A 230686-nucleotide genomic window follows, 5' to 3' on the forward strand; every position below is an offset into this window, starting at 1 on the left:
CCACCACATTCCGCAGCGCGCTATCGGCTCCAAAACGCCAATTCAAGCGCTGAAGGAATGGCAGCAGAAAAAACCAGAGTTATTCGTTAAACGCGTTTATGACCAGGCGGGACTTGACAGCTACTCTGGTCGGAGTGCTCCACTATCGTATTGCTGGGCTGGCGATTCGATCAGACAAACCGCCTCCCTCCGTTCGAGCAGCAAAGTACTCGTAGAGACTGGTTTCAATCGGAATCGCTAGCCGCAGCGTCATGGAGACTACATCAAGCTCGGTTCCACTGTCTCCGGCCATCTTTGTCTGGTGGGCATCTTGAGACGTGGCCTTGCCAAGGTAGTAAAAATCGGTCCCTTCTGCATCATCCTTCTTTGCGAAGACATAGAGCGGTAGTTGATTCTCAACGATCGCTTTTACCTCGCCGCTCTCAAGCGTGCGCCTGCTGCGCGTGAACCAAATCACTGTCGATGGGTTAAGGAACTCGTCTTCGTATTTGGTGCTCTCAGAGACATCAGATCCCTTATGGTAGGTGATGAAGATGGGGCAGCTGTTCGACAAGAAATCAACCTTGTAGCCGTAAATTGTGCTTTGTTGATTCGACTTCCAATTGAGCAGACGGCATACATCTTTTCGCGAATAGCGTTGACCTACCTGAAGCTCGCTGCCCCAGTTGTGACGGTGTCGAGCGAGATATAGTCCTGTCTCAAGCACATCCCGCACGTGACCCTTGAAGGTCACGTCTTCTTTCCACGCAGCCAGAAGCTGCTTGCTGAGGTTGTAGCTACCATCGTGAACAGTGACAATCGGTGCGGAGCCGTACTTGGTGGCTTCTGCGTCGGTGAAGAATTCTAGGCTTAGCACGGCAAGCACAGAACTGAGAGTCGTGGCGTCGGCCGTCAGACCATTCTTCTCAAGGAGAGCGCGGAAGCCCTCTATAGGCAGTTCACCAGCATTCGATAAAAGTTCCTCGAGGAGGAGCATCTCGTGAGGCCGCTTGCCGTTTAGTAGCTCTTCAGAGAGTAGCATCAAGACTGCGTCTTCGTAGGCGCCCGCAAGCACGTTACTCGCACCAACCTTGTTCAAGAATCTCCAGTAGTTCTTCTGCTTTGTCGCTATCACGTTGGGATCGACGAGATCGAAGCGGGCGAAGTCGAGCAGTAGCGGTGCTCGACCTAGTCGGTTTTGCAGTTCGACGAAGGACTTCTTGAGGTTCGTCATGCTGTCAAGAGTTACTGTTGCAAGGGAAGCGTAGATCCTCTCCTTCGATATCGCGTCAAAATTGATGCTGGACAGCCCAGCAATAGCACCGGCTTCCTGAGCATCGATTATCTTCTTGCGAATCGAATCTTTGCTGAGACTGCTATCACCAAACAACGCGATGGGAATCAGGTAGTTGTTGTCGTAATTGCCGATGAAGTCGATCACGACGAGATGATCTTTGCCCTTGGCCTTTCGTAATCCTCGCCCGAGCTGCTGCGTGAACACAATGCTGGACAGCGTTTGGCGAAGCATGACAACTTGGTTTAAAGACGGGATGTCGATCCCTTCATTAAAAATATCGACGGTAGCTATGTAGTCAAGCTCGCCGCGCTCCAGCATCTGCACCGCCATCTCGCGTTCGTCGACCGAGTTGCTCCCGCTCAACGCAAGTGTTCGGAGTGGTTTGCCATGAATTTCACGAAGGTTTAGACGATCTGAAAGACTTGCTGCCTCAGCGTTCTTACTGCAGAAGATGAGCCCCCGAACTGGCACACCTGCATGGCCATACTTCTCGATAGTCCTAATGAGGTGATCAACGCGCTCAGCAGCGACAAGTCTGCGAAGGTCGGTCAGTTGATCAATGACTTCACCGTTCTCCATCTCAAAGTCGGTGACGCCGTAGTAGTGAAACGGTGCAAGCATGTCGGCTTCAAGCGCCTTCTGCAAGCGAATTTCATATGGAACGTTGAAGCCAAACAGTTCAAATACATTGAAGTCGTCCGAGCGTTCCGGCGTCGCTGTCATGCCGAGCAAGAATGCCGGCTTGAAATGCTCGATCACTTTTCTGTAGCTTGCCGCTCCAGCTCGGTGAACTTCGTCGATCAAAATATATTCGAATGAATCGGGCGCGAGCGCCTCGAGGACCCCTGGCCGTGAGAGCGACTGAATGGAGGCAAACACATAGCGGCGTTCAATCTCCTGTTTGCCTCCAACAAATTTTCCAAAGTCGCTGTCGTTGGCTCCTAATACACGCTTGAACTCGAAAATCGCGCGGTCGAGTATTTGCTCGCGGTGAACGATAAACAACATCCGCTTAGGTGCATAGGCTCGCACGTCGAGCGCAGAGAGAATGGTTTTTCCAGTCCCGGTTGCGGAGATCACGACACCTCTGGTCTCTCCCGATTCGCGCAAAGCCGCAATTTCGGCGAGGGCTTCAATTTGCATGGCATTTGGAAAGATGACTTCGGTAGAAACCGACTGGGGTGACTCCTCGCCTCGGACGGATTCAGAGGATGACTGACGGACTTGGGCTGACCAAGTTAGCTCATATTTATCGATCCACTCACTGGTGAGGGCAACAGAAGCATCGATGTGCGCCATCGCAGCCCTATTGAGCTGTTGCACGATGTCGCCGTCGGGTAGTGCCGAGAAACGAAGATTCCACTCATGATTCAGGAGCAGCGCACGCTCCGTCAGGTTCGAACTGCCAACAATCGCGGTAGTGCTTGATTCCTGCTCGAAGATGTAACCTTTGGCGTGGAACCCGGCAGCAGAGTCGGGATGCACATAGACGCAAATGTTTTCAAGGTTCAGGAGTTCGCGGAATGCTGCTGGAGAGTTGAACCCCAGGTAGGTCGAGGTAATGATTTTGCCGGATCCTCGATAGTCGAGGATCGCTTGCTTGAGCATCGCTATCGCGCTCGGCGTAATAAATGCGACAGAGAAAATGAAGTGATTCGAGCGTTTGAGTTCGTCACGAATCGCTCGAAGCATGGTGTTGCCGTCGCAGTTTGAGACGAGCATGGGATGAAACACCTGGTTTGCTTTGACCTGCGAGTCGAGAAAACCAAAGGTGTTGTCTTGCGTCAGTTGCCGAATAATCGAACTCAAACCTGAAAATCTCTTATTACTTGCTCGACGGCCGGTATGTCGGCGGGAGCCCAGTCGAGCTGGTCGAGTTGAGCCACGTGGATCCACCGAATCTCCGCGTGTTCGGTCAGTCGGGGCTCATCTCCCGTAAGCGAACAGTAGTATGTGTTCAGAATAACAATGCCGAATTCATACTCGTACTCTGTGGTTCGGATGTGCGCGCCGATTTCAGCCGAGCAGTGTAACTCTTCGTCAAGTTCTCGGAGTAGCGCCTGTTTCGGTGACTCGCCGGGCTCGATTTTCCCTCCTGGAAATTCCCACATTCCGGGCAGTGACATCGTCGCGCTGCGTTGTGCTGCAAGAATCATATGGCCTCGAGTGAGAACCGCACCTACGACATTTATTCTTTTTTTCAAAGTTGTACTCCGTTGCTTAGCTGCCTAAGTGTAGTCGCAGCCAAGGATAGATGTTCGATAGCCATTTTTTGGCGGCGGGGTGATGCTTTATTTGTATATCAATATTATAAATTTTTACGAACTGAATAGGATTATTTTTAGAAAGAACGGTATGGGGGGAGATCACAAAGGTAGATAGAAAGGTAGATAGAACCAATTTTCTGCTGTTTTTCATAGGGAGGTTCTACAGACACCCTCGGATTCGAACTTTACTTGATGCTATGTAGACAAGTCCAAGCCGCTAGATTTGTTCGGCGAAAAATCCGAGTGTTTCGCATTCTGAGCGGTCGAAGCAAACATAAATATCTGATAAATAAACCCGATTTCTGCAATTTTACATAGGAAGGTTCTACAGGAACCGTCGCCTCCAATGGGACTTAAAGTGCCAACTTCGACAGCGCATCTGCTGCCACGCTGCCACGAAGATGCCCATAGTGCCTTTCGATCATCGCTACCGAAGTGCCACTAATTTGCGCCACGCTCAGCAGATCGAGGCCTTCGTGTACGAGATCAGTGATTGCTGAATGGCGCAAAGCATACGCGATAGTGCTGGAGGGCAGTCCCGCAGCAGCGGTAGCTTCCTTGATCGGTTTTTTCCACAAATCCTTGTTCCATGCCAGGCCATCGTCACGAACAAACAGTGGCGCCGTCGCGGGCCGCCCAAGCGCCGCATTGTTCAGAAAGTCAGCAATGGTCGGCGGCATCTTGAGTTTGCGGTCCTTGCCGCTTTTATCCTGGCCTATTTTGAGGACGCCGACCCGCGGGTCGAAATCCGCCACTGTCAGTGCGGCGAGCGCGCCCGGTCGTAGCGGCAGCATCGACAGTCCACGGATAAAGCGCTCGAGATCGGGCCGAGAGCACGCGATCAGTCGCCGCCGCTGTTCGCGGTCCAGGTACACGTCTCGGCGCTGGCTGACGTTTTTGAAGGCAGCAAGCGGCTTGCGCCAGGCAGTGTTGCTGGCCGATTTGCCGTCGTCGAATGCCATGTTCAGCGCGGCGCGCACGGCAGCCATATCGCGGTTGACCGTATCCTTGGATCGGGGCTTCGTCTTGCCCGACTTTCCAACGTGGACGGGCGCTGCGACCATGCGGTTACGTAACGCGCTCACATCATCCCGGCTAAGTTTGCTGATCTCTATACGACAGACCGGGTCGCCACTGATCCAGCGACGGTAGCGTGCGGCCAGGTCGTCCGCGGCCTTGTCACCTTTTAGTGCCCGGATTTTATTGCTGTAGGCTTCACAAGCCTGCAACACAGTACAGCCGTCGACCGACTCAGCGGAATTGATTTTAGCCAACCACGCCTTTGCCTCACTTGTCGCCTTGTCGAAGCGTTCGGACGCTGGAAATTTTTCAAGTGTTCCCAAGGTGCTCCGTACCTGCTTGTCGTCATTCCAGCGGTAGCGGGCGAACCAGGTGCCCACGCTTTCCGCCGACATTTTTCGGAAGCCGACGAACAAGCCCTTGCTTACTCTTTGCCAATATGGATCGCGGCGAGGTTTAATTTTTGCGCGTGACGTGACGGTATCAATTCTGATCTCCATGTTTCCTCCCAAGGATTAAATGGTCAGCCCTGCCTTCTTGTATTGAAGACTGCAGGGAGCGAGGAGAGTATGAAAAAAGTATGAAAAAATATACCGGATTCCGTCGGACGTCGTCGGACAAAAATCAAGCATTCTCCTATGAGGAGATGGTCCGGCAGTGTCCAGGGTCAGCCGATTTACAGGCATTCACACTGCAGGGGTCGCAAGTTCGAAACTTGCACTTCCCACCAAAATTCGTTTGAAATCAAAGGCTTGCAACTTGCGTTGCAGGCCTTTTTTATATTCTAGGCCAAAGTACGGAAAAAGTACGGAAAACTGCATCGGACGTCCCCGGACCTTGCCGGAAAAATTGGGCTCCTGGATCGCCACGGCGAGCCTCAAAATCGATACGGTAGGCGGACCGAATTTGACGATGGCGGCAAGTTAAAGCGGCGCTCGGTCCTTCCGATGTACGTGCCAGGGCTGCCTGTTTTCTTTTTCGCCGGTCCATTCGTGACCCGGTGTCCGGAGCACGGAAAGGCGCCGATTGATCCGCCATGGCCGCATCAACATGGCGCCAAGCCCGCGGGCGCCTCCCAACACGCGCGTAGCTGCACAGTCTTTGAGTATGGGCAAGCGGAGAATGGCTTGATCCAGCATCTTTTTGCGCTAAATCAAGCTCGAGCCATTCCCGTGTCTTATTTTCATCGCTGTGACATTTGGAGTGCGTGTCGCGATTGCTCCGGGAGCATACTTTCTTGCCGCATTGATCGCAATGAACAGGGGCTACCGGATGACTGCACAACCTGCTGGTTCGACAGGCGGCGACCAGCGTAACCCAGCGTTGCCTTCGCTGTCTTTACCCAAGGGTGGCGGCGCAATCCGCGGCATCGGTGAAAAATTTTCGGTCAATGCGGTTTCAGGCACCGGTGCGATGAGCGTGCCGCTGGTGTCCACGCCCGGTCGCGCTGGCTTTGGCCCGCAACTTTCCCTTTCTTACAACTCGGGTTCCGGCAATGGCGTGTTCGGGCTTGGCTGGGGTCTGTCGCTGCCGTCGGTCACGCGCAAGACCGACAAGGGCCTGCCACGCTATCTGGACGATGAAGAATCCGATGTCTTCCTGCTCGCCGGCGCCGAAGACCTGGTGCCGGTACTTGATGCGAGCGGTCAACGCGTGGTGCTGCCGTTGCGCACGGTGCATGAACGTTCCTACACCGTGCGCCTGTACCGCCCGCGCATAGAGGGACTGTTTGCACGCATAGAACGCTGGACCGACACGAAAACCGGCGTCAGTCACTGGCGCACCATCACGCGCGACAACGTGGTGACCCTGTTCGGTTACGATGACAGCAGCCGCATCGCCGATCCTGGCAACCCCAGCCACGTCTTCACCTACCTGATCCATTCAAGCTACGACAACAAAGGCAATGTCATCTGCTACGGATACGTGTCCGAGGATGAAGCCGGACTTGAACTGAACCGGGCGCACGAAGCCAACCGCGGCAAGGCGGTGCGGCGCGGCCAGCGCTATCCGAAATCCATTTTTTTTGGCAATTTCGCGCCGTTCTACCCGAGCTGGGCGGCAGACGGTCCCGCCCCCGCCTTGCCGACCGACTGGCACTTCAAGCTCGTGTTCGATTACGGCGACCATTCCGAACTGCAGCCCGCAGTGGCGCCCGACAACGCCTGGAATTTGCGGCCGGATCCGTTCTCGAGCTATCGCGCCGGCTTCGAAGTGCGCACCTACCGCCGCTGCGAACGCGTGCTGCTGTTCCACAACTTTCCGGCTGAAGCCAGCGCGGGCGCCGACTGCCTGGTGCGCAGCAGCGACTTTATCTATTCGGACGAGGTTGAGCCAAACGATCCAGACGCCGCCATCTATACCTTCCTGCAGTCGATGACGCAGGCCGGCTACAAGCGCGCTGCGCATGGCTATGACAAGAGCGAGCTGCCGCCACTGGAATGGCGTTACAGCCAGAGCGTCGTTCATGACGCGGTGTTGGCGCTAACCGACGACGAGAGCCGGGAGAACCTCCCCGAAGGCGTCGATGGCGAACGCTTTCGCTGGGCCGACCTTGATGGCGCCGGGCTCTCGGGCATCCTGTCGGTCAACGCGGGGCAGTGGAGCTACAAGCGCAACCTGAGTCCCCTGAATGTGCATGAAACGCCCGCAGGCAGGATGACGCGGGCACGCTTCGGCGCGCTTGAAGCGGTGTCCGAGACACCCGGCGTCGAGCTCGGTCGCGGCGCGCAAATGATGGACGTGACGGGCGACGGGCGCCCGGACGTGGTAGTGCTGGACGGTCCTGTCCCGGGCTACTTCGAGCGCGCTGATGACGGCCACTGGTCGCCGCTGAAGACGTTCGCTCAGCTGCCGATGATCGACTGGCAGAACCCGAACCTGCAATTTGTCGATCTGACGGGCGATGGCCTGTCCGACGTGCTGATCACCGAAGACGATGTGCTCACGTTCTACCGCAGCCTCGGCGCGCAGGGCTATGCGCCGGCCGAGCGCGTGCTGCAAAGCACGGACGAGAACCTTGGCCCGCACCTGCTGTTCGCCGACGGCACGCAGACCGTGTCGCTGGCGGACATGGCCGGCGATGGCCTGCGCGGCCTGGTGCGCGTGCGCAATGGTGAGGTCTGCTACTGGCCAAGCCTGGGTTACGGGCGCTTCGGCGCCAAGGTGACGATGGATGGCGCGCCGCGCTTTGGCGACGACGAGCGGTTCGATCCACGCCGCGTGCGCTTGGCCGACATCGACGGTTCGGGCACCACCGACATGCTCTACGTTGGCGAGCATGGCGTGCACGTCTGCTTCAATCGCTGCGGCAATTCGTGGGCGCCAGCGCTGCGCATCGCGGTGTTTCCCGGCGCCGATGCGTTGAGTTCGGTGCAAGCCATCGACCTGCTCGGGAACGGCACGGCCTGTCTGGTATGGTCGTCACCATTGCCGTCGGCAGCCGCCAGCCCGATGCGCTACGTCGACCTGATGGGCTCGACAAAGCCGCACCTGCTCATCGGCGTGCGCAATAACATGGGCTCGGAAACGCGGATCGCTTACGCACCGTCCACCAAGTTCTATCTGGAGGACCTGTTCGCCGGGCGGCCGTGGGTGTCCCGCCTGCCGTTCCCGGTGCACTGCGTCGAACGCTCGGAAACCTATGACTGGATCGGACGTAGCCGCTTTATCACGCGCTATGCCTACCACCACGGTTATTTCGACGGCGACGAGCGCGAGTTCCGCGGCTTCGGCATGGTCGAGCAGCGCGATACCGAGGAGCACCGCGACGACACCCTGTTTCCCGACGCGCACACGGCGAACGAGGACGAGGGATCGTTCATTCCGCCAGTGCTGACCAAGACCTGGTTCCATACGGGCGCCTTTGGCCTGGCGGCCAAGGTCTCGCAACAGTACGCCAGCGACTACTGGGTGGCGCCTTCAATGCGCGGCAACGATTCGGCAGCGCTGGCCAGGCGCGCCGCCTTCGCCTTGCCCGACAGCGTCATCGACGCCGGCCTGAACGCCGAGGAAACGCGCGAAGCCTGGCGTGCCCTCAAGTCGATGCCGCTGCGCGTCGAAGTCTACGCCGAGGACCACTCGCCGCGCGCGGACACGCCCTATACAGTCACCGAATCCAACTATACCGTGCGCCGGCTCCAGGGCTTCGGCCCCAACCGGCACGCGGTGCTCGCGGCCAGTGGGCGCGAAACACTGACCGTGCATCACGAGCGGCGCGAAGACGACCCGCGTATTAGCCACGACTTCACGCTCGAGGTCGACGAATTCGGCAATGCGCGGCGTGCCGTGACCGTGGCTTACCCGCGCCAGGCGGGCTTTGCGCAGCCAGAACCGCACCTGGCGGCTGTCTTTCGCGACATGCTGGCGCACTGCCAGGGCCGACTGCACGTGGGGGCCACCGAGCACGCCTATACCGTGCCGGGGCAGCGGCTTGACGGCGCCCAGGCATGCGACACCTATCACGGGCCGCTGCCTTGCGCCACCCTGGCGGCCGAGCTGACCGGTTTCGGTCCGGGCGCCAGCCTGTTTCGCTTTGACGAAATCGACCAGCGCTACCAGGCGCTCTGGAGCGGCGCGCACGACATCGCCTACGAGAACGTGTCGACGGCGGACATCGAGGGCGTGGGCATGCCGCTCGCTTTCGCGCGCCGCATCGTCGAGCAAACCCAGACCCGCTATCGCAGCGACGACTTGACGACGCTGCTGCCGCTCGGCACGGCCGAGTCCATGGGCCTGCCGGGCGAAACCTACCGGCTGGCTTTCACGCCCACGCTGCTGACGCGCATCTTCGGCTCCCGGGTTGACGACGCCACCTTGCTCGAGGGTGGCTACCTGCGGCTGGCGGGGCAGAACAATTGGTGGGCGCCCTCAGGCCGGGTGTACTTTTCGGCTGGTGAACTCGACGATGCGGCAACGGAACTGGCACAGGCGCGCGCGCATTTTTACGCGGGCCGGCGCGCCGTCAATCCGTTCGGCGCGGCCGACCGGGTCGACTACGACGATTACGGCATCCTGCCGCGCCAGTCCACCGACGCCGTTGGCAACGTCACCCGCGCCGACGCCGATTACCGCGTGCTGCAGCAGTTTCGCGTGCGCGATCCAAACGGCAATGCCAACGAGGTCGTTTTCGACCGGCTGGGGCAGGTGGTGGGCGTGGCCGTGCACGGAAAGCAGGGCGAGGGCGACACCTTGGCCGGATTCGAGGCCGACCTGACGTTCGCGCAGATCGCCGCAATTCGCGCCGATCCGCTGGCCAGCCCCGGCGCGACGCTGGGCGCGGCCGGCGGGCGCTTCGTCTACGACCTGTTTGCCTACTATCGCAGCCGAACGCAGGCACTGCCTGACGCACCCATGCTCTACAGCCTGGCGCGGGAAACCCATGGCGCCGATCTGGCCGGCGGCCAGCAGAGCAAGTTCAAGCATGTCTTCGTCTACTGGGACGGCTTCGGTAACGAGGCGCAGCACAAGGCGCAAGGCGAAGCGGGCCCGCTGCCAGGGGCGCCCGGCAATGTGGCACCACGCTGGACCGGCAGCGGCTGGGTGGTCTATAACAATAAGGGCAAGGCGGTTCGCAACTTCGAGCCTTTTTTCAGCGCCACGCACGCGTTCGAATTCAAGCGCGAGGTGGGGTTCAGCTCGGTAGTGTTTTACGATCCGCTGGGGCGCGTGACGGGCGCGCTGCATCCGGACAACACCTACGAAAAAACTGTGTTCGATGCGTGGAGCGAAGCGAACTGGGACGGAAATGACACCGCCATGCAGGGCGACCCGCGCACCGATCCGGATCTGGGCGACTTCATGCGGCGCTGTTTCGGCCCGGCACCGGCGGCCTACGTTTCCTGGCATGACGCCCGCATCGGCGGCCAGTTCGGCGCTAGCGCCCAGGAGCGCGCCGCCAATCAGGATGCCGCTGCCAAGGTAGAAGCGCATGCGGCCACACCTGCGCTGGCTTATCTGGACACGCTCGGGCGCAAATGCCTGAGCGTGGCGGACAATGGCGTGGTTGCCAATGTACCGCAGCGCTTCGCCACCCGCACCGCCTTCGATACCGAAAGCAAGCCGCTGGCCATCTTCGATGCGCTGGGCCGGCACGTCATGGAAATGTGTTTGCGCGAACCGGGGGCAGGCGCGGGATTCGCCTTCGTTGCCGGCTATGCAATGCATGGCGCCGCGCTGTATCGGAAGGGCATGGATGACGGTGAACGGCGCACACTCGACAATGTTGCCGGAAATACGATACGGCACTGGGATGGCCGTGGCTTTGTCTTCAGGACGCTGTATGACCGACTGCAGCGGCCCACGCACCGCTACGTGGGGCGCGCCAATTTCAGCGAGATCCTCGCCGAATACCTGGTCTACGGTGAGCGCCACCCCGACCCCGCCCTAAATCTGAAGGGCAGGTTGTTTCGCCACTATGACGGGGCCGGCGTTGCCAGTCAGGAGCGCTACGACTTCAAGGAAAACGTTCTGCAGACGGCGCGTCAACTGACGCGCTTCACGCCGCCATCCAGTCCGGCAGCCAACTTCAGCCTCGCGCCCGACTGGTCGGCCGTTGCCGCCGTGCCGCTTGGCGCCGCGCTTGACTTGGCGCCCATCGATGCGGCAGGTGCGCCGATGCTCGATGCGAACGACCGCTTCGTTTCGCTGGGCCGATTTGACGCGCTCAACCGTCCGATACAAACGGTCGCGCCGCATCAGCCCGGCGGCAAGCCAAGCGTCTTGCAGCCGCGCTATAACGAAGCGAACCTGCTCGAAGCGGTCGATGTCTGGGTGCGCCGCAACGGCGCCCCGGCCGGTTTGCTTGCCCCCGCCACGGCCGACTTGCATGCCATTGCCGGTATCGACTACAACGCCCATGGCCAGCGCGTCGCCCTCGAACTGGGCAACGGAACGCGCACCGACTGCACCTACGATGCGCTCACTGCGCGCCTGATGACGCTCACGACCACGCGCCCCGATCCGGACCCACATGCACGCACCGTGCAGGCGCTGTCGTACACCTATGACCCGAAGGGCAACATCACGCGGCTGCGCGACGACGCCGATATCCAGAACGTGGTGTTCTTCCTCAACGAGCGCGTCGAACCGAGCGCCGACTACACCTATGATGCGCTGTACCGGCTCAGCGCCGCCAGTGGGCGTGAACACCTGGGCCAGAACGGCGGCGCGGCGCGCGCGCCGGTCCAGCCAGGCAACGACGACGGGCCGCGCATGAATTCCGCGCCCGGCATGCACCTGCTCAGCCCGACCGACGGCAAGGCCATGGCTAACTACACCGAGCGCTATGCCTACGATGCTGTCGGCAATTTCCTGCAAATGATGCACCAGTGTGCCAGCGGCGGGTGGACGCGCGCGTATTCCTACAGCGAGCCCAGTGCCATCACGCCGTCCGAGATGTCGAACCGCTTGTCGGCCACCAGCATGCCGGGCGACAACCCGCTTGGGCCATTTTCGGCGCGCTACCAGTACGACGAGCACGGCAATATGACGCGCATGCCACATTTGCCGTCGCTGGTGCTCGACGCGCATGACCAGCTGACGTCGAGCACGCGCCAAGTGGTCAACGCCGGCTTGCCGGAGACCACGCACTATGCCTACGATGGCCAGCGCCAGCGCGTGCGCAAGCTTACCGTGCGCCAGGCCGCTGAGGGTGACGCGCCCAGGCGCAGGCATGAACGGATCTACCTGGGACCGATCGAGATCTACCGCGAATTTGACGGCGCCGGTACCCAGGCCACGCTGGTGCGCGAAACCTTGCACGTGATGATCGACCATCGTCGCATCGCCATGATCGAGAGCCGCTGCGAAGGCATGGACCCGGCGCCTGTCCAGCTGATCCGTTACCAGTACAGCAATCACCTTGGCTCGGCTGTGCTCGAACTGAGCGATGACGCCCGGGTCATTTCGTACGAGGAGTATTTCCCGTACGGCGCCACCGCCTACCAGGCAGTGCGAAGCCAGACCGAGCTGGCGAAGCGCTACCGCTACACGGGCAAGGAGCGCGACGAGGAAAATGACCTTGATTACCACGGCGCGCGCTATTGCGCACCCTGGCTGGGGCGCTGGATCAGCTGCGACCCGGCCGGGCTCGATGACGGACCGAATGTCTACCTCTACGTTCATTGCAACCCGGTGGCGTTCAGCGATCCCACCGGCATGTGGGGATGGCGCGAGGTGGCCATCGTGGCGGCGGTGGTGGTGGTGGGAACGATCGTCACGGTGGCCACCGCGGGCGTGGCCGGGCCGATCATCGCGGGCGCCGTCGCCAGCGTCGGGCTCAGTGGCGCGGCGGCAACCGTGGCCACCGGCGTGGTGGTGGGCGCGGTAGCCGGCGCGGCCGGCGGCGCGGCCGGCGAGTTGACGCGCCAGGTGGCCAGCGGGGAACAAGTTAGTGGCAGCAAGATCGTCAAGGCGGCGGCCGTCGGTGCGGCACTCGGGGCCGTCACGGGCGGACTCGGCGCCTACGCCTCCACCGCCAGGGGCGCAGCGCAGGCGGCGCGGGTTTCCAGCGCCGTGGGCAATTCGGGCGTGGGCCGGGCCGGGGTGGCTGCCGGGCGCGCGCTGGCCGGCGGCGCCAAGGCGGTGGCGCGGGTGCCGGGGGTGCGCCAGGCAGCCAACGTGGCGCAGGCCGCTGGCCGCGGCGCGGGCAGCGCGTTGCGCGCGCTCGAGCAGGGAGCGCAGAATGTGGGATTGAAGGCGGCTCAGGGCTTGTTTGGCGCCGGTTCCAAGGGCGCCGCCGCGGCCACCGAGTTTGCCGGCGCGGCGCGCGCCTCCTACAATTCGTCGCGCGCCGCGTCGTCGGGAGAATCGCACGAGTCGAAGCAAATCCTGGACCGCTTCCACGCCGCCGAACACACCGATGCCACGGCCGAGATCTCAAAGCAGATCAAGTCCGGCAAGCTGGACTTGCAATTCGATCCGAACATGGCTAAGGGGGGCGCCTCTGAGGGCGGCGGCAAGATGACGGTCAACTCGTCGATGAACATGGATGACATTTTGGCGACCATTGCCCACGAAGGTCAGCACGAGCTCGACATAGCGGCCGGCATCATTCCGCTGCCTGGCGGCGCAACGGACGCCCAGGTCGCCTTGGCGGAAATGCGTGCATTCAGGACCGCCACTGCTTTTGCGGAAATTAACAACCTGAAAAATTCCGCCGCGGCCGAGCTGATCGGCAAAAATGCGAGCGCCGTGCTGGTCGGTATCATGGATCAGTATGAGCTGCGCCTCAGTTACGAGCAGTTTTGGGATGCAATCAAGGGGGCACGATGAGTAAAGCAATTGTCAGTACTGTCGAGGAGCTGTTGTTTCCCGATATTGCCATCCGGCTGCGCGCCGAACGGGTCGCGGTCGACCACTACGACCCCAGCGCCGACGAGGAGCGCCGCCGCCGCTGGGTCGAGGTCACCACTGCTGACGGGGTGCGAGCGATACCGACCGTCGCCGAATTTTGCGCGCTGTTGCGCGCGCTCGACGGCGCTTTGTTGAACGACGCGCGCGCGCAGACTGCCGCGCTGATCGTGCGCGATCTGATCGGCGAGGGCATGGTCGTGATACCGCATCCGGGTTTCGACTACCTCGAGCAGGCGTTCTCGGTCCAGCTGGCGGCGCAGCGGCCGCGCTTTGAACAAGGGCACCTGAGGTTTCTGACCATGCGCATGCCGCTCTCCACCGGTGTAATCAGTTTGCGCAGTATCGACATCGACCTCGGATCCGGGCAGGTGCTGGCTGACGACATACCTGGCAAATAGCGAACCACCTGGCACCGGCGCCTCCCGGCGCCGCACCGCGAAGGAGCTGGTAATGGAACTGCAAGGCCGCGACCTGACATTGGCGCTCTCTGGGGAGGATGTCAAGCTCCTGCACAGCGAGCTTGGGCAACTGAACATCGCCATCCCGCGCGAGGAGATCGCGCGCGCCGCGTTCGGCCCCGGCACCGAGGCGGCCGTTGCAAGGCTGCAGAAGCAGCAGGGACTGCCCGTGACCGGCATCGTCGACGCGGCAACATCGCGCACGATCGGCAAGCTGGCCGATGTGCTCAGGCCGGCCGCGCTTGACACTGCCACCTTCAGCGTGTCGGGCCGCGTGTACGACGCGGCGCGGGCCAGCGTCGGTACCCTGGCGCTGCGCGTGGTCGACAAGAATGCCGGTCCCGATGTCGTCATGGCCGAGGGCAAGAGCAACGCGAACGGCGACTTCTCGATCGAATACCCGACAGATACGTTTGTTCGCGCGGGCAAAAGCGCCCCCGACCTGCAAGTACAGGCGCTGCTTGGCGAGACCGTCGTCGGCTTTTCCGACGTGTACTACGACGCGCCGGGCGGCGCGCGGCTGGACATCCAGCTCGATTCCCGCGCCCGCGCCAGCCTGCCGAGCGAGTACGAAGCGCTCAGCGCGGCCGCCGGCAAGTACTGCCGTGAGGGGCTGGGGGCGCTGCGCGAAAGCGAGGGCCGCTCCGATATCACCTTCCTGGCCAACAAGACGGGTTGGGATGCCCGCGCGGTCGCGCTGGCCGCGCTGGGCGAACGCTTTAGCGCCGAGAGCAAGATTCCGGCCATGTATTTCTACGCGCTGTTTCGCGCCGGCATGCCAGCCGAAGACAAGCTGATCTTTCTGGCCGATGCCGCCCGCCTCACCGCCATCTGGCGCGACGCCATCGGCCAGGGCTTGCTGCCGGCCGCAGCCGAGAAGGCCATACCCGACATCCTTGGCCAGTTCCAGGCAATTGGCGCGCGCAAGATGCTGGCCGAACCCATGCTGCCCGGAACATCCGCGTTTTCCGAGATCCTCGCCAATGCGGGATTGCACGAGGAGGAGCAGCGCAATTTTTCCCAATTGTACCTGGCGCACCGAGGTGACCTGGAGCAGTTCTGGAAGCGCGCCGCGCACGCTTTCGGCGAGGAGAAGACGGCGGTGCTGCAGTTTGCCGGCAAGATGGCCTTCTTGACGCTCAACAACGCACAGCTGATGCAAGCACTCACGGCGGCCGTGGGCGAGCAGCTGACCGATCCCCGCCACCTGGTTGAGGCCGGCTTTCACGATCCGGCCTCCTGGCTCACGTTGCTCAACGATACGGTGCAGATTCCGGACAAGATTTCCGGGCTGGACAGGCGAACCCAGCGCCTGAACTATGCCGACTACCTGAGCGCGCTGCTGCGCCTGAGCTACCCGACCGCATGCATGGGCCAACTGGTCCAGCGCGGGGCGTTTCGCATCGCGTCCGCCGAAGCGGTGGGCAAGTTCCTCACCGAGCACCAGCAGGACTTCGCGTTCGGCTCCCAGCCAGTCGAACAATACGCCGCGCAGCGCCGGCTCGACCTCGAGCCTGCCGTGGTGGAAGGCATCAGGCGTTTGCACCGGGTGCACCAGATCAGCGCGCGCGATAGCGAGATGAGCGCGCTGCTGGACGCCGATCTGGACTCGGCATGGCGCATCGTCCAGTTCGACCGCGCAGCGTTCGCAACCGAGTTCGGCGCGGCGCTTGGTGGCGAGGCTGCGGCCACCCAAATCCATGCTAAGGCGGTGCAGGTCCATGGTGCTGTGCTCAACGTCACTGTCAGCTACTTGGCGGCGCGCAACGCCATCGTGCTCGGCAAAACGGCGCCGGCGCCGTTGTTGGACGTCCTTGCCGCAGGCGCGCCGCAAACGCCCACCTTGCTGGTCGATCCGACGCCTGCGCCCGAGCATGCCGACGACGTGATCGCCTACGCCACGCTGGAGAGCCTGTTCGGCTCCATGGATTTTTGCCGCTGCCCGGCATGCCGCTCGATCCTGTCGCCGGCAGCCTATCTGGTCGACCTTCTGCTCTTTACCGACAAGGCAGCTGGCGGTCTGGAAAACGCCCAGCATGTGCTGTTGCAGCGCCGCCCGGACATCCAGTACCTGCCGCTCACGTGCGAGAACACGAATACACCCATGCCCTACATCGATGTGGTCAACGAGATACTCGAGTACTACATCGCCAATGGCGCCAAGCCCCTGTCGCTGCAAGACTATGCGGGCCATGACACGGCCGCCACCGGGACCGAGGATTTGATGGCCAGTCCGCTGTATGTGCTCGAGGCTGCGTACGACCTGCTCAGGGACGCCTGGTTCCCGCCGCCGCTGCCGTTCGATCGGTCGCTGGAAACCTTGCGGGCCTATTACAGGCAGCTTGGCTTGCCGCTGGCCGGTGTCATGGAAGCGCTGCGCAAGAGCGACGATCTGGAGCGGGGAGGGCAACCCTACGGCTGGCGCGACATCCTTATGGAGCAGCTGGGCCTGTCCCGCCAGCAGTACCGGCTGCTGACCGACAGCACGCTCACGCTGCAGCAGATCTACGGTTACCCGGCCGACAAGCCGGACGCCGACATTATCGTCGCGCTGTCGAACGCCAAGGCGCTGGCGCGCCGTATCGGCATTTCCTATGAAGAGCTGATCGGTTTGCTCAAGACCCGCTTCATCAATCCCGACAGCGCCCTGGTCCCCAAGCTGCAGAAGCTGGGTGTCGACTTTGGCGCCTTGAAGGCGCTCAAGGAAGGCACGCTGTCGCACGCCGACTTCCTTCTGCTGCTTCCCACCGGCGCCGGCGCGCCCGACGCGGCCAACTACGGTGGTGACATCGTGGCGTGGGTTGAAGATGCCGCCAATTACGCGCGCATCATGGGCATCATCACCTTGGTCGATCCCACCGATGCCAGCACTGTTGGCAATTTTGACAAGCTCGAACTGCGCTATGCCAAGCCCATGGCCAACCCGGCCGATGACTCCACCCGGCTTGGCCGCGCGCCATTCACGCGTTTGTTGCGCTTTGTGTGCCTGTGGCGCAAGCTCGGCTGGACAATGGAGCAGACCGACATTGCGATCTGCACCCTGTTCGGGGCCAACGCGGCGCCACTGGTCGATGCCGACCTCGGTACGGTGGCCGCGCTCGACGCCGGCTTCATGCGCCTGCTGCCGCGCCTTGGCATCGTGGCGCGTACCCTCGACCAGCTGGGTCTGACGCCGCAGCGCGATCTGGCCGCGCTGCTGGCCTGCTGGTCCGACATCGGCACCGAGGGCGAGGGTGCGCTGTACCGCACGCTATTCGTGAACCCGTCGGTACGCGACCAGAACCCGGCGTTTGCAGACAACGGGTACGGCGCCTACCTAAGCGATAGCGCGGCCAAGCTGCAAGCGCATGTGGAAACCCTGCGCGGCGCCTTCAACCTCACTGGCGACGAATTCGAGCGCATCTGCACGGCACTGGGCTACGATGCCAACACGGCCCTCACGCTGGCCAATATCAGCGCGCTGTTCCGGCGCGGCTGGCTGGCGCGCAAGCTCAAGCTGAGCGTGCGCGAGCTGCTCGTGATATGCGCGCTGACCGGCATCGATCCCTTCGCGCTGCCGGACATGGCCGCGGCAGCGCCGGCGCTGCCGGCTATGAGCCGGCTGATCGCGCTGCTGCAGTCGCTCAGGGAGTGTTCGCTCAAGTCCCCGGCGGCGCTGTATCTGATCTGGAACGAAGACCTGGGCGGCAAGTCGGCACCCGATCCGGCCCAGCTGACCGAATTGGCGCGCGCGTTGCGAGGCCAATTCGCCGACATCAACGACCAGTTCGCCGCGGCTCCCGACCCCGGCGGCGACGTGCTGCGCGCCCGCATGACGCTGGTGTACGGCCAGGAGGCGGCGGACGCCTTCTTTGCCGTGCTCGATGACAGCGCCGTCTACGATACCGCGTACACGCATCCGCATCCGGTACTCGAGCCGGCGCTCACGGCGCTGGCGCCTAAGCTGTCGTATGAGCGTTTCAGCCATCGGTTGGCGCATGCCGGTGTGCTGAGCAGGCCTGCCGGGGCGGCGCTGCAGGCGGTGGCCGCGGTCGGCGCCGAGTTCCAGGATGCCATCGCGCGCCTGGTGGCGCAGGGGAGCGACCGTAGCGGCTCGTTCTTTGCGCGTTTCGCGGAACTCAAACCGCTCTATGACGCCTACGTCGCCTCGAACGCGGCGCCGGAGCAAAAGCGTACGGCGCTGCTGGCGGCTTTCCAGCCCCGGCTGGCGCGACTGCGCAAGCGGGAGCAGGCGCTGCAGCGGCTGAGCACAACGGCAGCGCTTGATCTGACGGCCACCCGGACCCTGATGGATGCGGCGTCGGCGCCGCGCGCGCTGCATGCGAAGGGCAACGCCAACCTGCCGCTGCTGGACGACATCGTCGGTGTGGACGCTGCCGGACTGATGGCGCAATTCTACTTCCGCGACACGGCCACGGGGGCGGTCGACCTGAGCGTAGCGGCCGCAGTGCTCGACCATGGGCCGGGCGGCGCCAATGCACTGCCGGCCAATCCGGCGCCGGGCTCGGCGATTTCGGCGCGCTGGCAGGGGGCGTTTGAGACGCCCGACGCCGGCTTTTACAATCTGATTATCGAGGCCGATGCCGGCGCCACGGTGACCCTTGCCGTCGACGGCACTGCGCAGCCGCTCATTCGCACCGGCACCGTCTGGCGCAACCAGCTCGCGCTGGAACTGACCGCGGGCAAACTCTACAGCATCGCACTGACCGTGGAAAAAGTGAAGGAACGCGTGCGTCTGAGCTGGGAAACGCCGCAACGTGCGCGCGAGGTGATCGCGGCGCGCTATCTCTACGCCGACGCGGCGCTGGCGACGTTTGCCGACGCCTGCGTCGGTTTCCTGAAGGCTTCGGCGCTGCTGTCTGGCCTGGGCCTGACGGCGCCCGAGCTGACCTGGCTGGCCAGCGATACCGATTACCAGATCGGCGGCGTCGACGGCTGGCTCAACGCGCTGGCAACGCGTAGTGCACCGTCCGCCGCACAGGCCACCGCCTTGCTCAAGCCATTTACCGCGCTGCTCGACTACGCCACCATCAAGGTGGCGCTGCAAGACGCCGACAGCGGCCTGCTGGCGGTGCTGCGTGACCCGACCGCTGCGGCTGCGCGCAGCGACAGCCTGCTGTTTACGCTCACGCGCTGGGATCAGCCTTCGCTGGTGGCGATACTGGCGCATCTGGGCGTTGGCGTGGCCGCGCTCAGCCACTTTGACACGTTCCGCCGCGTGTACTGCGCCTGCTGCACGGTGCAGCGCTTTGGCGTGCCGGCCCAAAGGCTCATTGGAGCCACCACCAACGAGCCGGGCGCCGGCGCGCTGCGCGATTTTCAAGCGGCCATGCGCGCCCGCTACGACCTGACCGACTGGCGTGATGTCATCAAGCCAGTCAACGATGGCTTGCGAGTGATGCAGCGCGACGCGCTGGTTGCCTACATCCTGCATCAGATGCGCGAGCATCCGGCCTCGGCCCACATCGACACTGCGGACAAGCTATTCGAATACTTTCTGGTCGATGTAGAGATGGAGTGCTGCATGCAGACCTCGCGCATCCGGCACGCGCTGTCGTCGATCCAGCTGTTCGTCGAGCGTTGCCTGATGAACCTCGAACCGCGCGTGTCGCCCGCCGCACTGAATGCCGAACACTGGCAGTGGATGAAGCGCTATCGCGTGTGGGAGGCCAACCGCAAGGTATTCCTGTTCCCCGAAAATTGGCTAGAACCCGAACTGCGCGACGACAAGTCGCCGCTGTACAAGGAAATGGAGAGCGCGCTGCTGCAGGCCGACATCACCGATGATGCCGCCAGCAAGGTGTTGCTGAACTACCTGGCAGGGCTGGCCGATATCGCGAAACTGGAGCCGTGCGGCATGTTTATCGAGCAAAAAGAGGCGGGAGCGGGTGACGATATCGTGCATGCGGTGGCGCGCGGTGCCGGCGCCAAGCGCAAATACCACTACCGGCGCTACGAATACGGCTACTGGACGCCGTGGGAGCTGATCAAGCTGGAGATCGAGGACAATCCCCTGGTTCCGGTTGTGTGGAACCATCGGCTGATACTGGTCTGGGTCAAGATCTTGCAAGAGACGCCCCTGCTGCAGCCGGCGGCCGGCAGCACGCCGGCCGCCGATCCCGATCTCGCGTCCATCAAGATGTCGCAACTGAAGCAAAATGCCAAACTGGCCGCCGACAGCCAGGCCATGGTCAACATACGGGCCGTGTTGTACTGGAGCGAGTTTTACAACGGCCAGTGGCAAGCGCCGATGACGTCCGATCCGCTCGATTCGGTCGATCTGGGCTGGTTCCCGCCGCAGGGATCGGGCGCATTTCGGCGGGCCAATCTGCGCATCGGCACCGACGAACTGGACGAACAGCTGCGCGTGACGGTGTACGGCAAGAACACCCGTTCATTCCTGCTGTACAACACCCACAGCCTGCCGCAGCAGGGCGGGGCCGTCCCGGCCAGTGGCCCCAAATATGGGCGCCATCGCTGGTTCGACCTGGGCGCCGGCTCGTTGACGTTGAAATACCGGCACGCCATTCCGGACATCCCGGCGCACGAATTGGCGCGCACGCTGTTCAAGCCTGCCACCGACATGCTGGCTATCCAGCCCAGCCACCCGCTTGAGAACGGCTGGGACGCGCCGTTCTTTTACGGCGACCGCCAGTATGCGTTCTACGTCACCACCACCGAGCAAACGGTGTTGGTCAAGGACTACGGCGGCATCGGCATTACGCCCCAGCCCGGCGACTTCGAGATTCCGCCGCTGGTGGTCGAGAAGCCGCCCATCGGCTTTCCACCCAAGGACTGGGGCACCGGCGGGCCCATCCAGGGCAATCCGGGCGTGATCGATCCTTCGCCGATCGAGCACCTCATTGTCAAGGGCGACAAGATCAGGCAAGGACTGGGCATGACGCAACTGGTCGATTATGGCGGCGTGAGCATTGGGCCCACCGGCGCCGTAAATTTCAGCCAATTCAGATAGGAGCGCCAAGCCATGTCCAACGCCGAGTCGAACCTGAAGGCCGGGTATCACGATGCCCTCTTGGTGAGCAAATGGAAGAACGTCGGTGTCATTGGCCAGCACAACGACACCAAGTTCACCTACCAGTTTCATAATTTTTTCCATCCCTACGTGGGCGCACTGGTGGCGCGCCTAAACAAGGGCAAGCTCGAGGATGTGCTCAATGCCGACTGGCAGCAGACGCTGGAAAAGCCATTTTTCAATGCCACCTACCAAGCAGCCGCCACCGATCTGCAACAAATAGTATCGTCGCCGCTCGACATCGATACCGAAGAGCACGGCCCGTACGCCAACTATAACTGGGAGTTGTTCTACCACTTGCCGCTGGCAGTGGCCGTCCATCTGAGCAAGACGCGCCGCTTCGCCGAGGCGCAGCGCTGGTTTCATTTCATTTTTGACCCTACCTCGAACGACAAATTGGTGGCGCCGTCAAAGCGATGCTGGAACTTTCTTGGATTCCGGAAGGATCTCGATCCCAAGCAGATCGACGAGCTGCTGACCTTGCTGAGCAAACCGTCCGCCGGGCTCGATCCGGCCGACCTCAAGCGTCAACAGGATATCCTCAATGGCTACCAGGCGATGCTCGACAAGCCCTTCATGCCGCACGCGGTGGCCCGCACGCGCCACTCGGCCTACCAGTACAGTACGGTGATGAAGTACCTCGACAATCTGCTCGCCTGGGGCGACCACCTGTTCCAGGCGTACACGGTCGAGACCATCAATGAAGCGCTCATGCACTACGTACTGGCGGCCAACATCCTGGGGCGGCGGCCTGAACAGGTGCCCGATCGCGGCACTGTCAAGCCGCACACGTTTGCGGACCTGAAAGCGCAGCCGGGTGGCTTCGATCGCATGGGCAATACCTTCGTGACACTCGAGTCGCAATTCCCGCTGAACGCATCGTCCACCGCAGCGCCACCGACGAACGCATCCGGCGCAGGTCCCCTGTTTGGCATCGGCCGCACGCTGTATTTCTGTATTCCCCGAAATGAGAAGTTGCTCGCATATTGGGACCTGGTTGAGGACCGGCTGTTCAAGATCCGCCATTGCATGACCCTGCAGGGCGTGGTCACGCCGCTGGCGTTGTTCGACCCCCCCATCGATCCCGGCATGCTGGTGGCTGCGGCCGCTGCCGGGATGGACATCGGCAGCATCGTCAGCGGCCTGAACCAGCCGGCTGGTCCCGCGCGCAGCGCCTTGCTGATCCAGAAGGCGTTGGAACTGTGTTCGGAAGTGCGCAGCCTGGGTGGCGCGCTGCTGGCCGCATTCGAAAAAGGCGATGCCGAACAACTGTCGCTGATGCGCCAGGCGCATGAAATCCAGATCCAGAAAATGTCGCAGGACGTGCGCTTCCTGCAGTGGAAGGCGTCCGAAGAAGCGAGCACCTCGCTGTTGACAATGCGGGCATCGCTGATCGACAAGCTGCGCTATTTTCAGCGCCAGCTGGGCCTTCCGGCCGACGCCAATGCGCCGGACAGTATTGTGCTCAAGCGCAAGGAACTGACGGAGGAAAACTTTGCGACGGCGTTTCAGACGCTGGTGGCGCAGTACGACAAGCCCATCAGGACGCAAGCCTTGCCGCCGCTCGCGCTGGCCGCCGAGGCATCGCCGGCGCAGCAATCGGGCGCTGCGGGCGGCGGCCGGCTTTATCTGAACAAGAACGAAGACGCCGACCTCAACATCCATGGCCCGAGCGCCCGTGGCGACCGCAAGGATGCCATGACCTCCGACATGATCACCGGCGTCCTGGCGCTGATACCCGATATGGGACTGGACATTCATTTCTGGGGCCTTGGTGGGCACGCCAACGTGTTTGGCGGTTCCACGCTGGCCTCGGTGGGACGCTTTTATTCTTCGCTCAAGAACTTTAGCGCGGCCGATCACGAAGGGCAGGGCAGCCATGCGGTCAAGACTTCGAGTTTCGAGCGCCGGGCCGATGACCAGACCCATCAATATAACCTTGCCGCGCATGAGCTGATGCAAAACGGCCGACAGATACTGAGCTCGCTCATTGCCGAGCAGACGGCGCATCGCGAGTACCTCAACGTGCAGCAGCAAATCGAAAACGCCCAAGGTATCGAGAAATTTTTGAACGAGAAATTCAGCAACAAGGGCTTGCATCTGTGGATGCAAGGCGAATTGTCGCGCCTGTTCTACGAGTACTACCGGTTTGCCTTTGATACCGCGCGAAAGGCGGAGCTGGCGATGAAGCGCGAACTGATGCGTCCGGAACTCGACGCCCAGACCTTCGTCCGGTTCAATTATTGGGATGCCGGACGCAAGGGCCTGTTGTGCGGCGAAGCGCTGCATCTGGACGTCAAGCGCATGGAGCTGGCAGCCCAGGAAAACAACAAGCGCGAATTGGAATTGACGCGCCACGTGTCGCTACGCCAGCTCGACCCGCTCGCGCTGCTCAAGTTGAAGGGACAGGGCACGTGCATCATGTCCATCCCGGAGTGGCTGTACGACCGCGACTGCCCCCAGGGACACTATTTACGCCGTATCAAGAGCGTTGCCCTGTCGATTCCCTCGGTCGTCGGACCTTACACCAGCCTCAATTGCACGCTCACGCTGGTGAGCAGCAGCATCCGTAAGTCGACCCTGATGGCCGATGGCGAATATGCGCGTCAGGGCGCCGATGACAGCCGTTTCGCAGATTACGCCGGCGGGGGGCAGCAGATTGTCACTAGTGGCGGTAGCAACGACAGCGGCTTGTTCGAGACCAATCTGCGCGACGAGCGCTACTTGCCGTTCGAAGGCGCGGGCGCAGTCAGCACCTGGAAGGTGGAGCTGCCCAAGGGATATCCGGCGTTCGATCTGTCCACAATCTCCGACTTGGTGCTGCACGTGCGCTACACCGCGCGCCAGGGCGTCGATCCGACCAAGGTGGCGGCATCGCTGAAAGACACCTTTGAGGCGATTCCCGGCGCAAATTTCGCGCTGCTGTTCAGCCTGCGGCACGATTTCCCGGTCGAATGGTCCCAATTTACAAACGGCGCAGCCGATTTTGGCGCGACGGTGACGCGCGAGTGTTTCCCGTACTTCACCCAGGGTAAGCCGTGCATCATTACCAGCCTGGAGATCTTCGGTCCCGACTTGAAACACCGCGACCTTGGGGGCGCAGCGAACGCCAGCGCTGATTTGGCCGACAAGACCAAGCTGGCTTTTACCGTGAGCGCGGCGCCCGACGCGGCAGGTCCGCTGGCACGCACTGCAGTTGACGCGTTCTTGATCGTGAGGTATGCGCTCGGTTAAGGAGGTGTTTAAAGTCATTCTGATCGTCCGCACACTGTCGAACTATGGGACCAACGGGCGTGAGGAACCGTTCGTTACCTCGCCGGTCTACTCGACCGAGAGGTCGCGCGTGGCCGCGTGTGCAACGCGTTGAATTCTTACGGGTTAAAACGGCGTGTAAAGCTCTTTTTCCAGACAACTGCATGTCAGAAACCAGGTACTTTCACCAAATTGGTAGTGAAATCGGGAGCCCGTTTGCGTAGACGACCTTTCCCAGTAGGCGACGCATTTGCCTCCGCTTTGCGGCAATCTGCCGTTTCCCGAGCAACTTCTCTCAGTTTGTGCGGGTCTCTTCCTTCAGAACGAATGTCGGCCGCAAAGTTCCGGAAGTGTATCTGCCAAACGCATGTCTAAGTCTTATGCTTTAAGTTGTTGGGCTAGTGGTAAGTTGTTACGCGATGAAGCGACGGTTCATTTCGGAAAGTGCATGTTCGCTCACTCAGCTGTATTTCGCAGTTTTCCTCCTTGATCCGGCACGCCAGTGAATTTTGCTGGGGGGCGTGGGGGTAGGGGCATTTTGTCTACGATTATCATCGGGAGGTCATACGGATATCAACGAATTCAAACTCTTACAATGAAAAAGACGCGACTCCTTACCGATTTTGCCGGCAACTCTTAAATTGCTTCAAATCATCAACTTGGCTAGCGCGCCAGCAGTTGCTTGGCAAAGAGCTTGAGCGGATGCTTCCATGCGTCTTTGTCCGATGCCTGACCGCCGGCACGCGCTACCAAGGGGGCGTCAGCCGGTCTATCAGCTGCCGCATTCCGAAAGAAATGCGCGATTTCTGCCGGCACCTTGAATTTTCTGTCGCTACCGCTTTTGTCCTTGCCCACTTTCAATATGTCGAAGTCACCCGGTCTTAATGGCAGCAGGCACAGCGCGCGTATGAGTTGGGCAAGGTCGGCTGGTGCCTTGTCGATGAACATTTTTCGCTGGGCGCGATCCAGAGATATTCCACGGCGCCTGGTGACGTTTTTGAACGCGGCCAATGGTATCCGCCAAGCTAAGTCACTCGTTGCCAGGCCGTCCTGAAGCGTTTGATTGAGCGCGGCGCGCACCGCCGCCATGTCGCGGTTGACGGTGTCCTTGAAGCGGGCGCGCGTTTCTCCAAGTGTGCCGACTTTTACTGGCGTATCGACGAGGCGGCGGAAGCGGCTCAGCGTGTCGCTTGTCAGTTTCGTGACTTTAATCTTGTTGATGGGGGCCGGCTTTACCTGGCGGCGGTAGCGGTCTTCGAGATCGTTGGTTGCCTTGTCGCCCTTGAGCGCGCGGATGTTGTTGACGTAGGCATCGCACGCTTCCATTACAGTGACCGATTGCGTCGCTCCTCCTTTCTCGAAGTGCGTGAGCCATTCCCTGGCAGCGGCGAGGGCTTTGTTGAAGCGCTCCGACGCGCTGTAGTTATCGAACTTCCCGAGCGCTCGCGTGTGTTGCCCTCCTCCATTCACGCGGTACGGATCTGCCAAATGCCGGCTCGATCATTGGTCATCTTGCGAAAGCCGAGAAGACTGCCCTGGTTGATCTTGTGCCAATGTGGCTCACGTCGGCATTTCAATTTTGCCCTTGCGGACACGGTGTCGATTTTGTCGGACAAGGTCCCCGCCGTGGGTGATGTTCAGGTGGCGCGGTACAGGTGCAAAGCGACCTCCAAGACGCTCTTCGACTGAACAATAAAGTACGGAAAAAGTACGGAAAAAGTATCGCAATGTGGATGCACGCCGTCAGAAATGACGGCATTCTTTCAGCGTCAGCGATGCAGGATGGGTCAACTGCCTGGCAGTTGACCGCACGCGCACTGCGCAGAGAATCAAATTGTCGGTGTGGCCAGATACGCGGCGAGATCGCTGGCATTCTGCGGGGTGATAGTTGCTTTTAGAAAGCCCATTCCACCAATATTTTGATTGATTGCGTTGGTAATCACCGAGGGCGCATTGGCCCCTCGCAGCACCTTGCTGGCGTTGAGCGCCGGCTTGGAGCCATGGCACATCGCGCAACTTGCGGCATAGATCAATTTGCCGCTTTGTGCGGATGTGAGAGGAACAGGGGTTGGCGTTGGTGTCGGCGTCGGTGTTGGTGTCGGAGTCGGTGTAGGTGTCGGCGTGGGTGTCGGTGTCGGCGTAGGGGTTGGCGTGGGTGTGGGTGTCGGGGTGGGCGTGGGCGTAGGTGTTGGTATTGGTGTTGGTGTTGGTGTCGGAATGGGCGTAGGTGTCGGCGTCGACTTGGTCGTTGAAGGACTCGCCGCAGGATTACCCCCGGCCCCGCATGCGGATAACAAGGGAAGCAATATGACTAGCGTGCCAGTCAGGCTGTACAGGGTGCGGATTTTCATGATTGGCTATCCATAAATTGCAAGGTGTTGGAAATCAGATTAGTTGGCGTGCATCGTGCATTTTTGGGGCGGGCATTTCATCATTTGCTCGCGGCGACGCTTTGACGCAGTTGGCCGTCAGGCTGGACCGCCAGATAGCTTGCTCCCTGACCCTCCAGCCAAGCCAAGCCAAGCTCGCCCTTGATCATCGCGATGGTGGCCAGCGCACCAGCACTGGTGGTGTTGGTCGACAGGACGCTGACGCACTGCCAGTGGGCGACCGGCCAGCCGGTTCGGGGATCGAGAATGTGGCAGTAGCGCCGACCTTCGTGAAGAAAGAAGCGCTCATAGTCGCCGCTGGTGGCCAGGCCGCCACGTTTGAGCGCCAGTAGCGCCAGCGGCTGCCCGGTTTGGGTGATTTCTGGCCTCGGATGCTGAATGCTGACCTGCCACGCATTGCCTTGCAGTTCAGGCAAACCACGCTCGCCCAGGGCGTGCAAGTCGCCGCCGAGATTGACCAGGGCATGCGCAATGCCATGTTCGCGCAGGGTCGCTGCGGCGCGGTCGGCCGCATATTCCTTGCCAAAGCCGCCAAAATCGAGTTCCATTCCTTCGTGCGGCAAACGAATATGACGGTCATAGCGCACCACCTGCTGCCAGCCCACCATGGTGATCAGTTCGGTCAACTCGGCCTGCGCCGCCAGGCGCCCATTCTTAAAGTCCCATGCGCGCCGCAGCACACCGGAAGTCACGTCGAACAGGCCGTCGCTCAGCGCGTGCAGCTGCGCGGCGAAATCGAGCAGTGATTCGGTTTCGGGATCGATGGCCACCGCTGCGCCACCGGCAGCGCGATTGATCCGGCCGATCACGCTGTCGTCCAGATAGCGCGAATATTTGCGCTCGATGCGCCGTACTTCGGCGATGGCCGCTGCAGCGGCGCGACGCATCAGGCCTTCATCGGTGCCATCGATGTGCAGGCTGCATGGCGAAGCCATCGCCTGAAATTCGAAACACAGATTGCGCCAGCTGTTCATCGCATGTTCTCAGAAGCGGTGGGTCAGTCCCAGTTGCACGAAATTGGCCAGGAAGGTTTCCAGGCCCGGACTGCCGGCGCCGCCAAGACGCAGCTTGGCGTTCTGGCGATAGGTCGAAAACTTCAGATCGCATAGCGTGTCCGCCGTGATCGCATAACTGAGCTTCATCGACAGCGTAACGGCGCCAAACGCCGCCAGGCGTTGGTCGACGGACTTGTCGCCACTGGTCCCGGCGGCGCGCAGGATGGTCGCCAGGGTGTCATATTTGCCTTGTGCGTCGAACAGCGGATCGAGGTAAAAATGGGCGGCGGTTTGCGTGTAATAGCGAACGCCGGGCGTCAACGTCCATTGGCCCAGCGGCTGCACCCAGTCGAGGCCCACGGTATGCGAACGCATGCCGAAGGTATCGCTGTAATAGCGGTAACTGCTCCGCAACGATGCATCGAAGGGCGCCACGTAATGGTTCCAGCGGCCCATGCCGATCCACGCGTTGCGTTCGGCGGGACGCTCGTCGAACGATTTATAGGGATCGTTGTAGTAACCATGTCCGCCGCTGCGGGTCAGATTCAGTTGCACAATATCGGCGGGGGTGAGCACCTGGGTCAGGCCAACCATCACTTCGTGGGTATATTTGCGCTGGTTGATCGCCGTGTTGACGCCGCTATACGAATTGTCGATGCGGTCGCTCGTGGCAGCAGCGCCGACAATCAAGGTGGTGTTATTGTCGGCGGTCGACCAGCGGGCGCCGGTGCCCACACCGAGCGATTTGTAATCATGTTCATCGGAGTAGCTGGCGCTCACCGATACGGCTGCGCGCGCAAGATAACGGGTCAGCTTGACGTCGCCCGCGTTGCGTTCGTCGTGCATCTTGCTCGCACCCGACACTTGCGTATGAATGCGCGGCGTGGCACCGGAAACGGTATCGCCGACCCACGACCCTTCGATCGACCAGTCGGCAGCAATGGGCGCTTGCACATAGACCTGCGGTGCGACCACCTTGACGCGATCAAGGCCCGGCTGGCGATCGGCGTAGCCGCCCAGGTTGGCGCTGACAGTGATTTTTTCAGGCGCATTTTCGGCCTGCGCCTGCTGAGGCAGCAGCGCACACAGGCTGCCCAAGCCAGGCAACATCAGTGAGGCCAGCAAGACGCCGGAGGCAATTTTTGGTGCTGGTGCGGAGGTGATTGGCATGGCTGATCCTTAGTTGCAACCACAGCCGCCGCCGCCAACGCCGCTGCCGCCGCTGGAGTTTTCCTTGCTGCCGTAGATATGCTCGGCAAACCGCGCTTCCAGCGGGCCGTCCTCGAAGGTCATCGATGGCTTGGCAAGGTTGCCCTTTTCCCAGGGATTGACGGGTGTAATGATGCTGCAGCCGCTGGTCAGTGCAGCGACGGCCAGCACGGTGAAAATAAATCGTTTCATCATCAATCCTTCAGGTTCAGCGCGTGTTTGATTTGCCGTTCGAGGACATCGGCCTGTTCGAACTTGAAGCCGCTGTGGGTGGACACGATCTTGCCGTCAGGGCCGATCAGCACCGAGGTCGGCATGCCGACGATGGCGTAGCTGCGCGGTGTGGTGCCGGCCGCATCGAAGGCGATGGCGAAACTGGCGGGATTGGCTGCCAGGAACGTCAGCGCATCGGCATTTTTTTGGTCGAGGTTGACGGCAATGATGTGCAAGCCTTTGCTGGCATAGCGCTCGTGCATCGTGTTCATCCACGGGAAGGATTGCTTGCACGGGCCACACCACGAGGCCCAGAAGTCGAGGTACACGGTCTTGCCCTTGAAGTCACTGAGCTTGATGGCGCCGGTTTTGCCCTGGAGGTCGAATTCTGGCGCGTTCTGGCCGCTTTCAAGCGCGTCGGCCGGCACGCAAATGAGCGCCGATAAAGCCAGCACGGTAAGGCACAAGGAGCGGCGCCGCCTGGTCGAAAGGGGGGAGGTATGCATGGTTGCCTTTGGTGTGGGTTGAAACAAATGAGAAGTGGCACGACCGCCGTTCAAGGCACGCCAGCGCGCTCTAGAGACGCGAGAAATTCGGTGGCATTCTGGTAGCCGACGACCTTCTGCGTCGCCTCGCTAGTCGCATCGTGCTTGAACAACACGATGCCTGGCGGGCCGAACAGGTTGAAGCGCTTGAGCAGCGCCTTGTCGGCGTCGCTGTTGGCCGTCACATCCACCTGCAGCAAGCGCACTTCGCGCAGTCGTTGACGGACCGCCGGATTGCTGAAGGTCAGATTTTCATATTCCTTACAGGAGACACACCAGTCGGCATAGAAATCCAGCATGACCGCCTGCCCGCGTTGCTGCGACTGGACAAGTGCCGCGTCGAGTGCCGCCGTGTCGGCAATACGTTCAAAACGCAGCGAAGGATGCGCCGCTTCGACGCTGGTGCTCGCTGGCCCCGCACGCAGGTGGCCGAGCGGTTGCAGTACCGAGTCGCCACCAGAGACCGCGCCGATGAGTAGCAGCAGCGCCAGCGCTGCCAGGGCAGCGCCGCCTGCGCGGGACGCTACCGGCACGCTGCGCGGCTGCGCGCCCGCTGCGCCGAACAGGCCAAGCAGCGCCGCGCCGGTCAGCATCCATGCTGCCCACAGCAGCATCTGCGCGCTCGCCGGCAGCACCGGCGTCACCATCCAGATCGCCACTGCCAGCAGCATCATGCCGAAAACCCGTTTGACGTTCTCCATCCAGGCGCCCGCGCGTGGCAGCAGGCTGCCGGCGGACAGACCGACCAGCAGCAAGGGCACGCTCATGCCGAGCGCCATCGCAAACAGTGCCGCGCCGCCCAGTACGACGTCACGGGTCTGGCTGATGTACACCAGCGCCCCTGCCAGCGGCGCGGCCACGCAGGGGCCGACCATGATGGCCGAGACCCCGCCCATGATGAAGACGCCGACATACGAGCCACCACGAAAGCGGTTGGCGAAGGCGTTGGCGCGCGTTTGAATGGCGCCCGGCATCTGCAAGTCGTACAAGCCGAACATCGACAGTGCCATCGCTGACAGCAGCAGCGCGAAGGCCCCCAACACCCAGCGGTTTTGTAGTGCCGCCGCCAGGCCTTCACCGGCCAGGCCGGCGGCGACGCCAAAACCGGCATACACAAGCGCCATGCCGAATGCATACGCGAGCGCCAGTTGAAAGCCGCGCGCGCGGCTGACATGGCCGCCCTGGCCGGCGATCAAGGACGACAGGATCGGCACCATCGGCAGCACGCAGGGGGTGAACGACAGCAGCAGACCAGCCAGCCAAAACACACCCATGGTACGCAGCATGTTGCCCGACGCCAGCGCCGAGCCGATGGAGTCGACAGGCGCCGGCAGTGATACCGCTGGCGCTTTAGGGGGCGCCGCCGACACGCCCGCCATGCGCACCTGCGCACTTGCCGGTGCGTAACACAAGCCGGCATCCGCACAACCTTGCCAATTAACGGTCGCGCTCGTACCAGCGGCCAGTTCGAGGTCCACCGTCAGCTCGCGCTCGAACACCGCCATGGTTTTGTTGAGTGTGTCGTCGAACTTTTCGATACCGCGCGGCAGCGCCAGTAGCGGTGACGGGTTGTTGTCGGCTGTCGTTGCCGAAATGCGCTCGCGGTACAGGTGGTAGCCAGGGGCGATTTCCCAATGCAAGCGCAGCGTGTGAGGGCCGCTGCTGGTCGAGGAAAAAATAAACGCCTGCTCGGGCGCCAGAAAATCTTCGGCGGAGGCAGTGACGGGTACGCTGCTGCAGGCAGCTGCCAGCAGCAGCAGACACCAGCGGAACACGGCATTTTTTTGCAAGAACCAGACCAGCGTTGGCGAATATTTGCGCAAAATGCATCCCCTGTTGGTAAAGTAGAAACCACCGTTTCGATGGTGCATACCCAGCTTGAGCAATTTTGATGCCAGTGACGGTGCAGGCGCGCACGGCGGCGGCGGCGGGGGCGAACGCGCCACTGCACAGGCTGCGCGCAGTGGCCGCGCGAACGACGTCGGCGCGGCGCGCGCAACATGGCACTGCAACATTTGTAGCGACTGCAAGAATTGTCGACACCGTTTGCAGTGCCGGGTCCTGTCTATGCCCTACATGATGGGGCTAGCGCGGACAGTTGGTGGGGCCGTCCAGGTGCAACACCACCACCACGCGGCGGTCCGCCAGGCACGCCGATACATAGCCGATCGCCCCTGGTGTGCTGACGACGAAGCGAATCACCGCCTCTTCCGAGGCGAGGACAAATGGTGGCAGCACGCCATTGAAGTACATGTCGCGCCAGTACTGGTCCATTTCTTCGGGAGCGTGGCCGAGTACCTCGACAGCGAAGCTGCGACGCAACGGGTGGCTGGCGGACAGGTTGACGGGATGGATGCGCTGGCCGTCATCCCAGAAGGTCTTCTTGCGTTCGAACACCTGCGCCAGTTGATCACGGCTCAGGCGTGTGGGTGCGGCGCCAGCGCTGACGATAACGGCGATGCCTGGCTCCGATGAGGCGTTGGCCGGCACGGCAGCAGACAGTATCGCCGCGCCGAGCAGAGCGCACAGCAAGCGTGGGGCAAACGACATTATCAGAACAACACGCTAATGGACGATAGCAGTCCGATCGGCGCATTGCGTTCGCGCCCGCTGTCGCGCACCAGTTCGAGCTTGAGCGACATGGCGCGGTTGCTGCGCCAGTTCAGCCCTAACACCGCGCGCTGGCGCACGTCCGGATCGAGCGGGTTGCTGACCGATTCAAATCTGCCTGCCGCGCTCAGGCGCGCCCACAGCGGCACCACCAGCTGAACAAAGCCGCCGGTGGCGGCGCGTGTCGTGTTTTCGCTGGCGCGACGGTACAGCGCTTCACCACTGACTTCGATGCCATTGGCGGCCCAGACGAAGTCGAACCCGAGCAGGCGATGCTGGCGTGGGCGCATGCTGCCCTCGCTGAAGCCGGCGTACGACAGGCCTGCCTGCAGGTGTTCGCCGAGCGGCACGTTCAGGCGGGCGCCGTAACTATGCTTGAATTCATCCTCGGCCGGATCGGGGCGCAGTTCCTTGCCGGTCGACGCAAATACGCTGTAGCTGGCCTGCCTGCCCAGCGCTGGCAAGCTGCCCAGCGCCATCACGCCAGTGGCGTTGTCGGGGAATAAGTCACGGGTGATCAGCGGGCGCGAGGTGGTCCAGACGAGCGGGTCGGCGTGATTTTGGTTCCAGCGGCCGATCGGCGTCAGATATTTTCCGGCTCGCAGGGTGACGCGGTCGTTCAGGGTGTAGTCGACGTAGATCCGCTCCACCGACACATAACGCGATTCACCCGGCTCGGTCTCGTGCTCGGCGGTGTGGTTGGCCTGGTTGTCGACTTCGGCGAAGAATTTCCAGCGTGATTCGCCTTCCCACCAGACAAACGCACTGGCATGGGCCAGTGAAGGATGGGCAGCCCGTTCACCGGTGCGCTGGACCTCCAGCGAGCCGTAGCCGCCGATGGTCACGCCGGACTGGCCCAGGCGCCAGCCCTGCCCGAGCGCATACGGCGCGGCGGCGATGTCGGCGTCGGCCGCGCAAGCCGGCGAACCCCAGCAGCATGCAGACAGCGCCGCAAGAACGGGCAGGGTCCATCGAACAAATGTCTTTCGCGCCATCGCGCTTCCCTCCGTTTGGTGGCTATCGTACACTGTCTTAGTGACAATAAGAAAAACTCTCCTGCGCGCCTTCCTGCTGGTCGGCATGGTCCCAGCGATCTTGCTGGCGGTACTGGCGTTCGTCAACGCGCGCGCGGCGATGCAGGCGGAAATCGAACGCGGGCTGACCGCGCAGGCCGAGGCGATCGCCGGCGATGTTAACAAGGTCATGTTCGAACGGCTGCAAAATGCCGCCACCTGGAGCACTCTGGAAGCGATGCAGGACTTGCAGGTGCAAGATATCGACAAGCGCCTTAGTAATTTTCTGGCCAAGCTGCATACAGGCTACGGTGGCGTCTATCGTTCCCTTCACGCGCTCGATCGTGATGGCCTGATCGTCAGCAGCAGCGATCCGACCATGCTGGGCCGGCACTACGTCGCTGGCCCTGTATGGCAGCGCGTCCTGCTGGCAGGCGCCACACTGACGCTCGGACGGCCCAGCGGCGCCGGGCCGGACGCGGTGCTCGCCATCGGTACGCCGATCCAGTTTGCGTTCCGGGATGAAGCGCTCGGCCAATTGGTGCTCGAGTTTGACTGGGGCGAGATCGATGCTTTGCTCGACCGTGCCGGCGGGGCGCGCATGGTGGCCCTGGTCGATGATGGTGGACGGGTGGTAGCCGCTTCGCGCAGCTTGCGCGCACGCGCCTTGCCGCTTGGCGCCTCGCTGGCGGACTGGCAGCTGCGCGGGCGGCCGAGCGGTGCGTTCGAACAGCCGGGGACCGCAGTCGGCGCGGCCGACGTGCTGGTGGGACTGGGTCGGCCCCACGGCTTTGGCGGCTTCGCCGGCCTGGGCTTGTCCGCCGTGGTCATCCTGCCGCAGCAAATTGCGCTCGCTCCCGTACACCGGATGGCGCGGCTGTCATTGGCCATTCTGGCCGCGACCGTGCTGCTGACGCTGCTGTTGGCGAGCCGGATCAGCAATGCCATTGCGCGACCGATTACCGCGCTCACCGCGTTCACGCGGCGCTACAAGATCGAGCCCGGTGCGCTGGTGGCGCCGCCTGGCGCGCGTGGCGAAGTGGGCGCACTGGGGCAGGCCTTTGTGCAGATGGTGCGTGACATCGAACAATCGCAAAGCGACCTGATGCGGGCGTCGAAGCTGGCGCTGGTCGGCGAAATGGCGGCGGTGATCATCCATGAAGTGCGCACCCCCCTGGGTATCTTGCGTTCATCGGCGCAGATGCTCAAGCGTGAAGCCGGCCTGACTCCGGAAGGGCGTGAACTGATGGGGTTTATCGATAGCGAGACCGAGCGCCTCAACCGTCTCGTCTCGGCCATGCTCGACAGCGCGCGCACGCGGCCTTTGCAGAAGGTGCGCACCGACATGCATGCACTGCTGCGCCACACGCGCGCCTTGCTCGGCGCCCAGATCGAACTGAAGGCGATCCGATTGAGCGAGGATTTTACGGCGCAGCAGCCGCTGCTCGATTGCGATGGCGAGCAAATTACCCAGGTCCTCCTCAATCTGATCCACAATGCCCTGCAGGTGCTGCCGGCTGGCGGTCGCATTGCCTTGACAACGCGCGACGATGGCGCCAATTTTTTTATCGAGATTTGCGATGATGGCCCCGGTATCCCCAACGATCAGCGCCAACGCATCTTCGACGCGTTCTTTTTTCGCCGCGAAGGCGGGGTGGGGCTGGGCCTGGCGATCGTGCAGCGCATCGTCGCCGCGCACGGCGGCGAGATCGAAGCGGGCGAGAGCTCTCTGGGCGGTGCGCGCTTCACCCTGCGGCTGCCGCGGGCTACCTTCTTAGAAATGGATGCACAACAATGAATCGACGGTATGTACTGGTGGTCGACGATGAGCCGAACATGCGCCGCGTGCTCGAAATCATGCTCGGCGCCGCCGGCTACGCGGTGTTCTCGGCCGCCAACGGACGCGAAGCGCTGGCGTTGTTACGCAGCGCACCGGTCGACCTGTTGATCACTGATCTGCGGATGCCGGAAATGGATGGCATCGAACTGTTGCGGCAGATGCGCGCAGACGGTATCGACGCGCCGGTCATCATGATCACCGCGCACGGCACCGTCGAAACTGCCGTGGCGGCGATGAAGTTTGGCGCCAGCGACTACATTCTGCGGCCGTTCGACATCGATGCGCTCGAACTGGTGATTGCACGCGTGCTCCACGAAGCCCAGCTTGCGCGGCAGAATACCTTCCTGCGCGAAGAATTGAACCGTGGCTGGGATGCCTTCGTCGGCGCGGGAACGGCGATGCAGGCAGTCTACGAGCTGATCCGCCAGATGGCGGCGACCAAGGCCTCGGTGATGATTTCCGGCGAGACCGGCACCGGCAAGGAACTGGCGGCGCGCGCCATCCACAACGCCTCCTCGCGCGCCGGCAAACTGTTCGTGCCGATTAACTGCGCCGCCATCCCTGCCGATATCCTCGAGGCTGAACTGTTCGGTTACGAAAAGGGTGCGTTCACCGGCGCCGTCAAGGAGCGGATCGGCAAATTCGAGCTGGCCAACGAAGGCACCATTTTTCTGGACGAATTGACCGAGATGCCCATGCCCCTGCAGACCAAGCTGCTCAGGATACTGCAGGACAGCACGCTCGAGCGCCTCGGCGGCAACCGGCGCGTGGAACTAGACTTGCGCGTGATCGCCGCTACCAACCGCAACCCGCGCGAGGCGGTACGCGACGGCTATTTGCGGGAAGACCTGTATTACCGCCTCAACGTCTTTCCGATCGCCTTACCGCCCTTGCGCGAACGGCGTGCCGACATTGCCGACCTGGTCAAGCACTTCATTGCCAAGCACCGCGCGCGCGCCGACATCAGCAACGCCGTCAGCGCAGAGGTGCTGGCGCGCCTGGGTGCCTACGCCTGGCCGGGCAATGTACGCGAACTGGAGAACATGGTCGAGCGGGCGCTGGTGTTGTGTGGCGCCGGTCCCTTGCGCGCCGAGCATTTTCCCATCGATGTCGAGGCGGTGATTGTGGCGTCATCCCTGGCGGCGCCGCTTGGCCCCTTGCTGCCGGCAGTCGAAGCGCTCGAAACCGGGATGATCGAGCGCGCCCTGCTTGAGTCCGGCGGCAACAAGCCGAAGGCGGCAGCATTGCTGCAGATTAGCGAGCGTACGCTCTGGTATAAGCTCAAAAAATACCTCAATTAGCGCGTCTTGCCTGATGCCGGTTGGCCACCAGCGCCGATGGTGACGCGCTCCGTTGGCAGCGCTGAATGCCTGCTGGCCGTCTTACTCAATCGCCCGGATCAGGTGCGCATCGAGACGCATACGCGCATACGCGGCCGGCGCGTCGACGTCTGCCTGGCAGCGGGCTGTGCCTGTCGATCGCGTGGCGCATTGCCAATGACCGCAGCGTCCCGGTATTGTTGGCGTATGAAGCGGAAGGTGCTGCTCTGGTGGTGAAAGTTTGTTTCGCAACGATTGGGGCTTAATTATTTCTTAACAACTGAGCCTTTACACTGGGCCTGTCGTTGATCGCGTCAATGGCGGTTAGCTTGACAAACCATCGAAGGAGGATTAGCCATGAAATGGCAAAACAGTGATACGCAGTACGGATGGCTGGCCGCCGCGCTGCACTGGCTGATGTTGCTGCTGCTGGTGTCCGTGTTCGCCAGCATGGAATTACGCGGCTACTTCCCCAAGGGCAGTGTGACGCGCGCGGCGATGAAAAGCTGGCATTACACGCTGGGCAGCTCGGTGCTGGTGCTGGCGCTGCTGCGGCTGGCCATCTCTTTCACCGGACAGGTTCCGGCCATTTCGCCTCCGCCGCCGCCCTTGCAAGCGCTGGCGGCGCGCCTGATGAAGCTGGCGCTGTACGGTTTCATGCTCGGCATGCCACTGTTGGGATGGGCCATGCGTAGCGCCGAGGGCGTGCCGGTGGTATTTTTTAGCCTGCCGTTGCCAGCACTGGTGGGCGCCAGTGAAAAGCTGGCCGACTGGTTCAAGCAATTGCATGAGGCTGGCGCCAGCGTCGGCTACGTGATGATCGGACTGCACGCAGCAGCGGCCTTGTATCACCACTACATCGTGCGCGATGATACGCTACGCAGGATACTGCTGAAATAGCGCAGCCGGAGCGGGGCGATTGCTGCCGAAGCGGTGTTGCCCTGACTGGCTGTTGCCACTTACTTCCCTGTCGCCTTCCACCTTGTGCTTATGGAGAACCCTCTGAATCGATTCAATGAAATAAGCGATGAAACTGAGGACACGCCCAGCGTGATCGCCGCCCGCAGCGCCGCCGCCGCGCGTAGTACCTGGGTCAGCGTTGCCGTCAATATCGTCCTTAGCGGCATCCAGATCACGGTTGGCGTGCTGGCCAGATCGCAGGGCCTGATCGCTGATGGTATTCATTCCTTGTCCGACCTGGTATCGGATTTTGTCGTGCTGTTTGCCAGCCATCACGGGGCCAAGGAAGCCGATGCCGAGCACGCCTATGGCCATCAGCGTTTCGAAAACGGTGCCTCGCTGGCCGTTGGCGTGTTACTCGTTGCCGTCGGCGCAGGCATGGGGTGGGCTGCGGTCGGCAAGCTGGAAAACCCCGAGACAATTCCAGTGGTGCATGGGTTTGCCCTGGCGGTTGCGGGCATCGCATTGGTGTCGAAAGAACTATTGTTCCGCTATATGTTGAAAGTGGCGACGCGTTTGAAGTCCAGCATGCTGATCGCCAATGCGTGGCATGCCCGGTCGGATGCTGCCTCATCACTCGTGGTGGGGATCGGCATCGCCGGCAATCTGGCCGGCTTTCCCCTGCTTGACCCCATCGCCGCCCTGATCGTCGGCGGCATGATCGCTAAAATGGGCTGGGGTTTTGCTTCGGATGCGCTGCACGAATTGATGGATCGCGGCGTCGATGCAGAGGAAGTCGCGGCGATCACGGCCACGCTGGCGGGCACCGCCGGCGTGATGGGGGTGCATGATGTGCGCACTCGAAAGATGGGCGACATGATTGTCGTCGATGCGCATCTAGAAGTCGATGCCTTGATGACGGTCGAAGACGGCCATACGATTGCGCTTGCGGCGCGGCGCAATCTGCTCCTTCGGCACCGGGTGTTGTCGCTGATGACGCACGTCGATCCATACTACCCGCCAGACGTTCAGCGCGGCGCTGGCGTAGCGCGTTGATGACGGTGCTGCTCGAGACTGACCAGGACCGCCTGGTAGAACAGGCGAAGGTGGCGCAGGTGCGAAGCGTCGAATCCTTTGCCGGCTTCGGCACGAAGGGCCGCAGCGTTGCCGGCCGCTTGTTCGGTAGTCCCGCCATTTTTATTGACAACTACCGTTTAGAGCACGTTAAAAGTAGAGGTTAGGCGGCGAGCGCCCCGAAGTCGACGTGCTTGGGTAGCTTTTTCAGCGTCATCGTTTCGATCTCCAGTCGGAAAAAGTCCACCTCCGCGGCCCGCTCCACCAGTCGATGCGCCATCGAGCTGCTTGCGCATGATTGCGCAGGATTGCAATCGTCATCTATTGCGCCAGGCAGAATAATTCGATCTTTAATCCAGGAATGCCGCCGGGTGCTTCCAGGCTCAAGGTCCGGCTTCGCAGCATTGCCTCGTATAAATCGCCTTTGCTCTCGAGGCTGAAATACTGGGTGTTGGGGCGGACCGGCACCGCGGCCGGCACCTGCGCCATGTGATTGAGCTTGACCCCCGACAAGGCGAACTGGACGATGTTGTCGATATCGGCCGGGCCGCTGATCTTGAAACGAACCGGGACGGCAGCGACCAGTTCAAGGGCCGGCAGATCGGCACTGACAGCCATGCCCAGCAGGGTCGTCTGATTGACCAGCTCGGCACTGAGGGTGGCCACATGGCGGTTGCTGCGCGCCGCATCCTTGACCAGCTCGATGACGTGATAGCGGCTCGACAAGGTCACCTCGATCAAGTCACGGATGATGGTGTCAAGCTGCAGGAAGCCGGCCGCCGCATTTTCATGGTCATAGGCCGGGAAGGTGTCGACGCTGTAGCGGCGCGAAAACGCCAGCAGGCCGCCGGCGAGCGCACTGAGCTTGTCGAACAGGCGCTCGGGATGGTGCGCGCGGTAGCGCAGGCAATGCGACAGCGAGGCGCTGGCGCTGGTAATGGTGTTGAGCAGAAGGTAGGAGGTGATGTCGACGCTTTGTATCTCGAAGACGTCCTCGCTCACCTGCCGATGGCGCCCGTACAGCGCCTCGATTTTCACGTACAGCCGTGCCAGCAGGCTCTCGAGCATGGCGTGCAGTGGGGCCGACGCGCCGGTCGACAGCGACGGCGCAAAAAATGTCGGGTCCAGTTCGAAACCGCCGCTCGCCCTGCGGCGCACGCGCACGATCGGGAAAGCGACGTAGTTATCGCGTGATTCGGATTGCGAGAGCAGCCGCACATTTTTTTGGAGAAATAGAACGGGCGTCTCGATGGCGTCGGAATACAAGTCAATCGTATCGCGGTCGCGCTGGGTATAGCGCGCAACGCGCTCGCCGGACGAGCGCGACAGGTTGTTGCCGTACAGATTGAGTCGTGGTAAGGCGGCGTAGTAGGTGCAGTGTTGTGCGCTGGCGGGCAAGGCGCGCAGATCGATCGGCGCCGGCAGCTGTTCGATGGCCGACGCTTCAAACACTTCACCATCCTGAAAAACAAGCGACATCGCGCTTGCCTGCAAGATGTTGTTGGCCAGGGCGGCGCCATCCCACTCGATTGTCCGCACGCCCCACAGGTGCGGATTGAGCGCGGCAGCAATATGCTGCAGGCGCGCCTCGTGATACAGATCCTGCTGCTGAAACTGTTGCGGGGACAGCCCCAGCCCCTCGAACCAGCATATTTTTGACGGCAGACTCATCGCTTTCCCCATGCTCAAGTTTGATCCAATGCAACTGCTAGGGAAGCGTAGTGGCCGTATCCATTGGCTTCTTGATTCTCGTCAAGAGGCACCACATGTTTTTTTCGAAACCAGTCAGCTTGAGCGGCCCTGGAAAGATCGCATTGGCATTTGATATGGCGCAAATTAGCCGATTTCAGCGCGGCAATAATTCTCTTCGATCTGGCGGGATGGTCCTGCAAAGGGGGAGCTATGGAAATGCAACGCTACGCGCCCGGGCTGTTCGACCGGCTTCTTGACGATCAGCGCGAGGCGCTGGCGGCCAGCTGGACGCTGGACCATCTCAAGGATGCGGTCGCGCGCGACCTCGAAGCGCTGCTCAATACCCGCGCGGCAATGCCAGAGCAGCTGTTTGCCGCGTATCCGGAAGCGAGCAAATCGGTGCTGACCTATGGTTTGACTGATTTTGCCGACATGTGCATGACCAGTGACACTGATCGCAAAAAAATTTGCGCCGCGATTTTGCGGACCATTGAGCGCCACGAACCGCGCCTGAAGGGCGTCAGCGCCACGCTGCGCCAGCGCGGCAGCCAGATCAATCGTTTCGACTTCGTCATCTCCGGCAAGCTCAAAGCCCAGGCCGCCTCGGAGATGCTGCATTTCGACGCGGTACTCGAGCCGGCCACGCAGCAATATTCGATTCGCAAAACTTGAATCCCTTTCGCATCGGCCCACCTCCATGGATGACATATTGAAGGCATACGAGCTGGAAATCGCCCGGCTCCGGCTGCTGAGCGGCGAATTTGCCCGACGCTATCCGAAAGTCGCTGGCAAACTGCAGATCGCTGGCGACGGCTGCGAAGATCCCCATGTCGAGCGTTTGATCGAGTCTGTGGCACTGATCGCGGCGCGCATTTCAACCCGGCTGGACGACGATTATCCGCAATTGACCGAGCGCCTGCTCGACGTTCTTCATCCGCACTACACGCGGCCGTTTCCCTCGTGCACAATCGTGCGGTTTGACAGGGATAGCGCTGGCGCGGACGCCGCGCCGTCGATCAGGCGGGTAGCGCGTGGCAGTATTGTCGATGCGGCGCCCGTGCAGGGTGTGCAGTGCCGCTTTCGCACGGCGTACGAGGTGATCGATTCGCCAGTGAACATCGGCGCGGCGACGTTTAACGCGCTGATCAAGGCGCCGGCCGCCGTGCAACTACCGGTCGCCGCCTCCAGTTCGATCGACATCGAGATCGACAACGGCGCGGGCATTGCGCTCGCTGCGCAGTCGCAGCTGCGCCTGTTCATTGATGGCGAGGCATCGTTCGGCGCGACCTTGCTCGACACCTTGTTCATGCGCGTGGTGTGCGCCCATGTTGAGCTCGATGATGGCCGCTGGCTCGGCTTGCCTGCCATTCCACTGCGGCGGGTCGGCCTGAGCGAGGACGAGGCGCTGATCCCGTTCGGGGCGCAGTCGCATCGTGCCTACCGCGTGCTCACCGAATATTTTGCCTTCCCCGAAAAATTCAATTTTTTCGATATCGATCTGGGCATGCTGTTGCAGGTCGCCGGACCGGCCTGCAAGAAGTTGACCTTGCACCTGGGCTGCGCCGGCGTGCGCGCCGACTCGAATGTGGCGCGCATGTTGCGCGGCCTGTCGGCCGCCTGCCTGGTGCCCGGCTGCACGCCGGTGGTTAACCTGTTCGCGCAGCCCGGGGTGCCGATTGCCGTCAGCGGACTGACAGTGGACTACCCGGTGCTTGCCCATGCGCAGCGCCCGTACGGCTACGAGGTCTATTCGATCGATAGCGTGCACATGGTGCGCCAGAGCGCCGGTGCGTCCGCCCCGACCGAATGTCGTCCTTTCTATTCGCTGCGCCATGGCGAAGATGCGGCCAGCACCGGCCATTACTGGGTCATGCGCCACGACCAAACGGTCGCCGCCATCAGCCCCGGATTCGAAAAACGCATCACCCTGGTCGACACTGACCTGACCATGCTGGCGAAAGACAAAAGCGCGCTTTCGCTGATGCTCAGCTGCACCAACCGCGATTTGCCAACCAGGCTGCGACACGGTCAGCCGGAAGGCGACCTGAAACTGCTCAACGGCGGCATGCATGCGCCGATCCGCTTCCTGCGGCGGCCGTCGCCGTCGTACCGCTTCGCATCCGGCAACGGCGAATACTGGCGCCTGATTTCTCACCTGACCCTCAACCACCACTCGCTGGTGCAGGAGGGCCTGGAAGCGCTGCGCGAAATGCTGACCCTGTATGACTTGCCGCAGTCGGCCACGTCGCAACGGCTGATCAAGGGCATCACCAGTCTGGACTACGCTGACAGTGCCACCTGGATGCGCCGAAAATTGGGCCCTTGCCTGGTGCACGGCATCGAAGTGCGCATCACGATCGATGAGGAAGCCTTCGTTGGCAGTGGCGTGCACATATTTATTGAAGTCATGGACCAGTTCCTCGGGCTGTATGTGCAGCACAACAGCTTTGTCCAACTGCGCGTGCTGTCACAACAGACTGGTGAGGAGATCAAGCAATGCAAGCCAAGGAACGGTTACCAGCAGCTGGTGTGATCGATCACCTGTTTGATGAACCCGCGCAATATCAATTCCGCCAGGCGCTGCGCCTGCTGCTGCTGTGGCTGCGCGCGCAGGGCGTGAGCTACGACGACGCATTTAAGCACGTGCTGCGCTTCCAGAACAGCGTCTCGCTGGCCTTTCCCGCCAGCGAAATCGAAGCGCTCAAGGCAGAGCCAAACGCTGCGGCCGACCCGGCCGGGTATCGCGGTGGTGGTGATCGGGGCGGCGGCGATCGGGACCATCTCGGCGTGCGCGAGCAGATTACGCTCACGCCGGCATTCATCGGCTTGCTGGGGGCCAGCGGCAGCCTGCCGTTGCATTACTCCGAGCGCATCGCAGCCCAGCAGTTGCGCAGCCGGGACGGCAGCGCGCGCGCCTTCCTTGACCTGTTGTCGAACCGCATGGTGGGCCTGTTCTTCGAAGCATCGGGCAAGTACCGGCTGGAAACGAGTATCGACACGCACGGCGTCGACCCGTTGCGGCGGATGCTTGGCCAACTCGGCGGCTTCAAGGACGCTGGCGGGATGCATCCCGCCAGCGGATCGGCCGATATCCAGGCCCGCTTTGCCGCTGCCTTCCGCACGCGCCCCGTATCCTCGTTCGCCGTCGCCGACGCGCTTGGCGAACACTTCGGCGTGCCGGTCGAACTCGAGCAATTCGTCGGCTGCTGGGACAACATTGGCAAAGCCCAGCAAACCATCCTCGGTCATGCGGGTCCGGGCCTGGGCCATGGCGCCGCCTTGGGCAAGCGGATCTGGCGCTGCGATCTGCGCATCCGGCTCAATATCGGTCCGCTCGACGCGGCGCAGCGCGATCGCTGCCTGCCAAGCGGCGCCATCGCCCGGGACATCAAGCGCATGCTGCAGTGCTTTGGCATGTCCAACCTCGACTGCGAGGTGCGATTGCTGCTCAAACCGGCATGCGTGCGTCCCGCCGTGCTGAGCGCCAACAAGCCGGCGCCGGACCTGCTCGGCTGGGGCAGTTTCCTTGCCACCACTGCTGGCTCGCCGGCCAATGCCGCTGTGCGCTATCTGTTCAAGATGCACGACAAGCAAGCGGCGGCAGCGAGCGCCTTCGGCCAGGTCGCCGCCAACGCAGGCACCTGAACGCTCTGGCAGAACGACTGTCGACACAGGACAAGGTATGAATCTGCGTGAAGCGGCGGCCGATTGGTGCGCGTAGCCTCACGGCCGTGGTCGTGGCGCCATGCAGCATGCCTAATGTTCTTCAATTAACAATATTTCTATTGTAATTAAATCGGTTCTGTCAGATGCTGTGAAAATCACCTGATGATAAAGGAGCAATAAATTGAACACCGTGAATTTGTTTATAGATTGGGCAAGCGAGTTCCACAATCCACCTTGGCAGGCTTGTGATGGGGTGCCGATCATCAGCGGCGAGAGCACGGTGCTCGATGTCATGAACGAGGTGGCGCAGTACAATCCCCCGGTCAATTACACCAGCGTGGGCGAAGGACCGAATGCCTACCTGACGGCCATCGACGGCGTCCAAAGCAATCAAGGCGGCAATGGTTACTATTGGGTGTTTTTCGTCAATGGCGTGATGCCCGAGGTCGGCTATGGCGCCTATGTGCTTTCTGCCAATGACAGCGTGGCCTGGGATTACAAGCATTATGCGTCGGGCCTGCGGCAAGCCAGTCAGGCCGATCATCCGGTCAATGTGCGGGCCAGGCTGGGGTAAGCGAAGCGCTCGCGCGGCGTGATGGCGTGGCCATGCCAGCGCCCAGACGCCCTGCTGGGCGCTGGCATGGCGGCCGCACTCAAACCAGGCTGCGCGTGATCTTTGCGGTGCTGCCAATCCACGTATCGAACAGCGCACTGTTGTTCACGCCATAGCGCTGGCTCTGCACGCCGATCCGGTGCAGGTGCCAGTCCGGGCCGCTGTGGCTGTGGTCGCTCTGCACGCTGACCGAGATCAGGGGCCCCAGATCCGGGCGTGCGGCGGGTGGCTTGAGGTCGAACATGACCAGCGCCAGCGCGGGGCGGCTGTCGGCAACACCGCGCAAGGCGTGTAGAAAGCTTTCCAGTGATGGCGCAATGGGACTGACGGGGGAGTCGCCGGTAACGCCGGCGTGGTCGATGCAAAGCGCATTCAAATTGTTGGAAAAGGCGGTGACGTCGACTTCGACGGCATTGGCGCCGTGATCGAGTGCGGCGTTGGCTTCGGCGATCGTGTTGGTGTTATGACCGAGAATGTAAAAGGGACTGGGGCCGAAATTGTGTGGCCCGGGCAGCAGACGCAGTTGCTGCTCCAGTAGCAATTTGGCGTTTTCACAGGTGCTATAGGTTTGGACCAGCGGGGCCAGCTGTTTTTGCAGCGCCACCACTTGTTGCAGCGACTCGCGACCGGGCTTGCCCGGATCGGGTGCCTGCGCATCCTGGCTATAAGCGGGTGCGTGCTCGATTGCGCTGATCTTTTGCTCGAGCGCCTGGACCTGCGCATACAGGCCGCTGCAATCCTGCACTTGCGCCAGCACATAGTTGCCGCTGCCTTCATGGTCGTGAACGCCACCGGCAGCGCAGGCGCCCGCGGTGGCGCTGCCGGCAAACGACAGGACCTGACACTTATTACACCAACGCAAGTTCGACTGGCCGCCGAATCCGCTCTGCGCTTTCAGTACGCTGTAGTTGCCGCTGCCGGTGTGGTTGTGGAAACCGCCGCTGGCGCAGTGGCCCATCGTACTGTTGCCTGCGAATGACAGTGCCTGATATTTATTACACCAGCGCCAGTCATCCTGGCCTGGAATGCTGGGGTCGGTATCGGCCAACGCATAGTTGCCGCTACCGATATGCGTGTGATTACCACCAGCCGGGCAGGCGCCTGCAGTGGCCGCGCCGGCAAACGCCAGGGCCTGGCACTTGTGACACCACATCCATTTATCCTGAATTGACATGATTTTTGCTCGGGCTGGGTTGGTGAACGCAACGCGTCGGCGGGGCCGCAAAACGGCGGAACCAGCCGCGTTCTGCGGCTTGATTGCCGCGCGCTGTCGATGCGTCGGCCGCTTTAGCTATCCTCGGCTGTGCAAAAGGCGGCTGTCGGTGCGCAAAGGGGAACAACAAAGAAAGACGCGATCAAGATCAAGCCATGGCGCCCCAGCGGCCGGCTACGTCGGCGTCGCCATCCAATGACAAACCATACAAGAGCCTTGAGTGTCCGGCCGTTAGTCGCGATGAGTTTGAGACGGATCAATGGTGTATTAAACATCTGTGCTTGAAATCACCTTTCATCCGTAACGGCAAACGCAGTGAGCTGCAAGGCGGCTGGTGGTAGCCTTGCCCGGGGAAATTTACACCAGGGAGGACAACCTGAAAGAGGCAGGCGCGTCGGCGCCGGGCAATGATTCAGCGTCAGGTCTGATCACCTCGGCCAGCTGCACGGTTGCGCGGATTATCAGGTGCTCCGCTCCCGCTTGCTGACCGGCTTCGAAGGGCAGTACCCACAAGGTCATGCCGGCTGCAAAAGTAAACGGCGCCTGCGCCGTCAAGCGCGCCTCTTTGCGCAAGGTGCGCGGTAGCGCCGCTTCGACGAAACGGTCGGCTAGCTTCTCGATCGGAAACAGCAGGCTCATGCCATGCCATTCACCAGCCACCGCCAGCTGCAGCGATTGATCCAGTACCTTCTGGCACCACGGCCAATCGCGTCATAGCGGGCCATCAGGCGACCGCCACGCCACGCCTTAAAATCGGCTGCTACCGTTGGCGATTGCGGTATCTGCGCAAGCAGCTGCAACAGTTCATGCTGAGCAGACGGTCGAGCGCATGCAAAAATGGGCGATGGACCGATTCCGGCACCGGCGCCTGAAATTGCGAAACATCGGCCACGCCGGCGGCGCGCCACCGCCCCTATGCGCGCAAACACACTGAACTCCCACCCCTGCGCCTCTATGATGGTGCATCGACAGTTGCCACGGCGACGCGTCCCACCACGGAGAATGTCATGACACGAACATCGCAAACCACCATGCAAGCGGCCCTGGTCGAACAATTTGGCAAACCACTGGTCTTGCGCGAAGTGCCGGTGCCGGTCCCCGGCCCTGGCCAGATCCTGGTGAAAACCGAAGCCTGCGGCGTCTGCCACACGGACCTGCATGCGGCCGCCGGCGACTGGCCGCTGCGGCCGACGCTGCCCTTTATTCCCGGGCATGAGGGCATCGGCATCGTTACCGCCATCGGCGCCGGCGTCAAGGCCGTGCGCGAAGGCGACCGGGTTGGTGTGCCCTGGCTGTATTCAGCCTGCGGCCATTGCGAGTATTGCCTGTCGGCGCGCGAAACCGTCTGCGCCGAGGCAGAGTTTGGCGGCTACTCGAAAAACGGCGGCTTTGCCGAGTTCATTCTGGCCGACCCCAACTACGTGGCGCACATTCCTGCCGGCCTCGCCCCGCGCGACGCCGCGCCGCTCATCTGCGCCGGCATTACGACCTATAAAGGCATCAAGGAAACCCAGGCCAAGCCGGGTGACTGGATCGTCATTTCCGGCATCGGCGGCCTCGGCCACCTGGGCGTGCAATACGCCCGTGCGATGGGGCTGCACGTGTGCGCCGTCGATGTCGATGATGGCAAACTGGCCCACGCCAAGCGCCTCGGCGCCGACGTCGTGGTCAACGCGCGTGACGGCGACGCCATCGGGGCGGTCAAGAAAGCCACCCACGGCGGCGCCCACGGCGTACTGATCACCGCGCCCTCGCTGGCTGCCTTTAAACAGGGTGTCGGCATGACGCGCAAGTTCGGCACCTGCGTGCTGGTCGGCTTGCCGCCGGGCGAATTTCCCACCCCGCTGTTCGATGTGGTCTCCAACTGCATCACCATCCGCGGCTCGTTCGTTGGCAACCGCCTCGATATGGCAGAAGCGCTGGCCTTCGCCGTCGATGGCAAGGTCAAGGCAGAGATCGAACTGCAACCGCTGTCCGCCATTAACAGTGTGTTCGAACGGCTTGAGCGCGGCGCGGTAGCTTCGCGGGTGGTGATCGATTTCGCCGCTGCCAGCTGACAGCGGTAGCGGACGACAGCGCCGTGCGCGCTGTCTGTCCGCCGCAATGCGTCCGCCTCGATCAGTCGGCTTTCCTTGCTGTGCCGACCAGCACCATCGCGGCCAGGCCGGCAAGCAGCAAGCAGATGCTGCCCGGTTCCGGAATAGCCGAAGGCGTTGCCGCCGGCGCCGGCATGCTCACGTGTGAAGCCACCATGCCATTGACGATCTCGAGACCGGCACTCATCCCCATTTTGGAGCCGGCCCAGGTATCGTTGCCGGCGCAGTCGGTCGAGGTCAGCTTCGAGCCGGCCGGGACCGACACATAGGAACTGGCGAACAGATTGCCGCAGGCGAAGCCCGAGCCGGCGCTCACGCGCCGGTCAGCGCTGGCGCTGCAGACGCAGCAGCAACCACGCCACCGCGCCGGTGATCGCCGCCGTGCAGGCGAGCACGATGACAAAGCCCTGCGGGTTCTGCGCCAGCGGCACGCCGCCCACATTCATGCCCAACAGGCCCGCGATCAGATTGATCGGCAGTGCCATCACTGTCACGATCGTCAACAGGAACAGGCTGCGGTTGTTGTCTTCGCTGGTCTGGGCGGCGATTTCTTCCTGCAGCAGCTTGATGCGTTCTTGCAGCGAACTCAAATCCGTGAGCACCACCGTGAATTCTTCGGTCGCCTGGCGCAGGCTCTGGCTGTCATCGCTGCTGATCCATGGCGGCGGTCGCTGCAGCAGGCGGAACAGGGCGGCTGGCTCCGGTGCCAGCAGGCGCTGCAGGCGCACCAGCACGCGCCGCAAGGCGCCCAGGTCTTCGCGTTTGCGGGTCAGGCGGCCAGCGAGCAGGCGGTCCTCGATGGTGTCGACGCGCGCCACCGCGTCGCGCACGATATTGACCAGCACATCGGCCTGGTCGTGCAGCAGGTGTACCAGCAACTGCACCGGGGAGGGCAGCAGCTCGCCGTGCTCGACCGCCTGGCGCAAGCGCTCGATCGATTCGAGCGGCTTGCGGCGCGCGCTGATGACACCGTAGGGCGTGACGTGCACCCACAGGGTGGAGATATCGGCGCTATCGAACGAAAAATTGTGCAGCACGTCGTTGACCACGGCGACCAGGGCGCCGTCGTCCATTTCGATGCGGGTCGAGCGCGAGCCCTGGTGCAGCATGTCGAAAAAATTCTCGCCGAGGTCGGTATGCGCACGCAGCCAGCGCTCGCTGGCCGCATTCGACAGATTAAAGTGCAGCCAGACGAACTGGCCGGGCAGGCCCTGGCGCATGCGCGCAATGCCGGCGCCGGCATCGATGTGGGTGCTGACCGGCCCTTCGCCGATCAGGAACCCCCAGACCAGTCCGGAGACATCGGAACCGTAGCTAAATGCAGGCAGGGACATGGCGCTTCCGTACAAGGAAAGTAATCGGCAATTGTAGTGTATGCGGGCCTGCGGCGGCGGCGTCAAGGCCGACCGCGCACGCCGTTTCAGCGCGCCTGGTCGGCCTGCTTTTTCCACATATCCCATGAACGAACGCTCAGCCGCTCCATCGTTTCCTCGGTCATTTTCGCTTCGCCTTCGGTCAGGAATGTGGGTGTGCCCAGTTTCAGGGCCTCGATTTCGATCCGCGCATTCTGTTCCGTGTAGACCGAGCGGAACACCGCCACCGGCACTGAGGCGCCGACGGCGGTGAAGCCGTGGCCGCGCATCAGCACCACCGCTGCCGGGCCCAGCTTGTCGGCCAGCTGGGCGCCCAGCCGCTCATTCTTGACCAGCAGATCGCTGTCCGCATGGGTAGCATTGCCATCACGGATATCGAACACTGGCGCGCCCTTGCCCAGAAAACCGCTCATGTGATAGACCGGCTTCAAGGGCACGCTGGTGATACTGAAGGGGATCACCGAGGCCGAGTGCGCATGCACCACTGACATCACCAGCGGGCGCGCCTTGTAGATTTCGCTGTGGATGAAGCGTTCGGCATACGGCTGGCGTGCATCGGTGCCGACCACTTTGCCGTCACGGTCGAATTCCATGATGTCGACAGGCTTGACGTCGGCAGGCGCGATGCTGCGTGCCATAAAAAAGTGGCTGGGGTCGACCGGGCTGCGGGCGCTGATATGGCCAAAGCCGTCGACCACGCCCTGCGCAAACAAAATCCGGTTGGCGTTGACCAGCTCGTCCACGACAGCCGCCGTCCGGCTGTCCCTGGGCGCCTGGGCGCCGGCCTGGGGCAGGGCCATCGCCGCTGCCATCGCTACCGTCACTACGCAAACATGCTTGATCACTGTGCTTCCTTTTCATGTCAATGGTCGACGCCCGCTGGCGTGACGCGCGCCCATGATAGCCGTCCGTGATCTGCATGCCAATATCGAGCGCCACCGCACTCCAGCACGTGCACTGCTGTAAGCTGCTATCTTATGAATATTAATGATGATTTTACCCAGCGCGTGGTGTTGCGCGAGCATGGCGCCGTCTGGACCGCCTCACCAACCGCCGGCGTCGAGCGCCGCATGCTTGACCGGGTGGGCGCCGAAGTGGCGCGCGCCACCAGCATCGTGCGCTATGCTGCCGGCGCCAGCTTCAAGCTGCACGTCCACGACGGCGGCGAAGAAATTTTCGTGCTGCAGGGGGTGTTTTCCGATGAGCGTGGCGACTACCCCGCCGGCAGTTACCTGCGCAACCCGCCCGGCAGCAGCCATGCGCCGTTTTCGCGCGATGGCTGCCTGCTGTTCGTCAAGCTGTGGCAGTTCGCCGCCGACGACAGCGCGCCGGTGCGCATCGATACCAGCGCGGCAGCGTGGTACCCGGGCATGGTGGCGGGACTGGCGGTGCAGCCCTTGCACGAGCACGACGGTGTCAGCACGGCGCTGGTGCGCTGGGCGCCGCACACCCGCTTTACCATGCACACCCATGTGGGCGGCGAGGAGATCCTGGTGCTCGACGGCGTGTTTCTCGATGAGAATGGCGCTTACCCGGCGGGGACCTGGCTGCGCAGCCCCCGGGGCAGCCGCCATACCCCGTACACGGGCGCCGAAGGCGCCACCATCTACGTCAAGGTAGGCGCCATCGGCGCGCCGTTGATGGCACTGACCGCTTAACTGTCAGCGAGGTTTCGTCACGCCTGGTCCGGAAGGGCTTAGAGGTTGTCAGGCGCGGCTAGCCGCGCAGACTGCGGCGCACGCGGGCAGCGCAACAGGCGCGCAGGTAACCGCGCAATTCATCCTGCACGATCGGCTTGCGAAAGAACACCACGCCGGGCGGCACGCCACCCCGTTGTTCCAGCTCTTGCTCCGTGAGGGCGCTGAGGAAGGCGATGTTGATGTCTTCCAGCATGGGGTCGGCCATGATGGTCTGGATCACCGTGTAGCCATCGATGCCTTCCATGACGATATCGGCCAGCAGCACATCGGGCTTGTGGCGGGCGATTTCGATCAGCGCCTGATAGCCGTTTTCACAAAAGCGCACTTCGGCGCCCAGGTCCCAGCCGCTCAGCCAGTTCTGGTACAGCATGCGCTGGGTGGCCACATCCTCCACCACCAAGATCGATGGCGGCGCTGGCGCTGCCGCCGCTGCCGTCATTGACGGCGATGGACTGCCGGCGGCGCGTTCGGCCGCCGTCGAGGCGCGCGTCGCCACCACGTCCTTGTAAGCGCGGACGGCGGCCAGCGGAATGCGCCGATGGCCGCCTTGCGTCTTCCACGCCGACAGCACCCCTGTTTCAACCAGTTGCTGTACCGAGGTGACGGAAATGCCGAGCAGGCCGGCGGCTTGTTGGGTCGTGCATACCTCGTTATTGGTCATGGTCTGGGATCAAGGAAGAAACGAAAACATACTGCTTGTGGCAGCGCTGCAGGCGAACTGCGCGCTGCGCCAGGCTGGCGGACAAATTTTTTCTCCGCAACACGCGGATCTTACCCGATTTTTGCTGTCTTTTAGCCGAACACATGAACAACTAAGCTTTCGCCACATAAAAATTCATTATAAATAACAAATTTGTTTAAATAAGACAGAAAAAGCCGTCAGTGTCGAATTTGTGAGTCATGGTTACATTTATTTATGGAATTCGTGAGAAGATTTGTTGTCGCCGAGAATTTGTCACCAAAAGTAAGCTCGGGCGCATCACTTCAACTAACCAGAGAGAATCTATGTCCCGCCACATTACTCCTGCTGTCCCGCTGATCCGCCGCCGCACTGCCGTGCTGGTGGGAATGGCCGTGCTGGCTTCCGCCGGCGCTCACGCGCAAGATGTTAGCCAGATGTTCAATGTCAGCGGCTTCGGCACCGTCGGCATGGTGCACAACTCGGTCAACACGGGCGACTATGTCGCCGATGTGTTTCAGCCGAATGGCGCGGGCTACACCAACCGCTCGTCGTTTACCGTCGACAGCAAGCTTGCCATGCAGGTCGATGCCAAGATCACTGACCAGTGGAGCGCAGTGCTGCAAGTGGTCTCGCGCGAGCGCGTCAATTCAGGCTATCTGCCGCGCGTCGAGTGGGCCAACATCAAGTATGCGATCACGCCGGAACTGAGCGTGCGCGTTGGCCGCGTCGCCATGGCCACCTTCATGAACTCGGAAACCCGCCTGGTCGGTTACGCCAATCCGTGGGTGCGCCCGCCGATCGAGACTTACAGCCTGCGCTCGACCACCAATTCGGACGGCATTGACGGCGCTTACCGCCATACTTTTGGCCCTGTCACGAATACGACCCAGGTCTGGTACGGCAAGATGGAAGTCGCTTCGGTCAGCTCCACCGGCGCCGTTTCCAACGGCGTGCGCGCGGAGAAAATCAAGGGCATCGCCGACAGCGCCGAGATGGGTGCATTGACGCTGCGCGCGGCGCTGACCAAGATTGACTTCCGTCTCAACGGCGCCGCCGGCACGTTTATTTATTCGCCAGCAAATGTCTACAACCTTGGCGCCACCTACGATCCAGGCAACTGGTTCGTGCTGGGCGAACTGACCAAGTCCGATTTCGGCACCGTCCAGCGCGCACAAAAGGCCGGCTATGTGACTGGCGGCTACCGCTTCAACAAATTTACGCCCTACATCACCTATTCGAAGGTCGATATCGATGACGGCCAGATCAATTTGGCCCTACGCGCCCAGCACACCGTCTCGGGCGGCCTGCGCTGGGACTTCCGCAAGAACTTTGCGCTCAAGGTGCAGCTCGACAAGGTGCAGCTGGAACCAGGCAGCAACGGCTTTTTCACCAACTCCAAGCCGGGCATGGCGGGCAGCAGTGCCAAGATTTTGTCCGGCACCATCGACTTCGTCTTTTAAAGGATTGCTCTCATGAAAAACAACACGCTGATGCGTTCTTCTTTGCTGGCGCTCGCTATGATGGCTGCCGGCAGCGCCGCTTTCGCCGAAACGGTGGTGGTGGTGTCCGCCAAGTCGGGCGCCAGCGCGCTCACCGCCGACCAGGTTGCCGACATTTTTCTCGGCAAATCGAATGTCCTGCCTGGTGGTGGCCAGGCGGTGCCGGTCGATCAGGCTGACGGCGCCCTGCGCGACGACTTTTATTCCAAGTCGACGGGCAAGACGGCGGCGCAGGTAAAAGCCTACTGGTCCAAGCAGATTTTCAGCGGCAAGGGCCAGCCGCCGAAGGAAGTGGGCGACAGCGCGGCCGTCAAGACGCTCGTTGCCAGCAACCCCAACATGATCGGTTATATCGACAAGGGCGCCCTTGACGGCAGCGTCAAGCCGGTACTGAGTCTCAAATAAAGTACCACGCCGGGGGCGCGCAGCCAGGCCGCTGCGGCGCTGCGTTGTTGCGTGCCCCCGTATGCAATCATCAGCCAGGACATCGCAATGAACATCAAGAACAGAATCTGGTCGCTGCCCATTATTTCCGCTGCCATATTCGGATTGGGGCTGGCCGTCTCGTCATACTATTCGACCATCGCGCTTGAGGCCATCGAGGCCACCGGCGCCGTCGATTATCCCGTGCTGAGCCAGTCGGGCATGCTGCGCGGCGATGTGCAGGCGCTGGCGGACGAGCTCAAGGGGGCGGTGCTCGAAGGCGACAAAAAACGGCTCGACACCATCGCCGAATCGGCCAACAAGATTCGCACCAAGATTACCCAGTACGGCGCCATCGCCGGGCAAAAGGCCAACAGCGAGCGCATTCTTACCGAATTTAACGCCTACTACACCGATGGCGCGGCCGCTGCCCGCATCATGCTCGAGGTCGACAAGGGCGATGTCCCCAGCGCCATCGCCAAGATGCAGGCATCGTTGGCCGCCATAAGCGGCGACCTGGAAAAAACCGTGGTCGCTGCCAATAAACAATTTAAAAACGGCGTCGCCTACAGCACCTCGCGCGTCCAGCTGGTGCTCACCATCAGTATTGCGGTGGCGGCGCTGGTCATCTGTTCACTGGTGCTGGTCGCCTGGTTCGTCATCCGCGCCATCTGGAGCCAGCTGGGCGGTGAGCCCGAATATGCGCGCAAGATTGCGCAAACGGTGGCGGCCGGCGACCTGTCGATCAGCATCGAATTCGATCCCCGTTATGGCGCCAGCCTGCTCGGTGCGCTGGCTGAAATGCGCGCGCGGCTCGAAGGCATCGTTGGCGGCATCCAGGGCGCGGCGGCGGAAATCCGCGTCGCCTCCGCCGAGATCGCCAGCGGCAACGCCAATCTGTCGGCGCGCACCGAGACGCAGGCCGGCAACATCGGCCGCGCCGCCCGTTCGATGGGCGACCTGACCGCCACCGTCCAGCACAATGCGGAAAGTGCGCGCCATGCCAACGAACTGGCCGACGCCGCCTCCGGCGTGGCCGCCAAGGGCGGGCGGGTGGTGGCCCAGGTGGTCGACACCATGAATGACATCAATGCCTCGGCGCGCAAGATCTCCGACATCATCGGCGTGATCGACTCGATTGCCTTCCAGACCAACATCCTTGCCCTGAATGCCGCCGTCGAAGCGGCGCGTGCCGGCGAGCAGGGCCGTGGCTTCGCCGTGGTCGCCAGCGAAGTGCGCAGTCTGGCGCACCGCAGCGCCAGCGCCGCCAAGGAAATCAAGCAGCTCATCGATGACTCCGCCACCAAGGTGAGCACCGGCTCGCGGCTGGTCGAAGATGCCGGCACGACGATGACGGAAATCGTTACCTCGGTCGAGCATGTCAGCAAGCTGATCGGTGAAATCAGTGCCTCCAGCCAGGAGCAGAGCAAGGGCCTGGAAAACCTCAGCCACAGTGTCGCCGAGATGGACGAGAGCACCCAGCAAAATGCGGCGATGACGGAGCAGGCGGCCGCTGCCGCCGACTCCTTGCAGGAGCAGGCCCAGCAGATGAGTGAAGCGGTCGGCGTCTTCAAGCTGCCCGCCGGCAGCGGCGGGGGCGCCGCCAAAGCGGGCAGTGCCAGCGCGGTGGCGGCGGCCAGACCGGCGCTTCGTCTGGTCGACCAGGCCGCTTGATCAAGCGCCGATTGTTGTCTACCTGCATCAGCAGGCCATCACGCATTGTCAGGCAAAACTGTGCGCAGTACACTCTCATGCCTTAGCCACGAAGGGCGCGGCAGGGAGGCAGCGATGCCGGACTTTTTACCCGCATTGACGGGTTTGCAATCATTATCCCAGCTACAGGATTGGCGGTCACCGGTGTCTTTCATGCTCATTGCGAGTTTCTGGCGCGGCCGTCAAGCCGCCCCTGGTTGGCCAGCCTGTCGGGCCTGTCGGGCTTATCGGGCTTATCGCGCTTTCTCGGCTGGCCTGACGGGGGCGCGCTGATGGCCGCCCTGCGTGGCAAGGTCTTGCTGCTCGACAGCCAGGCACGGCACCGGCGCCTGACCAGCGCCATGCTCACCGAGCTGGGCCTCGAGGTGTCGAATACCAACGACGCTGCCAGTGCGGTGGCGCTGGCCTTGACTGGCCACTTCGAGCTGCTGCTGATCGACTTGACCATCCCCTTTTTGGACGGTATCGACGCCAGCGCGACACTGCGCGCGGCCGGCTACGCGCGGCCCATCGTGGCGCTGACGGCGGCCCTGGTGGCGGCCGAGCAGCGCCACTATCTGGCGCGCGGATTTAGCCACTGCCTGATCAAACCGCTCGACAGTGGCGCGCTGGCGAGCCAGTTGGGCAGCCTGCTGGCGCCGGGCGGCGTCGCCAGTGCGACTGCCGGCGCGCCGCCGGTGCTGCTCGACATGGCGGTGCTGTGCGCGCTGTTTGCCGCCCGGCTGCCGGTGCAGGTCCAGCAGATGCAGGCGCTGGCGGCCCGCCACGAATGGCGCGCGGTGTCGAGAATTGCCCATTTTGTCAAAGGGGCGGGGGCCTCGTTTGACCACGGCGCCGAAGGCGAGCTGGCGGCCCGCCTCGATGCCGCCATCAGCAAGGGCGAACACGCGCTGGCGCAGGCCGCGCTGAACCGGCTGGCCGAGCGCATTGGCCTGGCCCCTTGAGACGGCCGTCGCCCCTTTGTATTTGATGTAAGTCAAGGATTTTAGCGCGCCCGCTTTTTACACTGACGCTTATCAAGGACACCGTTCAGTTTCGAGCAGTCCACATTCCGAAAAGCGCGCATGTCCCACCTCACCCTTTCAGCCGAGCAGGCGCCAGTCCGTTTCGATGCCGACCTGTTGCGCAACTTGCGCCGTGCCGGACCGCGCTACACGTCTTACCCCACGGCCGACCGTTTCAGCTCGCAATTTGGCTACCGCGATTATCTGGCGGCGGTGGCGGCGCGGCGTACGCGTGGCGCCGGCAAGCCGCTGTCGCTCTATCTGCACATCCCGTTTTGCGCATCGGTCTGCTACTACTGCGCCTGCAACAAGATCGTCACCCGCCGCACCGAAAAGGCAGCCCATTACCTCGCTTACCTGAAACGCGAGATCGCCATGCAGGCCGCGCTGTTTTCCGGCATGAACGAGGTGCGCCAGCTGCACCTGGGCGGCGGCACCCCCACTTACCTGAGCGACGCCCAGATCGACGAGCTGATGGCGCACCTGCACCGCCACTTCACCTTCGCCAGCGACGCCGCCGGTGAGTATGGCATCGAAGTCGATCCGCGCAGCGTGACGCCCGAGCGCATCGGCCGCCTGCGCCAGCAGGGTTTCAACCGCATCAGCCTGGGTGTGCAGGATTACGACGAAGCGGTACAGCGCGCCGTCAACCGCGTGCAGCCGCAGGCGCAGACCCAGGCCATTCTCGACGCCGCCCGCCAGCACGGCTTCCGCTCGGTGAACATCGATCTGATCTACGGCCTGCCCGAACAGAATGCGGCGACCATGGCGCACACGCTCGAGCGGGTGATCACGGCATCGCCCGACCGCATCGCCCTGTATCACTACGCCCATCTGCCGCACCTGTTCAAGCCGCAGCGCCGCATCGATACGGCGCGCCTGCCAGACGCCGACACCAGGCTCGCCATGCTGGGCCTGGCGATCGACCGGCTGGGCGCAGCCGGCTATGTATACATCGGCATGGACCATTTCGCCCGTCCCGACGACGAGCTGGCGGTGGCCCAGCGGCAGGGCCGCCTGCACCGCAATTTTCAGGGCTATTCGACGCACGCCGATGCCGATATCGTCGCCTGCGGGGTGTCGGCCATCGGTGCGGTGGGCATGAGCTACAGCCAGAATGTGAAGACGCTCGAGGCCTATTACGAACGGCTCGACCGCAACGAGCTGCCGATCGAGCGCGGCATCACCCTCTCGATGGACGACGCCCTGCGCCGCTCCATCATCGGGATGCTGATGTGCCAGTTCGAGCTGTCGATCGAGGCAGTCGAACAAGCCTTTCCGATCACCTTCGGCGATTATTTTGCCAGCGAGCTGGCACAGCTGCACCTGCTGCAGCAAGATGGTCTGGTCAGCGTCGGCCCCGAGTGGCTCAGCGTCAGTCCGAAGGGACGGCTGGTGATCCGCAATATCTGCATGGTGTTCGATCGTTATTTGGTATTACCGGGATCACCGGCAGCTCCGGCGGCGACGCTGGTGCCGCGCTTTTCCAGCACCGTCTAGCCGGTATCGACGCCGCCGCGCTGCGGTCTTTTCTGCCGCCGGTGCTGGCGCCATTGCTGGCCATGCTGCTGATCGGGCTGACCGTCAGCGTGCACTGTGCCGGCATGTGCGGCGGCATCGTCGGCGCTTTTTCGATGGCGCCCGGGCGGCCGCTTGGCGTGCCGCTCAAGCGCGCAGCGGCGGCGACAACGGCCTGCGTTTGATGGGCGCCGTTGCCGGCGCTGACACCGCGCACCTGCGGCGCGCTCAGGCCAGCGGACTGCAAGCCGTGGTGCCGGCCGCCATCGCCTTCAGGCGCGCCGGGTCGAGCAGGGTGATGCCGCGCTTGTCGACCGCCAGCAGGCCCAACTTTTTAAAACGGGCCAGCAGGCGGCTGATGCTCTCGATGGTCAAGCCCAAGTAGTTGCCGATGTCTTCACGCGACATACGCAGATCAAACTCGGTGGACGAATAACCGCGCGCCGCATAGCGCGTGGCCAGGTTGACCAGGAAAACCGAAAACCGCTGTTCGGCCCGCATGTTGCCCAGTAAAAGCATGACATTTTGTTCGCGCGTGATTTCCTGGCTCATGATGCGGTGGAAGTGGCGCAGCAGATTGGGTACTTCGCCAAACAGGCTTTCGAGCGCGGGGAAGGGGATTTCGCACACTTCGCAATCGTCGAGCGCGACGGCGTCGCACTGGTAGCGCTCTTCGCTGATGGCGTCCATGCCCAGCAGTTCACCAGCCATTTGAAAGCCGGTGATCTGTTCGTCGCCGCTGACGTCCACGTAGCAGGTTTTGAAGTGGCCGAAGCGGATCGCATACAGATGGCGAAACGGCTCGCCGCGCTGGTACAGGCGTTCGTCGCGCGCCACCCGGCGGCGGCGGCCGATGACCTGGTCGAGGCGTTCGATGTCGTCGTCGTCCAGGCCCATTGGCAAGCACAACTGGTGCATGCTGCAGCCGGCGCATCCCGCCTTGATGGCGTGGACAGTGACGGCGGCGGCGGAAAGCGGAAGGCGCATGGCGGCTCTTTACAAGAAAATCGTACTGTAGGGCGGTATGAAAGGGATGCACGCCCGGCGGGCATTCATGTACGCAGCAGGGCAACGCGGCAGGACAGCACTGCAGCACAGAATGGCAGCACAGAACAGCAGCACAGGCCGGCGCCGGCTCTACAAGCGGCTAACAGCATGCGTCTATGATAACGCCGGCCTTGACAGCCGTCGAGTCGCACACGTTTGCGCCGCTGGATCACAGGTTTACTTTTGATGTACATCAAAAACACCGGGGGCGACATCGGCTAATCGCCGTGCATCCCTGTATCCAGGCTAATTGTCGGAAAAACTGACAGCGCTGCTGGCGGCGCTACCCGGCCCCCATGGCGCCGTCGCCGCCCTGGTCCAGTGCCTTGATTATAAAAAGATTGAGCGCCCCGCGCCGCGCATGGCATGAATCCTGCTGCGTGTTTTTGTGCAGGCGACCGGTGCAGCAGGTCCTCGAACGACGCAGGCGCATACCCGCCCATCACCCCACCCATACAAGGAGTACTGGATGACGTCTTCGCTTTTCAATTATTCGTTCAGGGCCGTGGTCGGCCTGCTGTTGGCGGTCAGTGGCCAGGCCTACGCGGGCGTGCTCGCTTACCAGAGCAAGGCGGCATTTCAGGCCGCCATCGCCGGCTGGCAAGCGAGCACCACCGATTTCGAAGCGGTACCAGCGGGCACTGCCTTCAATGCCGGCGGCGGCCCGGCCGGCAGCGGTTTTGGCATGGTGTAGTCGGGCCCCTCCGCCGGCAGCGCGCGGCCGGCGCTCGACGACCAGTTCTGGACCAGCTCCGGCCGCAACTATCTGGGCCTCGACAATAACGCCGCTTCGCTCGAGGCGGGCGATGCCCTGACCTTCAGCTTTAGCGGCGCCGTGCAGGCGTTCGGCCTGTACGTGATCGGCACGCGCGACGTCGATGGCGGCGACATCGCGCTCAGCAGTGGTGCGTTCCGCGTCAGCAACCGCGCTGTGGCCGATGTCAGCGATGGTGCTGGCAGTTACGCCTTCTTCCTCGGCTTCATGACCGACGATGGCAGCGCGCTCGACCCCGTCAGCCTGCTCGTTCTGAGCGGGGGCGACCAGCGCCTGCTCGACATCGACATCGATGACGTCATCCTGGCGCGTGCCGGTGGCACTGGCGATGTGCCGGAACCGGCCAGCGTGCCGCTGATGCTGGCGGCGGCGCTGGCATTCGGCGCAGCAGGGAAACGGCGCGCGCTGCGCTGTGACCGGCGCGCAAGACCAATCACCAGGCTGTACTACCAAAGGGAGTCATAGCATGCCCCATTGCGCGTTACAACGTCCAATTGCAGCCACGCTGGCAGTGGCCGCCTGTCAGGCACTGCCAGCAGCGGCGCAAAGCCAGCCCTATGTGGGGCAGATCATGTGCGCCGCCTTTAATTTTGCACCGCTGGGCTGGGCTGAATTAAATGGCCAGCAAATGTCGATTAGCCGCAATACCGCGCTGTTCAGTCTGCTCGGTGTCACCTATGGCGGCGATGGCATTACCACCTTCAACCTGCCGGACATGCGCGGCCGCCTGCTCTTGCATACGGGCGAGGGGCCCGGGCTGACCGCGCGTACCGAAGGCGATGCGGATGGCAGCGAAGCCCATGTGCTGACGCCGGCCAATCTGCCCCCGCATGCCCACAGTTTGGCGGCGCCGGGCAGCCTCAACGATGCTAATTCGGTGTCGCCGGGAGGCAAAGTGCCCGCTTCCAAGCCGCGCACCAATCTGTACACCGATCCGACCAATCTGGTGGCGCAGGCGCCAGCGTCGACTGGCCTGACCGGTCAGGCGGCGCCGGTCGCGCAGATGCCGCCGTTTTTGACCGTGAAGTGCTTTATTTCGCTGGCCGGGCAGTTTCCGCCACGGCCTTAGGGTAGCGGCCTTGCATGCAACCCGCGCCGCGCACTCAAGCAAGGTCGACAGCGTCCAGCGAAAAATAGCTGGTGTGGCCAACGCCCTTGCTGTAATCGAGCAGCGCCAGCGCCTGCGGCGTGATGCGCAGGAACAGCATGCCGGGCCAAGGCAACTGGGTAGGATCGGCAATGAGCTTGGCAAACGCTGGCTGCTTTTGGCGCAGCAGTGCTGCCACCGCCGCCAGTTCATCGGCATCGCTGACGAAGGTGGCGTGGCCATCGATCGCCAGCCCCTTGATCGCCGACCAGCTGGCATACGGCAAATTGACGGTGACGGCGACGCGGTTGTCGTGAACAATATCGTGGGCCTTGCCGCTGTCGATGGCGATCGCGGCATACAGCAAGTGGCCCTGGTTGACGAAACTGACGGTCGAGGCGCGCGGCGAGCCGTCGGCGCGCAGGGTGGCCAGGGTCAGGTCCGCCGCGCCAGCGAGGATGCGGTCGACCAAGCCGGCCGCTTCGGCATCAAGTTGTTTCATGGCAATCCTCAATCAAGTCGGTGCCCTCGGCGCGCCCCAAGGGCAGGGGTGCGGCAGGCACACCGGTCACTGTGTTGGACCGGCTGCCCGCAGTCTCCGCATGGGAGGATATATTGTATTTGATGCACGTCAAATCGCGCAAAATGGTCGCGCTCGTCGCCATGCTGGCGCCGTCCTGGCAGCGTTCAGCTGCGGGGAACCCGCTTTTTGCCGCAGCAATACATGCCCTGGTCAATCTTCGATTGCTTGCCGCAGCTGCTGCAGCTGTACAGGCGTGATTTCTCCGCGCTGAGGCGGTAGGCTTTGACTTGGACGCCGCTGGCGTCCCAGGTGATGCCGACATATTCGAGCCCGGCGGCGCTCGCCTCCGACTCGGAAGCCGACTGGTACGCCAAAAACAGGACCTGCTCGCGGTCGTCCCGTGCGTGCAGTGCGGCCATGCGCGCCCGCCATAATGGGAAACTTTCCATACTGATATTCCCCTTTCTGGTGAACCAGCGTGTGTGTGGATCATGGCGCGGCCATCATGCGCTGCGCGTCGTGTTGACAGCACATTATGAAGGCGTGCACGCCAGCTTAAATAGTTGCCACGCGACATTATATCGCATTTCCTTTTGTTGAAAAAAGGTTCATTTGGCCGGCCAGCGTGGCCAGCGATGCTATCGCCAAAGCCGCCGCGTGCGCGGGCATCCTTGCGTGCGCTGGTAAATACGCGCGGCTGAGCGCTCCAGGCAATGCGGGCACCGAATGCTTGCAGCGCCTTGACCAGCAAGACGTCTTCATGACAGGCCACCGCCGCGAAACCACCTGCGGCCAGGTAGGCGCTGGCGGCCACCCCCAGGTTGGCGCCGTGGATGTGGCGGTGGCCGTCGTGGTCACGGTAATGGCGACTAAAATGCTCGCGCAGCACGTCGGCGTCGGCGCCGTGCGGTGACCAGTCGTCCACTGCCACCGAGCCACAGACGACATCGACGTCGAGCGCCAGCTGGGCCGCCAGCCATTGCGGTGCCACCCGCGTGTCGGCGTCGGTGAAGGCCAGCCAGCGGGCGCCGGCCGCCAGCAGGCAGGCCGCGCCGGCCGCCCGCGCCGCACCCACCTGGCGCTGGGCAATCTGGCTCCAGTCGAGCGCCACCCCGGCATCGGCGAAGCGGCTGGCGTGCCGGCGCACGACGTCGACGGTGCCGTCGGCGCATGCGTCGAGCACCACATGCACCAGCACTGCTTCGCCCTGCAGGCGATCGTTGCAGGCCGCCTGCAGCAGCGCCGCGAGACAGGCGCCGATGTGTGCCTGTTCGTTGTGGGCGGGGACGCCGACGCCGATCATGACGCAGCTCCGGTGGCGCTAGTGCTGCTACTGCGGCTAAACGTTTCGAGCAAAAAATCGGCGTCGGCATGGAACAGGTGTCGCTGCAGGCGCGGCACGCTGGCAAAGGCGGCGTGCAGCTGCTCGGTGCTGGCGCTGCGGTCGGCAAAGTCGTGCCGCCAGTGACACAGCACCAGCAGGCCGCCATCGGCCAGGCAGGCAGCGACGCCATTTACCAGCGCAGCGAGGCCCGCGCCATCAAAATAATAGGCCAGCTCGCTGATAATAATCAGGTCGAACCACTGCCCCAGCGGCCAGTCGGCCGGCAGGCTGCACTGCTCGACGCCGACGCGTTCAATGCCGGCACCTGCCAGGCGGCGGCGCGCCGCTGCCACCGCGCTGGCGGCGCCGTCGCAGGCGAGCAGCTGCTGGCAGCGCGGCAGCAACGCCGCGCTCAATTCGCCATTGCCGCAACCGGGTTCGAACACGCGCTGGTAATGCGGGCGGTCAAGGCAGGCCAGCAGCACGGCGCGCTTGCGCTGTTCATACCAGCTCGCGCGCACCTGCCACGGATCGTCGCTGGCGGCGTACAGTGCTTCGAAATGGGCGCTGGCGCTGGCCGGGTTTGAGGCTGGCATGGGCGTTGACTGCAGTGCTTCGTTCATAAAAAATACACTTCAAAAGGGGTCAGCAGGCGCGCCAGCACCTGCGCGGGCAGGATGGCGCCGGCGCCGGTGCTGGGGTCAAGGCTGGTCTGGCTGCTGAAGCAGGCCATCGCGGCGCGCTTGGTGTGCAGGTGTGCGCTGGTGAGCGCCAGTTTGCGCGCGCGCGCCAGCGGCAAGGCGTGCTCGGCCGGCGCGCTCCAGTGCCAGCCCCATGCGGGTACCTCGAGCAGGCGCGCGCCGGTCGCTGCGGTGGCGCTGGCACAGGCGCGCGCGCAAGCTTCATGGTCGGGATGGCCATCGTGGCGCCAGGTGCTGATGACGACGTCGGTGGCGCACAGGAGCGCCGCCAGCCGCTGGCCAAGCGCGTGTTCGGCGGCGCCGACGGCGCCATCGGCGACACCCAGGCGCAGCATGCACGGTTGCACAAGGCCGAGCGTTTGCAATGCCGCCAGGCTCTCGCGCGGGCGCGCCTGGCGCAGGCGCTCGGGCGGCCACAGCGTCGAGCCGGGGTGGCTGGCCTCGCCGTCGGTGACCGCCACCAGCAAGGGCGCCGGCTGGCGGCTGGCCAGCAGCTGCAGCAGCGCGCCGCAGGCGAGCACTTCGTCATCCGGATGGGGCGCCACCAGCACGGCGCGCCAGCCGGGCGGCACCAGTTGGTCGACGCTGGCGACGGCAACGGCGGCCAGTGCCGGGTCGGCCTGCCAGTCGCGCGGCGGCGTACCGGCGCCCTCGATGGTGCGCGCGCTGCTGTTGGCAACCGCGTCGGCGCGGTTCATAGCGTCCACGGGCGCTTGCCGATGGTCGCGCTGGCAGCGTTGGCCACGAGGGCCGCGCCCAGCGCCGCCAGATCGCGCTCGGCGTGGCTCTGGCGGATAAACACGGGCAGGTCGGCGAACAGGCGGGCGATATGGCGCTGCTTGCACAGCGGCCCGGCGCCCAGCGCACGGCCGACCGCCGCCAGCGTCACGCCGGCCGCCGCCTCGACCGCCAGGCGCAGCGTCAGCGCCGCCGCCATCGCATCGGCGTGCGGATGGGCGTCGATGGCGGCGGCAGTCGAACGCATCAGGGTGGCTGCCCCTTGCAGGGTCACCGCCACTTCGCCCAGCTGCGTCAGCCGGTGCGGATCGGCCGCCCGCGCGTGCGGCTGCGCCAGCAGGGCGTCGGGCAAGCTGCGAAAGGGGCTGTCGTGCAGGCTCTCAAGCAGGCTGTCAAGCAGGCTGGCGCAGGCGCCGTACCAGCACGCCGCCACGCCAGCGCCGCCATGCCAGAAGCCTGGGCGCTGCACATAAAAGTCGGCGTCGCCGACGACGCTGGCGGCGACACCGTCGAAATCGACATCGGCGCTGGCCGAATCGCGCATGCCGACCGCCTGCCAGGTGGACGCATCGATGCCGATACCCGTCTGCCCCATGTCGACCGCCGCCAGCCGCGCCTCGCCCGCTGCGTTACTGCAGCTGACGAGCGCGTGGCTGACCGTGCGCGCGCCCGAACACCAGCTCTTGCGGCCGTGCAGGCGTAAGCCACTGCCATCCTCGCGCAGCAGCAGGCCCGGGCCGCCACTGTGGGCACACCAGGTGCCCCAGATGGTGCCGGCGTCGGGCGCCGGCAAGAGCGCTTCGTGCAGGATGGCGAGGGCGTCGGTGTGGCCTTCGAACAGCTTGGCCAGCGACAGGTCGTGGCCACCGATGGCGGCGAGCAGCTGCCAGCGCGCCAGCGTGGCGCCCGCAGCCGCCGCAGGATAGGGACAAGCGGGCGGGCGGTCGTGGCCAGCGCCGAGCAGCTGGCGTAACTGCGTGGCGGGTGCGGCTGCGCTGTCGAGCACCGGCAGGGGGAGCGCGCGCGGCGCGGACGATTCGAATGGCATGGCGAACATCGGGCATTGGTCAGGCTTCGATGTTAGCGTTTTCCCAAGCTTGTTCCGTACGTTCGCGCACCGAGCAATGCACGGCGCCCGCCGATCGCACTTCAGGGCAGCAGGGCCGCCTGCAGTTGCGCGATGCTGGCCGGCTTGACCAGGTGTTCATCAAAACCGGCGGCGCGGGTTTTTGCGCGGTCGTGCGGGGCGCCGTAACCGGTGTGCGCCACCAGCCGCGTGCGGGCCAGCGCGGGCAGCGCGCGCAGCCGGCGCGCCAGTTCGCTGCCATCCATGTCGGGCAGGCCGATGTCGAGGATCATGACGTCGGGCGCGCCGCACGGCGCCAGTGCCTGCGCCTGCGCCAGTGCCAGGGCGCTGGCACCGTCATGGGCCAGTTGCGCGTGGTGACCGAGGGCGCCCAGCAGGTCGCACATCATTTCGGCGGAATCGACGTTGTCGTCGACCAGGATGATGCGCAGGGCAGTGGGGAGGGCGGCGGACGCGGTCATCATCGGCAGCGGCGCGGTGGTATCGGGCGCCAGCGGCGCCGCGATCAGCGGCAAGGTAATCGTAAACACGCTACCGAGGCCCACCCCGGCGCTGCTGGCGTCAAGCTGGCCGCCATGCAGTTTGACCAGGTTGGCCACCAGCGACAGGCCAATGCCGAGGCCATCGTGGGCGCGGTCGGGGGCGAATGCGCCTTGCGTGAACATGTCGAAGATGTGGGGCAGGGTGGCGCTGGCAATGCCAATGCCGTTATCGCGCACCTCGATGCGCACCACCGGCTGGCCGTCAGCGGGGGCGTCGTCGATGCTCGCCGCCAGCGTGATTTGGCCATGCACAGAGGTGAACTTGGCAGCGTTATGCAGCAGGTTGCCGACTGATTGCGCCAGTCGCACCGGGTCGCCCCACACCCACAGGGGCGCCGGCGGCAGACGTGTTTCGAGCTGGTGGTGGCGCGCTTCGAGCATGGGCGCGGCCGTTTCCAGCGCGGCCTTGAAGACGCCCTGCAGTTCCACCGCCTGTTCGCGCAGGGTCAGTTTGCCTTCCGAGATGCGCGCCACGTCGAGCAGGTCGTCGACCAGGTGGGTGAGGTGATCGACCTGGCGCGAGATCACCCCGCGCGCGCGCGCGTGGATCTCGGCGGCGCTCACGCCATGCTCGTCGTCGCTCTGGCGGGCCAGCAGCTCGACTGCGGTGCGGATCGGACTCAAAGGATTGCGCAGTTCGTGCGCCAGGGTCGCCAGAAAATTGTTCTTGTTGTCGTCAGCGGCGCGCAGGCGGCTTTCGAGTTCCTTGCGGCCGCTGATGTCACTGGTGATGCGGGCGATGCGATAGGGCCGCTCGCTGCAGTCGCGCACCACGAAGGCGCGGTCGCGCACCCAGCGAATGGCGTTATCGGCGCCGACCACCCGGTATTCCTCGTCATAGGGCGCCAGTGCCATCAGCGCATGCCAGCGCTGCGCCAGCGCCGGCCGGTCGTGCGGGTGGATGCTGGCAAACCAGTCGTCGGGCTGCTGCGCCAGCGTGCTTTTCGGCCGGCCCCAGAGGCGCGTGTAGGCGTCGCTGACATACAGCAGGGCGCCATTGTCGAGATTGAACATCCAGAACACGTCATCGATATTTTCCGCCAGCTGGCGAAAGCGCTCTTCGCTGTTGGCCAGCGCGAAGCGGGTTTGCTGCAGGCGCAGCAGGGCGCGCACATTTGCCACCAGCTCGTCAGCTTCGATTGGCGCGGCCAGGTAATTGTCGGCGCCCCCTTCGAGGCCGCGGATCTTGTCGTCGCGGCCAGTGAGGGCCGCGGAGGTTTGCAGCACCAGCACATGGGCGCTGGCCGGATCGGCCTTGATGCGGCGGCACACTTCGATGCCATTGATGTCGGGCAGTTTGACGTCGAGCAGCACCAGCGCCGGCAGCAGGCGCGCCACCTGTGCCAGCGCATCGGTGCCATTGGCCGCTTCCTCGACCTGGAATCCGGCGCCGGCCAGGATCCGCGTCTTGACGTAGCGGGCACCGTCGTTGTCGTCGACGTTGAGGATCAGGATCTGCGGATTCATGGGGCGGGGGGCGCCGGGGCGCTCAGGTGGCGGGGCAGGATCAGGCTGAAGGTCGAACCTTCGCCCACGATGCTCGATACCTCGACTTCGCCACCGAGCAGGGTGGCGAACTTGCGGCACAGGGGCAGGCCGAGACCGGTGCCTTTGACGCCGCGCTGCAGGGGATGCTCGATCTGGCTGAATTCTTCAAAAATCAGTTGCAGGTGGTCGTCGCGGATGCCGATGCCGCTGTCGCGCACCTCAAAGCGCAGCCGGTTGGCAGCGGCCGCTGGCGCCATCGCCAGCGTCACCGTTACGGTGCCGCGCTCGGTGAACTTGAGCGCGTTGGAGACGAAATTACGCAAGATCAGCGCCACTTTCGGTTCGTCCGAATCGAAGTCGACCGCCGCTGGCGGTTCGATGAACTGCAGCTGCACCGCCGGGTTTTGCGCCAGTGGCCGCAGCATCGCCCGCAAGGCGCCAAACAGCGCACCGACATCGATGGGAGCGATATTGATCGCCACCTTGCCAGCCTCGATCTTGGCCAGGTCGAGCAGGTCGTTGACCAGGTTCGACAGGTCGTTGGCGGCGCTCGCAATAAAGCCGATCTGGCGCTCCTGCTCGACCGACAGCTCGCCATCCATGCGGTCGAGCAGCAACTGGGTCAGCGCGCGGATCGAGGACAGCGGGGTGCGCAGTTCGTGGCTGGTGTTGGATAAAAAGCGCGACTTCATTTCGTCGGCCTTGCGGATTTTTTCCGCCTTTTCTTCGATTTCGGCGTACAGCGCCAGCACCCCGCGGTTGGTGTCTTCAAGTTCGCGCGTCAGTGCCAGCAAGTCGTCCTGGCGCTCGCGCAGTTCGGCCAGGGCGCCGGCCAGTTCGTGGTTTTGCTGCTGCGCTTCGATAAAGCTGTCGGCCGGCGGCGCCTGCGCCAGCGTGCTGGCCAGCGCGGTGAGCGCATCGTGATCAAACAGCTGGGAGCTGCTGAGCAGTTTGTGCATCGATACCGTCAGCGCATGGTCGGCCTGCTGGCAGACCTCACACTGGTCCATCAGGCGGCGGGCGGTGGCAATGGCGCTATCGAGTTCGCTGGCGGCTGATTCGGTCGCCACGCCGGACACGCCGGCAGCGGCTTTTTCGACACCGCCGTTGTCGCGCATCGTCACTATCAGCCGGCGCAGCCTGCGCTCATGGTCCTGTTCGAAGGCGAACAGGGCGCGCCCGCCATACACGCGGCGGCACACGCAGCGTGCCAGTTCCGATACCGCCGTGGCGATGCGCACCTGTTCCTGCTGACTAAAGCCCAGCATGGCCGACAGCTGGCGCGCGCGCTGGCGCACGGTGACGACATCGGCCGGGCCTTCGATACCGACGTTGAGCAGGCGGGTGGTGTGCATGCTGGCGCCGCGCTTTACGGCTGGCCGCCGAAGCGCAGCACCAGCACGCTGGCGTCGTCGCGTACGCGGGCATAGTCGCGCAGCAAAACGGCCGCGATCACCAACGGGTGGCAGGCTGCCAGGCCAGGGTGCGCGGCCAGGTCCCACTGGGTCGAGATGCCGTCGGAGTGCATGATGAAGATGCTGCCGGCTGCGCACGGATGCTCGAACTCCTGCACCTTGCGCAGGTTGTGGCCGACGATGCCGTTGTGCGAGACCATCTGGCGGCGCTTGTCCTGGCCCATCAGGCAGGCGGCGATATTGCCGATGCCGGCAAAGCGCAGGCTGGCATCGCCATTCGGATCTGGGCGCCCGCCCGCGCCGGGGTAACTGAGCGTCATGGCGGCCAGCGCGGCGCCACGGCTGGCGCGCAGGGCGCCGTGACAGGCTTCGAGTTGCGCGGCGGGCGGGCGAAACGGCCCGCCCGCCATGCAGTCGAGGGCAGCCTTGGCCGCCTCGGCCGCCAGTTCGCCATGGCCGAGGCCATCGACCGACAGCAGGGCAATACCGGCGCGGTCGGCGGCGATGGCCCAGGCGTCGCCATTGGCGTCTTCGCCGGCGATCGGCAGGCTGAGGGCGCCGAAGGTGAACAGCGCCGGCAGCGCGGCCAGCGCTGGCGACTGGCCACAGGTGTCGGCCGCGCGCCACAGCCGCATGAAAAACACGGCGCCCCGTTCGCGTGGTGCATAGGCGTCGAATTCATCGGCCAGGCGGCGCATCGCACCGAGACCGGTACCGGCGGTGCCGACGCTGGAGACGCCGTCGCGCAGCGCCTGCGCCATATTGCTGATGCCCGGACCGCTGTCGACGGCGACGATGTCGACACCGGCGCGCTCGCCGAGCGTGGCCGACAGGTAGATGCGGCCGTCGCTGGCGTGCTTGATGATATTGGTGGCCGCTTCGCTGATCAACAGCGCCAGCTGGCCGGCGCGCACCTCGTCGAAGCCGACCTGCTGCGCCAGCGCGTGGCCGGCACGGCGGGCGGCAGCGATGTCGCTGGCGTGGGTGATGGCAACGATGCTGTGCGGCCGCAGGGAGGTGCTTAACAAGGCTGTCCTAACAGGTAGTCAATGGTTGAAGATCATGCCGGCGCTGACCAGCCAGCAGCAGCACCGGGGTTACCGCTTCCACTTGAGCACTGCCACCACCGTCCCTTCGCCGGGCCGGGTATCGATATCGAACTGGTCGACCAGCCGGCGCGCACCCGACAGGCCCAGTCCGAGACCGCCGCCGGTGGTGTAGCCATCGGTCAGTGCCAGTTCGAGGTTGGCGATGCCGGGGCCGTCGTCGGCGAACAGCAGCCGCACGCCGCGCCGCATGCCGTCGTCGAGTTCAAGGACATGGGCTTGGCCACCACCGCCATACTTGATGGTGTTTCTGGCCAGCTCGCTGGCGGCAGTGACGAGCTTGGTCTGATCGACCAGGCTCAGCTTGATAGCCAGCGCCATGTCGCGCACCAGCCGGCGCAGCGCCACCACGTGTTCGTCGGACGTCAGTGGCAGCACCGCATGGCTGAGCGTGCCTGCGCCTGGCTCGAGCAGCGGCGAGTCGAAGCGTACCGGTGGCGCGGCCGAAAACGGGTTCATTGCTGGCGTGGTTGATGGTAGCGCTTGCCCAGCAACAGCATGCCGCGTTCGACATTCAGGGCGGTTTTCACCCCGGGCAGGGTCAGTCCCAGCTCGACCAGGGTGATGGCCACTGCCGGTTGCATGCCGACCAGCACGGTCTGGGCATCGAGCACGCGTGCCATCGCCGCGGTGTTGCTGATCATGCGGCCAATAAACGAGTCGACCAGGTCGAGCGCCGAAATATCGATCAGCACCCCCTTGGCTTCATCGCTGACGATGCGTTCGGTGAGGTCGTCCTGCAGCGCCAGCGCCAGACGGTCGTGCATGTCGACCTGGATCGTCACCAGCAGCAGGTCGCCAATGCGCAAGATGGGAATGCGGTCCATGGTCAGCCGCGCGTGATCGAGGCGCCGACACGGCCGAGGGCGACGACGAAGGCATCGGCCAGGGTCGCCTTGGTCACCACGTCTTCCAGATTGACGCCGAGGTGGACGATGGTCTGGGCGATTTGCGGGCGGATGCCGCTGATGATGCAGTCGGCGCCCATCAGGCGGGCGGCGGCAATGGTTTTCATCAGGTGCTGGGCCACCAGGGTGTCGACGGTGGGCACGCCGGTGATATCGATGATGGCGATGGCCGCGCCGGTCTCGACGATTTTTTGCAGCAGGCTTTCCATCACCACCTGGGTGCGGGCGCTGTCGAGGGTGCCGATCAGCGGCAGGGCGAGGATGTCCTGCCACAGCTTGACCACCGGCGTCGACAGCTCGAGCAGCTCCTGTTGCTGGCGCACGATGATCTGGTCGCGGCTCTTCTGGAATACTTCCATGGTGTACAGGCCCAGCTTGTCGAGCAGGGTGCTGACGGTCCACAGGGCGTTGGCCAGCGCGCTGGCATCGGTGCTGAGGGCGTCGCGCATGACGTGAAACAGCGGCTGCTTGAGGGAAAAAATGAACGTGGCCGTTTCGCTGGGGGTCGAGCCCTGCTTGGCGCGCGCCGACGAGATTTCGCTGAGCAAACCGCGCACTTCGTCATAGGCACGGCTATCGATGTCGTCAGCGCCGCCGCTGGCGATGGCCTGGGAAAACAGGCCGAGGAACTGGCTGCAGTGGCGCTTGAGCTGGTCCTCGGAGGCGGCATTGCTGCGCACCATCAAGCTGCGTAGATCGCCGACCCAGGCCGACAGGATCTGGTCCTGGTGATTGACAATCAGGTTGCCGATGGTTGCAGCGGATTGGTTCATGGTGTGATTTCCAGGAGGTATAAAGAAATGACGGAGCGCGCGCATCCTTGAGGGCAAAAGCGCCACGTCTGACAAATGACAGATCGAATTGTAATAGCAGAGTGATGCCATTGGTAAAAATTTACCAATAGTGCGTGCGCGCACAATTGTCTGTTACACGGCAGCGCGTCGCAGCGTGACGGGTGTCACAATTTTCCATCCTTGGTGCCACCACAGGCCGGGCAATCCATTATTATTGCAGCATGCTGACCGACCTCCCGATCCCGCCCGCCGACCCCGGTTCAGACCAGGCCGGCCGCGTGCTGCGCCAGTTCCGCATCGTCTTTAATGCAGTCAAGCTGCATTTTCGCCAGGTGGAAACAGCCGCCGGCATTGGCGGTGCCCAGGTCTGGGCGCTCAGTGTGATCGAGCGCCGCCCGGGTATTGGCGTCTCCGATCTGGGGCGCGCGATGGATGTGCACCAGTCGACCGCCAGCAACCTGGTAAAGGTGCTGCTCGAACGCGGTTTGATCAGCACGGTACGCGACCGCGATGACCGCCGTGCGCTGGGCTTGCATTTGACGGAGGCCGGCGCGGCCGTGCTGGTGAACGTACCGGGACCGTTCGCCGGCGTCTTGCCGGGCGCACTGGCCGAACTGGACCCGGCCACGCTGGCGCGGCTGGAGAACGACCTCGACCAGCTGATCGCCGCCCTGCATGCCGACCGCAGTGCGGCGATGGTGCTGCTGGCGGAAGGCTGATTGTGCGCGGTTGCGGCAGCCGTCAGGGGGCTGCCAGGGGGCTGCCAGGGGGCTGTCAGGTGCCGGTCAGGTGACCATCAGGCGACCATCAGGCGCCCATGCGCGCGGTGGCGCCCTCGACCACCGCGGCAGAAAACACCCGCCGCTCGACGCCGCTGGCGCCCGAGGCAATCAGGCCGACGAGCATGTCGGCGGTGGCCCGCGCCATCTGCCGCAGCGGCTGGCGCACCGTGGTGAGCTGATAACTGCTCCAGCTGGCCGCGCCGATGGCGTCGAAGCCGGTGACCGACAACTGGCCGGGAATGGCCAGCTTGAAGTGCGCGCGCGCCGTATCGACGCAGCCGATGGCAATGCTGTCGTTGCCGCAAATGACGACGTCGGGCGCGCTGCCCAGGGTGGCGATGATCTGGCGCAGGCCGCGTGCGCCGCTGGCGTAATCGTGCTCGGCGCTCAGGTCGTCGTGGCCGTCGCTGATGATCAGCGGTGCTGGCAGGCCCAGCTCGCTCAGCCGCTCGCTGACGCCGCGCCGGCGCGCCAGCGCCACGCTGGAGCTGGCCGGGCCGGCGATCATGGCGAAGCGGCGGTGCCCGGCCGCGGCCAGGCGCGCCACCAGCATGCGGGCGGCGCCGGCCTGGTCGCAGACAATCGCATTGATCTGGCGGTCGCGCAGGCTGCGGTTAAACAGCACCATCGGCAGGCGGCGGCGCTCGAACTGGTTGACGTGCTGCTCTTGCAGGGAGGCGGCAAGCACGGCGCCATCGACCTGGTGCTGCCAGAGGTCGGCCAGCAGGGCGTCGACATCGGTGCCGGCGGTCACGTAAAACAGCAGCAGGCGCATGCCATGCAGGGAAAAATGGTGGCTCAGTTCGGCCAGCAATTCGGGGTAGTGGGCACTGGCCTGGTCCGATAGCAGCAGCGCGACCAGGTTCGAACGGCGCGTATTGAGGCTGCGGGCGGCGGCATTGGGCGTGTAGTCCAGTTCCATGGCGGCCTGCATCACGCGGGCGTAAGTGGCGGCCGACACGCTCGCGCCCGGTTTAAAGCAGCGCGATACCGCCGATTGCGACACCCCGGCGGCACTGGCAACGTCGTACGACGTCACGCGGCGCGCCTGGCGCTCGATCAGCGCCTTGAGGTCGGCAATGCTGGCATGGACGGGAAGTGTCGAAGCGGTCATTCGTGCGGGGACTGGACGCGAGTGATGGAGCGCTGAGTGTATCGCAGTAAATTGCTATGTTGCAATATTTTTCCATATAGAAATTTATTGCGACCCACATTGCGCTCTCGGTGTTGCATAAACGCCTGCAATGGCTGGCAGCAGGGGCGCTTGCCGGCGCGCCGATCTGGTAGAATACCGCCCCTTGATTGCAAAGAATGCTTCCATGAGCCACGCCTGCGGCGTCGATTTCGGCACGTCCAATTCTACCGTCGGTCGCCTCGCCGCCAACGCGCCGACCCTGCTCGTCCTCGAAGATGGCAAGCCAACCCTGCCGTCGGTGGTGTTCTTCAATGCCGACGATGATGCCGTCACCTACGGGCGGGCGGCGCTGGCCGATTATCTGGCCGGCTACGAAGGCCGCCTGATGCGCTCGCTCAAGTCGCTGCTGGGTACCAGCCTGATCGATGGCCAGACTGAAGTGGGTGGCCGCGCCTTGCCGTTTCGCATGCTGCTGTCGCACTTTATTGGCGAAATCAAACGGCGCGGCGAACGCGCTGCCGGCCACCGCTTTGACGCTGCCGTGTTCGGTCGCCCGGTATTTTTTATCGACGACAGCGCGGCCGCCGACCGCCTGGCCGAAGACACCCTGGCCGAAATTGCCCGCTCGGTGGGGTTTGAGCACGTCGCTTTTCAGTACGAGCCGATTGCCGCCGCCTTCGATTACGAGTCGCGCATCGGCGCTGAAGAACTGGTACTGATCGTCGATATCGGCGGCGGCACCTCGGACTTTTCGCTGGTGCGCCTTGGCCCCGAGCGGGCCGCCAAGGCCGAGCGCCGCGACGACATTCTGGCCACCGGCGGCGTGCACATCGGCGGCACCGATTTCGACAAGTACCTGAGCCTGGCGTCGGTGATGCCGCTGCTCGGTTATGGCAGCCGCATGCACAATCACAGCGAAATACCGTCGAGCTATTATTTTAATCTGGCCACCTGGCACACCATCAACCAGGCGTACACCAAGAAAACCTGGACCCAGCTGGCCGATGTGGTGCGCGACGCCGCCGAGCCGGCCAAGCTGGTGCGGCTGCAGCGCCTGATCGAAGAGCGCGCCGGCCACTGGCTGGCCATGCAGGTGGAAGAGGGCAAGATTGCGCTATCGGCCGCAGCGAGCGTGGCACTGCAGCTTGAACGGCTGTCGCCGCCAGCGAACCTGCAGCTCGAACGCGCCAGTTTCGAGGCCGCCATTGCCCACCTGCTCGATAGCATCGACGCCACCGTGGTGCGCATGCTGGCCGATGCCCAGGTCGATCCGGGGCGCGTCGACACCGTGTTTTTTACGGGCGGCTCGAGCGGCGTGCTGGCCCTGCGCGAACGGATCGGCAAGCTGCTGCCGGCGGCCAGGAAAGTCGAAGGCGACCTGTTCGGCAGCATCGGCAGCGGACTGGCCATCGATGCCGCCCGCAAGTTCGGCCCGGCCAACGGGGCACGGCCGTGAGCGTGTTCGACCGCCCCATCGTCATGCTCGACTTCGAGACCACCGGCCTGTCACCGCTGATGGGCGACCGCATCACCGAAGTGGCGGCGCTGCGCATCGTCGATGGCGTCATCACCGAACGCTACGTGTCGCTGGTCAATTGCAATGCGCGCATTCCCGCTTTTATCAGCAACCTGACCGGCATCACCCAGGCGATGGTCGATGGCGCCCCGCCGGCGCAGCGGGTGTTGCCCGAACTGCTAGATTTTATTGGCAGCGACACGCTGTCGGCCCACAACGCCAGCTTTGATGAAAAGTTTCTCAAGGCGGAGGCCGCGCTGCTCGACCTGCGCAGCGCGCACCAGGCGCTGGTGTGTTCGCTCAAACTGTCGCGCCGCCTGTTTCCCGGTTTGCCTAGCTACAAGCTGGGGGCACTGTCCCGCCAGCTGGGCCTGGTGTTTCGCAGCGCCGCCCACCGCGCCGAAGCCGATGCCGAGGTGGGTGCACAATTGCTGATTCACATTGCCCGCCATTTGCATGGCGTGGTCAAGGTCAGCCCGGTCGAATCGTCGCTGCTGATGTCGGTCAACCGGCTGGCGGCGGCCAAGGTGCCGGCGTTTCTGGGAAACTACGCGACGCAACAAAAGCCACCCGGCTAGCCGCCGGGGAGACTGGCGCCGCAGGTGCCTGTCCATGCCTGGCCATCCAAGCGCCCCCTTGAGCGTCATAGCGATCGCTTCCGCAAGCCTGGGGCAGGCAGCCTGCAGTGCCGGTCCCGCTCCTGCGCGCACCATTGTTCCCCATCAAACGCCCCGCCCACAGAAGAAGTTAATATTTTGTCAATGTCGCGCGACCGCCGCACTGGCTAGCGTGTCGCCCGTTTGCCCGTGGCGGCGGCCGCATCGATGTGCCTTCATCGTCGCGCGTCGCGCCGGAGGAATCGCATGCACCGTCACAACCTCAGCCGGGACGCCCGCCAAAGCTACCTGTGGTTCCGCCGCGCAGCCGAGCAGGGCGATGCCTATGCCCAGTTCAATCTGGCCCTCATGTACAAACGGGGCGACGCCGTGCGGCGCGACGACGGTTTCGCCTTTTACTGGCTGCAGCGCTCGGCCGTGCAGGGGCTGGCATTCGCCCAGAACCACCTGGGCGCCATGTACTACAAGGGCAGCGGCGTGGCCCAGGACGATGGCGCCGCCGCCCACTGGTTTGAGCGTGCCGCCATCCAGGGCGACGCCTCGGCCCAGCAAAACCTTGGCCAGCTCTACCGCAAGGGTCGTGGCGTCGCCCAGTGCGACGCCACCGCCCTTGGCTGGTATTACAAGGCAGCCGAGCAGGGCGTGGCCAGTGCCCAGCAGCTGTTGGGCGAGTGCTATTTGCTGGGCCGTGGGGCAAGCATCAATTATCCGCTGGCGATGGCCTGGTTGCGCAAGGCGGCGCTGCTGGGCGATGCCCAGGCCCAGTTGCAACTGGGGCTGATGTACCAGCGCGGTCTGGGCGTGCCCGCCAGCGCCCGCGAGGCGCTGTGCTGGTTCCGGCAGTCGGCCGCGCAAGGCGTCGCCGCTGCCCAGCGCGAACTGGGCGTGGCCTACGCCGACGGCGCCGGCGTGCGCGCCGAGCCGCTGCGGGCGCTGGCCTGGCTGCAACGCGCCGCCAGCCAGGGCGACAGCAGTGCCCAGTACCGGCTGGCCCTGCTGGTTGCCAGCGGCGAGGGCGCTGCTGACAGCGACGAAGACGCCGATGCCCGCGTGCTGTCCCTGTTGCAGCGCGCGGGCGAACAGGGCCACGTCGACGCCCAGATCCGCCTCGGTACCATGTACGCCGATGGCATCGGCATCGGTCGCGACGAGGCTCTGGCGGTGCGCTGGTTTAACCGCGCCGCCGTGCAAGGCGCAGCAAGCGCCCAGTTCCACCTGGGGTTGATGCTGGCCAATGGCCGCGGCGCCGTCCGCGACGAGCAGCGCGCCGCCATCTGCTACCGGCTGGCGGCCGAGCAGGGCAATGCCGACGCCCAGAATAACCTTGGCGCCCTGTACGCCGGCGGCCGCGGCGTCGAGCGCGATGACGGCCGCGCGGTGCACTGGTACCTGGCGGCGGCCGAACGCCATCATCCTTTGGGCCAGTACAATCTGGGCAGCATGATCGCCCAGGGCCGCGGGGTGGCCCGCGACATGGTGCTCGCTTACATGTGGATGCTGTTGGCCGCTGCCAACGGCGACCTGCATGCGAGCGCTGCCAAGAGCAGCATCGGCCGCAGACTGAGCCCGGCACAGATCGGCAAGGCCCTCGATATGTTTCATGAAAGGCAAGTCAAGCGGGGCGCCACACCACGCTGAGGCGGGCACCACCGCGCCCGCTCGCAGGCCACGGCCGTGGCACCGACCGGGCGCGCAACGCTCAGGCCCGGCCTGAGCGTTGTTTTTCAGAAGAAACATTAAATCCTGTTAGGAATATTCTCACAGAGCACTATAGTTCGCGCCATTGATGTCGTAACATGACCATACTGTGTCTTACAAATATTGGTCTCCATGAAACTTTTCGCGCGCGCGGTTCTTGCTGCTTCCCTGTTGGGTGTGATCGCTCTGGCGCAGGCGTCCAGCCTGGCAATCGTGGTGCAGGATGGCGCCGGCAAGCCGCTGGCCGACACCGTTGTCTACGCCGAACAGGATGGCCTGGTGTTGCCGAAGGGGCCGAAGGGCGCGACCATCGAGCAGCGCGGCTTAAAATTCCTGCCGCTGGTGACGGTGGTGCAAAGCGGCGCAGCGATCAGTTTTCCGAATAACGACAAGGTGCGTCACCATATCTACTCGTTTTCCCCAGCCAAGAAATTCGACCAGAAGCTCTATTCAGGCGTCGCCGCCAGCAGCCAGCTGTTTGACAAGGCCGGCACCGTGGTCCTCGGTTGCAATATCCATGACCGCATGATCGCCTACGTCAAGGTGGTCGATACGCCTTATTTTGCCCGCACCGATAGCGACGGCGTGGCCCACATCGAGCTGCCCGCCGGCAAATACAAACTGAGCGCCTGGCATTTCAACCAGCTCGCCAGCGCCGGCGCCGACCAGCAAGTGACCGTCAAAGGGGGCGATGGCGCCACCGCCGCCAGCTTCAAACTGGCGCTCAAGGCCGCCACCGATGGCGAAGGATCAGGATACTGAGCATGAGCTTGAGCCTTCGCTTCCACAGTCTGGAAGGGCGTATTGCGACCCTGTTTCTGGCCTTGATCATCGTGTTGCAGGTGGTCGGGCTGGTGGTGATCCAGCGCGGTATCGATAACAACGCCCGCAACGCCATCGCCACAGAATTGACGAATGGCGAAAAAGTGCTGCGCAAGCTGATGGAGCAAAACGCCCAAAAGCGCCGCTTCAGCGCCCAGGTGCTGGCGCGCGATACCGGGTTCGTGCAGGCGGTGGGCAATGACGAAGGCAGCGACCTGGCCACCATCCGCTCGGCGCTCGACAACAGCGCCCGCCGCGCGCGCGCCTCGCTGACCATGCTGGTCGATGGCAACCGCAAGATCAAGGTCAGCAGCGTCGCCAACAGCGAACCGGCCCTCGACCGCCTGGTACTGTCGCTGCTCGATCAGGCCGAGCAGGGCGATGGCGCCAGCGGCACGGCGCTGGTGGGCGGGCGGCCGTTCCAGATTATCGTCACGCCGGTCAAGGCGCCGATTACCATCGCCTGGGTGGTGATGGGCTTTGCCATCGATGGCCAGCTTACGCGCGACATGAAAGAACTGTCGTCGCTGGAAGTGGCGATCCTGGCGCGTAGCAGCAACGGCGCCTGGCTGCCGGTCGAAGCGACCGTGGCGCCGGCCGAGGCGGCCGGCATCGCCCGCCAGCTCGGCAGCAGCCAGGCGCGCACCTTCGACGTCACCATCAAGGACAGCCGCTACAGCGCGCGCCTGGTCGACATCGGCCCGGCCGGCGAAGGCCGGGCCAGCATCATGCTGGCGCGCTCGATCGAAGAAGCGGTCGCCGAATACGCCCGTCTGGAACAGAGCCTGATGCTGCTGACCGTGATCGGCATCATCGTCGCCGGCGTCGCCAGCGTGTTTACCGCCAAGCGGCTGGCGCAGCCGCTGCGCGAACTGGCCGGCGTCGCCGCCCGTCTCGAACGGGGTGACTACCGCGCGCAGAACGGCTTTGAGCGCAACGATGAAATCGGCGCGCTGGCCAAGGCATTTGACAGCATGCGCGACGGGATTGCCAAGCGCGAGCAGGAAATCCGCCGGCTCGCTTACTGGGACACCCTGACCAACCTGCCCAACCGCGCCCAGTTCGTCATGCTGCTGGGCGAAGCGCTGGCGCAGGCACGCCAGCACGAGGGGTCGGTGTACGTCTTGATGATGGACCTGGACCGTTTCAAGCACGTCAACGACGTCATGGGCCACAATTTTGGCGACGCCCTGCTGCGCCAGGTGGCCGACCGGCTGCAGCTGCAGCTGGCGCGCGCGCACCCGCAGGCGCAGGTAGCGCGCCTTGGCGGCGATGAATTTGCCGTGCTGTTGCCGGACACCGACCGCGACGGCGTCAAGGCGGTCGCCGCCGCCCTGCTGCATGCGCTCGAGCAGCCGCTGTCGCTGGAAGACCAGACCGTCGACATCGGCGCCGGCCTCGGCATCGCCGGCTACCCGGCCCATAGCGACGACGCCGACGCCCTGATGTCGATGGCCGAAGTGGCCATGTACACGGCCAAGCAGCGCAATGACGGCGCTGTCTATTACGACGCCCTGATCGACAAGTCGAGCGCCAACAGCCTGTCGCTGCTGACCGAACTGCGTGGCGCCATCGAACGCAACGAATTCCGCCTGCATGTGCAACCGAAGATGAAACTCGATACTGGCGAAGTGGTGGGCGTCGAGTCGCTGGTGCGCTGGCTGCACCCGGAACGGGGCAATGTGTTCCCCGACGAATTCATTCCCTTCGCCGAGCAGACCGGCTTTATCCGGGTGCTCACCCGCTGGGTGCTTGAACAGTCGGCCGCCCTGTGCCGCGACCTGACTGCCCAGGGCATCTACCTGAAGGTATCGGTCAATCTGTCGACCCGCGACCTGCTTGACCAGGACCTGCCCAACAAATTTGCCGACATCCTCAAGCGCTACCAGGTCAAGCCGGAGTCGTTTTGCCTGGAGATCACCGAGAGCGCCATCATGGACGATCCGGTGCGCGCCCAGCAAACCCTGGAACGCCTGCACGCCATGGGCGTCGATCTGTCGATCGATGATTTTGGTACCGGCTACTCGTCGCTGGCCTATCTAAAACGCTTGCCAGTCGACGAGCTGAAAATCGATAAATCGTTTGTACTGAATATGGAAAACGATATCGGCGACACCAAGATCGTGCGCTCGACCATCGACCTCGGTCACAACATGGGATTGCGGGTGGTGGCCGAAGGAATCGAGAGCGAAGCGGTGTGGCGCCTGCTGGCGGCGCTCGGCTGCGATCAGGGCCAGGGCTATTTCATGAGCCGGCCGATTCCCGGCGACCGGCTGGCCGACTGGATTGCCAACTGGGTGCCACCGGTACGCTCGGCGCTGCCGTACGTGGCCACGACCGACGAGGCGGTGGAGTAAGCCGTCCCTGGTGTAAATTTTTTCGTTTAGATTTTTTCGTTTAGACTTGTTTAGAATTGAACAGGCCCTGTTCAATCACGTTCTTTACGAGAGACTCCATGCACATCACGCACGCATCGCTAACGACCCTGTTGGTCAGCCTGGCCGTCAACGTCAGCGCTGCCAGCGCGGCGCCGGCGCCATCGTCAACCCTGCCTGCGTCAAACTGCGCGCCGCTCGATGCAGCTGCCGCGCCGCTGCGCTACCCGGTGTCCCTCAAGGGCGACCAGCAGGACACCTACCACGGCACTGTCGTCGCCGATCCCTACCGCTGGCTGGAAGACGCCAACAGCGCCCAGACCAAAGCGTGGGTCGCTGCGCAAAACCTGGTTACCCAGGCCTACCTGGCCCAGATCCCGGCCCGCGCCGCGATTGGCCAGCGCCTGACAACGCTGTGGAATTACGAGCGTTACAGCGTGCCCTTCAAGGAAGGCGGCCGCTATTTTTACAGCCGCAACGACGGCCTGCAAAACCAGGCGGTGCTCTACACCATGGCGCACCTGGCCGACACCCCGCGCGTGCTGCTCGACCCGAATACCCTGGCGGCCGACGGCACGGTGGCGCTCTCTGGCACCGTCGTCAGCCCGGACGGCAAGCTGCTCGCCTACGGCACCGCCGCCTCCGGCTCGGACTGGAACGAATGGCGTGTGCGTGACATCGCCAGCGGCAAGGACCGGGACGACCTCATTCGCTGGGTAAAATTTTCTGCGACCGCCTGGAGCGCCGATGGCAAGGGCTTTTTCTACAGCCGCTACGACGCCCCGAATGAAGCGACCAAGCTGGCCGACGCCAACTACAACCACAAGTTGTATTACCACCTGGTGGGCACACCGCAGGCCGCCGATCGCCTGGTGTACCAGCGGCCCGACCAGAAAAGCTGGCTGCTCAGTGCCCAGGTCACCGACGATGGTCACTACCTGTTGATCAATGCCTCCAATGGCAGTGCGCGCACCAACGCCGTGTTCCTCAAGGATCTGCGCAAGGCAGGCGCGCCGGTCACTGCGCTGCTCGACCAGTTTGACGCCGGCTACCACTTTGTCGACAACGACGGTGCGCGCTTTTACTTCACCACCGATCAGGGCGCGCCGCGTGGCCGTCTGGTCGCCATCGACGTGAACAAGCCGGCCGCCGCCAACTGGAAAACCGTGCTGCCCGAGAGCGAACGCACGCTGCAATCGGTGGCGCTGCTGGGCCGCCAGTTCGTCGCCCAGTACCTGGCCGATGCCCACAGCGTGGTGAGCATGTTTGACCGCAACGGCAAACTGCTGCGCGACATCACCTTGCCGGGCCTTGGCAGCGTGGCCGGTTTTGGTGGCAGGAAGGGCGACACCGAAACCTTTTATTCGTACAGCGGCTTTACCACGCCAGCGACGATCTATCGCCTCGACCTCAACACTGGCGCCAGCAGCGTGCTGCGCCAGCCAAAGGTCGACTTCGATCCGGCCGCCTACGAGACGCGCCAGCAGTTCTTCACCAGTGGCGATGGCACCCGCGTGCCGATGTTCATCGTCGCCAAAAAAGGGCTCAAGCTCGATGGCAGCAATCCCACCTACCTGTATGGCTACGGTGGCTTTAATATTGCGCTCACCCCCGCGTTCTCGGCGGCGAACATCGCCTGGATGGAGATGGGGGGCGTGTACGTGCTGGCCAATCTGCGCGGCGGCGGCGAATACGGCGAAGCGTGGCACGAGGCCGGCACCAAGCTGCAAAAGCAAAACGTCTTCGACGATTTTATTGGCGCCGCCGAATGGCTGATCGCCAACAAGGTGACGTCGCCCGCCAAACTGGCGATCGGCGGTGGCAGCAATGGCGGCCTGCTGGTGGGCGCTGCCATGACCCAGCGCCCGGAACTGTTCGCCGCCGCCATCCCGCAGGTGGGGGTGCTCGACATGCTGCGCTTCCAGAAATTTACCATCGGCTGGGCCTGGGTCAGCGACTACGGCTCGTCCGACGACCCCGCCCAGTTCAAGGCCTTGTATGCCTATTCGCCGCTGCACAATCTGAAGGCGGGCGTCTGTCTGCCGGCCACCATGATCACCACCGCCGACCACGACGACCGCGTGGTGCCGGCCCACAGCTTCAAGTTCGCCGCCGCTGCCCAGGCGGCGCAGGGCGGCGCCCGGCCGGTGATTATCCGCATCGACACCAAGGCCGGCCACGGCGCCGGCAAGCCGACCGACAAGCAGATCGAAGAAGTGGCCGACCGCTGGGGATTTTTGACGCGCGCGCTGCAGATGGACCATGCCATCGATCAGCGCTGAGCAGCAGGGCGACTGGCACGCGCGCCGCCGCGCTGCCTGTCGCATGCCGGCAAATCAATGAGCACACCAGCGCGCACACCGGCGCGCACACCGACAAGCGGCGAGGCGTTGACACTAGCTTTCATCATCAGCCTCGATCGCCGTGGCCAGTCGCTGCATCAGCCGCACCTCCACTGGGTCAATTTTAGGTCGGCACCAACAGCGCTGCATCATCGGGCTGTCGAGCTGATTCAGAAATGCTGCAATCACACCGTTTGGATTGCACGTCGGCACGGTGTTCGATCGCGAGACGGCCAGGCGGATGCCACCAGCGTCCGCTGTTGTGACCGAACCCAATATATTTATAAAGATGTTGACTATATTTCCACATGGAAATATTATTGCCAGCAGGAGTTATTCACTTTCTCCCACTTAAATTCAAAGCCAGCCAGAGCCGTGTTATCGACGCTGAGCCAAACGTCCTTTGTTTGTTTAAATTTATCCCTGGGCGGATAGTTGAATCGAGGATGTCGTGAAGAAAAATATAATGATTCGCTCTGGAGCTGTCGTATTCGTCGTTTGTGGCGTTGTGTCGGTTACCTGCACCGTATTTGGGAGCGGCACCTTGTTTTCGCCACCCGAACCGATCAAATCGGCGGCAGTTGTGCAAAATGCCCGTACCAGCAACCTGCCGGTGGGGACGCGGCAAGAGGCGGATCTTGCCGCCAATCGCGTCCGAAGCGTGCGCGGCGACGCCTCCTTCGCGCCGCGAATAACAGCTGTGGCGACAACGCAAGGCACGGAGAAATTTGTCGAAATGGCGACCGATTTCGTACCCGCCAGCGCCAATGGGAGTACTGATCAGTCCCCGTTTGGCGCCATTCATTTGTCAGGACTTTCTTCCGGCCAGAACGCAATATTGAACCTGAATGGCCACCTTGAAGAAGTGGCGACCTGGTACGGTATGAGCGGTTCGCAATTACGCACGCTCTTGTTAACCGACAGCAGCGTTCATATCGACAGCAAGGGACGCATCCTGCATATCGATGCGGGCCCCACGGCCGCTTCCACCGATGGCGTCACCATGGCAACGACCACTGCCACGGCAGCCGTTACCAGTGCTGTCGGCGCCAATCCGTTTCCGTTCGATCAGACGTTCAAGTTGCATAGCAAGCCCGGCTCGACGCGCGTGCTGTACCTGAACTTTATCGGGCAGGGTGTCTATCCCGCGTTCGACACGGATAAATTGCCTGGAACTTTCAGCAATGCCGAACGGCTCATCGTGCAGAAGGTGTTGTTGCGTGTCGCCGAGGATTTCGCTGCATTCGACGTCGATATCACAACTGAACCAGCCGCCGCTGCGCCAGGGAAAATAGGCGCCACTATATTGATCACGCCGCAAGCAAGCTCCATCGGTGGATATGCTTATTTCAATAGCTTTACGACGTTTGCGCCGTCTGCCGCAACTGCTTTTTGCTACCCCAATAATTTGCTGAACGCCGAAAAACCCATTGCGGACTGCGTCTCCCACGAACTCGGGCACACGCTCGGTTTGCTCCACCAGGGACAGCTGCCATCGACGGTCTATTATGCAGGGCAAGGCGCCGGCGAGACGGGCTGGGCGCCGATCATGGGCGTGGGCTACTATAAAAATCTGGTGCAGTGGGCCAAGGGTGAATACGCCAATGCGAACAATACCCAGGATAGCTATGCCGTCATGCTGCGCCAGGGATTAAGTCCGCGTGCCGACGACCACGGCGATACGATTGCCCTGGCCGATGCGCTCACGTCCAGACGTGAAAATGGATTGAACAACCTGACCGGTCTGGGCGTGATCGAAAGCCCTGCCGACATCGATATGTTTCAATTCTTTGCCGGGGCCGGCCCTGTCAGCCTGAATGTCACAGGGGTGGCACTGGGAAGCAAGCTGGACCTGGCGCTGCAACTGCTTGATGTAAATGGAAAAGTGCTGGCCAGCAGTAGCACGACCGCCACGACCCTGGCAAAAACGATCACCGCGACATTGCCTGTTCAAGGCGTGTATTACCTCAGCGTCGCGGGTGTCGGACGCGGAAATCCGTTGTTGACGGGCTATACAAGATACGGCAGCATCGGCCAATACAGCATCGCCGGAAAGGCGGCGCTGGCCTTTGGTGCGCCAGCCGTCGCGATCATCAAGCCGTCCAAGACCGCAGGACCCGCATCCTCGACGATCAGTTTCGACGGATCGGGATCGACACCGACCCCGGGAACCAAATTGACCGAACTGAAATGGTCGTTCGGCGATGGCACCGCAACAGCGCCGACTGCGACCGTCTCGCACGTTTTTGCAAAAGCGGGGGTGTATCCAGTGGTGCTGACGATGCTCGATTCTGGTGGTACCGTCACCAAAACCGGTGTCCAGATTACCATCAAGTAAAAAGGGAACTTTCCGGTACTTTCTTGTTTTGCCTGTCCGGGCGCCGCATTCTCCGATCAGTTCCTGCACTTGCAGGAACGCGCTGTAACACAACTGGCAGGATTTGCGACTCGTGGCATGCCCGTCACGCTGCCCGGGATGGCGGTGCCCCGCGAGACCTGCTCAGGTCTGTCGCGTTGTCATCGAACGCGCATGTTGCCGTTAGCAGGGAGTTGACTGGCTTGCCCTGCTTTGAAGGCAAGAGTCAAGACGCGCCGGGTCACTGTACACCTTCACGGCGGCGTTATAACTCACGCCGAACAGCAGCGCAATATGTCTCGTAACGAGTTCCGTAACGCACAATCATCGATTGATCTTCAAACCGTGCCTGCAGCTGCGCCAGCAGTTCAAAAATCAGCCACAGGCATAGTGCAGGCCAACTCTCGATCACGAAAAGCTGCGCGAACTGCACGACGCGGATATACGAACACACCAGCCTCATCATCACGACCAACCTGAGCTTCTCGGAATGGTCGACTGTGTTCGGTAACGCCAAAATGACAACTGCGTAGTTCGGTGAACGTGCCCGCTCATTCCGGTCTATCGCGCCCACTTGCGCATGAAAGGGTTTTACGCGGTTAAATTGTAGTCGGTGTGGTCACGATGGGTCGATATTTATCTCCTTTTTGGGCGTTTTTGGTCGTTGGGCGCGCAGCGAGTCGCCGGTCAGGGTAAATCGGTGGTTACGCTGCATGATGCGGTCCAGGATGGCGTCGGCGATGGTGGCGTCACCGATCCATGCATGCCAGTGTTCGACCATCCTCGCCAGCATCGAGCGATTTTGTCTGCGAATTTCTAACTCACCACACTAGCGGTGCACCACCACCAGCAGCGCCTTCGCCTCGGTCTTGCCGGCATTGCGAATCACGTGGCTCTGATCGGCCGTGTAGCGCGCCGTGGCGCCATGCTTGATTTTCTTTTTGACGCCGCCCACCTCGAGTTCGACCGCGCCGTGCAGCACCGTCAAGTGTTCGCCAGTGCCGGGATCATGCGCCTGCGAGGCCAGCTCGCCGCCCGGCGCCAGTGTCAGTTCATACCACTCGTACTTGCCGGCCAGGTCCATCGGGCCGAGGATGCGCAGCACGTAACCGGCATGGCTGCCGGGCAGGGTGGGGGTTTCGTGGGCATCGAGCACGCGGATGGTTTCAACTTCGCGCGTTTCGGCCGTCAGCAATTCGCCGATCGCCACCCCCAGCGCATTGGCCAGGCGCCAGGTGATGGCAATGGTGGGGTTGGCTTTCTCGCGCTCGATTTGCGATAACATGGACTTCGATACCCCGGCAATGCGCGACAGGTCTTCCAGCGTCAAGCCGCGCGCCAGTCGCAGGCGCTGCAGGGTGGCGCCCACTTCGGGAGGCGCATTGGTGGCATTCGCGGAAGGAGGGACGACGGTCAAGGGGCTGTTCATCTTGGGCGTTCTGACTGAGAGAGGACTGCGAGAGGACTGCGAGAGCGACTGCAGGGTTGAAAGGGCAGGGCTTGCCAAGGACTTGCCAAGGGCTTGCCAACGGCAGCGGCCTTCGGTAATATCCATTATATTGAATTTTAGTTCAACATAGCGGATTTCAGAAAAACTATCGAACTAATCCATCGTGCAACACAGGCAACAACGGTACAGCAAACCGGGAGCGGCGGTCAAGCAGCCCCACCAACAGAGGATGCGTCATGAGCGAACAATCGAAAGCCCCCTTTTTTAGCGGCCTGCAGGCCAGTCTCGACACCCTGCGCGAACAGGGTCTGTACAAGCCCGAGCGCGTGCTCGCTTCGCGCCAGGGCGCCGAAGTCACCGGTGCCGATGGCCGCCACCTGATTAATATGTGTGCCAATAACTACCTCGGCCTGTCGGGCGACCTGGAAACCCAGCAGGCATCGATCGAAGCGACCGAGCGTTATGGCTACGGGCTGTCGTCGGTGCGTTTTATTTGCGGCACCCAGACCGTGCACAAGGAACTCGAGCGCGCGCTTGCCGACTTTCTCGGCATGGAAGACACCATCCTGTATGCGGCGGCATTTGATGCCAACGGCGGCCTGTTCGAGCCGCTGTTCGACGAGCACGACGCCATCGTCTCCGACGCCCTCAATCACGCCTCCATCATCGATGGCATCCGCCTGTGCAAGGCGGCGCGCTACCGTTACCAGAACAATGACATGGCCGATCTCGAAGTGCAGCTGCAGGCCGCGCGCAGCGCCGGCAAGCGCCACATCGTCATCGCCACCGATGGCGCCTTTTCGATGGACGGTACGGTCGCCAAACTCGATCAGATCTGCGACCTGGCCGACACCTACGGCGCGCTGGTCATGATCGACGAATGCCACGCCTCCGGCTTCATGGGTAAAACCGGGCGCGGCACCCACGAGCACCACAACGTCATGGGCCGCGTCGACATCATCACCGGCACGCTGGGTAAGGCGCTCGGCGGCGCCATGGGCGGCTTTACGGCGGCGCGCCAGGAAGTGATCGACATGCTGCGCCAAAAGTCGCGTCCTTACCTGTTTTCCAACACGCTCGCGCCCAGCATCGCCGGCGCCTCGCTGTCGGTGTTAAAACGTATCAGCGGTTCGACCACGCTGCGCGACCGCCTGATGGAAAACACCGCTTACTTTCGCAGCGAGATCGAGCGCATCGGCTTTACCATCAAGCCGGGCATCCACCCGGTGGTGCCGGTGATGCTGTTCGAAGCGCCGCTGGCGCAGCAGTTTGCTGCCCGCATGTATGAACTGGGCGTGCTGCTGTCGGGCTTTTTCTATCCGGTGGTGCCGATGGGCCAGGCGCGCGTACGCGTGCAACTGTCGGCCGCGCACACCCGCGAACAGTTGGACACGGTACTGAAAGCCTTCGAGCAGGCCGGCCGCGAGCTGGGCATCATCAAGCCGTCGTTATAAAACATCTCGGTATTTAAAAAATCCAGTCACTGAAACAAGGTATCGCATGGAACGCATTCTCATCATCGGCGCCAATGGCCAGATCGGCAGCGAGCTCGTTGGCGCCCTGGCCGAACGGCACGGCGCGCGCAACGTCATCGCTTCCGACATCGGCAGCACCAATGTCTACGGCGCCGAGCGCTATCTGCAGCTTGACGTGCTCGATCGCGCCGGCCTGGCCACGCTGATTGCCGATGAAGGTATCACCCAGGTCTACCAGCTCGCCGCGCTGCTGTCGGCCACCGGCGAGCAGGCGCCCCTGAAAGCGTGGACGCTCAATATGGACGGCCTGCTCAACATCCTCGAAGTGGCGCGCGAGCGGCTCGCGGCCGGCGCGCCGTTGCGGGTGTTCTGGCCATCGTCGATCGCCGCCTTCGGTCCGAATACGCCGGCCGTCAACACGCCGCAGTACACGGTGATGGACCCCATCACCATCTACGGCATCAGCAAGCTGGCCGGCGAGCGCCTGTGCGAGTATTACTTCACCAAGTATGGCGTCGACGTCCGCTCGATCCGCTACCCCGGCATCATCAGCTACAAATCACCGCCGGGCGGCGGCACCACCGATTACGCCATCGCCATCTTTCACGCGGCGCTCAAGGGTGAGACCTATGACTGCTTCCTCGAAGAACACACCACGCTGCCGATGATTTATATGCCCGACGCCATCCGCGCCACTATCGAACTGATGGAAGCGCCGGCCCAGCAGATCAAGGTGCGCTCGTCGTACAACGTCGCCGGGGTCTCGTTCAACCCGCGCGAACTGGCCGCCGAGATCGTGCGCGTGCTGCCGCAATTTGCCATTCACTACACCCCCGATAGCCGCCAGGCCATCGCCGCCACCTGGCCGCAAAGCCTGGACGACAACGTCGCCCGCGCCGACTGGGGCTGGCGCAGCCGCATCGGCACGGCCGCCATGGTGGCCGACATGCTGGCACATATCGACGTCGAACAGATCGCTTAAGCGACAACGACGCCGACAGCAGCATCTTTTAAAAGCAGCAGCACGGAGACAGTCACAATGGACATGAGCGTATTCGATCTCTTCAAGATCGGCATCGGGCCATCGAGCTCGCACACGGTAGGGCCGATGCTGGCGGCGCGCCGTTTTTTGCTGGAAGCGGGGCCGTTAGACACCGCCGTCGGCGTCGAGGTGGCCCTGTATGGCTCGCTGGCCCTGACCGGTATCGGCCACGCCACCGACAAGGCGGTCATTCTCGGTTTGATGGGGCACACGCCGCAGGGCGTCGATCCGGACTGTGTCGAGGACTTGCTGGCCGAAGTCGAACTCGATGGCCGCCTGGCGCTGTTGGGCGTGCAGCCGGTGCCATTTAACGCGAAAACGGCGATCGTCTGGCATCGTCAGTCGGCGCTGCCCGAACACCCGAATGGCATGCGGTTTACCTTGACGCTGCTGGACGGCAGCATCGTCGAGCGGGTGTTTTATTCGGTGGGCGGCGGCTTTATTCACGCAGCCGGCGAAGCGCAGGCGCGCCAGGGCGGTGGGGGCGGGCGCAGCGTGCCTTATCCATTCGACACCATGGGACACTTGCTGGCGCACGGCCGCGCCACCGGCCTGCGCATTGCGCACATGCTGCGGCAAAATGAACGGGCCAATCTGGACGAGGCTGAACTCGATGCCGGCCTCGATCGCATCTGGCATGTGATGCGTGACTGTATTGCCCATGGCCTGATCACCGACGGCCAGCTGCCCGGCGGCTTGAACGTCAAACGGCGCGCCGCCAAGTTGTGGAAGCAGTCGCAGGATGCCAAGCATGGCGACAACCGCGCCAACGACTTGCCGCACGACGCCGTCCACCAGGTCAGCCTGTACGCCATGGCGGTCAATGAAGAAAACGCCGCCGGTGGCCGCGTGGTCACCGCGCCCACCAATGGCGCCGCCGGCATCATTCCCGCGGTGCTGCGCTACTACGCCGAAGACTGCCGTCCCTCTGACCCCGTCAAGGGCGTGCGCGAATTCATGCTGACCGCCGCTGCCATCGGCATGCTATGCAAGCGCAATGCCTCGATTTCGGGCGCCGAAGTGGGCTGCCAGGGCGAAGTGGGGGTGGCCTGCGCAATGGCTGCCGCCGGCCTGGTGGCGGCGCTGGGCGGCACCAATGAACAGATCGAAAACGCCGCCGAAATCGGCATCGAGCACCACCTGGGCATGACGTGCGACCCGATCGGCGGGCTGGTGCAGATTCCCTGCATCGAGCGCAATGGCATGGGCGCCATCAAGGCCATCACCGCCGCTTCGCTGGCCCTGAAAGGCGATGGCACCCATTTCGTCAGCCTCGATTCGGTCATCGAAACCATGCGCCAGACCGGCGCCGATATGCACAACAAGTACAAGGAAACCTCGTTGGGCGGGCTGGCCATTCACGTGGTGACGGTCAATCACGCGGCCTGCTGACCTGCTGCCCGGGCCACGCCGAGCCCAAATCAGTCCGGTCGCCTTATAATAATGCTTCGATTCGCAGCAGACCGGACTTCGCCAGCATGATGTACACCTCCACCCGCGCCTCCAGCGCCAGCGCCACCGCCCAGCCAGGCGTTGATGCGCCGTTTTTCTCCGCCATTTTGCTCGCTGGACTGGCCCCCGATGGCGGCCTGTATCTGCCGCAGACCTACCCGCAGGTGAGCGACGCTGAACTGACGGCGTGGCGCTCGCTGTCGTACGCCGATCTCGCCTATGAAATCCTGCGCAAGTTCGCCACCGATATGCCGGCGGCCGACCTGAAAGCCATCACCAGCAAAACCTATACCGCCGCGGTGTACCGCAATGGCCGCGATGGCGAAGCGGCGGCCGACATCACGCCACTGCGCGTGCTCGAACGCATTGGCGCCGGCGCCGGCGCAACATCGCTGCTGCTGCAGGCACTGTCGAACGGACCGACCCTGGCGTTCAAGGACATGGCCATGCAATTGCTGGGTAACCTGTTCGAGTACACGCTGGCCAAGGATGGCGCCCATCTGAACATTTTTGGTGCGACCTCGGGCGACACCGGCAGCGCCGCCGAATACGCCATGCGCGGCAAGCGCGGCATCCGCGTCTTCATGCTCTCGCCGCACGGTAAAATGAGCGCCTTCCAGACCGCGCAAATGTTCAGTCTGCAGGACGAAAATATCTACAACATCGCCGTTGACGGCGTGTTTGACGATTGCCAGGACATGGTCAAGGCGGTGTCGAACGACCTGCCATTTAAGGTCACACAAAAAATCGGCACCGTCAATTCAATCAACTGGGCGCGCGTGGTGGCCCAGGTGGTGTATTACTTCCGCGGCTACCTCGCTGCCACCAGCAGCAACAGCGAACAGGTGTCGTTCACCGTCCCCTCGGGGAACTTCGGCAATATCTGCGCCGGCCATATCGCCCGCATGATGGGGCTGCCCATCGACAAACTGGTCGCCGCCACCAACGAAAACGACGTGCTCGACGAGTTTTTTCGCAGCGGCGTCTACCGCGTGCGTAAAAGCGCCGAGACCTATCACACCAGCAGCCCGTCGATGGACATCTCGAAGGCATCGAACTTCGAGCGCTTCATCTACGACCTGGTCGGCCGCGACAGCGCCCGCGTGCGTGCGCTATTTCACAAGGTGGAAAGCGCCGGCGGCTTCGATTTGTCCGGCAAACCGGGCAGCGACGGCGATGAGTGGAAGCGCGTGGCCGAGTTTGGCTTCCTGTCGGGCCGCTCGAGCCACCGCGACCGCCTCGCCACCATCCGCGACGTCGAGGACGACTATGGCATCACCATCGATCCGCACACTGCCGATGGCGTGTTCGTCGCCCGTCAGTTCATGGCACCGGGCGTACCGATGATCGTGCTGGAGACGGCACTGGCGGCCAAGTTCAACGAAACCATTCTCGAAGCGCTCGGCCAGGACGCTGGCCGTCCGGCCGGTTTTGAAGACATCGAAGCGCTGCCGCAAAAATTTACCCTGATGACGACCGACGTCGCCCAGATGAAGGCGTATATCGCCGCCCACACGGGACTCTAAGATGGCTGCCGAGACACCCAATCCGCACCCGGCCAGCCGGCCACCGATGCTCAGCGTGCGCGAAGCGCTCGCTTTCCTCGACGCCGGCGCCCGCGCCGTGGTCGACGTCGAGACCGTTGCCACGCTGGCGGCCAACGGCCGCGTGCTGGCGCTCGACCAGGCCTCGACCATCGATGTGCCCTCGGCCGACAACACCCAGATGGATGGCTATGCAGTGCGCGCGGCCGATTGTGCCAGTGGCAGCGCGCGCCTGAAGGTCAGCGCACGCATTGCCGCCGGCCAGGTGGGGCAGCCATTGGCGGCCGGTTGCGCCGCCCGCATTTTTACCGGCGCCATGATTCCCGCGGGCGCCGATGCGGTCGTCATGCAGGAGCAGTGCAAGGCCAACGACGACGGCACCGTCACCGTCCGTCACGCGCCGCCTGCCGGGCAATGGATCCGCCGCGCCGGCGAAGACATCCGTGCTGGTGCCACCATCCTCAGCGCCGGCACGCGCCTGCGCAGCCAGGAGCTGGGGCTGGCGGCGTCGACCGGGCTGGCCAGCCTGCCAGTGCTGCGGCGCCTGCGCGTGGCGGTGTTTTTCACGGGCGATGAACTGACCATGCCGGGCGAAGCGCCGGGCGGCGTGCTCGCTGCTGGCGCCATCTACAACTCGAACCGCTTTACCCTGCGCGCGCTGCTGGAAAACCTCGGTTGCCAGATCGCCGATTTCGGCATCGTGCCTGACACCCTGGCCGCCACCCGCGACACCTTGCGCGCCGCCGCCGGCGACAACGATTTGATCATCACCTCCGGCGGCGTCTCGGTAGGCGAAGAAGACCACATCAAGCCGGCGGTGGAAGCGGAAGGGCGCCTGAACATGTGGCAGATCGCCGTCAAACCGGGCAAGCCGCTGGCCTTTGGTGAAGTGCACAAGGCGGACGCCGCCAGCGCATTTTTTATCGGCCTGCCGGGCAACCCGGTATCGAGCCTGATCACCTTCATGTTGTTTGTGCGGCCGTTCATCCTGCGTTTGCAGGGCGTGCAGCAACCCGCTCCGGCCCGCTCGTTCGCCATGCGCGCCGACTTTGCCTGGCCGCAGGCCGACCGCCGCAATGAATTCCTGCGTGCCCGCATCAACGATGCCGGCGGCCTCGAACTGTTCCCCAACCAGGGCTCGGGCGTGCTGACCTCCACCGTCTGGGGTGACGGCTTGATCGACAACCCGCCCGGCCAGACCATCGCGCCGGGTGACATCGTGCGCTTCATCCCTTTCAGCGAACTTTTGCACTAGGCTGCCATGAATATCAAGCTGCGTTACTTCGCCAGCGTTCGCGAGACGCTCAATATTTCGCACGAAATGGCCACCATCCCGGCGGGCGTGACGACGGTGGGGGCGATCCGCGCCCACCTGGTCGCGCGCGGCGGCATCTGGGCCGAAGCGCTGGGCGTCAACAAGCCGCTGCGCACCGCCTACAACCAGGCCATGTGCGGCCCTGATCAAGTGGTGGAAGCGGGCGCCGAACTGGCGTTTTTTCCGCCGGTGACGGGCGGCTGAGCGGTCGTCGGGCGCCGAAGCCGAAGCCGAAGCAGCTAAGGCCGGTGCGGCGATCGCCGCATCTTCAAGAGCGGCGCGAGCGACTGTACCGCGTGGCCGTAAATACCGCCGCCGCGCCCAGTGCGTAGGGCGCTGACAGCTGCCAGCTGCTCGCCAGCGGCGTGCCGCTGGCCATGTCGAGTACCACCAGGATGGCGAACATCGACACTGCCGCCAGCAGGAACTGACCTATCCAGTATGGCAAGGTACGCATGTCTGTCTCCATTGTCTTGTATTGGGTATTCTAAACGAGCGCGCGCTCAAGCCAGGCGAGCACCCCATCGATGGAGCGAAACTCGCTCACCGAGCGGCAGGCGATACCCGGCTGGCGCGTCTGCAGCATGCGCGCCAGCGCTGCACCGGGGCCAAGTTCGAGCGCCACCGTGATGCCCGCCTCGGCAGCGGCGTCCATGCAGTCAGCCCATTGAATCGTCTCGGCCAGCTGGCGCGACAGCACGCTGCAGGCGCGCGCGTGCACCGTGGCCACCGCGCCGGCATTGCGACTGGCGTCAATGCCGCATAACAGCGTGGTGTGCGGCGCCGCAAATGGTGTAGCGGCCAGCGCGCGGGCGAATGGTGCCACCGCCGCCGCCAGCAGCGGGGTGTGGGCAGCCACCGTCACCGGCAGGTGCTGCAGGCGGCCACCGGCCCGTTCCACCTGCTGCTGCAAGCCTGCCAGCGCGGCCAGCGGCCCTCCGCTAATACAGCTGTCATGGCCGTTGACGATGGCGATGGCAAAGCCGGCCGCCGCCGCCAGCATCGCACTGCGCGCCAGTGGCACGCCGCTGATGGCGCACAGCGTCTGGGCTGCACCCGCAGCAGCACCATCCATCAGGCGCGCACGCGTGTGCGCCAGCGCCACGCAACGGTCGGCATCGATGGCGCCGGCCACGCCGTACGCAGCGAGCTCGCCGATGCTGTAGCCGGCCACCAGCGCGGGCCGCATCCCCACTGCTGTCAGGCGCGGCTGCAGGGCGATCCACACGGCCAGGGTCGCTGCCACCACCGCCGGCTGCGCCACCCGGTTGTCGAACAGTGCGCCAGGCGCGAGCTGCTGGCGATCGAGGAAGGCGGCGGCGGCGCTGTCGAGGCGCGCGCTGTCGTTCATGCCTTCATGCTGGCCGCCCTGGCCGGGGCACAGCAACAGCAGGCGCGCGCTCACGGGGCGGCGCCACTGGTCATCGCCTGCACCAGGCAGGTCGCTGCCAGCAGGTCGGCGGCGCCGCCCGGTGACAGGCGGCGGCCGACAAACAGCCGGTGCGCGGCCAGCGCGCGCGCACGCCAGTCGGGGGCAGCGCTGCCGCCGGCGTCGATAAAAGCGCGCGCCGTGCTGCGCACCAGCTGCGCGCCATCGGCGCCGCCGCGGTGCAGCACGTTGGTGTCGCCGATGGTCGCCATCAGCGCAAACAATGCATCGATGCGCGCTGCCTGCATGCTGGCGCCGGCGGCGAGCGTGCGCCGTAGCGCCGGCAGGCCGACCTCGAATACCATGGGCAGGCCGCGCGCGCCTTCTTCGCGGGCGCCGCCGGCGTGGTGCCGGCGCGCCACCAGCACGCCGTGACTGGTGGCGCCGGGCGGCGCGGCGTTGACGTGGGCGGCCAGTTCGGCGCGCCAGCTGGTCAGCGCGCCACGCAGCGCGGCAGCGTCGATGCTGGAGACGGCGCTGCCGGCGTGGGCCGCACGCAGGCGGCCGAACGCTGCGCACAGCAGGCCCAAACTAAAGATGGCGCCGCGATGGGTGTTGATGCCGCCGGTGGCGGCGAGCATGCGCAGCTCGGCGTGCTGGCCCAGCTGGCGCAGCACGCTAAACGGCGCCGCGGCGGCGCCTGCGCGGCTGATGGCGGCAAAATAATGGCGCAGCGAGAACAGGCTGCGCATGAAGGTGGCGGCGTTCATGTCGGTGTGGCTGCCATTGTCGATCAGCGAGACCAGGCCCGGTTTCGGATACAGCAGCAGCTCGGCGTGCAGGGCGCCCAGCGCCCAGCGCGCGGCCAGGACGTCGAAGCGCAGCGCCGGCGTCGCCAATGCCGTCATGCGCTCACCAAAGTGGCCAGCAGCGCCGCCATCGGCAGCAGGGCAACGGCAGTGATGGTCTTGACCAGCACGCGATCGTGGCGGCTGGCGTCGGCGCCGGCCCATTCTTTCCACGATACGGCGGCGCCGCCAGGAAAAACGATTTCGCCGTCGAGCGGCAGATGGGCACAGTGGCGCTGCAGCAGCGCCACGCCTGCCTGCAGCTCTGCCCCGGTGCGCGGCAGCAGCAGCACATCGATGTCGGAGGTCGCCGTCAGGTAGGGCTGCGAGGTGGCCGCCTGCATGGCCAGCGAGCCAAAAACGCACAGCGGCGCAGCGCCGCTGTGCTCGGCGATCAGCGCGTCCAGCGCCGCCTGCCAGTGCGGCGGTGCGCAGCCTTGCGCCTGCGCCAGCGTCATGGGAGCTTGATGACGCGCCACCGCATCGGCCGTCAGCTGGCCGCCAAAGCGCCGCCGGGCGACGCTGCCGTCCGCGTTCACGCCTGGCGGCAGTGGCACGCCGATGCTGACCATACCGGCGGCCAGCCCCGGCTCGCTACGCCGTAGTACCACCGGCCAGCCGGCATCGCGCCAGCGTGCCAGTTCGGGCAGGTGCGCTGCCTGACGCACTACATCGTCCCAGCCGGCCGCGGTCAACCACAGCAGGTCATGGCGGCGGCTGTCATGGCGCGAGTTCATCGACCCCCGCGACGATGGCGTCGATCACCCGCTGCGCCAGCAGGCGCCCGCCACGCGCTTGACCCAGCGCGGCGCGGCGGTCGCCCGCCGGGAGCGTCGCCAGCGCGTCCTCCAGGTGCTGGGCCAGGTCGCCCGTCCAGATTTGCCGCAGCCCGCCCATGCGCACATAGTTTTCCGGGCCGGGGGCAAATACCGGGTTACTTTGCGCCAGCGCGGTCAACCTTTCTTCGGGCACCTTGGTGATGCGCGCCATCGCCGGCAGCCCCATCACGCGGATGGTGGCGCCCGCCAGGGCATAGCAGTCGTCCGCCATCAAGCCGCTGGTAATAAATCCGCCCGACAGCGCCTGGTCGTACACCAGGCCGATGATGGTATGGCCCTGGCGGCGCGCCAGGTCAACGCACTTGCCCAGGTGGGCCATGTAGCTGTTGATGCCCAACATTTCGTCGCGGTGGCGCAGGCGCTGGCCCTGGGTATCGACCAGCAGCACGATCGGCCGGCCTGGATGCTCGCGCACCACCGCCAGCACCGCGCGCGCCTGCGCCAGCGCGATCTCGACGCCGATCGGCGCGTGGCCGCAGGTGCCGATCACCGCCACCGTCTGCGCTGGGCCGGCAGGTCCGACATCGGCGACGGTGCCCACCTTGCCTTCACCGCTGAGGAAATTGTCCTGTTCGTTAATCGCAAAACCGCCCGGGAACAGCGCCTGCGCCACCTGTTGCCAGTCCATCAAACACCTCCCATGCGCACGGCGTCGACAAAGCCGACGAAATCGGCCGCTTCCATCAGCGGCAGTGCCTGCGGCCGCGTCACCCCGAGGCCGCGCCAGATATCGATGGGGTCGCGGGCGCTGCCGAAGCGTTCCAGGCGCTCGCTGAGCAGGGCCTGTTCAGCTTCCAGACCAGCCAGGCTGAGCGTACTTGGTGCGCTATCGATTGCAGTGCGCGCCGCCAGTGCGGCGATGGCGGCGGCGCGAAAGGCGGCGATGCTGTCGGCCACCAGCGCCTGGCAATCACCCAGCAGGTAGCGGTGCTTGCCGCCCGTTGTGCGCCACACCAGCGCGCGGTCGCGGGCATCGAATTCCTCGACGCCGGCTGCCGTTTCGATCACTTCCGGTCCCGACATGGCCAGCCGCGCTTCTTCCGACATGATGATGGTGTTGGTGCAGCGGGCGACAATGCCCATGCCACCAAAGACGCCATTGGCGCCGCCCGCCAGCGTTATGACCGGCACGCCGGCGGCGCGGGCGTCGAGTACCGCGCGCATCACTTCAGAGACGGCGATCAGGCCGGCGTTGGCCTCATGCAGGCGCACGCCGCCTGATTCGAGCAGCAGGATGACGGCGCCAGCGCGTTCGGCGACCGCGCGCCGCAGCAAGCCGACCAGCTTGGCCCCGTGCACCTCGCCCACCGCGCCGCCCATAAAACCACCTTCCTGCGCCGCCACCAGCACGGCCACGCCGTCGAGGGTGGCGCGGCCGACGGCGACGCCATCGTCGAACGACACCGGGGCGTCGAGCTGGCCCAGGTGGGGACTGCTGATGCGACAGGCGGGCGGTAAAAATTCGACGAAGCTGCCGCTGTCAAACACGCCGGCGATGCGCTGGCGTGCGCTCGCTTCGACATAACTGGTGTGGGCCGGTGTCATCAGGTGCTTCATGGCGCGCCGTCCAGCATGGTTTCAACCGCCTGATCGAGGCGCAGGCTGACCACCGCCGGGGTGGCGCCCATGTCGTTGATCGCAATGCGCACATCGGCCAGCTGCCAGCGTGCGTGGAAGTCTGTCATCACTGCCTGCCAGGTGGCGCCAAAGCCCATCGCTGCGGTGGTGACATCGATGGCGCAGGCGCCGGCCAGCGGCGCCGACTCGATCAGCACCTCCAGGTTGCCGGAACCGACCACGCCGACCAACATGCTGGCCGCCGCCGGCAGCTGCCGGCGGCCTTGCTCAAAATGGTAATGCAGGGTTTCCATCAGATGTCCTCACCAGTTCCTGAAACGGCGCGGCGGCTCGTACAAGCCGCCCGACGCGCGCACCAGGTCTTTCATATTGCGGGCTGCCAGCAGGTCGCGGGTGGCCCGCCGCTTGTCGATGCCGAGGTCTTCGGCGCGCGTGATGACACCGCGGTCGCGCAGGTTTTCCACCATGCGCTTGTCGCGCGCCAGGCCGACTGCGGTGTAGCCGGCGACGCCACGGATGGCCTGCTCGCGTTCTTCTTCGCCGCGGCACAGCAGCAGGTTGGCGATGCCTTCCTCGGTGAGGATGTGGGTGACGTCGTCACCGTAAATCATCACCGGCGGGATGGCAAAGCCAGCCTGCTCGGCCAGCTCCCAGGCGTCGAGGCGCTCGACAAACGCCGGCTGCATGTGTTCGCGAAAGGTTTCGACGATCTGCACCACCAGCTTCTGGCCGCGCGGGATCTGGCCGCTGCCGGCGCGCGCCTGCTGGCCCGCTTTCAGCCACGCCGGGCTGGCGTGGCGGCGGCCGCGCGCATCGGCGCCCATGTTGGAGGCGCCACCGAAGCCGGCGATCCGGCCCACCGTGGCGGTCGACGAATTGCCCTGCATGTCGATCTGCAGGGTCGAGCCGATGAACATGTCGCAGGCGTAGTGACCGGCGGCCTGGCACAGCGCGCGGTTGCTGCGCATGCTGCCATCGGGGCCGACGGCAAATACGTCCGGCCGCGCACGGATGTATTCTTCCATGCCCAGCTCGGAGCCGAACGAATGGACGGTCTCGACAAAACCCGCTTCGATGGCCGGGATCAGGGCAGGGTGGGGATTTAAGGCCCAGTGACGGCAGATCTTGCCTTTCAAACCGAGCGATTGGCCGTAAGTGGGCAGCAGCAGTTCGATGGCGGCAGTGTCGAAACCAATGCCGTGGTTGAGCCGCTGCACGCCGTACTCGGCATAGATGCCCTTGATCGCCATCATCGCCATCAACACCTGGATTTCCGAGATCAGCGCGGGGTCACGGGTAAACAGCGGCTCGATGTAATACGGCTCGGGCGAGGCCACCACGAAGTCGACCCAGTCGCCAGGGATGTCGACGCGCGGCAGGACGTCGACGATGCGGTTGACCTGGACGATGACGATGCCGTTTTTAAATGCGGTCGCCTCGACGATGGCCGGGGTGTCTTCGGTATTCGGCCCGGTGTACAGGTTGCCATGGCGGTCGGCCGCTTCGGCTGCGACCAGGCAGACGCGCGGCGCCAGGTCGATAAAGTAGCGGCTGAACAGCTCCAGGTAAGTGTGGATGGCGCCGATATTGAGCTTGCCGCTGGCGACCAGCCGTGCTACCCGGCCCGCCTGCGGTCCGGAGAAGGAAAAATCGAGGCGGTCGGCGACGCCGCGCTCGAAGACGTCGAGGTGTTCCGGCAGCGCCAGCACCGACTGCAGCATGTGCAGGTGGTTGATCCGCTGCGGGTCGAGCGCGGCCAGTGCGCGCGCCAAAAAGTCCGCCTGCTTCTGGTTATTCCCTTCCAGGCAAACGCGGTCGCCGCATTCGAGCACGGCGTACAGCAGGTCGGCCAGGCGCGCTGCCGGCACAATTTTGCCATCCATCCTGCCATCGATCGCATCGGCGATAGTGGCCGCAGCGCGGGCCAGCCGCGCATCGCGATTTTGTGCCAGCGTATTCCAGCCGGTAGGGGGGCGACCGGCGTGCATTATTTCGCTCCCATCAGCGCGTCAGGCAGGCTGGTAGCAATGCCGGGGAACAGGCAGAGCAGGAGGACGGCGACGAACATCAGGCCAACAAAGGGCATCACGCCCCAGATGACATCTTTTAAGGGGATGTCGGGCGCGATATTTTTTATCACAAAAATATTCAGGCCCACCGGCGGGTGGATCAGGCCCATCTCCATGACCACCGTCATGACGATGCCAAACCAGATCAGGTCGAAACCGGCCGCCTTCAAGGGGGGCAGGATGATTGGCGCCGTCATCAGGATGATCGACACCGGCGGCAGAAAAAAGCCGAACACGATCACCATCAGCAGGATCACCGCCAGCAGCAGCCAGCGCGACAGATGCATGTCGACCACCCACTGCGCTGCCGACTGGCTGATGTGCAGGTAGCTCATCACGTAGGAATAAAACAGCGACATGCCGATGATCAGCAGCAGCATGGTCGATTCCTTCAGGGTCGAGCTGAGGATCGGCGCCAGGTCGCGCGGGCGCCAGACCTGGTAGACGATGGCGATCAAGACCATCGCCAGCAGCGCGCCCAGGCCTGCCGTTTCGGACGGGGTGGCGTAACCGCCGTACAGGGCCACCATCACGCCGATCAGCAGGATCACGAAAGGCAGCACGCGCGGCAGCATTTCAACTTTCTGGGCGAGCGTAAAATGCTCCGTCTCCAGGTAGGCCGATTTGACGCCGCCCCCTTCATAAATGGCCTTGGCCAGCGCATATTCCTTGCGCGCCTTGTAGACGGCATAACTGGCGAACAGGCCCACCAGCAGCATGCCGGGGCCGATCCCGGCGAGGAACAGGCGACCGAGCGACTGTTCGGCTGCCACCGCGTAGAGGATCATGGTGATCGATGGCGGCAGCAGGATGCCGAGGGTGCCGCCAGCGGCGATGATGCCGGCAGCGAAACCGGGCGAGTAACCACGCCGGCGCATCTCTGGAATGCCGGCCGAGCCAATCGCCGAACAGGTCGCCGGCGAAGAACCGGCCATGGCGGCAAACAGGGCGCAGGCAAACACGTTGGCGATACCGAGCCCGCCCGGCACCTTGTGCAACCAGGTGTGGATGGCCGAATACAGGTCCTTGCCGGCCGGTGACTTGCCGATCGCCGCGCCCTTCAGAATGAACAGGGGGATCGACAGCAGGGTGATCGATGCCATCTCTTCGTAGACGTTCTGGGTGATGGTGTCGAGCGAAGAAGCCGGCATGAAAAAATACATGAAGCTGCTGGCCACCACGCCCAGCGCGAAGGCGATCGGCATGCCGGAGAACATGACGATCAGGGTGACGACGCCGTACAGGGCGCCCATGGTCAGGGGGCTCATGGCAGGCTCCGTTCGGGGTGGGTAGCAGCTTCGCTGGCGCGGTGCTGGCGGCGGTTGGTCAGGTGGGTCAACACCTGCACCAAAATTTGCAGGGTCAGCACGCTCATCCCAAAGGCCATCATGGCGTAGGGAATCCAAAGGGGCGGGGCAAAGGTCGACGAGGTGGTCATGCCATCGACCCATGCTTCATGCCACAGGGTCCATGACTTCCACGAAAAGAAAGCGCAGAACACCAGCGAGATCAGGTCGACGACAAACAGCCGCACGGCGTTGACCCGTGCCGGCAGGATCGATGACAGCGCTTCGATGCCGATATGGCCGCGAAACGACTGCACGTACGCCGTGCAAAAAAAGGTGGCGCCGACCAGCATGAACATCGATGCTTCATCCTGCCAGTCGGTAGGGGTTCTGAAAAAATAGCGCACCACCACCGAGTAGGTGAGAATCAATGCTGTCAACACCAGCGCCGCCATCGACAGGCGCAGCAGCGCCTTGTTGAAGGCGTCGAGCAGCCGTGAAAAGGCTGCCAGCGCCGGCTGCTCGGGCACGGCGGGACCGACCGCCTTGCCGCCGACCGGTGGCATCTCGAAGCCGTGGCTCATGACTGCGCCGCCGGCGTGACCATCAGGACCAAGGGAACAGTCAAGGCGCCTTTCATCACAGCGTCTTTTCTGCCAGCGCCAGCAACTTGGCACAGTTGGCATTCTTGTCGGCGTAGTCTTTCCACACGTTGGTGCGGGCGATCGCCTGCCATTTCTTGACGATGTCGGGATTGAGATCGACCACCTTGGCGCCCGCCTTGGCGTAGACGGCGGCGACAGCCGAATCGTCCTGCTGCGCGGCCTTGCGGGCAAACGCTTCGAGTTCGCCGCCCACCGTCAAAATCAAGGCTTGCTGCTCCTTGGTCAATTTGTCGAACACCGCCTTCGACATCATCAAGGGCTCGAACATGAACCAGTAGGCGCCGTTGCGTCCCGTGGTGAGCGCCTTCGATACTTCGGCCAGACGGAACGAAATCAGCGAGGTCGACGACGTCAAGGCCGCTTCCATCGCGCCCGTTTGCATGGCGGCGTAGATTTCATTCGATGGCAGCGTGACCACGGCGGCGCCGGCAGCCTTGAGCATCAAGTCCATTTCGCGCGATCCGCCGCGCACCTTCATGCCCTTGGCATCTTCCGGCTGGATAATCGGCTTGGTGCGCGAAGCGACGCCGCCGGCCTGCCAGATCCACGACACCAGCACGATGCCCTTCTCCAGCAGGATGCGATTGAGCTCCTTGCCCACTTCGGCGTTCTTCCAGCCATAGCCCTGTTCGTAGGAGGTGACCAGGCCCGGCATCAGGCCGATATTGACCTCGGGGACTTCACCGCCCGCATACGACAGCGGCACCAGCGACATGTCGAGAGCGCCCTTGCGCATCGACGAGAACTGCGCGTTGGTTTTCATCAGCGACGAGCCGGCATAGATCTCGAATTTCAGCGCACCCTTGCTGCGTTTTTCCACCTCGGCGGCGAACATCTGGCACAGGCGGTCGCGGAAGTCCCCCTCGGCGACGGTACCGCCGGGGAACTGGTGTGAAATTTTCAGGGTAGTGGGGGCCTGGGCAAAGGCATTGTGCATCCAGAACGGGCTGGTCGCGAGTGCGCCGATGACTGCGCGGCGGGCGGTATTGGTCATTGTCATCCTCCAAGATGGTTTTCGTGATCCGCGCTGCGTCGACGGTTGAGGACCGCGCGGCAATTGAGTTCGTACAGCTTTGTTAACACTTCACTCTTCGGTATTTTTGTGTCTGTTTTTATGTATACAAGACTAAACATAAAAAATACAATGTCAAGCGGAATGTGATTTAAGGCAACCCAATTGTTAAATCGGATGAAGAATGAGTAACCGTTCCACCCAGCTGCGCGAAGCGATCGAAGAACTGATCGCCGTCGGCACCCTGGCGCCCGGCCAGCATCTCGACGAGACCGAGCTGGCGGCCCGCTTTGGCGTGTCGCGCACGCCGATCCGCGAGACCCTGATCCAGCTGGCGTCGATGGGCTTGGTGGTGATCCGTCCGCGCCGTGGTGCCGTGGTGGCCGAGCTGGGGCCGCGCCAGCTGGTGGAAATGTTCGAGACCATGTCGGAGCTCGAAGCGGTCTGCGCGCGCCTTGGTGCGCGCCGCATGAACGAGGCCGAGCGCGCTGCGCTGCGCGCGGTGCATGCGGCCTGCGAAGCGGCCAGCGTCAGCGTTGACGCCGACGCCGACGACTATTACTACCGCAACGAAGCGTTCCATCATGCGATCTACGCCGGCAGCCACAACCAGTTCCTGATCGACCAGGCGCTGGCGCTGTCGCGCCGCCTGCGGCCGTATCGGCGCCTGCAGCTGCGCGTGCGTAACCGGGTCGGCGCCTCGTTCGCCGAGCACGCGGCGCTGGTCGACGCCATCGTCGACGGCGACGGCGAGCTGGCAGCGCGGCTGGCGCGTGACCACGTGATGATCCAGGGCGAGCGCTTCGCCGACCTGATGGCGTCACTGCCGCCGCCGCAGGCCTAGGCCCCGGCCCCGGCCTGTAAACATTGACGGACGCCTCCGGTTTCACTATGGTGGTGGGTCGCTACTGCGCTCACTCTTTGAATGTTCCGCTGCCATGACCAATCGTTTTCGCTTCCTGCCGCGCGCCAGCGCGGTTTTTCTGACATTCGCACTGGCTGCGCCGCTGCTGGCCGCGGCCGCAGCCGAATCGGCCCCGGCGCCGCTGCCCAAGCTGGTGGTGGTGATGGTGGTCGATGGGCTGCCCAACGAGCAGCTCACGCGCTACCGGGCGCAATTGGGCGAGGGCGGCTTCAAGCGCCTGCTCGCTGACGGCGCGTCCTTCAGCAACGCCCACCAGGCCCATGGCATCACCGTCACCGCGGTCGGGCACACAGCGGTGCTGACCGGTGCTTACCCCTACCAGCACGGCATCATCGGCAATGACTGGATCGACCCCGTCAGTGGCAAGAGCGTGTACTGCACTGAAGACCATGCCAGCACCTATATCGGCGAGAGCACCCGGCCTGAAGACGGCACTTCGCCGAAAAACCTGCGCGTCGACACCCTCGGCGACCAGCTGCGCTACGCCACCGGCAATGCCGCGCGCGTGCTGACGGTGTCGGGCAAGGACCGCGGCGCCATCCTGCTGGCCGGTAAAACCGGTACTGCCTATATGTACATGGAAGGCAGCGGCAACTTCGCCAGCAGCAGCTTCTATATGCCGGCGCACCCGCAGTGGGTACAGGATTACGCCGCCGGCAAGCCGCAGGACCGTTATTTTGGCAAGAGCTGGACCCCGCTGCTGGCCGACAGCGCTTATGCGGGCGACGCTCCCGACGACGTCATCCCGCGGGCGGCCAACCGCTTCCCGCTGACCATGAACAGCAACAGCGGCGCGCGCGATGGCGACTATTATCTGAACCTGAAAACCAGTCCCTTCCTCGACCAGTTGACGCTCGACTTCGCGCGCGCCGCAGTCGAGGGTGAAAACCTGGGCCGCAACCCGGCCGGCGTACCCGACCTGCTCGGCGTGAGCCTGTCGGCGCACGACTACGTCAACCATAAATATGGCCCCGAGAGCCGCATGTCACACGACCACCTGCAGCGGCTCGATCGCATGCTGGCCGGTTTCTTCAGCTTCCTCGACAGCCGCCTGGGCGAGGACAATTTTCTGGTGGTGCTGACGGCCGATCACGGCTTTACCAACGCCCCCGAGTTTTCGCAGGCGCGTCATATCGACGCCATGCGCATCGCTTCGAAACCGCTGCTGGCCGATCTGAACGCCCACCTGTTAAGCAAATTCGCCCTCACCAATGCCGTCCGCGCCGCCGTGCTGCCCAATCTGTACCTTGATTACGCCCAGATCGAAGCGAAGGGCTTGACCCGCGCGGCTGTCGAAAATGCAGCGGCGCGCTTTTTGCTCGAACAAAAAGGCATCGCCCAGGTCTACACCCGCTCGCAGTTCGAAGGGGGCGCTGCCACGCCCACCCGCATGGACCTGTTGATGCGGCGCGCCTGGCACCGCCAGCTGTCGGGCGATTTGATGGTGGTGACCAAACCGTATGTGTTCTTTGGCGGCGGCAGCACCGGCGCCTCGCACGGCACGCCGTATGCCTACGACACCAATGTGCCGCTGCTGCTGATGGGACGCCGCTGGATTCGCCCCGGTGACTATGGTCAGTATGCCGAAGTGGTCGATTTGGCGCCGACCCTGGCACACCTGCTCAAGGTGCGTCCGCCAGCAGCGTCGGAAGGGCGCGTACTGACGGAGTTGCTGTACTAAATCACAGCGGCGCGATGAAGGCGTCGATCGCTCGCGCCAGCGCGGCCGGCTGATCGAACATGACGAAATGGCGCGACGGCGCGATCGATACCACCGTCAGCACTGGCGTGCCGGCCATCAGGCTCGCATAGTATTGTTTGACCATCTCTTCGCTCAAGCCGCGCTGCACGGCGTCGGGCTGATAGTACGGCGCCACCAGCAGCAGCGGCACGTTGATCTTTGGCAGCATCGCGCGCAAGTCCTGCTCTAGCACCTCGGCCATGATGTCGATGACAGCGTGCGCATCGCTGCGTGCCGACAGCTGCGCCAGCTGGTCGGCCATGACGCCATCGGTGACGCCGACGGTGCGCATGTATTGCTGCTGACCCTCGGCAAAGCTGACCCCATCGGGATGGCCCATGCGTGCCTTGAGCGCCGCTGCCATCTGCGCACGCATGGCCGGCGGGGTGTTCTCGGTACCCGGCATGACCGCCAACCCATCGATGGCCACCACCGCGCGCAGCAGGCCCGGGTGTTCTTCTGCCAGACCGATGGCGAGCGTCGCCCCCAGGCTGTGGCCAATGATCACCGGCTGATCGAGATGGCGTTCGGCGATTAGCTGGCGCAGCGCAGCACGGACCTTCGGCAAGACCGGCCCGGCGCTGGCGGCCAGCGCCGGGCGGCCGTCGAAGCCGGGCAGGGTGACAACGTAGATGGCGTGGCTGGCCTTCAAACGCCGCACGGTATCCTGCCATGCCCAGGCGCCGCTGGAAAGGCCCGGCACCAGGATCAGCGCCACGCCACGGCTGTCGCCACCGCCGTGGCGCTCAACGGCCAGAATGCCGGCTTCGAAGCGCTCGACCGGCACTTCGCTGGCGACGTAGCGATTCGCCGGCGCCGCCGTGGCGGCCCTGGCGCTGTTGCAAAAGGCGGCGGTAAAAATCGCAACCATGATGGCAAAGGTGAAGGCTAAACGGTTCATGGGGACTCCTGAGCAGGTTAAAGGTCGGTGTGCACTGCGGGTTGAAAAATCACTTCGAGTGGTTGTTGGAACAGGCGTGCAATGGCAAACGCCAATGGCAGGCTGGGATCGTAGCGGCCCGTCTCGAGGGCGTTGATGGTCTGGCGCGAGACATCGAGCAGGTCGGCCAGGTGGGCCTGGCTCCAGCCCTGGTCGGCGCGCAGCTGGCGAATGATATTGTTCATGGCCGTTAGCGCCCCAGCAGGCGGCGCACCATGCCAACCAGGCCCCACGACGATCCCATCACGATCCATACCCAGAACATCGACAGCAGGGGAAAGCCGGCCGTCTCCAGAAAACCGTAGCTGAAGCTGACCGCGGCGGTGATCGCCATGGCGATCGAAAACGATTCGAGCAGGCGCAGGCGCTGGTATTCGTCGATGCGGGCGACGTGGCGGACAATGGCGCGGATCATCAGGCCGAAGCCGAGCATGGGCGCGAGCAGCAGCAGCGTGCGCACCAGGCCTTCCTCCATCGGCCGCGCCAGCAGGATGGCGCCGACCAGCAGCACGATGTACACCACGATCGCCAGCACCAGTTCGCGGCGGTAGACGCTGTAGGTACGCTGCTCCTTGCGGCCACGTTTGGCGGAAAATTCGCGTTCCATGTTTTCTCTCCCTGTTGTAAAGTATGCTTTACATATTAGGCAGGCAGTGAGCCGATGTCAAGCAACCTTTACATCGTTTTCTGCGCTGTTGGTTCTGCGGCGATTGCACTACAATGCTCGCCTGCCACCTTCCCCATCTGCGCATGTCAGCTCGTTCACGTTCCCGCGTCGCCATCATCGGCGGCGGCCCCGCCGGCCTGATGGCGGCCGAAGTGCTCGCTGCTGCCGGCATCGGCGTCGACCTGTACGACGCCATGCCCTCGGTAGGGCGCAAATTTCTGCTCGCCGGTAAGGGCGGCATGAACATCACCCACTCGGAAGCGCTGACCCCATTCACGGCGCGCTACCGCGAGCGCGCGCCGCAGGTGGGACAGTGGCTGGCCCACTTCGACGGCGGCGCCGTGCGCGAATGGATACACGGCCTTGGCATTGCCACCTTCGTCGGCAGCTCGGGCCGCGTGTTCCCCGCCGATATGAAGGCGGCGCCGCTGCTGCGCGCGTGGCTGCAGCGCCTGCGCCACGGTGGCGTGCGCTTTCACATGCGGCACCGCTGTATTGCCTTCGACAGAAATGCGCTGCGTTTCAGTACCCCCGATGGCGTGGTCGAGGCCCGCTTCGACGCCGTCATCCTGGCCATGGGCGGCGGCAGCTGGCAGCGGCTCGGTTCCGATGGTGCCTGGGTGGCGCCGCTGCGTCAGATGAACGTCGAGGTACGTGATCTGCAGCCGTCCAACTGCGGTTTTGAAGTCGACTGGAGCGCGCATTTTCGTCAGCGCTATGCGGGCGCGCCGCTGCTGACGGTGGCGGTGGCGACGGCAGCGCTTGCCGAAGCGGCGCACAAGGGGCAGTTCGTCATCACCGCGCACGGTGTCGAGGGCAGCCTGATTTACGCGCTGTCGGCGCCGCTGCGCCAGCAGATCGCCGTCGACGGCAGCGCCACCATCTGGCTCGACCTGGCGCCTGATTTTAGCGCCGCGCGGGTGGCGGCCGAAGTGGCGCACCCTCGCGGCTCGCGTTCGCTGTCGAGTCACCTGCAAGGCCGGCTCGGTATCAAGGGCGTCAAATCGGGATTGCTGCATGAGTGCCTGGACCGCGAGCAGTATGCCGACCCCGCCACGCTGGCGGCCGCCATCAAGCGTTTGCCGCTGCTGTTGCAGCGCCCGCGCCCCCTCGATGAAGCCATCAGCAGCGCTGGCGGCATCGCCTTCGAGGCCCTCGACGAGCATGCCATGCTGCGCGCCGTGCCCGGCGTGTTCGCCTGTGGCGAGATGGTCGACTGGGAGGCGCCCACCGGCGGCTACCTGCTCACCGCCTGCTTTGCCAGCGGCCGCGCAGCCGCGCAGGGAGCGCTGGCCTGGCTCGAGGGCGCATCTCAATCCTCGTAGCTGACGTCGCCCGAACCCTGCACTGCCACATTGCGGTCGGCCGGTTTGCCATACACCGTCACGCTGCCGCTGCCGCGCACATTCGCTACCAGCCGGCGGCTGGCAGTCAGTTCGGCGCTACCTGAGCCCATCAGGTCGAGCTGGACCACCTGGGCGCGCAGGTGGCGCGCGTTCAATTCACCGGAACCGGCCAGGATGGCATCGAGTTGTGTGCTTGAACCGACCACGGTGAGCGTGCCCGAGCCTTCGACGCGCACATCGACCTTGCCGCTGGCGCCACCATTCATCTCGAGCGCGCCGCTGCCGCGCACACTGGCGTCGACCTGGCGGTAGCGGCCATTGAACTCGACGCTGCCGGTGCCTTCCATGTGGACGGCGATGGCGTCGCCGGAAAAACCATTGACGGTGCTGTCGCCGCTGCCACGCACGCGCAGTTCGCGCAGTGCCGGCAGCACCAGCACCACTTGCAGCGGCAGGCGGTGATGCAGCAGCATGCCGGTGGTGCGGATGTGCAGTACGCCGTCGCTGCTGCTGGTGTCGATATTGCCGAGCAGGCGGCGTTCGCCCTTGACCTGCAGCGAGGCCAGCGCGCCCTGGCGCAGCGTCAGGTCGATCGGCCCGTCGAGGTCGATTTCGACCACGCTGGCCGCCACCGGCCGCGTTTCGCTGTCGGCGGTTCTGGCGCTGGCGGTCACCGGGCTATTGATGCCCTGGGCCTTGAGCATGCTGTAGGACAGGCCGATCAACACGAACGCCAGCAGTAATAAACTCGCTCCCACCTTCAACAATGACCGCATGGCCGCTCCCGTTTAGCTGCCCTTGAGCAGCGAAAGATTCATTTGCAGGTAGCGCCGGAGGCCCAGCAAGGTATATTTGCTGACCACCAGGCTGACTAAAAACAGCACAATGGCGCCGACCACCATCAGCAGTCCGAAGGCGGTCTGGGTGGCGCGCGAGCCGCTGCCGACATCGGTAGTGATGCGCAATGGCCGCGCCGTCACATCCTCGGCACGCTGCATGACCTGCGACGGCCGCGGGCGCACGCTGTCGGCATCGGCATCGGCATCGGCATCGGCCTCAGCGTCGGCGTCGGTATCTGCATCGGCGGCCGCTTCAGGCGCGGCTTCGCGCCGGTCGTTTTTGACGGTGATGCCGCGTTCACTGATGATGACATGGGTCTGCGCCAGCCGTTCGCTGCCATCGCCGTCGTTCGATAAGACGATGCCAAACGGCCGGTTGAGCACCAGTTCATTGGCACCGGTCAGACTGCTGGCGGTGACGGCGATGCCGATGATGTAGATGGCCAGTGCCACCGTGTAGAGCGCCGTCAGCAGCGTCAGATAGACCGCCGCTGGCACCACCATCAGCAAATTGAAAATCGTCAGGCCCAGCCCGGAAACCAGCATGCGCACCACGCTGGCGGGACTGCGCTGCTGGTCGAACGCTGCCATGTGCGCGCTGGCGCGCAGGGTCATGGCGATTTTTTTCGGCTCGTCGAGTTCGGCGGCGACTGCCGCTTCGCTGCGGCCGGCATTGATGCCGTCGACGAAGCGCTGCTCGTAATAAGCCAGCGTCTTCGCCTGCACCGCCGGCGCCAGTCCCGTCATGGCGCGCTTCAAGGCATCGAGGTAGTCAAGCTTGCCCATGGATGTCCTCGCGCGGATGGTGCCGCCACATCACAGGGAGACGCCGCACAGCAGGTGCGCCTGCCGCACGATCAGCGCGGTGGCGACGGTACACAGGGCAAGCACGCCGAGGGCATACAGGGATAGTCGGGTTCTCATGGCAGTGCACTTGGCGGGGCTGTTGTCGATGCTGGCACTGTAACGCTGGCGCCGGCGCGCGGCCAGCGCCGTGCGACAGGCTGCATGATTGGCGGCGCAGGCGGCCGCCAGCGCGGCCGGGCGGGGCAGCGGCCCGCCGCCGGAGCGAAGTGGCCGCCGTCACGCGGCCGCCAGCAGGCGGGCGGCGCCAACGCCGCTGCGCACGGCACTTTCCAGGGTGGCCGGGTAGTCGCCGGCCGTGTAATCGCCTGCCAGCACCAGCGCTGGCAGGCCGCTGGCATGGGATGGCCGCAGCAAGGCCGGACGGCAGGCAAAGGTGGCGCGCTTTTCCGTGATCACCTGGTGCCAGCGGGGAGCGGCCAGCGCCGCCACCCCAAAAGCGGCCGCCAGCTGCGCCGCCAGCAAGCGGGCCAGCTCGGCCTGGCCGACAGCGGCGGCGCCGGCCGATGCGCTGATCACCACCGCCAGCAAGCCCGCCTGCGATGAATCGAGTTGGCCGCGGTCGAACACGAACTGGCCATGGCGGCCCTGCAGCGGGTCGTCGAGCAGGGCGCAAAACGGCAGCGGCAGCGCCAGATCGGTTGCGTACTGCAGGTAGCAGGTGGTAATGGCCTCGTAGTCGAAGCCGTCCAGCTGGGCACGCACCTGGCGTGACCCGGGCGGCAGCAGCGCGGCGGCGGCGGCCGGCGCGGTCGCCAGCACCACGCCGTCAAATGCGCCATCGTCGACGCGCCAGCCGGCGCCGGCGCTGGCGGCGACCACGCTGCGCACGCCAGCGCCCAAGCGCACGGCGCCGCCGCGCTGCTCGACATAGCGCGCCGCCGCCTGCGGCATCAGGGCCGATAGATTCACGCGCGGCAGCAGCATGTCGGAGGCGGCGCGGTGCGCGCCGAGGCTGTCGCGCAGCACGGCCAAAAACACCTGTGCCGAAGCGCGCCCAGGGGCAGTATTGAGGGCGGCGAGGCACAGCGGACGCCACAGCAGGGCGGTCAGGCGGGCGGTCTGGTCGAAGCGCTCGAGCAGTTCGCTGACGCTGCAGTCGTGGTGCAAGGTCCAGCCCATCCAGCGCGCGGTGGTAGAAAAGCGTGCCAGCGACAGTTTATCGGCCGCGCTCAGCCCGCGCGCGCGCAGCAGGGCGACGAACAGGTGCAGCGGCGCCGGCAAGTGCGGGGCAATAAAATCCATGCCGCCGTCCAAGCCGCCTTGCGGATAGCGCATCTGCAGGGGCAGGGTCAGAAAGGCGTCGCGCCGTTCGATGCCAAGGCGCGCCAGCAGGGCCAGGGTGGCGGCATACGCGCCCAGCAGAATGTGCTGGCCGTTGTCGAGGTCGACGCGCTCAGCGCCGCTGGTTTTTACGCTGACGGCGCGCGCCCGTCCACCCAGCGTGCGCGCCGCTTCGAACAGGGTGACCCGGTGGCCGGCGCCGGCCAGTTCGACAGCGGCGGCGCAACCGGCCCAGCCGCCGCCGATGACGGCGTAGCGTTTGCCAGCGGCGCTGGCGGCACGCCCCTTCACGATGCCAACGCCGCGTCAGCCGCGCACATAGGTCTTCCACGCCAGCCACAGCTTGCGCAGGGGGGGCAGTGAAATGCGCTGGGTGAGCACGTGATAGTGGTCGCGCTCGACCTCAACGAGTACGGCGCGATAAATTGCCGCCATCATCAGGCCGGGACGCTGGGCGCGGCGGTCGGCCGCCGGCAGCAGCGCGTAGGCTTCGTCGTAGGTGGCGTGGGCGCGCGCAGCCTGGTACGCCATCAACTGCTCGAACTTGTCGCTGTGGCGGGCGTTGAGCAGGTCAGCGGCGGTGACGCCGAACTGCTGCAGCTCGCTGATCGGCAAATAAATGCGGCCCTTGCGGGCGTCTTCGCCCACATCGCGGATGATGTTGGTGAGCTGGAAGGCCAGGCCCAGCTTTTCGGCATACGCCAGGGTGCGCGCATCGGTGACCCCAAAGATGCTGGCCGACAGGATGCCAACCACGCTGGCCACGTGCCAGCAATACGTCTTCAGGGCCGGATAGTCGAGGTAGCGCGACTGGTTCAGGTCCATTTCCATGCCATCGATAATGGCCAGCAGGTGTTCCTGGCGCAGGTCGTAGACGGCCAGGTGTGGTTGCAGGGCCAGCATGACCGGGTGAGTGGCCGCAGCAGCGCCGCCGGCGCCGCCCTTGTACAAGGCGGCCACCTCGGTGCGCCACCAGGCCAGCTTGATGCGGGCGATCGATTCGTCACTGGTTTCGTCGACGGTGTCGTCCACTTCGCGGCAAAATGCATACAGCGCGGTGATCGCACGGCGCCGCTCGGGTGGCAGGAACAGGAAGCTGTAATAAAAACTGGAGCCGCTCTGGACGGTCTTTTGATGGCAGTATTCGTCGGGGGACATGGCAGGCTTCGAAATTGGATTGCTTGAACAGGTTGCAGGTTGGCTCAGCCGCTATTCTATAGGCAGGCGGCGGCCCATGGTGAGCGCGCGCCCGGCGATGGCGCACCAGTCGCGCCAGGCCAGCACGGGACGCTGCTCGAAGACGTCGTAGCTGGCCGCTTCGATGCGCTCGAGAATGCGCAAACCGCCTTGCACCACCAGCCGCAATTCCCAGCCGATGCGGCCCGGCAAGTGGAGCGCCAGCGGCGCCCCGGCCTGCATCAGCGCGCGTGCGCGCGCCACTTCAAACGCCATCAGCGCGCTCCAGGCGGGACCGGCGCGCCAGTTGGCCAGCGCGGCCGGATCGACGCCGTGGCGGCGCAAATCGTCCAGTGGTATATAAATGCGGCCCTTCAGACGGTCGACTGCAACATCCTGCAAAAAATTGATCAGTTGCAGCGCCGAGCAGATGGCGTCTGCCTGCACCAGCCGCGCCGGCGTGCTCTCTTGATACAGCGCCAGCATCAAGCGGCCGACCGGGTTGGCCGAACGGCGGCAGTAGTCGAGCAGGGCGTCGAAGTGCGCGTACGATTTGACGACGATGTCTTGCTCGAACGCCGATAACAAGTCGTTGAACGGCGCCAGGGACAAGTCGTACTGGGCGACCACCGCCGCCAGCGCCTGGAACAGCGGCGTCAGAGGGGCGGCGCCGCTGCCGATGCGGCCAAGCTCGGCGCGGTAAGCGGCCAGCGCGGCCAGCCGTTCGCCATCGCTGGCGTCGCCCTCGTCGGCGATATCGTCGGCACTGCGGGCGAAGGCATAAATCGCTTCGACGGCTGGCACTAGCCGACGTGGCAACAAAATCGAGGCAACCGGGAAGTTCTCGTAGTGGTCAACGGCCATATTAATTGCTCAAAGTTGCTGACTGCTTAGTCATTTTGTCGAAGTTTAGGGAATATAATTACAATCAGGAAATTTACGGCCCGCTTGGGACAGTTTGGCTTGCGCCGCCTTTCCCTGTTGTCAACGTGTCCATTGCAAAGCGCATCTTAAAGGAAAACATCGTGTCCGCCCCGAAAGCCATCCGCTCGACGCCACCGACCCTGACCGCACTGCTGGCTGCGGTTTGTTCCGGGTCCATCGCAGCGCTGCTGTGCGCCTGCTCGAAGCCGGCCGAACAAGCCGAAGAGATTCGCCCCGTGCGCACCATGGTACTGTCTGCCAGCAATGTCGATATCAGCGCCGAATATGCGGGCGAGGTACGCCCGCGCATCGAATCGAAACTGGGATTCCAGGTGGGCGGCAAGATTACTTCGCGCAAGGTCGATGTGGGCGCTGTCGTCCAGCGCGGCCAGGTGCTGATGCAGCTCGATCCGCAAGACTTGCGGCTCGGGCAGGCGCAGGCCCAGGCCAGCCTGCGCGCTGCCGAGACCAACCGCGACCTGGCCAAGGCAGAAGCGAAGCGCTACCAGGAGTTGCGCGTACAGAATTTTGTCAGCCAGGCCGTGATCGACGCCAAGATGGCGGCCTTCATGGCAGCCCAGGCCAACGTTGACGCCGCCCAGGCCGCTTATCGGGGGCAGGCCAACCAGGCCGCCTACGCCACCCTGGTGGCCGATGGCGACGGCGTCGTCACGGCCGTCGATGCCGAGGTGGGGCAGGTGGTCGCCGCTGGCAGCCCGGTGGTGAGGGTGGCGCGCTCGGGCGAAAAGGAAGTGGTGATCGGCGTGCCGGAAGACAAGGTTGAACAGCTGCGCCAGGTCGAGGATGTCAGCGTGCGCTTGTGGGCAACGCCCGGCCTGGTGATTCCCGGCAAGGTGCGCGAAGTGGCGCCGATGGCCGATCCCGCCACCCGCACCTACCAGTTCAAGGTGGCCATTGCCAGCGCCGCGGCCGACGTCAAGCTGGGACAGACGGCGCAGGTGCTGTTTGCGGCCAGCACGGCGACGCCGCGCATCACCGTGCCGCTAACGGCGCTCAACCAGGAGCGCAACGTCACCTCGGTGTGGGTGGTCGAGCAGGGCGCCGTCCGGCTGGTGCCGGTGGTCATAGGCGGGGTGGCCGGCAATGACGTCCAACTGATCGCCGGCGTCAAGCCGGGCCAGACCGTGGTGACGGCCGGCGCCAACCTGTTAAAGAATGGCCAGAAGGTGCGCCTGCTGGCCGAGACGGTGGCACCAGCGGCACCAGCGGCAGCAGCGACGCCGAGGGCGGCGCCATGAGCGGCTTGAATCCCATGCGGGGCTTTAATTTATCGCGCTGGGCGCTCGAACACATTCCCCTGACGCGCTACCTGATCGCCGCCCTGCTAATTGGCGGGCTGGTCAGCTACGGCAAGCTGGGTCAGGACGAAGATCCGCCGTTCACTTTCCGCAACATGGTGGTCACCGCCAAGTGGCCCGGCGCCACCGCCGTGCAGATGGCCGAGCAAGTCACTGACAAGCTCGAGCGCAAACTGCAGGAAACCCCGAACATCGACAAGATCAAGAGCTATTCAAAGCCGGGCGAGACCCTGATCATCCTGCAACTGCGCGAATCGACCTCGCCGCGCGACACCGCCACCGCCTTCTACCAGGTACGCAAGAAACTCGGCGACATCGCCAGGACCCTGCCGCCGGGCATGCTGGGGCCGTTCGTGAACGATGAGTTCGGCGACACCTATGGCTCCATCGTGGCGCTGTCGGGCGATGGGTTTAGTTATGCCGACGTCAAACAGTATGCCGATTTCGTCCGCCAGCAACTGCTGCGGGTGCCGATGGTGGCGAAGGTCGAGCAGTTCGGCGTGCAGGACGAAAAGATCAATATCACCATTTCGCGCAGCAAATTTGCCCAGCTGGGATTGCCGTTCGACAGCATCGTGGCGCAGATCAATGCGCAAAACGCCATCGAATCGACCGGCGTGCTGGTCACCCCCACCGACAATCTGCAGGTGCGGGTGACGGGGGCGCTGGCCACCATCGACAATCTGGCAGAGGTCAAGCTGCGCGAAGGCGCCAACAGCGTGCGGCTGGGCGACATCGCCACCATCACGCGCGGCTACAGCGATCCGCCGCAGGACAAGATGCGCTTTAACGGTCACGAAGTGATCGGCCTGGGCCTGTCGATGGAAAAGGGCGGCAACATCATCGAGATGGGCAAGGGACTGGAGGCGACGCTGGCGCGGATCAAGAAAGAACTGCCGGTTGGTATCGAGCTGCACCGCGTGTCAGACCAGCCGCGCGCCGTCACCGAGTCGGTCAGCGAATTTGTCCATACCTTGATCGAAGCCGTATTGATCGTGCTGGCGGTCAGTTTTGTGGCACTGGGCTTGCAAACGCGGCCGTTCCGTCTCGACATGCGGCCGGGGCTGGTGGTGGCCCTGACGATTCCCCTGGTGCTGGCGATCACTTTCCTGTTCATGAATGTGTTTTCCATCGACCTCCACAAGATTTCGCTCGGCGCCCTGATCATTGCCCTCGGCCTGCTGGTGGACGATGCCATCATTGCCGTCGAAATGATGGTGCGCAAGATGGAGGAGGGCATGTCCCGGCTGGATGCAGCCAGCTTCGCTTACACCTCGACGGCGATCCCCATGCTGACCGGCACCCTGATCACGGCGGCCGGCTTTTTACCGATCGGGCTGGCCAGGTCGACCGCCGGTGAATACACCTTCACCATGTTTTCAGTCAATACCATCGCGCTGCTGGTGTCGTGGGTGGCGGCGGTCATGTTCACGCCGTATATTGGCTTTTTGCTATTGAAAGTCAGGCCCCATGCGGCCGCCGACGGTGGCCACGAGGTATTTAATACGCCGGGCTTTCAACGCTTCCGGCACCTGGTCGATACCTGCGTCGAATGGCGCAAAGTGACCATCGCCATCACCCTGGCGGTGGTGGGCCTGGGCGTGTTTGGTTTTAATTTTATCGAAAAACAGTTTTTCCCCGATTCCAGCCGGCGCGAGCTGATGGTCGAGATGTGGTCGCCCGAAGGCACCACCTTTGCCGCCAACGAAGCACAGGCGAAAAAATTCGAGGCGTTTATTCGCGCCCAGGCCGGGGTCGAGAGCGTCACCAGCTACGTCGGCACGGGCAGTCCCCGTTTCTATCTGCCGCTCGACCAGATTTTCCCGCAGACGAATGTCTCGCAAATCGTCGTGTTGCCGCGTGACCTGGCGGCGCGCGAAGTGCTGCGTAAAAAAATCATTGGCGCTTTCAAGGACGGCTTTCCCGAGGTGCGCGGGCGCGTCAAACTGTTGCCGAACGGGCCGCCGGTGCCGTACCCGGTGCAGTTCCTGGTGGCCGGCCCCGATATTGCCACCACGCGCCGGCTGGCCGACGAAGTCAAGGACGTGCTGCGCGCCAATCCGAATGCGCTGGGCGTCAATGACAATTGGAACGAGTCGATCAAGGTGGTGCGGCTCGACCTCGATCAGGACAAGCTGCGCGCGCTGGGCATCAGTTCGCAGTCAGTGGCGCGGGCGGCCAACACCACCCTGTCCGGTACCACCATTGGCCAGTTCCGCGAAGACAATAAATTAATCGACATCGTCATGCGCGAACCGTTCGAAGAGCGCGCCACCATGTCGGTGCTCAACGATTCGACCATCCTGACCGCCAGCGGCAAGAGCGTGACCATCTCGCAAATTGCCCGCGCCCGCTTCGTGTGGGAGCCGGGCGTGGTCTGGCGCGAGGGGCGCGAATGGGCCATCACGGTGCAGTCCGACGTCGTCGATGGCATCCAGGGGCCGACCGTGTCGACCCAGGTGATGGACAAGCTGGCGCCCCTGATTGCCCGCCTGCCAGCCGGCTACAGCATCGCCCTGTCGGGCAGCGCAGCCGATTCGAAGGCGGCCGAGGCTTCGATCACTGCCAATGTGCCGCTGGTACTGTTTATTGTATTTACCCTGTTGATGCTGCAGCTGCACAGCTTTTCGCGGGCGCTGATGGTGTTTCTGACGGGGCCGCTGGGGGTGGCCGGCGCCGCCATGGCGCTGCTGATCCTGCACCGGCCGTTCGGCTTTGTCGCCAACCTCGGGGTGATCGCCCTGTTTGGCATGATCATCCGCAATTCGGTGATCCTGGTCGACCAGATCGAGCACGATATTGCCCGCGGTACGCCGCCGTGGACCGCCATTGTCGAAGCGGCAGTGCGACGCTGCCGGCCCATCATCCTGACGGCGGCGGCAGCGGCGCTGGCCATGATTCCACTGTCGCGCTCGGTGTTTTGGGGGCCGATGGCGGTCGCCATCATGGGTGGCCTGGTGGTTGCCACGGCATTGACCCTGCTATTTCTGCCGGCTTTGTATGCAGCCTGGTTTGGCGTCAAGCGCCCGCAAACGCAGGGCGGCAGGGGCACCTGACGCCTCTGTCGCGCCGGCCAGATCGCGGCGAGCGCCGGCGGCCGGGTCGTGGCTGACACAAAGTGCACTGTGGTGACAAAAATTCCAGTAAAATACCGGGTTGATCCGGCGGCCAACACAGGGCAACCTCAGGCGGCCGACCAGGTGCATCCGGCAAAGACCGGCTGCGATCCCGCGAGGATGGCGAAATTGGTAGACGCACCAGGTTTAGGTCCTGACGCCAGCAATGGTGTGGGGGTTCGAGTCCCCCTCCTCGCACCACGAATATTAGACACTTTTTTTGGACGAATTTTACAATGGCAACTGCAGTCGAAACCCTGGGTAAACTCGAGCGTCGCATGACGATCTCTTTTCCGCTGGCTGACGTCCGTACGGAAGTTGAAAAGCGCTTGAAACAGCAGGCCAAAACGGCCAAGGCCCCGGGCTTCCGTCCTGGCAAGGTGCCTTTGAAGATGGTTGCCGCCCAATACGGCTACCAGATCGAGTCCGACGTCCTCAACGACAAAGTCGGCCGTGCCTTCAACGCCGCTGCCAACGAACAGCAACTGCGGGTGGCCGGTTTTCCGAAAATCGAACCAAAAGAAGACAGCGCCGAAGGCACCCTGAGCTTCGATGCGACTTTTGAAGTCTATCCTGAAGTCAAGGTTGGCGAACTCGAAGGCGTCGACATCGAAACCGTCAAGGCCGACGTCTCCGATGCTGAAATCGACAAGACCATCGACATCCTGCGCAAGCAGCGCGTGCATTACCACACCAAGGGTGAACAGGGCGAACACGGCGACGGCGGTGCAGCAATTGCTGCCGCTGGCGACAAGGTCACCGTGGACTTCACCGGCGTTATCGACGGCGTTGAATTCCCAGGCGGCAAAGCTGACGGCTACGCCTTTGTGCTGGGCGAAGGCCGCATGTTACCGGAATTTGAAGCGGCCACCATCGGCCTCAAAGTGGGCGAAGCAAAAACGTTCCCGCTGGCCTTCCCCGAGGACTACCACGGTAAAGATGTGGCCGGCAAAACTGCCGACTTCACCATCACCCTGCAAGGCCTCGAGTGGGCCCACCTGCCCGAAGTGGATGCCGAGTTCGCCAAGTCGCTGGGCATCGAAGACGGCGACGTCGCCAAGATGCGCGACGACATCAAGGTCAACCTCGAGCGTGAAGTTGCCGGCCGCGTCAAGGCGCGCAACAAGGAAGCCGTCATGGATGCCCTGGTCAAGGTCACCGAGATGGATGTGCCGAAAGTGATGATCGCCCAGGATTCCGAGCGCCTCGCCGAAATGACCCGCCAGGACATGTCCCAGCGCGGCATGGACGTTAAGAACATGCCGTTCCCGGTCGAACTGTTCGCCACCAAGGCCGAGCGTCGCGTGCGCCTCGGTCTGATCCTGTCGCAACTGGTTAGCGAGCACAAGTTGCACGCCACCCCTGAGCAGGTCAAGGCGCAGATCGAAGATTTCGCCCAGAGCTACGAAGACCCGAAAGAAGTGCTGAAGTACTACTACGGCGACCGCAATCGCCTGGCCGAAGTCGAAGCCCTTGTATTAGAAGAAAACGTCGTCAACTACGTCCTCGGTAAAGCGAAAGTCACGGCCAAGCCAGTGGCGTTCGATGAGTTGATGGGAAGCAACCCACAAGCGTAAGGGTGGGCTAGAGTGCTGGAACTGTTCAGCACTCGCCACCGCAGACAAGGAAATAGCGATGAATCATAATCCGGCATTGGACACACAAGCACTCGGCCTCATTCCGATGGTGGTCGAACAAAGCGGTCGCGGGGAACGTTCCTACGACATTTATTCGCGCCTGCTCAAGGAGCGCGTGATTTTCATGGTGGGCCCGGTCAACGACCAGATGGCCAACCTGATTGTGGCGCAGTTGCTGTTCCTTGAGAGCGAAAATCCTGACAAGGATATTTCCCTGTACATCAATTCACCGGGTGGTTCGGTGTCGGCAGGCCTGGCGATTTTCGACACCATGAATTTCATCAAGCCTGACGTCTCCACCCTGTGCACCGGTATGGCCGCCTCGATGGGCGCATTCCTGCTCGCCGCTGGCGCCAAGGGCAAGCGTTTTTCGCTGCCCAACTCGCGCATCATGATTCACCAGCCATCGGGTGGCTCGCAAGGGCAGGCCTCGGATATCGAAATCCAGGCCAAGGAAATCCTTTACCTGCGTGAGCGTCTGAACAAGATCCTCGCCGATGCTACCGGTAAAACCATCGAACAGATTCACCGTGATACCGACCGCGATCGTTTCATGTCCGGTGACGAAGCGGCCGATTATGGCCTGATCGATTCAGTATTGACCAAGCGCGCATAAGACACCTTCGCCGCGCTGTTGTCAAAAAACGCCCGGGCGCTTCAAACGTTCGGGCGTTTCATTTTTATTTCGGTTAGCATGATAGATGCGTGACTGAATTAAAGTTACCCATATAGCAATCATTAGCGACAAACGACGAGACCCCTGCTCATGTCAGACAAAAAATCCTCCAGCGGCGAAAAACTCCTGTACTGCTCGTTTTGCGGCAAGAGCCAGCACGAAGTCAAGAAGCTCATCGCAGGACCGTCCGTGTTCATTTGCGATGAGTGCATCGATTTGTGCAACGACATCATCCGCGACGAGACTTCGAGCGTGGAAAGCGTGACGGGCAGCGCCAAGTCGGATTTACCGACGCCCCATGAGATCGCCGCCTTGCTCGATCAATATGTGATCGGCCAGCAAACGGCCAAGCGCATCCTGTCGGTGGCGGTGTACAACCACTACAAGCGCCTCAAGTATCTGGGCAAGAAAGACGACGTCGAACTGGCCAAGTCGAACATCCTGCTGGTGGGCCCGACCGGCTCCGGCAAGACCTTGCTGGCGCAGACACTGGCGCGCATGCTCAACGTGCCCTTCGTCATCGCTGACGCCACCACCCTGACCGAAGCGGGCTATGTCGGTGAAGACGTCGAGAACATCATCCAGAAGCTGCTGCAAAGCTGCAACTACGATGTCGAGAAGGCCCAGCGCGGCATCGTCTACATCGATGAAATCGATAAAATTTCGCGCAAGTCGGACAATCCATCGATCACCCGGGACGTCTCCGGTGAGGGCGTGCAGCAGGCGCTGCTGAAATTGATCGAAGGCACCATGGCCTCGGTGCCGCCGCAGGGCGGGCGCAAGCATCCAAACCAGGACTTCGTGCAGATCGATACCACCAACATCATGTTCATCTGTGGTGGCGCCTTTGATGGCCTGGTAAAGATCATTCAAAACCGTTCCGACAAGGGGGGCATTGGTTTTTCGGCTGCGGTCAAGAGCCAGAGCCAGCGCGCCGCTTCGGATATCCTGCTCGAAGCCGAGCCGGAAGACTTGATCAAGTTCGGCCTGATTCCCGAGCTGGTGGGCCGCCTGCCGGTGGTCGCCACGCTGGCTGAACTGACCGAAGATGCGCTGATCCAGATTTTGGTCGAGCCGAAAAATGCATTGATCAAACAGTATTCCAAATTACTGGAAATGGAAGGCGCGGAATTGGAAATTCGTCCGGCGGCCATGCACGCCATTGCCCGCAAAGCATTGGCGCGCAAGACCGGCGCGCGCGGTTTGCGTTCGATTCTCGAACACGCATTGCTCGATGTGATGTATGAACTGCCAACGGAGCAAAATGTCGTCAAAGTGGTGATTGATGAAAATACGATCACGAACGGCGCAAAACCTTTGCTGATTTACAGTGAAACCGCGAAAGCCTCTGGAGAAAATTAAGAATTTCATGCGCGCACACAACAAAAAGGGTGTTGCGCGCTAATTCTTGGCGGTACAATTTATCTCAATAAAAGAAGCCGGCTTCAATCGAAAAGCCACTCGCGGACCTCCGTGGAGTGGCTTTTTGCATTTCGGTGTTGAAGTGATTTTTTTGCATTCACGTTTGTAATCTCTGCGAGACCGGGCGGTGTGCGTTACGGGGGCGGTTTTTAATTACCGCGCCGAAAATATTTTTGCAATCCGGCCTTGTTTTTGTGCAGCGAGCGCCAACATCGTAATCACGCTTTCTATAAGGTATGCCATGACAACTCCTAAATTAACCGAGCAAACGACGCTGCCCTTGTTGCCGTTACGCGACGTGGTCGTCTTTCCTCATATGGTAATACCCTTGTTCGTTGGTCGTCCCAAATCCATCAAGGCGCTTGAAGCGGCCATGGAGCAGGGCAAGAGCATCATGCTCGCCGCCCAAAAGGCTGCCGCCAAGGATGAGCCATCGGCCTCCGATATCTATGAGATCGGTTGTGTCGCCAATATTTTACAAATGTTGAAACTGCCCGACGGTACCGTCAAGGTGCTGGTCGAAGGGGCCCAGCGTGCCCGCATCAATCATATCAGCGATGCGCCTTCGCATTTCATCGCCGAGCTGACCCCGATCACCTCGGAAGTGGGCGACGATTCCGAAGTCGAAGCGATGCGCCGTGCCATCGTTCAGCAGTTCGATCAATACGTCAAACTGAATAAAAAGATTCCTCCCGAAATCCTCGCTTCGCTCGCTGGCATCGACGACGCCGGCCGCCTGGCCGACACCGTCGCTGCGCATCTGCCGCTCAAGCTCGAGCAGAAGCAAGTGATCCTAGAGATTTTCAACGTCGCCAAACGCCTTGAGCACTTGCTCGGCCAGCTCGAAGGCGAGCTCGACATTTTGCAGGTAGAAAAACGCATCCGCGGCCGCGTCAAGCGGCAGATGGAAAAGTCGCAGCGCGAGTACTACCTCAACGAGCAGGTCAAGGCCATCCAGAAAGAACTGGGCGAGGGCGAGGACGGCGCCGACATCGACGAGCTGGAAAAGAAAGTCATCGCCGCCAAGATGCCGAAAGAGGCGCTCGACAAGGCCACTGCCGAACTGAAAAAACTGAAATTGATGTCGCCCATGTCGGCCGAAGCGACCGTGGTGCGCAATTACATCGACACCCTGGTCAACTTGCCGTGGAAGAAAAAATCGAAGGTCAACAATGACCTGGTCAATGCCGAGAAAGTGCTCGAAGGCGACCACTACGGGCTCGACAAGGTAAAAGAACGCATCCTTGAGTATTTGGCAGTGCAACAGCGCGTCGACAAGCTCAAGGCACCGATCCTGTGCTTCGTCGGCCCGCCAGGCGTGGGTAAGACTTCGCTGGGGCAATCGATCGCCCGTGCCACCAACCGCAAGTTCGTGCGCATGGCTTTGGGTGGTGTGCGTGACGAAGCCGAAATCCGCGGGCACCGTCGTACCTACATCGGTTCGATGCCAGGCAAGGTGTTGCAATCGCTGGCCAAGGTGGGCGTGCGCAATCCGCTGTTCCTGCTCGACGAGATCGACAAGATGGGCGCCGATTTCCGCGGCGACCCGTCGTCAGCCCTGCTCGAGGTGCTGGACCCGGAACAGAACCACACCTTCTCGGACCACTACATCGAAGTCGATTTCGATCTGTCGGATGTGATGTTTGTGGCGACCTCGAACTCCTACAATATTCCGCCGGCGCTGCTCGACCGCATGGAAGTCATTCGCCTGTCCGGTTACACGGAAGATGAAAAGACCAGCATCGCCCAGCGTTACCTCTTGCCGAAACAAATCAAGGCAAACGGTTTGCGCGAAGATGAAATCACCATCGCTGAATCGGCGCTGCGCGATATCATCCGGTACTACACCCGCGAAGCGGGCGTGCGTTCGCTCGAGCGCGAAGTATCGAAAATCTGCCGCAAGGTGGTCAAGATGCTGTTGCTGAAAAAGTCGGACAAGAAGGTCGCTGTCAGCGACAAGAACCTCGACAAATTCCTCGGCGTGCGGCGCTATGATTTCGGTGTCGCCGAAAAGGAAAATCAGGTCGGCCAGGTGGTCGGACTGGCGTGGACCGAAGTCGGTGGCGACTTGCTGACGATTGAAGCGGTGCAGATGCCTGGCAAGGGCGTGGTGGTGAGCACCGGCACCTTGGGTGACGTCATGAAGGAATCGATACAGGCGGCCCGCACGGTGGTGCGCTCGCGGGCGAACCGGGTTGGCATCAAGAATGAAGTGTTCGAGAAATCGGATATCCACATTCACGTGCCGGAAGGGGCAACGCCGAAAGACGGTCCGTCCGCCGGTATTGCCATGACAACTGCGATGGTGTCCGTATTTACCGGCATTCCGGTGCGTGCGGATGTCGCCATGACCGGTGAAATCACCCTGCGCGGCGAAGTGCTGCCGATTGGCGGCTTGAAGGAAAAACTGCTGGCAGCCCAGCGCGGTGGCATCAAGACCGTCTTGATTCCTGAGCAGAACGTCAAGGACCTCGCCGAGATCCCGGACACTGTCAAGAACAAGCTCGAGATCATTCCCGTGCGCTGGATTGACAAGGTGCTGGAAATTGCCCTCGAGCGGCCACCGCAACCGATCGTCGAAGCGCCGCCAGTGGCGGTCGCTGCAGCCACGGCGGCCGATGGGCAGGCTGAGGTAGTCAAGCACTAAAACGACAGCCGTGAGGCCGATCACAAACCGACAGGCGCCATGCAAATGGCGCCTGTTTTTTTCGGTCTTCAGTGTGATCTGCCCCGCTCAAAATGGCCGTTTCGACAAGCCGCCCTTGACAGCGGGGGAGGGCGGCTTGTTTAATACGCGCTGCGGATAATATTCTGCGGCGCAAAAGCGCCAAGCGATGATGGGGCGATTGGCGCGCCGTCGCCACCGGATCGGACCTCGAGTGAACAAGACAGAGTTAATTGAAGAAATCGCCAAATCGGCGGATATCACCAAGGCCTCGGCCACGCGCGCACTCGACGCCATGATGGCAGCGGTGACCAGCAGTCTGAAAGACAATGGCAGCGTCACCCTGGTCGGCTTTGGTACCTTCAGTGTGGGCGAGCGTGCCGCCCGCACCGGCCGCAATCCGCGCACCAATGAAGCATTGACGATCAAGGCGGCGAAAGTCCCCAAATTTAAAGCTGGCAAAGCGCTTAAAGATGCAGTAAACTAATTGCCTTTAGCGAGGTGACAATCGTTAAAGCGAACCGGCTTGACACCCGGTTGGGCAACACAGAGTATTTTTCGGAGTGGTAGTTCAGTTGGTTAGAATGCCGGCCTGTCACGTCGGAGGTCGCGGGTTCGAGTCCCGTCCGCTCCGCCATAATTCAGATCGCGCAGGCGTCGAATTTGAAGTTGAAAATACGAACAGCAGGAACAGCAGCAGCACCAAGGAGTGGTAGTTCAGTTGGTTAGAATACCGGCCTGTCACGTCGGGGGTCGCGGGTTCGAGTCCCGTCCGCTCCGCCAGCATAAAAGAAGAAAGGCGAACCTTGGTTCGCCTTTTTTTCGTCCATACTCGTACTCTGAATTTTTAATCGCATTCTCGACAAGAATTGGTTGACCATGTTTGAATTTATTCGCAATCACCAGCGCTGGATGTACGGCATTTTGCTGATCCTGATCGTTCCTTCCTTTGTGCTCGTGGGGGTGTCGAGCTATACCGACAAGGGCAGCGATGCCAACACGGTGGCCACGGTCGACGGCCAGAAAATCACCCAGCAGCAGTGGGACAATGCGCAGCGCTCGCAGATTGAACGCTATCGCCAGGCGATGGGCGACAAGTTCGACCAGAAGGTGCTCGATACCCCCGAAGCGCGCCAGGCCATTCTCGACAGCTTGATCAATGAACGGGTGATCACTGCCGAAATCGCTCGCAGCCACCTGACGGTGACCGACCCGGTGCTGGCGGCGTTTTATAGCGAAGCGTTCCAGGGCAATGTGCAGGAATACCAGGCCGCTGCCGCCCGCCTGGGGCTCACTACCGCCGGGCTCGATGCCCGCGTGCGCCGTGACCTCGCCGAGCAGCAGCTCAACAGCGCCATCCAGGCCAGTGCGTTCGCCCCCCGTACCATCGCCAGCCGCCTGTCGGACATGAGCGAGCAGGAACGCGAAGTGCAGGAACTGCTGTTCCCGGCGGCCCAGTACCTGGCCCAGGTCAAGGTGACGGACGCCATGGTCAAGGCCTTCTACGACAAGAACACCAAGCTGTTCGAGGTGCCAGCGAGCGTCAAGGCAGAATACGTGGTGTTCGACCCCGCATCGCTCGACAGCCAGGTCGCCGTCAGCGATGCCGAAGTCGAAGCCTTCTACAAGGCCAACAGCAGCCGCTTCGGTACCGCCGAGCAGCGCACCGCCAGCCACATCCTGGTGAAAGTGGCGCCCACCGCCACTGCGGCCGAGCGCGCCACTGCCCAGGCGAAAGCGCAAGCCATCCTGGCCGAAGTGCGCAAGGCGCCGGCGCAGTTTGCCAGCATCGCCAAAGCCAAATCGGAAGACGTCGGTTCGGCCGAGCTGGGCGGCGATTTGGGCGTGGTTGCCAAGGACACCTTCAGCAAGCCTGTCGAAGCGGCGCTCTACAAGCTCAAGCAGGGCGAGATCAGCGACCTGGTCAGCGATGAATACGGTGTGCATATCTTGACCCTGAGCGCTCTCAAGCCGGCCGCCATCAAGTCCTTCGATGAAGCCAAGGCTGACATCGTTGCCGAACTGAAAAAGCAAAAGCTGTCGAAGAAGTACTCGGAACTGGCCGAAGTGTTTACCAATACCCTGTACGAGCAGGCAGAAAGCCTCAAGCCTGCGGCTGACAAGCTCAAGCTGAAGGTCGAAACCATCGATGGGTTGACCCGCACGCCATCGCCAGCGCTGGCGCAGGCGCCATTTGCCAACGCAAAATTCCTCGCCGCCCTGTTCTCTGACGATGCCATCAAGAACAAGCGCAACACCGAGCCAGTGCAGGCTGGTCCGAATACCCTGATCGCCGGTCGCGTGATCGCGTTCAAGCCCGCGTCCAAGCGGCCGCTGGCGGAAGTCGATGCCGTCATCCGTCAACGGGTGACGATGGAAGAAGCGGCCAGCATGGCGCGCAAGGCGGGCGAAGCGAAGCTCGCTGCGGTCAAGGCGCGCGACGATGCCAGTGGTTTCGGCAGCGCCAATATGGTCAGCCGCAACAAGCAGCCGAGCATTGCGATGGCGGCGGCGATTGAAGTGCTGCGGGCCGATGTCAGCAAGCTGCCGGCGTATGTCGGTGTCGAGGTGCCAGGCCAGGGTTATGGCGTCTATCGCATCGGCAAGGTGGCGCAGGGCGCCGCGCCCGATCCGGCACGCCGCAAGGCGGAAATGGAACAGATCAATGGCGCCGTTGGCGCGCAGGACCTGTACCATTTCATCGATGGCTTGAAGCAAAAATCGAAGGTCAAGCTGACCCACGCGCTGCCAACAGCGACGTTGGCAACCAACTAAACCGGCCACAGCCGACTCTTGAAAGCCAGGTTCGCCTGGCTTTTTTATATTTGCGGCGCTCACTGGCTGTCAGGGAAAGACACTTGGTTCGTCTCCGCACAGACGGCACCATCGCGCGCTGACAAACTCGGTCCACCAATCGAATTTAACCCACGTGAAGGAAGCCCATGTCCAATGACCATACCAGCCAGGTTGCCGAACTGACCGACAAAATCAAATCGGTGCGTTTCGCCATGTTCACCACCACCGACCAGCATGGCCACCTGATCAGCCAGCCGATGACCAACCAGGAAGTCGACGCCGACGGCGCCCTCTGGTTCTTTACTTCCAGCAGCACCGAGCTGTGGCACAACATCGGCACCAGCCCCAACGTCAATGTCAGCTTCGCCGAACCGGAAGACGCCCTGTACGTGTCGATCAGCGGTGTGGCCGAACGCGTGGTCGAACGCGCGCGCATCGATGCGCTATGGAATCCGATGGTGGCCGCTTGGTTCCCGAATGGAAAAGATGATCCCCATGTGGTGCTGGTCAAGGTCGCATCGAGCACCGTGCAGTACTGGGACAGCAAGGAAAACAAGCTGACCCGCATGGTCGAAATGGCCAAGGCCGTCATCACCGGTTCGCGTCCGGCCCTCGATCCTGCCGATCACGGCCATATCAAGCTGTAAGTAACTACAGCAGCGGCGGCGCCATGCCGCCGCCAGCGGCGTGCAAGTCGATTTTCCCGATCAACGCGGCCATGCTTTTGCGGCAATCTCAAGGTAAGCTGTGCATGTGCGTGCGCAGCAGTCGGCGGCGCACAACGCCGCACTGCAGCCCCTTGACACTTTCACCGACCCTACCATGCCCATCGTCCGCAGCCTGCTTGAAACCGACCTCTACAAATTCACCATGTGGCAGGCGCTGCTGCACCGCCATCCCGCCACCCAGGCCGAATACGCGTTTGTCTGTCGTAACGAGCCAGCCTATCCGCTGGCCGAATTGCAGGCAGCGCTGGACGCCGAACTCGACCACCTGTGCACACTCCATTTTCTGGAAGACGAGGTGGCCTACCTGCGCGGCCTGCGCTTCATTAAAAGCGACTTCGCCGACTTCCTGACGGTGTTCCGTTTTCAGCGCAAATTCATCACGGTCACGCGCGAGGGCGCGCACCTGCGCATCCTGGCGCGCGGGCCCATCGTCCACGTGATGGGTTTCGAAATTTTCGTTCTGTACATCGTCAATGAGCTGTATTTTCGCCGCTTCGACCAGGCCAGCGCGCTCGCTGAGGCGCGTGGCCGGCTGGCCGCCAAGATCGTGCTGCTCGACCAGTTCGGTGCCCAGCCGCAGCAGCGCAACCCCTTCGAGTTTTTCGATTTCGGCGTGCGCCGGCGCTTTTCCGGCGCCTGGCATGAAGAGGTGGTGGCCACCCTGGCGCGCCAGGCGCCCCGTCACTTCAAGGGCACCTCGAATGTATGGCTGGCCAAGCGCTACGACCTGGTGCCCATTGGCACCATGGCACACGAATACATGCAAGCGTTCCAGTCTTTCGCCGTGCGCTTGCGCGATTTTCAGTCGGCCGCGCTGGAAGACTGGGTGCAGGAATACCGCGGCGACCTCGGCACCGCGCTCACCGACACGGTCGGCATGGACGCTTTCCTGCGCGACTTCGACCTGTATTTTGCCAAGCTGTTCGATGGCCTGCGCCACGATTCGGGCGATCCCTACGAGTGGGGCGAAAAGGCGCTGGCCCATTACGCCCGGTTGCGCATCGACCCGCAGACCAAGCGCCTGGTGTATTCGGACGGCCTCGATCTGTCCAGGGCCTTCGCGCTCTACCGCCATTTCGCCGGCCGTACCCAGACCGGCTTTGGCATCGGCACCAATCTGACCAACGACACCGGCCTGACGCCGCTGAACATCGTCATGAAGCTGGTCTCCAGCAATGGTCAGCCGGTGGCCAAACTGTCCGATTCACCGGGCAAGATGATGTCGCTCGATGCCACCTTTCTCGCTTACCTGGCACAAGTGTTTGGACGGCCGTATCCGTGAGCTGCTGACGCGAAATCAGTGACAGGCTCGGTTACAATGCCGCACCCTGCTGCTCACACCCTGCCCACCTTGCCTGAAAGCCGTTTATGAATGTTGCCGCCACCGTCGCTCTCGCTCTCGCCATGTCCACCGACGCCTTTGCCGCTGCCGTCGGCAAGGGAGCTGCCCTGCAAAAACCGCAGTGGAAGGAAGCCTTGCGCACCGGCCTGATCTTTGGTGTCATCGAAGGCATCACCCCGCTCATTGGCTGGGCCATGGGCCACGTCGCCGCCCCCTACGTCGAGGCGTGGGATCACTGGATTGCCTTCACCTTGCTGGCGGTACTGGGCGCGCGCATGGTGTATGCCGGCTTGCAGGCTGACGAGGAAGAAGCTGATAAACCCGCATCGCATTCGTTCGCAGCGCTGGCAGTGACGGGGTTTGCCACCAGCATCGATGCCATGGCGGTGGGCGCCAGCCTGGCTTTCCTGGGTGCCGATATCGCCCTTACCGCCGCCGCTATCGGCTTTTCCACCTTCGTGATGGTCACCATCGGCGTCATGGTGGGACGTGCGCTGGGCGCCATCGCTGGCAAGCGTGCCGAAATGGCGGGCGGTCTGGTGCTGATCGCCATCGGCTCGCTGATTCTGTATGAACACATCGGGCCGCACGCGGCAGCCGTGCCGCTGGCCTGAACGTTTGCCCGGCCATGCGGTCAAAGATCTATGGGTGGCGCCGGCTCGCATGGCGCCATCGGTGTACTTCAGTGCGATCTAAGTGTGCAGGCGTCTAGTCGACTGCTTGTACGATCACGTGTACGTTAACAATTGTCTTGCCCGATATCGTCGTGAGCATCGTTTGATTACCTGTACGGAGTGTCCATGCGCTTGTCCCCGACCACGTCTGCCGCATCCGCCGCATCCGCCGCACCTGCCGCCGCCAGCCCAGCGCAGCGTCCGCCCACGCTAGCGGGCAAAGCGAGCCCCGAAATAGCGCGACCGTGCGCCACGCCGTTTGGCAGCATTGCCTTGTTGCTGCAGGGCGGTGGCGCCCTCGGCGCCTACCAGGCCGGCGTCTATGAGCGCCTGCTCGAAGCGGGCATCGAGCCGACCTGGGTGGCCGGCATCTCCATCGGCGCCATCAACTGCGCCCTCATCGCTGGCAACCGCGCCGCCGACCGGGTCGACAAGTTGCGCCAGTTCTGGGAACAGGTCAGCCCCACCGACGGCTTCGGCATTGACGACTTTTGGTCGCAGTTTGCCGTCACCGACGACACCCGTGCCTTCATCAACCAGTGGCATGCCGCTACTGTTGTCGCCAACGGCGTACCGGGCTTTTTCGAGCCGCGTGTGCCGCCGCCGTATTTGCCGTGGGTGCGCAATAGCACCCCCAGCTATTACGACACCACGCCGCTGCGCGCCACGCTCGAGCGGCTGGTGGACTTTGACCGCATTAATGCCAAAGAGATGCGCTTTTCGGTGGGAGCTGTCAATGTGCGTACTGCCAATTTTGCCTATTTCGACAATGCTGTCGACACCATCGGTCCCGAGCACGTGATGGCCAGCGGTGCCTTGCCGCCGGCCTTTGCCGCCGTTGAAATTGCCGGCGAATATTATTGGGACGGCGGCCTGGTATCGAACACCCCGCTTGACTGGGTACTGTCGGGGCGTTCGGGGCTGGATACGCTGGTGTGGCAGGTCGACCTGTGGAGTGCAGACGGCAGCCTGCCTACCGACCTGGCCACGGTGGCCGTGCGCATGAAGGAAGTGCAGTATTCAAGCCGTACGCGGGCCGCCACCGACCATTTCAGGAACAGCGAAAAATATCGGGTGGCCTTCAACGAGCTGCTCGCCAACATGCCGCCGGAACTGGCGGCGACGCCGCAGGCGCGCCTGCTGGCCAGGGAATACGACCAGGCGCTTTATAACATCATCCAGCTGGTCTATCACTCACCAACCTACGAAGCGCAGTCGAAGGATTACGAATTTTCCCGCCGCACCATGCTCGACCACTGGCGTGCCGGCTATGCCGACGCCGACAAGACCCTGGACCACCCCGAAGTATTGCAACTGCCGCCGCAGGAAAAGAGTCCGGCGGTCTACGATTTTCTCAGTCGCCGGCACCCGCCAGCCGTCTCGATGGCTGACAGCGCCGCCCCCAGATCCCCACTCAAGGAGAGCACCTCATGACGACCCCAACGCTGATGGATAAAGTCGCTGTCATCACCGGCGCGGCCAGTGGCATCGGTAAGGATATCGCCCAGCTCTATGTTGCCCACGGCGCCAGGGTAGTAATCGCCGACCTCGACCTGACGGCGGCCAGCGCCACCGCCTTGCAGCTCGATGCCAGTGGCGCGCGGGCGATGGCGCTGCAGATGGATGTGACCGATGAAGCCGCCGTCGAAGCGGGCATCGCCGAGGTGGCCAGCCAGTTTGGCGGGGTCGATATTCTCATTTCCAACGCCGGCATCCAGATCGTCGGCCCGCTCGACAGCTATGCATTTTCAGACTGGAAAAAAATGCTGGCGATTCACCTCGACGGCGCTTTTCTGACCACCCGCGCCTGCCTGAAGCTGATGTATGCCCAGCAGCGCGGCGGCACCATCATTTACATGGGCTCGGTCCATTCGAAAGAAGCGTCCGTCCTCAAAGCACCGTATGTCGCAGCCAAGCATGGCCTGGTCGGTTTGTGCAAAGTGGTGGCGAAGGAGGGCGCCAAGCACGGGGTGCGCGCGAATGTCATCTGCCCCGGTTTTGTGCGCACGCCGCTGGTGGACAAGCAGATTCCCGAGCAGGCGCTCGCGCTTGGCATCAGCGAAGACGAGGTGGTCAGCAAGGTCATGCTGAAAGACACGGTCGATGGCGAATTCACCACCGTCGACGATGTTGCCCAGACCGCCTTGTTTCTGGCCAGCTTTCCCAGCAATGCCTTGACCGGGCAGTCAATCGTGGTCAGCCATGGCTGGTTCATGCAATAAGGCTGGCCTCCTTTTTGCCTGATCGCCCGTATTCGCACCATACATCGTATTTGGATCGCATATAGACGTAAGTGGCCCTGCCAGCTGATGCTTTTCGGAGGGCACGGCCTGCGCTATTGTTCGGGGTCGGGGTGCTGTTCGCGCATACCTGCGATGCGCCCTCGAAGCAGGACACTGAATTGCCGGCGTGCGTCGTGCACATCCAGCGATCGATGTCATGACGATGTCCTCGACGCATTTGCCATGGTTAAGGCCTTTCTTTGAGTGTGCGGCCGCCGACCTTGTATTCCTCGACCCGGCCGATACCGTGTTGGATGCGCTCGAGAAGCACACCTCGCATGGCGCAGGACGAACCCATTATATTGCGACTGAAACCGCAGCCTTGTCCTTACAGGCTTTCAACGCCGCCTTGCAAGCGCTGGGAACATCGCTGCGTGCGCAACGCAAGCCCGATTAGGGCGGCGCGATCGAGCGCGCGCCGGTTTCCATTGAACCGGCGCGCGACTGGTTTGAAGCACTGACAGCACCGACAGCACCGACAGCACTGACAGCACCGTTTACCAGCAGAATTTTCCCCGATCGGCAAGGCCGCGCCCTTGCAAGGCCAGCGCGCCGCTATACTCCCAGGGGCTGCACGTCCGCGTGCGCCAGCACTTTCGCATCCCTCTCCAGCCACTCGGAAAACGACCATGAGCAAGTACATACTGGCCCTCGACCAGGGCACCACCAGTTCGCGTGCCATCCTGTTCGACCGTCACGGCCGGCCCCATGCCTGCGCCCAGCAGGAATTGCGGCAGATCTATCCGCAACCGGGCTGGGTCGAACACGACGCCAATGACATTTGGACGGCGCAGCTGGCGGTGGCGCGCCAGCTGCTGCGTGAGCATGCCATCGATCCGGCCGAGATCGCCGCCATCGGCATTGCCAACCAGCGCGAAACGACGGTGCTGTGGGACCGCGCCAGCGGCGAGCCGCTGGCCAACGCGATTGTCTGGCAAGACCGGCGCAACAGCGGCCTGTGCGAACGCCTGCTCGAGCAGGGCCACGGTGCGCAAATCCAGCACAGCACCGGGCTGGTGGTCGATGCCTATTTTTCTGCCACCAAACTGGTTTGGCTGCTCGACAACATCGCCGGCGCCCGCGCCCGCGCCGAGCGCGGCGAACTGGCCTTCGGCACCATCGATTGCTGGCTGACCTACAAGTTCAGTGGTGCCCATGTCACCGACACCAGCAACGCCGCCCGTACCATGCTGTTTGATATCACGGCACTGCGCTGGGATCCCGCGCTGCTGGAATTGTTCAATATTCCACCGTCGCTGTTGCCCACCGTGGTCCCCAGTAGCGCGATCGCGGCCCATAGCCATGCAGAACTGCTGGGCCGGCGGTTGCCGATTGCCGGTATCGCTGGCGACCAGCAGGCGGCCACCTTTGGCCAGGCTTGCCTGCGCCCCGGCATGGCGAAAAATACCTATGGCACCGGCTGCTTCATATTGATGAACGTCGGCAGCGCGCCGATCGTTTCGCGTAATCGCCTGCTCAGCACGGTAGGCTGGAGCACCGCTGCGGACACTGCCACCAGCACCAGCTATCTGCTCGAAGGCAGCGCCTTTGTCGCCGGCGCTGCGGTCCAGTGGATGCGCGATGGCCTCGGCATCATCAGCCATGCGGCGCAAGTGGAGACGCTCGCCAACAGCGTGCCCGACACGGGCGGCGTGATGTTCGTGCCGGCATTTGCCGGGCTCGGCGCGCCATACTGGGACCCGCACGCGCGCGGTACCCTGGTCGGCATTACGCGCGGCACCAACCGCGCCCACATCGCCCGCGCCGCGCTGGAAGGGGTGGCCTACCAGAATGTCGATGTGCTGCGCGCGATGCAGGACGATGCCGATATCGCACTGGCCGAGTTGCGCGTCGACGGCGGCGGCAGCCGCAACGACTTGATGATGCAGTTTCAGGCTGACATACTTAACGTCGCCGTGGTGCGACCGGTGGTGACGGAAACCACCGCGCTGGGCGCCGCATATCTGGCCGGGCTGGCGGTGGGCTTTTGGGCATCGCAGGAAGAAATCGCCAGCCAGTGGCAGGTGGCGCGCCGTTTCGAGCCGCGCATGGGCGCCGACGAACGACAAGGCCGGCTGCACAACTGGCAACGCGCGGTCGACCGTTCGCGCCTGTGGAACGAGGGCGGCGCCGTCAGTTCGCCGTCTTGAGCAGGCGCGAGACGGTCGACTGGTGCCAGGTGCGTCCGAGTGCCGTCTTGACGCCACGCCGGTTGAGCTCCTCGGCGATCTGCGCCATCGTCATGGCCTGCGCCTGCAGGCGGCGTATTTCCGGCAAGATGGCAGCGGCAAACGCCAACGCCTTTTCCGCATTGCGCGCCTGGCCCAGCGCCTGCGCCTGCGGCAGATTGGTGCGATTGCCCAACTGGACACCCTGGGCCTTCAGGTCGGCCAGCGCCGACTTGGTGCGCGCAGCGATCAGCTTGCGCTCCTTTTCCGACAGTGCGGCGAACAGGTGCAAAATAAAGGGATCGGTGTCTATTCCCAGCTCGGCGACGATGAATGGCGTGCCGGCTGCCATCAAGCCGGAGATAAAGGCGACGTCGCGGCTGAGACGGTCGAGCTTGGCCACGATCACCGGGCAACGCTGCTTGGCGGCCTGGGCCAGCGCGCGGCGCAGGCCGGGCCGCTCATCCATGCCCAGCTTGCCGCTGGCGACTTCGCTGATGACGTCGCCCAGTTCAAATCCCTCGGCAGCGGCAAAGTCGCTGATGGCCTTGCGCTGCGCCGCCAGCCCCAGGCCCGAGCGGCCTTGTTCGCTGGTGGAGACGCGCAGGTAAGCGATGGCAAATTTCATGCGGGTCCTTGAAGTCGTAATATATGCACTGATTATATGAGCATTTAGCGGTTGCATACAACGCCCGTGCTTGCTAATTTTCCGCTCAAGAAAGACGAAGCAGGGCGCTGAAGCAGGGATGAAGGGGGAAGGGCGCTTGCATAGACCAAATGGCGTGCGAAAAAGGTCCATTTCTGGGTGATGGCGCGGGCCAGCGCGCTTCATCGCACTGCGGGCTGGCGTTGTCGATGCGCGTCACGTACGCTGCGCGGCAAGATGTATGACGGGCTGCGCAGCACTGCGGACACAGCGGAGCAATGCGGCAGGTTCAACGTGGTCAATCCGCGCATGGCAGCGCGCCATGCCGGCGCGCTACCGGCAAACCCCGCAGACATGCCATTCGGTCACACAGGCGCGGGCGCCAATGAGCACCAAGCGAAAGCGCGCTCAGTTGCAACGCAGATGCATGGCGGGGGCGCGTCACGTCGACGACTTTGCTCAGTGAACGGCAGCGGGCCGCATATGGCAGCGGTGAAATTGCGGTATCGGCAGCGGCGCCGCTTTGGTGGCATTCGCAGGGCGAAGGCAAAGCCAGCGGGGAAAGCACGCCAGCGCGATGCAAAATTCATAGAGGCGGGCGTGGGCCTGCGCGTGCTGACAGCAAGCGCTTCGCGCAGTACATTGGTGGGAATCTGCGCACCGGTTAGCGAGGACGCCAGGCAGAGCAGCCGCCGTTGAGGCTGCTTACGAGACGCCGCACGACAGGTGGCAGCAGCGCAACAGCGATCTACCGCATTTGACATAATATAAATTATACGAAGTCGGAAGGTGCTGTCGTTTTCGGCAAGCCCAGTCCTGCCAACGACAAGTTCTTGTAATCGAAGCGTGTCTACACGCGCCGCTTGGGCCGGTCTCCGACTTCGATTTCTGCTGCATGTTCGTCGTCATGGTCGTCAGTGACCACGGCCGCCCGCACCGCATCAAGATAAGCGGTCCTGGCCTTGTTGTAATTGTTCTGTGCATCTTGAATTGCTTTGCTACTTGCCGCAGGCTTTGTATTGCGCAGGCGGCGTAGCGCCTCATGCGCGGCGATCAGGGTTGTTCCTGTTGCCTGGTCGACCTTTGCGAGATCGTCCAAGGCCTGGCGAACTTCGGCCAGGGTCAGTTTCTCCACATAGCCATCCCCAAAGAACCACAAAATGCAGTTATTGATTTCCGGGACATGTTGGACAAGCACGTCGACCAGCCCCTGTATGCTCGGATCGACTTCGGGCGCTTCGAACACGATTCGCGTGATTACATCCAACATGGTCAAGCCACTGGCCTGTTGCCCGATGAACTGGCCAATTCCCTTTATTGCGATGCTGGCAGAGTCAGGCCGTACGGCGGCGATGCCACCCAACTGCGCGAGATTACGTGCGACATGGGATTGCAACGCTAAAAACCGCAGGTCCGGCAAGCGATCGAACACCATATAGCTATCGAACAATGCATGCTGTTCAAGGCGCTGCAAGAACGCAATTTGCGCGTCTTCGACCTTGCCCAGGCGTGGCACGTGATGCGTCACCTTCTTCACTTCAAGTGCCAGCACCCTGCGGGCATCGAGGATCGCCAGTACGTCAAGGCCGAGTCCACGAGGCTTGTCGGTCGGTTGCTCGCTTGCTGGTGGGGTCTTGCTGGCATGGTCGACAAACCTGTTGACCAGGTTGCCCAAGTGCGTTGCGCACCCCGGAATTGCCGCCGTCAGGATGGTTTGCACATCTTGCTCGTGGTCAGGCATGTGGGTGTGTCCTTGTAGCGTGCTTGGGCATCATGATCGCAGACTTATATTATATGCAATATTTAAGTCCCTGATTCCGCCCATGTTGCTATATTTTTTGGGGGGAGGATGGATTGCCAGTGCGACAGCGTACGCTGCCCCCCTGCCCTGCATCACGGCCAGCCGTGGCAGGATGCCAGACCAGCGCGAGCGTCTTGCCGCGTGCCCGTGGCATCGCGCTGCGCCACCGAGCTTGCGCGGTAGCGCATCTATCGGTGGCACTGGCTGGCCGGGGTGCCACAGGCACCCGGCAAGCCAGCTGTGGCGAATTTACTGCAGCTGCAGCGCCGTCACCGCATAGCCTTTTTCGGCAATTTGGGCGGCGACGTGGTCGAGGTGGTAGTGCTCGAGCTTTTCGGCACCATCGTCCACTTCGACGGCTTTGGCTTCAACTTCCCAGTCGGTGTTGGTGGCTTCTTCGGGAATGTCGCGCGTTTCAGGCACGGCCAGATAAGAGAACTTGCCGTCGTGTTCCGCTCTGCGGTAAATATCTAAACGCATAATGTTTCCTCGATAAAATCCGGGATGCCGGTTGGCCCTGGAATCGAGGTTCACCTTACGCGCACTCGGCGTTTTTGTCTGTTATGCATAGCACACAGGACGAGGGGCTGGGCAATCACTGATTCATTCATGAACGCGGACTGGGCAACCTAAAAAAGCGTCCAGCTGTGTTGCTAATCTGATTCACCACACCAGGGAAGCACTAATTAATTCATGACGGCGGCCCCGGCACACGAAAAAAGCGCCCAGCTGCGTTGCAAATCCTCGCCATGCCCCGGCATGTCTACGGTATCGCGCCTTGCCGGGCTGCGTTTTCGTAAAAATGCTTTCGTGACCGATTCCATCCGCCAGAATACATCAGTGCCTTCCTAGCGGCGGTGACCGCCACGCAGCACGCGCGCCGGCAACATGACGATCGCCCGCAGCAGTTCGAACACGGCGTCGACGGTGATGCCGATCAGGCGAAACGGCAGTAGCAGCAGCCACATCAAGGGATACAGCAACAGGGCCAGCAAGGCCAGCGGCCAGCACAGCAACAGCAGCAGCAGCCACAACAATAAACCCATCATCGCACCCTCCCCTGACCATCGGATCAATGGCTGCAATCTACGGCAGCCGGAGCGGCGGCGCAACAGCGGCGCGACAGACGGCCGATTGACGCGCCTCGCTGGCGGGGGCGCGAGACAGGCGGGGCGGGGCCGCGCTATTGCCCAAGGCAAATGATGCGGGTGCTGTAGTCGCGCGCGTTCGGCTTTTTGCTGGTCGACCAGTCGATCGCCTGCTGGGCTTCGGCAACCGTCATGACGGTCGCCTTGTCCTTGTTCTTGATGAAGGACACGCCTTCGAAGCTGCCATCCTTGCCGCGCATGACCTTGGCGAACACGGGCGGCTTGCTGTCGCCTTCGGCGATCTTGTTTTGCTGAACGAGGTAACGCTGATCGAGGTTTTCCATGGCAATGCTCAAAAGGGATCAAAGCCGTATTTTAAGCGATCGCCATGGTGGGCAGCAGGCCGGATCAGGCAAACAGCGGCGTGCGCGCTGCCACCAGCGCGTCGACGACCACGCTGGCGCTCATGGCCGCCTGCAGCGACGGCAGCGAGCCGCCGCAACGATAGGCGAAACTGACGTCGATCAGATCGCCCGCGCGCACCGTGACGGCTGTCGCCAGCGGCAGGCTCATGTAATGGTTCAGCCAGTCGATGGTGCTCGATTCTTCGGCCACCACGGCCAGGATATTCTTGGTGATAAAACGCAGGGCATTGAGCGTGCCTGATTTTTCGGCGCGGAACTGGCCGGCCCAGGCAATCTGGGTGTCGGTCGGCTGGCTGAAATCGAGCACGCTGTAGACGGCGGGCGCCGCCAGTTCGATGATGCCGGGGTGAATCACCGTGGTTTCCTGAAATTGCACGATGGGCGCATAGAAGCCCTCGAAATCGTATTCCTGCTGCAGCGGCTGCACCGCCATGATCACCGCTTCGGGCAGGAACAGGGGCAACGGTCCGCCAAAGCGGGCCAGGTAACGGCGCTTGAATGATTCCATCACCTCGACCTGCTTTTCACGCAGCATGCCGACGTGGATCATTTCGCAGATCACCACATCGACCGGCTCGGGCGGCAGGTATTCGAAGGCATCGGCATGAACCACCTCGACGCGCTCGCCGTTCGGATTCAGCGCCAGCATCTTGCGCGCTTCCTTGACCATGTCGGGATTGAACTCGACACACCAGACCTTCGACGCCTTGGCCGCGGCAAACCATGACAACACGCCGGTGCCGCCACCGAGTTCGAGGACTTTGGCGCCTGGCTTGACGGCGTAATTGATTGCCGACTTGAAGCCGTGCATGCGGTTCTGGTCCATCAGCATATTGTGATGGTAATGAACCGGGATGAACTGGCCCAGGTAGCAGGATTCGATTTCGCGTTCGTTGAGCATGGGGTCCTCGGGGGGCGGCGGTGGCAGGAAAGGTCGGCGCCAATGCTGGCAGATCGACCGTTCCATTATCGGCAACAAGCGCGCCCGCCGATGCGTCGAGCTATCGCGGTTTTACCTGCCACTTCGTGCGATACCCATGCGGCATGTTATTGCCGGCGCTGGCGGGCGCCGAAGGCGTCGATGGCAGCGGCGATCGCCGGCTGCTCCGCCCGCGCGGCAATCTGCGCGGCGCTCAACTGTTCGCTGTTGGTCAAGGCGGCATCCGCGCCCGCCTCGAGCAGCACGGCGACGGTCGACGTCTGCCCTTCGCGCGCCGCCAGCATCAGCGCCGTGAAGCCAGCCGGCGCGCGCGCATCGATGGCGGCCCCGTGGCTTAACAGCAAGCCGGTGATGGCGTCATCGCCGGCGGCAGCGGCAAAATGCAGGGCATTCCAGCCGGGCCGGTTCACTTGCGCCCCCTTGGCCAGCAGCGCCCTGACCAGCGGCAGATTGTGTTTAAAGGCAGCCATCATCAGCGCCGTGTTGCCGTTCGGTGCGGTCGCTTCCAGATCGAGCCCCGGCATCGCCACCAGCGCACTGGCGACCGTCGAGGCGCCCTCGCGCAGGGCGACAATCAGGCCGCTCTCGCCGCTGCGGGGATCGGCCTGGTTCGGATTGACCTGCCGCTCATTGACCATCCGCACCACGGTTTTGGCGTCATCCATCTGCAAGGAACGAAAGTATCGGGTCAACTGGTCGCGCTCGGGCGCTGCCGCCGAGCTGGCCAAGGGCGCTGCCAGCGCCCCTGCAAGGAGCAACTTAATACTGATAATTCGCATGAGATTATGCATGCAGGCCTTTGAATAAATTGAAAAAATTATCCGTCGTCTGGCGTGCCACCTGGTCGAGCGGCAGGTCTTTGAGGGTGGCCAGATATTCCGCCACGTGGCGCACGTAGCCGGGTTCATTCATGCGTCCGCGAAACGGCACCGGTGCCAGGTAGGGCGAATCGGTTTCGATCAGGATGCGTTCAAGGGGCAGCGCGCGCGCCACCGCCTGCAAATCCCTGGCGCTTTTAAAGGTCACGATGCCGGAAAACGAAATATAAAACCCCATCGCAATGGCAGCCTCGGCCACCTCGAGCGACTCGGTAAAACAATGCATGACCCCGCCAACGCCACCGTCAGCGACGCCGGCGCCCTCTTCCTGCATGATGCGGATGGTGTCGGCGCTGGCCGCTCTTGTGTGAATAATCAATGGCTTACGGGTGATTCTTGATGCTTTGATGTGAGTGCGAAAGCGCTCGCGCTGCCATTCCAGATCGCCCTGCAGGCGAAAATAATCGAGCCCGGTCTCGCCGATGGCGACGATCTTCGGGTGCGCCGCCAGTTCCACGAGCTGGTCGACGCTCGGTTCCGGCGTGTCTTCGTAATCGGGATGGACGCCGACCGAGGCATAGATATGGGGATATTGCTCGGCCAGCGCCAGGACCTGGGGAAAATCGGGCAGGTCAACCGAGACGCACAAGGCGTGGCTGACCTGGTTTTCCGCCATCTTGGCGAGCAGCTCGGGCATGCGAGCGGCCAGCTCGGGGAAATTGATATGGCAGTGGGAGTCGATATACATGGCGCGATTGTAGCCCGGCCACGGCGTCACCGCCAATATCGCTCAGGCGACGCGCTTGCCGAGGATAATCAGATCGCGCTCGACACCGTCCAGATTGGCCACCCGCGGCAGCTGCGCCCATGTAGCAAAACCAAACTTGCCGAACAGGGCCAGGCTCGGTGCGTTGTGGCCGAAGATAAATCCGAGCAGCGTGTGCACGGCGATGTTCGGCGCATGGTCGATCGCTGCTTGCAGGCAGTACTTGCCGATGCCCTTGCCGCGCCAGGCTTCGGCGATGTAGATCGACACTTCCGCGGTACCCGAATAGGCCGGCCGGCCATAAAAATTCGAATACGACATCCAGCCGACGATGGCCGGGGCGGCGCTGTCGTCGGCGGCGGCGTGGATCACCCACAGCGGGCGGCGCTCGGGCTCATGGGCGTCGAACCACGGCTCGCGCGAGGCCACGCTGACCGGCTCGGTATCGGCCGTCACTTCGCGTGAGGCAATGGTGGAATTGTAAATCTCGACGATGACGGGCAGATCGGCGCGGCGGGCAAGGCGGTGGACGTAGGACGACATGAACGGGGCTTCGGGTCAGGTGAAAGAAGGGAGCTGTGAACGCAACAACGGCGGCAGTCGGCTACCTGCAAGCCGCTTATAAAGTGTGGGTGGCGCGCGACGAACGCAGCGCGGCACCGAGGATTTCTTCGATGCGCAGGCGCGCGCGGCGGCCCGTTTCATCGTCTGGAAAATGGACACCGATCCCCTGCGCCTTGTTGTTATTGGCCGCCGCCGGGGTGATCCAGGCCACCTTGCCGGCAATCGGATACTTGTTGGGGTCGTCCATCAGCGCCAGGATCAGGTAAATCTCGTCGCCAATCTTGTATGGCTTGGCAGTGGGAACGAATACCCCGCCATTTTTCAGAAATGGCATATAAGCGGCATACAGCGCCGCTTTTTCCTTGATCGCCAGCGACAGTACAGAAGGCCGGGGGGGGGCGGCGCCACCTTGTTCATTGGGATTGCCAGTCATCGCATTCCTTTCACGGTCCTCAACTGCAATCTGCAGCGTAATCGAGCAGCATTGCTTCTACAAATAGTTTCGGCGACAAGGGATGATCCGATGTCGCTCTGCGTTCATTGGTATTCTTTATTGCGTGCAATAGTTTCACAGTGTGCACTGTGGCGGCCAAGGCCGCAAGGTCCTTGTGGTAGCGCGGGTAATAACGCAACTTGCCCGACATTTTGACCGAAAGTAGATCGTACAACCACCGCTGCTGCCAAGAAACGATGGTCGACAGCGACATCTTGCTCAGTTTATCAGCGTGCTTCAGAGCCGCTTCGGCGCTCGGTCGGGCCAGGATGCCCAGCAGCAGCTCGAGTTCTTCGCGGTTGCCCGCCTCCGACTGCGCCAGTGCCGCCAGCGGCGCCCCACCCTGCTCGCGCAGCCAGCTGTCAGCGTCGCGCTGGTCGACGCCCTGGGCGGTCAGCCAGGCCAGGGCGGCGCCGTGCTCGGGCAATGGCAGGGCAAATTTGCGGCAGCGCGACAGGATGGTGGGCAGCAGGCGATCGAGTCCATTTGACGCCAGCAGGAATACCGTGCCCGGCGGCGGCTCTTCCAGCGTTTTCAGCAGGGCATTCGAGGCGGGCGTGTTGAGCGCTTCGGCGGGATACAGCACCACCACCCGCAACCCCTGGCGGTGGGTGGAGATATTCATGAAGTCGGCCAGCTGGCGGATCTGCTCGATCTTGATGTCTTTCGATGGCGTCTTGGCAGCCTTCGATTTTTTGTCGTCCGCGCCCTCCTCGCCTTCGGCGGCGCCATCGTCCTCGAGCGCTTCCGGCCGCACGCGGCGGTAATCGGGGTGATTGTGCTGGACGAACCAGCCGCACGATGCACAGGCGCCGCAGGCAAAGCCCTCCGCCTGGACGTTTTCGCACAGCAGCGACTGGGCGAACGCTTCGATGAAGCCGGATTTGCCAGTGCCCGCCTCGCCGTGGAAAAGGATGGCGTGCGGCAAACGTTCACGTAGTACTTGAAGTTGCTGCCAGGCTTGAGCGTGCCATGGATAAATTGCACTATTCATTTTGATTCAATCACTTGCAGCTGCTTTTGCAGGCAGCGCATAAACTCCGAAAATGTTCAATTGACCACACTTAAAGTAATGTCTCAACAATTGCAGTCAGTGCGGCGCGGGTCGCGTCGATGCTGCGGGTTGAGTCGACCACCACGATGCGCGTGGGGAACTGGGCAGCGCGGCGCAGGTATTCCTGGCGTGCGCCGGCAAAGAACGCGGCCTGCTCCTGCTCGAATTTGTCGAGCGTGCGGGTGGCGTCCAGGCGCGCACGGGCGACGTCGAGCGGCACATCGAACAGCAGTGTCAGGTCTGGCTGCAGGTGCGGGTGGACCCACTGCTCGAGCGCTTCCAGGCGGCTGCGGTCGAGTCCACGGCCGCCACCCTGGTAGGCAAAACTGGCATCGCTAAAGCGGTCGGAAATGACCCAGTCGCCGCGCGCCAGTGCCGGTTCGATCACTTGCGCCATGTGCTCGCGGCGACTGGCGAACATCAGCAGCGCTTCGGTTTCCAGGTGCATGGCCTGGCGCAGCAAGACCTCGCGCAAGGCTTCGCCGAGCGGCGTGCCACCCGGTTCGCGCGAGCACACCACGGTCTTGCCGTGGGCGCGCAACAGCTCGGCGACAAAGCCGATGTGGGTCGATTTACCGGCGCCATCGATGCCCTCAAAACTGATGAATTTGCCGGCAAGGGGCGCAACAGCGGCGGGAACAGAGTGGTCAGATGTCATGCGCTTAGCGTTGGTATTGATTGACGGCTTTGTTGTGCTCGTTCAAATTGGGGGAAAACTTGCTGGTGCCATCACCGCGCGAGACAAAGTACAGGGCGTCGGTCTTGGCTGGCTGCATGGCAGCGGCCAGCGATTGCAGGCCAGGCAAGGCGATCGGCGTCGGCGGCAGGCCGCTGCGCGTATAGGTATTGTACGGGGTGTCGGTTTCCAGGTCGCGCTTGCGGATCTTGCCCTCGTACCTGGCGCCCATGCCATAGATGACCGTGGGGTCGGTTTGCAGCAGCATGCCGTTCTTGAGGCGGTTGACGAACACGCCGGCGATCATGGCGCGCTCGGATTTCTTACCGGTTTCCTTTTCGACGATCGACGCCATCGTCAGCGCCTGATACGGCGTGGCGTACGGCAGGCTTGGATCGCGCGCTTTCCACGCCGTGTCCAGGTGGCTGAGCAACATGCTGTGGGCTTGCCGGTAAATCTGCAGGTCGGGCGAACCCTTGGCAAACAAATATGTGTCAGGAAAAAACAGGCCTTCCGGTTTGCTGAAATCGGAACCGAGTTTTTGCATCAGCTCGGTGTCCGACAGCGCCGCCGTTTCGTGCCGCAATCCCTCGTTGGCGGCCACCGCCTGACGCATCTGGCGGAAGGTCCAGCCTTCGATGATGGTCAGCGACTCCTGGGCAAATTCGCCCCGCACCAGCTGACCGAGCAGGCGGCGCGGCGAGCTGCCGGGATTGAGCTCGTAACTGCCGGCCTTGATGCGGGCCGCTTTCTGGGTCACCCGTGCCAGCACGGAAAACAGCAAGGGGTTGAGCGGCACGCCTGCCTCGGCGATTTGCTGTGAAGCGGCCCCCACGCTGCTGCCAGCGAGCACGGTGAACGGGATGGGCGCGCCGCCCTCGGTCAACGGCCGCCCGGCCCACCAGCTGAACGCGGCGACGGCGGCCACGCTGCCGACGGTAACGGTTAGAAACAGTTTATTTAGCAAGCCCATGCGTATTCTTTTGGTTTTTCTGGCTGTCCGGCGGGAATGGCGCGACATCTTTATAATGAACCCGTAATGATAATGCTTTAGATAGAAAGTATTCAGGAAATTATGGACCACTGGAATGATTACCTGGCAGCCATCGGCAGCGATGATAGCGCGCCTGCCGCCACCGCCGCCAACGGCGTTCAATTGCAGCATGTCGAACTGACTGCCGGCCAGCTCGCCAGCGGCTTCGTCGCCGTGCTCGATGGCAGTGGCTTGATTGGCGTTAGCGGCGACGATGGCGCCAGTTTTCTGCACGGTCAGCTGACCAATGATGTGCTCCATCTGGGTACGGACCAGGCGCGGCTGGCCGGTTACTGTTCGCCCAAAGGCCGCCTGCTGGCCAGCCTGCTGCTGTGGCGCAGCGCGGACACCATTTATTTGATGCTGCCGCGCGCCTTGCAGCCGGCCTTGCAAAAGCGCCTGTCGATGTTCGTCATGCGCGCCAAGGCCAGGCTGCAAGACGTCAGCGACGGTGTGGTCATGCTGGGCTTGGGCGGCGCGGCAGCCACCAGCGCCCTGCAGTCGGCCCAGCTGCCGGTGCCAGCGGCGCCATATGCCAGGCTCGACACCGCATCGGGCACCGTGATCCGTCTCGCCGATGCCTTCGGTGCCCCCCGTTTCCTGTGGTTGACCACGCCAACCCACGCGCGCGCCGCCATCGAGCTCTTGCGCGCGCGCCTGGCGCTGGGCGGTGAACAGGCCTGGGCCTTGTCGTCGATTCACGCCGGGGTGCCCGAGATCAGCGTGGCGACCCAGGAACAGTTCGTCCCGCAAATGGTCAATTTCGAGCTGCTCGGTGCGGTCAATTTTAAAAAAGGCTGTTATCCAGGGCAGGAAATCGTCGCCCGCAGCCAGTACCTGGGCAAGCTCAAGCGCAGGACCGCGCTGGCCACCGTCGCCAGCGCTGCCGCAGCAGGCATGGAAGTGTTCGCCACCAGCGATCCGTCGCAGCCGTGCGGCATGGTGGTCAACGCCGCCGCCAATGGCGCTGGCGGGACCGATCTGCTGGTCGAGCTCAAGCTTGCCGTGCTCGACGGCACCAGCGTGCAGCTGGGCGGCGCCGACGTAGATTGCCCTGCGCTGCGCTTCTTGCCGATGCCCTACCCACTCGACGCGATCGACGTGTGAGCGGCATGCGCGCGCCCCTGCAAGACCTGTATATCTATTACCAGGTGGCCGACAGCGATGCCGCCGCACTGGCCGTGCGCGTGCGCGCCATGCAGGCCGGCCTCGGCCTCGGCCAGCTCAAGCGCCGGCCCGGCAGCGTCGATGGCCGCCAGACCTGGATGGAAATCTACGGCGGCGTCGAGGCCGGGTTTCAGGCCACCTTGAACGGCGCCGTGCTGGCCGCCGCGCTGAGCGAACTGACCGCCGGCAGCCGCCACACGGAAGTGTTTATTGATCTTGAACCGGGCGGAGCGCTGCCATGTGCCTGATCGTGTTTGCCTGGCAGGTGGTGCCCGGTGCGCCACTGGTGGCGTGCGCCAACCGCGATGAGTTTTACGACCGGCCCACCCGGGCCGCCGCGCCATGGCCGGAGCATCCGGCCATTTATGCCGGCCGCGACCTCAAAGGCGGCGGCAGCTGGATGGGCATCACCACCGAGGCCAGCGGCGGCAAGTTCGCCGCGCTGACGAATATCCGCGGCCCGCACGAACGTCGCCTGGACGCCCCCTCGCGCGGTGCGCTGGTTGCCGATTTTTTGGCTGGCAGCATGTCGGCGCCCGACTACCTGGCTTCTCTGGCGGGCACGGCCGATGCCTATAACGGTTTTAATCTGGTGTTGGGCGACAGCAGCGCGCTGTACTGGTTTTCGAACCGGGGCGCGGGCGACGCCCGCAACGGTCAGCCGCTTGCGCCGGGCATCTACGGCATTTCCAACGGTTTACTCGATGCGCCGTGGCCGAAGGTGGTGCGCACCAAGGCCGAATTCGCCAGTCTGCTGTGCCAGGGCGCGCCTGAAGATGCGTATTTTGAAATGCTGGCCGACACCACCCGGGCACCCGACCTGCGTCTGCCCGATACCGGCATCGAGATCGCCCTCGAGCGCATGCTGTCTGCCGTGTGCATCGAGTCGCCCGGCTATGGCACGCGCGCCTCGACGGTGGTCAAGCTGTATGCCGACGCCCCGTCGCAGCTGCATGAGAAGGTGCGCCAGTAAGCAAGCGCGACACTTATTTGTGTACCAGCACGCGCTCAACCGGCGATGCACGCTGCGGCCACGCGCAGCCGGTAGTTTCTGACAATGCCGTCCTGGTCAACCGACTTTATTGCACCATCCTTGTGCTTGCCAGCCCCCGTGTGCCGGTCACTGCAACATTGCAGTAGTGGCAATGCGCAGTGAAGCTGTGGCTAAGCTCAAGCTTGCGAGGTCAGTTCGACCTCAGTGCGCCCTCACTGCACACCTAAGCAATTCCCATCTTGGCGCGCAGCATCTCGCGCACATGCGGCGTGGCCGCATACGGGTCGGCCGGATTGCGCGCCTCAACGATGTCGTCCATGCGGCTGCTGACCGAAGCGAGCGCGCCCGGGTGCGAATAAATATAAAACCGGCCGTCGGCGATCGCCTCGAACGTCAGGCGGGCGACGTCGCTGGCCGACACCTTGCCCGATTCGACCGCCTTGACCGTCATCGCTTGCGCGGCCACCTGGCTGGCGGTGGGGCCGGCCGTCATCTTGACGTCGGCCGGGCGGTTGCGGTGCGACTGCGAAATCCCGGTCGGTACAAAATACGGGCACAGCACCGAGGCGCGAATCGGGGCGCCGACCAGGTCGAGGTCGTGGTAGAGGGTTTCCGACAGGCTCACCACGGCGTGCTTCGAGACGTTGTAGACACCCATGGTGGGGGCGTTGAGCAGGCCTGCCATCGACCCCGTGTTGACGATGTGGCCCTGGTAAGCGGGATCGCGCTTGGCACAGGCCAGCATCAGCGGGGTGAACACGCGCACGCCGTGGATCACGCCCCACAGGTTGACGCCGAGCACCCATTCCCAGTCGGCGACGGAATTTTCCCAGATCAGGCCGCCCGAACCGACACCGGCATTATTAAACAGCAAGTGCACGGCGCCGAAGCGGGCCATCGCAGCGTCCGCCAGCGCCTGCACCTGCTCGCCCTTGCGGACGTCGCAGATCATCGTGATCAGTTCGGCGCCGGCCGCCTGCAGTTCGGCGGCGGTCTGCGCCAGGGCGTCGGCCTGCACATCGGCCAGCACCAGTTGCATCCCCAGGCTGTGCGCGTGCAGGGCAAATTCGCGGCCCAGGCCACTGGCGCCGCCGGTGATGACGGCCACTTTTCCGTGAAAATTGTTCATTTGATGGCTTCCTTTAGACGGCGGAGACGCCGCCATCGATGGCCAGGGTCTGGCCGGTGATGTGTTTGCCGGCATCGGATGCGAACAGGATGGTGGCCCCTTTCATGTCTTCGGCGTCGCCGATGCGACCGAGCGGCGCGGCGCGCGCCAGCTTGTCTTCGCCGATGGCGGCCAGTACGCCCTTGGTCATCTTCGACGGAAAAAATCCGGGCGCGATGGCGTTCACCGTGATGCCGTAGGCACCCCATTCGCCGGCCAGGGTGCGCGTAAAATTGATCACCGCCGCCTTCGAGGTGTTGTAAGCGATGGTTTTCATGGTGCCTGGCGGATTGCCGGACAGCCCGGCGATGGAGGCGATATTGATGATCCGGCCATAGCCGCGCGGAATCATCGAGGCCTTGCCGACCGCCTGGCTCATCAGGAAAATACTACGCACGTTCAGGTTCATCACCTTGTCCCAGGCGTCGAGCGGATGGTCTTCGGCGGGCGCGCCCCAGGTGGCGCCGGCGTTATTGATGAGGATATCGATGTGACCGAGCTGCGCCATGGCGGCCGCCACCAGGGCATCGATGTGCGCTGGCTCAGCCAGATCGGCGGCCACCGCGCTGGCGTCGATGCCCAGCGCCGTCAAATGCGCCACCGCTTCGTCCAGTTCGGACTGCTTACGGGCAGAAATGAGCAGACGCGCGCCCTGCTCGCCCAGCGCCTCGGCCATCTGCAAGCCCAGTCCCCGTGAGCCGCCGGTAATCAGTGCGGTCTTGCCCTGCAGGGAAAACAATTGTTGGCTTGTGCGCATGTCAGACCTCGTAATCCATGCAGTGGCGCTCGGCCCGCACGGCACCGATAAACGGCTTGACCGCCTCGTGGGTGGGGTGCGATGCGTAGGCATCGAGCGCCGCCTTGTCGGCAAATTGCGCATACAGCACGATATCGCAGGTCGCTTCCAGGCCAGCCTGGGCCAGGCGCACTTCGAAGGACAGGATGCCGGGGACGATGCTGGCGCAGGCGTCGAGCCGGCGTTTCATCTCGATGGCGTTGGCGGCGCGGTCGGCGCCTTCCGCGTGGTCTTTCAGTTTCCACATGACGATGTGTTTGAGCATGCTGTCTCCCTTGTTTTTAGTTTGGTATCAATCATTATGCCGGTCTAGAACCAGCCATCCTGCATGTCGAGCGTGGTGGTATCGATGCTGGCCAGCAGGTCGAGCTGGGGCGCCACTTTCGGCAATTCCCAGTTGAAAAAATAGCGGCAGGCTTGCAGTTTGCCGCGGTAAAAATCGCCGTCGGCCAGCACACTGGTGGCCGATTTGAGCGTGCGCGCCGCCACCTGCGCCTGCTGCAGCCAGATCCAGGCGACGACAATATGGCCGGCCGCTTCCAGATACACGCTGGCATTCGCCAGTGTCTTGTTGAGGTCGCCCGTGCCATATAGGAGGGCGGTCACCTCGGCCAGCCGCTGCCAGGCAGCGCCCAGCTGGTCGGCATACGGCAGCAGTTCGCCATCGCCGTCGCAGCGCACGGCGCCGATGGTCACTGCCAGCGCCGCGCCCACCGCCTTGAACAGAGCGCCGTCCTGCAACGTCACCTTGCGGCCCAGCAGGTCGAGGCCGTGGATGCCGTGGGTGCCTTCGTGGATGGCATTGAGGCGGTTGTCGCGGTAAAACTGCTCGACATTGTATTCACGCGTGTAGCCATAACCTCCATGGACTTGAATGGCCAGGCTGTTCGCTTCGACGCACCATTGCGATGGCCATGACTTGGCGATTGGCGTCAAAAAGTCGAGCAGCTGGCCGGCCTGGCGGCGCGCTTCCGGCGTCTCTGCCGTGTTGTGCTCGTCGACCAGGCGGGCGCAATACAGCACCAGGCCCAGCGCCCCTTCGACGTAGGCTTTTTGGGCCAGCAGCATGCGCCGCACATCGGTATGCTTGACGATGGCAAGAGGCGGTTGCGCCGGGTCCTTCTCGGCGGGATGGCGGCCCTGCGGCCGGTTGCGCGCGTAGTCGAGCGCGTGCAAATAGCCGGTCACGCCCAGCACCGCAGCGCCGAGGCCGACGCCGATGCGCGCCTCGTTCATCATGTGAAACATATTGGCCAGGCCCTGGTGGACATTGCCCACCAAGTAGCCGATGGCGCCGCCCTTACCCTGCGGGGCGAACTTGCCTTCGCCGAAATTGAGCAGGCAGTTGGTGGTGCCGCGGTTGCCCATCTTGTGATTCAGGCCAGCGAGGACGACGTCGTTGCGCTCGCCACACCTGCCGTCGTCGTCGAGCACGAACTTTGGCACGATAAACAGCGAAATGCCGCGCGTGCCGGGGATCAGCTTGCCGTCCGGGCCGGGAATCTTGGCCAGCACCAGGTGCACGATATTGCCTGCCAGCTCATGCTCGCCGGCAGAGATCCACATCTTGTTGCCAGTTAAGCGGTACTGGCGCTCGCCATCGATGCCGTCGACGGCATCGGCTTCGGCGCGGGTGCTGATGTCGGACAGGCTCGAGCCCGCCTGCGGCTCGGACAGGCACATGGTGCCGAAAAATTTGCCGGCGAACATCGGCTTGACGAACTGCTCGACCTGGCGCGGGGTGCCCGTCTTGAGCAGGGTGTTGGCATTGGCAACGGTCAAAAATAGGTAGGCCGAGGTGGCCACATTGGCGGCGGTGAACCAAGCCGCCACCGCTTTTTCCATCACCGATGGCAGTTGCATGCCATCAAAGGCATAATCCTGGCCTGCCGCCATCAGGCCGGCGGCGCTGTAGGTGTCGAGTGCCGCCTTAACCTGCGGGATGATGGTTACGGTGCTGCCATCGAAGGTCGGCTCTTGGCGGTCCGACAATTTATTGTGGGGCGCAAACAGGTCGCTGGCAATCTGCTCGGCAGTGTCGAGGGCGGCGCTGAAGGTCTCGCGGCTGTGGTCGGCAAAACGGGGGCGCGCGCTCAGCGTTTCCACATTTAACCACTCGAACAGGACAAAATCGAGGTCGCGACGGCTGAGAATGGTCGAGGACATGGGCTCGCTCACACGGTAAGAAGTGGGTAATCATGACAGCAGGGACAGCAAGGACGGTAAGGCCAGCACGGACAGGCCTCGCGCCTGTCCGCGGGCACAAACACGTCTTAGGCGACTTCGAACAGGCCGGCGGCGCCCTGACCGCCGCCGATGCACATGGTCACGACCACATACTTGACGCCGCGCCGCTTGCCTTCGATCAGCGCGTGGCCCACCAGGCGCGCGCCCGAGACGCCGTACGGATGGCCGACCGCAATCGCGCCGCCGTTGACATTCAGGCGCTCCATCGGAATGCCGAGGGTGTCGGCGCAATAGAGCACCTGGACGGCGAACGCTTCGTTCAATTCCCACAGGCCGATGTCAGCGACGCTCAAGCCAGCTTTTTTGAGCAGCTTGGGCACTGCATACACGGGGCCGATTCCCATTTCATCCGGTTCGCAGCCGGCCACGGCAAAGCCGCGGAAAATGCCCAGCGGCGCCAGGCCACGCTCGCGGGCGATGTCGGCGCGCATCAGGATCGACACCGAGGCGCCGTCGGAAAACTGGCTGGCGTTGCCGGCCGTGATGACGCCACCAGGCAGCGCCGGGCGGATCTTGGCGACGCCCTCAAGGTTGGTGTCTTCGCGGATACCTTCGTCGGCCGAGACCGTCACTTCGCGCGTGAGCAGCATGCCGCTGGCCTTGTCGGCCACGCCCATGATGGTGGTCATCGGCACGATTTCGCGGTCGAAGCGGCCATTGGCGCGCGCCTCTGACGCCCGCTGCTGGCTTTGCACACCGTAGGCATCTTGCCGCTCGCGGCTGATGCCGTAGCGCCGGGCCACCGTCTCGGCCGTCTGCAGCATGGGCCAGTACAGTTCCGGCTTGTGTTGCTTGAGCCAGACTTCGGCAATCATGTGGCGGTTCATTTCCTGCTGCACGCAGGAAATCGACTCGACGCCGCCGGCGGCAAAGATGTCGCCTTCGCCAGCGCTGATGCGCTGGGCTGCCAGCGCAATGGTTTGCAGGCCCGACGAACAAAACCGGTTGACCGTCATGCCAGGCACGCTGACGGGGCAGCCGGCGCGCAGTGCAATCTGGCGGCCGATGTTGGCGCCGGTGGCGCCTTCCGGATTGGCGCAGCCGATGATGACGTCTTCGACGTCGCCCGGGGCAATGCCGGCGCGCTCGATGGCGGCGGCCAGCACGTGGCCGCCGAGCGTGGCGCCATGGGTCATGTTAAAGCCCCCCTTCCACGATTTGGCCAAGCCCGTGCGGGCGGTCGATACGATCACAGCATCTTGCATGCGAGTCTCCTGGAGGATGTGTTAGCGGTGTTGTTGTAGTTGAGAATAACACATTTAAGTACGGTCGTTCGCAAAATAATGGGGGGGGCTGCAGCGCCCAGGTCCGCCGGGCCGCTGCACTTGATTGGCGTGCACAAGTTGTCCGCGTGGTCCGCGCCCGCGCCGTCGCTGACCGACTGTTGCAATGGTTGCGGGCAGACCATCCGCAGCAGCAGCAGAAGCAGAAGCAGAAGCAGCAGCGCAACGGACTGCTGCTCGATTCCAACGGCCAGCGTCAGGGCATGCAAAAGGCCACCCGCAGGTGGCCCAGATCCGCCGTGCGGGCTGTCGCGCAACTTAGTTGCGGCGACGACGCAACAGTGCCAGTCCGGCAAAGCTCAAGGCCAACAGTGCCAGCGGTGCCGGCTCTGGAACCGTCGCGGCAGCAGTGCTGTTGCGGACCAGCATGGCACCCTGGCCACAGCAGTTGTCATTGATGCTACCGTTGGCCATATCCATCGAGACGTTGGTGCCGGCGACGTACAGGCCGAGCGATTGCAGGCCATAGGACGCGTATTGCAGGTAGTCAGGACGAATGCTCCCCGTCGTATTTGCGAACACAGCACGAAATTCGGTAGACAGCGCGGCATTGACGGTGGTGCTGGAATACTGGCCGGGTGCGGCGATGCCGAACCAATCGCTGAGCAACCCTGCAACTTCGGCGCTCGACGCATAGCGCCAGCCTTCCGCGTTCGCAATCAGGTCCTTGTTGTCGAACGTCGTGCAAACTGCCGGCACCGCACTTCCCGTATCTAAAGCAACGCTGCAATAGGCGCGGCCATTGCTCAGGTCAAAGTCGCGCCACTCGAGCTTGGTGGTCATGTCGACCGTGCTGGAACCCAAGTTATCAAACGACTTGCCGGAGGCCGTGATGATCGTGGCGTGCGACGTCAGCGATACGAACATCAACAGGGAGGTGAGCAGTGCAGCGATGTTGGCGGTTTTCATGGTTTTTCCTGTGTGGTTGATGCCGAATCCAGAGCAATATCCATGCCATAAAAAAATAATTATTAACAATCAATAACTTAAAGTAATGAAACACATTAATGGTTTCCCAAGTGTAAGGTTTTTCGACAAGATATGGATATTATTTTTCAGGCATTTATTTGGAGCACTTGGGCATTGCGGGCGGCGGCGTGGCGACCGCTTACTCGAACAGGTGTACGGGGGCAGCACCTTGCCTGGTGCTGTCGCGGTGGCCGTGCTCTCTAAGATGGCGCCCGTTGCCGCCGCTGTCGCTGCTTCGCCGATCGCTGTGCGGTCAAATGCAAGCTTGTCGTAAGGTTCGCGGTTCACACTGCGAGTCGGCAAAGCGTTAACGTAACAGTAACGTCAGCGCGGACGCAGAGCCGAATGCTTTTAAAATTACATAATTGGAGACAAGCATGGCAACCACACCCGGCATGACCGCTGGCGGACAAAAAGCAGCATCGTCCGCAGGCATGACCAAAGAAGAACGCAAGGTCATTTTCGCCTCATCCCTCGGCACCGTTTTCGAGTGGTACGATTTCTACCTGTACGGTTCGCTCGCAGCCATCATCGGCAAGCAGTTTTTCAAGGGCGACCCCACCACCTCCTTCATTTTCGCGCTGCTCACCTTCGCTGCCGGTTTCATCGTGCGGCCGTTTGGCGCGCTGGTGTTCGGCCGCCTCGGCGACATGATCGGCCGTAAATATACCTTCCTGGTCACCATCCTGATCATGGGTTCGTCCACCTTCATCGTCGGCCTGTTGCCCAGCTATGATTCGATCGGCATTGCCGCTCCCATTATCCTGGTGACGCTGCGCGTGCTGCAGGGCCTGGCCCTCGGTGGCGAATACGGTGGCGCCGCCACCTATGTTGCCGAACATGCGCCAGAAGGCAAGCGGGGCTTTTTCACGTCGTGGATCCAGACCACCGCCACCATGGGCCTGTTCCTGTCGCTGATGGTCATCCTTGGCACCCGTTCTGCCATGGGCGAAGAAGCGTTTGCTGCCTGGGGCTGGCGCGTGCCGTTCCTGGTGTCGGTGCTGCTGCTGGGCGTGTCGGTGTGGATCCGCCTGTCGATGAACGAGTCGCCCGCTTTCGTTAAAATGAAAGCCGAAGGCAAGACCTCGAAAGCGCCGCTGACCGAATCGTTCCTGCAACCGCGCAATGCCAAGATCGTCTTCCTGGCGCTGGTCGGTCTGACCATGGGCCAGGCGGTGGTGTGGTACACGGGTCAGTTCTACTCGCTGTTCTTCCTCACCCAGACGCTGAAGGTCGATGGCCCCACCGCCAACATCCTGATCGCCATTGCGCTGGCCCTGGCGACGCCGTTCTTCGTCTTTTTCGGCAGCCTGTCGGACCGCATCGGCCGCAAGTGGATCATCCTCGGTGGCTGCCTGATCGCCGCCGCCACCTACTTCCCGATCTTCGGCGCCATTACCCACTACGCCAACCCGGCGCTGGAAGCGGCACTGAAAAATTCGCCAGTGACGGTGATCGCCGATCCCGCCACCTGCAACTTCCAGTTCAACCCGACTGCGACCAAGCCATTTCCATCGTCGTGCGACATTGCCACCGGTATCCTGACGGGCGCTTCGGTCGCCTTCACCAAGCAGGAAGCCCCTGCTGGCACGCTCGCCTCGGTCAAAATTGGCGACAAGGTGATCACCTCGTTCAACGCCGGTCTCGATGAAGCGGGCGTCAACTTCGATGCCGCCAGCAAGAAGCAACTGGCAGCGCTGAAAACCGAGATGGGCGCCGCTGTCAAAGGTGCCGGCTACCCGACCAAGGCCGACCCTGCCCAAATCAACAAGCCAATGACGGTGCTGTTCCTGTTCATCCTGGTGCTGTACGTCACCATGGTGTACGGCCCGGTTGCCGCCATGCTGGTCGAAATGTTCCCGACCCGTATCCGCTACACCTCGATGTCGCTGCCTTACCACATCGGCAATGGCTGGTTCGGCGGCCTGCTGCCCACCATCACCTTCGCCATGGTGGCCTTCAAGGGCGACATTTATTATGGCCTGTGGTACCCGATCGTCATCGCCGTGATTACTTTCGTGATTGGTGGCCTGTTCGTCAAGGAAACCAAGAACAACGATATCTACGCTGCCGATTAATCGGGGACTGCCCCTGACGGCCACGCGCCGTCATGAAAAATGCCGCTGATCCAGCGGCATTTTTTGTTACGCATCGTCGGCGGCTGCGCCGACGACGTGCTGGCGCCGGCGCCGCCAGGCACCGATCAGTCGTTAAAGCGCTTGCCCTCGGCAGCCAGTTTGACCAGCAGCGGCGCCGCCGTCCACGCATCGCCATGGCGGCCGCTGGCATATTTGTCGATGGCCGCCTTGACGTTGTAGAGGCCAACGGTGTCGGCATAAAACATCGGGCCGCCACGGAACACGGGGAAACCGTAACCGGTCAGGTAGACCATGTCGATGTCGGAGGCGCGCATCGCGATGCCTTCTTCGAGGAGATGGGCGCCTTCGTTGACCAGGGCGAACACCAGGCGCTCGACGATTTCTTCATCGGAGATTTTCCGGCGTGCCAGGCCCAGCGCGGCCGAGTGCTCGACGATCATGTCGTTGACGGCGGCATTCGGATACGCCTTGCGGTCACCCGGCTTGTAGTCGTACCAGCCGGCGCCCGTCTTTTGACCATAACGCCCCATCTCGCACAGCAGATCGGCCGTTTTCGAATACACGATCTGCGGTTTTTCCACGTAGCGCCGTTTGCGGATGGCCCAGCCGATGTCGTTGCCGGCCAGATCGCCCATGCGGAACGGCCCCATGGCAAAGCCGAATTTCTCCACCGCCTGATCGACCTGCTCGGGCAGGCAGCCTTCTTCCAGCAAAAAGCCGGCCTGGCGACTGTACTGCTCGATCATGCGGTTGCCAATAAAGCCGTCGCACACGCCCGATACCACGCCCGTCTTTTTCAGTTTTTTCGACAGCGCCAGGGTGGTTGCCAGCACATCCTTGGCCGTGTGCTGGCCGCGGACGATTTCCAGCAGCTTCATGACGTTGGCGGGACTAAAGAAATGGGTGCCCACCACGTCTTGCGGGCGCTTGGTAAAAGCGGCGATACGGTTGAGGTCGAGCGTCGATGTGTTGGAAGCGAGAATCGCCCCCGGCTTCATCACCTGGTCGAGCTTTTCAAACACAGCCTGCTTGACACCCATTTCTTCGAACACCGCTTCGACCACGATGTCGGCCTGGCCAATCGCTTCGTAGTTGAGGGTACCGCTGATCAGGCCGACGCGCTGGTCGAATTTCTCTTGCGTCAGCTTGCCCTTCTTCATGGTGTTTTCGTAATTCTTGCGGATCGTCGCCAAGCCCTTGTCGAGGGCTTCCTGTTTGGTTTCCAGCAAGATCACAGGGATGCCTGCGTTGGCGAAATTCATGGCGATGCCACCCCCCATGGTGCCGGCGCCGACAATGGCGGCCTGGCCGATGGCGCGCACCGGCGTATCGGCTGGCACGTCGGGCAATTTGCTGGCGCTGCGCTCGGCAAAAAAGGCGTGGCGCAAGGCTTTCGATTCATTCGTTTGCGCCAGTTGCAGGAAGCGCTCGCGCTCGAATTTGAGGCCATCGTCGAACTTGCGGGTCACCGAGGCGGCCACCGTTTCCACGCACTCGAGGGGGGCCGGATACGGGCCGGCCATGGCCTTGACGGTGTTGCGGGTAAATTGCAGGAAGGCTTCGTGATGGGGATAATCCACCGTGCGATCGCGCACTTTCGGCAGCGGCCGCAGCGCAGCAATGCTGCCCGCAAAGGCAACCGCCTCGGCAACCAGGTCGGTGCCGGCGGCGAACAGCTTGTCGAACAGGGCGGTATCTTCAAATTTTTCTGACGGCACGAACACGCCTGATACCACCATGTTCATGGCACGCTCCAGGCCGATCAGGCGCGGCAGGCGCTGGGTGCCGCCGGCGCCGGGCAACAAGCCGAGCTTCACTTCAGGCAGCGCGATCTGCGCGCCCGGCACGGCAACCCGGTAGTTGCAGCCGAGCGCCAGCTCGAGGCCGCCGCCCATGCAAATGGTGTGGATCGCCGCCACTGTCGGCTTGGTCGATGACTCGACCACCCGGATCAGGGTGTGCAGGGTCGGTTCCGTCAGCGCCTTGGGCGAATTGAATTCCTTGATGTCGGCGCCGCCCGAAAAGGCCTTGCCGGCGCCGGTGATGACGATGGCTTCGACGGCGTCGTCCGCCTGCGCGCGGTGGATTGCGTCGACCGCTGCTGCGCGCGTGGCCAGCCCCAGGCCGTTGACGGGCGGATTGTTCAAGGTGATGACAGCAACCTTGCCATTGACGACGTAATCAGCGCTCATGTTATTCCTTTGTCAGTTAAATCGAATCCTTCAACTATACCCGATAAAAGTACGGTCGTATTTTTTTAAAAGACGATTATTCAAGCTTGATTTTTATACTACAAGCCATTCGCGGCGAATGGCGGTATTTTCCCGCAACTGGCCGGGCGTTCCCTCGAAAACGATGACACCGTGTCCCATCACGTAGACGCGCTGGGAAATGTCGAGGGCGATCGCCAGTTTTTGCTCGACCAGCAGCACCGACACCCCTTTTTCTTTCAAGGCCAGCAGGTAGTCAGCCACCAGCGCGACAATTTTTGGCGCCAGTCCCTCGGTCGGTTCGTCGATCATGATCAGATCGGGGTCGCCCATCAAGGTGCGGCACAGGGTCAGCATTTGCTGCTCGCCACCCGACAGCACGCCGGCTGCCACCGCTGCCCGTTCCTGCAGGCGGGGAAACATGCGGTACATATCGGCCAGGCGCCAGCGCGACGACTTTTTATTGGCCTTTTCACCCAGCAGCAGGTTTTGTTCGACCGTCAGTGTGGGGAAGATATCGCGCCCTTCCGGCACGTAGCCGACGCCCAGATGGGCAATCTGAAACGCTTGCAGGCCCAGCAGTTGCTGCCCTTTCAGGCGCACCGAGCCGGTGGCAATGACCTGCCCCATCACCGCTTTTACCAGGGTCGAGCGGCCGACGCCATTGCGGCCCAGCAGGCTGACGATCTCACCCTGCCCCACCCGCAGGTCAACGCCGTGCAAGACATGGCTCTTGCCGTACCAGGCATGCAACTGTTGAACGTGCAGCATCTCCATCAAGCGTCCCCCAGGTAAGCGGCCTGCACGGCGGCGCTGGCGCGGATGTTGGCCGGCGTGTCGCAGGCGATCACCTCGCCGTACACCAGCACGGCGATCTTGTCGGCCAGCCCGAACACCACGCCCATGTCGTGTTCGACCATCAACAGGGTCTTGCCGACGCTGACCTTGCGAATCAGTTCGACGGCGGCATCCGATTCAGAGCGGCTCATGCCAGCGGTGGGTTCATCGAGCAGAATGACGTCGGCGCCGCCGGCAATGGTGATGCCAATTTCCAGCGCGCGCTGCTCGGCGTAGGTGAGCACGCCAGCGAGTAGATGGCGCTGGCGCTGCAGGCCGATTTCCTCGAGCACCTGTTCGGTGCGCTGATGGGCATCGCGCAGGCCGCCCAGGCGCTGCCAGAACGAATAGCGGTAACCGAGCGACCATAAAACGGCGCAGCGCAGGTTGTCGTAGACGCTCAGGCGCTCGAACAGATTGCTCACCTGGAAACTGCGGGCCAGGCCGCGGCGGTTAATCTCGAATGGCCGCAAGCCCGCCACGCTGGTCCCGTGCAGGCGGATATCGCCGCCCGACATGCCGAAACGGCCAGAAATCAGGTTGAACAGGGTCGACTTGCCGGCGCCATTCGGACCGATGATGGCGCAACGCTCACCAGCGGCCACCTGCAGGCTGGCGCCACGAATGATGTCCGACTTGCCAAAGCTTTTGCGCACATTGTCGAGCTCAAGTGCGTTCATGGTTGTTTGCCTTTGTTGAGCGCGGCGATCTCGCCATTGACGGTGTCCCAGCGCCGCAAATAAACGGGGCAGATGAGGCGGTAAGCGAGCACGCCGCCGCTCAACAGGCCGAGCGCCACCAGCCACGGCGTGATTGCATGGGCGTCGAGCGGCAAGCCCAGGATGGTGGCCAGCGGGCTGCCACTGTCCTGCGTGCGGCGGTACAGCAGTTCGACCGCCAGCACCAGTCCGGCAAGCGCCACCAGCACGGCGCCGCTCACGGCCGCCAGAACGGCCGCGATACGACTGAAACGGCCACAGCGCGCCACCCGCACGAGCACCATCAGCAGGCTGGCCAGCCCGGCCGGGGCAAAGCGCACCAGCGCAATAAAAAACAGGCCGAGATAGAGCTGCCAGGCCGCCGTGTACGCCGACAGCATGACGACAAAGCCAGTGCCCACCACGGCGCCCAGCAGGGGGCCAAAAAAATAGCCGATGCCGCCGATAAAAACAAACAATAAAATGCTGCCCGAGCGCAGCGCACTGACATTTTCCGCGCTGACGATCTCGAAATTAATTGCCCCCAGCGCGCCCGACAGACCGGCAAAAAACGCCGATACAATCAGCGCCAGGTAGCGCACCCACTGGGCATCGTAGCCAATAAAAGCGACGCGCTCGGGGTTGTCACGCACGGCATTGAGCATGCGCCCCAGCGGCGTGTGGGTAAAAGCGTACATGGCGACGGTGCCGATGAACAGCCAGCCGGCAATCAGGTAATACACCTCGATTTGCGGGCCATAGCTAAGGCCAAAAAATGGCGTGCCCATCACGCGGTTGGTGGTAACGCCGCCCTCGCCGCCAAAAAAACCGGGGAACATCAGCGAGGCGGCGAACACCAGCTCGACCAGTCCCAGCGTGATCATGGCAAAGGTGGTGCCGGACTTGCGCGTGGTGACATAGCCAAACAGCACGCCGAAGCCCATGCCGGCCACGCCGCCCACCAGCGGTATCAGGGTGGTCGGCACGGCAATGCCGGCCGCGGCCTGGTTCATCACATGGATGGCCACAAAGCCGCCCAGGCCCGAGTAGACCGCGTGGCCAAACGACAGCATGCCGCCCTGGCCCAGCAGCATGTTGTACGACAGGCCGAACAGCATCACGGTGCCGATCTGCGACAGGATGGAGAGGGCCGCACCGTGGCTAAAAATAAGCGGCGCGACCAGCAGGAGGACGGCAAACCCGCTCCACAGCAGCCAGCGTTCCAGATTGAGCGGGCGAAAGCTGACGGTCTTGCCGGCCGCCGCGAATGGCGCCGAGCGATTCATTCGCGCGTCCCCATCAAGCCCTTGGGCCGAAAAATCAGCACCAGTACCAGCAACAAAAAGGGCAGGATGGCGGCGCTCTGGGCAATCGTCACTTTAAGGACGGCAAAGCCGGGGGTCTGCTCGCCGATCCGGTCGCCGGCCAGGTTCAGCACGCTCATCAGGGAATAATCGAGGGCAACTGCAAAGGTTTGCAGCACGCCAATTAGCAGCGAGGCAATAAACGCTCCCGCCAGCGAGCCCATACCACCGACCACGACGACCACGAACACGATGCTGCCGACGGTGGCCGCCATGCCCGGCTCCGTTACAAAGGCATTGCCGCCGATCACCCCGGCGAGGCCCGCCAGCGCGCAGCCGCCGCCGAACACCCACATAAAAATGCGCGGCACATTGTGGCCCAGCGCTTCGGCCGCCTGCGGGTGGGTCAGCGCCGCCTGGATCACCAGCCCAATGCGGCTTTTGGTCAGCAGCAGCCAGATGGCCGCCAGCATGGCCAGCGCGACCGCCATCATGAAGGCGCGGTACAAGGGGAAACTGGTCGAGTAGGCGGTAAACAGGGGACCGTCGAGCGAAGGTGGGATGGCGTAGGGCACCGCCGCCCTGCCCCACACCAGCTGCACCAGTTCCACGATCAGGTAGGACAGGCCAAAGGTGAACAGCAGTTCCGGCACGTGGCCAAACTTGTGGATGGGCCGCAAGCCGTAACGTTCGACCAGGGCGCCGGCCAGCCCCACCACCAGGGGCGCGAGCAGCAGTGCCGGCCAGAAGCCCAGCGCGTTGCTGATGCTGTAGGCGATGTAAGCGCCCAGCATATAAAAACTGGCATGGGCGAAATTGAGCACGCCCATCATGCTGAAAATAAGGGTCAGGCCAGACGAGAGCATGAACAGCAGCAAGCCGTAACTGATCCCGTTCAGCAAGGTGAACAGCGTAAATTCCATGGCGGCGTCCAGAAGGGGCGCGCATTGCTGCGCGCCGTAGCAACGATTACAGGGCCGGCCGCTTCATCTGGCACGAGGTCGGTTGACCGGCCTGGTAGGCGTCGATCTTCTTGTCCATCTTCCAGCCGTAGCCCGTGTTTTCCTGGTCGTAGCGCACATCCTTGCCGTTCACCTTGGTCCAGGTGCCGATGTACAGGGGCTGCTGCAACTGGTGATCGACCTTGTTCATGGTCACTTCGCCGTTCAGACTGGCAAATTTCGCCCCTTCCATGGCAAACGCCACCTTGACTGGATCGATCGACTTGCCCGCCTTGATGGCCTGGGCCAGCATGCCCAGGCTGCTGTGGGTCTGCGCCGTGTAGTAATCGTCGTTGTATTTCTTTTTATACGCTTCGACGATGTCCTTGCCCTTAAAACCATCGTTGTTGATCATCCAGTTGCCAACAATCTTGACGCGCTCGGCACCGGCGGCACCCATCGCCGTCGGCACGCCGGTGGTGACGCCGTAATAGGTATAAAAATTGGCTTTTAGATCGGCATCCTTGGCGGCGCGGATCAACAGGGCCAGGTCGGCCCCCCAGTTGCCGGTGATGACGGTGTCGGCGCCCGACGCCTTGATCTTGGCAATATAGGGCGAAAAATCCTTTACCTGGGCGATCGGATGGAGGTCATCGCCGACGATCTTGATGTCGGGCCGCTTGCGCTTGAGGTAGTCCTTGGCGGCGCGGCTGACCGCCTGGCCGAACGCGTAGTTCTGGCCAATGATGTAGACGCTCTTGATGGCCTGGTTGGGCGCCATATACGTCGTCAGGGCTTCCATCTTCATGTCGGAATTGGCGTCGAAGCGGAAGTGCCAGAAGCTGCACTTGCTGTTGGTCATGTCCGGATCGATGGCGGCGTAGTTCAGGAACACCACTTCCTTGCCCGGATTGCGCTCGTTGTGCTTGTTGATGGCGTCAAGCAGGGCCAGGCCGACGCCGGAACCATTGCCCTGGGTGATGTAGCGGTATCCCTGGTCGATGGCCGTCTTCAGTTGCGTGAGCGACTCTTGCGGGCTGGCTTTGTTATCGAAACCGACCACCTCGAGCTTGTGCTCGCCAGCCCATTTATCCTTGTTGGCCAGTTCGGCAATGGCCTGAAAACTGTGCAGCTGGTTTTGTCCGACGGGGGCGAACGGGCCCGACAGCGGATCGATGAAGGCCACCCTGACGGTCTCGGCCTGGGCCGCGGCGGCCAGGCACGTCATCAAGGCGGCGGCCACGGTGCGCAATGCAAAAGGGGTGTTGCAAGGGGTCTTGCAAAGGGTCTTGCCATACAGCTTGCTCATTTGTCTCCACCTGTTTTTATATATGGGTTGGTTACGGCAACTGCAATCGAAGGTGCTGAAAAATCGGCTGGGCTCGGTTTAGGCGGTCGGCAGCTGGTACCCCCTGTATTGTTCGCGCAGCTTGTTTTTTTGAATCTTGCCGGTGGCGCCCATCGGCAAGGCATCGATAAAGCTGACGTCGTCCGGCATCCAGAACTTGGCGACCTTGCCGATAAAGAAAGCGAGCAAGTCTTCGCGGCTGACATCGAACCCCGGCCGCTTGACTACCAGCAGCAGCGGCCGCTCATCCCATTTGGGGTGAGCGATGCCGATGCAGGCAGCTTGCAGCACGGCCGGATGGGCCATGGCAATGTTTTCCAGGTCGATGGTGCCGATCCACTCGCCACCCGACTTGATGACATCCTTGCTGCGGTCGGTAATTTGCAGATAGCCATCGCCATCGATGGTGGCAACGTCGCCGGTGGGGAACCAGCCATCCTGCAGCACATCACCGCCCTCGTCCTTGAAGTAGCTGGCGATGATCCACGGGCCCTTCACCAGCAGGTGACCGTAGGTGACGCCATCCCAGGCCAGTTCGACGCCGTCGTCGTCGACAATCTTCATGTCGACGCCGAAAATGGCGTGGCCCTGTTTTTGCAGGATCTTGCGCTGCGCATCTTTACTGAGCGACAGGTGCTTGGCCTGCAGCACACCGGCGGTGCCCAGTGGCGACATTTCGGTCATGCCCCAGGCATGCACCACCTCGATGCCGAAGCGGTCCATCAGCACATCCATCATCGCCGGTGGGCACGCCGAGCCGCCGATCACGGTGCGGCGGAAGGTGGAAAAAGTCAGATCGTTTTGCACGGCGTGGTTGATCAAGCCCAGCCAGACGGTCGGCACGCCGGCCGAAAACGTCACCCCTTCCGCTTCGAACAGTTCATACAGCGACTTGCCGTCGAGGGCGGCGCCAGGAAACACCATCTTGGCGCCCGACAGCAGCACCGAATACGGCAAACCCCAGGCGTTGACGTGAAACATCGGCACAACCGGCAGCACGGTGTCACGCGCCGACACGTTCAAGCCATTGGGCATCGCCGAAGCGTAAGCATGCAGCACGCTCGACCGGTGCGAATACAGGGCCCCCTTGGGGTTGCCCGTGGTGCCCGAGGTGTAGCACAGCGAAGCGGCAGCGTTTTCATCGAACTGCGGCCAGACATACTCGGCCGAACTGCTGGCCAGCAGTTCTTCATAACACAGCAAATTCGGGATGCTGGTGTGTTCAGGCATGCGTTCGTGACCGGCCATCAGCACAAACGCCTTGACGGTGCTGCAATGGGCGGCGACCACTTCAATCAGCGGCAGGAAAGTCAGATCGAAAAACAGCACCTGGTCTTCGGCATGGTTGACGATGTAGGCGATCTGTTCGGGATGCAGGCGCGGATTGATGGTGTGCAGCACGGCGCCAGAACCGGACACGCCGTAGTACAACTCCATGTGGCGGTAGCCATTCCAGGCCAGCGTGGCGACCCGCTCACCGATCTGCACGCCCAGCCCCTGCAGCGCATGGGCGACCCGCTTGGCGCGCCCCTGGCAGTCGCGGTAGGTATATCGATGCAGGTCGCCTTCGACGCGGCGCGAAACGATTTCCACCTCGCCAAAATGGCGGGCGGCAAAGTCGATGATGGTGGAGATGAGCAGTGGCTGGCTCATCATCTGGCCCATCACCGGGCTTGCGGGGTATGACGTCATGCGCACTCCTGTGGCGGCTCTGTGGTGGTCGAGTTTCGTACGACCGTGCTAAAACAGTCAATACTTTTCGATGTTGCAACGCACCAGCCGGGTCTGCATTGCCATCTGTGCAGCCGGCAGCCCATCAGGGTGAACGCTAAAAAATGCAATCGTGCGCGCGGTCGTCATGGATATACTTGGCACACAGTATGGCAAGACTCCCAACATTTCAACAAGGAATACCTTATGGCGACCAAAAAATCGACCGCAGCGAGCCTGCCCACCAAGGTGGCCGCAGCCAAACCGGACCGCAGCGGCGAGCTCCCCACCGATGTCGGCAATGGCGGCGAACTGCACCAGCACGACGGCGTCACTGCACTCACCACCAACCACGGCGTGGCCATCGGCGACGACCAGAATTCCCTGCGTGCCCATCCACGCGGCCCGACCTTGCTGGAAGACTTTATTCTGCGCGAGAAAATTACCCATTTCGATCACGAGCGCATTCCCGAGCGCATCGTCCACGCGCGCGGTACCGCCGCGCACGGTGTGTTCGAGCTGACCGCCTCGCTTGAAAAATACACGACGGCAAAAATTCTCACCGAAGTGGGAGAGCAGACTCCGCTGTTCACCCGCTTTTCCACCGTGGCCGGTGGCGCCGGTTCCTCTGACACCCCGCGCGATGTGCGCGGTTTTGCCGTCAAGATGTACACCAAGGAAGGCAACTGGGATCTCGTCGGCAATAACATCCCCGTGTTCTTCATCCAGGACGCCATCAAATTCCCTGACCTGATCCATGCAGTCAAGATGGAGCCGGACCGCGGCTTCCCGCAGGCGGCATCGGCCCACGATACCTTTTGGGATTTCATTTCGCTCACCCCCGAATCGATGCACATGATCATGTGGGCGATGTCGGACCGCACCCTGCCGCGCTCGCTGCGCATGATGGAAGGCTTCGGCATCCACACCTTCCGCCTGCTCAATGCCAAAGGGGAATCGACGTTTGTCAAATTCCACTGGCGGCCGTCGCTGGGTCTGCAATCGACGCTGTGGGACGAAGCGGTCAAGATTGCCGGCGCCGATCCCGATTTCCACCGCCGCGACATGTTCGAAAACATTTCGGCCGGCAATTTCCCAGCCTGGGACCTGGCCGTCCAGCTGTTCACCGAAGACGACGCTGCCGCCTTCCCTTTCGATCACCTCGATTCGACCAAGCTGATTCCGGAAGAACTGGTGCCGCTCAAGGTGATCGGCCGCATGACCCTGAACCGGTGGCCAAACAATTTTTTTGCCGAGACCGAACAGGTGGCGTTTTGCCCCACCCACCTGCCGCCCGGCATCGATTTTTCCAACGATCCCCTGCTGCAGGGGCGCTTGCATTCCTACCTGGACACCCAGCTGTCGCGTCTGGGCGGCACCAATTTCCACCAGATTCCCATCAATGCCGCCAAAGTGCCGGTCAACAATAACCAGCGCGATGGCCACATGCAGATGAACCAGCCCGTGGGCCGCGTGGCCTACGAGCCCAATTCGCTGATGGTCGACGGCCCGCGCGAGACGGCCAAGGGGTTTCGCAGTGTCGCCGCAGAAGAAGGTGGCACGCGCGGGCGCATCCGCTCGGAAACGTTTGCCGATCACTACAGCCAGGCGCGCCAGTTCTTCCTCAGCCAGACGGCGCCCGAACAGACCCACATCGCTGCCGCACTGGTGTTTGAATTGTCGAAAGTCGAGCATCCGCACATCCGCGCGGCCATGGTGGCGCACCTGCGCCAGATCGATGAGACGCTGGCGCAGCGGGTCGGCAGCGCACTGGGCATGAAAACCCTGCCAGCGCCGGCGCCTACCGGCACGCCGGCCGAAGCGCGGCCGCCCTCGCCGGCGCTGCAAATCATCGGCAACATGAAAGACACGCTCGAAGGGCGCGCCGTCGGCGTGCTGGTGGCCGATGGGTCCGACGCTGCACTGGTCAATGACTTGCTTGGCGCCATTAGCAAGGCGGGCGCTGCGTTCAAGATCATCGCCCCGCACGTCGGTGAAGTGATGTTGTCGGACAAATCGGCGTTGCAGGTCGATGGCCAGCTGGCCGGCACGCCGTCGATCATGTTCGACGCCGTCGCCATCATCGTCTCGAGCGCGCAGGCCGCCGTGCTGCTCAAGGAGGCGGCGGCCATCGATTTTGTGCGCGATGCCTTCGGTCACCTGAAAGCCATTGCCCACGATGCAGGCGGCCAGGCGTTGCTGGAAAAAGCCGGGGTCGAGCCGGATGCCGGCGTGGTCAGCGCCGCCGACAAGGCGGCGTTTATTGCGGCTGCCAAGACGCGGCAGTGGGAGCGCGAAGCGAAAGTGCGCAACTTGCCGTAAGCGGGCGGTGCGCTGACAGCCACTTCGCGACAGGCACCTGCGGTGCCTGTCGCCCTTGCCGAAACGGGGGCTGGCAGCTGCAACAGTGCTTGTCCCATTCCCCATCATCAGCCGGCGCCAGCGCTCCCCACTCGCGTTTTCGCCAGTCACGCTAAAATACCCATTTACTTACTCACCCACAGGATCTGCCATCCGCGCCGACGACCTTCCGCTGAGCAATTCATTTGCCGCGCTACCCGCCGATTTTTATACCCGGCTGATGCCCACCCCGCTGGCGGCGCCGTATCTCGTCGCCGCCAGCGCCTCCGCTGCCGCCCTGGTCGGCCTGACACCGGCGCAGCTGGCCGAACCGGAACTGGTCGACCTGTTCGCCGGCAACCGCGTGGCCGTTCGTTCGCAGCCCCTGTCGGCCGTCTATTCCGGCCACCAGTTCGGCGTCTGGGCCGGTCAGCTCGGTGATGGCCGCGCCATCCTGCTGGGCGAGCTGAACGGCCCGCACGGCCCGCTCGAGCTGCAATTAAAAGGCGCCGGCATGACGCCGTATTCGCGCATGGGCGACGGGCGCGCCGTGCTGCGCTCATCGATCCGCGAATTTTTGTGCTCGGAGGCGATGGCGGCGCTGCGCATTCCCACCACGCGCGCGCTGTGCATCATGGGTGCCGACCAGGCGATCATGCGCGAAACGGTGGAAAGCGCCGCCGTCGTCACCCGCATGGCGCCCAGCTTCGTGCGCTTTGGCTCGTTTGAACACTGGTATCACCGTGACAAGCCGGAACAGCTGCAGCAACTGGCCGATTACGTCATCGCCACCTTTTATCCGGAGCTGACAGCCGAAGCGAACCCCTACACGGCGCTGCTGGCCGAGGTGACGCGGCGCACCGCGCGCATGATCGCCCACTGGCAGGCGGTCGGCTTCATGCATGGCGTAATGAACACCGACAATATGTCGATCCTCGGTCTGACACTCGATTACGGCCCGTTTGGTTTCATGGAAGCCTTTGACCCCGGCCACATCTGCAACCACACCGACCAGCAGGGCCGCTACACCTACGCCAACCAGCCACAGGTAGGACACTGGAACTGTTATGCGCTCGGTCAGGCCCTGATGCCGCTGATCGGCGACGTCGATGCCGCGCAGCAGGCGCTGGCGCTCTACCAGACCGAGTTTGCCGCCACCCTCGATTATCTGCTGCATGCCAAGCTGGGCCTGCAAACCGTGCAGGATGGCGACCAGGCCCTGTTGGCCGCGCTGTTCGAGCTGATGACTGCCAGTCACGTCGACTTCACCAATTTCTTCCGCGCGCTGGGCAATTTTCAAAGCACCGCCGCCAGCGATACCGTGCTGCGCGACATGTTCATCGAGCGCACGCAGTTTGATGACTGGGCCGCGCGGTACCGTGCGCGCCTGCAGGCCGAGCACAGCAACGACGCCCGGCGCAAGGAAGCGATGGACGCCGTCAATCCCAAGTATGTGCTGCGCAATTACCTGGCCCAGGTCGCCATCGACAAGGCGGTCGCCAGCGATTACAGCGAAGTGGCGCGCCTGCTGGCCATCCTCGAGCGGCCGTTTGACGAGCAGCCCGAACATGCTGCCTACGCTGCCCTGCCACCCGACTGGGCCCATGATCTCGAAGTGAGCTGCTCGTCGTGAGCGGCGCCCTCCCCTTACCGCCAGAAAGGCATGCCATGATTGACAAAATCACCAAGACCGACGCCGAATGGCGCGCCGCCCTCGATCCGATGGAATACCAGGTCACCCGCCACGCCGCCACCGAGCGCGCCTTCAGCGGTAAGTTCTGGGACCACCACGCGCACGGCATCTATACCTGCGTGTGCTGCAACACGCCGCTGTTCGAATCCGACGCCAAGTTCGATTCCGGCTGCGGCTGGCCCAGTTACTTCAAGGCGCTCGATCCCGCCAACGTCATCGAAAAGACCGACCGCACCCATGGTATGCTGCGTACCGAGATCATTTGCGCGGTCTGCGACGCCCACCTGGGCCACGTCTTCCCCGACGGCCCGCCGCCGACCGGGCTGCGCTACTGTATCAACTCGGCATCGCTGCGCTTCGATCCCGCCTGAGCGAAAGCGCCGCAGACAAGGCCGGTAAGCGTCGCCCTTCGCCCAAACATCATCTGGCTCTGCCAGTGATGTTTGGTTGTCCATCCTTATGCTTTTGCGTGGCCTTTCCCTCCAAAAAATCCCCGCGGGATTTTTTGCACTTCAGGCCAAACAAAAGCGGGTTTCCACTTGTGTTTGAATCTCCATGAAATTCCTATTTGATCTGTTCCCCATCGCCTTATTTTTCGGCGTGTTCCGCTGGGGCGAAGGCCACCAGGATGGTGCCCACGCGCTGGTGCAGCAGTATCTGGGCGCCCTGATCGCCGGCGGCACTGCCACGCCGGCGCAGTCGCCCATCATCCTGGCCACCGTGGTCGGTATCATCGCCACCTGCCTGCAAATCGGCTACCTGCTGCTGGCACACAAAAAAGTGCATGGCATGCTGTGGGTGTCGGCGGCGGTGATCGTGGTGATGGGCGGCGCCACCATTTATTTGCACGACGAGAATTTCATCAAATGGAAACCGACCATCCTGTACTGGGCCTTTGCCGCCATCCTGCTGTTTTACCTGGTCGTGATGAACAAGAACCTGATGAAAAGCGTGATGGGCGAAGCGATGAAACTGCCTGAAGCGATCTGGCGCCGGGTGGCGTGGGCGTGGATTGCCTTTCTGGCGGCGCTGGGCGCGCTCAACCTGTTGATGGCCTTCGTGGTCTTCAAGGGCGATACCAGCGCCTGGGTCAACTTCAAGGTGTTCGGCGCCACTGGCATCTTTTTTGTGTTCATCGTGGCGATGGGCGTGATGCTGTCGAAGTACATGCAGGATGACGAACAGCACGACGAACAGCAGGGCCAGGCATGAGCGCTGATCACCCTGTCGACACTGGTAGCGCCCGGCTTGCGCAAGGCCCGCGCGCCGAGCGCATTCGCAGCCTGCTGGCAGTACTCGAACCACTTGAACTGGCGCTGTACGACGAATCGCATCTGCACGCCGGTCATGCCGGCGCCGCCTCCGGTGGCGGCCACTTCCGCCTGAAAATCGTTTCGGCCCGCTTCGAGGGGCACAGGCTCGTCATGCGCCATCGACTCGTGTATGATTCCGTGCACGATATGATGCACACCGAGATCCATGCCCTGGCCATCACTGCGCTGGCACCATCGGAATGGCGCTAACTGGTGTGGCAAGCGTCCTTTCAGGGTCGCTTAAGAAATCTGTTCGATAATCGTTAGTTATCGCAAAAATAATCGTTTCATTAGACTAAGTAACTTTCTCCATTTCAGGATCCAAAACATGACCTTCAAGCCAGCCAGTTTGCTGTTAGCACTCGTCGCCATCGTTGCCGCGCCAGCTTTCGCGCAAAACCTCGCCGTCGTCAACGGCAAGGCGATTCCTTCCTCGCGTGCCGAGGCGGTCGTCAAGCAGGTCGTCGCCCAGGGCCAGCAGCCCGATTCGCCGCAGCTGCGCGATGCCATCAAGAAGGACCTGATCATGCGCGAAGTGATGATGCAGGAAGCCGTCAAGCAGGGTTACGAAAAGAACGATACGGTCAAGTCGCAAATGGAGCAGGCCCGTCAGACCATCATCATCAATGCCATGGTGCGCGATTACGTTACCAAGAATCCTGTCAAGGATGCAGAAGTCAAGGCTGAATACGACAAGTACAAGGCCCAGGCTGGCGACAAGGAATACCATGTGCGCCACATCCTGATGGGCACCCAGGCTGAAGCCGAAGCCGTGATCGTCAAACTGAAAGCCGGCGCCAAGTTCGAAGACCTGGCCAAGCAGTCGAAAGACACTGGCACTGCAGCTACCGGTGGCGACCTCGACTGGGCAACCCCGTCGTCGTTCCCGAAAGTGTTCAGCGACGCCTTTGTCAACCTGCAAAAAGGTCAGGTGGCCGACAAGCCCGTGCAGACGCCTAACGGCTTCCACGTCGTCAAGGTCGACGACACCCGTCCAACCAAGATCCCGCCAATGGAAGAAGTGAAAGGCCAGATCGAAGAAGCCATCCAGCAGAAGAAACTGCAGGCGTACCAGGAAGCGATTCTGGCCAAGGCTAAGGTACAATAAGCGCCGTATTCGCACAGCAGGCCGTATTAACTGATGGGCGGCGCCGCGAGGCGACGTCCATCATGTCGTTGGTGGCCAGCGTTTCCAGACCTTTTTAGTTTTTATAGGAATCAAATATGATGTTCAAGCCTGCCAGCCTGTTACTGATGACCGCCCTCGTGGCCACCCCGGCCTTCGCGCAAAACGTCGCGACCGTCAATGGCAAGCCGATTCCTGCCGCCAAAGTCGATCAAATCGTCAAGCAAGTGGTCGCCCAGGGCAAGCAAGCCGACTCGCCGCAACTGCGCGAAGCGATCAAGAAAGACTTGATCAACCGTGAAGTGATGATCCAGGAAGCCGACCGTCAAGGCGTGGCCAACCGTCCTGACGTCAAGATGGCGCTCGACAATGCCCGTCAGAGCATCGTCATCAATGCAATGCTGCAAGACTACGTCAAGAAAAACCCGGTCAAGGATGCCGACATCAAGGCCGAGTACGACAAATACAAATCGCAGGTGGGCGATAAGGAATACCACGCCCGCCACATCCTCGTCGCCACCGAAGATGAAGCCAAGGCCATCATCGTAAAGCTCAAGGCTGGCGGCAAGTTCGAAGAGCTGGCCAAGCAGTCGAAAGACGGCTCGGCTGCCAATGGTGGCGATCTGGACTGGGCGAGCGCGGCTTCCTACGTGCCCGAATTTTCCGCTGCCATGATCAAGCTGAACAAGGGTCAAATCACCGAAACCCCCGTCAAGACGCAGTTTGGCTACCACGTGATCAAGCTGGAAGACACGCGCGCTGCCAAGGTGCCCTCGTTCGACGAAGTGAAGCAGCAAGTGGCCGAGTCGATCCAGCAGCGCCGCCTGGCCGCTTACCGCGACGAACTGGCCAAGAAAGCCAAGATCCAGTAACTACTTTTGCTTACAATTAAAGGCAAAAAAAGCGCTTCCTGGTAAGCGCTTTTTTTATACCTGCTGCATTTATTGCCGTGATTCACCTACAATGGCCTCTCGTTAACAGCCTGCAAGGCATCGGGAGTCATGGTGGATGCAATTCGTCGTAATCTGTTGAGGACGGGGGCCACGGCCGCCGTCGGTAGTCTGTTTACTGCCGGTGCTGCTGCCAGTGCCGCCACGGTCAACGCCAGCGCCAATGGCAAGCAGGTGGTGGTGCCGCCGCTATCGGGCACGATCGGCATGCGGCTGGCCAGCTGCGTGTTGACGCCGAAGGGCGCGCCGGTGCTGGTGGTGGTGCTCGACAGTAGCAGGATGCTCGATATTGGCGTCGAAGCACGCCGGCAGAAACGCAAGCTGGTGTTTGATCCCGGCTCGATGCTCTCTCTCATCAAGGCGGGCAATGCCGGCATGGCGCAGGTGCAAGCGCTGATCGAACGTGCGCTGGGCGGCAATGGCAGCGGTCAGGCCAATTTCCTGCCGCTGGCCGGGGCCATCTTCACCTCGCCGATTCCGCGCCCGGACCGCAACATCTATTGCGTCGGCTGGAACTATCTCGACCACTTCGAGGAAGGCAAGGCGGCGCGCCTGGACAAGGTGGCTGACAAGCTGCCCGACCATCCGGTGTTTTTCACCAAGGCCACCCACACCATGAATGGCCCGTTCGACCCCATCTTCCAGGACCCCAGCAATATCAGCACCGACTGGGAAGCGGAACTCGCCGTCGTGATCGGCCAGCAGGGCCGCAACATCAGCGAAGAGCACGCCATGGATTATGTGTTCGGTTACGCCGCCTACAATGACACCACGGTGCGCGAGGTCCAGCAGAGGCGCCATGGCGGTCAATGGTTCAAGGGCAAGAGCCTGGACGGGCACGGACCGATGGGACCGTTCATTGTCAGCGCCGCCGGCGTCAAGCTCGACGACGTGCGGGTGATTTGCCGGGTGAATGGGGCTGAAAAGCAGAACGCCAGCTACCAGCAGATGTATTTTAAAATTCCGCGGATCATCGCCGAACTGTCGCGCGGCTTGACGCTGGAACCGGGTGACATCATTGCCACCGGCACGCCGTCGGGCGTGGGCTTTGCCAAGAAGCCGCAAGAATTCTTGAAGCCAGGCGATGTGATGGAAACGGAAATTACTGGCGTGGGCATCATGCGCAATACCATACGCGCCGAGGGGTAAAGGTGGCAACGGAGACAGGCATCCAAGGTGCCAGTCCCCTTCCCTTATTTACCCGACGAACTTGCGCGCATTCCTGAACATGCGCATCCACGGCGAATCCTCGCCCCAGCCGGCCGGATGCCATGACTGCTGCACCGACCGGAACACCCGCTCCGCGTGCGGCATCATCACCGAGAAGCGGCCATCGGGCGTGGTCACCGCCGTCAAGCCAGCGGGCGAACCGTTCGGATTGAAGGGATACACTTCGGTGGCGGCACCATGGTTGTCGACAAAGCGCATCGCCTGGTGCACCGCTGCCAGCTCACCCGTCTGCGCAAAGTCGGCATAGCCTTCGCCGTGGGCGATGGCGATCGGTGCGCGCATGCCGGCCATACCGGCAAAGAAAATCGATGGCGAATCGAGTACCTCGACCATGCCAAAGCGCGCTTCGAACTGCTCTGACTTGTTGCGGGTGAACTTCGGCCACGCATGGGCGCCGGGGATCATCGACTTCAGGTTGCTCATCATCTGGCAGCCATTGCAGACACCCAGGCCAAAGGTGTCGGCGCGCTGGAAGAAGCGGGCAAACTGCTCGGCCAGCAGGGCATTGAACAGAATCGTCTTGGCCCAACCTTCGCCGGCGCCGAGCACGTCGCCGTACGAGAAGCCACCGACCGCGATGACGCCATGAAAATCGTCGAGGCGCGCGCGGCCGGCAATCAAGTCGCTCATGTGAACGTCGACGGCCATAAAGCCCGCCTGGTGCATGACCCATGCCGTTTCGATGTGCGAGTTGACGCCCTGCTCGCGCAGGATGGCCACGCGCGGCCGGGCACCGCCGATGAAGGCAGCGGCGACGTTGTCGTTGATGTCGAACGGTACCACCGGGGTGATGCCGGGATCGGTTTCGTCGAGCAGGCGCGCGTATTCGGCGTCGGCGCAGGCCGGATTGTCGCGCAGCCGGGCGATGCGCCAGCTGGTCTCGCTCCACAGCCGGTGCAGGCTGCTGCGCTGCTCGCTGAAAATGACCTTGGCGTCGCGCGTCAATTCAATCACCCCGCGCGTATTCGGTTTGCCGATGATGTGGCTGCAGGCGCCCAGATTGTGCGCGCGCAGGACCTGCATGACGGCGCTGCGCTCGTCTTCGCGCACTTGCAGCACGGCGCCCAGCTCTTCGCTAAACAGCGCAGCGAGGGTCAGCGCATTGCGGCGTTCGCCCACCTGCGCCGCCCAGTTCTTGGCGTCGCCCCAGTCGGCGGCATTGATGTCGCCCATCGCCAGGATATCAAGGTTGACGGAGACGCCGGCCCGGCCGGCAAAGGCCATCTCGACCAGCGTGGCGAACAGGCCGCCGTCCGAGCGGTCATGGTAAGCGAGCAGCTTGTCGTCGGCGTTGAGCGCCTGGATTGCCTTAAAAAACCCTTTCAGGTCGTCGGCGCTGTCGACGTCGGGAGTGCTGGCGCCCAGCTGGCCGGTGACCTGCGCCAGCGCCGAGGCGCCCAGCCGGTTCTTGCCGCGACCGAGATCGATGAGGATCAGCGCGGTGGCACCGGCGTCCATCTGCAATTGCGGCGTCAAGGTCTTGCGGATGTCGCTGACCGGCGCGAACGCCGAGACGATCAGCGACACCGGCGAAGTGACGGCCTTGGCTTGCTCGCCGTCGGTCCAGGTGGTGCGCATCGACAGCGAATCTTTGCCAACCGGGATGCTGATCCCCAGCGCCGGGCACAGTTCCATGCCGACTGCCTTGACGGTGTCGAACAGGGCGGCGTCCTGGCCGGGCTGACCGCAGGCGGCCATCCAGTTGGCGGACAACTTGATGTCGCTGATGTCGGCGATCGCCGCGGCGGCAACGTTGGTGAGCGCTTCGCCCACCGCCATACGGCCCGAGGCAGGCGCGTCGATCACTGCCAGCGGCGTGCGCTCACCCATCGCCATCGCTTCGCCCAGATAGCCGTCGAAACTCATGGCGGTGACGGCGCAATCGGCCACCGGCACCTGCCACGGTCCGACCATCTGGTCGCGCGCCGTCATACCGCCGACACTGCGGTCGCCAATGGTGATCAGGAAGGACTTGTCGGCCACCGACGGCAGCAACAGCACGCGCTGGGCGACTTCGAGCAGATCGAGGCCGGTCAGGTCGATGGGCGCGAACTCGGTGTGCAGGCGCGTCACATCGCGCAGCATTTTGGGCGGTTTGCCGAGCAGGACATCCATCGGCATGTCGACCGGGTTGTTGCCGTTGAGGGGATCGATGACCTTCAACTGGCGCTCTTCGGTGGCGACGCCGACGGCGGCAAACAGGCAGCGTTCGCGTTCGCACAGGCTGGCAAACAGGGCCAGGCTGTCAGGCGCAATCGCCAGCACATAGCGTTCCTGCGATTCGTTCGACCAGATTTCTTTCGGTGCCATGCCCGATTCTTCCAGCGGCACCTTGCGCAGATCAAAGATGGCGCCCCGCTTGGCGTCGTTGGTGATCTCGGGGAAGGCATTCGACAGGCCACCGGCGCCGACGTCGTGGATCGAGATGATCGGATTGTGCTCGCCCATCTGCCAGCAGGCGTTGATCACTTCCTGGGCGCGCCGCTCCATCTCGGGATTGCCACGCTGGACCGAGTCGAAGTCGAGATCGGCGGTGTTGGCGCCGGTGGTCATCGACGACGCCGCGCTGCCGCCCATGCCGATGCGCATACCAGGACCACCAAGCTGAATCAGCAGGCTGCCGACCGGGATGTCGTTCTTGTGGGTGTGCTGGCCGGCGATGCTGCCAATGCCGCCGGCGATCATGATCGGCTTGTGGTAGCCGTAGACGGTGTCAGGCGCGCCGGCGCTGATCGGGCCGACGTTCTGCTCGTAGCTGCGGAAGTAGCCGCCCAGCACCGGGCGACCGAATTCGTTGGAAAAGGCGGCGCCGCCGAGCGGGCCGTCGATCATGATGTGCAGGGGCGAGGCGATGCGTTCGGGCTTGCCGTAGATCGTGGTGTTACTGGGGGAGGCGTCCATCGGCGCAGCCGGTGCGGCAGCAACGGCGGCGTTTTCCCACGGCCGCACGGCGCCCGGCAGGTACAGGTTCGACACCGTAAAGCCGGTCAAACCGGCCTTCGGCTTGGCGCCGCGGCCGGTGGCACCTTCATCACGGATTTCGCCGCCAGCGCCGGTGGAGGCGCCCTGGAATGGCGAGATGGCGGTTGGGTGGTTGTGCGTTTCCACCTTCATCAGGGTGTGCGTGAGCTCAACGCTGGCGGCGTATTCGTGGCGCTCGCCGCGCGGATAAAAGCGCGACACGAGCGCGCCTTCGATGATCGACGAATTGTCGCTGTAGGCGACCACGGTGCCGCGCGGGGCCAGCTGGTGGGTGTTTTTGATCATCTGGAACAGCGACTTTGCTTGCGCCTCGCCGTCGATGGTCCAGTCGGCGTTAAAAATCTTGTGGCGGCAATGCTCGCTGTTGGCCTGCGCGAACATCATCAGTTCGACGTCGGTCGGATTGCGCTGCGCAAGCGTGAACGCATCGGCAAGGTAATCGATTTCATCGGGCGACAGGGCCAGGCCGAGGTCCGTATTGGCCTGTTCCAGCGCCGTCTTGCCCACACCGAGCAGGTCCACCGAGGCCAGCGGCCTGGCGTCGAGCTCGCGAAACAGCGCCGCCGCCTGGCTGGCGTCACGCAGTACCGATTCGGTCATGCGGTCGTGCAGCAGCGCGGTCACGGCCAGCAGTTCGTCGGCGCCCAGTGCGCGGGAGGCGCCCAGCGAAGTGCCCAGCAGGCCGCCTTTCAGGCTGACCGTGTAGGCGACGCCGCGCTCGATGCGGGCAATCTGCGTCATGCCGCAGTTGCGGGCAATGTCGGTCGCTTTCGAGGCCCACGGCGAGATGGTGCCGAAGCGGGGGATGACGACGAACTGTTCGGCAACGCCGCCGTCAGGCGCCGCGTGGGCCGGCTCGCCGTAGGTGAGCATGGCGTCGAGGCGGGCGCGCTCGGCGTCGGCCAGCACGGCGCTGTCGGCCAAATGAACAAAATGCACAAACTGGGCCTGCACGGCAACCACCGCGGAGGCGGCAGTCTGCAACTGGCTGAGCAGAACTTGGGTACGGAAGGCGGACAGGGCGTTTGAACCCGGCAGTATCAACATAATGAAAGTCTTGGTTGACGCAGCGTGGCTGCTGGTTAAATGTCGTGGTGACGCCGATGGCGCTGCGGCGCTTTCCCCTGGGCCGACATTATACCCTGTGAGGCCAGTCGTCAGCGCCGGCCCGCTGTCAGGCCTTGCCGGCAGATTGCTGGGAGAGTGTCAATAAATAGCGTATCGTTGACGTTTAGTGCAACTGCGGCACGATTGAAGCACAAGCGCCCTGTTGCCCCACCAGCGCCGCTGATTTCCCGCCCCTCACCACCCACGACAACCTTCACCACCTGGTAAGCGATGCAAGCGAACAGCCAAGCAAGCACCCATATGCACAGTCCGACGAGCAGCCACACGGGTCCCGGGGCCGCTGCGGCTGCTGCGCCGGCGCGCACGCCGGCCAAGCCAGCGGGCGCCGGCGGCGCCGTCAGCGTCCTGGTGATCGACCCCAATCCCGGCATGCGCGCCAGCCTGCACACAATGCTCACCAATGCCGGCATCGCCAACATCGAGTTCGCCGTCAGCGCCGGCAGCGCCATCCGCCAGCTGCTGCGGCGCCCCTACGACGTCGTGCTGTGCGAATACGACCTCGGTGGCGGCAGCGAAGCGCAGGATGGCCAGCACCTGCTGGAAGACCTGCGCCAGCACAAGCTGATCGCGCCGCAGTCGATTTTTATCATGCTCACCGCCGAAGCGGTGTACGGCAAGGTGGTCAGCGCCGCCGAACTGGCGCCCACCGATTATGTCCTCAAGCCCTGCACGGCAGACGTCCTCAGCCGCCGCATCGAACGGGCGCTCGACCGCCGCGCCGCGCTGCAGGCGGTGCACCAGCTCATCGACGGCGGCGATTTACGCGAAGCGCTGCGCCTGTGCGCCGCCGGCGAAATCGGCGCGCGCTACGGTGCCGATTTCGCCCGCCTGCGTGCCGAGCTGCACGCAGCGCTGGGCGACTTCGAGGGCGCCGCCAGCTGCTACCAGGCGATGCTCGCTGCCCATCCGAGCGGCTGGGCGCACCTCGGACTGGCGCGCACACGGGTGGCGCAGCAGCGCCACGCCGAAGCGCTGACCCTGCTCGACGCCCTGGTGGTCGACCAGCCGCGCCTGATGGCGGCGTACGATCTGCTGGCGCAGTGCCACAGCGCGCTCGCTGCGCCGCAACGGGCGCAGCAGGTGCTGCAAGATGCGCTGGCCATTTCGCCGCACCTGCTGCGGCGCCTGCGCACGCTGGGCGCGGTGGCGCTCGATGGCGGCGATGTGGCGCTGGCCGAAAAATCATTTCGCCAAGTGCTGGCGCGGGCGCGCTATTCGGAGTTCCGCGATCCCGAAGATCACCTCAACCTGGTACGCGCGCTGGTGCAAAAGGGCGACACCGAGCAGGCTGGCGCCGTCGTGCGCGACCTGGAAAAGGCGCTGCGCGCTGGCAGCGACGTCGACGCCTGCGCCGCCTGGGGCAGCGCCCTGCTGCTCGAAGCAGCTGGCAATGGCCTTGCCAGCGCCGCCGCGCTGGGCGCCGCCGTCGCCGCCGCCATCGACGCCGTCAGCCTGACGGCGCGCCTGAAAATCGGCCTGGCCCGTCACTGCCTGCGCCAGCGCCTGGACCGGCCGGCCTGCTCGCTGGTGCTATCGATGACGGCGGCGGCGCACGGCGCGCTGGCGGCAGCCGAGGCAGTGGCGATTTTTAGCGACGCCGGTCGCGCCGATCTGGCCGAGAGCATGGCGACGCAACTGGCACAGCAGGCGCAGGCGCTGGCCGACGTCGCCGCCACGCAGACCCGTGACGGCGACCTCAAAGGCGCCGTCCACAGCCTGCTCGAGGCGCGCTTGAAATCGCCCGCCAGCGTGGCGGTGACGGTGGCGGCGCTGGGCGCCATCCTGCGCCAGCTCGATGAACTGGGCTGGGACCACGCGCTCGCTGAGCGGGTGGCGGGGATGCTCGAGGCAGTGCGCCATGACGATGGCGCGCAGTTCAAAGCGCTGCAGGAGCAGCATGCACAGGTGCGGCGCAAATACGGTATTGCCATCGGATGATGTTATTCACGCAATCAAATACGGGACAGGTGCGGTCGCGCCAGCCCTGCTGCTTCGCTGGCACTTGCAGCACGGGCACTGGCAGCGCAAGGGTGGCTGTCCCATGTTGTTAAACCGCACGGCAGGCGCGAAAACGGCGCCGCCTGCCAATCGTACCGCCCCTGTCCGCGTTTTTAGCGAAAATACAAGATCGCGCACCGTGCGCCGCCACCTGGACCCGCATGAACTCTCTTTACACCGTCGCGCAATTGCGCGCCATCGAACACGCCGCCAGCGCCACCCTGCCCGCCGGCACCCTGATGCAGCGTGCCGGTCTGGCCGCCGCCCATGTCGCCCTGTCGCTGATCGCCGGCCTGCCGAAGGATCGGCGCAGCGTGCTGCTGCTGGCCGGACCAGGCAACAATGGCGGCGACGCCCTCGAAGCGGCCGCCAACCTGGCCCATACCAATGCCGGTGTCGACGTCGCCATCGTCTACCTGGCGCCGACCGCTCCTGCCTATCGCCCCTCGCCTGAAAGCAGCGCGGCACTGGCGCGTGCACGCGCCAGTGCCGCGCGTTTTATTGATGGCCTGCCCGAACGTGAGCCAGGCCTGGTGGTCGACGGCCTGTTCGGGATTGGCCTGGCGCGCCCCCTGGACGGTGCTGCGCGCGCACTGGTCGAGGCGCTCAACGAGCGCCACTGGCAAGTGCTGGCGCTCGACGTGCCCAGTGGTCTCGATGCCGACACCGGCACCGTGGTCGGCCCCGCCGGTGTCGCCGTCAACGCCAGCCGCACCCTCACCTTCATCGGCGACAAGCCGGGACTGCACACGCTGACGGGGCGCGATCACGCCGGCCAAGTGCAGCTCGAGCCGCTCGGCATCGACGCCGAAGCGCACGTGGCAGCCACCATTTGCCTCAATAACCCCGCGCTGTTCGCCGCCTACCTGCAGCCGCGCCGCCACGACAGCCACAAGGGCACCTTTGGCGACGTCATGATCGTCGGTGGCGCCCATGGCATGGCCGGCGCGCCGGTGCTGGCGGCGCGCTGCGCGCTGTATGCGGGGGCCGGACGGGTAATCGTCGCCGCCGTCGAGCCCGGCTGCGCTTTCGACAGCGTGCACCCCGAGATCATGTTTCGGCTGGCAGAAGCGCAAAACCTGGCGCGCACCAGCAACGAGGAAACCCTGGTGATCGGCCCCGGTCTGGGCGATTCGGCGCAGGCCATGGGGTTGCTGGCCGATGCACTGTCCGGCGACGCCACCATCGTGCTCGATGCCGACGGTCTCAATCTGGTCGCCGCCAGCGTCGATCTGGCGGCGCGCCTGAGCGCGCGCGCTGCCCGCGGCCACGCCACCGTGCTTACCCCGCACCCGCTGGAAGCGGCGCGCCTGCTGGGCGTCGGCACGGCCGACATCCAGCAGGACCGGCTGGCCTCGGCGCAGCGGCTGGCCGCGCGTTTTCAGGCGGTGGTGGTGCTCAAGGGCTCGGGCACTATCATTGCTGCGCCCGGCGAACGGACGGTGGTCAATGCAAATGGCAATCCGGGCCTGGCCACCGGTGGCAGCGGCGACACCCTCGCCGGCCTGTGCGGCGCCCTGCTGGCCCAGGGCTGGCCGGCGCGCCTGGCTGCCTGCGGCGCGGTGTGGCTGCACGGCGCCGCCGCCGACCGCCTGGTGGCACAGGGCAGCGGCCCGATCGGCCTGACGGCGGGCGAGATCCCGCCGGCGGTGCGGGCCGTGCTCAACGAGCAGGTCAAACTGGCCTCGCAGGTGCAGCGCAAGGCGGGCTATGCCGGCGTGGTGAACTAGCCCGCTTGGCTGACACCGCCAACCCGGTCGAGACACCAATATGAGCCACGATCATCACTTCAAGGATCCCCGGCAAACCTGGGATGCGCGTTACGGCGGTGACGATTTCCTGTTTGGCAAAGCGCCGAATGTATACCTGGCAGCCCAGCGCCATTTACTGGCGGCCGCGCAGTCGGCGCTGGCGGTGGCCGACGGTGAAGGCAGAAACAGCGTCTGGCTCGCCGAGCAGCAACTGCAGGTGGACGCTTTCGATATCTCGCCGGTGGCGCTGGCCAAGGCCGCCCGACTGGCGCGCCAGCGCGACGTTCGCGTTGCGCTGCAACTGGCCGACTGTGATGAATGGGAGTGGCACAGCCAGGCATATGATGTCGTCGTCGCCATCTTCGTGCAGTTTGCCGGCCCGGCGATGCGCCGCCGCCTGTTCGCCGGCATGGTCAGCACCCTCAAGCCTGGCGGCTATCTGATCGTCCAGGGCTATACGCCAAAGCAGCTCGACTACAACACCGGTGGCCCTGGCGTGCTCGAGCACCTCTACACCGCAGACATGATGCGCGCAGCCTTTGGCGCGCTCGACATCATCGAACTGCGGGAATACGAGACGGTACTGGGCGAAGGCGCACAGCATGCGGGGCCATCGGCCCTGCTGGGCATGGTGGCGCGCAAACCCGGCCCCTGAAGCGTGCGCTTATGCCGGTTCGACGATGCGGCCGGCCGCAATCGTGATGGTGCGGCCGCAGCGCGCCGCGATATCGCTGTCGTGGGTGACCAGTACCAGCGTCGAACCGCGTTCGCGATTGAGTTCGAACATCAGCGCAATGACTGCCTCGCCGGTGGCGGCATCGAGACTGCCGGTCGGTTCATCAGCAAACAGCAGCGGCGGCTCGGTGACAAAGGCGCGTGCCAGCGCAACGCGCTGCTGCTCGCCGCCCGACATGAACTTCGGATAATGCTTGAGGCGGCTGGCCAGCCCGACCCGGCCCAGCATCTCGGTGGCCTTGGCGCGCGCATTGTCGTCGCCGCGCAGTTCGAGTGGCAGCATGACATTTTCCAGTGCGCTCAAGTGGGTGAGCAGCTGGAACGACTGGAATACAAAACCCAGCTTGGCCATGCGCAGGCGCGCGCGGCCGTCTTCGTCGAGGGCGAAAATGTCGACGCCGTCGAGCAGCACGGTGCCGCTCGACGGGTTGTCAAGACCCGCCAGCAAACCGAGCAGGGTCGACTTGCCCGAGCCGGACGCACCCACGATAGCAAGCGTCTGCGCCGGTTGCACGGTAAAATCGACGCTGTGCAAGATGGTGAGCTCGCCGCTGGCGTCGGTCACCCGCTTCGATAACTGTCTCACTTCAATGGCCGGCGGCTGTAAAGCCTGGTCACTCAGCAACTGTTTAGAACCTTCAGGGATGTCGCGCATGCTGGTATTTTTCACTCGATGGATGGACGGCGCTTGTATGTCGCTGTTGCTGCTGGCGACCACGCTGGCGCCGGGGCTCGCCCATTCTGCACCAAAAACCGTGCTTGTGCTGGGCGATAGCCTGTCAGCGGAATATGGCCTGGCGCGCGGCGCCGGCTGGGTGGCGCTGATGGAAAGCAGGCTCAAGACCGAGCGCGTCGACGCCCTGGTCGTCAATGCCAGCATCAGCGGCGAGACCACCGCGGGCGGCAAAACCCGCCTGCCCGCCCTGCTCGGTGTGCATAAGCCGGCCTTGCTGGTGATCGAACTGGGCGCCAACGATGGTTTGCGCGGCTTGCCGGTGCCGGCTGCCGAAGCGAATTTGCGCGCCATGGTGGGCATGGCGCAACGCGCCCAGGCGCGTGTGCTGCTGGTCGGCATGCGCATGCCGCCCAATTACGGACGCGCCTACACCGACAGCTTTTTTGCCATGTACCAGCGGGTGGCGCGCGAACTGAAGGTGCAGCTGGTGCCCTTCATGCTGGCCGGGGTGGCGGAAAAGTCGGACTGGTTCCAGGCCGACCGCCTCCATCCAACGGCGCAGGCCCATCCCACCATCCTGGCAAACATCTACCCGACCTTGCTGCCGCTGCTAACAACGACTGCCCGTTAATCGTGCACCAGGCGCTGCGCCGAGCCGCACCACCACCACCATGAAAACCCGCGCCCCATGAAATACCCTGCAGTCCTGACCATCGCCGACGTCCTTGCCCAGCTGGGCCAGTACGACGCCATCATCGACGCCCGCAGCGAAGCCGAATTCGCCCTCGATCACATTCCTGGCGCCATCAACTGCCCCGTGCTCGATGACGCCGAACGGATTATCGTTGGCACCATGTACAAGCAGGTCAGTGCCTTCGAGGCGCGCAAGGTGGGCGCTGCCCTGGTCTCGCGCAACATCGCGCGCCACATCGAAACGCGCTTCGCCGACCAGCCGCGCGAGTGGAAGCCGCTGGTCTATTGCTGGCGCGGCGGCAACCGCAGCGGCTCACTGGCACTGGTGCTGGCCAAGATCGGCTGGCCCGTGATCCAGCTCGACGGTGGCTACAAGGCCTATCGGGCGGCCGTCAGTGCCGAGCTGGCGGCGCCGCCGGCGCTCGACTGGCGCGTCATTTGCGGTACCACCGGCAGTGGCAAGAGCCGCCTGCTGGAAGTGCTCGACAGCCTGGGCGCGCAAGTGCTCGACCTCGAGCAGCTTGCCGCGCACCGGGGCTCCGTGCTGGGGCACCTGCCCAGCCAGCCGCAGCCCGCCCAAAAAATGTTCGAGACGCGCGTGTGGGACAAGCTGCGCCACTTTGATCCGGCCCGTCCCGTATTCGTCGAATCGGAAAGCAAAAAAGTGGGCGACCTGCGGGTACCCGATGCCCTGATGACGGCGATGCGCGCATCGCCGTGCATATCGCTGAACCTGGCACGCCCGGGCCGCGTGCGCCTGCTGATGGAAGACTACCGCCATTTCACCGCCGAGCCCGCGCTGCTGAACACCCAGCTCGACTGCCTGGTCCAGCTGCACGGCCGCGCCCGCATCGACGGCTGGCATGCGCTGGCCAATGCGGGAGACATGCCGCAGCTGGTCGATGAATTGCTGGTCGACCATTACGACCCCGCCTACCTGCGTTCGATCGACCGCAATTTTGCCCAGTTCAAGCAGGCAGCACAGCTCGACCTGGCCGATATCGGCACTGCCGACTTTCTGGCGGCGGCGCACGCGCTCATTGCTGCCCACGATACGCCCGCGCCACTGCCGGCTGATAGCGTCCCGGCGCCATGATCCCTTGCGGGTCGAGCGCCTGCTTGATGCGTGCGGCCACCTGCCAGAACACATCGCCCTCGCCGTCGGCATCGGCATCGGCATCGGCATCGAGCTCGCTCATCGCTTCGACACCGACCCGGTACGGCAGGTAGCCGGCCGCCGTCACCGCTTCGAAGACGGCGCGCTGACAGGCGCGGGCGCGCGCCGTTTCGGCGGCGTCGGCACGATCGAATGCGATGGTCAGAACGGCGCACAGGGCCCGTTCATTGATCAGGCTAAACGTGATAAACAGATCAAAGCCGTGGCTGGCGAACAGCGGCGCCACCAGCGCCTGCACGGCCAGGGCGTCGGCACCGCGCATGGGCAGCATCGGTGACACCCACAGCAGTCCGCAACCGTCGAGCGCCGGATTGGCATTGCGCGGGAACTGCGCGGGCAGGCCGCCGCGACGGCGCCAGTAGGCCCCCGCCAGAAAACGGCCGTCCGGCTGCCCCTGCGCCAATGCCAGCAGGGAGCGGCCCAGCGCTACTTTGGCAGCGAGCGCCTGGCCGATACCAAACGGCCCCAGCAGACGTGCCAGACGGGCGCCGCCAGCGAGGGTGCGCTGGTCAAACAAGGTGGTGCGCGCGCCCACCGCCCGCAATGCCTTGCGCACGGCGGCGCGCCCGACCCTGACCTGGGCGGCGCTACCGTACAGGCAGCCAGAGGCGGTCCACGCCTGCGCCCCGCTGCTGGCGAGCAGTTGCGCACGCGCGGCGGGCGACAGGCAGCTGGCGTGGCGCTGCGCCGGGACGACGTCAGTGGCGAACGGAAACGTGGTGGCGCCCGACATCACCCGCAAGTCGTTGCCGATGTGGACCACGCTGCGCAGGGTGCCATCGAGCCGCAGGGGCCGTAAGGCCTCGACCAGCGCCGCAAGGTCTGCCTGGCGCTTGACGGTGGCAATAAACTGGCTGACGCAGGCGGCCGCCGGCATCAGCCACAGACCGAGTTCGACCACCACCCCCAGGTTCGACTGGGTAAACAAGCCATCGAGCGACGGCCCGATGCCAGCGCCAAACAGGTGGGTCACGCGCGACTGCGGGTAATGGCCAAAGCCGGTTCGCAGCACTTCGCCGCTGGCCAGCACGATCTGCATGCCGGCGATGTGCTGGACGCGGTTGCCATACGGAGAGTGACCAAAGCCGCGCTCGACGATATTGCCGATCAGGCTGGTATCCGCGCCAGCGCCCGTGCAATCGCACCACAGGTTAATGGCGTGCTCGCGCAAAAATTCGGCCAGCTGGCCCTGCGTCACGCCCGGCTCGATGACCGCGTAGGCAAGCTGCGGATCGACCTTGAGGATGCGGTTCATGCGCGCCAGCTCAACGATCAGCTGGCCATCGCCCACCGCGCAGGCATCGCCATAGCCCCAGTTATGGCCCGTGCTGATGGGATAAATGGCGACGCCGTAGCGCCCCGCCAGGGTAACGATGGCGATCACCTCGGTGCGCGAAGCGGGCCGCACCACCGCCACCGCCCGGCTGCCGGCGCCGGCCGTGCTGCTCTGGTAGCGGCGCAGGCTGGCGGCGTCGTCGAGTACGTGGGCGGCGCCGACAATGGCGCGCAGGCCTCCCAGCAGGCCGGCGGCGCTGGTCGTGTGCAGGTCATGTTCGGCCATGATCACTGCCGCTCGCGCCGCGCCAGCAGGCGCTGGCAGATTGCCGCTTCGTCGTCGGGCGAAAAGAAATACGGATAAAACGACCGTTCAGTCTGCTGCAAGTCGGTGCGGCCACCACACGCACGGATGTGCTCGCCCATGCTGTACAGCGACAGCCGCAGCAGCACTGCCGGGGCGCCCACCCGGCTGCACGCCAGCACCGGCCCGGCCTGCTCGAATCCCAGCATGCGCTGATAAAAGGCCAGGTGCCTGGGATGGACTTCAATGATGTAGTCGGAACAGGCCTGCAGCACATGCGCATACAGGTAAGAGACGTGGATCAGGCTGGCGAACACCCGCTTGCTGACGCCGCCGTCGATGGCCAGCCGCGACGGTTCGCACAGGCGCAAGCCCTGCCCCCGCAGCAGGTCGAGCTGCGGGCGAAAGTGGTCGTCGGCTGGCAGGCCGGCACAGCCATCGAGGCACAGCCCCATGGTGCCCACCACCACGCCGCCGCAGTCGGCAACCAGGGTGATGCCGCTGGCCGCAGCACGTGGCTGCTGCTCGGCAGCGTAGCCACGCCAGCTATACCTTTTGCGGATCAGGACGGCAGCATCGTGGTGGTGACTGGATGATTGGGCAAGGCGGATATAAAACACGTCCTGATCGGCGCCTGGCTGGCGGCGCGCCGCCGGCGCCGCGACCACGGCGCGCGCGCCGTCGTCACTGCCGCTGCCGATGCCATATAACGAGCAGCGGAAGGCGCTGGGCGCCGCGTGCACTGAACTGGTCGGTGGCCCGGCTGGCAGCATCGCACCGGGCCGACGCGGCATGCTAAAACTGGCAACGGCGGTGTCGTCGTGCATTGACGCGGCCTGCTGGGTGTCGGCTTGCATGGTGTCGTCTTGAATCGTGTTGTCTTGAATCGTGTCGTCTTGCATCATTAGAACGTTCTCCGCAAAGTAAAGGTCGGCGCCCGTACCACTGGCAATGATCAGACCAGCCGATATACGGCCGAGTTCCGCGCTTTGCCAGCAGCTTTGTGACTGAACAAACTGTGTTTTTCAACTGCAATAACTGATTTGACCGAACGCAGTGCGCGCGGGCACCGCCAATCGTGCGCAGCGCCACCGGCATACACTGCGTGGCTGCGCCGCCGTTCCAGCAAGCAGCGGCGGGCGAACAAAGTGGCTTTGCCGGAATCCACGCTGATGCGCATCCTCCACCTGCTCGACCATTCGCCACCGCGCGCCAGTGCCTACACACAGCGCACGATGGCGGTGCTGCGCCAGCAGCGCCGGCTGGGCTGGCAGACCTGCCATTTGACCGGGCCGCAGCAGGCGGCGCCGACCCGGCGGCGCGAGCACAGCGGCGCCGATCATTGGCATTTTTTTCGCACCCCACCAGCGGCTGGCAGATTCGAGCGCATGGCCCCTGCCGGCACCGTGCACTTGCTGGCGCGGCGGCTGCACCAGGTCGTGCTGCTGACCCGGCCGCAGCTGCTGCACGCCCACTCGCCGTTGGAAAACGGCCTGGCGGCGCTGCGCGTGGGCCGCCGCCACCGCTTGCCGGTGCTGTTCGAGGCACATGCACCGTCAGCATTTGCCGCCAGTGGCGCGATCTGGACCGCGCCACCCGCTGCAGTCGATGCGGGCGATGCTGCCGTCGCCTCTGCGGGCGCGCTGCGTTGCTTTGCCGCCCGCGCCCTCGAAGCGTGGACGGCGGCGCGCGCCGGCGCCGTCGTCACCAACAGCGACGGCATGCGCCTTCGCCTGCAACAGGGCGGCGTGGCCGCGCGTCACATCACGGTGGTGGCCGATGGCATTGAAATCGGACCTCTGCAGCGCACTGCAAGGGACCGCCTGATGCTCGGTGCCGATGCCGGCGCAGCTGCCCTGATTGGCCTGGCGCCGCAGGGGCCTGCCGCGCATGTCGAGGCCAGTGTCGAACTGGCGCTGGCGGCGCTGGGCTTGCTGCAACATAGCCATGCGGGGGCGCGCCTGCTGGTGGCATGCGAAGCGGGCCAGCTGCTGCCCCTGCACCAGCGAGTCGCCCGCCACGGCCTGGCGCACCTGGTCACCGCGCTGGTGCGCCGCCCTGGCAGCGAGGCGGGCCAGCAGCGCTTTGCGCTGGCGGTCGGTGCTGATCCGGTGGCAGCGCTGCACCGGCTGGCCGATATCGTGGTGGTTGCCGAGCGGCCCCACGCGGTGGCGCCAGCGTCACGCCAGCTGCTCGAAGCAATGGCACGCGGCTGCGTGATCGCCGCCAGCGATACCACTGCGCACCGCAGCGTGATCGAGGATGGCAATAGCGGCGTGCTGTTTGCGCCGGGGCACCCCGCCGCGCTCTGTCAGGCCTTGCAGCAATTGCTGCTGGGGCGTTCGCGCTGGCCAGCAATGGCTGCCAGCGCCCGCTGGTTCATCGAATATCACCGCAACTGGGAGCGCTGCGTGCGACGCTATGCTGCTGTGTATGAGGCGCTGCTGGCACGCCGGGCTTAGTCACTATGCGCCAGCCGCGCGGGCAAAGCAGCAGGCCAACGTTTGCCGGCGACAAATATTTACGCCACAAAATATTGATGAAGACCTTATCCGAGGCTGTGTCTGCCGGTTGTGCGGGCGCAAGTCCAGCGATGCCGCGCGGTGTTTAATTGTGCTGTCCGGGCCATGCTCGCGCCGGCCGCGCTCCTTTGGCCGCGCGGCGTCGGCAGCGCCGGCCCGGCAGGAGAGCCGCCATGAATGCCCCCTTTGAGCACGTGCCGCAGGTTGAACCGTTCTTCTTTGACGTCGCCCCTGGCACCCGCTTTTGCCTGTATCACGCGCCCAATCCGGCTGTCGCTGCGCGCGGCGCCATCCTGTATGTGCATCCGTTTGCCGAAGAGCTCAACCTGAGCCGGCGCATGGCGGCGCAGCAGGCGCGCGCCTTTGCAGCGCTGGGCTACGCGGTGCTGCAGATCGACCTGTTCGGCTGCGGCGACAGCTGCGGCGAGTTCAGCGCCGGCCGCTGGCCGCTGTGGCAGCACGATCTGCAGGTGGCCGCCAGTTGGCTCAGTGAGCGCCAGAACGGTCCCCTGTTGATCTGGGGCGTGCGGCTGGGCGCCTTGCTGGCCATCGACCTGGCCTGCAGTCGGGCGGTCGACGGCCTGATCCTGTGGCAGCCTTTGATCAGCGGGCGCACCTGCGTCAACCAGTTCTTGCGCCAGCAACTGGCGCTGCAGCCTTGCCAGCCCGAGGGTGCCGCCAGCGCACCCGACAGCCCGGGGCTGCACCGGGGCCCGGGCCTGGCAGCGCTGCGCGCCGAACTGGCTGCGCGCGGACGCATCACCGTGGCCGGCTATCAGCTTGAACTGGCGCTGGCGCGCGGCATCGAAGCGTGCGAGGCGATCCGTCTGCCGCTGTGCAGCTGTGCAGTCCACTGGTTCAGCAGCGCTGCCATGCCGCGCAGACTTGCAGCGCAGTGGGCCGCCAATGGCGTCACGCTGCATTACCACGCGGTCGAGGTGCTGCCATTCTGGGCCGATGCGGCGCGCCCGGAAAGTCCGTCGCTGCTGGCGGCAACGGCACACGCCCTTGCCGCGCCGCTGACCACGCCGCCATGAATTGCGATCAACGGGCGATTCGCTTCAGCTGCCTGGGCAGCAGCTTGGTCGGCATCATCGACCTGCCCGAACGGCCGCTGCCGCGCGCGCTGTTGATGGTCGCCACGCAGCGCCATTCACGACTGGGACCGCAGCGCCAGTTTGCCATGCTGGCGCGGGCGCTGGCGCGGCGCGGCTTTGCCGTCATGCGCTTTGACCGCCGCGGGGTGGGGGACAGCGAAGGCTGCGACTACAACGACAGCGACGTGCGCGCCGCCGTCCACGAGTTGTGCGAGCAGGTGCCGACGGTGCACGAAGTGCTGTTGCTGGCCGCGGGCAGCAGCGCCGCCATCGCCACCGCCAGCAGCTGCGCACGGCTCGATGCGCGCGTCTGCGCCCTGCTGCTGCTCGATCCGCGCCGGCGGGCGGGACGCCGCAGCAAGCAGGCGCTGTCAGCCGACAGCCCGGCGCCGGCGCCGGCCCCCATCGGCGCCGCCCTGTACTGGCGCCGCGCCGCGCTGCCGCGCCGTGGCGCCAGCGCGGCGGCGCGGCTGGCGGCGCTGGCCGCGCAGCTGTGCGCGTTTCCCGGCCGCGTGCTGATCATCGGCGCCGCCGACGATGCCGCCGCGCCCACCGAGTGGCGCCAGCTGCGCAGCCAGGTCGAGCGGCTCGGCGCCAGCGCCCGCGTGCAGTTCGTCGAACAGCCGTGCAGCGGCGCCGCCGACACCGACGCCGACACCGCCGCCAGCTGCGCCAGCTGGATTGCATCGTGGTGATGTGAAGGCGGCTGAGCGCCCTGTGCGAGTGTGGCGCGGCCCGGCACAGCCGTGCCAAATGGTCTATAGTGATGGCTCCCTTGACCTCACTACGCACCCCATGAAATTTGACGTCGCTATCGTCGGCAGTGGCCTCGCCGGCCTGTCGGTCGCCCTGCACCTGGCACAGACCCGCACCGTTGCCATCATTTCCAAACGCGCCCTGCTCGATGGCGCCAGCAACTGGGCGCAGGGCGGCATCGCCGCCGTGCTCGATTCCGGCGACAGCGTCGACGAACACGTCAACGACACCCTGATCGCCGGCGGCGGCCTGTGCGACGAAGCGGCCACCCGCACCATCATCGAACACAGTCGCGAAGCGATCGAATGGCTGATTGAACAGGGCGTGCCCTTCACCCGCGACGCCAGCGCCGAAATGGGCTTTCACCTGACCCGCGAGGGAGGCCACAGCCAGCGTCGCATCATTCACGCGGCCGACGCCACCGGCCACGCGGTGCAGGTCACGCTCGAGCAGAAAGTGCGGGCGCACCCCAACATCACGCTGTTCGAACAGCACTGCGCGATCGACGTCATCAGCTCGGACAAGCTGGCACCGGCACCGGCCAATGGCGCCACGCCGGCGCCGAGCACGCCGCGTTGCCTGGGCCTGTACGTCCAGGATGAAAAGACCGGCCAGGTACTCACTTTCGAAGCCGAGCACACGGTGCTGTGCACGGGCGGCGCCGGCAAGACGTATCTGTACACCACCAATCCCGATACCGCCACCGGCGACGGCATTGCCATGGCGTGGCGCGCCGGCTGCCGGGTGTCGAACATGGAATTCATCCAGTTTCATCCGACCTGCCTGTACCACCCGTTCGCCAAGTCCTTCCTGATCACCGAAGCGATTCGCGGCGAAGGCGGCCTGCTGCTGCTGCCGCCCGAGGCAGGCGCCGCCGGCGGCACCCGCTTCATGCCGGCCCACGACGAGCGCGGCGAACTGGCGCCACGCGACGTGGTGGCGCGCGCCATCGACTTCGAGATGAAAAAGCGCGGCATCGATTACGTCAACCTCGACATCAGCCACAAGTCGCCGGAATTTTTGATGGAGCACTTCCCCACCATCTACGCCCGCTGCCTCGAATACGGCATCGATATCACCAAGCAGCCGATCCCGGTGGTGCCGGCAGTGCACTTTACCTGCGGCGGCGTGGTCACCGATCTGGCCGGCCGCACCGATCTGGAAGGCTTGTATGCGGTCGGCGAGACCGCTTGCACCGGTCTGCATGGCGCCAACCGGCTGGCCAGCAATTCGTTGCTCGAATGCCTGGTGGTGGGCCGCGCCTGCGCCCGCTTTATCGCCGCCCAGGCGCCCATCGCCGTGCCGTCCCTGCCGCAGTGGGATGAAAGCCGCGTCACCAATGCCGATGAAGAAGTGGTCATCTCGCACAACTGGGATGAGCTGCGCCGCTTCATGTGGAATTATGTCGGCATCGTGCGCACCAACAAGCGCCTCGAACGCGCCCAGCACCGGATTGCCCTGCTCAAGGAAGAAATCGACGAGTACTACCGCAACTTCCGCATCACCCACGATTTGCTTGAGCTGCGCAACCTGGTCGATGTCGCTGAATTGATCGTCAAGAGCGCGCTGACCCGGCGCGAGAGCCGCGGCCTGCATTTCAGCCGCGATTATCCGGCCACCCTGCCGAAAGCGCTGCCGAGCATCCTGACGCCGCCGCGCCGTTAAGCGTCGCCTGTCTTGAACCGCAAGCTGACGGTCTCGACCGCCCTGCTGCTGACACTGGCGCCGCTGCTGTGGGCCGCCAACGCCATCGTCGGCCGGGTGGTGCGCGCGGCGGTGCCGCCGATGACCCTCAATTTGCTGCGCTGGAGCCTGGCGCTGCTGATCCTGCTGCCGCTGGGCCGCGCCCTGCTGCGTGGCGGCAGCGGCCTGTGGACCGACTGGCGGCGCTACAGCCTGCTGGGACTACTTGGTGTGGGGCTGTACAACGCCCTGCAGTACCTGGCCCTGCAAACCTCGACCCCCATCAATGTCACCCTGGTGGCCGCTGGCATGCCGGTGTGGATGATGCTGACCGGCGCACTGTTTTTCAAGGCCCCGCTGCGCCGCGGCCACCTGCTCGGGGCGGCGCTATCGATCGCCGGCGTGCTGCTGGTGCTGGCACGCGGCCAGTGGCAGCTGCTGCTCCAATTGCAGCTGGTGGTGGGCGACCTGTTCATGGTGCTGGCGACCATTTGCTGGTCGTTCTACAGCTGGTTGCTGGCGCAGCCGAAAGACCGGCCGGCGCTGCGTGCCGACTGGGCCGCCTTCCTGCTGGCGCAAGTGATCTATGGCGTCATGTGGTCGGGCGCGCTGGCCAGCATCGAGTGGGCGCGGGCGCCGCAGCATATCGACTGGAGCTGGCAGGTCGCCGCAGTGCTGGCATTCATCGCCATTGGCCCGGCAGTCATTGCGTTTCGCTGCTGGGGCGCCGGGGTGCAGCGCGCCGGCCCCACCATCGCAGCGTTTTTCAGCAACCTCACACCGCTGTTCGCGGCCGTGCTGTCGCTGCTGTTTTTGGGCGAAGCGCCGCATCTGTATCACCTGGGCGCGTTTGCCCTGATCGCCGCTGGCATCGCCTGGTCGTCGCGCGCCTGAACGGCAAGCGGCGCGCACTGCACACCTGCATCTGCGCATACCCGTACAGACAGACGGCGACGTCCGGCGGACCTTTCTGTTAAATTATAGAAATACCAAGCATGAGCGACCCGAATACCATGCAATCCTTGAGCCACGACGAGAGCGCCGGGCCGGCACAGTCAGTGGCGGCACTGGCTGAATTTTTCGAACGCCACCGGCGCATCCTTGTGCTCTCCGGTGCCGGCATCAGCACCGCGTCAGGCATCCCGGCCTACCGCGGCCGTGACGGTGTGCGGCGCGGCCACGCGCCGGTGCAGGGACCGGAGTTTCGCAAGCTCGAAGCAGTGCGCAAGCGTTACTGGGCACGCAGCATGATCGGTTACGCCACCATGGCGCAGGCGACGCCGAACCCCGCCCACCTGGCGCTGGCCGCTTTGCAGGCGGCCGGGCGGCTCGCTCCCTTGATGACGCAAAACGTCGACGGCCTGCACCAGCGTGCCGGCAGCAGCGCCGTGCTGGAACTGCACGGCAGCATTCACCACGTGGTCTGCCTCGACTGCCACGCGCCGATTTCCCGCGCCGCCGTGCAGCAGCTGCTGGCCGCCCTCAACCCCGACCACGTCGGCGTGCCGGCAGTGGCGGCGCCCGACGGTGATGCCCATGTCGAATCGGACGATCTGACGCGCTTCGTGGTGGCGCCCTGCCCCCATTGCGGCGGTACGCTGAAACCGGACGTGGTGTTTTTCGGCGACGGCGTCGCCACCGCCACCACCGTGGAGGCGGTGCGCCGGCTCGAACAGGCCGATGCCCTGCTGGTGGTCGGTTCGTCGCTGATGGTGTTTTCCGGCTTTCGGTTTTGCCGCATGGCGGCGGCCAGCCACAAGCCGATTGCCGCCATCAACCAGGGCATCACCCGTGCCGACGATTTGATTACCTTAAAAATTGATGCGGCGGCCGGGCAGGTATTGCCGTCGCTGCTGTCCCTGCTGGCCCCTGCCAGCGTTGCAATCGACCACAAGGCCACGCCATGAAACTTGCCCTTAGCGCACTCGTTGTCGCCGTGCTTGCCGCCAGCAGCGGCTGCGTCTCCAAGCCCGACAACATCACTCCCGTCAAACCCTTCGACAGCAAACTGTATTTAGGTAAATGGTATGAGATCGCCCGCCTCGACCAGCGCTTCGAGCGCGGCTTGAGCCGCGTGACTGCCGAATACAGCATGCGCCCGGACGGTGGCATCAAGGTGCTCAACCGGGGCTACGAGAGTGAAAAGAACGTCTACAAGGAGTCCGAGGGCAAGGCGTATTTTGTCGGCGCCACCGACACCGCTTACCTGAAGGTGTCGTTCTTCGGGCCGTTCTACGGCTCTTACATCGTGTTCGATCTCGATCCGGCGTACCGCACCTCGATGGTGGGCGGGCCCGATACATCGTACCTGTGGATTTTGTCGCGCACGCCGACGCTCGATGCGGCAACCACAACGCGGCTGGTGGAAAAGGCGAAAAGCCTGGGGTACGCGACCGACAAGCTCATTTACGTCGATCAGACGGCGCCATAAAGCTGGGAGCAGGCCGGGGCTGTCCTCAAGCCTTCCAGGCGCCCAGTCTTAATCGATTAGCCGCTTAGTCGATTAGCCGAATAGCCGATTAGTCGACGATCCGCAGCGAATAATCAGTCGCCTTGACATCCTTGGTCAGCCCGCCGATCGAAATGCGGTCCACCCCCGTCTCGGCAATGGCGCGCACGCTTGCCAGGGTGACGCCACCGGACGCTTCGAGCAGGGCCTTCCCGCCATTGAGGGCCACCGCTTCGCGCATCTGCCCCAGCTCGAAATTATCGAGCAGCACCGACACCGCGCCCGAGGCCAGCGCCTCGCGCAACTGCGCCAGCGTTTCCACTTCGATTTGCACCGGCTTGCCGGCACCGAGCGCGGCGGCGGCAGCAAGTGAACTGGCGACGCCACCGGCGGCGGCGATATGGTTTTCCTTGATCAGGATGCCGTCAAACAGCGCCATCCGCTGGTTCTTGCCGCCGCCCACGCGCACCGCGTATTTTTGCGCCTGGCGCAGGCCCGGCAGCGTCTTGCGGGTGTCGAGAATGGCGGCGCGGGTGCCTTCGACCACATCGACGAACTGGCGCGTGACCGTGGCCACACCCGAGAGCAGCTGCAGGAAATTGAGGGCGCTGCGCTCGGCCGTCAGCAGCGCACGGGGCGATGCTTCGATGGTGCACACCACGCTGCCGGCCTTGATGCGGTCGCCTTCGGCGTAGTTCCAGCGCACTTCGGTGTCCTGGTCGAGGGCCACCATGATGGCGTCGAACCACGGCGCACCGCACAGAATGGCATCTTCGCGCACGATCACGCGCGCGCGCACGCGGCTGTCGTTGGGCACCAGCCGACCGGTCAGGTCACCGCTGCCGACGTCTTCGAGCAGTGCAGCCAGGATGTTCGCTTCAAAGGCCGACTGCAAGGCTGCATCGAATTGCTCGTGGGGGTTACGCAAATTGCTCATGCTGGTCCAACTCCGGCAAACAGGCCCGCTTCGTCGGCCAGGCCGGCACGGGGCAAAGCCCGGGCTTTTTTGGCGGCGGCGAAGTCGAGCATGCGATCGATCGACCGCACGGCCAGTTGCCCGATGTGCGGATCGACGAACACTTCATTATTAAGGTTCTCCAGCACGGCTGCCAGGTTGCGCAAGCCGTTCATTGCCATCCACGGACAGTGCGCGCAGCTTTTACAGGTGGCGCTGTTACCAGCTGTGGGTGCTTCGATAAAATGCTTGCCGGGGGCAGCGGCGCGCATCTTGTGCAGGATGCCATTGTCGGTGGCGACAATAAACGTGGTAGCGTCCATGCTGCGCGCCGCATCGATGAGCTGCGTGGTCGAGCCGACGACATCGGCCAGCGCCACCACGTTGGCGGGCGACTCCGGGTGCACCAGCACTTTCGCTTGCGGGTAATCGGCCTTGAGCAGCTCGAGTTCGACGCCTTTGAATTCATCGTGCACCAGGCAGGAACCCTGCCACAGCAGCATGTCGGCGCCGGTCTGTTTTTGAATGTAGGAACCGAGGTGACGGTCGGGCGCCCACAGGATTTTTTTGCCCTGCGCATGCAGGTGGGCGACGATGTCCAGGCCAATCGACGATGTCACCATCCAGTCGGCACGCGCCTTGACGGCCGCGCTGGTGTTGGCGTACACCACCACCGTGCGGTCCGGATGCTGGTCGCAAAAGGCGGCAAATTCATCAGCCGGGCAACCCAGATCGAGCGAACAGGTGGCGTCCAGGTCCGGCATCAGGATGCGCTTTTCGGGGCTGAGAATCTTTGCCGTCTCCCCCATGAAACGCACGCCCGCTACCACCAGCGTTTTGGCCGGGTGATCGCGGCCGAAACGGGCCATTTCCAGCGAGTCGGAGACACAACCACCGGTCTCTTCGGCCAGGTCTTGCAGATCGGCGGCGACATAGTAGTGCGCCACCAGCACCGCTTGGCGCTCCTTGAGCAGCGCGCGGATGCGTTCCTTGAGCACGGCGCGCTCGGCCGCTGCAGGCGCTTCCGGCGTCCTTGCCCAGGCCTGGGCGGTGCACGACAGGCCCGCCTGCGGATGGTCGTACTCGATGGTCTTGATAGGGGTGACGATCATAGTGGTGCCCTCCATGACTTATGCGGCGATGCCCTGGCTGGTCAAATAATCTTCGTAATTGCCGGGGAAGTCGACGATGCCGTCTTCCTTGATCTCGAGGATGCGGGTGGCCAGCGAGGAGACGAATTCGCGGTCGTGCGAGACGAAAATGAGGGTGCCGGCGTACTTGTCGAGGGCAATGTTGAGCGACTCGATCGATTCCATGTCCATGTGGTTGGTCGGCTCGTCGAGCAGCATGACGTTGTGACGGCCCAGCATCAGCTTACCGTACATCATGCGGCCCTTCTCGCCACCGGAGAGCACCTTGACCGATTTTTTCACTTCGTCGCCGCCAAACAGCAGGCGTCCGAGGATCGACCGGACCGCCTGGTCATCGTCGCCTTCCTTGGTCCACTGCCCCATCCAGTCGGTCAGCACGGCGCCATCGGCGAATTCTTCGGTGGGATCTTGCGGCATGTAGCCAACGTTGGCGTTTTCCGCCCACTTGACGCGGCCACTGTCGGGCTGCATCTTGCACATCTCGCCGCAGATGGTGCGCAGCAGGGTGGTCTTGCCGGCGCCGTTGGCGCCAATGATGGCGATGCGCTCGCCCGCTTCGACCGCCACGCTGAAGTTTTTAAAGAGCTGCTTGTCGTAGGCCTTGGAGATGTTTTCCACCTCGACCGCCAGGCGGTGCAGTTTTTTCTCGCCTTCGAAACGGACGAAGGGGTAGGCGCGCGAAGACGGCTTCATGTCTTCGACCTTGATCTTGTCGATCATCTTGGCGCGCGAGGTGGCCTGGCGCGCTTTCGATTTGTTGGCCGAGAAGCGGCGCACGAAATCCTGCAGCTCGGCGACCTTTTCCTTGGCCTTGGCATTGTTCGACAACAGCTGGTTGCGTGCCTGCGTCGAGGCCAGCATGTACTCGTCGTAATTGCCCGGGTAGATTTTCAGGGTGCCGTAATCCATGTCGGCGACGTGGGTGCAGACCTGGTTGAGGAAGTGGCGATCGTGCGAAATGATGATCATGGTGGAGTTGCGCTCGTTGAGCACATCTTCCAGCCAGCGGATGGTGTTGATGTCGAGGTTGTTGGTCGGTTCGTCGAGCAGCAGGATGTCGGGGTTGGAGAACAGCGCCTGCGCCAGCAGCACGCGCAGCTTCCAGCCGGGCGCGACTGAACTCATGGGCCCCTGGTGCTGGTCGATCGACACGCCCGCGCCCAGCAGCAGTTCACCGGCACGCGCTTCGGCCGAGTAGCCGTCGTACTGCGCCACCACCGATTCGAGTTCGGCGGCGACCATGTAGTCGTCATCGGTCGCCTCTAAATTGGCGTAGATGGCGTCGCGCTTGGCGATGGCGTTCCACAGCTCGGTGTGGCCCATCATGACGACGTCCAGCACGCGCATGTCTTCGAACGCGAACTGGTCCTGGCGCAGCTTGCCCAGCCGTTCGTCGGTATCGAGCATGACGGTGCCGGCCGATGGCTCGAGGTCACCGCCGAGAATTTTCATGAAGGTCGACTTGCCGCAGCCGTTGGCGCCGATCAGGCCGTAGCGGTTGCCATCGCCGAATTTGACAGAAATGTTTTCGAACAGCGGCTTGGCGCCGAATTGCATGGTGATATTGGCAGTTGAAAGCACGGATTGAAGCCTTTAAGCGAAGATATTCATTAACCGATGATTTTATCACGGCCACACGGGTTTTCAGCGGCCCAGGCTTGGATAGCCATCGAGGGTCAGACTAAAACCCTGTTCATCCGAGCGCAGGCGCCCGGCAGCGCCGAACGGGATCGTCACCCGGCTGGCGCTGTGGCCGAAGCGCAGGCCGGTCAGCACCGGGATCGGCAGGGTGGCGCGCAGATAGGCCAGCATGGCGTCGAAATCGTAGCCCTGATCGGCGGGGCTCAAGCGGTAGGCCGACACTTCGCCGATCACCAGCGCGCGCTGGCACCCCAGTATGCCTGCCTGCAGCAGTTGCAGCAGCATGCGCTCGATGCGGTAAGGGTGCTCGTTGACGTCTTCGATGTAGACGATGCCGCCATCGATGAGGGGCAACGCCGGGAAATACGGCGTGCCCAGCAGCGACACCAGCATCGCCAGGTTGCCGCCCCAGACGGGACCGTCGACGGCCACGGTCGGATTACCGCTGACCTGCTCGACGATGGTGTGGGTGGGGCCGGCCAGGCAGGTGAAAAAACTGTGCATGGTCAGCGCATCTTCGGCATCGCCGCAAAAGTCGCCGGCGAACATGGGACCGGCGTAACTCATGGCGCCGGTTTTGGCCATCAAGCCCATGTGCAGGGCGGTCACATCCGAAAAGCCCACCACGATCTTGCCGCTGGCAGCGAGGGCGTCGAAATCGATCCGCGGCAGCAGGCGTGTCAAGCCGTAGCTGCCGCGCATCGCCATGATCACGTCAATGGCAGGATCGGCGAGCGCCGCCTTCAGCTGCGCCAGACGGCCATCGTCGGTGCCGCCGAAGCGCTGGAAGGCGCCGTCCGGTTCGTAATAATTGTGGACCACGAAGCCGCGCGCGCGCAGCCGTTCGAGTCCAATGGGCAGGCGGGCATCATCGGGGGGACGCCCGCCAGGGGCGATGATGGCAATACCGGTGTGCTTGGTCATGGGAAGAAAGAAAGAGACAAAATGCGCTTCAGGGGGCGCCAGCGCGCGCCGCCCGGCGCCGCTCGGCGAAAAAGGCGCGCAGCATGGCGCCGGCCTGCTCGCCGAGCACGCCGCCGACCAGCGCGGTCTGGTGGTTCAACTGGGCCTGCTCGAAGACATTCATCAGCGAGCCGCCCACCCCCGTCTTGGGGTCCGGCGCGCCGTACACCACGCGCTCCAGGCGCGCATGGAGCATGGCACCGGCGCACATCAGGCACGGCTCGAGCGTCACATACAATTCGCAGCCGGGCAGGCGATAATTACCGAGCGCGGCGGCGGCGCCGCGCAGGGCAATGATTTCGGCGTGCGCGGTGGGGTCGCTGCTGCCGATCGGCGCATTGCGGCCCACCGCGATGACCGCGCCATCGCGCACCACCACGGCGCCGACCGGCACCTCGCCCGCATCCCAGGCCAGCTGCGCCTGAACAAGTGCCAGCGCCATGAACTGCTCGGGCGCGCTGTGCGGGGCGCTGACCATCTCAGGCATCGGTGATCTCGGCCCAGCAGTTGGGGGTTTCATGCAGCACCAGCTTGTGCAGGTGCAGGCCGGTACCGAAGCGGTCGAGAAAGGCTGCGCGCAGGATGTCGAAAGCGACCCGTGCCAGGTTTTCCACCGTCGGGATGCGGTCGATCACCACCGTCTTGTGACCGGGCAGCGAAGCGAGGAAGGTGCGCACCGCATCATCCTTGTCGTAGACGATGAAAGCGTGGTCCCAGACGTCGACCAGGTGCTGCTTGGCGAGCGCCTTGACGTCGCTGAAATCCATGATCATGCCATTGTCGGACGAGCCCTCGACATCGATGACGGCGCCGGTCAGGGTGATTTCCAGCGTGTAGCGGTGACCGTGCAGGTTGCGGCACTGGCTCTTGTGGTCGGGTATACGGTGGCCAGCGTCGAATTCGAGCTTGCGGGTGATGGTCAGCATGGGACGGTCAATCTTGACGGTAAAAAATACGGTAAAAAATCAGGGGATCTGCAGCAGCTTGTGGGTTTGCAGGCTCAGTTTCCAGCGCGGCTGGCGCTTGCAGGTGTCGATCGCCAGGCGCGTGTTGAATTCGGCCAGCGGGCCATCCATCGGCTGCACAAAAAAATGGCCAAAGCGCAGCTGTTCGTAAGCGGCCAGCGCCTGCCCGGCCTGCGGAATGACCACCTTGAGTTCATCGCCCTGTTCGACCACCAGGGTGGCGCCCATCTTCGGGCTGACGCACACCCAGTCGACCCCGGCCGGCACCGGCAGCGTGCCATTCGTTTCGATGGCGATCTCGAAGCCGACCGCATGCATCGCGTCGATCAGCGCGCCATCGAGCTGCAGCAACGGTTCGCCGCCGGTGAACACCACGTACTTGCTGGCCGGATAACTGGCCGGCCACAGGCTGTCGATGGCGGCAGCAAGCAGCGCAGCGTCGCCGAATTTGCCGCCCCCGTCACCGTCGGTGCCGACGAAATCGGTGTCGCAAAACTGGCACACGGCGCTGGCCCGATCGGCCTCGCGCCCGCTCCACAGATTGCACCCTGAAAAGCGACAAAATACGGCGGGTCGGCCGGCCTGGGCGCCTTCACCCTGCAAGGTGTAGAAGATCTCTTTGATGCTATAGGTCACGGTAATCCTTGCTGTTCAACCGGCCATTATACCGCGACGTGCGCGACCCGGGCCGCGACCGCCGCAGTTGCAAAGCCGAAAAATTCCCGGCGGCATTACAATTGATTCAAGACAACATGCGGGTCGGCGCTGTTTCGTAAGCTGGCATCCTCACACCCGCATTGACGCCGTCATGACTCTCTCACACCGCTGCGCCCTCCTTGCGATCGCCCTGATGGTCAGCCTGGCACCGGTCGGCATCACCCTGCTCGGTCTGTGGCCGGGGGTGCAGCCGGCGCTGTCGATGGCGCTGACCGCGCTGGCGCTGGCCGGTCTGCTGTTTCACGGCTTGCTGGTGCGTCACCTGGGCACCACCGACACGCTGGCGCAGCTGCGCGAACGCCTCGCCGCTGGACAACTGGGCCGGGCGCGCGCCGAGCAGGCGCTGGCCAGTACCCGCGACGAACTGTGGCGGGCGCTGCAGCAGCACGAGCAGGTGCGCGAAAACGAACGTCAGCGCATCGCCCGCGATATTCACGACGACCTTGGCCAGCATCTGCTGGCGCTGAAGATCGAAGTGCAGCTGGCCCGCCACGCGGCCATCGGCGCGCCAGCCACGCACACAGCAGCCACGCTCGAGCGGCTGGCCCGGCATGTGGACCAGACCATCGACGCGCTGCGGGTGGTGATCGACAATCTGCGCCCGCTGGCGCTCGATGGCGGCTTGCGCGCGGCGATGGAGCAGCACTTGCGCGAATTTTCGCGCCTGCACGGCATCGGCTACCAGCTCGTTACCGGCGCCGACCACGGCGGCGGCGGCGATGGGCTCGACGTCGTGCTGCTGCGCATCCTGCGTGAATCGCTGGCCAACGTGGTGCGCCATGCCCAGGCCAGTCAAGTGTGGGTGGCGCTCAGCCGCGGCGACACCAGCGTCACCCTGGAAATTCGCGACAACGGCATCGGCATGGCGCCGCCTGCGGCTGACACTGAAGATCGCGATGGCAATGGCATTGGCAGCGGCGGCGGCTGTGGCCTGGCCGGCATCGCCGACCGCGTCGCCGCAGCCGGCGGCAGCTTCGACATCGATAGTGGCCCGGGCGCAGGAACGGTGTTGTCGATGTCAATTCCCTTGCCAGGGCGTTGATGCAACAACACTCACCAAATTGAGCGAGATCAAAGGTCGCGAGGTTGCCTTGTAGGAAAATCGAAACTTGTCGGCAGTCAATAAATTGCGTACCGGACAGTTTTTACAGGACCGAATATGCCCTCTTCCCGCTTCCAGTGCCATGCCACCCCTGCCCCTGCCCTGCACAACGGCGCCTTCGCCACGCGGCTGATGGAAATGCTGGCCGTGCCCACCTTCGTGCTCGACACCGGCTGCCGCGTGATGATCTGGAACAAGGCGTGCGAGCGCCTGACCGGGGTCGCCGCCGGCGACGTCATCGGCACGCGCGACCACTGGCGCAGTTTTCACCAGAGCCCCGTTCCCACGCTGGCCGACTTGCTGATGCAAAACCGCTGCGACGAATTGAGCCAGCTCTATCCGCTACCGGCCATCCACCCGGCCGAAGATGGCGCCCTGTGCGCCGAAAGCTGGTGCGACATGCCGCGCGTGGGCACGCGCCGCTATCTGGCGGCCGATGCCAGCCCGATCCACGACGATGGCGGCGCCATGGTGGCGGTGGTGCAGACCCTGCGCGACATGACCGACGAAAAAATGGCGCAGGCGGCGCTCGAGCAGCTGGCTACCCGCGACGGCTTGACGGGGCTGGCCAACCGCCGCTGTTTCGACGACACCCTGCACGCCGAATGGACGCGCGCGCTGCGCCAGCAGCAGCCGCTGTCGCTGCTGATGGTCGATGTCGACAATTTTAAGGCGTACAACGACGCCAACGGCCACCTCGGTGGCGATGAATGCCTAAAACGCATCGCCAGGGCGGTATCGAGCGAAATGCGCGCCAACGATCTGGTGGCGCGCTACGGTGGCGAGGAATTCGCCGTAATTCTACCGAACCAGTCGCTCAAGGGCGCCGCCATCGTCGCCGAACGGATTCGCAGCCGGGTCGAGCGACTCAACCTGCCCCACTGCGATGGCGCCATCCACCATGGCAGCGGCCATGTGACGGTGAGTATCGGTGCGGCCACCGCCATTGCAGCGGCTGACACCAGCGTACAGCAACTGGTGGCGATCGCCGACGCCGCCCTCTACCGCGCCAAGCACATGGGACGCAACCGCATCAGTCTGCCGCTGGCAGAGGTGCGCTAGCGCCTGCTGCTGCTCATTCTGGCAGCAGCAGCGAATGCTGGGTCGCCGTATGAAAATCGCGCCACACGCGGTTGATCTCGGTGTCGCAGCCGGCGGCCACCAGCCCGCAATACGGATAGATACCATCGACCGCCATGCGCGCAGCCTCGACCAGCGCCTTTGAGCTGGCCTGCAACGCTGCATGCGCGGGTGCTGGCAGGTGCGCACCGGCCGCCACCGTCAGCCAGGCAGCGTCGAGCAACCCATAAAACTCGCTGCGCGCCGCCGCCAGCCGGGCGCCGGCCTGCGCCAGCCGGGCGGCCACGCCCGCCACCTCCAGCAGGGGTACACCGGTGGGGCTGTGGCGGCGGCCACCGATGGCCGCGTGTGCCAGCGCCAGGAAGTGCGCTGCCATGCCGGCCAGGTTGGCAGCGAGCGTGACAAACGCCAGCGCCATGAAGGGAAAGCGGTACAGCGGGCCGGGCGCCGTGGCAGCGGCGGCGTCGATGCGAAAGCCATGGCCGCCATCGATCTCGCCCGCCTCGATGGCATAGCTGTGCGAGGCGCTGGCGCGCAGGCCGATGCTGCGCCACGACGGCTGCATGGTCACCAGCCGGCGCGGCACGATAAAGGCGCGGATCAGCGGCGCCCCAGCGTCGTCCAGCACAAGCTCACCACGCCGGCGCACGCGCGCATTGAGCGTGAGATGGGTGGCCATCGGCGCCCCGCTGGCATAGTCCCAGCGCCCGCTGATGCGGTAGCCGGTGGCGCTGTCGTCGGGCGCGCCGCTGCCCGCGATATCGGCAAAGCCGCCCACCGCACCGCTGCCGGCGATGCATACGCGGCGGCTGCCGATGATCGCGCGCGCAACCGGCGGCGCCATGAAGCCGGCAAACCAGCCGGCGCCAGCGCACAGCGTCAGCACCCAGGCCATGCTGCCATCCTGCGCCGCCACCGCTTCTTCGAGCCGCACCGCGGCGGGCAAGTCCACTTCGAGGCCACCGACAGCGCGCGGCGCCAGCATGCGCAGCCAGCCGCGCTGATGTAACAGGGCCTGCTGGCGATGACTCAGCCAGCCGGCGGCGTCGGCGGCGGCGGCGGCGTGGGCGATGCGGGTGGCATCGCGGGGCAACAACGACATAGTCATAGGAGGATGCAAGGTAGCGAATCGAAAAAATGGTAAACACGGTAAACAACATGCACTGATGGTACCAATGTCCAGTATTGCGCAAGCCGGGGGCAAGCCCGCATGCTGACAGAGCGGCAATATACCAGCCGCGCCGACCGTCGGCACGGTTGCGTGTTGCTCAAAAGCAGGAACCTGCGCAACTGCCGTTATAATTCCGCCACTAGTTGGCGAGCTTGTTCGCCGCTCCTGCCGTCGCCGCCGGGCGCCGCAGCTTAACGCCTTTTTATCGCGGTGGTGTCAGAGTGCCCGAACTGTTCAAACCAATGCAAACCGTCCCGTGCTGAGCAGCGTCGCCGCCGGCCGCGTGCTCCTGGTCGGGCTGGCCGCGTCCGCCCGTGCCATCGACGATGCCCTCGCTGCGCTGTCCGGCTGCAGCGCCGCGCTGCTGCAAGTGGACTCGGTGGCAGCGGCGCTGGCGGCCGCGCACGACGGCGCAGTGGCACTGGCGATCCTCTCGGTCGACGCCGCCGACGCCATCGCGGCGCTGGGCGCACTGGTAGCGCCGCCGTACCGCTTGCCGGTGCTGGTGCTCGCTGCCGACACCGACTTCCCGGTCGCCGCCTGCTACCAGGCTGGCGCCGCCGACGTCCTTGCCGCCAGCCTGGCGGCGGTGGCGCTGGCGGCCAAGGTGGCGCGTTTCGTCGAACCGGGACGGCGCCAGCGCGCCAGGGCCGACAGCGCGCACGCATCGCAGGGCGGGGTTGGGGGTGAGATTGGGCCGGCGCCGGCCGTGGCCAGCGGCCTGGCCACCTGGAGCTGGGATATCCGCCGCAACCGCGTGGAAGCCGACACCACCATGAAATTCCTGTTCGATGTGGACGACGACTCCAGAAGCGACCTTGCCGGCACGCCGATCGCCGCCTACGTCCGCGCCATCCACGGCGCCGACATCGCGCGCGCGCATGCCGATGTCGGCGCCGCCCTGGCCAATGGCGGCGCCTACCGCTCGGCCGCGCGCGTGCTGGCACGCGACGGTCATTACCATCACCTGGTCTCGCACGGCGAAGTACTGGCCGGCGCTGATGGCAAGCCGGCGCTGCTGCGCGGGGTGGTCTGCGACGTCACCGGCGCGCGCGTGGCGCAGCTGGCGCTCGATGCCAGCGAAGAGCGTTACCGCACCCTGTTCGAAGCGGTCGACGAAGGCGTCTGCATCATTGAAATGATCCGCGACGCTGGCGGCGCGGCCATCGATTACCGCTTTCTCGAAGTGAACCAGGCTTTCGTGCGCCACACGGGTCTGACCGATCCGGTCGGTCAAACCATGGGCGCCATGGTGCCCGGCCACGATCCCGTCTGGACCACGCTGTATGGCGAGATCGCCCGCAGCGGCGAGCCGGCGCGCCATCGCAACGACAGCATCGGCGTGATGCAGCGCTGGTTCGACGTCTACGCCACCCGGGTTGGCGGCGAAGGCAGCGACCGCGTTGCCGTGCTGTTCACCGACGTCACCGAAAGCCGTCAGGCCCAGTTCGAGCTGGAACGACTCGCTGCCGACCTGCTCGAGTCGAACCGCCGCAAGAATGAGTTTATCGCCACCCTCGCCCATGAGCTGCGCAATCCGCTGGCGCCGCTGCGCAGCGGCCTGCCGCTGCTGCGCCTGGGCGGCGAAGATCCCGCCGTGCGTCAGCGCGTGCTCACCACCATGGAGCGCCAGCTGAGCCACATGGTCGAACTGGTCGATGATCTGCTCGACGTGGGTCGCATCACCCATGGCCAGATCGCCCTCAAGCTGGGCGAAGTCGATCTGGCCATGGTCCTTGCGGCCGCCGTCGACGCCGCCCGCCCCACCATCGAAGCGCGTGGCCACCGCCTGCAGATCGACGTTGACGGCGCTGAAAAAGGAGGCACCGCGGGCACCGCAGCGCTGCTGGTGCAGGGCGACGCCACCCGCCTGATCCAGGTGCTCAATAATCTTCTCAACAACGCCGCCCGCTACACCCCCGAGGGCGGTGTGGTGCGGCTGGCGCTACGCGCCGAGGGCGGCGCCACGGCCCTGCTCGAGGTGAGCGACAACGGTGTCGGCATCGCCAGCGCCGACCTGGCCGGCGTGTTCGACCTGTTTCGCCAGGTCGGGCGCGACCGCCTGCCTGGCGAAGGGGGCTTGGGAATCGGCCTGTCGCTGGTGCGCACCCTGGTCGAACTGCATGGCGGCAGCGTTGCCGCCACCAGTGCCGGGGTCGGTCTTGGCAGCACCTTCAGCGTGCGCCTGCCGCTGACCACGGCGACCAGCGCGGCGCCGCCGCCGCAGCCACAGCCGCAACCGCAACCGGTATTGCAGCCCTGCTTGCCTGCCGTGCTGCCAGTGCACGCCGTGCGCGTGCTGGTGGTCGACGACAACAGCGACGCCGCCGACATCCTCGCCGAACTGCTTGACATGCTGGGCCACCGCGCCCAGGTGGCCAATAGCGGCCGCGCCGCACTCGAAGCGATGCAAGAGTTTCGTCCGCAAGTGGTGCTGCTCGACCTCGGCATGCCAGGGATGAACGGCTACCAGGTGGCACAGGCGATCCGCAACGACCGCCGCTTTGACCAGCCGCTGCTGGCCGCGCTGACCGGCTGGGGCGGCGTCGACGACCGCGCGCAAACCCAGGCCGCCGGCTTCGACCTGCATTTGACCAAGCCGGTCGACCTGGCGCTGATCGAACAGGTGCTCGCCAGGGTATAGGTAATGACCCGCGCCGACCCGCAGTCAGGCTGGCGCCAGCGAGCGGTAGCCGATGCGGAAACCGCCCCAGTGGCGACCATCGACCATGATCGGTGCCGACAGATCGTGCATCACCTCGCCGGTGTCACGCTTGTAAGTCTGCAGCAGGAACGGCTTGGTATTGGCGCCGCAGCGGGCGCCGGTACGGTCGTTGAAGATGCGCTTGGTGCGGTTGTTGACGATGTCGATCGCATAGTCGCCGGTCAGCGCTTGCGAAAATTTCTTGTTATGGGTGGGGAAGTAACCATTGTTGTCGACCGCGCCGCAATAGGCCAGCTGCGGCATGGCGGCCAGCAGCGCTTCCTGGATCGCTGGCAGCTCGCGGTCGGTAAAATCATCGAAGCGGGTGCTGTGCTTTTGCGGGTTGGTGTTTGGCAGCGGCCGGTACTGGCGGTCGAACAGCGCTTCGCGGCTGATGCGGCCATCGCGGATGGCATCGCTAAACAGCGTCCCCACCGCCGCCGCCGCTGTGCGGGCGGCGGCGCCGATGGCATCGTGGGCGGTGGCCACGCCGGACTCCGACAGCGCTGCCGCAATCGATTCGGCACGCTCGGCCAGCGCCATCGCCGCCTGCGCCGCGCGCGGTAACGCCTGGTCGGTCGACAGCAGGCTGTCGCGCACCGTTGTCAAGGCGTCCAGGATGGCGCCGGTGGTGGCCACGTGGGCTTGGGCGCTGGCGGCGATGGCACCGATTTCCTGCTCGGCGGCGATCGATGACTGCTCGATATTGGTAAGCATCTGGTGTACCTGGCCGACCTTGCTGCTGGCCGATTCGACCGCCGCCGTCAGCGCCGCCATTGCCCCGACCGCCTGCGCCGCCTGGCCGTTAATGGCCCCCACCATCACGCCAATTTCGTCGGTGGCGCTCTTGGTGCGCTGGGCCAGCTGGCGCACTTCGCCTGCCACCACGGCGAAACCGCGACCGTGCTCGCCGGCCCGCGCCGCTTCGATGGCGGCATTGAGTGCCAGCATATTGGTGCGCGCCGAAATTTCCGCGATCACCGCCGTGAAGCCGGCGATGCCGGCCGACTGTTCGCGCAGCGCCGTCATGCCCAGCGCCACCGCCCGCGCCTGCTGGCCGGCGCTGCCGATCCCCTGCAACACCTGATCGGCTTCGGCCCGCCCGGCCACGCTCTCGCTGCGCACGCGGCTGGCGACGGCGGCAGCGCGGGCCGCATTGTCGGCGATCTGGCCGGTGCTGCGCGCCACCTCGCCGGCATCGACGACCATGGTCTCGACGGCGTCGACATCGGCGTCGATCTTGTGTTTGACGGTGTCGACGAAAAACGCTGTTTCGGCGGCGCCGATCATTACCGCATCAAGCGAGCCGCCGACCACCTCGAACAGGCGCCCATGCGAGTTGATGGCGTCATGCGCGCGCCCATGCAGCAGGGCCCAGCCAGCCACGCCGACGACGGCGCCGCCGCCGGCCAGCAGTGCTGCCATGAATCTGGTCAACGGCGCCGCAGCGGCCAGCACCCCTTGCGCCAGCATCCCCACCAAGACCGCGCTGCCCACCAGCGCCGCAGCCTGTGCCAGCGTGCGCCAGCCTTTCGCGTCCAGCCAAGCCATGCCTTACCCCGTCTCCAGATAGTGTATTGATTCATTGCCACGCTCGCCGGCGCGGTCGGGCGGACGCCGGCTGGCGACACCCTGCAACGACGGTACTCCAAGCAGGCCGCCGGCTCAAGCAGCGTCGCGTTAAATGTATCTTTTTGGCAACATCTATTTCGTTCGTCCGACCAGGGTTTGCGGTGCAGTGGAACTGCTTCAGGCTAAAATCAGACTTGACTGGGTACCTTCACCATTTTTTTACTCAAGAGAACCATATGAAAATTTGCAAGGTCCTTTGCGGGATTTCTCTTATTGTTCTTCAAGGTTATTTCGCAGACTTTGCGCTGGCAGCTACGTGCGATTTCCGCGCCCCAACGCCAATCTTGTTGCCTCACGCATATGCGGGTCAAACCCTGCATCGGAAACCTCTCAATGGAATGGCAGAAACAGCACAACTGCCAGATGGGTCCCAAATTGAAATCAGCCAAAGCGCATGCGTGGACGTCATCACGACGGCGTTTGCGCTCATGGTGCCCCTCGAGCAGGGCACTGCAGAAAACCACAGTGCTTTAGTCGAACTCCTTCGACAGACCATACTCGCTTTAAAGACGCGCCCTTCGGCACCTCCACTCGCCGAGCTAGACGTTTTCCTCGGGCATTCCAATAGCGTACCCCTGCACGATGGTACCCGTTCCATGTGCAGGGACGGATCGAAGGCCCCGTCTGGTGAGTGCGCATGGGAGAGCACCGGCGGCTATGTTCTCTCAGTCAAGCCGGTTGGACGAAGTATGAGGGTATCGGTCATTCAATATGTGAGCGGGTGAACCGATGCCAGCCAGGCCGCTACCAGCGAAAACAGTCGCGCCGGGCCGACTGCGGCCTTTCGATGATAGATTTTTTCCGGCCGGATGGCGGCAATAAAAGCAAGCGCGCTCACGATGATGACTCCCCTTACATCCGCCAACAAATTGTCCTATTTTTGCCTGGGAAGAACACAGGATTCGGAAAAAATCGGGCGCTAAGGTAACGTGTCCTTCAATGAAGGACCGCTTTCGACCCAAAGCGGACTGTCAACGTGCGCGTTTCCCCGGCTCCTGTTCTTCATAACGGATTGTTATTTTCCCCCCGTGCAAGGATGTTTGGGTGAATAACGCGGCTACCCCTTGGCGTGCAAAAGTCGGGTTGTAGACGATGCTCAACTCGTACGGCCCCGTCCACCGTATTTGTGGTGCATTGGGCATACTTGCGCGACCGTTAATTTGAATCATCTTGAGCGAGTGACAGCCGCCAACATAGGCGCGGTCGTTGGCCGGATAGTTGCCAGAGGCAAGAATTTCGCTGGGCACGACAACGACCGTATCGATGCAATAACTGCTTCCAGGACCACCTCCGGTTTCGGTAACGAGTACAGCAACATAGTCTTTGGCTGGAGAGGCAAAACCTCTAGCAAATTTCTCACCACAGCCGCTGCACGCAAAGAGTCCAATTAACACTGTACATGCGAGCACTTTTCTTAAGATTTGAGTCATTAGTTCCTCAAAGGGCCTGATTGTGTACGTAGTTGTAAGGTTCCCATGCGTCCGCTATTGGCCGAAACCGCCTGTGCGAACAAGTCTAGCATGTTGCCAATCTGAGCTTGTGACAATTCGTGCTGACCGGCCGCATTCGACCCATTGCGGACGTTAGCCTAGTGTTAGAAGACTACCCAGTTCTCAAAGTCTCACAGAGCACGAAGCGACTTGCCATCTTGTTCCAGCCATCGCCACGTCCTTGAAGAAAAATGAGCTGTCCATATTCGTCCATACTTGTTTCACGCCCTGATCTGAGCAGCCACTCGTCATATAACGTGTCAAAGTCATCTTTGCTCAGTTGTGGTAACCGTTGGTCGGAATAATCAAACACGGAAGAAAAGTCCTGGTTTGACGATAGCGAAGTCTCGGCCAAAAACTGCACTCCCAGTAGGCCCATCAATATCTTGAGCTCGTCATCGTTTTCAAGAACCAGCGGAAAGTATTCCTCGCAGTTCTGATCCATCGCCTCAAGCGAAGCGGATGCGACCATAACTGGTCTATTGGACACGGCGAACACATAACTCTTCATTCAAATCCTTGATCTCGTGAAAACGTCCGCTTTTGGCCGATGGCTGCCTGTCATGTCGTATGAGTCGATTCGTTACCAACACGCCGAGTCGGCCTTCGCTGGATCGTATAAATCATCCCGCACTTTCAACACAAGGTCATAAGGTGAAAGCGGTGCGAACTCGGCGCGAAGGTAAATGCAATCACCTACTGACACAGCATTAAGCCGAGAAATCACAGTAAGTGCGAGTCTTTGAATTTCGCCCAGCGAACCAGCGATCCAATGGTCGGTGATCTCCGAGGTTGTCCAAGTGCCGACTTCCAGATAGCCGTAGGGGCCAAAGTGTTCGTGTTCCGATATTAGGTCGTTGCCAGGTTTCGCTACATATTTTTGCATTGCATGTGCGAACCGTTGAAGTCCTTCCTTGGACCCTATCAATCGCCACTCCTTGGCGTCATCGTCGCGGTCATAGAAGAAGCCAAGTTCACGCCACTCACGCTGAGTCATTTCATTGATTGTAGTACTCGGCATGTCTTTTCCCATCGTCTTCTAGGTGTCCGCTACTGGCCGATTGTACCCGTTCGCACTGTTGGGGGACATCGGCGCCTGCCGACCCGAAGCGGTCGTTGAAACCGACGTATTCTTGCCAGCGTTCTGGTCCCAGATATTTTATCTTCATGAGTGCGCCCCAGACAGCAGCGGCGGTCCTAAGCTTTGGTTTGGACGAAGGCTCATCTGTCCGCTCGCAATCACATCCTCCGCTTCGCTGCTCGTTGAGTCGTTCAAGGTCTGCCAGCATTTTTGTCCCAGGCACAAAGGGTTGAAATCATTTGAGTGTGCCGGGATCCACGTTGATCATTATGACAACTGCCCAAACAAAATAACCTACCGTAACAAACCAAAATAGTTCCGGGCTTTCGACACGGGTTTTATAGGCCGTCCACATTCGATTGAACAGGCACCCCGTGAACAGTTGAAGCAGCGCGGGAATCAAAAGCGCAAAGTAGAATAAAAAATTTGAAATACTGGTTGGGACTCCTAACTTGCCCCCCAAAAATGGGCGCACAAACCAAAATTATCATTAGAATTCCGAGCGGGAGATAAGATTTTCCCTTAAATTCGTTGCCGTCTGTCATTATAAACCTCTCGAATATAAATTAATCGAATCTCACTTGCAACCCAGATACGAAGCTCGCAAAGCATTTTTCGCCACCCGAACCGGGAGGCCGGAGCGGACGATTCAAAGCGGACGAGCCTGGCTAAGAACGTCATCGCAAATGATTGTCGAGTTACGCAGCGGCGGTCGAAAGGCTGGATTCGACCCAAAGCAGACGCTAGAAGATCCCGTCGACTGCTCTTGGAGGTTCAGCCTAGTCAAAATCAAATTCATCACTTGTCAGTGGTAAGGAGCTCAGCGGTACAAGGCCTATCTGTTCCCGAACTTTCTTGAAGCTATCTGACCAAATCCCCAACGACTCGCGCTGAGCCAATGTCTCAGCAGCAATAAGCTCATTCACAAAGGTATCGTAACTGAGTTTCGGAATTAGCCTCCGCGACACTACGCCAGTCGGATTCCCTGCTCTTTCTCCTCGCGCAGCCAGTTTGATAAAGGGCGCATTAGACGATGCTTGAAGAAGTCGTCCGAATTTTGCTGTGTCGAGCATCCCTATTGCAGGGTGAACGCCTTTCCTAACCAGGTACACATTTAATATGTCATTGCCGTCGACTGCCCAAACATAGACAATTGGTAGTTGGGATTCTTCTCCAATGATCGATACAGGAAGGGCAGTTGCACCTGGGTGCTGTTTGGACCATTCCTGAATCACAGCGCTTTCTTGCGCGATTGGCAGCCCCGCTAAAATTTTTCGTTTAATTAAGAAGTATTCGAACGGCTCGCCCTGATGGAAACCACTCACACTCACGCCATCAAAAATAATCTCTCTGAACGGAAATTCCCGCTGAGCAAAACTGCTTTGACAAATTGCCAGCAATACCGAAAAAACGGCTAGTCTGAGTTTCATCTTGTCTCCATTTTAGTAAGGTAAGGCGACCGCTTTTGGCCGATTGTACTCGTTCGCGCTGTTGAGTGAAACCGACGCATTTCGACCCGAAGCCGACGTTCAACGTTCGATTATTTGGACTTCTCTAATGCCAGCCTGACATCAAAGCCCACCGTATACCAGCCAAGCTTTCCTTTAAACACATAACATTCATCGAAATCCATACCGATCGAACTGCAATGAATTACGAGCGAAATCTCTCCTTCGAATTGAATTTGAAGATCCAATGCGGGGCGCGAACACGTCACAGCTGCAATTTTTTTCCCGCGTATGAACTCCAGACCAAGGACCATCGGGCCATCGTTCACGTTCGACATATGGCTTCCGGAGAACACCTCTGACTTCGACTCTATTCTCCAGGGGCAGTAAAGCAAAAGCTTGTATGCGCTTTCATAGCATCTGACCAACTCCGTCAAGTGAACGTTCCTGAAAGGCTTAGCCCTGACCGTTCGCTTTCCAATGTCGAGTGCGATCACCGATCCAGTTCCCTCGCCGCCAGTGACGCCCCAACATTCCTCGCCAGCCAAACTCGAAAGCTCCTGCAAAAACGATTCAACTAATTGCATTGGTGCTTAACTCCCAAATACTTGCGTTAATGGTTTTTTAGAAGGTGCGACCGCTTTAGGATGATGGGCGGCTTCTGGCCGGTTGCAGACGATTGTACTCAACATCAGGTTGGCTGTGTCCGCTTCCGCCCCATTGCGGACGGTGGGGCACGAAGTAGATGATCTGTTTTTACTTATGATGGAGGCGTATTCGTCGAATGAGCATTACAGGAAACTCAGTCCGAGCGTTGCCCCCAAACGGCCAATGTCCTGCAATGTTTCTGATTCCACATAGCCATCATCGTGGGAAACTGAGTGTTTGATGGGTAAAACGAGATTGATTTCCAAAAATTCAGGTGAGACCTGATCTCGAACTGAGCATAAATGTTCAACACCGCCAGCATGCGCGAGTATCGCAGGGATCATATCTACAATTAGAGTTACGTCAGTGAACTCGACCTCGAACTTTGCCGCTGACCGAAGCCAGACATTCGGACGATTCGGCCTCATGGGTTGGCCGGATTGCGCGAGAAGCACTGCTTCTACTCCGACTAGGCGCTGGACTTCTTCGGGGGGCAGTACGAAACCCCGAAAAGTAGAGGCCGATCTTTTAATTTTCGTTCCCATACTGCCTCATGATGCACCGTGTGAATGACAGCTTCTGGCCGAAAGCGGCCTGTCGGAAAACAGATGTTTTCCGACGGCTCGACAGGCGATATCTCGAGCTTACACCCCAAGGCATGAAAAGTGTACGGAATACTATGTCGTCATGGTGTAGCATACGACAATCATATTTCATGGGTTTTCCGTACATGCTTGTCGGATACATGCGGGTTTCGTCCGAGTCTGACCGCCAAAACACCAACCTGCAGCGCGACGCGCTGCAGGCGGCGGGCGTCGATGCCCGGCATCTTTACGAAGACCGTGCGTCCGGTTCCAAGGATGATCGGCCGGGCTTGGCCCAGGCGCTTGAATTCTTGCGGCCTGGTGATGTGCTTGTCGTCTGGAAGCTAGATCGGCTCGGCCGCTCATTGCCGCACCTACTTTCCATCGTAAACACGCTCAAAGACAAGCAGGTCGCCTTTCGATCACTCACGGAAGGAATGGACACGACGACAGCTTCCGGCGAATTGCTGTTCCATGTTTTCGGCGCGCTGGCCCAGTTCGAGCGGGCGTTGACCAAGGAACGCGTGACCGCCGGGCTTGCAGCCGCGCGTCGGCGCGGTCGTGTCGGTGGCCGCCCCCCATCAATTACTGGCGAAAAATTGGAGTCCATTCTTGCCGCACTACGCGACGGAATGTCCAAGGCTGCTGTCTGCCGAACCTTTGGGGTCAAGCGAACCACGCTGATTGAAACCATTGCGCGAATTGGCGGAGCGGGGCCAACATGAGGTGCCTATGCGTCGACAGGATGACGTAACGTATGGCGCGTCGCTCGGTACTTTCCGCAACGGAACGGGAGAGCCTATTGGCACTCCCGGAGGCCGAAGACGATCTCATTCAGCATTACAGCTTCACCGAGTCCGATTTGTCCATGATCCGGCAGCGCCGCGGCGACGCCAACCGAATCGGCTTCGCCGTCCAATTGTGCCTGCTGCGCTACCCTGGCTATGCGCTGGCTGGCGACATGCTGGTACCGGATATGGTGATTCAATGGGTCGCCCGCCAGGTACGAAGCGATGCCGCCACTTGGCAGGAATACGGGGTGCGCGAAAAAACGCGGAATGAGCATTTGCATGAGTTGCGCGCCTATCTCGGATTGTCACCGTTCGGGTTGACGGATTTTCGGAAGCTGGCGCACAGTTTGGCTGACCTTGCCATGCAGACTGACAAAGGCATCGTGCTCGCAAGCCATGCCTTGCAAACGTTGAGGCAGAAACGCATTATCTTGCCGGCTCTATCGGTCATTGAGCGTGCTTGCGCGGAAGCTGTGACGCGGGCCAACAGGCGCATCTATCGGACGTTGATCGAGCCGCTGGAACGACATCACCGAAGCGGGCTGGATAACCTGCTCAATGTTGCGCCGGACATAAAAATCACTTGGCTCGTATGGTTGCGTCAGTCACCACGCAAACCGAATTCCCGCTACGTGCGGGAGCATATCGAGCGCCTCAAGATCTTCCAGTCGCTCGCCCTGCCGGAGGGACTGGGCCGGCATATTCACCAAAACCGTCTGCTGAAGATTGCGCGTGAAGGCGCGCAGATGCAACCGAGTGACCTTGCCAGATTTGAGGACGAGCGGCGCTATGCCACACTGGCAGCACTGGCCATCGAGGGCATGGCCACCGTGACGGACGAGTTGGTCGACCTGCACGACCGCATCATGGTCAAGATGTTCAGCGCCGCCAAGAACAAGCACCAGGAGCAGTTCCAAAAGCAAGGCAAGGCGATCAACGACAAGGTACGTCTGTATTCGAAAATTGGCCGTGCGCTGGTCAAAGCCAAAGAATCCGGCGGCGACCCATATGCCGCGATCGAGTCCGTGCTGCCGTGGACTGAATTTGAACAAAGCGTCACCGAGGCCACCCAGCTCGCCCGGCCCGCCACCTTTGACCATCTACAACTGATTGAAGAGCAGTACAGCACATTGCGTCGCTATACGCCCGAATTTCTCGACGTGCTCAAGCTCAAGGCGGCGCCCGCAGCACAAGCGGTGCTCGACGCCATTGATGTCGTGCGCAAGATGAACACGACCGGAGCGCGCAAGGTACCGGAAGATGCGACCATCACATTCGTCAAAGCCCGCTGGAAACCGCTCGTCATCACCAGCGATGGCATCGACCGCCGCTTCTATGAGATATGCGCACTGTCCGAACTGAAGAACGCCCTGCGCTCCGGCGATATTTGGGTGCAGGGCTCGCGCCAGTTCCGGGATTTCGAGGAGTATTTGCTGCCACCGGAAAAATTCAGCGAACTCAGACAGACCCGCACGCTGCCCATTGCAATCAACCCTGACCTCGACCAGTACTTGCTCGAACGCGTGATGCTGCTGAACCAGCAACTGGCCACGGTCAACCGGCTTGCGCTGGCCAATGAACTGCCGGACGCCATCATTACCGACACTGGCCTCAAAATCAGCCCGCAGGACGCGGTGGTGCCCGAGTCGGCCCAGGCACTGATCGACCTCACCAGCGCGATGCTGCCACGCATCAAGATCACGGAACTGCTGATGGACGTCGACGACTGGACCGGATTCACCCGCCACTTCGTCCATCTGAAAAACGGCGAGCAGGCCAAGGACAGGACACTGCTGCTGTCGGCGATTCTTGCCGACGCCATCAACCTCGGCCTGACCAAGATGGCGGAATCGAGCCCCGGCGCGACCTATTCCAAGCTGTCGTGGTTACAGGCCTGGCACATCCGTGACGAAACCTATTCGGCCGGCTTGGCCGAACTCGTCAACGCTCAATCCTGTCACGCGTTTGCCGCTAACTGGGGCGACGGCACCACGTCTTCATCGGATGGCCAGCGCTTCCGCGCGGCCGGCCGGGCCGAAAGTACCGGACACATCAACCCGAAGTACGGCGCCGAACCGGGAAAGATGATCTACACGCACATCGCCGACAACTACGCTCCGTTCAGCACCAAGATGGTCAACGTCGGCGTCAGGGATTCGACCTATGTGCTCGACGGATTGCTGTATCACGAATCAGACCTGCGCATCGAGGAGCACTACACGGACACCGCCGGCTTCACGGACCACGTGTTCGCGCTGATGCATACGCTGGGCTTTCGCTTCGCGCCACGCATTCGCGACCTCGGCGACACGAAGCTGTACATTCCGGGCGCCATTGCGGACTATCCAGGGTTGAAGTCCATGATCGGCGGTACCCTGAACATCAAGCACTTGCGCGCGCACTGGGACGAAATCCTGCGCCTGGCGGCGTCAATCAAGCATGGCACCGTCACCGCATCGCTCATGCTGCGCAAGCTCGGCAGTTATCCGCGCCAGAACGGTCTGGCGATCGCGCTGCGTGAACTGGGCCGCATCGAGCGCACGCTGTTCATTCTGGACTGGCTCCAAAGCGTCGAGCTACGCCGGCGCGTCCACGCCGGATTGAACAAAGGGGAGGCGCGCAACGCGCTGGCCAGGGCAGTCTTCATCCACCGGCTGGGCGAAATTCGGGACCGGAGCTTTGAACAGCAGCGGTATCGTGCCAGCGGCCTGAATCTGGTGACGGCCGCCATTGTGCTATGGAACACCGTGTACCTGGAGCGGGCCACGCAGGCCTTGCGCGAGTCAGGCAAGCTGGCCAAGGACGACATGCTGCAATACCTTTCGCCCTTGGGCTGGGAACACATCAATCTGACCGGAGATTACGTCTGGCGTCAGAATCGGAAGAGCGACGATGGACAATTTCGGCCGTTGGGGTTCCGCAATAATGAGTGAATTGGCTTAGCGCCCGATTTTTTCCGAATCCTGTGTGCTCCCCTGCCTGATTGCCCCCAAGATTCTCGCCAGTCGATCAAGGGTTTACTGGAGACGCACTAGGGAACCACTTATATGGACGTCCCTTGGATTGCAAGCTTTAGCAGCATAAAGTGTCAACGGAGGTTGCAGTCTTATATACGGCCTGTTTGTGCAGGCGTTTCATCCTGCTGGCCCTGATGGCATTCGCGGGCAAGGCTCCTATCTGATCATCGGGCTTAACGGCCCTTTTCCCTATCGGAGTGTCCTTGCCCAGGTATGACCTGTTGACCCATCATTTTGCTGTTGCGTGCTCTCCCTTACAACGCTGTTGGTAGGTTTGCAGTGAGCAGATTTTGCGTGTTGTTCACGTCGCCAGTTCACCGGGATTCCATCTACCCTGATCAAAGGCTGCGCCTTTGGTCAGGACCGCCCAAGCGGTGCGCGCCAGTTTGTTGGCCAAGGCAGCGACGACCACACAGTATGGCCTGCGCTGCAACAGCGCACTTACCCATGCGGATCGGCCACATCGGGCAATGATGGCTCTGGCGCCGTGCATTAATAAGGTACGCACGTACGGATCGCCCCGTTTGGAAATTCCTAGTTGTCGGATCCTTCCACCCGTGCCCGTCTGTCGTGGCGTCAAACCCAGCCAGGCGGCAAATTGTCGGCCACTACAAAAGCTGTGGATATCGGTAGCGGTGGCGGCCAGTGCCGTCGCCGTCAACGGGCCAAAACCCGGAATCGTCTGTAGCACCTGCATTTGTGGATTGGTTTTAGCTAAAGCAACCAACCGTCGATCAAGCTGGTCGATGTCTTCCTGCAGTTTGCCAATACGCACAAGTTGCTCCATCACGCTGTCGGAAATGACACTTGGCAGCCGGTCTTCTGCCTTGGCAAGCTCTGGCTTGATCTTCTCCAGCAAGGCGTGATGACCTTCTGGTAGAACAATGCCAAATTCGTAGAGGAGCCCGCGAAGGGCATTGGTCTGCATGATGCGCATCTTCATCAGTTGGGAGCGCATTCGGTGCAGAGCAAGGCAAGCCTGCTGTTGTTCGCTTTTGACCGGCACTGCGCGGATGTGGGGTTGTTGCGCTGCCACCCAAATTGCCTGGGCATCACGGGCATCGGTTTTGTCGCGTACGACAAAAGGGCGTACCTGTTTAGCCGGCAGCAGCTTCGCCAGATGACCGTGGGCTTGCAAGATACGTCCCCAGTAGTGGGCTCCTCCACAAGCCTCGATGGCAACGAGCGCAGGCTGACGATTGACGAAGAATTGCAGGACCTTGTCGCGCTTGAGCTTGGCTCGCTCGATCTCACCGGTTTCGCAATCCACGATATGGATCTGAAACACATTCTTGGCGATGTCCATTCCGATGACAGGCAGTTCTGCGGTACGTCTCATGATCGGCCTCCAATTTGGATGATGGTGACGAAACTCCAATTTCGCACATCGACGCCGTCGCTGCTAGATCTTCGCTAGCGTATCGGCACGTTCAGGAGGGACGTCCATACCATCTGATTAATTCATGACGGCGGCCTCGGCACACGAAAAAAGCGCCCAGCTGCGTTGCAAATCCTCGCCATGCCCGGGCATGTCTGCGGTATTGCGCCTTGCCGAGCACCTTTTTCGGGACCGATTCCATCCGCCAGAATACATCAGTGCCTCCCTAGCGTTCTTTCTACGCGAACATGAGGTCCAGTTCATCTTGGCAGTATTCAGTGCTGTCCCTAAAGGGTTCCGCTCTACTCCTTCGTCTGCACCGTATGTCGAGGGCAATCCGAGTTACTGGAGCGGGGAAGAGTGCGATCCTCAACTTGATGGAGCGTTGTTTGAAATCGCCTGTTGGGACAGTAGCGGAACCATCCTCATCAACTTGGCTGCGCAAGCTGCTCAATCGTTCGTATCAAAATTTACTGACATGCGTCCTTTGGCGACCGCCCGGCTCTGATTGCTGCTCGAAGGTCCGCTTTGGGTCGAAATCAGCCGGTCGGAACAGGCAGGTTTCGGCCATGACCATTCATTCCAAAGTTGGCCGTGATCATGCCATTTTCGCCTGAAACGTGAAATTTTATGGAAAGCAAAATCAGGTCTGCGCCTTGCATGTAATGCATTGTTCGACTGCAGCTTTGCATCCCCGTTCCACTGCCCCTCAAACCCCTACCACGCCAGGGCCAGCAGCCGCGCCGCCATGCGCGGCCAGCACAGGCGCGCCAGTTCGCCGCGCGCGGCCCAGCGGTAGCCGTCCGCTTCCGGCGTTGGCAGCCCGGTGAGGTGATGGGGAAAAAAGCTGGTGCAGACAAGGGCATCAAGGTCGGGCACATCGTTTTCACTGTGCACCCGGTACAGATGCAGGCGCTTGTCGGGCCGGTAGGCGAATTGGCCGAGGTCTTCAAAGCGGCCGGCGTCAAACACGCAAATGCCGGCTTCTTCACGCAGCTCGCGCATCGCCGCTGCCAGCGGCGTCTCGCCGTCATCCTGCATGCCTTTCGGGATGTCCCAGCGCGCGGTGCCGGTGACGTGGCACAGCAGCAGCAGGCCAGCCGGATTGACGATCAGGGTGCCGCAGGAGACTGGCAGCTGCGACGACATTGGCCGCGATGCCGTCATGCGCGCGCCAGCAGCGCGCGTTCAAGCGCTTCGATGCTGACCGGCTTGGTCAGATGGTGGTCGAAACCGGCGCTCACTGCCAGCGCGACATCGGCCGGCGCGCCCCAGCCGGTCAGCGCCACCAGCAGCACCTGTTCGAGGCCGGCGCTGGCGCGGATGGCGCGCGCCACCTCGTGACCATTCATGCCAGGCATGCCAATGTCGAGGATCACCAGGTCCGGCTGCATGCTCTGCGCCAGCGCCAGGCCGGCGCGGCCGTCGAAGGCCACCCGGCTGTGATGGCCCATCAGCTCGAGCAGCGCGGCCAGGCTGTCGGCAGCGTCGGCGTTGTCGTCCACCACCAGTACGCGCAGCGCGCTGCCAGCGCCACTGGCAGCGTGCGGCGTGCTTGCCAGCGGCGCCGCGCCGCCCAGCGGCAGCCGCACGGTAAACGTGCTGCCCTCGCCGCGCCCTTCGCTCGCTGCCTGCACCGAGCCGCCGTGCAGCTCGACCAGCCGGCGCACCAACGACAGGCCGATCCCCAGCCCCCCTTGCGCCAGCTCGCGGTGACTGCGCACCTGGGTAAACAGGTCGAACACGCTGGCCAGCGCATCGGCGCCAATGCCAACGCCGCTGTCGCGCACCGTCACCACCGCCTGCGCACCATCGCTGCCGCTTTGTTCAAAGGCGTCGATGCTGATGCGGCCACCGGGCGGGGTGTACTTGGCGGCGTTGTTGATCAGGTTACTGAGCACCTGCACCACCCGCGTGCTGTCGACGTCGAGCACGATCGGCTGCTCGGGCACCTTGACGCTCAGGGTGTGGCCGAGCGCATCGATCATCGCGCTGTTCGATTCGAGCGCCATGGCCACCAGCGTGTGCAGGGCCACCGGCGCTTTTTTCAGTTCGATTTTACCGCGCGTGATGCGGGCGACATCAAGCAGGTCGTCGACCAGGTGGATCAGGTGGCCCAGCTGCCGATCCATCATGCCGGTCACCCGCGCGCGCATGGCGCTGTCGCCGTCTTTCAGGCGCAGCAGATCGAGACCGCTGCGGATCGGCGCCAGCGGGTTGCGCAGTTCGTGCGCCAGGGTGGCCAGAAACTCGGACTTGCGGTGATCGGCCTCGGACAGGTCGGCGGCGACCCGGTGCAGGGCGTCTTCGGCGCGTTTTTGCTCGGTGATGTCGCGCGTGACGGTGGCCAGACCAATGATGGCGCCACGTTCATCGACCACCGCGAATCCCTTGAAATACACCGGCACCACGGCGCCGCTATCGAGCCTGGCAAAGCGCAATTCGCCCTCCCAGCGGCCGATGGCGCCGGTCAGCGCCGGCAGCACCTCGTGCTCGAGCTGGTCGCGGCAGTCGGGTGCAAAGAAATCGACCAGCCGGTAATCGGACATGCGCGCATCATCGGCCATGCCGGAGAGGCGCCGGCCGGCCGGATTTAAGAACATGCCGACCGTGTCGGGACTGGTAATACCAATAAAATCGGGCGACTGCTCGGCCACCGCCGCCAGCCGGCGGATGCCCTCCTGCGCCATGCGGCGCTCGGTCTCGTCGCGGAAGTACAGGGCGATGCCGCCGTCCGGGGTGGGGTAGCAGTTGATCTCGAACCAGCCGCCGCGCGGGTCGTACCAGGCGTCGAACTTGACGGCCACGCGCTCGCTGGCGCAACGCCGCACGCCCTGTTCGATGACGCCGCCGGCCATGTGCGAGAAGGCGGGCCAGAAATCGAGGCCAATCAGCGCCGCCTGCGCCAGCGCCGTCACCCCTTCCATGGCGCGGTTGGCAAAGGTGATGCGCCAGCGCGCATCGACGGCGATAAAACCTTCGCTGATGCTCTCGAGGATATTGTGCGAGCGCGCTTCGGCAGCCATCCGCTGCGCCGCCTCGTGGCGCTGGCCGATCACCAGCGAGGCGGTATTGGCCAGCATTGCCAGCGCCGCGTGTTCGTCATCGTTCGGTGCGCGCAGTTCGCGGTAGTACCAGCAAAATACCCCCAGCACCGCGCCCGACGGCGCCAGGATCGGCATCACGCGACAGGCGCGCAGGCCATGCACGCGCGCGAGCGCGCGAAAGCCGGGCCAGCGCGGATCGCCATCGATATCGTCGACGGTGACGGTCTCGCCAGTGGCCGCCGCCAGCGAGCCGGGACCGCTGTCGGCCGCCGGCTCCAGGCCATCGAGGGCATCGAGAAAGTCTGCCGACAGCGATGGCGCGGCCACATGACGCAGGCGCGGACGGGCGCGCTCGCCGTCGGCCAGGCGGATTGCCGCCAGCCCGGCGCCGCCCGCATAATCTTCCGCCGTATGGGCCAGCACATCGAGCACATCGCCCAGCGGGGCGTCGCTGACGGCCAGCTCGAGGGCGCTGCGCTGGCCCAGCGCCAGCAGGCTGGCCTGGGTGCGCTCGGTGACATCGATGCCGTGCACCAGCACCCCGGAGATGGCGCCGTCGGCCTCGCGCATGGCGGTGTAGACGACGTCGACATAGCGTGGCTCGAGCAGTTTGCCGCGCTGACGCCGCAACAGCAGGCGTTCGGCGTAGCGCTCGCGCGGCTGGCCGTCGGCGTAGACGGCGTCGAGCTGTTCAAAGAAATCCTGGCCGGCCAGTTCAGGCAGCGCCGCGCGCGCTTCGCGCTCCTGCAGTTCGCGCTGGCCCACCAGTTCGGCAAAGCACTGGTTGACGAACTCGAAGCGGTGGGCGGCGCCGCGCACCACGCACATGAACGCTGGGGCGCGCTGAAAAATGTCGACCAGCTGTTCACTGGCCGCTTCGACGGCGGCAAACAGGCGCTCGCGCTCGGCCTCGATGCGGTCGATCTGCTCGGCCGCCAGCCGCTCGACGGTGGCGTCACGGAAGATCTTGGCGAAACCGCGCAGGGTGCCGCCGTCGTCGCGCATCGGAACCAGCACGCCATCGGCATAAAAGCGCTCGCCGTTGGCGCGCACGTGCCAGCGCTTGTCGAGCGCGCGGCCGCTGGCCAGCGCGCGCGCCATCTCTTGCTGGGGGATGCCATCGGCGCGGTCCTGCGCGCTAAAAATCATCGCCACGCTGTGCCCGCGCGCCTGCTCGCCGGCGGCGCCGACGATGTCAGCGGCGCCGCCTTCCCATTCGGTGATGATGCCGTCGGCGTCCATGCCGATGAAGGCGTAATCGCGCGCGCTGTCGAGAATCAGGCCGATGCGCTCGTCGCGCAGGCGCAGGTCGGCCCGATAACGCACTTCGCGATGCGCAGCCAGCGCCAGCGCCTTGCGGTGCAGGTCAAGCAATACCGCCACGCGCGCGCGCAGCACCACCGGGTTGCACGGTTTGCTGACATAGTCGACGGCGCCCAGTGCATAGGCCTGTTCGACGGGGAAATCGGCAACGTCGTCGCCCAGCAGGAAGATGATCGGCACCGCCTGCATGTGGGGGTCGGCGCGCAGCACGGCGGCCGTGGCCATGCCGCCGGGCGCCGGTGCATGCACATTGAGCACGATGACGGCCAGCGCGTGCAGCGCGGCCGCCCGCACGGCAGCTTCGCGCGAAGCGACGGCGATGACCGCGCCGCCATGCTCGGCCAGCAGGCCGCGCAACAGCGCGGCCAGGCTATCGAGACTGACCGGCTGTTCATCGACCAGCAGGATGTTGACCGCGGTGGCGATGTCGGCCTGCTGGTTGGCCTGCTTTTTAGCCTGCTGGTCGGTCATCGGACTCGGTGCCTGTTCGTCGGATCGTGCAGCTGCCGGCGCACAGCGCTTAAAAGAAATCGGATTGCAATAATGGGCTCGCTTTGATCGGTACAATGCCGCGCGCCGTGCGCCGCACACCGGCGCGATGCGCGATTGATAATGTACGGAGCGCCTTCGCCGGTGTCAACATCGTACGGCGTGCGCTACGGTAGGATCAATCTTACACCCATGCAGGATGACTGCCTCTTTCGTTACTGCATCTTATTTTGCACACTGCGTGCTGCACCGACCACCAAGACCAGGCCATGACCCCGCATATTGCAGCCGCCGCCGCCGCCGTCACCACGCGCACCCATGACGGCGACGGCAGCGCCCACCACGCCCTGCTCCGGCTGGGACGCTATCTCGACAATGTCGGCTACCGCCACACCGCCGTCAGCGCCGCGTCGCACCAGCTGGTGGTCAGGCGCCCCGCGGCCGCAGCGGCCACCCTGAACGACATTTTCGGCCTGTCGCGCCGGTTCAGCGCCGAGCATGTCGATGCGCGCGTGTGGGACGCCATGAATGAAGCGGGGATCGTGCGGCGCGATGGTGCCGGCTGGCGCAGCAAGCTGCGGGTGGCAAGCGCGGCCCCGCTGCCCTCCGCCGCGACGCCAGCCCGGCCCCTGCTGTTTTTTCACTCGGCTTATCCGACGCTCGACGAGCACGCCGTGTTCTTCGACCCCGACACTTACCGCTTTATGGGCGCACTGCGGCGCGCACTGCGGCCAGCCCTGGCCCTCAACGCGCACAATGTGCGCCGCGCCATCGACGTCGGCTGCGGCGCCGCTGCGGGCGCCGTGCTGATCGCCCGCCAGTGGCCGCAGGCCGAGGTGCTGGCGGTCGACCTCAACGAGGCCGCCGTGACACTCGCTGCCGTCAATGCCGCACTGGCCGGCGCCCACCGCGTCGGCGTCGTCCACGGCGACGCCCTGGCCGCCGTCGACGGTCATTTCGACCTGATCGTTGCCCACCCACCCTACCTGCTCGATCCGCTCGGCCGCCTGCTGCGGCATGGCGGCGGCGTCCATGGCGAACAGCGCGCGTTCGATATCGTGCAGCAGGGCTGCAGCCGGCTCGCCGCCGGCGGTCGCTTGCTACTCTATGCGGGGGTGGCGATCACAGGCGGCTGCGATCCCCTGCTGGCGCGACTGGCGCCGCTGCTCGCCGGCAGTCGCTTTGAGTGGCACTACGAAGAAATCGAACCCGACGTCCACGGCGACGAACTGGGCGAACCGCTGTACGCCGCGGCCGACCGCATCGCCGCCATCTGGCTCGAGGTGCGCCGCCCGCTGTCGTAAGCAGCCAGGGTGTGCCGCGGCCGCCGCAGTCGGAAGTTTCTTTAAACCAATTCTGAGTAGAATGCGCGCGCACAGCAAGGTGACGGCGCCCTGCGGTATAGTGGCAGCGCGTCTTTTATCAATGCGTAATCAATGAGCAGTTAATGAGCAGTTAATGAGCAGTTAATGAGCAATCCGTAGCACAGCGGGCCGGCGGCGCCGCCTCGTTTTCCCATCGTCCCGCCAGCCCAGCGAGGTGCGCCCATGGCAGACCAGCAAACAATTCCCACCCAGCCAGCCGGCCCGCTGCGCTTTCGTACGCTGCTGTACCGCTTCATGTTTTTCGGCTGGATGTTCGCCGACCTCAGCGCCACCCGCAATCTCTACGAGCGCCATGCCGCCGCCCGTCATAACCGCTACATGAGCCGTTACCTGCCCGTCTACCTGCGGCGCTGGTCGGTGCTGACGGCCTGCGATTTTTTTCTCGGCCTGCTGTTCGAACGGGCCTTGCAGGCCAGCGTACTATCGGCCTGGTTCTTCACCTGGTCGTGCGTGAGCCTGACGGCGATGGTGGTCATTTCGGTCGCCTGGCTGATGTTGTCGCACTCGCGCCTGTCATAGCGCGCAGCGGCTGCACTACTCTGGCTGGTAAGGCTTTCTCTGCTGCGGCACGCCGTCGGCGCTGAAGCGGGACGCCGTCGCCAGGCTGGGCACACCAAAGCCCATGCCGTGCAACACTTCGCACATCTCATCGATGGTGTCCTGCAGCTGATCGGCCAGATCGAATGGCAGGTCAAAGTGGGCCAGCGGGGCGCCGTCGCCGTTGCGGTACAGCGCCACCCGCAGGGCGACGTCGTCATCCTGCGCGAACGGGCCCACCACGGCGCTGGCCTGGCTGATCTCGAGGGCGTGCTCGACCAGCGCGGCGCCCAGCTGTGACATCAGCATCAATATGTCGCCTTCGGCCATGGCCTGGCGGCGGGCGGCAAAAAACTGGTTTTGGTACAGAAAATTGATGGCGACCCCATTCGGATCGCTGGCCACGCAGGCGCGCAGCAGCGTATCGGCCATCAGGGTCCACTGGCGGTAGCGTTCGAGGCGGGCGGCGAACCAGGCGTCGGCGGCAGGGCCGTCGGCGGCCACCGCATAAAACGGGTCGTCGAGGCGACGGCGGACGAAGCCGAGCAGAAAGCGCAGCTCGGTGACGGGCCCGCCATCAGCCTGCGGCTGCGGTTCTTCGGTGTCGTCAATGGCGGCGATGCTGCCGCTGAGCGCCGGCGTTGCCACCATTTTCTTCTCGCCCATGGTGGCGGCCACCTCGCGCAGCATCTCGTTGAGTTCCGAGTAACTGATACGGTCGATCTCGTCGACATCGTACAGGTGACTGATCAACACCACCGTGGCCGATGGCGCTTCGAGCTGCGCCTGCTGAAAACTGGCGCGCAACAGCTCGAAGCCGGCAGCGTCCTGGAACGCTTGCGCCCGCTTGAGGCCACCGTTGCTATTAATAAACATCGGGATCAGGAAAGCGTCGATCTCTTCGGCCGGCTTGCCGTCGCTGCGCAGCACGATGGAGGCAGCCGCTTCTTCGATCTCGCCACGCAGCAGTGCGTAGGCATCGACATCGTCGAAGCGGGCATGCTCGATGGCGCCGTACAGCACTTCATCGTGCTTCTTGCGCAGCGCATTGCGCACCATCTTGTGCAACTCGTCGCGCTTGGCGGCCAGCGCAGCGCTGTCGCCGTCTTCCTGCTCGGCCACTTCCAGGGCCAGCACGGCGAGGTCTTCGACCAGTTCATCGGTGCGGTCGACGCTAGGGGCAGGACGGGGACCGGGTTGACGGCGCACTGGCGGCTTGTTCTTAGGCATGGTGGACTCTGCTCGATTGTGATCGACGCATCATAACAAACCGCGCCAGCGGACGGTCAGCAATCAAAAAACCACAGAAGCCGTCAACCAATGTGACTTTCCAAGATAATTTTATGACATTTGATCAAACCGCCATCAATTAAAAGTTATCAGTGTGCTGGCTAACATTGCGCATTGTCTCACCTTGCTATCTTGGCAGCTCGATACAACACCTTTTGAGACGGGATACACACCATGAACACGTTGAAGCGCAAGAACCTCTGGCTAGGCTCGATGATTACCGGTCTGGTGCTGGCAGGTGCATTCGCCCCTGCCCAGGCATCGAGCCACCGCGAAGCTCCATTCATCACCAAATCGCCAAAAGTGGACGGCACCGACTTCTACATGTTCCGCAGCTACGCCGACAAGCGCGATGGCTATGTGACCATGATTGCCAATTACCAGCCCTTTCAGGATTCCTACGGCGGCCCGAACTTCTACCAGTTCGACGAAAATGCCCTCTATGAAATCCACATCGACAACACCGGCGATGGCAAGGACGATTTGACGTTCCAGTTCCGCTTCAAAAACACCTCAAAAAAGACCGCGCTGACCATCGGCGGCAAGTCGGTGCTGATCCCTTTGATCAATTCCTCGACCATCGCCGGCGTCAATCCGGCCTCCCTGAATGTCCGTGAAACGTTTACCGTTGACATGGTCAAGGGCGACCGCCGCGGCGGCACCCGCACCCGCCTGTCGTCCACCAGCGGCGGCGTCACCGAGTTCGACAAACCGGTCGACAACATCGGCGACAAAACCTTTGGCAGCGCCACCGCCTACGAAACCTATGCCAACCAGCATATCTACGACATTTCCTTCGGCAGCTGCGGCACCGGCAAGGTGTTTGTCGGCCAGCGCAAGGAGCCGTTCTACATTGCTGTCGGCAAAATCTTTGACCTGTTCAACCTCAATCCGCTGGGCGCTGAAGTCGGTGCCAACCGCAACGACCTGGAAGGCAAGAATGTCAGCTCGATCGCCATCGAAGCACCGATCGCCTGCCTGACCAACGGCACCGAGCCAGTCATTGGCGCCTACACCACCGCCAGCCTGCGTCAGGGCCGGCTGATCAACGGCGCCCCCGCCACTGGCTTGAACAACGCCAGCAAGGAAGGCGGCGCCTGGACCCAGGTGTCGCGCCTCGGTATGCCACTGGTCAATGAAGTGGTCATCGGCCTCGACGACAAGGACAAGTTCAACGCCTCCAAGCCGACCGCCGACACCCAGTTCCTCACCTATGTGACCAACCCGGTGTTCCCTGCCATCGTCGAGACCCTGTTCCCGGCCGCCAAGGCGCCGACCAATTTCCCCCGCACCGACCTGGTCGCCGCCTTCCTGACCGGTATCGCTGGCGTCAACCAGCCGAAAACGGTGGTGCCGGCTGAAATGCTGCGCTTGAACACGGCGATCGCCGCCACCCCTGCCGCCTCGCAACTCGCCCTCGGCGTGGCTGCTGGCGACAATGCCGGCTTCCCGAACGGCCGTCGTCCAGCCGATGACGTCGTCGACCTGACCGTGCGTGTCGCCATGGGTGCCCTGTGCGCACTGACCGGTACTGGCGACGCCCTCAAGGTCGGGTGCAAACCGAGCGATGCCCCGGCCGGCGCCCTCAAGTTCACCGATGGCGTGCGCAAGACAGCGGCCGATTTCAAGGGCGACTTCCCCTACCTGAATACGCCGATCCCGGGCAATCAGTAATCGACCCTGACCATCCACATCTCGAGGAGCATTCATGAAGCACACTTTCACTAGCATGCGCAAGCCGGCCGTCCTGGTTGCCGTCGCCCTGCTCGGCTGCGCGGCACTGGTCGCCTGCGGCGGCAGCAACGACCATGGCACCCCGGTCACGGGCGGTCCCGGTCAGGTCGACCCGGTCGACGCCTTCTTTGCCCTGGTCCAGGGCCAGGTCTCGCTGGCGGCGGAAACCACTGGCGAGCCGATCAGCATCGACAGCGTCACCGCTACCAGCAACGAAGACAAAGAGCCAGTTGTACTGCCCTGATCAGGCAGGCGGACAGGCAGGTCGTCAGAGCCGGTGCCGTCACTGGCGACCGGTGTGACCGGCCTGACCGGCTTTAAATAAGCAATCAGCACCATGGCTGGAATCGTGCTCGCGCAGGTTCCAGCTTTTTTTTGCAAGGACCGCATGAAGCTGTTATCTCTTTACCTTGTCTGCACGCTGGCCGCGTGGCTGGCCATTGCCGGCAGCGCCGCCGCGACTGCCCATATTCCCCAGGACGGTCGGCAAGTGGTCGAACGCCTGCCTGGCCGCGCCGACCCGGTGCAGCGCGAACTGTTGCAACTGCGCGCAGAATTGAGCACGAACCCGACTGACCTGGCGCGCGCGGCCGCGCTGGCGCGCCGCTACATCGAGCAGGCGCGCATCGATGGCGATCCGCGCTACCTCGGCTACGCCCAGGCGGCGCTGGCGCCGTGGTGGAAACAGGCCGCGCCGCCCGACGAAGCGCTGGTGCTGCGCGCCACCCTGCGCCAGAGCACCCACCAGTTCACACTGGCGCTGCAAGACCTCGACACCGTGGTCGCGCGCGACAGCGACAATGTACAGGCCTGGCTGACCCGCGCCACCGTGCTGCTGGTGACGGGCGACTACGCCGCCGCCAGGACCAGCTGCCTGCGGCTGGTCTCGCGCGCGCCCAAGCTGGTGGTCGACACCTGCCTGGCCAATATCACCAGCGTCAATGGCGAAGCGCGCGCCAGCTATGCACGCCTGAAGGCAGCGCTGGCGGCGGCGCCCGCCACCCAGACAGCCATCAAGAGCTGGGTCGAAACGCTGCTCGCCGAGATGGCCGAACGCGCCGGCCTCGACGCCGAAGCGCAGGCGTACTATCGCAAGGCGCTCAAGGAAGACAAGCCTGACAGCTATCTGCTGGGCGCCTGGTGCGACTTTTTGCTCGATCGCGGCCGCGCCGCCGAAGTGGTCGCCTTGCTCAAAGACCGCACCCGCATCGATGCGCTGCTGCTGCGCTACGCGCTGGCATTGAAGGCGCTGGGATCGCCCGCGGCGGCGGCGCAGACAGCGGTACTGAAAAGCCGTTTTGAAGCTGCCATGCTGCGCGGCGACACCGTGCACCAGCGCGAACAGGCCAGGTTCGAACTGGCGTTGCGCGGCGACGCTGGCAGCGCCGTCAAGCTGGCCATGCTCAACTGGGCAGTTCAAAAGGAGCCGGCCGATCTGCGCATCCTGGTCGAAACGGCCGTCGCCAGCGGCGACAAGGCTGCCGCCAAACTGGCCAGCGACTGGATCGCCCGCACCCGCATCGAAGAACGTGCCATCGCGCCCTTGCTGCCGCAGCTGCGGAGCCGATTATGAGCGGCTGCCTGCACGCGCTGCGGCTGGCGGCGCTCATCGCCATGATGGCATGCACAAGCGCGCCGGCGCTGGCCCACAAGCCCAGCGACAGCTATCTGACCTTGCAGGTACAAGGCCGCCAGGTGACGGGCCAATGGGACATCGCCCTGCGCGACCTCGACATGGCGATCGGCCTCGACGCCGATGGCAATGGCGAGCTGACCTGGGACGAGGTCAAGGCGCGC

196 protein-coding genes, 3 tRNA genes and 3 pseudogenes (1 of these 202 cut by a window edge) are annotated in these 230686 nt (G+C 63.3%); 98 read left to right on the forward strand and 104 right to left on the reverse strand.

All coding sequences use genetic code 11. From position 1 onward, the window contains the following. Positions 1 to 118 (forward strand): annotated as a pseudogene (locus ACP7BZ_RS09535) (IS481 family transposase); the annotation flags it as partial. Positions 119 to 142: 24 nt separating this feature from the next. On the opposite strand, the gene ACP7BZ_RS09540 reads toward ACP7BZ_RS09535, so the two are convergent. From ACP7BZ_RS09540 to ACP7BZ_RS09555, 4 genes are all read right to left on the reverse strand, one after another. Beyond that, positions 143 to 3085, reverse strand: a complete 2943-nt coding sequence (locus ACP7BZ_RS09540) for a DUF3427 domain-containing protein (protein WP_426112435.1) — start codon at positions 3083 to 3085, stop codon at positions 143 to 145. Beyond that, the gene (locus ACP7BZ_RS09545; protein WP_426112437.1) at positions 3082 to 3480 is read right to left on the reverse strand and encodes a (deoxy)nucleoside triphosphate pyrophosphohydrolase; all 399 of its coding nucleotides are present in this window, start codon (positions 3478 to 3480) and stop codon (positions 3082 to 3084) included. Before ACP7BZ_RS09545 ends, ACP7BZ_RS09540 begins: the two co-directional genes overlap by 4 nt. A 416-nt stretch (positions 3481 to 3896) precedes the next feature. Next, complete coding sequence (locus ACP7BZ_RS09550) at positions 3897 to 5063, reverse strand: tyrosine-type recombinase/integrase (RefSeq protein WP_426112439.1); 1167 nt, start codon at positions 5061 to 5063, stop codon at positions 3897 to 3899. 186 nt (positions 5064 to 5249) lie between these two features. Then, complete coding sequence (locus ACP7BZ_RS09555) at positions 5250 to 5432, reverse strand: hypothetical protein (protein ID WP_426112441.1); 183 nt, start codon at positions 5430 to 5432, stop codon at positions 5250 to 5252. Between the two features lie 403 nt (positions 5433 to 5835). Between ACP7BZ_RS09555 and ACP7BZ_RS09560 the strand changes: the two genes are divergently transcribed. From ACP7BZ_RS09560 to ACP7BZ_RS09575, 4 genes are read left to right on the forward strand one after another with little or no spacing between them, the layout of a single operon-like run. Next, positions 5836 to 13836, forward strand: a complete 8001-nt coding sequence (locus ACP7BZ_RS09560) for a SpvB/TcaC N-terminal domain-containing protein (protein WP_426112443.1) — start codon at positions 5836 to 5838, stop codon at positions 13834 to 13836. After that, positions 13833 to 14315, forward strand: a complete 483-nt coding sequence (locus tag ACP7BZ_RS09565) for a hypothetical protein (RefSeq protein WP_426112445.1) — start codon at positions 13833 to 13835, stop codon at positions 14313 to 14315. Before ACP7BZ_RS09560 ends, ACP7BZ_RS09565 begins: the two co-directional genes overlap by 4 nt. 52 nt (positions 14316 to 14367) lie before the next feature. After that, the gene (locus tag ACP7BZ_RS09570; RefSeq protein WP_426112447.1) at positions 14368 to 21348 is read left to right on the forward strand and encodes a neuraminidase-like domain-containing protein; all 6981 of its coding nucleotides are present in this window, start codon (positions 14368 to 14370) and stop codon (positions 21346 to 21348) included. 12 nt (positions 21349 to 21360) lie between these two features. Then, positions 21361 to 24642 carry an insecticidal toxin protein gene (locus tag ACP7BZ_RS09575; RefSeq protein ID WP_426112449.1) on the forward strand — a complete coding sequence of 1094 codons (3282 nt, stop codon included), beginning with the start codon at positions 21361 to 21363 and terminating at the stop codon, positions 24640 to 24642. A gap of 681 nt (positions 24643 to 25323) precedes the next feature. Here ACP7BZ_RS09575 and ACP7BZ_RS09580 read toward each other — a convergent pair. From ACP7BZ_RS09580 to ACP7BZ_RS09620, 9 genes are all read right to left on the reverse strand, one after another. Beyond that, positions 25324 to 26148, reverse strand: coding sequence for a hypothetical protein (locus tag ACP7BZ_RS09580; protein ID WP_426112451.1), 825 nt, complete (start codon positions 26146 to 26148; stop codon positions 25324 to 25326). 341 nt (positions 26149 to 26489) lie between these two features. Continuing rightward, positions 26490 to 27011 carry a c-type cytochrome gene (locus ACP7BZ_RS09585; protein WP_426112453.1) on the reverse strand — a complete coding sequence of 174 codons (522 nt, stop codon included), beginning with the start codon at positions 27009 to 27011 and terminating at the stop codon, positions 26490 to 26492. A gap of 80 nt (positions 27012 to 27091) precedes the next feature. After that, positions 27092 to 28024, reverse strand: a complete 933-nt coding sequence (locus ACP7BZ_RS09590) for an FAD:protein FMN transferase (RefSeq protein ID WP_426112455.1) — start codon at positions 28022 to 28024, stop codon at positions 27092 to 27094. Between the two features lie 9 nt (positions 28025 to 28033). Next, positions 28034 to 29215 carry a DUF3570 domain-containing protein gene (locus ACP7BZ_RS09595; protein WP_426112457.1) on the reverse strand — a complete coding sequence of 394 codons (1182 nt, stop codon included), beginning with the start codon at positions 29213 to 29215 and terminating at the stop codon, positions 28034 to 28036. 9 nt (positions 29216 to 29224) lie between these two features. Then, on the reverse strand, positions 29225 to 29446 hold the full coding sequence (locus tag ACP7BZ_RS09600; protein WP_426112459.1) for a DUF4266 domain-containing protein: 222 nt from the start codon (positions 29444 to 29446) through the stop codon (positions 29225 to 29227). A gap of 2 nt (positions 29447 to 29448) precedes the next feature. Then, a complete protein-coding gene (locus ACP7BZ_RS09605; protein ID WP_426112461.1) occupies positions 29449 to 29973 on the reverse strand; it encodes a TlpA family protein disulfide reductase in 525 nt (174 codons plus the stop codon). Positions 29974 to 30023: 50 nt separating this feature from the next. Then, entirely contained in the window at positions 30024 to 31835 is a 1812-nt protein-coding gene (dsbD, locus tag ACP7BZ_RS09610) for a protein-disulfide reductase DsbD (RefSeq protein WP_426112463.1), read from the reverse strand. 262 nt (positions 31836 to 32097) lie between these two features. Beyond that, positions 32098 to 32562, reverse strand: coding sequence for a hypothetical protein (locus ACP7BZ_RS09615; RefSeq protein WP_426112465.1), 465 nt, complete (start codon positions 32560 to 32562; stop codon positions 32098 to 32100). A gap of 2 nt (positions 32563 to 32564) precedes the next feature. Further along, positions 32565 to 33617: a hypothetical protein gene (locus ACP7BZ_RS09620; protein ID WP_426112467.1), complete on the reverse strand. Its 1053-nt coding sequence runs from the start codon at positions 33615 to 33617 to the stop codon at positions 32565 to 32567. A gap of 40 nt (positions 33618 to 33657) precedes the next feature. Here ACP7BZ_RS09620 and ACP7BZ_RS09625 point away from each other — a divergent pair, with 40 nt between their 5' ends. The 5 genes from ACP7BZ_RS09625 (at position 33658) to ACP7BZ_RS09645 (ending at position 38935) form a co-directional block, all read left to right on the forward strand. Continuing rightward, complete coding sequence (locus tag ACP7BZ_RS09625) at positions 33658 to 35433, forward strand: sensor histidine kinase (protein ID WP_426112469.1); 1776 nt, start codon at positions 33658 to 33660, stop codon at positions 35431 to 35433. Continuing rightward, complete coding sequence (locus ACP7BZ_RS09630; protein WP_426112471.1) at positions 35430 to 36776, forward strand: sigma-54-dependent transcriptional regulator; 1347 nt, start codon at positions 35430 to 35432, stop codon at positions 36774 to 36776. Before ACP7BZ_RS09625 ends, ACP7BZ_RS09630 begins: the two co-directional genes overlap by 4 nt. Before the next feature lie 375 nt (positions 36777 to 37151). Then, positions 37152 to 37694: a cytochrome b gene (locus ACP7BZ_RS09635; RefSeq protein WP_426112473.1), complete on the forward strand. Its 543-nt coding sequence runs from the start codon at positions 37152 to 37154 to the stop codon at positions 37692 to 37694. Positions 37695 to 37784: 90 nt separating this feature from the next. Further along, the gene (locus ACP7BZ_RS09640) at positions 37785 to 38750 is read left to right on the forward strand and encodes a cation diffusion facilitator family transporter (protein ID WP_426112475.1); all 966 of its coding nucleotides are present in this window, start codon (positions 37785 to 37787) and stop codon (positions 38748 to 38750) included. Then, positions 38750 to 38935, forward strand: a complete 186-nt coding sequence (locus tag ACP7BZ_RS09645; RefSeq protein WP_426112477.1) for a hypothetical protein — start codon at positions 38750 to 38752, stop codon at positions 38933 to 38935. The genes ACP7BZ_RS09640 and ACP7BZ_RS09645 overlap by 1 nt, the downstream gene beginning before the upstream one ends. Positions 38936 to 39089: 154 nt before the next feature. Here the strand turns inward: ACP7BZ_RS09645 and tssK are convergent, their stop codons facing one another. Then, on the reverse strand, positions 39090 to 40439 hold the full coding sequence (gene tssK, locus ACP7BZ_RS09650) for a type VI secretion system baseplate subunit TssK (protein ID WP_426112479.1): 1350 nt from the start codon (positions 40437 to 40439) through the stop codon (positions 39090 to 39092). Positions 40440 to 40589: 150 nt separating this feature from the next. On the opposite strand from tssK, the gene tssE reads away from it, so the two are divergent. The 4 genes from tssE to ACP7BZ_RS09670 all read left to right on the forward strand — a co-directional run bounded on the left by tssE (position 40590) and on the right by ACP7BZ_RS09670 (position 44700). Further along, positions 40590 to 41132, forward strand: a complete 543-nt coding sequence (gene tssE, locus ACP7BZ_RS09655) for a type VI secretion system baseplate subunit TssE (RefSeq protein ID WP_426112481.1) — start codon at positions 40590 to 40592, stop codon at positions 41130 to 41132. Between the two features lie 25 nt (positions 41133 to 41157). Then, positions 41158 to 42993 (forward strand): type VI secretion system baseplate subunit TssF, encoded by a 1836-nt coding sequence (tssF, locus tag ACP7BZ_RS09660; protein WP_426112483.1) that lies wholly within the window; start codon positions 41158 to 41160, stop codon positions 42991 to 42993. Continuing rightward, entirely contained in the window at positions 42957 to 44105 is a 1149-nt protein-coding gene (tssG, locus tag ACP7BZ_RS09665) for a type VI secretion system baseplate subunit TssG (protein ID WP_426112485.1), read from the forward strand. The genes tssF and tssG overlap by 37 nt, the downstream gene beginning before the upstream one ends. Positions 44106 to 44379: 274 nt before the next feature. Then, the gene (locus tag ACP7BZ_RS09670; protein WP_426112486.1) at positions 44380 to 44700 is read left to right on the forward strand and encodes a DUF4430 domain-containing protein; all 321 of its coding nucleotides are present in this window, start codon (positions 44380 to 44382) and stop codon (positions 44698 to 44700) included. A 79-nt stretch (positions 44701 to 44779) separates the two neighbouring features. Here the strand turns inward: ACP7BZ_RS09670 and ACP7BZ_RS09675 are convergent, their stop codons facing one another. Both ACP7BZ_RS09675 and ACP7BZ_RS09680 read right to left on the reverse strand, forming a co-directional pair. Further along, entirely contained in the window at positions 44780 to 45913 is a 1134-nt protein-coding gene (locus ACP7BZ_RS09675) for a hypothetical protein (protein WP_426112488.1), read from the reverse strand. Positions 45914 to 46309: 396 nt separating this feature from the next. Next, positions 46310 to 46642: pseudogene (locus ACP7BZ_RS09680) on the reverse strand (hypothetical protein); the annotation flags it as partial. Between the two features lie 317 nt (positions 46643 to 46959). On the opposite strand from ACP7BZ_RS09680, the gene ACP7BZ_RS09685 reads away from it, so the two are divergent. After that, positions 46960 to 48009, forward strand: a complete 1050-nt coding sequence (locus tag ACP7BZ_RS09685; protein ID WP_426112490.1) for a zinc-dependent alcohol dehydrogenase — start codon at positions 46960 to 46962, stop codon at positions 48007 to 48009. Between the two features lie 61 nt (positions 48010 to 48070). Here the strand turns inward: ACP7BZ_RS09685 and ACP7BZ_RS09690 are convergent, their stop codons facing one another. The 3 genes from ACP7BZ_RS09690 to ACP7BZ_RS09700 form a co-directional block, all read right to left on the reverse strand. Beyond that, positions 48071 to 48364: a PEP-CTERM sorting domain-containing protein gene (locus tag ACP7BZ_RS09690; protein WP_426112492.1), complete on the reverse strand. Its 294-nt coding sequence runs from the start codon at positions 48362 to 48364 to the stop codon at positions 48071 to 48073. A gap of 7 nt (positions 48365 to 48371) precedes the next feature. Continuing rightward, positions 48372 to 49382, reverse strand: a complete 1011-nt coding sequence (locus ACP7BZ_RS09695) for a transporter (protein WP_426112494.1) — start codon at positions 49380 to 49382, stop codon at positions 48372 to 48374. A gap of 86 nt (positions 49383 to 49468) precedes the next feature. After that, complete coding sequence (locus tag ACP7BZ_RS09700; RefSeq protein ID WP_426112496.1) at positions 49469 to 50266, reverse strand: class II aldolase/adducin family protein; 798 nt, start codon at positions 50264 to 50266, stop codon at positions 49469 to 49471. Between the two features lie 132 nt (positions 50267 to 50398). On the opposite strand from ACP7BZ_RS09700, the gene ACP7BZ_RS09705 reads away from it, so the two are divergent. Beyond that, positions 50399 to 51079 (forward strand): cupin domain-containing protein, encoded by a 681-nt coding sequence (locus tag ACP7BZ_RS09705; RefSeq protein ID WP_426112498.1) that lies wholly within the window; start codon positions 50399 to 50401, stop codon positions 51077 to 51079. A 58-nt stretch (positions 51080 to 51137) separates the two neighbouring features. Here ACP7BZ_RS09705 and ACP7BZ_RS09710 read toward each other — a convergent pair whose 3' ends face one another. Further along, entirely contained in the window at positions 51138 to 51782 is a 645-nt protein-coding gene (locus ACP7BZ_RS09710) for a response regulator (RefSeq protein WP_426112500.1), read from the reverse strand. A gap of 344 nt (positions 51783 to 52126) precedes the next feature. On the opposite strand from ACP7BZ_RS09710, the gene ACP7BZ_RS09715 reads away from it, so the two are divergent. The 6 genes from ACP7BZ_RS09715 (at position 52127) to ACP7BZ_RS09740 (ending at position 58145) form a co-directional block, all read left to right on the forward strand. Next, positions 52127 to 53263, forward strand: coding sequence for a hypothetical protein (locus ACP7BZ_RS09715; RefSeq protein ID WP_426112502.1), 1137 nt, complete (start codon positions 52127 to 52129; stop codon positions 53261 to 53263). 12 nt (positions 53264 to 53275) lie between these two features. Further along, positions 53276 to 53707, forward strand: coding sequence for a phosphate ABC transporter substrate-binding protein (locus ACP7BZ_RS09720; RefSeq protein WP_426112504.1), 432 nt, complete (start codon positions 53276 to 53278; stop codon positions 53705 to 53707). Between the two features lie 87 nt (positions 53708 to 53794). Then, positions 53795 to 55399: a methyl-accepting chemotaxis protein gene (locus tag ACP7BZ_RS09725; protein ID WP_426112506.1), complete on the forward strand. Its 1605-nt coding sequence runs from the start codon at positions 53795 to 53797 to the stop codon at positions 55397 to 55399. 311 nt (positions 55400 to 55710) lie between these two features. Beyond that, positions 55711 to 56382, forward strand: a complete 672-nt coding sequence (locus tag ACP7BZ_RS09730) for an Hpt domain-containing response regulator (protein WP_426112508.1) — start codon at positions 55711 to 55713, stop codon at positions 56380 to 56382. A gap of 120 nt (positions 56383 to 56502) precedes the next feature. Then, on the forward strand, positions 56503 to 57942 hold the full coding sequence (gene hemN, locus ACP7BZ_RS09735; protein WP_426112510.1) for an oxygen-independent coproporphyrinogen III oxidase: 1440 nt from the start codon (positions 56503 to 56505) through the stop codon (positions 57940 to 57942). Between the two features lie 41 nt (positions 57943 to 57983). Beyond that, positions 57984 to 58145, forward strand: a complete 162-nt coding sequence (locus ACP7BZ_RS09740) for a sulfite exporter TauE/SafE family protein (protein WP_426112512.1) — start codon at positions 57984 to 57986, stop codon at positions 58143 to 58145. Between the two features lie 43 nt (positions 58146 to 58188). Here the strand turns inward: ACP7BZ_RS09740 and fnr are convergent, their stop codons facing one another. Beyond that, positions 58189 to 58947, reverse strand: a complete 759-nt coding sequence (gene fnr, locus ACP7BZ_RS09745) for a fumarate/nitrate reduction transcriptional regulator Fnr (RefSeq protein ID WP_426112514.1) — start codon at positions 58945 to 58947, stop codon at positions 58189 to 58191. A 529-nt stretch (positions 58948 to 59476) separates the two neighbouring features. Here fnr and ACP7BZ_RS09750 point away from each other — a divergent pair. The 3 genes from ACP7BZ_RS09750 to ACP7BZ_RS09760 all read left to right on the forward strand — a co-directional run bounded on the left by ACP7BZ_RS09750 (position 59477) and on the right by ACP7BZ_RS09760 (position 60851). After that, on the forward strand, positions 59477 to 59701 hold the full coding sequence (locus tag ACP7BZ_RS09750) for a hypothetical protein (RefSeq protein ID WP_426112516.1): 225 nt from the start codon (positions 59477 to 59479) through the stop codon (positions 59699 to 59701). 141 nt (positions 59702 to 59842) lie between these two features. Continuing rightward, entirely contained in the window at positions 59843 to 60247 is a 405-nt protein-coding gene (locus ACP7BZ_RS09755; protein ID WP_426112518.1) for a PEP-CTERM sorting domain-containing protein, read from the forward strand. A gap of 1 nt (position 60248) precedes the next feature. Continuing rightward, positions 60249 to 60851 (forward strand): phage tail protein, encoded by a 603-nt coding sequence (locus tag ACP7BZ_RS09760; protein ID WP_426112520.1) that lies wholly within the window; start codon positions 60249 to 60251, stop codon positions 60849 to 60851. Between the two features lie 34 nt (positions 60852 to 60885). On the opposite strand, the gene ACP7BZ_RS09765 is transcribed toward ACP7BZ_RS09760, so the two are convergent. From ACP7BZ_RS09765 to ACP7BZ_RS09815, 11 genes are all read right to left on the reverse strand, one after another. Further along, on the reverse strand, positions 60886 to 61371 hold the full coding sequence (locus tag ACP7BZ_RS09765; RefSeq protein WP_426112522.1) for a pyridoxamine 5'-phosphate oxidase family protein: 486 nt from the start codon (positions 61369 to 61371) through the stop codon (positions 60886 to 60888). Then, positions 61358 to 62695, reverse strand: a complete 1338-nt coding sequence (locus ACP7BZ_RS09770) for a glycosyltransferase (RefSeq protein WP_426112524.1) — start codon at positions 62693 to 62695, stop codon at positions 61358 to 61360. Before ACP7BZ_RS09770 ends, ACP7BZ_RS09765 begins: the two co-directional genes overlap by 14 nt. After that, positions 62692 to 63312, reverse strand: a complete 621-nt coding sequence (locus ACP7BZ_RS09775) for an SAM-dependent methyltransferase (protein ID WP_426112526.1) — start codon at positions 63310 to 63312, stop codon at positions 62692 to 62694. The genes ACP7BZ_RS09770 and ACP7BZ_RS09775 overlap by 4 nt, the downstream gene beginning before the upstream one ends. A 23-nt stretch (positions 63313 to 63335) precedes the next feature. After that, the gene (locus tag ACP7BZ_RS09780) at positions 63336 to 64115 is read right to left on the reverse strand and encodes a PIG-L deacetylase family protein (RefSeq protein WP_426112528.1); all 780 of its coding nucleotides are present in this window, start codon (positions 64113 to 64115) and stop codon (positions 63336 to 63338) included. Further along, complete coding sequence (locus tag ACP7BZ_RS09785) at positions 64112 to 65203, reverse strand: acyl-CoA dehydrogenase (RefSeq protein ID WP_426112530.1); 1092 nt, start codon at positions 65201 to 65203, stop codon at positions 64112 to 64114. Before ACP7BZ_RS09785 ends, ACP7BZ_RS09780 begins: the two co-directional genes overlap by 4 nt. Before the next feature lie 101 nt (positions 65204 to 65304). Beyond that, positions 65305 to 67251, reverse strand: coding sequence for a response regulator (locus ACP7BZ_RS09790; protein ID WP_426112532.1), 1947 nt, complete (start codon positions 67249 to 67251; stop codon positions 65305 to 65307). Then, positions 67248 to 68627, reverse strand: a complete 1380-nt coding sequence (locus tag ACP7BZ_RS09795; protein WP_426112534.1) for a sensor histidine kinase — start codon at positions 68625 to 68627, stop codon at positions 67248 to 67250. Before ACP7BZ_RS09795 ends, ACP7BZ_RS09790 begins: the two co-directional genes overlap by 4 nt. A gap of 14 nt (positions 68628 to 68641) precedes the next feature. Further along, positions 68642 to 69715: an anti-sigma regulatory factor gene (locus ACP7BZ_RS09800; protein WP_426112536.1), complete on the reverse strand. Its 1074-nt coding sequence runs from the start codon at positions 69713 to 69715 to the stop codon at positions 68642 to 68644. Between the two features lie 69 nt (positions 69716 to 69784). Beyond that, on the reverse strand, positions 69785 to 70252 hold the full coding sequence (locus tag ACP7BZ_RS09805; protein WP_426112538.1) for an ATP-binding protein: 468 nt from the start codon (positions 70250 to 70252) through the stop codon (positions 69785 to 69787). After that, on the reverse strand, positions 70249 to 70620 hold the full coding sequence (locus ACP7BZ_RS09810; protein ID WP_426112540.1) for an STAS domain-containing protein: 372 nt from the start codon (positions 70618 to 70620) through the stop codon (positions 70249 to 70251). The genes ACP7BZ_RS09805 and ACP7BZ_RS09810 overlap by 4 nt, the downstream gene beginning before the upstream one ends. Positions 70621 to 70622: 2 nt before the next feature. Then, positions 70623 to 71474, reverse strand: coding sequence for an STAS domain-containing protein (locus tag ACP7BZ_RS09815; protein WP_426112542.1), 852 nt, complete (start codon positions 71472 to 71474; stop codon positions 70623 to 70625). Positions 71475 to 71716: 242 nt separating this feature from the next. Between ACP7BZ_RS09815 and ACP7BZ_RS09820 the strand changes: the two genes are divergently transcribed. Then, the gene (locus ACP7BZ_RS09820; protein WP_426112544.1) at positions 71717 to 72214 is read left to right on the forward strand and encodes a MarR family winged helix-turn-helix transcriptional regulator; all 498 of its coding nucleotides are present in this window, start codon (positions 71717 to 71719) and stop codon (positions 72212 to 72214) included. 88 nt (positions 72215 to 72302) lie between these two features. On the opposite strand, the gene ACP7BZ_RS09825 is transcribed toward ACP7BZ_RS09820, so the two are convergent. Further along, positions 72303 to 73391, reverse strand: a complete 1089-nt coding sequence (locus ACP7BZ_RS09825) for a LacI family DNA-binding transcriptional regulator (RefSeq protein ID WP_426112546.1) — start codon at positions 73389 to 73391, stop codon at positions 72303 to 72305. A gap of 205 nt (positions 73392 to 73596) precedes the next feature. Here ACP7BZ_RS09825 and ACP7BZ_RS09830 point away from each other — a divergent pair, with 205 nt between their 5' ends. The 8 genes and pseudogenes from ACP7BZ_RS09830 to ACP7BZ_RS09865 form a co-directional block, all read left to right on the forward strand. After that, a complete protein-coding gene (locus ACP7BZ_RS09830; protein ID WP_426112548.1) occupies positions 73597 to 74868 on the forward strand; it encodes an Hsp70 family protein in 1272 nt (423 codons plus the stop codon). A gap of 2 nt (positions 74869 to 74870) precedes the next feature. Then, positions 74871 to 75506 (forward strand): 3'-5' exonuclease, encoded by a 636-nt coding sequence (locus ACP7BZ_RS09835; protein WP_426113078.1) that lies wholly within the window; start codon positions 74871 to 74873, stop codon positions 75504 to 75506. A 285-nt stretch (positions 75507 to 75791) separates the two neighbouring features. Next, entirely contained in the window at positions 75792 to 77183 is a 1392-nt protein-coding gene (locus tag ACP7BZ_RS09840) for a tetratricopeptide repeat protein (RefSeq protein ID WP_426112550.1), read from the forward strand. Between the two features lie 192 nt (positions 77184 to 77375). Then, the gene (locus tag ACP7BZ_RS09845) at positions 77376 to 78005 is read left to right on the forward strand and encodes a methylamine utilization protein (RefSeq protein ID WP_426112552.1); all 630 of its coding nucleotides are present in this window, start codon (positions 77376 to 77378) and stop codon (positions 78003 to 78005) included. Between the two features lie 2 nt (positions 78006 to 78007). Beyond that, the gene (locus tag ACP7BZ_RS09850; protein ID WP_426112554.1) at positions 78008 to 80422 is read left to right on the forward strand and encodes a putative bifunctional diguanylate cyclase/phosphodiesterase; all 2415 of its coding nucleotides are present in this window, start codon (positions 78008 to 78010) and stop codon (positions 80420 to 80422) included. Between the two features lie 98 nt (positions 80423 to 80520). Beyond that, positions 80521 to 82722: a prolyl oligopeptidase family serine peptidase gene (locus ACP7BZ_RS09855; protein WP_426112556.1), complete on the forward strand. Its 2202-nt coding sequence runs from the start codon at positions 80521 to 80523 to the stop codon at positions 82720 to 82722. Between the two features lie 604 nt (positions 82723 to 83326). Then, positions 83327 to 85120 (forward strand): PKD domain-containing protein, encoded by a 1794-nt coding sequence (locus ACP7BZ_RS09860; RefSeq protein WP_426112558.1) that lies wholly within the window; start codon positions 83327 to 83329, stop codon positions 85118 to 85120. A gap of 452 nt (positions 85121 to 85572) precedes the next feature. Continuing rightward, positions 85573 to 85668, forward strand: a pseudogene (locus tag ACP7BZ_RS09865) (ATP-binding protein); the annotation flags it as partial. An 89-nt stretch (positions 85669 to 85757) separates the two neighbouring features. On the opposite strand, the gene ACP7BZ_RS09870 reads toward ACP7BZ_RS09865, so the two are convergent. After that, positions 85758 to 85931, reverse strand: coding sequence for an ATP-binding protein (locus ACP7BZ_RS09870; protein WP_426112560.1), 174 nt, complete (start codon positions 85929 to 85931; stop codon positions 85758 to 85760). Between the two features lie 36 nt (positions 85932 to 85967). Beyond that, positions 85968 to 86567, reverse strand: a complete 600-nt coding sequence (locus tag ACP7BZ_RS09875) for a helix-turn-helix domain-containing protein (RefSeq protein WP_426112562.1) — start codon at positions 86565 to 86567, stop codon at positions 85968 to 85970. 257 nt (positions 86568 to 86824) lie between these two features. Here ACP7BZ_RS09875 and kbl point away from each other — a divergent pair, with 257 nt between their 5' ends. The 6 genes from kbl (at position 86825) to moaD (ending at position 93620) form a co-directional block, all read left to right on the forward strand. Continuing rightward, entirely contained in the window at positions 86825 to 88042 is a 1218-nt protein-coding gene (gene kbl, locus ACP7BZ_RS09880) for a glycine C-acetyltransferase (RefSeq protein ID WP_426112564.1), read from the forward strand. Between the two features lie 46 nt (positions 88043 to 88088). Continuing rightward, positions 88089 to 89045 carry an NAD-dependent epimerase/dehydratase family protein gene (locus ACP7BZ_RS09885; RefSeq protein ID WP_426112566.1) on the forward strand — a complete coding sequence of 319 codons (957 nt, stop codon included), beginning with the start codon at positions 88089 to 88091 and terminating at the stop codon, positions 89043 to 89045. 57 nt (positions 89046 to 89102) lie between these two features. Continuing rightward, entirely contained in the window at positions 89103 to 90497 is a 1395-nt protein-coding gene (locus tag ACP7BZ_RS09890) for an L-serine ammonia-lyase (RefSeq protein ID WP_426112568.1), read from the forward strand. Positions 90498 to 90583: 86 nt separating this feature from the next. Beyond that, positions 90584 to 92083 (forward strand): threonine synthase, encoded by a 1500-nt coding sequence (thrC, locus tag ACP7BZ_RS09895; protein ID WP_426112569.1) that lies wholly within the window; start codon positions 90584 to 90586, stop codon positions 92081 to 92083. A gap of 1 nt (position 92084) precedes the next feature. Next, positions 92085 to 93356, forward strand: a complete 1272-nt coding sequence (gene glp, locus ACP7BZ_RS09900) for a gephyrin-like molybdotransferase Glp (RefSeq protein WP_426112571.1) — start codon at positions 92085 to 92087, stop codon at positions 93354 to 93356. A gap of 6 nt (positions 93357 to 93362) precedes the next feature. Then, a complete protein-coding gene (gene moaD / locus ACP7BZ_RS09905; protein ID WP_426112573.1) occupies positions 93363 to 93620 on the forward strand; it encodes a molybdopterin converting factor subunit 1 in 258 nt (85 codons plus the stop codon). Between the two features lie 64 nt (positions 93621 to 93684). On the opposite strand, the gene ACP7BZ_RS09910 is transcribed toward moaD, so the two are convergent. Genes ACP7BZ_RS09910 through dctP form a run of 11 tightly spaced genes read right to left on the reverse strand, consistent with a single transcriptional unit; the run spans position 93685 to position 103064 of the window. Further along, positions 93685 to 93873 carry a hypothetical protein gene (locus tag ACP7BZ_RS09910; RefSeq protein ID WP_426112575.1) on the reverse strand — a complete coding sequence of 63 codons (189 nt, stop codon included), beginning with the start codon at positions 93871 to 93873 and terminating at the stop codon, positions 93685 to 93687. 30 nt (positions 93874 to 93903) lie between these two features. Next, positions 93904 to 94821: an acyltransferase domain-containing protein gene (locus tag ACP7BZ_RS09915; RefSeq protein WP_426112577.1), complete on the reverse strand. Its 918-nt coding sequence runs from the start codon at positions 94819 to 94821 to the stop codon at positions 93904 to 93906. Then, on the reverse strand, positions 94818 to 95693 hold the full coding sequence (gene mdcB / locus ACP7BZ_RS09920; protein ID WP_426112579.1) for a triphosphoribosyl-dephospho-CoA synthase MdcB: 876 nt from the start codon (positions 95691 to 95693) through the stop codon (positions 94818 to 94820). Before mdcB ends, ACP7BZ_RS09915 begins: the two co-directional genes overlap by 4 nt. Beyond that, positions 95690 to 96370: a malonate decarboxylase holo-[acyl-carrier-protein] synthase gene (gene mdcG, locus ACP7BZ_RS09925; protein WP_426112581.1), complete on the reverse strand. Its 681-nt coding sequence runs from the start codon at positions 96368 to 96370 to the stop codon at positions 95690 to 95692. Before mdcG ends, mdcB begins: the two co-directional genes overlap by 4 nt. Further along, the gene (gene mdcE, locus ACP7BZ_RS09930; protein WP_426112583.1) at positions 96354 to 97100 is read right to left on the reverse strand and encodes a biotin-independent malonate decarboxylase subunit gamma; all 747 of its coding nucleotides are present in this window, start codon (positions 97098 to 97100) and stop codon (positions 96354 to 96356) included. The genes mdcG and mdcE overlap by 17 nt, the downstream gene beginning before the upstream one ends. Then, the gene (locus ACP7BZ_RS09935) at positions 97100 to 98029 is read right to left on the reverse strand and encodes a biotin-independent malonate decarboxylase subunit beta (RefSeq protein WP_426112585.1); all 930 of its coding nucleotides are present in this window, start codon (positions 98027 to 98029) and stop codon (positions 97100 to 97102) included. Before ACP7BZ_RS09935 ends, mdcE begins: the two co-directional genes overlap by 1 nt. Continuing rightward, complete coding sequence (mdcC, locus tag ACP7BZ_RS09940; RefSeq protein WP_426112587.1) at positions 98026 to 98343, reverse strand: malonate decarboxylase acyl carrier protein; 318 nt, start codon at positions 98341 to 98343, stop codon at positions 98026 to 98028. The genes ACP7BZ_RS09935 and mdcC overlap by 4 nt, the downstream gene beginning before the upstream one ends. A 9-nt stretch (positions 98344 to 98352) precedes the next feature. After that, complete coding sequence (mdcA, locus tag ACP7BZ_RS09945) at positions 98353 to 100038, reverse strand: malonate decarboxylase subunit alpha (protein WP_426112589.1); 1686 nt, start codon at positions 100036 to 100038, stop codon at positions 98353 to 98355. Continuing rightward, on the reverse strand, positions 100038 to 101387 hold the full coding sequence (locus ACP7BZ_RS09950; protein ID WP_426112591.1) for a TRAP transporter large permease: 1350 nt from the start codon (positions 101385 to 101387) through the stop codon (positions 100038 to 100040). The genes mdcA and ACP7BZ_RS09950 overlap by 1 nt, the downstream gene beginning before the upstream one ends. Continuing rightward, positions 101384 to 101989, reverse strand: coding sequence for a TRAP transporter small permease (locus tag ACP7BZ_RS09955; RefSeq protein WP_426112593.1), 606 nt, complete (start codon positions 101987 to 101989; stop codon positions 101384 to 101386). The genes ACP7BZ_RS09950 and ACP7BZ_RS09955 overlap by 4 nt, the downstream gene beginning before the upstream one ends. Positions 101990 to 102044: 55 nt before the next feature. Beyond that, a complete protein-coding gene (dctP, locus tag ACP7BZ_RS09960) occupies positions 102045 to 103064 on the reverse strand; it encodes a TRAP transporter substrate-binding protein DctP (protein WP_426112595.1) in 1020 nt (339 codons plus the stop codon). A 202-nt stretch (positions 103065 to 103266) separates the two neighbouring features. Here dctP and ACP7BZ_RS09965 point away from each other — a divergent pair, with 202 nt between their 5' ends. Both ACP7BZ_RS09965 and ACP7BZ_RS09970 read left to right on the forward strand, forming a co-directional pair. Further along, the gene (locus ACP7BZ_RS09965) at positions 103267 to 103926 is read left to right on the forward strand and encodes a GntR family transcriptional regulator (RefSeq protein ID WP_426112597.1); all 660 of its coding nucleotides are present in this window, start codon (positions 103267 to 103269) and stop codon (positions 103924 to 103926) included. A 94-nt stretch (positions 103927 to 104020) separates the two neighbouring features. After that, a complete protein-coding gene (locus ACP7BZ_RS09970; protein ID WP_426112599.1) occupies positions 104021 to 105688 on the forward strand; it encodes an alkaline phosphatase family protein in 1668 nt (555 codons plus the stop codon). Between the two features lies 1 nt (position 105689). Here ACP7BZ_RS09970 and ACP7BZ_RS09975 read toward each other — a convergent pair whose 3' ends face one another. From ACP7BZ_RS09975 to ACP7BZ_RS09985, 3 genes are read right to left on the reverse strand one after another with little or no spacing between them, the layout of a single operon-like run. Then, positions 105690 to 106649: an alpha/beta fold hydrolase gene (locus ACP7BZ_RS09975; RefSeq protein WP_426112601.1), complete on the reverse strand. Its 960-nt coding sequence runs from the start codon at positions 106647 to 106649 to the stop codon at positions 105690 to 105692. A gap of 17 nt (positions 106650 to 106666) precedes the next feature. Beyond that, positions 106667 to 106873, reverse strand: coding sequence for a helix-turn-helix transcriptional regulator (locus tag ACP7BZ_RS09980; RefSeq protein ID WP_426112603.1), 207 nt, complete (start codon positions 106871 to 106873; stop codon positions 106667 to 106669). 5 nt (positions 106874 to 106878) lie between these two features. Next, positions 106879 to 107295, reverse strand: coding sequence for a hypothetical protein (locus ACP7BZ_RS09985; RefSeq protein ID WP_426112605.1), 417 nt, complete (start codon positions 107293 to 107295; stop codon positions 106879 to 106881). A gap of 143 nt (positions 107296 to 107438) precedes the next feature. Here ACP7BZ_RS09985 and ACP7BZ_RS09990 point away from each other — a divergent pair, with 143 nt between their 5' ends. Further along, positions 107439 to 108680 (forward strand): TIGR03862 family flavoprotein, encoded by a 1242-nt coding sequence (locus ACP7BZ_RS09990; RefSeq protein ID WP_426112607.1) that lies wholly within the window; start codon positions 107439 to 107441, stop codon positions 108678 to 108680. On the opposite strand, the gene ACP7BZ_RS09995 is transcribed toward ACP7BZ_RS09990, so the two are convergent. From ACP7BZ_RS09995 to hpnC, 5 genes are all read right to left on the reverse strand, one after another. Continuing rightward, the gene (locus ACP7BZ_RS09995) at positions 108668 to 109477 is read right to left on the reverse strand and encodes a head GIN domain-containing protein (protein WP_426112609.1); all 810 of its coding nucleotides are present in this window, start codon (positions 109475 to 109477) and stop codon (positions 108668 to 108670) included. The two genes, ACP7BZ_RS09990 and ACP7BZ_RS09995, sit on opposite strands and share 13 nt — an antisense overlap. Positions 109478 to 109489: 12 nt before the next feature. Next, positions 109490 to 110326: a DUF1700 domain-containing protein gene (locus tag ACP7BZ_RS10000; RefSeq protein ID WP_426112611.1), complete on the reverse strand. Its 837-nt coding sequence runs from the start codon at positions 110324 to 110326 to the stop codon at positions 109490 to 109492. 297 nt (positions 110327 to 110623) lie between these two features. Continuing rightward, positions 110624 to 111979, reverse strand: a complete 1356-nt coding sequence (gene hpnE / locus ACP7BZ_RS10005) for a hydroxysqualene dehydroxylase HpnE (RefSeq protein ID WP_426112613.1) — start codon at positions 111977 to 111979, stop codon at positions 110624 to 110626. A 15-nt stretch (positions 111980 to 111994) separates the two neighbouring features. Further along, positions 111995 to 112846, reverse strand: coding sequence for a presqualene diphosphate synthase HpnD (hpnD, locus tag ACP7BZ_RS10010; protein ID WP_426112615.1), 852 nt, complete (start codon positions 112844 to 112846; stop codon positions 111995 to 111997). Positions 112847 to 112897: 51 nt separating this feature from the next. Further along, the gene (gene hpnC / locus ACP7BZ_RS10015) at positions 112898 to 113728 is read right to left on the reverse strand and encodes a squalene synthase HpnC (protein ID WP_426112617.1); all 831 of its coding nucleotides are present in this window, start codon (positions 113726 to 113728) and stop codon (positions 112898 to 112900) included. Between the two features lie 161 nt (positions 113729 to 113889). Between hpnC and ACP7BZ_RS10020 the strand changes: the two genes are divergently transcribed. The 18 genes from ACP7BZ_RS10020 to glpK all read left to right on the forward strand — a co-directional run bounded on the left by ACP7BZ_RS10020 (position 113890) and on the right by glpK (position 134595). Beyond that, on the forward strand, positions 113890 to 115047 hold the full coding sequence (locus tag ACP7BZ_RS10020; RefSeq protein ID WP_426112619.1) for an efflux RND transporter periplasmic adaptor subunit: 1158 nt from the start codon (positions 113890 to 113892) through the stop codon (positions 115045 to 115047). 14 nt (positions 115048 to 115061) lie between these two features. Further along, positions 115062 to 118163, forward strand: a complete 3102-nt coding sequence (locus ACP7BZ_RS10025) for an efflux RND transporter permease subunit (RefSeq protein WP_426113080.1) — start codon at positions 115062 to 115064, stop codon at positions 118161 to 118163. A gap of 174 nt (positions 118164 to 118337) precedes the next feature. Further along, positions 118338 to 118424 (forward strand) — tRNA-Leu (locus ACP7BZ_RS10030). Positions 118425 to 118459: 35 nt separating this feature from the next. Next, the gene (gene tig, locus ACP7BZ_RS10035) at positions 118460 to 119800 is read left to right on the forward strand and encodes a trigger factor (RefSeq protein WP_426112621.1); all 1341 of its coding nucleotides are present in this window, start codon (positions 118460 to 118462) and stop codon (positions 119798 to 119800) included. A 58-nt stretch (positions 119801 to 119858) separates the two neighbouring features. Then, complete coding sequence (gene clpP, locus ACP7BZ_RS10040; RefSeq protein ID WP_426112623.1) at positions 119859 to 120476, forward strand: ATP-dependent Clp endopeptidase proteolytic subunit ClpP; 618 nt, start codon at positions 119859 to 119861, stop codon at positions 120474 to 120476. Positions 120477 to 120626: 150 nt separating this feature from the next. Continuing rightward, entirely contained in the window at positions 120627 to 121898 is a 1272-nt protein-coding gene (gene clpX, locus ACP7BZ_RS10045) for an ATP-dependent Clp protease ATP-binding subunit ClpX (RefSeq protein WP_426112625.1), read from the forward strand. A 301-nt stretch (positions 121899 to 122199) separates the two neighbouring features. Next, positions 122200 to 124605 (forward strand): endopeptidase La, encoded by a 2406-nt coding sequence (lon, locus tag ACP7BZ_RS10050; RefSeq protein ID WP_426112627.1) that lies wholly within the window; start codon positions 122200 to 122202, stop codon positions 124603 to 124605. Positions 124606 to 124837: 232 nt separating this feature from the next. Further along, entirely contained in the window at positions 124838 to 125110 is a 273-nt protein-coding gene (locus ACP7BZ_RS10055; RefSeq protein ID WP_426112629.1) for an HU family DNA-binding protein, read from the forward strand. 73 nt (positions 125111 to 125183) lie between these two features. Beyond that, positions 125184 to 125260, forward strand: a tRNA-Asp gene (locus ACP7BZ_RS10060). A 69-nt stretch (positions 125261 to 125329) separates the two neighbouring features. Continuing rightward, positions 125330 to 125406: transfer RNA gene (locus ACP7BZ_RS10065), tRNA-Asp, on the forward strand. Positions 125407 to 125502: 96 nt separating this feature from the next. Next, complete coding sequence (locus tag ACP7BZ_RS10070) at positions 125503 to 127398, forward strand: SurA N-terminal domain-containing protein (RefSeq protein ID WP_426112631.1); 1896 nt, start codon at positions 125503 to 125505, stop codon at positions 127396 to 127398. Positions 127399 to 127565: 167 nt separating this feature from the next. After that, the gene (locus tag ACP7BZ_RS10075) at positions 127566 to 128066 is read left to right on the forward strand and encodes a pyridoxamine 5'-phosphate oxidase family protein (RefSeq protein WP_426112633.1); all 501 of its coding nucleotides are present in this window, start codon (positions 127566 to 127568) and stop codon (positions 128064 to 128066) included. A 175-nt stretch (positions 128067 to 128241) separates the two neighbouring features. Continuing rightward, the gene (gene pncB, locus ACP7BZ_RS10080; RefSeq protein WP_426112635.1) at positions 128242 to 129429 is read left to right on the forward strand and encodes a nicotinate phosphoribosyltransferase; all 1188 of its coding nucleotides are present in this window, start codon (positions 128242 to 128244) and stop codon (positions 129427 to 129429) included. Positions 129430 to 129515: 86 nt separating this feature from the next. Beyond that, the gene (mntP, locus tag ACP7BZ_RS10085; protein ID WP_426112637.1) at positions 129516 to 130103 is read left to right on the forward strand and encodes a manganese efflux pump MntP; all 588 of its coding nucleotides are present in this window, start codon (positions 129516 to 129518) and stop codon (positions 130101 to 130103) included. 186 nt (positions 130104 to 130289) lie between these two features. After that, a complete protein-coding gene (locus tag ACP7BZ_RS10090) occupies positions 130290 to 131597 on the forward strand; it encodes a patatin-like phospholipase family protein (RefSeq protein ID WP_426112639.1) in 1308 nt (435 codons plus the stop codon). Beyond that, entirely contained in the window at positions 131594 to 132385 is a 792-nt protein-coding gene (locus ACP7BZ_RS10095) for a 3-hydroxybutyrate dehydrogenase (RefSeq protein WP_426112641.1), read from the forward strand. Before ACP7BZ_RS10090 ends, ACP7BZ_RS10095 begins: the two co-directional genes overlap by 4 nt. Positions 132386 to 132602: 217 nt before the next feature. Next, complete coding sequence (locus tag ACP7BZ_RS10100) at positions 132603 to 132842, forward strand: hypothetical protein (protein ID WP_426112643.1); 240 nt, start codon at positions 132603 to 132605, stop codon at positions 132840 to 132842. 232 nt (positions 132843 to 133074) lie between these two features. Continuing rightward, positions 133075 to 134595, forward strand: coding sequence for a glycerol kinase GlpK (gene glpK / locus ACP7BZ_RS10105; RefSeq protein ID WP_426112645.1), 1521 nt, complete (start codon positions 133075 to 133077; stop codon positions 134593 to 134595). Here the strand turns inward: glpK and ACP7BZ_RS10110 are convergent. From ACP7BZ_RS10110 to mltG, 13 genes are all read right to left on the reverse strand, one after another. Next, positions 134579 to 135241: a recombinase family protein gene (locus tag ACP7BZ_RS10110; RefSeq protein ID WP_426112647.1), complete on the reverse strand. Its 663-nt coding sequence runs from the start codon at positions 135239 to 135241 to the stop codon at positions 134579 to 134581. The two genes, glpK and ACP7BZ_RS10110, sit on opposite strands and share 17 nt — an antisense overlap. A gap of 868 nt (positions 135242 to 136109) precedes the next feature. Next, positions 136110 to 137000 (reverse strand): hypothetical protein, encoded by an 891-nt coding sequence (locus ACP7BZ_RS10115; RefSeq protein ID WP_426112649.1) that lies wholly within the window; start codon positions 136998 to 137000, stop codon positions 136110 to 136112. Between the two features lie 309 nt (positions 137001 to 137309). Continuing rightward, positions 137310 to 137540 (reverse strand): DUF6139 family protein, encoded by a 231-nt coding sequence (locus tag ACP7BZ_RS10120; protein ID WP_426112651.1) that lies wholly within the window; start codon positions 137538 to 137540, stop codon positions 137310 to 137312. Between the two features lie 368 nt (positions 137541 to 137908). Beyond that, on the reverse strand, positions 137909 to 138109 hold the full coding sequence (locus tag ACP7BZ_RS10125) for a hypothetical protein (protein WP_426112653.1): 201 nt from the start codon (positions 138107 to 138109) through the stop codon (positions 137909 to 137911). A gap of 134 nt (positions 138110 to 138243) precedes the next feature. Next, the gene (locus tag ACP7BZ_RS10130; RefSeq protein WP_426112655.1) at positions 138244 to 138492 is read right to left on the reverse strand and encodes a hypothetical protein; all 249 of its coding nucleotides are present in this window, start codon (positions 138490 to 138492) and stop codon (positions 138244 to 138246) included. Positions 138493 to 138556: 64 nt separating this feature from the next. Beyond that, positions 138557 to 139474: a methyltransferase domain-containing protein gene (locus tag ACP7BZ_RS10135; protein ID WP_426112657.1), complete on the reverse strand. Its 918-nt coding sequence runs from the start codon at positions 139472 to 139474 to the stop codon at positions 138557 to 138559. Positions 139475 to 139620: 146 nt separating this feature from the next. Further along, on the reverse strand, positions 139621 to 140292 hold the full coding sequence (locus ACP7BZ_RS10140) for an ankyrin repeat domain-containing protein (protein ID WP_426112659.1): 672 nt from the start codon (positions 140290 to 140292) through the stop codon (positions 139621 to 139623). A 4-nt stretch (positions 140293 to 140296) separates the two neighbouring features. Further along, positions 140297 to 141079, reverse strand: coding sequence for a TatD family hydrolase (locus tag ACP7BZ_RS10145; protein WP_426112661.1), 783 nt, complete (start codon positions 141077 to 141079; stop codon positions 140297 to 140299). 42 nt (positions 141080 to 141121) lie between these two features. Next, entirely contained in the window at positions 141122 to 141640 is a 519-nt protein-coding gene (locus ACP7BZ_RS10150) for a GNAT family N-acetyltransferase (protein WP_426112663.1), read from the reverse strand. 76 nt (positions 141641 to 141716) lie between these two features. Continuing rightward, positions 141717 to 142094: a PilZ domain-containing protein gene (locus tag ACP7BZ_RS10155; RefSeq protein WP_426112665.1), complete on the reverse strand. Its 378-nt coding sequence runs from the start codon at positions 142092 to 142094 to the stop codon at positions 141717 to 141719. Positions 142095 to 142113: 19 nt separating this feature from the next. Beyond that, entirely contained in the window at positions 142114 to 143148 is a 1035-nt protein-coding gene (gene holB, locus ACP7BZ_RS10160) for a DNA polymerase III subunit delta' (protein WP_426112667.1), read from the reverse strand. A 70-nt stretch (positions 143149 to 143218) separates the two neighbouring features. Next, entirely contained in the window at positions 143219 to 143866 is a 648-nt protein-coding gene (gene tmk, locus ACP7BZ_RS10165; protein ID WP_426112669.1) for a dTMP kinase, read from the reverse strand. Between the two features lie 4 nt (positions 143867 to 143870). Further along, the gene (mltG, locus tag ACP7BZ_RS10170; RefSeq protein WP_426112671.1) at positions 143871 to 144857 is read right to left on the reverse strand and encodes an endolytic transglycosylase MltG; all 987 of its coding nucleotides are present in this window, start codon (positions 144855 to 144857) and stop codon (positions 143871 to 143873) included. Positions 144858 to 144959: 102 nt separating this feature from the next. On the opposite strand from mltG, the gene ACP7BZ_RS10175 reads away from it, so the two are divergent. The 3 genes from ACP7BZ_RS10175 to ACP7BZ_RS10185 are packed head-to-tail and all read left to right on the forward strand — an operon-like array spanning position 144960 to position 147057. After that, entirely contained in the window at positions 144960 to 146024 is a 1065-nt protein-coding gene (locus ACP7BZ_RS10175; RefSeq protein ID WP_426112673.1) for a YgfZ/GcvT domain-containing protein, read from the forward strand. A 5-nt stretch (positions 146025 to 146029) separates the two neighbouring features. Continuing rightward, positions 146030 to 146332, forward strand: coding sequence for a DUF4936 family protein (locus ACP7BZ_RS10180; protein WP_426113082.1), 303 nt, complete (start codon positions 146030 to 146032; stop codon positions 146330 to 146332). After that, on the forward strand, positions 146323 to 147057 hold the full coding sequence (locus ACP7BZ_RS10185; protein WP_426112675.1) for an NRDE family protein: 735 nt from the start codon (positions 146323 to 146325) through the stop codon (positions 147055 to 147057). Before ACP7BZ_RS10180 ends, ACP7BZ_RS10185 begins: the two co-directional genes overlap by 10 nt. A gap of 244 nt (positions 147058 to 147301) precedes the next feature. Here the strand turns inward: ACP7BZ_RS10185 and ACP7BZ_RS10190 are convergent, their stop codons facing one another. The 7 genes from ACP7BZ_RS10190 to ACP7BZ_RS10220 all read right to left on the reverse strand — a co-directional run bounded on the left by ACP7BZ_RS10190 (position 147302) and on the right by ACP7BZ_RS10220 (position 153481). Further along, positions 147302 to 148207 (reverse strand): SDR family oxidoreductase, encoded by a 906-nt coding sequence (locus ACP7BZ_RS10190; protein WP_426112677.1) that lies wholly within the window; start codon positions 148205 to 148207, stop codon positions 147302 to 147304. 13 nt (positions 148208 to 148220) lie between these two features. Next, positions 148221 to 149003, reverse strand: coding sequence for an SDR family oxidoreductase (locus tag ACP7BZ_RS10195; protein WP_426112679.1), 783 nt, complete (start codon positions 149001 to 149003; stop codon positions 148221 to 148223). A gap of 1 nt (position 149004) precedes the next feature. Continuing rightward, positions 149005 to 149307, reverse strand: coding sequence for a Dabb family protein (locus ACP7BZ_RS10200; protein WP_426112681.1), 303 nt, complete (start codon positions 149305 to 149307; stop codon positions 149005 to 149007). Between the two features lie 44 nt (positions 149308 to 149351). After that, the gene (locus ACP7BZ_RS10205; RefSeq protein ID WP_426112683.1) at positions 149352 to 151208 is read right to left on the reverse strand and encodes an acyl-CoA dehydrogenase; all 1857 of its coding nucleotides are present in this window, start codon (positions 151206 to 151208) and stop codon (positions 149352 to 149354) included. 107 nt (positions 151209 to 151315) lie between these two features. Then, complete coding sequence (locus ACP7BZ_RS10210; protein ID WP_426112685.1) at positions 151316 to 152494, reverse strand: acetyl-CoA C-acyltransferase; 1179 nt, start codon at positions 152492 to 152494, stop codon at positions 151316 to 151318. After that, positions 152479 to 152781 (reverse strand): hypothetical protein, encoded by a 303-nt coding sequence (locus ACP7BZ_RS10215; RefSeq protein WP_426112687.1) that lies wholly within the window; start codon positions 152779 to 152781, stop codon positions 152479 to 152481. Before ACP7BZ_RS10215 ends, ACP7BZ_RS10210 begins: the two co-directional genes overlap by 16 nt. A gap of 49 nt (positions 152782 to 152830) precedes the next feature. Further along, complete coding sequence (locus ACP7BZ_RS10220) at positions 152831 to 153481, reverse strand: PEP-CTERM sorting domain-containing protein (RefSeq protein WP_426112689.1); 651 nt, start codon at positions 153479 to 153481, stop codon at positions 152831 to 152833. A gap of 437 nt (positions 153482 to 153918) precedes the next feature. On the opposite strand from ACP7BZ_RS10220, the gene ACP7BZ_RS10225 reads away from it, so the two are divergent. Next, the gene (locus ACP7BZ_RS10225) at positions 153919 to 155619 is read left to right on the forward strand and encodes an MFS transporter (RefSeq protein ID WP_426112691.1); all 1701 of its coding nucleotides are present in this window, start codon (positions 153919 to 153921) and stop codon (positions 155617 to 155619) included. 125 nt (positions 155620 to 155744) lie between these two features. Here the strand turns inward: ACP7BZ_RS10225 and ACP7BZ_RS10230 are convergent, their stop codons facing one another. The 7 genes from ACP7BZ_RS10230 to ACP7BZ_RS10260 all read right to left on the reverse strand — a co-directional run bounded on the left by ACP7BZ_RS10230 (position 155745) and on the right by ACP7BZ_RS10260 (position 164670). Then, positions 155745 to 157832 carry a 3-hydroxyacyl-CoA dehydrogenase NAD-binding domain-containing protein gene (locus ACP7BZ_RS10230; RefSeq protein WP_426112693.1) on the reverse strand — a complete coding sequence of 696 codons (2088 nt, stop codon included), beginning with the start codon at positions 157830 to 157832 and terminating at the stop codon, positions 155745 to 155747. A gap of 93 nt (positions 157833 to 157925) precedes the next feature. Then, a complete protein-coding gene (locus ACP7BZ_RS10235) occupies positions 157926 to 158621 on the reverse strand; it encodes an ABC transporter ATP-binding protein (RefSeq protein WP_426113084.1) in 696 nt (231 codons plus the stop codon). A gap of 5 nt (positions 158622 to 158626) precedes the next feature. Further along, a complete protein-coding gene (locus ACP7BZ_RS10240) occupies positions 158627 to 159367 on the reverse strand; it encodes an ABC transporter ATP-binding protein (protein ID WP_426112695.1) in 741 nt (246 codons plus the stop codon). Further along, positions 159364 to 160671, reverse strand: coding sequence for a branched-chain amino acid ABC transporter permease (locus ACP7BZ_RS10245; RefSeq protein WP_426112697.1), 1308 nt, complete (start codon positions 160669 to 160671; stop codon positions 159364 to 159366). Before ACP7BZ_RS10245 ends, ACP7BZ_RS10240 begins: the two co-directional genes overlap by 4 nt. After that, complete coding sequence (locus ACP7BZ_RS10250) at positions 160668 to 161612, reverse strand: branched-chain amino acid ABC transporter permease (RefSeq protein WP_426112699.1); 945 nt, start codon at positions 161610 to 161612, stop codon at positions 160668 to 160670. Before ACP7BZ_RS10250 ends, ACP7BZ_RS10245 begins: the two co-directional genes overlap by 4 nt. A gap of 46 nt (positions 161613 to 161658) precedes the next feature. Continuing rightward, positions 161659 to 162858, reverse strand: coding sequence for a branched-chain amino acid ABC transporter substrate-binding protein (locus ACP7BZ_RS10255; protein WP_426113087.1), 1200 nt, complete (start codon positions 162856 to 162858; stop codon positions 161659 to 161661). 159 nt (positions 162859 to 163017) lie between these two features. Beyond that, positions 163018 to 164670 carry a 3-(methylthio)propionyl-CoA ligase gene (locus ACP7BZ_RS10260; protein ID WP_426112701.1) on the reverse strand — a complete coding sequence of 551 codons (1653 nt, stop codon included), beginning with the start codon at positions 164668 to 164670 and terminating at the stop codon, positions 163018 to 163020. A gap of 225 nt (positions 164671 to 164895) precedes the next feature. On the opposite strand from ACP7BZ_RS10260, the gene ACP7BZ_RS10265 reads away from it, so the two are divergent. From ACP7BZ_RS10265 to ACP7BZ_RS10300, 8 genes are all read left to right on the forward strand, one after another. Further along, a complete protein-coding gene (locus ACP7BZ_RS10265; RefSeq protein ID WP_426112703.1) occupies positions 164896 to 167010 on the forward strand; it encodes a catalase in 2115 nt (704 codons plus the stop codon). Positions 167011 to 167200: 190 nt separating this feature from the next. Next, on the forward strand, positions 167201 to 168661 hold the full coding sequence (locus ACP7BZ_RS10270; RefSeq protein ID WP_426113089.1) for a protein adenylyltransferase SelO: 1461 nt from the start codon (positions 167201 to 167203) through the stop codon (positions 168659 to 168661). Between the two features lie 35 nt (positions 168662 to 168696). Continuing rightward, positions 168697 to 169092 (forward strand): peptide-methionine (R)-S-oxide reductase MsrB, encoded by a 396-nt coding sequence (gene msrB, locus ACP7BZ_RS10275; protein WP_426112705.1) that lies wholly within the window; start codon positions 168697 to 168699, stop codon positions 169090 to 169092. A 184-nt stretch (positions 169093 to 169276) separates the two neighbouring features. Beyond that, positions 169277 to 169933 (forward strand): septation protein A, encoded by a 657-nt coding sequence (locus ACP7BZ_RS10280; protein ID WP_426112707.1) that lies wholly within the window; start codon positions 169277 to 169279, stop codon positions 169931 to 169933. Continuing rightward, a complete protein-coding gene (locus tag ACP7BZ_RS10285; RefSeq protein WP_426112709.1) occupies positions 169930 to 170244 on the forward strand; it encodes a BolA family protein in 315 nt (104 codons plus the stop codon). Before ACP7BZ_RS10280 ends, ACP7BZ_RS10285 begins: the two co-directional genes overlap by 4 nt. Before the next feature lie 118 nt (positions 170245 to 170362). Beyond that, entirely contained in the window at positions 170363 to 171142 is a 780-nt protein-coding gene (locus ACP7BZ_RS10290; RefSeq protein WP_426112711.1) for a foldase protein PrsA, read from the forward strand. A gap of 116 nt (positions 171143 to 171258) precedes the next feature. Beyond that, positions 171259 to 172032 (forward strand): peptidyl-prolyl cis-trans isomerase, encoded by a 774-nt coding sequence (locus ACP7BZ_RS10295; protein WP_426112713.1) that lies wholly within the window; start codon positions 171259 to 171261, stop codon positions 172030 to 172032. Between the two features lie 129 nt (positions 172033 to 172161). Next, the gene (locus ACP7BZ_RS10300; protein WP_426112715.1) at positions 172162 to 173259 is read left to right on the forward strand and encodes a fumarylacetoacetate hydrolase family protein; all 1098 of its coding nucleotides are present in this window, start codon (positions 172162 to 172164) and stop codon (positions 173257 to 173259) included. Positions 173260 to 173307: 48 nt separating this feature from the next. On the opposite strand, the gene purL is transcribed toward ACP7BZ_RS10300, so the two are convergent. After that, positions 173308 to 177369 (reverse strand): phosphoribosylformylglycinamidine synthase, encoded by a 4062-nt coding sequence (purL, locus tag ACP7BZ_RS10305; protein ID WP_426112717.1) that lies wholly within the window; start codon positions 177367 to 177369, stop codon positions 173308 to 173310. Positions 177370 to 177690: 321 nt separating this feature from the next. On the opposite strand from purL, the gene ACP7BZ_RS10310 reads away from it, so the two are divergent. From ACP7BZ_RS10310 to ACP7BZ_RS10320, 3 genes are all read left to right on the forward strand, one after another. Beyond that, positions 177691 to 179388: a response regulator gene (locus ACP7BZ_RS10310; RefSeq protein ID WP_426112719.1), complete on the forward strand. Its 1698-nt coding sequence runs from the start codon at positions 177691 to 177693 to the stop codon at positions 179386 to 179388. A 221-nt stretch (positions 179389 to 179609) separates the two neighbouring features. Continuing rightward, on the forward strand, positions 179610 to 181178 hold the full coding sequence (locus ACP7BZ_RS10315; RefSeq protein WP_426112721.1) for an NAD(P)H-hydrate dehydratase: 1569 nt from the start codon (positions 179610 to 179612) through the stop codon (positions 181176 to 181178). 40 nt (positions 181179 to 181218) lie between these two features. Further along, complete coding sequence (locus ACP7BZ_RS10320; protein WP_426112723.1) at positions 181219 to 181854, forward strand: class I SAM-dependent methyltransferase; 636 nt, start codon at positions 181219 to 181221, stop codon at positions 181852 to 181854. A gap of 9 nt (positions 181855 to 181863) precedes the next feature. Here the strand turns inward: ACP7BZ_RS10320 and ACP7BZ_RS10325 are convergent, their stop codons facing one another. Next, on the reverse strand, positions 181864 to 182589 hold the full coding sequence (locus ACP7BZ_RS10325; RefSeq protein ID WP_426112725.1) for an ABC transporter ATP-binding protein: 726 nt from the start codon (positions 182587 to 182589) through the stop codon (positions 181864 to 181866). 37 nt (positions 182590 to 182626) lie between these two features. Between ACP7BZ_RS10325 and ACP7BZ_RS10330 the strand changes: the two genes are divergently transcribed. Together ACP7BZ_RS10330 and mnmH are read left to right on the forward strand one after the other, a co-directional pair. Beyond that, positions 182627 to 183241, forward strand: a complete 615-nt coding sequence (locus tag ACP7BZ_RS10330) for an arylesterase (protein WP_426112727.1) — start codon at positions 182627 to 182629, stop codon at positions 183239 to 183241. Positions 183242 to 183298: 57 nt separating this feature from the next. Further along, positions 183299 to 184399 carry a tRNA 2-selenouridine(34) synthase MnmH gene (mnmH, locus tag ACP7BZ_RS10335; RefSeq protein WP_426112729.1) on the forward strand — a complete coding sequence of 367 codons (1101 nt, stop codon included), beginning with the start codon at positions 183299 to 183301 and terminating at the stop codon, positions 184397 to 184399. Here the strand turns inward: mnmH and ACP7BZ_RS10340 are convergent. After that, positions 184341 to 186041, reverse strand: coding sequence for an FAD-binding oxidoreductase (locus ACP7BZ_RS10340; RefSeq protein ID WP_426112731.1), 1701 nt, complete (start codon positions 186039 to 186041; stop codon positions 184341 to 184343). The genes mnmH and ACP7BZ_RS10340 overlap by 59 nt on opposite strands. A 2-nt stretch (positions 186042 to 186043) precedes the next feature. Continuing rightward, positions 186044 to 186964, reverse strand: a complete 921-nt coding sequence (locus tag ACP7BZ_RS10345; protein WP_426112733.1) for an N-acyl amino acid synthase FeeM domain-containing protein — start codon at positions 186962 to 186964, stop codon at positions 186044 to 186046. Positions 186965 to 187231: 267 nt separating this feature from the next. Here ACP7BZ_RS10345 and ACP7BZ_RS10350 point away from each other — a divergent pair, with 267 nt between their 5' ends. The 7 genes from ACP7BZ_RS10350 (at position 187232) to ACP7BZ_RS10380 (ending at position 194548) form a co-directional block, all read left to right on the forward strand. Further along, positions 187232 to 188521: a glycosyltransferase gene (locus ACP7BZ_RS10350; RefSeq protein WP_426112735.1), complete on the forward strand. Its 1290-nt coding sequence runs from the start codon at positions 187232 to 187234 to the stop codon at positions 188519 to 188521. A 233-nt stretch (positions 188522 to 188754) separates the two neighbouring features. Continuing rightward, positions 188755 to 189618, forward strand: a complete 864-nt coding sequence (locus ACP7BZ_RS10355; RefSeq protein WP_426112737.1) for a hydrolase 2, exosortase A system-associated — start codon at positions 188755 to 188757, stop codon at positions 189616 to 189618. After that, complete coding sequence (locus ACP7BZ_RS10360; protein WP_426112739.1) at positions 189615 to 190373, forward strand: alpha/beta fold hydrolase; 759 nt, start codon at positions 189615 to 189617, stop codon at positions 190371 to 190373. Before ACP7BZ_RS10355 ends, ACP7BZ_RS10360 begins: the two co-directional genes overlap by 4 nt. A 100-nt stretch (positions 190374 to 190473) precedes the next feature. Further along, a complete protein-coding gene (nadB, locus tag ACP7BZ_RS10365) occupies positions 190474 to 192099 on the forward strand; it encodes an L-aspartate oxidase (RefSeq protein WP_426112741.1) in 1626 nt (541 codons plus the stop codon). A 12-nt stretch (positions 192100 to 192111) separates the two neighbouring features. After that, the gene (locus ACP7BZ_RS10370) at positions 192112 to 193011 is read left to right on the forward strand and encodes a DMT family transporter (protein ID WP_426112743.1); all 900 of its coding nucleotides are present in this window, start codon (positions 192112 to 192114) and stop codon (positions 193009 to 193011) included. Positions 193012 to 193112: 101 nt separating this feature from the next. Beyond that, the gene (locus ACP7BZ_RS10375) at positions 193113 to 194024 is read left to right on the forward strand and encodes an NAD-dependent protein deacetylase (protein ID WP_426112745.1); all 912 of its coding nucleotides are present in this window, start codon (positions 193113 to 193115) and stop codon (positions 194022 to 194024) included. Continuing rightward, a complete protein-coding gene (locus ACP7BZ_RS10380; RefSeq protein ID WP_426112747.1) occupies positions 194021 to 194548 on the forward strand; it encodes a lipocalin family protein in 528 nt (175 codons plus the stop codon). Before ACP7BZ_RS10375 ends, ACP7BZ_RS10380 begins: the two co-directional genes overlap by 4 nt. An 88-nt stretch (positions 194549 to 194636) precedes the next feature. Here ACP7BZ_RS10380 and nadC read toward each other — a convergent pair whose 3' ends face one another. The 7 genes from nadC to queE all read right to left on the reverse strand — a co-directional run bounded on the left by nadC (position 194637) and on the right by queE (position 200877). After that, a complete protein-coding gene (gene nadC / locus ACP7BZ_RS10385) occupies positions 194637 to 195503 on the reverse strand; it encodes a carboxylating nicotinate-nucleotide diphosphorylase (protein WP_426112749.1) in 867 nt (288 codons plus the stop codon). Next, positions 195500 to 196633, reverse strand: coding sequence for a quinolinate synthase NadA (gene nadA, locus ACP7BZ_RS10390; protein WP_426112751.1), 1134 nt, complete (start codon positions 196631 to 196633; stop codon positions 195500 to 195502). The genes nadC and nadA overlap by 4 nt, the downstream gene beginning before the upstream one ends. An 18-nt stretch (positions 196634 to 196651) precedes the next feature. After that, entirely contained in the window at positions 196652 to 198253 is a 1602-nt protein-coding gene (locus ACP7BZ_RS10395; protein WP_426112753.1) for an ABC-F family ATPase, read from the reverse strand. 63 nt (positions 198254 to 198316) lie between these two features. After that, positions 198317 to 199237, reverse strand: a complete 921-nt coding sequence (locus ACP7BZ_RS10400) for an LD-carboxypeptidase (RefSeq protein WP_426112755.1) — start codon at positions 199235 to 199237, stop codon at positions 198317 to 198319. A gap of 28 nt (positions 199238 to 199265) precedes the next feature. Further along, positions 199266 to 199763 carry a tRNA adenosine(34) deaminase TadA gene (tadA, locus tag ACP7BZ_RS10405; protein WP_426112757.1) on the reverse strand — a complete coding sequence of 166 codons (498 nt, stop codon included), beginning with the start codon at positions 199761 to 199763 and terminating at the stop codon, positions 199266 to 199268. Next, complete coding sequence (gene queD, locus ACP7BZ_RS10410; protein WP_426112759.1) at positions 199756 to 200202, reverse strand: 6-carboxytetrahydropterin synthase QueD; 447 nt, start codon at positions 200200 to 200202, stop codon at positions 199756 to 199758. Before queD ends, tadA begins: the two co-directional genes overlap by 8 nt. Positions 200203 to 200241: 39 nt before the next feature. Continuing rightward, positions 200242 to 200877 carry a 7-carboxy-7-deazaguanine synthase gene (queE, locus tag ACP7BZ_RS10415; RefSeq protein ID WP_426112761.1) on the reverse strand — a complete coding sequence of 212 codons (636 nt, stop codon included), beginning with the start codon at positions 200875 to 200877 and terminating at the stop codon, positions 200242 to 200244. A gap of 172 nt (positions 200878 to 201049) precedes the next feature. On the opposite strand from queE, the gene ACP7BZ_RS10420 reads away from it, so the two are divergent. Both ACP7BZ_RS10420 and ACP7BZ_RS10425 read left to right on the forward strand, forming a co-directional pair. Further along, positions 201050 to 202000 (forward strand): sensor histidine kinase, encoded by a 951-nt coding sequence (locus ACP7BZ_RS10420; RefSeq protein WP_426112763.1) that lies wholly within the window; start codon positions 201050 to 201052, stop codon positions 201998 to 202000. Positions 202001 to 202117: 117 nt separating this feature from the next. Next, a complete protein-coding gene (locus ACP7BZ_RS10425; protein WP_426112765.1) occupies positions 202118 to 203122 on the forward strand; it encodes a diguanylate cyclase in 1005 nt (334 codons plus the stop codon). Positions 203123 to 203135: 13 nt separating this feature from the next. On the opposite strand, the gene ACP7BZ_RS10430 is transcribed toward ACP7BZ_RS10425, so the two are convergent. After that, positions 203136 to 204248, reverse strand: coding sequence for an acyl-CoA dehydrogenase (locus ACP7BZ_RS10430; RefSeq protein WP_426112767.1), 1113 nt, complete (start codon positions 204246 to 204248; stop codon positions 203136 to 203138). 319 nt (positions 204249 to 204567) lie between these two features. Between ACP7BZ_RS10430 and ACP7BZ_RS10435 the strand changes: the two genes are divergently transcribed. Beyond that, positions 204568 to 206955 carry a hybrid sensor histidine kinase/response regulator gene (locus ACP7BZ_RS10435; protein WP_426112769.1) on the forward strand — a complete coding sequence of 796 codons (2388 nt, stop codon included), beginning with the start codon at positions 204568 to 204570 and terminating at the stop codon, positions 206953 to 206955. Positions 206956 to 206979: 24 nt separating this feature from the next. Here the strand turns inward: ACP7BZ_RS10435 and ACP7BZ_RS10440 are convergent, their stop codons facing one another. After that, a complete protein-coding gene (locus ACP7BZ_RS10440) occupies positions 206980 to 208566 on the reverse strand; it encodes a methyl-accepting chemotaxis protein (protein ID WP_426112771.1) in 1587 nt (528 codons plus the stop codon). 257 nt (positions 208567 to 208823) lie between these two features. On the opposite strand from ACP7BZ_RS10440, the gene ACP7BZ_RS10445 reads away from it, so the two are divergent. Continuing rightward, positions 208824 to 209372, forward strand: coding sequence for a hypothetical protein (locus tag ACP7BZ_RS10445; protein ID WP_426112773.1), 549 nt, complete (start codon positions 208824 to 208826; stop codon positions 209370 to 209372). Positions 209373 to 209618: 246 nt separating this feature from the next. On the opposite strand, the gene ACP7BZ_RS10450 is transcribed toward ACP7BZ_RS10445, so the two are convergent. From ACP7BZ_RS10450 to ACP7BZ_RS10475, 6 genes are all read right to left on the reverse strand, one after another. Then, positions 209619 to 210077, reverse strand: coding sequence for a hypothetical protein (locus tag ACP7BZ_RS10450; protein ID WP_426112775.1), 459 nt, complete (start codon positions 210075 to 210077; stop codon positions 209619 to 209621). Positions 210078 to 210249: 172 nt separating this feature from the next. Next, entirely contained in the window at positions 210250 to 210648 is a 399-nt protein-coding gene (locus ACP7BZ_RS10455) for a hypothetical protein (protein WP_426112777.1), read from the reverse strand. 72 nt (positions 210649 to 210720) lie between these two features. Further along, positions 210721 to 211158 carry a hypothetical protein gene (locus ACP7BZ_RS10460; protein ID WP_426112779.1) on the reverse strand — a complete coding sequence of 146 codons (438 nt, stop codon included), beginning with the start codon at positions 211156 to 211158 and terminating at the stop codon, positions 210721 to 210723. Between the two features lie 839 nt (positions 211159 to 211997). Further along, the gene (locus ACP7BZ_RS10465) at positions 211998 to 212648 is read right to left on the reverse strand and encodes a hypothetical protein (RefSeq protein ID WP_426112781.1); all 651 of its coding nucleotides are present in this window, start codon (positions 212646 to 212648) and stop codon (positions 211998 to 212000) included. Positions 212649 to 212758: 110 nt separating this feature from the next. After that, positions 212759 to 213253 carry a hypothetical protein gene (locus tag ACP7BZ_RS10470; RefSeq protein WP_426112783.1) on the reverse strand — a complete coding sequence of 165 codons (495 nt, stop codon included), beginning with the start codon at positions 213251 to 213253 and terminating at the stop codon, positions 212759 to 212761. Positions 213254 to 213457: 204 nt separating this feature from the next. After that, the gene (locus ACP7BZ_RS10475; RefSeq protein WP_426112785.1) at positions 213458 to 213859 is read right to left on the reverse strand and encodes a hypothetical protein; all 402 of its coding nucleotides are present in this window, start codon (positions 213857 to 213859) and stop codon (positions 213458 to 213460) included. A gap of 200 nt (positions 213860 to 214059) precedes the next feature. On the opposite strand from ACP7BZ_RS10475, the gene ACP7BZ_RS10480 reads away from it, so the two are divergent. Together ACP7BZ_RS10480 and ACP7BZ_RS10485 are read left to right on the forward strand one after the other, a co-directional pair. Next, entirely contained in the window at positions 214060 to 214623 is a 564-nt protein-coding gene (locus ACP7BZ_RS10480) for a recombinase family protein (protein ID WP_426113091.1), read from the forward strand. A gap of 32 nt (positions 214624 to 214655) precedes the next feature. Then, positions 214656 to 217622 (forward strand): Tn3 family transposase, encoded by a 2967-nt coding sequence (locus tag ACP7BZ_RS10485; RefSeq protein WP_426112787.1) that lies wholly within the window; start codon positions 214656 to 214658, stop codon positions 217620 to 217622. A gap of 385 nt (positions 217623 to 218007) precedes the next feature. Here the strand turns inward: ACP7BZ_RS10485 and ACP7BZ_RS10490 are convergent, their stop codons facing one another. Next, complete coding sequence (locus ACP7BZ_RS10490; RefSeq protein WP_426112789.1) at positions 218008 to 219045, reverse strand: IS110 family transposase; 1038 nt, start codon at positions 219043 to 219045, stop codon at positions 218008 to 218010. A gap of 124 nt (positions 219046 to 219169) precedes the next feature. Between ACP7BZ_RS10490 and ACP7BZ_RS10495 the strand changes: the two genes are divergently transcribed. After that, entirely contained in the window at positions 219170 to 219592 is a 423-nt protein-coding gene (locus ACP7BZ_RS10495; RefSeq protein ID WP_426112791.1) for a hypothetical protein, read from the forward strand. Positions 219593 to 219801: 209 nt separating this feature from the next. On the opposite strand, the gene ACP7BZ_RS10500 is transcribed toward ACP7BZ_RS10495, so the two are convergent. Together ACP7BZ_RS10500 and ACP7BZ_RS10505 are read right to left on the reverse strand one after the other, a co-directional pair. Further along, positions 219802 to 220251, reverse strand: coding sequence for an NUDIX hydrolase (locus ACP7BZ_RS10500; RefSeq protein WP_426112793.1), 450 nt, complete (start codon positions 220249 to 220251; stop codon positions 219802 to 219804). Further along, positions 220248 to 223925, reverse strand: a complete 3678-nt coding sequence (locus tag ACP7BZ_RS10505) for a PAS domain-containing protein (RefSeq protein WP_426112795.1) — start codon at positions 223923 to 223925, stop codon at positions 220248 to 220250. The genes ACP7BZ_RS10500 and ACP7BZ_RS10505 overlap by 4 nt, the downstream gene beginning before the upstream one ends. Before the next feature lie 287 nt (positions 223926 to 224212). Between ACP7BZ_RS10505 and ACP7BZ_RS10510 the strand changes: the two genes are divergently transcribed. Then, on the forward strand, positions 224213 to 225247 hold the full coding sequence (locus ACP7BZ_RS10510; RefSeq protein WP_426112797.1) for a methyltransferase: 1035 nt from the start codon (positions 224213 to 224215) through the stop codon (positions 225245 to 225247). 243 nt (positions 225248 to 225490) lie between these two features. Continuing rightward, complete coding sequence (locus tag ACP7BZ_RS10515) at positions 225491 to 225847, forward strand: hypothetical protein (RefSeq protein WP_426112799.1); 357 nt, start codon at positions 225491 to 225493, stop codon at positions 225845 to 225847. A 15-nt stretch (positions 225848 to 225862) separates the two neighbouring features. Here ACP7BZ_RS10515 and ACP7BZ_RS10520 read toward each other — a convergent pair whose 3' ends face one another. Then, a complete protein-coding gene (locus ACP7BZ_RS10520; protein ID WP_426112801.1) occupies positions 225863 to 227095 on the reverse strand; it encodes a DUF2863 family protein in 1233 nt (410 codons plus the stop codon). Positions 227096 to 227329: 234 nt separating this feature from the next. Between ACP7BZ_RS10520 and ACP7BZ_RS10525 the strand changes: the two genes are divergently transcribed. From ACP7BZ_RS10525 to ACP7BZ_RS10540, 4 genes are all read left to right on the forward strand, one after another. Next, the gene (locus ACP7BZ_RS10525; RefSeq protein WP_426112803.1) at positions 227330 to 228829 is read left to right on the forward strand and encodes a DUF4331 domain-containing protein; all 1500 of its coding nucleotides are present in this window, start codon (positions 227330 to 227332) and stop codon (positions 228827 to 228829) included. 34 nt (positions 228830 to 228863) lie between these two features. Continuing rightward, entirely contained in the window at positions 228864 to 229133 is a 270-nt protein-coding gene (locus tag ACP7BZ_RS10530; protein WP_426112805.1) for a hypothetical protein, read from the forward strand. Positions 229134 to 229277: 144 nt separating this feature from the next. Then, positions 229278 to 230462 carry a hypothetical protein gene (locus ACP7BZ_RS10535; protein WP_426112807.1) on the forward strand — a complete coding sequence of 395 codons (1185 nt, stop codon included), beginning with the start codon at positions 229278 to 229280 and terminating at the stop codon, positions 230460 to 230462. Further along, a protein-coding gene (locus tag ACP7BZ_RS10540) for a HupE/UreJ family protein (RefSeq protein WP_426112808.1) crosses the window boundary here: on the forward strand, positions 230459 to 230686 show its 5' end (the start). The gene runs 996 nt beyond the window's last position; the window shows 228 of its 1224 coding nt (coding positions 1–228); it begins with the start codon at positions 230459 to 230461; the stop codon falls past the right edge of the window. Before ACP7BZ_RS10535 ends, ACP7BZ_RS10540 begins: the two co-directional genes overlap by 4 nt.

The organism is Massilia sp. PWRC2 (genome assembly GCF_049896725.1).
In the GTDB taxonomy this organism is placed as follows: domain Bacteria; phylum Pseudomonadota; class Gammaproteobacteria; order Burkholderiales; family Burkholderiaceae_D; genus JAFCUW01.

Bases quoted from the DNA above. Each gene is read 5' to 3' on its own strand.
- ACP7BZ_RS09550 (WP_426112439.1), bottom strand. From the start codon at position 5,063: ATGGAGATCAGAATTGATACCGTCACGTCACGCGCAAAAATTAAACCT.
- ACP7BZ_RS09560 (WP_426112443.1), top strand. From the start codon at position 5,836: ATGACTGCACAACCTGCTGGTTCGACAGGCGGCGACCAGCGTAACCCA.
- ACP7BZ_RS09565 (WP_426112445.1), top strand. From the start codon at position 13,833: ATGAGTAAAGCAATTGTCAGTACTGTCGAGGAGCTGTTGTTTCCCGAT.
- ACP7BZ_RS09570 (WP_426112447.1), top strand. From the start codon at position 14,368: ATGGAACTGCAAGGCCGCGACCTGACATTGGCGCTCTCTGGGGAGGAT.
- ACP7BZ_RS09575 (WP_426112449.1), top strand. From the start codon at position 21,361: ATGTCCAACGCCGAGTCGAACCTGAAGGCCGGGTATCACGATGCCCTC.
- ACP7BZ_RS09585 (WP_426112453.1), bottom strand. From the start codon at position 27,011: ATGAAAATCCGCACCCTGTACAGCCTGACTGGCACGCTAGTCATATTG.
- ACP7BZ_RS09590 (WP_426112455.1), bottom strand. From the start codon at position 28,024: ATGAACAGCTGGCGCAATCTGTGTTTCGAATTTCAGGCGATGGCTTCG.
- ACP7BZ_RS09595 (WP_426112457.1), bottom strand. From the start codon at position 29,215: ATGCCAATCACCTCCGCACCAGCACCAAAAATTGCCTCCGGCGTCTTG.
- ACP7BZ_RS09600 (WP_426112459.1), bottom strand. From the start codon at position 29,446: ATGAAACGATTTATTTTCACCGTGCTGGCCGTCGCTGCACTGACCAGC.
- ACP7BZ_RS09605 (WP_426112461.1), bottom strand. From the start codon at position 29,973: ATGCATACCTCCCCCCTTTCGACCAGGCGGCGCCGCTCCTTGTGCCTT.
- ACP7BZ_RS09615 (WP_426112465.1), bottom strand. From the start codon at position 32,562: ATGTCGTTTGCCCCACGCTTGCTGTGCGCTCTGCTCGGCGCGGCGATA.
- ACP7BZ_RS09620 (WP_426112467.1), bottom strand. From the start codon at position 33,617: ATGGCGCGAAAGACATTTGTTCGATGGACCCTGCCCGTTCTTGCGGCG.
- ACP7BZ_RS09630 (WP_426112471.1), top strand. From the start codon at position 35,430: ATGAATCGACGGTATGTACTGGTGGTCGACGATGAGCCGAACATGCGC.
- ACP7BZ_RS09635 (WP_426112473.1), top strand. From the start codon at position 37,152: ATGAAATGGCAAAACAGTGATACGCAGTACGGATGGCTGGCCGCCGCG.
- ACP7BZ_RS09640 (WP_426112475.1), top strand. From the start codon at position 37,785: ATGGAGAACCCTCTGAATCGATTCAATGAAATAAGCGATGAAACTGAG.
- ACP7BZ_RS09645 (WP_426112477.1), top strand. From the start codon at position 38,750: ATGACGGTGCTGCTCGAGACTGACCAGGACCGCCTGGTAGAACAGGCG.
- tssK (WP_426112479.1), bottom strand. From the start codon at position 40,439: ATGAGTCTGCCGTCAAAAATATGCTGGTTCGAGGGGCTGGGGCTGTCC.
- tssF (WP_426112483.1), top strand. From the start codon at position 41,158: ATGGATGACATATTGAAGGCATACGAGCTGGAAATCGCCCGGCTCCGG.
- tssG (WP_426112485.1), top strand. From the start codon at position 42,957: ATGCAAGCCAAGGAACGGTTACCAGCAGCTGGTGTGATCGATCACCTG.
- ACP7BZ_RS09675 (WP_426112488.1), bottom strand. From the start codon at position 45,913: ATGTCAATTCAGGATAAATGGATGTGGTGTCACAAGTGCCAGGCCCTG.
- ACP7BZ_RS09685 (WP_426112490.1), top strand. From the start codon at position 46,960: ATGACACGAACATCGCAAACCACCATGCAAGCGGCCCTGGTCGAACAA.
- ACP7BZ_RS09695 (WP_426112494.1), bottom strand. From the start codon at position 49,382: ATGTCCCTGCCTGCATTTAGCTACGGTTCCGATGTCTCCGGACTGGTC.
- ACP7BZ_RS09705 (WP_426112498.1), top strand. From the start codon at position 50,399: ATGAATATTAATGATGATTTTACCCAGCGCGTGGTGTTGCGCGAGCAT.
- ACP7BZ_RS09710 (WP_426112500.1), bottom strand. From the start codon at position 51,782: ATGACCAATAACGAGGTATGCACGACCCAACAAGCCGCCGGCCTGCTC.
- ACP7BZ_RS09715 (WP_426112502.1), top strand. From the start codon at position 52,127: ATGTCCCGCCACATTACTCCTGCTGTCCCGCTGATCCGCCGCCGCACT.
- ACP7BZ_RS09720 (WP_426112504.1), top strand. From the start codon at position 53,276: ATGAAAAACAACACGCTGATGCGTTCTTCTTTGCTGGCGCTCGCTATG.
- ACP7BZ_RS09725 (WP_426112506.1), top strand. From the start codon at position 53,795: ATGAACATCAAGAACAGAATCTGGTCGCTGCCCATTATTTCCGCTGCC.
- ACP7BZ_RS09730 (WP_426112508.1), top strand. From the start codon at position 55,711: ATGGCCGCCCTGCGTGGCAAGGTCTTGCTGCTCGACAGCCAGGCACGG.
- hemN (WP_426112510.1), top strand. From the start codon at position 56,503: ATGTCCCACCTCACCCTTTCAGCCGAGCAGGCGCCAGTCCGTTTCGAT.
- fnr (WP_426112514.1), bottom strand. From the start codon at position 58,947: ATGCGCCTTCCGCTTTCCGCCGCCGCCGTCACTGTCCACGCCATCAAG.
- ACP7BZ_RS09750 (WP_426112516.1), top strand. From the start codon at position 59,477: ATGACGTCTTCGCTTTTCAATTATTCGTTCAGGGCCGTGGTCGGCCTG.
- ACP7BZ_RS09760 (WP_426112520.1), top strand. From the start codon at position 60,249: ATGCCCCATTGCGCGTTACAACGTCCAATTGCAGCCACGCTGGCAGTG.
- ACP7BZ_RS09765 (WP_426112522.1), bottom strand. From the start codon at position 61,371: ATGAAACAACTTGATGCCGAAGCGGCCGGCTTGGTCGACCGCATCCTC.
- ACP7BZ_RS09770 (WP_426112524.1), bottom strand. From the start codon at position 62,695: ATGATCGGCGTCGGCGTCCCCGCCCACAACGAACAGGCACACATCGGC.
- ACP7BZ_RS09775 (WP_426112526.1), bottom strand. From the start codon at position 63,312: ATGCCAGCCTCAAACCCGGCCAGCGCCAGCGCCCATTTCGAAGCACTG.
- ACP7BZ_RS09780 (WP_426112528.1), bottom strand. From the start codon at position 64,115: ATGAACCGCGCCGACGCGGTTGCCAACAGCAGCGCGCGCACCATCGAG.
- ACP7BZ_RS09785 (WP_426112530.1), bottom strand. From the start codon at position 65,203: ATGCCATTCGAATCGTCCGCGCCGCGCGCGCTCCCCCTGCCGGTGCTC.
- ACP7BZ_RS09790 (WP_426112532.1), bottom strand. From the start codon at position 67,251: ATGAATCCGCAGATCCTGATCCTCAACGTCGACGACAACGACGGTGCC.
- ACP7BZ_RS09795 (WP_426112534.1), bottom strand. From the start codon at position 68,627: ATGCACACCACCCGCCTGCTCAACGTCGGTATCGAAGGCCCGGCCGAT.
- ACP7BZ_RS09805 (WP_426112538.1), bottom strand. From the start codon at position 70,252: ATGAACCCGTTTTCGGCCGCGCCACCGGTACGCTTCGACTCGCCGCTG.
- ACP7BZ_RS09810 (WP_426112540.1), bottom strand. From the start codon at position 70,620: ATGGACCGCATTCCCATCTTGCGCATTGGCGACCTGCTGCTGGTGACG.
- ACP7BZ_RS09815 (WP_426112542.1), bottom strand. From the start codon at position 71,474: ATGAACCAATCCGCTGCAACCATCGGCAACCTGATTGTCAATCACCAG.
- ACP7BZ_RS09820 (WP_426112544.1), top strand. From the start codon at position 71,717: ATGCTGACCGACCTCCCGATCCCGCCCGCCGACCCCGGTTCAGACCAG.
- ACP7BZ_RS09825 (WP_426112546.1), bottom strand. From the start codon at position 73,391: ATGACCGCTTCGACACTTCCCGTCCATGCCAGCATTGCCGACCTCAAG.
- ACP7BZ_RS09830 (WP_426112548.1), top strand. From the start codon at position 73,597: ATGAGCCACGCCTGCGGCGTCGATTTCGGCACGTCCAATTCTACCGTC.
- ACP7BZ_RS09840 (WP_426112550.1), top strand. From the start codon at position 75,792: ATGCACCGTCACAACCTCAGCCGGGACGCCCGCCAAAGCTACCTGTGG.
- ACP7BZ_RS09845 (WP_426112552.1), top strand. From the start codon at position 77,376: ATGAAACTTTTCGCGCGCGCGGTTCTTGCTGCTTCCCTGTTGGGTGTG.
- ACP7BZ_RS09850 (WP_426112554.1), top strand. From the start codon at position 78,008: ATGAGCTTGAGCCTTCGCTTCCACAGTCTGGAAGGGCGTATTGCGACC.
- ACP7BZ_RS09855 (WP_426112556.1), top strand. From the start codon at position 80,521: ATGCACATCACGCACGCATCGCTAACGACCCTGTTGGTCAGCCTGGCC.
- ACP7BZ_RS09870 (WP_426112560.1), bottom strand. From the start codon at position 85,931: ATGCTGGCGAGGATGGTCGAACACTGGCATGCATGGATCGGTGACGCC.
- ACP7BZ_RS09875 (WP_426112562.1), bottom strand. From the start codon at position 86,567: ATGAACAGCCCCTTGACCGTCGTCCCTCCTTCCGCGAATGCCACCAAT.
- kbl (WP_426112564.1), top strand. From the start codon at position 86,825: ATGAGCGAACAATCGAAAGCCCCCTTTTTTAGCGGCCTGCAGGCCAGT.
- ACP7BZ_RS09885 (WP_426112566.1), top strand. From the start codon at position 88,089: ATGGAACGCATTCTCATCATCGGCGCCAATGGCCAGATCGGCAGCGAG.
- ACP7BZ_RS09890 (WP_426112568.1), top strand. From the start codon at position 89,103: ATGGACATGAGCGTATTCGATCTCTTCAAGATCGGCATCGGGCCATCG.
- thrC (WP_426112569.1), top strand. From the start codon at position 90,584: ATGATGTACACCTCCACCCGCGCCTCCAGCGCCAGCGCCACCGCCCAG.
- glp (WP_426112571.1), top strand. From the start codon at position 92,085: ATGGCTGCCGAGACACCCAATCCGCACCCGGCCAGCCGGCCACCGATG.
- moaD (WP_426112573.1), top strand. From the start codon at position 93,363: ATGAATATCAAGCTGCGTTACTTCGCCAGCGTTCGCGAGACGCTCAAT.
- ACP7BZ_RS09910 (WP_426112575.1), bottom strand. From the start codon at position 93,873: ATGCGTACCTTGCCATACTGGATAGGTCAGTTCCTGCTGGCGGCAGTG.
- mdcB (WP_426112579.1), bottom strand. From the start codon at position 95,693: ATGACGGCATTGGCGACGCCGGCGCTGCGCTTCGACGTCCTGGCCGCG.
- mdcG (WP_426112581.1), bottom strand. From the start codon at position 96,370: ATGAACTCGCGCCATGACAGCCGCCGCCATGACCTGCTGTGGTTGACC.
- mdcE (WP_426112583.1), bottom strand. From the start codon at position 97,100: ATGGACTGGCAACAGGTGGCGCAGGCGCTGTTCCCGGGCGGTTTTGCG.
- ACP7BZ_RS09935 (WP_426112585.1), bottom strand. From the start codon at position 98,029: ATGAAGCACCTGATGACACCGGCCCACACCAGTTATGTCGAAGCGAGC.
- mdcC (WP_426112587.1), bottom strand. From the start codon at position 98,343: ATGGAAACCCTGCATTACCATTTTGAGCAAGGCCGCCGGCAGCTGCCG.
- mdcA (WP_426112589.1), bottom strand. From the start codon at position 100,038: ATGCACGCCGGTCGCCCCCCTACCGGCTGGAATACGCTGGCACAAAAT.
- ACP7BZ_RS09950 (WP_426112591.1), bottom strand. From the start codon at position 101,387: ATGAGCCCCCTGACCATGGGCGCCCTGTACGGCGTCGTCACCCTGATC.
- ACP7BZ_RS09955 (WP_426112593.1), bottom strand. From the start codon at position 101,989: ATGAGCCACGGCTTCGAGATGCCACCGGTCGGCGGCAAGGCGGTCGGT.
- dctP (WP_426112595.1), bottom strand. From the start codon at position 103,064: ATGACCAATACCGCCCGCCGCGCAGTCATCGGCGCACTCGCGACCAGC.
- ACP7BZ_RS09965 (WP_426112597.1), top strand. From the start codon at position 103,267: ATGAGTAACCGTTCCACCCAGCTGCGCGAAGCGATCGAAGAACTGATC.
- ACP7BZ_RS09970 (WP_426112599.1), top strand. From the start codon at position 104,021: ATGACCAATCGTTTTCGCTTCCTGCCGCGCGCCAGCGCGGTTTTTCTG.
- ACP7BZ_RS09975 (WP_426112601.1), bottom strand. From the start codon at position 106,649: ATGAACCGTTTAGCCTTCACCTTTGCCATCATGGTTGCGATTTTTACC.
- ACP7BZ_RS09980 (WP_426112603.1), bottom strand. From the start codon at position 106,873: ATGAACAATATCATTCGCCAGCTGCGCGCCGACCAGGGCTGGAGCCAG.
- ACP7BZ_RS09985 (WP_426112605.1), bottom strand. From the start codon at position 107,295: ATGGAACGCGAATTTTCCGCCAAACGTGGCCGCAAGGAGCAGCGTACC.
- ACP7BZ_RS09990 (WP_426112607.1), top strand. From the start codon at position 107,439: ATGTCAGCTCGTTCACGTTCCCGCGTCGCCATCATCGGCGGCGGCCCC.
- ACP7BZ_RS09995 (WP_426112609.1), bottom strand. From the start codon at position 109,477: ATGCGGTCATTGTTGAAGGTGGGAGCGAGTTTATTACTGCTGGCGTTC.
- ACP7BZ_RS10000 (WP_426112611.1), bottom strand. From the start codon at position 110,326: ATGGGCAAGCTTGACTACCTCGATGCCTTGAAGCGCGCCATGACGGGA.
- hpnD (WP_426112615.1), bottom strand. From the start codon at position 112,846: ATGTCCCCCGACGAATACTGCCATCAAAAGACCGTCCAGAGCGGCTCC.
- hpnC (WP_426112617.1), bottom strand. From the start codon at position 113,728: ATGGCCGTTGACCACTACGAGAACTTCCCGGTTGCCTCGATTTTGTTG.
- ACP7BZ_RS10025 (WP_426113080.1), top strand. From the start codon at position 115,062: ATGCGGGGCTTTAATTTATCGCGCTGGGCGCTCGAACACATTCCCCTG.
- tig (WP_426112621.1), top strand. From the start codon at position 118,460: ATGGCAACTGCAGTCGAAACCCTGGGTAAACTCGAGCGTCGCATGACG.
- clpP (WP_426112623.1), top strand. From the start codon at position 119,859: ATGAATCATAATCCGGCATTGGACACACAAGCACTCGGCCTCATTCCG.
- clpX (WP_426112625.1), top strand. From the start codon at position 120,627: ATGTCAGACAAAAAATCCTCCAGCGGCGAAAAACTCCTGTACTGCTCG.
- lon (WP_426112627.1), top strand. From the start codon at position 122,200: ATGACAACTCCTAAATTAACCGAGCAAACGACGCTGCCCTTGTTGCCG.
- ACP7BZ_RS10070 (WP_426112631.1), top strand. From the start codon at position 125,503: ATGTTTGAATTTATTCGCAATCACCAGCGCTGGATGTACGGCATTTTG.
- ACP7BZ_RS10075 (WP_426112633.1), top strand. From the start codon at position 127,566: ATGTCCAATGACCATACCAGCCAGGTTGCCGAACTGACCGACAAAATC.
- pncB (WP_426112635.1), top strand. From the start codon at position 128,242: ATGCCCATCGTCCGCAGCCTGCTTGAAACCGACCTCTACAAATTCACC.
- mntP (WP_426112637.1), top strand. From the start codon at position 129,516: ATGAATGTTGCCGCCACCGTCGCTCTCGCTCTCGCCATGTCCACCGAC.
- ACP7BZ_RS10090 (WP_426112639.1), top strand. From the start codon at position 130,290: ATGCGCTTGTCCCCGACCACGTCTGCCGCATCCGCCGCATCCGCCGCA.
- ACP7BZ_RS10095 (WP_426112641.1), top strand. From the start codon at position 131,594: ATGACGACCCCAACGCTGATGGATAAAGTCGCTGTCATCACCGGCGCG.
- ACP7BZ_RS10100 (WP_426112643.1), top strand. From the start codon at position 132,603: ATGACGATGTCCTCGACGCATTTGCCATGGTTAAGGCCTTTCTTTGAG.
- glpK (WP_426112645.1), top strand. From the start codon at position 133,075: ATGAGCAAGTACATACTGGCCCTCGACCAGGGCACCACCAGTTCGCGT.
- ACP7BZ_RS10110 (WP_426112647.1), bottom strand. From the start codon at position 135,241: ATGAAATTTGCCATCGCTTACCTGCGCGTCTCCACCAGCGAACAAGGC.
- ACP7BZ_RS10115 (WP_426112649.1), bottom strand. From the start codon at position 137,000: ATGCCTGACCACGAGCAAGATGTGCAAACCATCCTGACGGCGGCAATT.
- ACP7BZ_RS10120 (WP_426112651.1), bottom strand. From the start codon at position 137,540: ATGCGTTTAGATATTTACCGCAGAGCGGAACACGACGGCAAGTTCTCT.
- ACP7BZ_RS10125 (WP_426112653.1), bottom strand. From the start codon at position 138,109: ATGATGGGTTTATTGTTGTGGCTGCTGCTGCTGTTGCTGTGCTGGCCG.
- ACP7BZ_RS10130 (WP_426112655.1), bottom strand. From the start codon at position 138,492: ATGGAAAACCTCGATCAGCGTTACCTCGTTCAGCAAAACAAGATCGCC.
- ACP7BZ_RS10135 (WP_426112657.1), bottom strand. From the start codon at position 139,474: ATGCTCAACGAACGCGAAATCGAATCCTGCTACCTGGGCCAGTTCATC.
- ACP7BZ_RS10140 (WP_426112659.1), bottom strand. From the start codon at position 140,292: ATGCGAATTATCAGTATTAAGTTGCTCCTTGCAGGGGCGCTGGCAGCG.
- ACP7BZ_RS10145 (WP_426112661.1), bottom strand. From the start codon at position 141,079: ATGTATATCGACTCCCACTGCCATATCAATTTCCCCGAGCTGGCCGCT.
- ACP7BZ_RS10150 (WP_426112663.1), bottom strand. From the start codon at position 141,640: ATGTCGTCCTACGTCCACCGCCTTGCCCGCCGCGCCGATCTGCCCGTC.
- ACP7BZ_RS10155 (WP_426112665.1), bottom strand. From the start codon at position 142,094: ATGACTGGCAATCCCAATGAACAAGGTGGCGCCGCCCCCCCCCGGCCT.
- holB (WP_426112667.1), bottom strand. From the start codon at position 143,148: ATGAATAGTGCAATTTATCCATGGCACGCTCAAGCCTGGCAGCAACTT.
- tmk (WP_426112669.1), bottom strand. From the start codon at position 143,866: ATGACATCTGACCACTCTGTTCCCGCCGCTGTTGCGCCCCTTGCCGGC.
- mltG (WP_426112671.1), bottom strand. From the start codon at position 144,857: ATGGGCTTGCTAAATAAACTGTTTCTAACCGTTACCGTCGGCAGCGTG.
- ACP7BZ_RS10175 (WP_426112673.1), top strand. From the start codon at position 144,960: ATGGACCACTGGAATGATTACCTGGCAGCCATCGGCAGCGATGATAGC.
- ACP7BZ_RS10180 (WP_426113082.1), top strand. From the start codon at position 146,030: ATGCGCGCGCCCCTGCAAGACCTGTATATCTATTACCAGGTGGCCGAC.
- ACP7BZ_RS10185 (WP_426112675.1), top strand. From the start codon at position 146,323: ATGTGCCTGATCGTGTTTGCCTGGCAGGTGGTGCCCGGTGCGCCACTG.
- ACP7BZ_RS10190 (WP_426112677.1), bottom strand. From the start codon at position 148,207: ATGAACAATTTTCACGGAAAAGTGGCCGTCATCACCGGCGGCGCCAGT.
- ACP7BZ_RS10195 (WP_426112679.1), bottom strand. From the start codon at position 149,003: ATGCGCACAAGCCAACAATTGTTTTCCCTGCAGGGCAAGACCGCACTG.
- ACP7BZ_RS10200 (WP_426112681.1), bottom strand. From the start codon at position 149,307: ATGCTCAAACACATCGTCATGTGGAAACTGAAAGACCACGCGGAAGGC.
- ACP7BZ_RS10205 (WP_426112683.1), bottom strand. From the start codon at position 151,208: ATGTCCTCGACCATTCTCAGCCGTCGCGACCTCGATTTTGTCCTGTTC.
- ACP7BZ_RS10210 (WP_426112685.1), bottom strand. From the start codon at position 152,494: ATGCAAGATGCTGTGATCGTATCGACCGCCCGCACGGGCTTGGCCAAA.
- ACP7BZ_RS10220 (WP_426112689.1), bottom strand. From the start codon at position 153,481: ATGAAAACCGCCAACATCGCTGCACTGCTCACCTCCCTGTTGATGTTC.
- ACP7BZ_RS10225 (WP_426112691.1), top strand. From the start codon at position 153,919: ATGGCAACCACACCCGGCATGACCGCTGGCGGACAAAAAGCAGCATCG.
- ACP7BZ_RS10230 (WP_426112693.1), bottom strand. From the start codon at position 157,832: ATGAGCGCTGATTACGTCGTCAATGGCAAGGTTGCTGTCATCACCTTG.
- ACP7BZ_RS10235 (WP_426113084.1), bottom strand. From the start codon at position 158,621: ATGCTGCACGTTCAACAGTTGCATGCCTGGTACGGCAAGAGCCATGTC.
- ACP7BZ_RS10240 (WP_426112695.1), bottom strand. From the start codon at position 159,367: ATGAACGCACTTGAGCTCGACAATGTGCGCAAAAGCTTTGGCAAGTCG.
- ACP7BZ_RS10245 (WP_426112697.1), bottom strand. From the start codon at position 160,671: ATGAATCGCTCGGCGCCATTCGCGGCGGCCGGCAAGACCGTCAGCTTT.
- ACP7BZ_RS10250 (WP_426112699.1), bottom strand. From the start codon at position 161,612: ATGGAATTTACGCTGTTCACCTTGCTGAACGGGATCAGTTACGGCTTG.
- ACP7BZ_RS10255 (WP_426113087.1), bottom strand. From the start codon at position 162,858: ATGACGTGCCTGGCCGCCGCGGCCCAGGCCGAGACCGTCAGGGTGGCC.
- ACP7BZ_RS10260 (WP_426112701.1), bottom strand. From the start codon at position 164,670: ATGACGTCATACCCCGCAAGCCCGGTGATGGGCCAGATGATGAGCCAG.
- ACP7BZ_RS10265 (WP_426112703.1), top strand. From the start codon at position 164,896: ATGGCGACCAAAAAATCGACCGCAGCGAGCCTGCCCACCAAGGTGGCC.
- msrB (WP_426112705.1), top strand. From the start codon at position 168,697: ATGATTGACAAAATCACCAAGACCGACGCCGAATGGCGCGCCGCCCTC.
- ACP7BZ_RS10280 (WP_426112707.1), top strand. From the start codon at position 169,277: ATGAAATTCCTATTTGATCTGTTCCCCATCGCCTTATTTTTCGGCGTG.
- ACP7BZ_RS10285 (WP_426112709.1), top strand. From the start codon at position 169,930: ATGAGCGCTGATCACCCTGTCGACACTGGTAGCGCCCGGCTTGCGCAA.
- ACP7BZ_RS10290 (WP_426112711.1), top strand. From the start codon at position 170,363: ATGACCTTCAAGCCAGCCAGTTTGCTGTTAGCACTCGTCGCCATCGTT.
- ACP7BZ_RS10295 (WP_426112713.1), top strand. From the start codon at position 171,259: ATGATGTTCAAGCCTGCCAGCCTGTTACTGATGACCGCCCTCGTGGCC.
- ACP7BZ_RS10300 (WP_426112715.1), top strand. From the start codon at position 172,162: ATGGTGGATGCAATTCGTCGTAATCTGTTGAGGACGGGGGCCACGGCC.
- purL (WP_426112717.1), bottom strand. From the start codon at position 177,369: ATGTTGATACTGCCGGGTTCAAACGCCCTGTCCGCCTTCCGTACCCAA.
- ACP7BZ_RS10310 (WP_426112719.1), top strand. From the start codon at position 177,691: ATGCACAGTCCGACGAGCAGCCACACGGGTCCCGGGGCCGCTGCGGCT.
- ACP7BZ_RS10315 (WP_426112721.1), top strand. From the start codon at position 179,610: ATGAACTCTCTTTACACCGTCGCGCAATTGCGCGCCATCGAACACGCC.
- ACP7BZ_RS10320 (WP_426112723.1), top strand. From the start codon at position 181,219: ATGAGCCACGATCATCACTTCAAGGATCCCCGGCAAACCTGGGATGCG.
- ACP7BZ_RS10325 (WP_426112725.1), bottom strand. From the start codon at position 182,589: ATGCGCGACATCCCTGAAGGTTCTAAACAGTTGCTGAGTGACCAGGCT.
- ACP7BZ_RS10330 (WP_426112727.1), top strand. From the start codon at position 182,627: ATGTCGCTGTTGCTGCTGGCGACCACGCTGGCGCCGGGGCTCGCCCAT.
- mnmH (WP_426112729.1), top strand. From the start codon at position 183,299: ATGAAATACCCTGCAGTCCTGACCATCGCCGACGTCCTTGCCCAGCTG.
- ACP7BZ_RS10340 (WP_426112731.1), bottom strand. From the start codon at position 186,041: ATGGCCGAACATGACCTGCACACGACCAGCGCCGCCGGCCTGCTGGGA.
- ACP7BZ_RS10345 (WP_426112733.1), bottom strand. From the start codon at position 186,964: ATGATGCAAGACGACACGATTCAAGACAACACGATTCAAGACGACACC.
- ACP7BZ_RS10350 (WP_426112735.1), top strand. From the start codon at position 187,232: ATGCGCATCCTCCACCTGCTCGACCATTCGCCACCGCGCGCCAGTGCC.
- ACP7BZ_RS10355 (WP_426112737.1), top strand. From the start codon at position 188,755: ATGAATGCCCCCTTTGAGCACGTGCCGCAGGTTGAACCGTTCTTCTTT.
- ACP7BZ_RS10360 (WP_426112739.1), top strand. From the start codon at position 189,615: ATGAATTGCGATCAACGGGCGATTCGCTTCAGCTGCCTGGGCAGCAGC.
- nadB (WP_426112741.1), top strand. From the start codon at position 190,474: ATGAAATTTGACGTCGCTATCGTCGGCAGTGGCCTCGCCGGCCTGTCG.
- ACP7BZ_RS10375 (WP_426112745.1), top strand. From the start codon at position 193,113: ATGAGCGACCCGAATACCATGCAATCCTTGAGCCACGACGAGAGCGCC.
- ACP7BZ_RS10380 (WP_426112747.1), top strand. From the start codon at position 194,021: ATGAAACTTGCCCTTAGCGCACTCGTTGTCGCCGTGCTTGCCGCCAGC.
- nadC (WP_426112749.1), bottom strand. From the start codon at position 195,503: ATGAGCAATTTGCGTAACCCCCACGAGCAATTCGATGCAGCCTTGCAG.
- nadA (WP_426112751.1), bottom strand. From the start codon at position 196,633: ATGATCGTCACCCCTATCAAGACCATCGAGTACGACCATCCGCAGGCG.
- ACP7BZ_RS10400 (WP_426112755.1), bottom strand. From the start codon at position 199,237: ATGACCAAGCACACCGGTATTGCCATCATCGCCCCTGGCGGGCGTCCC.
- tadA (WP_426112757.1), bottom strand. From the start codon at position 199,763: ATGCCTGAGATGGTCAGCGCCCCGCACAGCGCGCCCGAGCAGTTCATG.
- queD (WP_426112759.1), bottom strand. From the start codon at position 200,202: ATGCTGACCATCACCCGCAAGCTCGAATTCGACGCTGGCCACCGTATA.
- ACP7BZ_RS10420 (WP_426112763.1), top strand. From the start codon at position 201,050: ATGACTCTCTCACACCGCTGCGCCCTCCTTGCGATCGCCCTGATGGTC.
- ACP7BZ_RS10425 (WP_426112765.1), top strand. From the start codon at position 202,118: ATGCCCTCTTCCCGCTTCCAGTGCCATGCCACCCCTGCCCCTGCCCTG.
- ACP7BZ_RS10430 (WP_426112767.1), bottom strand. From the start codon at position 204,248: ATGACTATGTCGTTGTTGCCCCGCGATGCCACCCGCATCGCCCACGCC.
- ACP7BZ_RS10440 (WP_426112771.1), bottom strand. From the start codon at position 208,566: ATGGCTTGGCTGGACGCGAAAGGCTGGCGCACGCTGGCACAGGCTGCG.
- ACP7BZ_RS10445 (WP_426112773.1), top strand. From the start codon at position 208,824: ATGAAAATTTGCAAGGTCCTTTGCGGGATTTCTCTTATTGTTCTTCAA.
- ACP7BZ_RS10450 (WP_426112775.1), bottom strand. From the start codon at position 210,077: ATGACTCAAATCTTAAGAAAAGTGCTCGCATGTACAGTGTTAATTGGA.
- ACP7BZ_RS10455 (WP_426112777.1), bottom strand. From the start codon at position 210,648: ATGAAGAGTTATGTGTTCGCCGTGTCCAATAGACCAGTTATGGTCGCA.
- ACP7BZ_RS10460 (WP_426112779.1), bottom strand. From the start codon at position 211,158: ATGCCGAGTACTACAATCAATGAAATGACTCAGCGTGAGTGGCGTGAA.
- ACP7BZ_RS10465 (WP_426112781.1), bottom strand. From the start codon at position 212,648: ATGAAACTCAGACTAGCCGTTTTTTCGGTATTGCTGGCAATTTGTCAA.
- ACP7BZ_RS10470 (WP_426112783.1), bottom strand. From the start codon at position 213,253: ATGCAATTAGTTGAATCGTTTTTGCAGGAGCTTTCGAGTTTGGCTGGC.
- ACP7BZ_RS10475 (WP_426112785.1), bottom strand. From the start codon at position 213,859: ATGGGAACGAAAATTAAAAGATCGGCCTCTACTTTTCGGGGTTTCGTA.
- ACP7BZ_RS10480 (WP_426113091.1), top strand. From the start codon at position 214,060: ATGCGGGTTTCGTCCGAGTCTGACCGCCAAAACACCAACCTGCAGCGC.
- ACP7BZ_RS10485 (WP_426112787.1), top strand. From the start codon at position 214,656: ATGGCGCGTCGCTCGGTACTTTCCGCAACGGAACGGGAGAGCCTATTG.
- ACP7BZ_RS10490 (WP_426112789.1), bottom strand. From the start codon at position 219,045: ATGAGACGTACCGCAGAACTGCCTGTCATCGGAATGGACATCGCCAAG.
- ACP7BZ_RS10495 (WP_426112791.1), top strand. From the start codon at position 219,170: ATGACGGCGGCCTCGGCACACGAAAAAAGCGCCCAGCTGCGTTGCAAA.
- ACP7BZ_RS10500 (WP_426112793.1), bottom strand. From the start codon at position 220,251: ATGACGGCATCGCGGCCAATGTCGTCGCAGCTGCCAGTCTCCTGCGGC.
- ACP7BZ_RS10505 (WP_426112795.1), bottom strand. From the start codon at position 223,925: ATGACCGACCAGCAGGCTAAAAAGCAGGCCAACCAGCAGGCCGACATC.
- ACP7BZ_RS10510 (WP_426112797.1), top strand. From the start codon at position 224,213: ATGACCCCGCATATTGCAGCCGCCGCCGCCGCCGTCACCACGCGCACC.
- ACP7BZ_RS10515 (WP_426112799.1), top strand. From the start codon at position 225,491: ATGGCAGACCAGCAAACAATTCCCACCCAGCCAGCCGGCCCGCTGCGC.
- ACP7BZ_RS10520 (WP_426112801.1), bottom strand. From the start codon at position 227,095: ATGCCTAAGAACAAGCCGCCAGTGCGCCGTCAACCCGGTCCCCGTCCT.
- ACP7BZ_RS10525 (WP_426112803.1), top strand. From the start codon at position 227,330: ATGAACACGTTGAAGCGCAAGAACCTCTGGCTAGGCTCGATGATTACC.
- ACP7BZ_RS10530 (WP_426112805.1), top strand. From the start codon at position 228,864: ATGAAGCACACTTTCACTAGCATGCGCAAGCCGGCCGTCCTGGTTGCC.
- ACP7BZ_RS10535 (WP_426112807.1), top strand. From the start codon at position 229,278: ATGAAGCTGTTATCTCTTTACCTTGTCTGCACGCTGGCCGCGTGGCTG.